Source organism: Stenotrophomonas sp. YJH_SMC_65 (genome assembly GCF_059369475.1).
Genome location: NZ_JCAFSR010000002.1, coordinates 392,959 through 617,283, shown reverse-complemented (window position 1 = coordinate 617,283; position 224,325 = coordinate 392,959). Strand labels below are relative to the sequence as shown.

Sequence of the window (224,325 nt, the reverse complement as noted above, 5' to 3'; positions counted from 1 at the left end):
GCTTCAGCTGGTTGACCACGATCTCGTCCAGGCCCTGCGCGTGCAGGCCCGACGGAATGCGATACAGCACGTCCACGTCCGGCACGCTGATCACTGCGCGCTCGGAGACGTTGGTGAACTGGGCGATCTTGCGGCGCTCCGAATCCGGCACGGCCTGCTCGGAACGGCACAGCAGCACGTCCGGCTGGATGCCGATCGAACGCAGTTCCTTCACCGAATGCTGGGTCGGCTTGGTCTTCAGCTCACCGGCGGCGCCGATGTACGGCACCAGGGTGAGGTGCATGAACAGCGCCTTCTCCGGGCCACGCTCGGTGCGCACCTGGCGGATCGCTTCCAGGAACGGCAGCGACTCGATGTCGCCGACGGTGCCACCGATCTCGACCAGTGCCACGTCGTAGCCTTCGGTGGCTTCGTCGATGCAGCGACGGATCTCGTCGGTGATGTGCGGAATGACCTGCACGGTCGCGCCCAGGTAGTCGCCGCGGCGCTCCTTGCGGATCACGTTCTCGTAGATGCGGCCGGTGGTGACCGAGTTCTTGCGGCTCAGGCGGGTGCGCACGAAGCGCTCGTAGTGGCCCAGGTCGAGGTCGGTCTCGGCGCCGTCATCGGTGACATACACCTCACCGTGCTGGAACGGGCTCATGGTGCCCGGGTCGACGTTGATGTAAGGGTCGAGCTTCATCATCGTGACCTTCAGGCCCCGGGCTTCGAGAATGGCGGCCAGCGACGCGGCGGCAATGCCTTTGCCGAGCGAGGACACCACGCCGCCGGTTACGAAAATCAAGGGAGTCATGGCTGCAAGCATCCTGTCTGGAAATGGAAAACGGCAACACCACGCGCACCCGGAGGGCGGGCATGGTGCTCGGAGGGGGTTTTCCGGTTCGCTGGGACAGCGAGGGAGGTGCGGATCCGTGCGGCGGCAGGCGCCGGACGGGGACCATCGTGCGAGGTCGGGGCGGCCGTGCCGGCCAAATCGACCGTCACCTGCGACCCGCCATGCTGGAAGCCACGCTTGGCCGCTCCAGCCCATTCGCAAAGGGTGGACACGCACTTACTCCCGGAAAGCCATAGTTTACAGATTGATGGCCGCCAACCCAAGGGGCAGACGCCACGTTCCTAAAAAGAAACGCCCCGCGGAGCGGGGCGTTCCGTTGCGCACCCCTTGTCGCAAGGGCGCTTGGCAGGTTGCGGGATCAGCGCTTCTTGCGCGCTTCTTCCTCTTCTTCCTTCTGCGGGGCCGGCTGGCCCTGCGCCTTCATTTCGGCATTGGCCTGGGCACGACGCTTGGCCTTGGCATCGGCCTCGGCCTGCGCCTTGTCGGCCTGGTCACCCTGCTGCGGGGCCGGCTGGCCCGCGTTCTGCGCCACCACCAGCGGCACTGCAACGGCGGCAGCGGCCAGGATTGCAACGGTCAGCAACTTCTTCATGAGATCCTCCTCGCGGTATGGCTTGGATGTTTCGACCCGATGGGGCCGCCGGCGTTCAGATTCCAGCGGCTGCCATTTTACCCCCTCCCCGGCGCCGAGGCTGAACCGCAGGCGTGCAAAATCGCCGTCCAGACCGCACACTTGCGCGTCGCTCCGCGCTTTAGAAGATAGATGAACGCCCGCTATAACGCCGCCGATATTGAAGTCCTGTCCGGCCTTGACCCGGTCAAGCGCCGTCCCGGCATGTATACCGACACCGCGCGCCCGAACCACCTGGCGCAGGAAGTGATCGACAACTCGGTGGACGAGGCCCTCGCCGGCCATGCCCGCTCGATCGAGATCACCCTGTACAAGGACGGCAGCGTGGAGGTCAGCGATGACGGCCGCGGCATGCCGGTGGACATCCATCCGGAAGAGAAGATCCCGGGCGTCGAACTGATCCTCACCCGCCTGCATGCAGGCGGCAAGTTCAGCAACAACAACTACACCTTCTCCGGCGGCCTGCATGGCGTCGGCGTCAGCGTGGTCAACGCGCTGTCGACCCTGGTGGAGGTGCACATCAAGCGCGAAGGTGCCGAACACCGCATCACCTTCCGCAATGGCGACCGCGCCACGCCGCTGGAGGTGGTCGGCACCGTCGGCAAGAAGAACACCGGTACCCGCGTGCGCTTCTGGCCGGACCCGAAGTACTTCGACACGCCCAAGTTCGCAGTGCGCGCGTTGAAGCACCTGCTGCGCGCCAAGGCCGTGCTGTGCCCGGGCCTGACCGTCAAGCTGACCGACGAAGCCACCGGTGAAGTCGATACCTGGTACTACGAAGACGGCCTGCGCGACTACCTGAAGCTGGAACTGGGTGAGCGCGAATCGCTGCCGGCCGACCTGTTCGTCGGCAACCTCAAGAAGGACACCGAGGTGGTGGACTGGGCCGTGGCCTGGCTGCCGGAAGGTGAGCTGGTCCAGGAAAGCTATGTCAACCTGATTCCGACCGCCCAGCATGGCACCCACGTCAACGGCCTGCGTACCGGCCTGACCGAGGCGCTGCGCGAGTTCTGCGACTTCCGCAACCTGCTGCCACGCGGCGTCAAGCTGGCCCCGGAAGACGTGTGGGACCGGGTGTCGTTCGTGCTGTCGCTGAAGATGACCGACCCGCAGTTCAGCGGCCAGACCAAGGAACGCCTGTCCTCGCGCCAGGCCGCCGGCTTTGTAGAGGGCGCCGCGCACGATGCGTTCAGCCTGTTGCTGAACCAGAACGTGGAGCTGGGCGAGAAGATCGCGCAGATCGCCATCGAGCGCGCCAGTGCGCGCCTGAAGACCGAGAAGCTGGTCGTCCGCAAGAAGGTCACGCAGGGCCCGGCCCTGCCCGGCAAGCTGGCCGACTGCATCAGCCAGGACCTGTCGCGCACCGAGCTGTTCCTGGTGGAAGGTGACTCGGCAGGCGGCAGCGCCAAGCAGGCGCGCGACAAGGATTTCCAGGCGATCCTGCCGCTGCGCGGCAAGATCCTCAACACCTGGGAAGTGTCGTCCAACAGCGTGCTGGCCTCCGAAGAAGTGCACAACCTGGCCGTGGCCATCGGCTGCGACCCCGGCAAGGACGACATCACCGGCCTGCGCTACGGCAAGGTGGTGATCCTGGCCGACGCGGACTCCGACGGCCTGCATATCGCCACCCTGCTGACCGCGCTGTTCCTCAGGCATTTCCCGGCGCTGGTCGATGCCGGCCACGTGTTCGTGGCAATGCCGCCGCTGTTCCGCATCGACGTGGGCAAGCAGGTGTTCTACGCCCTGGATGAGGAAGAGAAGCGTTCGATGCTGGACAAGATCGAGCGCGAGAAGATCAAGGGCGCAGTCAACGTCACCCGCTTCAAGGGCCTGGGCGAGATGAACCCGAACCAGCTGCGCGAGTCGACCATCCATCCGGATACGCGCCGCCTGGTGCAACTGACCGTGGACGATGGCGAGCAGACCCGTTCGCTGATGGACATGCTGCTGGCCAAGAAGCGCGCGTCCGACCGCAAGGGCTGGCTGGAGTCGAAGGGCGATCTGGCCTCGCTGGAGGTCTGATCCGGAGCGGGGTCGGATCCCTTTCCGCAGGAAAGGGCTCTGACCCGGTTGGCGGCAGTGGGGTCAGAGCCGTTTCCTGTCAGGAAACGGATCCGACCCCATGCGCTCCGACCCCATCCGCCCCCATCGGCAAACCCGGCAGCGCCATAATGCGCGTCCATCCGCGTGGACCACCCTATTGGCCAGCCACTCGCTGCTGTTCCCCGGCCTGCCGCTGCACAGTGCACGGCTGGTCCTGAGCCCGATCCGTCGTGACGATGCCGCCGCGCTGTTCACGCTGCAGTCCAACCCGGATGTCATGCGATGGTGGAACCATCCAGCCTGGACGCGACTGGCCGAAGCGCGCGAGCAGATCGACGATGACCTCGCCGCCCATGCCATCGGCACCCAGCTGAAGCTGGCCGTGCGCGAATCGCTGGAAGGTCCGCTGCTGGGCATCTGCGTGGTATTCGCGGTGGACCGCGATGCGGCGCGCGCCGAGATCGGCTACCTGCTGGCACCCGATCGCCAGGGCCAGGGCTATATGCACGAGGCCCTGCAACAGGTACTGGCCTACCTGTTCCGCACCCTGCACCTGCATCGGGTGGAAGCCGAGATCGACCCGCGCAATGCGCCGTCCGCGCACGTGCTGGATCGCCTGGGCTTCCACCGCGAGGGGGTGCTGCGCCAGCGCTGGCGCATCCAGGGGCAGCTGGCCGACTCGGCCGTCTACGGCCTGCTGGCCGATGACGACGCCGCAGCCACCCTCCCCGCTTGACCCAATCTGGCCAGTAGCGGGCTCAACGCACGGCCATGCCTTTGGACACATACGGCATGGCCCGCCACCGGCCTAGCATCGGAACCCCCTTCCGCTGCCGAACCGGTGCCATGAAGTCCCTGCTGCACACTGCCGCGCTCTGCGTCGGCCTGCTCATCGCCCCTGCCAGCGTGCTGGCCGCGTCCGACGCCGAGGGCAAGCCCGACCCGAAAGACGACAAGACCGAAGCGCCTGCGCTGCCCGCCGACGCCTCGGCCCGCCAGAGCATGCGCCTGGCCGGCCGCACCCTGGACTACACCGCCACCGTCGGCACCCTGCCGGTACGCGATGCCAAGGGCAAGGTGATCGCCGATGTGGTGTTCACCGCCTACACGATGCCGGGCAAGGACCGGCCGGTGACCTTCGCGCTCAATGGCGGCCCCGGTGCGTCGTCGGTGTACCTCAACATGGGCGCGATCGGGCCCAAGGTGGTGACCTTCGGCTCCGAGGGTGACAGCGCATCGGCGCCGGCCACCCTGCACGACAACCCGGGCACCTGGCTGGACTTCACCGATCTGGTGTTCATCGATCCGGTCGGTACCGGCTTCAGCCGCGCGCGGATCGGCGACGATGAAGCCAAGAAAGCGCTCTACAACCCCAGTGCCGACGTCGAATACCTGTCGCGCTCGATCTACGACTGGCTGCTGCGCAACCAGCGCATGGCCTCGCGCAAGTACCTGACCGGCGAGAGCTACGGTGGCTACCGCGGCCCGCGCATCACCCACTTCCTGCAGACCCGGCTGGGCGTGGCAATGAACGGACTGGTGCTGGTCTCGCCCTACCTGAGCCCGACCCTGGAAGACAACGCCGATGTCTCGCCGATGGCGTGGATGCAGACGCTGCCGTCGATCGCCGCGGCGCACCTGGAGCGCCAGGGCAAGCTGACCGATGCGGCGATGCGCGAGGTGGTGGAGTACACCCGTGGCGATTACGCCACCGCGTTGATGAAGGGCCGCAGCGATCCGCAGGCTACGGAAGCCATGCTGCGCCGGGTCACCGCGCTGACCGGACTGGACCCGCAGTTCGTGCGCCGCGCTGGCGGGCGCCTGGAGACCCAGGCCTACCTGCGTGAAGTGTTCCGCGACAAGGGCACGCTGGGCAGCCGCTACGACTCCAACGTGACCGCGTTCGATCCGTTCCCGAATGATCCGGAGCAGCGCGCCAACGACCCACTGCTGGACAGCATCATCGCGCCGACCACCACGGCGATGGTCGACTTCGTGACGCGCGTGGTCGGCTGGAAAGTAGATGCGCGCTACCAGGCGCTGAACTACGACGTGAACCGGCTGTGGGACCGCAATGGCGAACTGCGCCAGGGTGCGGTGACCCAGCTGCGCCAGGCGGTGGCGATCGACCCGCATCTGCAGGTGCTGATCGTGCATGGCTGGAACGACCTGTCGTGCCCGTTCATGGGCTCGATCCTGACCGTGGACCAGATGCCGACGATGGGCAGCAATCCGGACCGGGTGCAGGTGCGCAGTTATCCGGGCGGGCACATGTTCTACAGCCGGGCGGACAGCCAGGCGGCGTTCCGCAAGGATGTACAGGCGTTGTTCCAGCGTAATTGAAGGGGTTTGGCCGGGCCTGCGGCCCGGCACCCGCTGACAGCCACGGCAACGGCAACTGCAAAAGCTGGCTTCCTGAGGGCTGTTGGTGGGTGCCGACCGTTGGTCGGCACGGGGGCGGATCCCGTTGCTTGGCAACGGGCTCTGACCCTGGTTCTGCTCTGGCAGGTGTCGACCTTGGTCGACACGGTGGGTGCGGAAAATTCTTGCCCATGAAAAAGCCCGCCTGATACGGCGGGCTTTTTCGTTTGCAACCTTGGCGTGGCGATCAGGTCCAGCCGAACAGCTCGAACAGCTTCAGGATCAGGTACGCACAGCCACCGGCCGCCGGGATGGTCAGGATCCAGGCCCAGACGATGCGCTCGATCACGCCGAACTTCAGCGAGCGCGGGTTCTTGGCGAAGCCGACGCCCATGATCGCGGTGGAGATGCTGTGCGTGGTCGAGACCGGCATGCCGAAGTGGGCCGCCAGGGTCAGGATGGTGGCCGAGCTGGTCTCCGCGGCGAAGCCGTGGATCGGGTGCAGCTTGACCATCTTATGCCCCAGGGTCTTGATGATCTTCCAGCCGCCCGAAGCGGTACCGGCCGCCATCACCACCGCGCAGGTCAGCACGATCCACATCGCGATGCCGTCACCGGCATGCGCGTCCGGGTGCATGAAGGCCAGCCAAGACGGCAGGTCGTTCAATGCGCCGGTGGCTTCGGCACCGATCAGAGTCATGGCGATGATGCCCATGGTCTTCTGCGCGTCGTTGTGGCCGTGGGCGAAGCCCATGTAGGCCGCCGAGGCGATCTGCGCCTTGCCGAAGAAGGCGTTGACGATGCGCGGACGGGCCAGGCGGCCGATGGCACCACCGATCTTGGCCAGGCCGGCGATCAGCGCCCACAGCAGCACCATCACCACGATGCCGAGCAGGAAGCCGGCGATCGGCGAGGTGATCATCGGCACGAACACCTTCCACAGCAGGCCCTTGTTCTGCGCCCAGCTGCCCAGGCGCTCGGACCAGATCAGCGCGTCCCAGTTGTTGTGGGCGGCAGCCAGGCCGGCGCCGCAGAGGCCACCGATCAGGGCGTGCGAGGACGAGGACGGCAGGCCCTTCCACCAGGTGATCAGGTTCCAGATGATGCCGCCCAGCAGGGCGCACAGGATCACCTGCGGGGTGACCTCGACCACGTTGGTGTTGAGCAGGCCCGAGGCGATGGTCAGCGCCACCGCGGTACCGGTCAGTGCACCGATGAGGTTCATGAAGGCGGCCAGCATCACCGCCCAGCCGGGCGAGAGCACCTTGGTCGCCACCACGGTGGCAATGGAGTTGGCAGTGTCGTGGAAGCCGTTGATGAACTCGAAGACGAGCGCGGCCAGGATCACCACCAGGACAAGGGTCAACATGCGGCGGCGTCCGTCAGCTGTTCTTCAACACGATCTGGTACGCCACCACGCCAGCCTCGCGGCAGCGGTCGATGGCCTTTTCCAGGATCTCGAAGAATTCCTTCAGCAGGAACATCTGCAGGTTGTCCAGGCGGCCCGAATAGATGTCGCGGTACAGCTCGAGCATCAGGCGGTCGGCCTCGTTCTCCAGCGAGCGCAGCTTCTCGTTGAGCGCGGTCATCCGGTCCAGGTTCATGTGGCGCAGGTCGGCCACCATCTCCACCACCACGCCGGCGGCCTGTTCGAGCATCGCCGCGCGCGGCGCGAAGTCGATGTGCTCCAGGTGCGTCGTGGCCAGCGAATAGCGGTCGGCGAACTTCTCGATCTGCTTGGGAATCTTGTACAGCGCCGAGCCCAGCGCTTCGATGTCTTCGCGCTCGATCGGGGTCATGAAGCTGTCCACCAGCGCCTGGCTGATCTTGTCCGAGGCCGCGCGTTCGCGCAGGCGGGCCAGCTTGAAGGCGTCCAGCGCGGGCTGGCGGTCGGCCTCGCGCAGCATGGAATGCAGCGCCTTGGCGGCGTCGGAAGCCGCGACGGCAGCCTCATCGAGCAGGGTGTAGAACTGTTTGCCGGAACCGAAAATGGTCTGCAGAGAGAACATTGAGAAACCTGTCAGCCGTCGCGGGAAGGACGGCACCAGATGGAATTATGACGGCTAGATGACCATCACGGGTATCCCCGCCCCCTTTCGAGGCCTTGGAACCCCCAACCTGAACAGGCGGTTGCCACCCTGCCATGCCCCTTTGCTAAGATGCCAGCGCGCCTTCGGGCGCACCTTATGGACGACGACCCTTATCCCCCTGCGCCGCGCCGGATCCCGTTCCTGAGCGCCTGCCGCCATCGCCAGCACCCGCCCTCCCTGCCACCAACCGGGGACGACGCCCGTGTTTGAAATGATCCTGATTGTCTTCGCGCTTGTTCTGCTGAACGGCTTCTTCGCCATGTCCGAGATGTCGGTCATGACCTCGCGCAAGAGCCGCCTGAAGCAGATGGCTGCCACCTCCAAGCGCGCGGCCAAGGCGCTGGAGCTGTCCGAGAAGCCGGAGAGCTTCCTGTCCACCGTGCAGATCGGCATCACCGTGATCGGCGTGCTGACCGGCTACCTCGGCGGTGAGGCGCTGGGCGAGGCCTTCGCCGGCTGGATCCAGGGGCTGATGCCGGGGTTTGCGTACGCGGGCAACATCGGTACCGCGCTGGCCGTCAGCCTGATCACCTTCATCACGCTGATCTTCGGCGAACTGGTGCCCAAGCGCCTGGCGCTGACCCGCTCGGAGGCCATTGCCGGCCTGGTCGCGATGCCGATGAGCTGGCTGGCCAAGCTGGCCCTGCCCTTCGTCTGGCTCCTGTCCAAGACCACCCAGCTGGTGCTGCGCCTGTTCGGCCTGGGCAAGGACGAAGTCGCCTCGGTGACTGAAGAAGAGATCCGCATGCTGGTGGCCGAGAGCCACGAAGCCGGTGTGATCGACGCCCACGAGCGTGACATGATGAACCGCGTCATGCGCCTGGGCGACCGCACCGCCGACAGCCTGATGACCCCGCGCAACCGCATTGCCTGGCTGGACACCCAGGCCGGGCTGGAGCGCAACCTGGAAATCATGGCCGAGCACGAGTTCTCGCGGTACCCGGTGTACCGCGACAACGACATGGACGTGGTCGGCGTACTTGAACTGAAATCGCTGGCCACGCGCATGGCACGCGGCGACAACGCGCTGTTCCAGACCTTGCGCGAACCGCTCTACGTGTCCGAATCGACCCACGCGATGAAGCTGCTGGAGATCTTCCGCGAGGAACAGCAGTCGATGGCGCTGGTGGTTGACGAGTACGGCGAGATCCAGGGCCTGGTGACCATCAGCGACCTGATGGGCGCCGTGGTCGGCCGCCTGCAGGCGGTGGAGAATGCCGATGAAGATGCGCTGGTGGTGACCCGCGAGGACGGTTCGCTGCTGGTGGATGGCTCGCTGCCGATCGAAGACCTGCGCGAACTGATCGGCAGCAACGAGCTGCCCGATGCCGAGGACGGCGATTACTACACCCTGGCCGGCATGTGCATCCACTACTTCGGCCGCATCCCGCACGCAGGCGAGTACTTCGACTGGGCCGGCTGGCGCTTCGAAGTGGTCGACCTGGACGGTGCGCGGGTGGACAAGCTGCTGCTGCGCACGCTGTCCGACGAGCAGGCCGATGAGCTCACCGCCTGAGGCCGGCCAGGGTCCAGGCGCCGAGCGCCCGGCCTACCGCAACGAGGGCATCCGCACCCTGCTGGAGATGTTCGCTTCCGGCGACCCGGCCGAGCACATGCCGCTCGGCCAGATCCTGAGCAACCTGCAGCAGAGCGCGTTCGGCGTGTTCCTGTTCGTGGCGATCCTGCCCTCGTTCATCCCGATCCCGGGCATGGGTGGCGCGGTCAGCGGCCCGCTGGTGATCCTGATCGGCCTGCAGATGCTGTTCTGCCTGCGCCGGCCGTGGCTGCCCGGCTTCATTGCCCGCCGCGGACCCAAGCGCGGCACCATGCACCGTTTCCTGGACCGCATCGACCGCCCACTGCGGCGCCTGGACAGGATGCTGAGGCCACGCCTGCCGCAGCTGTTGACACCCCTCCCCGCCCACGCCTTCAGCGGCCTGCTGCTGGTGCTGCTGGGCCTGCTGCTGTCGTTGCCGATTCCCTTCACCAATTTCCTGTTCGGCTTCCAGCTGCTGCTGTTCTCGCTGGCGCTGCTGGAACGCGATGGCGCGCTGATGCTGTTCAACTGGATCGCCGCGTTGGCGGCGATCGCGTTCTTCGGCTTCAGTTCGGGGCAGCTGGTGGGTTACACGGTGGACCTGTTCCAGCGCTGGTTCTGAACCGGAATCCGGTAGAGCCGGCCGCTGGCCGGCTGCCACGTTTCCAGGTCTGCCGGCCAGCGTCCGGCACTACCAATACCGGACATCGATCCTCACCGAAGATCGATGAAGCCATTGTCGGCCAATTGCGCCGGCTCGTCCTGCACCGCCGACAGCACGAAATTCAACGCCTTGCCCAGCAGCGTGCCCGGACCATCCCAATACTCGGCCGAGTCGGCCCGCACGTGGATCAGGCGCAGGTTCGGGTCGTCCTTGCCGCCCGGGAAAAACAGTTTCATCGCCGGCGACCACAGTTCCTCGATCTTCGCGCGGTCATCAACGATGCGCGCGCGCCCTGCCACCGATACGTAGGTGTTCTTCGACGGCGAGGCATAGGCCACGTTGACGTGCGGATCAAGCGCGATCTCGGCAACCTTCGGGCTGTCGGCGGTGATGACGAACCACAGGTCACCGTCGAAGGTGACCTGCTGGGTGGCCAGCGGCCGGCTGTAGAGTCGTCCGTCGACGCCGGTGGTGGTGAACATCGCCACCTCCACGTCCTTGATCAGTTCGGCCAGCTGGGCGATGTGTTCGGCGCGGGTATCCGCCATGGGAGGCTCCAATGGGAAGAGCCCCCATCAGACCCGTCGCGGCTGCAACGGGCCGTGACGCCATTGTTCAGCCCGCGTGGCGGGCATGCCAGGCCTGCATCGCCAGTTCGAACGAACGCAGGCGCGCACGGTGGTCATGCAGGTTGGCGGTGAGCATCAGCTCGTCCGGCGAGTGCCGCTCAACGAACGCGGCGATGCCATCGGCCACCTGCTGCGGATCGCCGAGCACGGTGCAGGCCAGGGCCCGCTCCACGCCGAGCTTTTCGTGCGGCTCCCAGAAGGCTTCGATGTCGTCGATCGGCGCCGGAATCTTGCCCGGCCGGCCGCGGCGCAGGTTGACGAAACTCTGCTGCTGGCTGGTGAACAGGCGGCGCGATTCGGCCTCGCTGTCACTGGCGACGACATTCAGGGCCAGCATCGCGTGCGGCTGCTTCAACGTGGCCGAGGGGCGGAACTCGCGGCGGTACACCGCCAGCGCCTCGTCCATGGCATCGGGCGCGAAGTGCGAGGCAAACGCATAGGGCAGGCCCATCGCGGCGGCCATGCGCGCGCCGAACAGGCTGGACCCCAGGATCCAGGTCGGCACCCGCAGGCCACCGCCCGGAACCGCCTGCACCGCCTGCCCGGGCTGTACCGGCTCGAAGTAGTGCAGCAGTTCGCGCACGTCCTGCGGGAACTGGTCGGCGCTGTCGAAGTAGCGGCGCAGTGCACGCGCGGTGGGCTGATCGGTGCCCGGCGCACGGCCGAGGCCGAGATCGATGCGGTCCGGATACAGCGAAGCCAGCGTGCCGAACTGCTCGGCCACCTGCAGCGGCGCATGGTTGGGCAGCATGATGCCGCCGGCACCGACGCGGATGCGCCGGGTGCCGCCCGCGACGTGGCCGATCAGCACGGCCGTGGCCGCGCTGGCGATGCCGGGCATGTTGTGGTGTTCGGCCAGCCAGTAACGGCGGTAGCCCAGCGCATCGGCGTGCTGGGCCAGTTCCAGCATGTTGGCGAAGGCGGCGGTGGTGTCACTGCCCTCGCAGACCGGGGCCAGGTCAAGGATCGACAACGGGATCATCAGCGGTTTTCCGTCTCAGGATCTCCCCTGCATGGGGTCGGCCAGGCGCAGCGGCCAGTGACGGTGGCGGGATGCTGATTCCCGCGGAGCCGGTTCAGGGCCTGCCGGACCGTGTAGAGCCGAGCCCATGCTCGGCTGCTGTTGATCAACAAAAGGCAGCCGAGCATGGGCTCGGCTCTACCGAAGCGTGTCAGAACGCGCTGGGGCGCGGCTCCGGCAGCGGCTGGTCGACCATCGGCTTCAGTTCGGCATCCAGCGCCACGCGCTCGTCGAACACGAAACAGCGGCCTTCATAACCTTCGCCGCCGACCTCCTCGAAGTAGCCGAGGATGCCGCCATCTAGCTGCAGCACGTTGTCCATGCCATCGTTGGCCATCCACAGTGCGGCCTTCTCGCAGCGGATGCCGCCGGTGCAGAAACTGACCACGGTGCTGTCCTTCAGCGCCTCGCGATGCGGCGCCAGCGCCTCGGGCAGGTCGGTGAACTTGTGGATGGGCAGTACCAGCGCATCCTTGAACGTGCCGTACTCCACTTCCTGCAGGTTGCGGGTATCGAGCATCACCACCGGCTTGCCGGCGTCATCGTGGCCCTGCCGCAGCCAGCGCTGCACGGTGGCCGGATCGACCGCCGGTGCACGCGGATAGTCCAGCGGCTGGCCGTCATCGCGGCGGAAGCTGATGATCTCGTCCTTCACCTTGGCCTTCAGCCGCGCGAACGGCTGGTGCTCGCTCAGGCTGGTCTTGACCCGCATCCCGGCAAAACGCGCATCGGCATGCAGCGCGGCGTAGAAATCCTCGACCGCCTCCGGCTCACCGGCCAGGAACAGGTTCAGTCCCTCGCCCGCCACCAGGATCGTGCCCCGCAACCCGGCCGCCTGGGCACGCGCCAACAGCTGGTCGCACAGGGCCTGGGGGGCGTCGATGACGGCGAAATGGTAGGCAGCGGTGTTGGCGATCATCCTGCCATTTTAGCGCCTCCAGCCCGCACAGACAGATTCAGGGGGTCAGAGCCCTCTGCGCAGCAGAGGGATCCGACCCCAAGCCCGGCAGACACCCGGAATCTGTCAGAGGCGGGGCGGTGTGGGCAGGCGGGACCGTTGGCGCCATGGATGGCGCCATCGAGCCCCCAAGGATGGGTTTACGGCGTGTCCCGCCTGCCGACACCGCCCTGCCCGCCACGGATTGCCTGCCGTTGCTGTTGCTGTTGCTGTTGCCGGCCAGCGGCCGGCACTACCGCGGGTGCCGGGTGCAACCCGGCCGCGCCCCCTACCCCCGCAACAGCATGAACGGCAGCAGCACCAGCGCCGCCGCAGCGGCCATGCCCAGCAGCACCAGCACCACGAACACCGGCCGCCGCCGGAACAGGCTGCCAAAGGTCTCCGCCGTGCCATCCCGCAACGCCTGCTCACGCTCGGCCCGCACGCGCACACCGCGCGCCGCCTGGTACCCGGCCATCAGCGCCTTCGCGCGCGGATGATCGGCGTCCTCGCGCAGCCACAGGCCACCGTTGGAAATGCCCCAAGGGCTGGGTTCGGTGCGGTACCAGGCGATGCCGTGCTGGTCGAGCAGCGTGCAGACATCGGCATATTCGTCGTCGCCGACATTGCGCAGATTGAGCAGGAGTTTTGCCATGCCGCCATGATACCCGGCGCCGATGCGCTACCCTTGCCGCCCTCGCCCTGCGCCCTCCTGGAGACGCCCGATGCGCCGCCTGCTGCTTCCCCTGCTGCTGTCCCTCGCCGCCGCTGGCTGCTCGAGCGAGCCCTCCGGTCCGCCGCCGGGCGGCACCCTGACCACCTTCGAGCGCATCGATACCGTCGCTGGCACCGGCACCGAAGCCGTTCCCGGCAGCAAGGTCACCGTGCACTACACCGGCTGGATCTACGACAACCGCACCGAAACCAAGCACGGCAAGACCTTCGACAGCTCCTTCAAGCACGGCCAGCCGTTCACCTTCGCGCTCGGCGCCGGCCAGGTCATCCGCGGCTGGGATGAGGGCGTGGCCGGCATGAAGGTCGGCGGCAAGCGCACGCTGATGATCCCGCCGGATTACGGCTACGGCGACCGCCGGGTCGGCCCGATTCCGGCCGGTTCGTCGCTGGTGTTCGATGTCGAGCTGCTCGATGTCAAGCCGTAATACCGCATTGCCCCATCGGGTCGCCGTCATCGGCGGTGGCCCGGCCGGCCTGTTCGCCGCCGAGCGCCTGCGCGCCGCGGGGCTGGACGTGGACCTGTACGAGGCCAAGGGCTCACCCGGCCGCAAGTTCCTGATCGCCGGCAAGGGCGGTCTCAACCTCACCCATTCCGATCCGCGGCCGCTGTTCGACAGCCGCTACCGCGAGCAATCCACGGCCGTGGGCCGCTGGCTGGATGGCTTCGACGCGCAGGCGCTGCGCGACTGGGCTGCCGGCTTTGGCGTGGAGACCTATGTGGGCAGCTCCGGCCGCGTGTTTCCGGTCGACCGCAAGGCTGCGCCGCTGCTGCGCGGCTGGGTGCGCCGACTGAAGGAACAGGGCGTGCGCCTGCATGCCAACCACCGCTGGATCGGCTGGGGCAACGACGGCGCGCTGCGCTTCGCCACCGAAGCCGGCGAGATCGATGTCCACGCCGATGCCAGCGTGTTGGCGATGGGTGGCGGCAGCTGGCCGCAGCTGGGCAGTGATGGCGCCTGGGTCGCCCCCTTGCAGGCACGAGGCGTGGACATTGCGCCGCTGCAATCGGCCAACTGCGGCTTCGACATCGACTGGACGCCGTTCTTCGCCCAGCGCAATGCAGGCGCACCGTTGAAGCCGGTGGTCGCGCACTGGCTCGACCTGGCCGGACAACCGCAGTCGCTGCAGGGCGAATGCGTAGCCAGCGAGTACGGCATCGAAGGCAGCCTGATCTACGCGCTGGCCGCAGACCTGCGCGAGACCATCAACCGTGATGGCCATGCCATGCTGTGGCTGGACCTGGTGCCGGGACGCGATGAAGCACGCCTGCTGGCTGATCTTTCGCGGCCGCGCAAGGGTCGCAGTTTTGGTGAGCATCTGCGCCGTCAGGCCGGACTGGATGCGGTGAAGGCCACCCTGGTGTTCGAGATCCTTGGCAAGGATGCGGGCCACGACCTGCCTGCCGTGGCTACCACGCTCAAGCGCCTGCCGTTGCGCCTTCTGCGTCCACGGCCGATGGCCGAGGTGATCAGCACTGCCGGCGGCGTGCGCCTGGCTGCGCTGGATGATGGCCTGATGCTGCGGGCAGTACCCGGCGTGTTCTGTGCCGGCGAGATGCTGGACTGGGAGGCCCCCACGGGGGGCTACCTGCTGACGGCGTGCTATGCCAGTGGCCTGCGCGCCGCCGAGGGCGTGATCGGGTGGCTGGCTGGGCGGTGACACCCGCATTGTGGAGTTTAGCCATGCTCAACTGCCTTTGATTCAGGCGATGAAGCAGTCGAGCATGGCTCGACTCTACAATCCCCGGGCGCTCACCACGGCCTGCGCATGCTCACCGAAGCCAGCGCCACGCCGCTGGGATGCGGGTAGGCTTCCTCCCGCACGGCAATGAATCCCTGCCGTTGGTAGAACGGCACGGCGTTTAGCGAGGCTGACAGCACCACCTCGCGCTCACGATCGGCCATCGCCAGCAGACGCTGCATCAGCGCCTGGCCGATGCCCGTGCCGCCACGATCCGGATCGACGAACAGCGCATCGACTTCATTGGCGTCGGTATCAAACACGCCGAACCCGAGCAGGACACCCTGCCCGTCCTCGGCCACCACGCAGCCTCCCTGCCCCAGCAGCCGTGCGTACTGCGACGGCGGCGGCGAAGCAGACCACGGATCGATCACCTCCGCCGGGTAATGGCTGCTGCACGTCTCGCGAACGCAACGCGTGCGCAGTGCCCACAGCATGGCGACATCGTCGATGGTGCCGGTCCTGAACCGCATGACATCTCCCTGTAGAGCCGAGCCCATGCTCGGCTCGGCTGTTCTTCGTTCCAACATCGCGATGAGAGAAGCAGCCGAGCATGGGCTCGGCTCTACAGCAACACATTATCGCGACTTGCTGGCGCGCAGCGCCTGGATCTTCGGCGGCGGCTGGAACGAATCGCTGCGTGCATCGGCCCAGAATGCATGGAACACCGCATGATCCGGCACCTTGTGCAGCAGCTCGCCCGGTTCCAGGTAGCGGTACAGCGACGCCAGCGAGCGGATCTCGACAGGCGAAACACGACGCAGGATGTGCTCCGGCCCCAGTTCGGCCGGATCGTTCAGGCCGGCCGCACACAACAGCTCCTTCAGGGCGTGCAGCGTGTGCTCGTGGTAGCTGTACACGCGGGTGGCCTTGTCCGGTGCATCCAGGTGCTTCCAGCGCGCCCGGTCCTGGGTGGCGATGCCGGTCGGGCACTTGTCGGTATGGCAGCTCAGCGACTGGATGCAGCCCAGCGCGAACATGAAGCCACGGCCGGCATTGCACCAATCGGCACCCAGCGCGATGGTGCGCGCGATGTCGAAGGCGCTGGTGATCTTGCCCGCCGCGCCGATGCGGATCCGCTCGCGAAGGTCCAGGCCGACCAGCGTGTTGTGCACCAGCAGCAGTGCTTCGTGCATCGGCACGCCGACATGGTCGACGAACTCCGCCGGTGCTGCGCCAGTACCGCCTTCGGCACCGTCGACCACGATGAAGTCCGGCAGCAGGCCGGTTTCCTGCATCGCCTTGGCAATGCCGAACCACTCCCACGGGTGGCCGATGGCCAGCTTGAAACCGACCGGCTTGCCGCCGGACAGTTCGCGCAGACGGGCGACGAACTGCAGCAGTTCGACCGGCGTCGAGAACGCCGAGTGACGCGACGGCGATACGCAGTCCACGCCCATCGGCACGCCACGGGTGACCGAGATCTCAGCGGTCACCTTTGGCGCCGGCAGCACGCCGCCATGACCGGGCTTGGCGCCCTGCGACAGCTTGATCTCGATCATCCTGACCTGATCATGGGTGGCGTTGGCGACGAAGCGCTCTTCACTGAAACCGCCCTTTTCGTCACGGCAACCGAAGTAGCCCGAGCCGATCTCCCACACCAGATCGCCGCCCATCTCGCGGTGGTATGGCGAAATCGAACCTTCGCCGGTGTCGTGGTAGAAGCCACCGCGCCGCGCGCCTTCGTTCAGTGCGCGGATCGCGTTGGCCGACAGCGAGCCGAAGCTCATCGCCGAAATATTGAACACGCTCGCCGAATACGGCTTTGCACAATTGGCGCCGATCAGCACGCGGAAATCGTGCTTGGCGATGGCGGTCGGCGCCAGCGAGTGGTTGATCCACTCGTAATCCACCGCGTAGGTGCTGCGCAGGGTGCCGAACGGCACCGTGTCCATCTCGTTCTTGGCCCGCTGGTAGATCAGTGCACGCTGCTGGCGCGAGAACGGCACGTCCTCCAGGTCGCTCTGCACGAAGTACTGGCGGATTTCCGGACCGATCGATTCCAGGCCGTAGCGGAAGTGCGCCATCACCGGATAGTTGCGGCGCAGCGTGCTGCGCTTCTGCAGCAGGTCCCAGGTCCCCAGTGCCACCATCGCGGCGGTCAGGCCGACGCCCCAGTACCAGGCCGGCCAGATCGTGGCCAACCACAGGCAGATGGGGAACATCAGGATGGCGAGCAGGTAGACGATATACCGGTGCATGGCGTTCCTTGGTTGCAACTGCCTGCGAGTCTACCGTGCTGCCCGCCGCCCGGGTTTACAGGCGATCGTCAACCACGTTGCGTGGCCAGGCCGATTTGACGTCGTAGACCAGGCCGCCCGGCGCCAGCAGCGACCGGATACCGGCCTCGTCCATCGCCTTGAAGCGGGCATGGGCAACCGCCAGCACCACCGCGTCATAGGCCCCTGCCACGGGTTCGGCCAGCCACTGCACGCCCTCATCGGCCAATGCCGCCGGGCCGACCCAGGGATCACTGACCTCGACCTGAGCGCCGGCATCACGCAGGCGCTGCGCCAGCTCGAGCGCGCGGCTGTTGCGCAGGTCCGGGCAATCCTCCTTGAAGGTCACACCGAGCACCAGGATGCGCGACTGCACTGGTTCGCGGCCGCGTTCGGCCAGCATCGCCAGCACCCGCGACGCCACATGCTCACCGACGCGGTTGTTGACCTGCCGCGCGGTGTGGATCAGGTCCGGGTGGTAGCCCACGCTCTCGGACTTGTGCAGCAGGTAATACGGGTCCACGCCGATGCAATGGCCGCCGACCAGGCCCGGCCGGAATGGCAGGAAGTTCCACTTGCTGCCGGCGGCATCGAGCACATCCTGGGTATCGATGCCCAGCCTGTCGAAGATCAGCGCCAACTCATTGACCAGCGCGATGTTCACATCGCGCTGGATGTTCTCGACCACCTTGGCCGCCTCGGCCACGCGCATCGATGGCGCGGGGAACGTGCCGGCGGCAATGATGCGCTGGTACAGGCCATCGATCACCGCAGCCACTTCCGCTGTCGACCCCGAGGTGATCTTGCGGATGTCGGCCAGGCGCCGCTGGCGGTCACCGGGACTGACCCGCTCCGGGCTGTAGCCGCAGTAGAAGTCTTCGTTGAAGCGCAGGCCCGAGCCTTCTTCCAGCAGCGGCACGCAGACTTCTTCAGTGGTGCCGGGGTACACCGTGGATTCGTAGATCACCAGGTCACCCGCGCGCAGATGGCTGGCGATCAGCCGCGTCGCCGAACGCAACGGCTCCAGATCGGGCTGCTCATAGGCATCGATCGGCGTCGGCACGGTGACGATGTAGACGTTGCATGCATCAAGCAAGGCCGGATCGCTGCCGTACTGCAGCTGCCGAGCACTGGCCAGCTCGTCGGCCTCCACCTCCAGCGTATGGTCCTGGCCATCGCGCAGCTCGGCGATGCGATCGGCATCGATGTCGAAGCCCAGCGTCGGCCAGTGCCGACCGAAGGCCACCGCCAACGGCAGGCCGACGTAGCCCAGGCCGATCACCGCAAAACGCGGGGTCTCCGCTGCCGCAAGGGACGCGCTCACTGGCATGTCCCGCGCAACGGCATGCATGCCGCCATGGATTCGGCCGACCTGCTCATTCGCTGCACCACTCCGTGTAATTCCACGCCAGAAAGGCGACAGCGTAACGGCCCGGGCGCCTGCCCGCCAAGATGGGATCAGGAGCCCAGTGCGACCGCGGCCGGTTCCAGTTCGCCATCGGCGCCGGTCCAGGCCTGCCGCAGGCGCTCGAAGCCACCGCTGCCAAGCAGGAAGCCCGGCCACGCCGATTCAACGATCTGTGCCAGCAGCTCCGCATCAATGCGCCGGGTTCCCATCGACCAGCGCGGAAACGCCCGCTGCGCCACCGGCGCGCGGCACAGCACCTTCAGCTGGCCATGGCTGCGCGCATTGACGATGCGCTGGTACACCGAATCGATACCGTCCTCCGGGCCTTCCAGGTACTGCAGGAAACGGCTGCCATCGAACATCAGCACACCGGTGACACCGGCTACACGGTTGAATGCCGTGGCATCGGCCAGCAGGCGGTCAAGATCGGTTGTCTGCAGATCGGCGCGGGCCTCACTGGCATAGGCAATCGCGTGCAGCGACATCGTGCGGCTCCCCCCCTGGGAACGATGGTTGGGACTATGACATGAATGGGAGCGACAGTTAAACACGCTGCCGCTCCACGGCAATCCAGCTGCGATTCTGCAGCTGGGCTACAATCGGCGCCGCGCTGCAGGCCCGGATGGCGAAACTGGTAGACGCATCGGACTTAAAATCCGCCGGGGGCAACCCCATGCCGGTTCGATTCCGGCTCCGGGCACCAACCGCGCTGCGCGAGTACACCTTAGATTGCACGCGAGTAACGCGGCTGTTCATGCGCCGCGCGCAGGTAGGGGTCGAAACACATTGCCAGCAGCCGCAGCAGCGGCCGACCCGGCTCGCTGGCGCGCACTACACCGTCGCGGTATTCGGCCAGGCCGTCTTCCTGCAACCGCTGCACCGAACGCAGGTCCTCGGCGAAGTACTGCTCGAAATCGACGCCATGGCGCTGGCCCAGCACGGCACCGTCCACCTCGCCCTGGCACATCAGCTGCTGGATGAGTTCAGCGCGCAGCTGGTCGTCGGCGCTCAGTGCCACGCCGCGCCAGACCGGCAGCTGGCCCTGGTCCACCGCGTCCTCCCACGACGGCAGGTCACGCGGATTCTGGCTGTAGGTGGCACCGATATGACTGATCGCACTCACGCCCAGGCCGAGCAGGTCGGTATCGGCGTGGGTGGTATAGCCCATGAAGTTGCGATGCAGCTGGCCGGCACGCTGCGCGCGCGACAGGTCCTCTTCCGGCAGCGCGAAGTGATCCATGCCGATGTACTGGTAACCCGCAGCAGAAAGCTTCTCCACCGCCAGGCCCAGCAGCGCCAGCTTGTCTTCCGGTGAAGGCAACCGGCGCTCGTCGATCTGCTTCTGCGCGCGGAACAGGTGTGGCAGGTGTGCGTAGCCATACACCGCCAGGCGATCCGGTCGCAATGCCAGCACTCGTTCCAGGGTGCGGCCGAATCCCTGCAGGCTCTGTCCAGGCAGCCCATAGATCAGGTCGACGTTGACAGAGCGCATGCCGCTGTCGCGGCAGGCATGCAGGATGTCCAGCGTCTGCTGCACGCCCTGTATGCGGTTGATCGATTCCTGCACATGCGGATCGAAATCCTGCACGCCCAGGCTGGCCCGGTTGAAGCCCAGCCGCGCCAGCATGGCGACATCGCGGGTATCGATGAAGCGCGGATCGAGTTCGATCGAGAAATCGCGCTGCGGCGAATCGCTGAAATCGAAGCGCCGGCGCAGCCCCTCCACCAGCGTGGTCATCGCCTCGGCCTCGAGGAAGTTCGGCGTACCACCGCCCAGATGCAGCTGGATGACCTCACGGCCGTCCTCGAACTGCGGCGCCAGCAGGTCGGCCTCGGCCAGCACGCGCGCGACGTAGCTGTGGCCCCGACCGCGGTCGCGGGTGATCACCCGGTTGCAGCCGCAGTAGAAGCAGGGGCTGGAGCAGAACGGCACATGCACGTACAGCGACAGCGCGCGCGCCAGCTGGTTGCTGTCGGCGATCGCCTGGCGCAGCGCCGGCGCGTCGAAGCCATCGTGGAAGTGCGGCGCGGTCGGATACGAGGTGTAGCGCGGCCCCGGCCGGTCATGCCGGCGCAGCAGGTCGGGGTCGAAGGTCCAGGCCAGGCCACCGGCGGCGGGAGAGAACGTGTCCATGCCGCCAGCATCGCGCCGGACGGCCATGACCGCCTTGACCCAGATCAATCGCGGGTGGGGATTCCCAGCACCGGCAGACCCACCTGCGGCCAGCGCAGCATCTGGTAGCGCTTCCAGAAGGTGTCACCGATGCGCGCGGCGACGTCGTTGGCCAGCTCCTGCATCGGCGGGTTGCCGCACTCGGCGGTGGTGATCCGGAACAGCACCAGCCAGCGATCGAACAAGTCCTTGTCCAGCTCGATGGCCATGTGCTTGGACATCGGCGAGCCCTTGAAGCGGCGCGTGCCGCGCAGCATCGCCGACCAGAAATCGACCAGCTGCGCCAGATGTTCCGGCCAGTCGTGGACATGCGCCTGGAACACCGGCCCCAACCGCTCTTCCTCGCGCACGCGCGCATAGAAGTCGTGGACCAGGCGGGTCACTTCCTGCTCGGTGCACAGCCCGGGCGAGGCGACGGGCAGGACAGGTGGCGGTATTGCGTTCATCGGGGTACCCAAAGCGTGCCGGCAGTGTGCCGCAGCCGGCCGGCACCGCCGTTGATCCAGATCAATGTCGGCGCAGTCCGCTGCACCTAGGCTGCCACGATTGCAGGAAGCATGCCCTGCGGATGCTGCGCCGGCCTCGGCGGAGTATACGCGCCGCCCTCATTCCGATCCGGGACAGCATGAACAGACCCTCTCCCAGCCGCCGCCAGCAGCTGATCCAGCACTGGGGCGCCATCCTCTGGCCCAGCTTCATCGCTGCCGGCCTGGCCAGCGTGGTGTTCTTCGCCTTCGTCGACCCGCTGCGGTTGCAGGCGATCAGCTTCCCGGGCAAGGCGATCAGCCGTGAACTGGGCTATACGACAGGATTCTTCATGTTCTGGTCGGTGACCGCACTTTCCAGCGCAGTCACCTGGTACCTGCAGCGGCCCCTGCCGAGCGATGACGACGACGAGCTGCCGCTGGGATGAGTACGCCCTGTACCGGAACCGGAACCCCACGCCCCTGGCGTTGGCGCGGCGCGCTCAGCGCGCTCTTGCTGATTCTGTTCTATGCCCTGCCATGGCTGCGCTGGAATGGACACCAGGCCCTGCTGCTGGACATCAACGCACGGCGCTTCGACCTGTTCGGCTGGACGTTGTGGCCCGGCGATGTCGGCGTGCTGATCGGGTTGCTGGCGGTGCTGGCGGTGGGCCTTGCGCTGCTCACCCACCTCGCCGGCCGCATCTGGTGCGGTCATGCCTGCCCGCAGACGCTGTGGCGTCGTGCCTTCGACTGGATCGCGCACGGCATGGCCAAGGTCTTGCCAGTGCCAGCCGTGCGCCCGGCCACCCAGGTCGCCTGGGGGTTGCTGTCGCTGTGGACTGGCATCACCTTCGTCGGCCTGTTCAGCCCGATCGCCGGACTGCTGGCCGCCGCTCCGCATGCCGGCTGGAGCGGCTGGGAAACATTCTGGGTGCTGTTCTATGCCGCCGCCACCTGGGGCAATGCCGGCTTCCTGCGCGAGCAGGTGTGCCGTTCGCTGTGCCCGTTCGCGCGCATGCAACCACTGCTGATCGATCCACATACACCACGCATGCTGTACGACGCGCGCCGCGGCGAACCGCGCGGCATGCGCCCTCCGGGCATGGGGGGCGTGCTCGGACGCGGACGCGGCCTGCTCGACCCGACCACCGCACAGGACTACGTGTTCCGCGCCGCACATCCGCTGCTGGCCGGACCGATGCCCACCTTCAGCGCCGATCGCCTGGGCGACTGCACCGACTGCGCCGCGTGTGTCAGCGCCTGCCCGATGCAGCTGGACATCCGCCAGGGACCGCAGGCCGATTGCCTGGCCTGCGGCGCCTGCCTGGACGCCTGCTCGCGGCAGCAGCACCAGGCCGGTTTCGGCCCGGGGCTGGTGCGCTACTGCAGTCCGCAGGCCATGGCCGGGCAACCGCGGCAATGGTGGCGACCGCGGACCCTGGCACTGCTGTCAATGCTGCTGGCGCTGTTGGCCTGTGGCGCCTGGCGCCTGCTTTGAATCAACGGGTCAACGCGGCCCGTTGGCGTGCGGCGGCACCAGCTGCGCACGTCGGACGATGCCGAGCTGTTCGATGATCAGCGCCATTTCATTGGTGACTTCGGTACGCTCGGTCCCCTGCGGGACCAGGCGGTCCAGCACCTGCTGGTAGGTATCCCAGAACGCCGGACCGCATCCGTGTTTGTGATAACTGGCTTCCAGTTCGCGGCGTACCCGTTCAGCCAAGCCATGCATGCCGTATTCCATACGACCTCCGTTGGACTTGTTCTGCATCGTTGACGGTCTACCGACTCACTTGCGAGCTACTGAAAGACTCCCGGGCTTCACGCCCGGTTGATGCCAATTAGTCATAGATTTCACGACAGGTCAATTACATGCAGCGACTTTCGTGATCGAAATTATTAATCGTTCACGAAACCACATACGGGATGACAGGCTTCCCGGATGGGCCGGAGCCGACAACCTACCGATTCCTCCAGCCTCTGCCCTGGTAGGCCTCATCGATAGCCCGACCCCGTTCCATCGAAGTTTCCTATATTGCTAAGCATACTTAGCAAATGGCACTTAGAGTGCTATATGCGACAAAAGGCGGCGCAGTTGACGCTTATTCGCCCTGCGTGGCTTCAGTTGCCGGGAACAGGTTGGGATAGCGCTGATGCAGGATGTATTGGCGTAACGCAGGAATCGGGAAATCCTTGGGCCATTGCGACACTGCAGATCGGCTTATGCCAAAAAAGCGCGCCAGTTCGGCATCGGTGCGGAAACCCAGCCGGGTGCGCACCTGCCCCTTGCTCCAGAATTCGGTCACGGTCGGTCCTTCTGTTAACCAGACTTATTCTTGGAACAAGGGATCTTTGCGATCCACGCGTTAAGCTGGCTTGCATAGATGAATACTCTCGGCCAACGACTCGCCATTGCCATGAAGAAAGCCGGGCACCCTCGCCCGGCCGATCTGGCCCGCGCCGCCGATTCGACGACGGCAACCATCAGCAACTGGCTCAACGACCACGTCAGCCCCGCCCATGTGAAGGCCGAACAGCTGTTCCGCATCGCCGATGCGGCCAAGCTGGATGCGCGCGAACTGCTGTATGGCGTGAGCGGGCTTGGCGTCGGTGAGCGGGGCAATACCTATATCCCCAGCCAGGCCCACCTGGATGTCTGGCAGGACGCCTACGAACTGGTCAGCCATCTGGTGGAAGAGAAAGGCCTGGAGATCGACCATCGCCGCCACGCGGCCCTGGACCTGCTGGCCTTCGAACTGCTGATGGACGGCTTCAGCCGTAGCAAGGTCATCCGGGTGCTGACGACCTCGATGACGTGAATGCACTACCGCTGGTAGCATGGTCGCCGATGGGGATGGGGCTCCCCCGATAACCGCCTGAAAGGGCTGATGGCTCCTGCCAGGACGAACCGGCGTTCGTCGATGGCAGGCCGTGCCTGCCCTCGGCGTTCGCCATCGAATCAGCGAACCCGTACCCGAGGCACGTGATGCACGCATTGAACAACTACTTGCTGGTCTTCATCGGCGGCGGGCTCGGCGCCTGCCTTCGCCATGCCTGCAACCTGATCGGTACGCGGGTGGCAGTCGGCAGCCCGTGGCCATGGTCGACCTTCCTGATCAACATCAGCGGCGCGCTGCTGATGGGCGTGCTGGTCGAAGCCTTCGCCCTGCGCAATGGCGCCTCGCCGCAGCTGCGCCTGCTGCTGGCCACCGGCGTTCTCGGCGGCTACACCACGTTCTCCACCTATGCGCTGGAAATCGGCGTGCTGCTGCAGCGCGGCCAGCACGGCTTGGCGGCGTTGTACGCCGGCGGTTCGGTGGCACTGGGCCTGGTCGGCCTGTTCGGTGGCATGAAACTGGCCCGGCTGGTGCTGGTGCTGGGCTGAGGCTCAGGCCGCGCCGGCGCGGGCCTGCCCACGCCACTCGCGCGGCGACTGCCCGGTGAGCGCCTTGAATGCGCGCGACAGCGCGGCTTCGCTGCCGTACCCCACATCGTCGGCAATCCGCTTGAGCGGTCTGCCCTGGCGCAGTGCCTGCTGCGCCAGGCCCACCCGCCAGCCCTGCAGGTATTGACCGGGCGTGGTGCCCATCGCCTCACGGAAACTGGCAGCAAACACGCTGCGTGACATGCCGGCGACCTCGGCCAGATCTTCCAGGGTCCAGGACTGTGCGGGCGCTTCATGCATCGCCACCAGCGCCAGCCGCAGCCGCGGATGACCCAGCCCGGCAAACAGGCCACCACGCATTTCGCCACCTTCCATCAGCTGGCGCAGCACCTGGATCATCACCACCTCGAACAGCCGGTTGACCATCGCCGCACGCCCGCAGCGCTGCTCGAAGGCTTCCTCGAACAGCAGTTCCAGCGCTGCGTTGCCGCCGTACAGATCGGCCAGCGGCAGGCAGATGAAATCGGGCAATGCGGCGCTGATCGGGTTGAGCCGTCCACCCTCGAAATGCAGGTTGGCGCAGGCCATGTCGGCGCCGTGCTGCGGATCGGTACTGAACCGATGCGGCATCGGCCGCGGGTACAGCAGCAGGCTCGGCACCTCGACCTGCACGGTCTGCTGGCCGTGGCTGACCTGCAGCGGGCCACGTCGCACCAGGTGCAACTGCCCGGCTTCATCCTCGCCCTCCAGCGTGTTGATGCCGCACAGCGCGCCGGCATGGAACACCGAGGCGGTGACCGAAAAACGTTCCAGCAGAATGGCGAGACGGTCGACCATGACGGGACTCCGGGTCAAGCGAGACTAACGCAATGTGACAGATCGTATCGGAATCGGCGGTTGAGGGGGCGGCACTGGCTGAGTGATCCGTCTCGAATTCATGCAGCTGCGCCAGCATGACGACGGCCGCCTGGTGCTGCGCTACGCCGGGCCTGCCTCGGTATAGCGCATCACCACGAAGCGCTCTTCCGCGGCCGGTGCAACGAAGTGGCGGGTGATACGTTCGAACTCCTCGTCGCTGGCCTGGAACGGATGTTCGCCGAGAGCATTGCGCGCGCGCAGCCGCGCCTTGCAGACCTCATCGGCAATGTCGAGGAAATGCAGTTGATGTGCAGCGCCAACCGGCGAAAACACTTCACGTGCCCACGCGCGGCTGGCTGGCGTATTGAATGGAAAATCGAGCACCACCGAAACACCGGCCTGCAGCAATGTGCGCAGATGATCGGCCAGCACATTGCGCAACGTGGCTGCACGCTGCAGATAGTCGGCAATGGAATGGATTTCGCCCGGATACAGCGCCGCCAGCCACGTGTCTTCGCTGATCAATACGTGGCGCGGCTTCAACGCCAGCTGCTGCGACAGGGTGGATTTGCCGGCACCGATCTTGCCGCACACCAGGTGCAGCGTCGGCGCAGCGTCGTTCGATGAAAGGTCGTGCATCTGCATTCTCCTTGGTGGATTCATTACCCGGGAGAGCGCTGCATGCAACCCGCCTTCCCGGGCAGGTTGCTTGGCCGTGATGACCGCGCGCTACCCCGCCTTCCCGTGGGGAATGCGGATAATCGACGCGATGCTGTGCAGGGCCATGCCGCCAGCGTAAAGCGCGGCACCGCCAACCGGCAATGCCCTGCGGCAGTGCAGCGCGCGCAAGGTGGTGCAGGGATCTATGCTCGGCGCCATTCCCGCATGGAATGACCCCGATGCGACCCTTGCTTCGATGCGCACTTGCCCTCTGCCTGCTGCCCTGGATGACATCGCTGGCTGCACCGCCGCCAGCAGCGCGTACGCTCAGCGGCGAGCGGCAGGGCGCACCATGGCGGCTGGATGTGCCTGCCGACTGGAACGGCGACCTGGTAATGCTGGCCCATGGCTATGAACCGGTCGGCGTGCCGCGCACCGCCCCCATGGCGGCCAATGACAGCACCGCACCACTGCTGGCAGCAGGTTACGCCGTCGCGCAGAGCGCCTATGCCAGCCAGGGCTGGGCGGTGGCCGATGCGATCACCGACATGGAACGCCTGCGCCAGCAGGCAGTGGGTGAACTCAAGCATGTCCGCCACACCTGGATGCTGGGATTCTCGATGGGCGGTGCCGTGACCATCGGAAGCCTCGAACGCTTCCCGCAGCACTACACCGGCGGTGTATCGCTGTGCGGCGCCAATCTCAGTGGCGAACAGATCGCGACCGATCTGCTGACCACGCTGGTCGCGTTCGATTACTTGTTCCCCCAGGCTGATGGGTTGCCGCCCACCGGCCTGCTATCGCGCGAAGCGGCGGCGCTGCCGCAGGGCGAGTTGTACCAGGGCATCGCCAATGCACTGCAACGTGATCCGTCGCACGCCGCAGTGCTGGCACGGCGGCTGCAGGTGTCCCCTGATGCACTGGCCGGCGCCATCAGCCTGCACGCACTGGTGCTGCACGAACTGGCCACGCGCAGCGGCGGCATGCCGGTCGGCAACCTGGGGGTGGTGTACAGCGGATTCGGTGACGACGCCGCGTTCAATGCCGGCGTTCAGCGCATCGATCCCGTGCCTGCGGCACAGGCGCATGTCCGCGACACGCTGGCAATGACCGGCGCACTGAAGCGACCGCTGGTGATCCAGTTCAACCACAACGACCCGACCATCGTGCCGCACATGCAGACGGTGTATCCGCAATTGGCCGTACGGGCTGGCGCACGCCCGCTGCCACGCGTGTTGCCGCCGGTGGGCGAAGGACACTGTGGTTTTTCTGGGGCACAGGTGGTCGACGCCTTGAAAGCAGTGCAACGCTGAGTCCATCGCGTGCCGCAACGCATCACCACCGTGCCGGAAGGGGCTGCTCGGGTGGCGTGTCTTGTTCAGCCGCCAAGGCCTCGGCCTGACCAGCATGGTGCTGCACGATGCACGCCGCCCGATCGGCATGCAGGGCCAGGCGCTGACCGTGCGAGCGCGACCATGACGGGCCCAGTCAGCCGCCCAGCGTGCCCATCGTGAAGGTGTAGCCCGAGCTCATCAGGAATTCGCGCATGCGCATTTCCGCGCGCCGCGGTGAGGCCAGGCTGGCCGGCGCATACAGCGCATACACCAGGCCCGATCCCTCGATATGCTCGCGGCGGACCTCGCAGCGGGCGGTTTCCGAGGCAATCACCCATCCGTCCTTCAGCCGCTCCGGCCCGATGGATTGCCCGTTCTTCAACCGAAAGGTCAGCCAACGCACATCTGCCATGACTTTGCTCATTTCCGTTTCGCTCCGTGGCTGAAGCGACGCGTGATGTCCTTGCTCGCCATTGCGGCTCCCTGAGACGTGGAACCCGACCATAGCGCCTTTCCATGTCGTGGGTGGCTGAGACTGGCGGCCGCGGCATGCGAGCTGCCGCACGGGTTCCCTCGCGGCGTCGGAAATGGCGACGGCAGGGAGCGTCCTGCCGGCGCAGTTCACGGGCAGGGAACCCGACTCACGCAGCGCGGTCGCTGCCCCGGTTCAAGGCGTGCAGCGCATCGGCCAGCGCCTGGATTTCGGCACGCAGGGCCAGCCGCTGCAACCACCGCCCGGGGATTCCGCGCGCACCATGGAATGCGCCCGCCAGCTGCCCCGCGATGGCGGCCGTGGTGTCGGCGTCCTCGCCAAGATTGGCCGCCTCGAGTACGACGGCTTCAAAGGTGTCGTGGCGATCAAAGCACCAGAGTGCAGCTTCGACACTGTCGACAACATAGCCATTGCCACGGATCTGCTCACGCGCGGCACCGCGGTAGCCGCCCGCCGCGATCTGCTGCAGCCGCGCGCTCTCAACGGGGACATTGCTGAGATCCAGCACCGCGTCACGGGTGCCACCTGCCAACGCCCGCTCCAGCGCGACCGCCAGCAAGCGGCACGCCTCCAGGCACTCCTGCGCAGCGTGCGTCGTTCGCGAACTCAGCTCGGCCATTGCCTGCAGGTCGGGGGTCCCGGCGTAGCGCAATGCCACCGGCGCCAAACGCATGATCGAGCCATTGCCAGCGCTGCGTGGGTCGTCACTACCCGCCAGCGGATGGCCATCCTGCAGGAACCGGTCGATCGCAGCCCGCGTTGCCATACCGATATCGAAGCACTCGCCGGTCGCACTCCAGTACCCATGCCGGTACCAGTTGGCGTAGCGGTTCATCTGATCGTGCACATCGAAGGTGTCACAACGCACCAGGCTCTCGGCCAGGCACATCGCCATGGAGGTATCGTCGGTCCATTGCCCCGGCTGCAGCTGGAACGGCCCACCACCCACCATGTCGGCGATCGGGGTGAAGCTGCCACGAGGCTTGAACTCCAGCGTGGTACCGACGGCATCGCCGCACGCGAGGCCGAGCAAGGCGCCGCGGAAGTGATCAATCTGGTTCATCAGACCAGTGTAGCGCCACCGGATCCGCCATGACTGGCCGCCAGGCCGCGCAACGATCGCGCAAGCGGGAAAGCAATCGTAGCCAACAAAAAAGCCCTGACCGGAGTCAGGGCTTTTCAATTGGAGGCCTCAAGCGGAATCGAACCGCTGTAAACGGATTTGCAATCCGGTGCATAGCCACTCTGCCATGAGGCCAACGTACTGCGCGCCAGGAACGGAACCCTGACAAGACAAAACCCCATGATGGGGCCTGTCGGAACATGGAGCGGGAAACGAGACTCGAACTCGCGACCTCAACCTTGGCAAGGTTGCGCTCTACCAACTGAGCTATTCCCGCGTAAGCCGACATGCTACCGGAAATCCGGAAAACACACCAGCGATTTCACCTTTCTGACTGCGCGCAAAGCCTTGTGGCTCAACGTGCCCCGCCTTGCCGTGGCGGGAGAAAAACAAGGCCCCTACCGGGGCCCTGTAGAATCTGGAGCGGGAAACGAGACTCGAACTCGCGACCTCAACCTTGGCAAGGTTGCGCTCTACCAACTGAGCTATTCCCGCAGATTCCGTTCGACCTGCGTCGAAGGAGCGCTATTGTGTCCAAATTCCTTCACGCCGTCAACAGTCTTCACATCATGCGGTCACTGGCGTCCGCACTGGGGTACGCTGCCCCGCCCAGCCCCATGCGCCCATGTTCCTTCGCGGCAAACCCTTGTTGATCGCCCTGCTGCTGCATCTGCTGGTGGCGCTGCTGTACTGGGCACTGATTCCGCTGGGAATGAACTGGTATCGCGACCATTTCGGCTTCACCGCCCATCGCGACATCGGCCTGGGCATCGCCCAGTTCCATCTGTTCTGGATGTTCATTGGCGCCCAGCTGCTGATCGCAGTGTTGCGGCCATTGTTCGCCAAGCTGCTGGTGCTGGCGGCGCCGCTGGCGTTCGCCAGCTGGACGCTGATGCACGACCATCCGCTGCGCCTGGTGTACTTCACCGTTGGACCTGGCCTGCTGGCACTGGCCGCAATCGCCGCAAGCCTGCGCTATTCGTCGCGGGCAACCTCCCGCTACACCACGGACACCACCGATGCCTAGACGTTACATCCGCCTGTTCTGGCTGCTGGTCGCGCTGACCTGGCTGGCGCTGATCGCCGCACTGGTCAATGCCGGCTTCACTCCGGACTACTGGCTGCTGCACCACCTGGAAGGCGCCGAACTGCCCTACCCGACCAGCACCGTCATCGTCTTCGCGTTGCTGGGCACGGTCGAACTGGTGGTAGCCGCCTTGATCGTGCGGCCGTGGAGACTGAAACGCCTGTGGCTGCGCCTGCTGATCGCCTTCGCCCTTCTGCTGCTGTGGTCGGTGCCGTGGATGCTGTCGGCGATGCATCAGCCGCCGGTACAAGGCATGCATCTGCTGTGGCTGCTGCTGTTGGACGTGGGCCTGCTGCTGGCGCTGTGCATGGTGTCGGCGGTGAGCGCGTGGCGGGCGTTCAGGCGTCGAGGGCGCGCGGATGCGCCCCCGTTGCAGCACTAGGCCTACTTCCGGAACTCCACCCGCACATGCTGGCCGAAGCGCGCCTTGGCCTCGCCATCGAACTCCAGCACGCACTCCACCACCTTGGCCACGCCACGCCCCGCGTCTTCAGGCAGGCGAGCCTGCGCGAACACCGGGCTGATGCGTACCACGCGTGCGGGCGGCAGCGTGCTGGCGTTCTCGGCACCATCGCTGTCTGGCACCACGGTGGCCCTCATGCCCACCTGCACGGCATCGGCGTAGGCCGCGCTGAGTTCGGCACGTACCTGCAGCGGGCGCGCCGGCAGCAGTGATATCGCCGGCTTGCCGGCCTGCACGAAGGCGCCGAGGCCCGGCACCTGGCCGACCACGGTGCCGGCTTCCGGCGCGCTCAGCGACATCTGCTGCAGTTTCAGCCTGGCGTGTTCCAGCTTGTGCTGGGCCATGTCGACCTGCGCACCGGCCACGTCGACATCGGCGCGTACGCCAGCCAGCTGCTGCTTGGCCGCATCGGCCTGCTGGTTGGACGACACGCCTTCGCTCGCACCCGTGGACAGGCGGGTGGCATTGCGCTCCAGTTCGCGCAGCTGCGCCTGGCTGCCCTTCAGGCGGTCATTGGCCAGTGCGAGATCAGCGGTGGCCATCGCCACTTCCTGCTGCAGCAGCGCACCGTCCAGCGACAGCAGAAGCTGCCCCTTCTTCACCGTGGCGCCCTCCTTCACCAGCGCGGCGGTGATCGAACCATCCACCGGCGGCGCCAGCGCGATCAGGCCACCCTCGACATCGATGATGCCGCGCGCCACCGCAACCTTGCCGGCGGTGGCAGTGCTGGCTTTACCTGCAGGTGCCTGGGCGGGCGCGTCCCTGGAACAGGCGCAAAGCAGCAGTGCCGCGGACAGTACCAGGCTGAGGGGAAGCAGGTGCGACGTCTTGGTCATGGGGCGGACTCTACGGTTTCGTTCTGGCGGCGGTCATCACGGACCATGCCGTCTTCCATGGCGATCACCCGATCGGCATGCCGGATCAGGCGCGGATCGTGGCTCACGCACAGCACGGTGGCGCCATGCGCACGTGCGTAGCGGTGCAGGATGTCGATCACGCGCTGGCCGTTCTCGGCGTCCAGCGCGCTGGTGGGTTCGTCGGCGAAGATCAGCGTCGGCGACTTGGCGAAGGCACGGGCGACGGCCACGCGCTGCTTCTCGCCGCCGGACAGCTGCGCCGGACGCATGTGGCTGCGGTGGCTGAGGCCCACTTCTTCCAGCGCCTTGCGCGCCAGCGGCTCGCTTTCGCGATTGCGCATGCCGCGGTAGCCCAGCGGCAGCTGCACCTGCTCCAGCGCAGTCAACGCCGGGAACAGGTTGAAGCCCTGGAACACGAAGCCGACATGGTGCAGGCGGAAGCGCTCCACCTCGCCGCGGGTCATGTGGCCCACGTCCTGGCCCAGCGCGTGCACGCGACCGCCATCCGGCGCGGACAGGCCGGACAGCAGCGACAGCAGCGTGCTCTTGCCGCACCCCGAAGGGCCCGAGACCAGGGTCAACTCGCCCGGATAGATGTCCAGCGACAGGCCGCGCAGCACTGGCACCTGCATATCGCCGGACATGAAGGCTTTTTCCAGCGCGTCGGCCTGCAACGTGGGAGCGACGGCATGTTTGGAGGTCATCGGCCGGTCCTCAACGCAGCAGCAACGATGGATCGGAGCGGACCACACTGCGTACCGCCATGATGCTCGACAGCATGGCCATCACCGCGACCAGCGCCACGCAGCCGATGATGACCATCGGCGTCAGCTGCACCGGCACGCGCTGGGACTGTGCGATCAACAGCACGACGGTACTGAACGCCGCCGCCAGCAACATGCCCACGCCACCGATCAGCAATGCCTGCTCGAATACCACCCGTGCCAGCGCGTAGCGACCTGCGCCGAGCGCGTTGAGCGTGGCGTACTCGCGCACCGAACCAGCCACCACCGAGGCGAACGACTGGTTGGTGATCACCGCGCCGACGAAGCAGACGATGACCGCCATGAACAGCACCGCGATGCCGGCGCCGGTGTCGAACAACCAGTACTGCTGCGAACGGCTGGCGAACGCCGGCGCGGTCCAGAACTCGACCGGCGTGGCCTGGCCCATCGACGCAGCGAGGCGGTCGCGCACGCGGTCGGCCAGGTCCGGCGAGCGCAGGCCCGCCACGAAATAGGTACTGCCCTCGTGCGGATCGGTACCGGCGATGGCACGCGCGGTATCCAGCGAGGCCAGCACGTTGACGCCACCGAGGCCACGCAGGCCGGGTTGCGCGGCGACCACGCGCACCGCCTTGCCATTGATCCATGCACGGTTGCTCTGCAGGTCCACGCCCAGCGTATCCAGGTCGGCGCTGTCGACGATCACCGCCCCCGGCTCGCGCAGCTGCGCGCGCAGGTCGGCAGGCAGGATGCGCGCGAACATCATTGCGTCATCGCCGGTGGAGATGCCGGACAGGTACACCGACACGTTGCCGGTACCCTGCGCACCCGAGCGCCATTCGCCATCGACCCACTCGTAGGGTTCGACGCGGGTGACATCCGGGTCCATGCGCAGGTGGCTTTCGACGTCGGCGCTGATCGCATGGCCGTAGTTGACGCTCTGGGTGCCGGGGAAGCCGGCCCAGATGTCGGCCGAGGACGCTTTCACGTAGATCGCAGCGGTACCGAAGATGCCCAGCACCAGTGCCGCCTGCACGATCAACAGCACACCGGCGAAGCACATCGCCAGCACCACCGGCAGGAACCGGCGCCATTCATAGGCCAGGGTCTTGCGGGCCAGCGCGATCATTGCGATTCGCCCTCACCCTCGACAGGCAACGGAGCACCACCGAGGGCGCGGTAAAGCGACGCAAAGGCCAGCACGCGCGCACCCTGTGCACCGATCAGGTCGGCCTGCGCGGCGAGTGCCGCACGCTGCCCGTCAAGCCCGTCGAATTCGCTGGACAGCCCCAACTGCACCTGCCGCGCCTGCCGCTTGACCTGTTGCCCGGCGGCATCATCGGCCGCGCGCAGCGACTGGATGCTGCTGTCCTGGCGCGCCAGGCTGCCGAGCGCGCCTTCCACTTCGCTCACGCCTTCCAGCACCGCCTTGCGGTAACCCAGCAAGGCGGCATCCAGCTGCTTTTCATCGGCATGGAAGCGTGCGCGGCGCTGGCCCCAGTCCCACAGCGGAATATCGATGTACGGGCCGATCGACGGGCTCGAATCGGAATTGGAGCGGGCGTTCTGGGTGAGGTTGTAGGCGTACAGGATGGAGCCACCGAGGCTGACACGCGGATACATCGCGGCGCGTGCCGAACCCTTGCTGGCAGCAGCCTGCATCACCTCCGATTCGGCCAGCAGGATCTGCGGCCGATGGCGCAGCAGATCGGCCGGGACCTGCTGCAGCGAGAACGCACCCAGCGTCGGCGGCGTGCGATAGGCACGCCAAGCCGGGTCCGGGCCATCGCGTCCCAGCAGCAAAGCCAACGCACGGGCAGCGTTGTCCGCGTTTTCCCGTGCCTGCGCCGTGGCCGCGCGGGTGGCGGCCTGGCGTGCACGCAGGCGATCAAGTTCGCCGGGCTCATCAAGGCGCAGGCGCTGGCGTACCAGGGCCAACTGTTCGCCGCGATCGTCCACCGCCTGCTGGCGGGCCAACAGGTCCTGCTGGGCCTGCGCCACGGTCAGATCCAGATAGCTGCGCACCACGTCGGCGATCACCGCGACCTGCGCGGCACCACGCAGCGCCTCGGCGTTGCCGGCCGACGCCTGCGCGCTCAACTGCGCGCTCTCGGCGGCGCCGAACAGGCCCAGGTCCCAGATCGCTTCGATACCCGCGTGGAAGTAGGTGTCGACCGCAGCGGCATCCTGCACCTGCTTGGCGCTGGCGGTGATTTCCGGCAGGAAGCGCGAATCGGACGTGCCGGCGACAATCCGCACGGCCTGCAGGCGCAGCGTGGCCTGCTGCAGGTCGAGGTTGCCGGCGATGGCCTGATCGACCAGTCCATCCAGCGCTGGATCGGACAACACTTTCCACCACTGTTTGGCGTCCACCGCCACGCCTTGGCCCTGCGGCACCTGGGTCCAGGTGCTGGGCGTGCGATCAGGCAGATCCGGAACCGGCACCGACATGCAGCCCGCCAATGCGAGACTTGCGAGCAGCGCGCCGGGTCGCAGCACTGCCTGCAGGGAGAGTCCGCGCCCCGTCCTGGGCACTGCCACTGAAGTGATACGCCTGACCACCAGCCCGCCAACGTGTAGAAGGAGCATGAAGGCTACCGTGCGATTGTGGAGCGAACATGGAGAAATGGTCCGAAAAAGGTCACAGCACCCGTGCGGTTCAGGCAACGCCGGCGCAGGCCTTTCGCCAGCCTTTCAGTGCCTGCAGCAGGCGGAACACTGGTGCGGATTCCAGGTCATTGCGTCTGTTGCAGCCCCTCATGCCAGGTGCTTCCGATCGTCCCCACGATCGCTGCGCCCCCCCGTCATGCCGATTGCGACACCAATGTCGGAATCGCCCCCAGCTGCAGACTTACCACGCCCACCATGAAAATGTCGTGGCCCGCCTGTAGCGACCCGCCTGGCCAACGTCATGACAAACGAAAAACGCCCCCTTGCGGGAGCGTTTTTCTTGAATCTGGAGCGGGAAACGAGACTCGAACTCGCGACCTCAACCTTGGCAAGGTTGCGCTCTACCAACTGAGCTATTCCCGCAGATTCCGTTCGACCTGCGTCGAAGGAGCGCTATTGTGTCGATATTGCTGCACGGCGTCAACAGGAATTTTCACCGGCATTGCGGGAGGCGTTCAGGCCCTCAGGACCGACACCTCAGGTTCGCAGGCCACGGCGGTGGAAGTAGACCTGCTCGGCGATGCGCCGCGTGGCCCCCGTGTGCAGCAGTGCGTTGAGCGGCCAGTCGGCCTGCAGATGGTCCATCGCCCAGCGCAGCAGGCGCTTGCCGTGGAATGCCGGCGCCACCTGCCGCGCCACCCGTTCCGCTTCCGGCCCTTGCCCACGCAGATGGCGGGAAATCGCCTCACCGACCGCCCAGCCGTGCCGCCACGAGGAGTGGATGCCGCCGGCGGACAGCGGCGAGACGATGCCTGCCGCGTCGCCGGTCAGGATCACGCGTTGGCCGGTGAAGGGCCCATCCGGCCGGCCGCACGGGACCAAGCCGGCGCGGGTGGCCGAGGGACGCGCCGAAGGCGGAATGCCGACCACATTGCGCACGTGGTCGAGGAAGCCATCGATATCCGGCGGCCGTACCTGTTGCGGGTCATGACGCAGCGCCAATCCCACCTGCAGCCCGGTCGGATTCTGCGCGACCCAGCCGATGTAGCCCGGTGCGTAGCGCTTGCTGACGAAGCAATGCAGTGCATCGCCCTGCGACACCTGGAGGCCGGCGAACTCACGCTCGACGCCGTAGAGGTTGTCACGCACCTGGCCAAGCCCGGTGCGTTGTGCCACGCGTGAGCGTGCGCCGTCAGCGCCAACCAGATAGGCGCAGCGCCCTGCCCCTTCCACCTGCCAGCCGTCACCACTGCGATGGGCGTCGGTGAAGGACTGTTGCAGGCGAAGGTCGACGCCATTCGCGCGCAGCTCACGGGCCAGCCAGCGCATCAGGTTCGGCGTATCGGTGGTGAGGAAGTAATAGCCCGGTGCGGCCAGCAACACGCTGCGCAGGTTCGGCGCATACAGGCGCACGTTTGCGACTCGTTGCACCAGATGCTCGGGCATGCGCCCCAGCCAGGTCTGCTCCATCGCTTCCTTCACCACGATGCCGGTGGTGTGCAGGCGCTCACCGGGGTCGGCCTTGCGTTCCAGCACGCAGACGCGCAGCCCGTACTGGACAGCGGCCAATGCGCAGGCGGCGCCGGCGAAACTGGCGCCGACGATGACCACATCGTGGTCGTAAGCAGAGGATTGATGAGGCATCGCGGCATCGCCGGGCTGGAACGGAGATACAGCTTCGCGAGCACGCGTGGTGAGGCGATGGGGTGGCGGTGAAGCAGGGATGAAGTGCCCTGCACACAAACGAAAAAACGCTCCCTTCCGGGAGCGTTCTTCTTGAATCTGGAGCGGGAAACGAGACTCGAACTCGCGACCTCAACCTTGGCAAGGTTGCGCTCTACCAACTGAGCTATTCCCGCTTGGGAGGCGAAATTCTACCTGTTCCAAGGATGGCGTCAAGCGGTTTTTCCGGGGCCTGCGAGGCGCCTTGCACCGCGTATCCATGCATGGCGTGGATCTACCACGGCATCCCCGCAAACCGATGGATCCGCACCATCCGTGGACGCAGCATTTCCAGTAGGTCCACGCCATGCGGGGATAGGCGCATCGATGGGGTCAGAGCCCTTTCCTTCGGAAAGGGATCCGACCCCGGGGCTCAGACCCCGGGCTCAGTTGCCGCCCAGCTTCTTCTGCCGCGCACGCTCGCGAGCCGCACGCTCATCGTCGCGCAGGCTCGGCCAGGCGGCGTGCAGGTACTGCAGGCCCGACCACAGGGTCAGCACGGCGGCAATGGCCAGGGTCCAGTCGCCGATATGGAACACCGGCCAGCCCATCCAGATGTCTTCCACCGGCACGTTCGGGGCCACCGAATACAGCAGGCACAACAGCGCGACCATCTGCGCGGTGGTCTTGACCTTGCCGATCATCGCCACGCGCACCTTCGCGCGCTGGCCCAGCTCGGCCATCCATTCGCGCAGCGCGGACACCGCGATCTCGCGGCCGACGATGACCGCCGCCCAGAACGCCATCCACGGCGTCGGGTGACCCTGCACGATCAGGAACAGCGCCACCGCTACCATCAGCTTGTCCGCGACCGGGTCGAGGAAGGCGCCAAAGGCCGACTCCAGCTGGTAACGGCGTGCGATCCAGCCATCGAGCCAGTCGGTGATCGCGGCCAGGCCGAAGATCGCCGCCGAAGCGAAGTTGGTCCAGGTGTAGGGCAGGTAGAACACCAGCACCAGCACCGGGATCATCACGATCCGCAACAACGTCAGCCAGGTGGGCAGGGTCAACTTCATGCTTGCGTGCTTCTCTCTCTACTCGGCCGCATCAGGCGTGGCCAACCCGTGCAGGTTAGCGTAGATACGTGCCGCGAGGGCGTCATTGATGCCTTCCACCTTGGCGATCTCGGCTTCGCCAGCGGCTTTCAGGCCCACCAGGCCGCCGAAATGCTTGAGCAGGCTGGCGCGGCGGCGCGGCCCGATGCCGGGGATATCCTCCAGTTTGCTGGTCATCCGCGCCTTCTGGCGGCGCCCCCTGTGGCCGGTGATGGCGAAGCGATGCGCCTCGTCGCGCACCTGCTGGATGAACTGCAGCGCCGGGCTGGCCGCGCCCGGGCGCAGCTCGCGGCCATCGGGCATCACCAGCGCCTCGTGGCCGGCACGGCGCTCCACGCCCTTGGCCACGCCCACCAGCAGCACGCCTTCCACGCCCAGATCGGCCAGTGCGGCCTGGGCCTGCGACAGCTGGCCGGCGCCACCGTCGATCAGCAGCACGTCCGGCAGCACGCCCTGCTCTTCCACTGCGCGGCGGAAACGGCGGTCGATGGCCTGGCGCATGGCGGCGTAGTCGTCGCCCGGCTCGATGCCGCTGATGTTGAAACGGCGGTACTGCGCGCGCACCGGGCCGGCGGCGTCGAACACCACGCACGAGGCTACGGTGGCCTCGCCCAGGGTGTGGCTGATATCAAAACACTCGACACGCTTGACCGGCTCGGCCAGGCCCAGCATCTCGCGCAGCGCATCGCTGCGTGCATGCTGCGCGTTGCGGCTGTTGAGTTCGGTGGCCAGGGTCAGCTGCGCGTTGCGGCTGGCCAGCTCCACATAGCCGGCGCGCTCGCCGCGCACGTTCCACTTCAGCTGCACCTTGCGCTCGGCCGAGGCCGACAGCGCGGCGACCAGCAGGTCGGCGTCGGGAATCTCGCGGTCCAGCAGGATCTCGCGCGGCGGCTCGAATTCGATGTAGTACTGCGAGACGAAGGCGGCAAGCACCTCTTCCGGGCTTTCCTCGCCATTGGTGCGCGGGAAGAACGGGCGGGTGCCGAGGTTGCGGCCATCACGGAAGGCCAGCAGCAGCACGCAGGCCTGCGAGCCCTGCATGGCCACGGCCAGCACATCGAGGTCCGCGGCGCGGCCATCCACGTACTGGCGGGTCTGCATGCTGCGCAGCGAGGAGATCAGGTCGCGCAGGCGCGCGGCCTGCTCGAACTCCAGCGCCTCGCTGGCGGCCTGCATCTGCTCGCCCAGTTCGCGGGTCAGCTCGTCACTCTTGCCTTCCAGGAACAGGGCGGCGCGGCGCACCGACTCGGCGTACTCCGGCGCCGGGACCAGCTCCACGCAGGGCGCGCTGCAACGCCCGATCTGGTATTGCAGGCACGGTCGCGAACGGTTGCGGAACACGCTGTCCTCGCAGCTGCGCAGCTTGAACAGCTTGTGCATCAGGTTCAGCGTCTCGCGCACGGCGGTGACGCCGGGATACGGCCCGAAGTAGCGCCCGGGAATGGCACGCGGGCCACGATGCAGTGCGATGCGCGGCCAGTCCTCGCGGGTCAGCAGCACATGCGGGTAGGTCTTGTCGTCACGCAGCGAGACGTTGTAACGCGGCGACAGCGACTTGATCAACTGGTTTTCCAGCAGCAACGCCTCGGCTTCCGAGCGCGTCACGGTCACGTCCATGCGCGTGATCTGCGAGATCATCGACATGATCCGCGCGTTCTTCGGGCTGCCGTTGAAATAGCTGCCGACACGGTTGCGCAGCGCGCGCGCCTTGCCCACGTACAGCAGGGTGTCGTCGGCGGCGTACATGCGGTACACGCCAGGGGCGGTGCTGAGCTGGGCCGCGAAGGCCTTGCCGTCGAAGGCCGGGGCGGGAACGTCGGTCATTCGCTGATCGGGACTTCGCTGAGCACGCCGCTGTCGGGGTCGAATCGCAGCACGGCATGGGCGTCAGTCTCGGCGATCCACACCGCACCGGCGCCCACCGCCAATCCGGCCGGGCCATGCAGGCGGCGCGGCAGCGGCTGGGTGGTCAGTTCACCGCCGCCCAGGCGCAGCGTGCGCAGGCGACCGTTGCCGGTATCGGCAATCCACAGCAGCGGAGCGTCCGCGCTCAATGCGATAGCCTGCGGATACTGCAGGCTGGCCTGCGCACGCGGGCCGTCTTCGCTGCCGAAGCGCCAGGGCCCCTGCCCGACCAGCGTCTGCACCAGGTCGCCGCGCAGTTGCAGTGCACGGATCGAGGATCCCAAGGCGTCGGCGACGTACAACACCTGCTGCACCACGGCCAGCGCAGTCGGTTGGGCAAAGGCAGCCAGGTGGCCGCTGCCGTCACGCTCGTCGATGGAACCACTGCCGGCGCGCCATTGCAGGCTGCGCTGGCCCAGGTGGTAGCTCCAGATGCGGTTGTCGCCGGCCATCGCGATGTGCAGCTGGTTGTCGGCGATGGCCAGGCCGACAGGATGGTCCAGCGAGACCTGCCGCGCCTGCGCCACCGGACCTTCCATCGGCGCACCGGGACGTCCGTTGCCACACAGCGTGTCGACGATGCCGGTCAGCAGGTTGATGCGGCGCACCGCATGGTTGCCGGTGTCGGCGACGTACAGCGAATCGCGCTCCAGCACCAGCGCCTGCGGGCGGTGGAACGCCGCTTCGGCCAGGTTGCCGTCCATGAAATCGGCGGTACCGAGGCCGAACTGGCGCAGGATGCGGCCGCCATGGCTGCATTCGAGAATGCGGTGGTGGCCACTGTCGGCGATGTACAGGCGTTCGGTGCTGACCGCCAGGCCCAGCGGGAACCGCAGCGCCTGGCGTGGTTCCGGATGCAGTTCGCTGCCGCCGCGCGGCGGCGCCGAAGGCGCGCCCTGGCACAGCGTGTTCAGGGCGCGCTCCAGTTCACCGGGTGCTCCCTGCCCGACCAGCCGCTGCTGCTCGCGACCCTGCGCGTCCAGCAGCACCACGGTCGGCCAGGCGGTAACGCCGAAGCGGCGCCAGCCATCCCAATCGGCATCGAGCAGTACGGGCATGGCCAGACCCTGGCGGCGCAGCAGCTTCAGTGCGGCACTGGCGTCGCGCTCGAAATCGAAGCGCGGCACCTGCAGCACCAGCGGCTGCAGCTTGCCGGGGTGGCGCGACAGCCATTGGCCGAACTCGGCCAGGCGTTGCGCACTCCAGGCGGAGGCCGCATTGACGAACAGCAGCGCGACCGGCCTGCCGCGCAGTTCGGTCAGGGTGCAAGGGGTGGCATTGAGCCAGGTGGCGAACTCGGGCAGGTCCGGGACGGGCTGGACGTTCATGACCCGATTATGCCGGAGTCGGCGTCATGCAACAGTCGTGCCACCGCACGTTTTGCAGCATCGTCGACCAGCGACCAGACCTGTTCGAAATGATCGCTGCCGCCGGTGTAGGGGTCGGGGATGGCTACCCGCCCCTGAACGCCCGACCAGGGCAGGTACAACGCCAGCCGTTCACGCTGGGCCGCCGACGCCAGGCGCCCGGCATCACGCAGGTTGGCCTCGTCGGCACACAGGATCCAGTCGAAACGGTCGAAATCCACGTCCTGCAGCTGGCGTGCGCGCAGGCCGCCGATGTCCACGCCGTGCCCGGCCGCGCAGGCGATCGCGCGGCGGTCCGGCGGCTCGCCCACATGCCAGTCGCCGGTGCCAGCCGAATCAACCTGCACCCGCCCGGCCAGCGGCGAGGCATCCAGGCGTGCGCGCAGCGCGCCTTCGGCCATCGGCGAACGGCAGATGTTGCCGAGGCAGACGACCAGCAGCCTCATCGCGGCGCCATCGCCTGCAGCAGCCCCTCGGCGCGCTCCAGGTCCTCGGGCGTGTCGATGCCCGGCGGGAACGGCTCGGGCGAGATCGCCACGCTGATCGGATAGCCTGCTTCCAGCACGCGCAGCTGCTCCAGCGATTCGACCTGCTCCAGCTGGCCCGGCGGCATCGCCGCGAACTGCTGCAGGAAGCCGGCGCGATAGCCGTAGATGCCGATGTGGCGCAACCAGTGGTGGCCGTCCGGCAGCGTGTCGCGGCTGCGTGCGAAGCCGTCGCGGTGCCAGGCGATCGGCGCGCGGCTGAAGTACATCGCCTCGTTGCGCACGTTGCGCACCAGCTTCACCACGTTCGGGTCGAACAGGGTGTGCGCGTCCTCGACGGTCGTGGCGAGAGTCGACATCGTCGCAGTGCCTGCGACCAGCGCATCGGCCACCGCACGGATACCGGCCGCCGGTGCGAACGGTTCGTCGCCCTGCAGGTTGACCACCACCGTGTCATCGGCCCAGCCTGCAACGCGTGCGCATTCGGCCAGGCGATCAGTGCCGGAGGCGTGCGTGGTCGCGGTCATCGCCACCTTCACTTCGGCCAGCCCGGACAGCGCATCGGCAATGCGCTGATCGTCGGTCGCTACCCAGACTTCACGGGCACCGGCCTGCAGCGCGCGGCGCGCCACATGCAGCACCAGCGGCTCGCCGCCCAGCGGGCGCAACGGCTTGCCCGGCAGCCGCGAGGCGGCATAGCGGGCCGGAATGGCGACGACGAATTCAGTCATGCAGGCGGTACTCGGCAGGCTCGTTACAACGGGAATGCGGGCAGCAGCGCGTGAATGCAAGCGCCGCCGCGCCACTCAGTTCGGCCGCAGCTTGTCCAGGCGATCGGTCAGCGCCACCCAGAACGCCGCGGGCAACTCGGCGCGCAACGGAACCGCGTAGTGCCAGTCGTTGCCGAACGCACGGCATTTCACCGCGTCCTTCTCGGTCATCAATACCGGCAGCTGGCTGCCGAAGGACAGGTCCTGCGGCTGGTAGGCCTGGTGGTCGGCGAACGCATGCGGCACCACGCCGATCCCGCGCGCGCGCAACATGTCGAAGAAGCGCTGGGGATGGGCAATGCCGGCCACCGCATGCACGCGCTGGCCCTTGAAGTACGCCAGCGGGCGAGCGCGGCCACCGGCCAGCGGCTGTGCACTGTCGATGTGCAGCGCCATCGGCCACTGGCCGAAGCCACAGGCCTGCGCTGCGGCTTCCTCATCGGCCTGGCCGAGGTTGACCACCCGGAAATCGCATTCGCTGGCGCGGCTGACCGGCTCGCGCAACGGCCCGGCCGGAATCATCCGGCCATTGCCGTAGCGACGCTGCGCATCGACCACTTCGATCTCGATGTCGCGCGCCAGGCGGTAGTGCTGCAGGCCATCGTCGCAGACGATCACATCGCAGCCGGCCTCGATCAGCGCCTTGCCGGCGGCGACACGGTCGCGGTCCACGCGCACCGGCACACCGGTCTTCCAGGCGATCAGCACCGGCTCGTCACCGCCCTTGGCAGTTGGCGTATCGGCCTGCACCCACAGCGGCTTGTCGGCGTCTTCGCGACCATAACCACGGCTGGCCACGCCCGGCTTCCAGCCGGCCGCGCGCAGGCGCTCGACCAGGGCAATGGTCAGCGGCGTCTTGCCGGTACCACCGGCGGTGATGTTGCCGACCACGATGACCGGCACCGGCAGCGAGTGGCGCTTGCGCCAGCCACGCCGATAGGCGCGCCGGCGCAGCGCGGTGACACCTGCGTACAGCGGCGCCAGCAGGCGCATCGTCCACGGAACGGGGCTGCCGTCGTACCAGTACGCCGGGGTCTGGGTACCCTTGCCGGCCATCAGTCCTGCCTTTCGCGGAACTGCATGCTGTGCAGATGCTGGTAAAGGCCGCCCAGTTCGAGCAGCTCCTTGTGGGTGCCACGTTCAACGATGCGGCCATGGTCCATCACCAGCACCTGGTCGGCATGCTCGATGGTCGACAGGCGGTGCGCGATGACCAGCGTGGTGCGTTCCGGCATCAGGCGCTGCAGCGCATCCTGCACCAGGCGCTCGGATTCGTTGTCCAGCGCCGCAGTGGCTTCGTCGAGGATCAGGATCGGCGCGTCGCGCAGGATCGCGCGGGCAATCGCCAGGCGCTGGCGCTGGCCACCGGACAGCAGCGCGCCATTCTCGCCGACCGGGGTCTGCAGCTGCTGCGGCATGCGTGCGATGAACTCCCAGGCATTGGCCGCTTCGGCCGCCGCACGGATCTGCTCATCGGTCGCCTCCATGCCGTAGGCGATGTTGGCCGCGATGGTGTCATCGAACAGCATCACCTTCTGCCCGACGATCGCCACCTGCCGGCGCAGGTCGGCCAGCGGATAGTCATCCAGGGCCACGCCATCGAGGGTGATGACGCCGCCACTGGGCTCGTAGAAGCGCGGAACCAGCCGGATCAGGCTGGTCTTGCCGCTGCCGGAACGGCCGACGATGGCCGTCACCGTGCCCGGCCTGGCAACGAAACTGATGTCGTCCAGGGCAATGCCGCTATCTTCGCGGTAGCGCAGCATGACGTGGTCGAACGCCAGTTCGCCGCGCACGCGCTGCACGCGGTGCTGGCCCTCATCACGCTCCACCGGCATGTCGAGGATGCCGAACAGGCGCTCGGCGGCGGAGACGCCGCGCGAAATCGAGGTCTGTACGCTGGTCAGTCGGCGCAGCGAGGGAATGATGGCCATCATCGAGGTCATCAGGCCCATGAACTGGCCGGCATTGAGGCGGCCGGCCAGGGCTTCGCGGGTCGACACCCAGACGATCACCGCCAGCGCCAGTGCGGCCAGGAACTGCACCACGCTGGACGCGGCGGCGCGGGTGACCTCGACCTTCATGTTCAGCGCCAGCATGCGGTTGGCCAGGCGCGAGTAGCGCGAGATCTCATGCTGCTGGGTGCCGTGCACCTTCACTTCCTGCTGCGCGGCCAGCGACTGCTCGGCAGTCTGCGCCATCGTGCCCATGCCGTCCTGGATGCCGCGGCTGATGCGACGGTAGCGCTTGCCCACGTAGGACACGATGCCGCCGATCAGCGGCACCACCAGCAGCATCGCCAGGGTCACCTTGACGCTCATCTGCAGCATCACTGCCAGCATCGCGATGATGGTGAGGGTATCGGCGACCACGGTCTTCAGCGCGTCGGCACTGGCCTGGGTGACCTGTTCCGTATCGAAGTTGAGGCGGCTGACCATTACCGGCGTCGCTTCGGTATCGAAGTGCGACGACGGCAGGTGCAGGTACTTCTGCAGCACCTGCTCACGCAGGTCGCGGACCACGCTGCGGCCGGTCTTGGCCAGCGTGTAGTCGCTGACCCAGGTGGCCAGGCTGCGCATCAGGAACAGGCCGAGGATGGTCAGCGGCAGCACCACGGCCGCGCGCGGCTGCGGATCGACGAAACCTTCGTTGACCAGCGGCTCCATCAGCTTGGTGAAGTGATAGCCGGCGAGGGCTTCGACCACCATGGCGATGACCGCGCCCACCATGAACACCCAGTAGGTGCGGGTGTAGCCCAGCAGACGTTTGTAGATCGGCCACACCGGCGCGTGATGGGAACTCATGGACGCACCTCTGGCGCAGTTGCAATGGCGATACGACGGAAACCGAGCTGACCGAGCGCGTCCTGCGCAGTCACCACGGCCTGGTAGGGAGTACGCGCGTCGGCGCGCAGCAGCACGGGCTGGCTGCGATCACTGCCGGCGACGGCGGCGATGGTCTGCTTGACGGACTCGACATCGCTGCGCAGCACTTCCTGGTCATTGATGAAATAACGGCCTTCGGCGTTGATCAGCACGCTGAGCGAACGCGGCGGTTCGTTGTTGGGCTGCTGGCTGGCGGTGGGCAGCTGCACCTGCAACGTCGAGCGCGCATCGAAGGTGGTGGTGACCACGAAGAAGATGATCAGCACCAGGATGACGTCGATCAGCGGGACCAGATCGATATGCGGCTCATCCTGGGATCGGTCATTGCCGATACGCATCGATCAGGCCTTCGCCGCAGCGGCGTTGGCCGGGCGCGCCGACGGGGACGGGTTCATCACCCCCGGGCGGCCGTCGAGCGTATCCAGCAGGGCGCTGGCCTCCTGTTCCATCTCCACCACGTAGCCGTGGATGCGGCCCTTGAAGTAGCGATGGAACATCAGTGCCGGGATGGCCACGATCATGCCGGTGGCGGTGCACACCAGGGCCTTGCCGATGCCACCGGCCAGCTGGTTCACATCACCCACGCCATGGTCGAGGATGCCCAGGAACATCTGGATCATGCCGATCACGGTGCCGAGCAGGCCCAGCAGCGGCCCAGCCGAAGCGATGGTGCCCAGCGCGTTGAGGAACCGCTCCATGCGGTGCACCAGGTGACGGCCGGTATCCTCGATGCGCTCGCGGATCTGGTCGCGCGGGCGGTTGCGGGCTTCCAGCGCGGCCGCCAGCAGCGCGCCCAACGGCGAGTTGGCACGCAGGGTCTGCAGGTGCGCCGGGTCAAGCTTGCCGCGCGCGGCCCAGTTGCGCACTTCCTGGCCGAGGCCGGGCGGCAGCACCTCCGTTCGCCGCAGGGACCAGAAACGCTCCAGGATGATCGCCAAAGCCAGTACGCCCAACAGCAGCAGCGGCACCATCGGCCAGCCACCGGCCTTGACCAGTTCCCACACGTTTCAACCCTCCGGCCCAACGGCCGCTTGTTCGATCGGCGATAGGATAGCAGCCGACCGCGCCCGCCCAGCGGCATCCCACCACCGGGATGCATGGATGCGCTGTTCACGCAGCTGCAGCCCTTGTGCGCCAAGCCATACGCGGATCGCCCCGGACTCCGCAGTGGACACCACCTCGGCGCCCTGTCCCTGCCAGCGCCGGACCACGTCCTGGCGCGGGTGGCCGAAACGGTTCTGGTGGCCGGCCGAGACCAATGCCAGCCGGGCTGACACCGCCGCCACCCAGGGCGCGCTGGAGCTGCCGCCACTGCCATGGTGCGGCACCAGCACCACATCCGCCTTCAGCGCCGCCGCAGACGCCCGCAACAGCGCCTGTTCGGCCGGACGGCCGATGTCCCCCGGCAACAGGACCACGCCATGGGCACCGGCCACGCGCAGCACGCAGCTGTCTTCGTTTTCGGCCCGCTGGCTGCCGGCATCCGGGTGCAGCACCTGGAAATCGACGCCATCCCAGTGCCAGCGCAGGCCGCGCTGGCAACGGCCGGCCCCGGCGATCGTACTTCCCGGCGGCGCCAGCAATGACAGCCCCGGCAGCTGAAGACGCAGGCTCGGCAGGTTGCCGGCATGATCGAGATCGTCGTGGCTGAGCAGCACCCGCTCGGGCGGCGCCTGGCCCAGGGCCCGCAGTGACGGAACCAGGATCCGCTCGCTGCCCTCGCCCCCGTTCGGCGGCCCCACGTCATACCAGAGGGCATGCCGCGCAGTACGCAGCAACACCGCCGTGCCCTGGCCGACGTCATGCACCAGCAGCTCCAGCTCTCCCTCGGCCGGGCGCTCACGCGCCGGCCACAGCAGCGGCAGGCACAGCAGCAGGCCAGCCAGCCAGCCCCCGGCACCCCGTGGCAGCAGCCACCAGAACACCCCCAGCAGCGCCGCCGGCACTGCCCAGGCCGGCGCCTCGGCCAACCACCACATCGCCTGCGGGTGCGCCGCCAGTGGCTGCAGGGCCTGCCAGCTGATCTCGAACAGCCACGCCGCCGCGCGCCACGCCCAGCACCCAGCACCGTCGTGCAGCGCCTGCAGGGCGGTGCCCAGCAGCGACAGGGGCACCACCAGCAATGTCCACCACGGGATGACCGGCAGGTTCACCAGCGGCCCCAGCCAGGCGGTGCCACCGAACAAGGCGATGCCCAGCGGCAACAGGCCGACGCTGGCCACCCCTTGTGCGGCCAGGAACCCGCGCAGGTTGGCGGCCACCCCGCGCGGACGTCCCTGCGGCAAGCACCACACCAGCCACAGTACGCCGCCGAAGCTGAGCCAGAAGCCCGCTGACAGCACCGACAGGGGCGCCGGCAGCAGCAGCGCCAGCGCCGCCAGCGCAAGCCCCTGCACGAGACCCAGCGGGCGCCGCCCGCTGCGCGCCAGGGCCACCAGCCCGATCATCAGTGCCGTGCGCACGGTCGGCAATTCACCACCGGCCAGCACCGCATAGCCCGCTGCGGACAGCGCCGCGGCGCAGGCCGCCGCCTGTGGACGTGGCCAATGCCGGGCCAGCAGGGGGCACAGCCACCACAGCCCTCGGCACAGCAACGCCCCCAGCCCCGCCACCACCCCGACATGAAATCCGGAAATGGCCACCAGATGGGTCAGCCCCAGCGCCCGCAGCTGATCCCAATCGGTGTCGGACAGGCCACGCGTGTCGCCCAGGGCGAGCGCCTGCACGAAACGGGCGGCCGGATGGGCCACTTGCAGCGCGATGGCGGCGCTGGTGCGCTCACGCCATGCAGGCAGGCCATGTCCGGCCTGCAGCTCACGCGCGCTGGCCGGCGCCCTCACCGTTCCAGTGCCGGCTACGCCACGCAGCAGCGCATGACGCTCACTGTCAAAACCCCCGGGATTGATCCGCGAGCGAGGGGCCCGCACACGCAGCGCCAGCTGCCACTGCGCACCGGCCAGGACCTGCCTGCGCCGCCCCTCGGCAGCGGCGCTGGACCTGCCTTGCCAGCCGTCGTTCCAGGTGACCTGCAGGCGCTTGCCGCGCAGCGATGGCAGTTCGCGGCTCTCGCTGACCTGCAGCAGGAAGCGGGTGTGCGCGGCCCGATGATCCGGCAGATCGATGACCCGGCCACTGACCACTACATCCCGAGCCGGTTGGCCCGGTGGCAGCTGGTCCTGCATTGCCCAGTGCGCGTGCATCGACGTCCATCCGGCACCGAGCAGCATGACCGCCGGCAGGCGCCCCCGCCATCGCAGGCCCCACCCGGCCATGCCAAGCACGATCATCACCGTGCAGACCCACAGCGGCGGCAGCTGCGACAGCTGCACGCAGCCCAACGCCCCCAGTGTGAGCGCCCCAGCGGTGCCACTGCCCAGCAAGGGAGACGGGGAGCGCTCGATGGCCATGAGGCCAGCCTGCCGCTGCCGGCGGCAGGTTGCCTATCGGGACTTGCCCCGCAAACGCGTCAGCGCCGCGCGCTGCCGCGATGGAAATTGACCCGGAAGCTTGCGCCGCCGCCCGCGGCCTCACCGACACTGACCGAGCCGCCATGGTGCTGCACGATCTCCTTCACCAGGTGCAGGCCAAGGCCACTGCCGCTGCCCGCCGCGCGCAGGCGATGGAACGGCTCGAAGATCGCCTCGCGGTCGCCTACTGGAATGCCCGCGCCCTGGTCGCTGACTTCCAGCAACCCGCGCGTGTCCAACCGCACACAGATGGTGCCACGGCCACCACCATGCACGATCGCGTTGTGTACCAGATTGGCAATCACCCGCCCCAGCGCCAGGCTGTCACCGTGGATCCACACCGGCGCTTCCGGCGCGTCCACTTCGAATCCATAGCCGGCGCCCACCACCAACGGCGCCAGGTCCGCGGCTGCCTCACGCACCAGCAGGGCCAGGTCCAGCCGCTGCAATGCGCCGACATTGCGGTCAAGCCGCTGCAGATCAAGCAGGTGCTCGGCAACATTGCCCAGCCGCGCCACGTCGGTCAGCAACTGCGATTTCAGCTCGCCCTGCGGCAGCTGCGACAGGCGCGCCTGCACCACGGCGATCGGCACGCGCAGCTCGTGCGCTGCGTCGGCAAGGAACTTGTCGCGCGCGGCGTAGCCCTGCTGCACCTTGTCGATGGCATCGTTGAACGCTTCCACCAGCGGCGCCACTTCCGTGGAGACCAGCCGCGCATCCAGCCGCGCACCGGGCTGGCCGATGTCCAGCTCCTTGGCCTGCTGCGCGGAACGGCGCACACCGCGCATGGCACGGTGGATCACGGTCGGCATCACCAGCAGGGTGACCACGATCAGTGGCAGGAAGAACCACAGGCCGATCAGGCGCAGCACCATCAGCGCACCGTCCAGCAGCCCGCCCTTGGGTGCTCCACCGACCATCACGGTGATGCGGCGCCCATCCTCGTTGCGGATCATCACCCGCGCCACGTCCAGGTAGGGCGGTACCAGCGAACCCAGCTCGGTGGCACCCACGGTCGGCAACCGCGCGAGCATCGGCGCGTGGATCGCGGGGATGGTGCCGCGCTCGAGCCACATGCCCTTGTCATCCACCGCGGCGAACCAGAGATTTCCCCCGGCGTTGGCATCAAGCTTGTCCCAGCGCGCCTGGTCCAGCACCAGGCGGCCGTCTTCGCTGTGCACCGCCTTGGCCACCGCCTCGGCAACGAACATGTCCATGCCCCAGGAGTCCTTGTCACCCCAGGTCAGGATCAGCGCGACCACCGCGAACAGTACGGTGAAGGCCTGCGCCAGGAACAGGCGCCAGGCCAGGCCAAGGGTGATCGAACGGATCGGACGGGCCATCTCAGGCCTCCGCCAGCAGGTAGCCGACGCCCCGTATCACGTGGATCTCGACGCCGGCACCGGCCTGCTGCAGTGCCTTGCGCAGCTTGGAGATGTGCGCGTCGAGCGCATTGGACTGGATCTCATCGTCGAAACCGTACACCGCAGCCTCCAACGCACTGCGGGTGACCGTGCGCCCCTGCCGCATCGCCAATGCCTGCAGCACCAGTACCTGCCGACGTGGCAGCGCCAGAGGCTGGCCCTCCACCTGCGCCTGCAGCGATTCGAAATCGAACTCGAGCCGCCCCAGCCGCAGGCTCGGTGTCACCATCGCCGAAGGCCTGCGCGATACCGCGCGGATGCGCGCCATCAGTTCCTCGATCGCCACCGGCTTGACCAGATAGTCATCGGCACCGACGTCCAGGCCTTCGACCTTGTCCGACAGCGTGCCCTTGGCGGTCAGCATGATCACCGCCAGGTTCGGCCGCAGCGCACGCGCCGTCGCGACGAATCCGGCGCCATCGCCATCGGGCAGCTGGCGATCGAGCAGCAGCAGCTGGTGCACCGGTTCGCGCAACGCGAGCGCGGCCTCGGCCAGGCTGCCGACCACGTCGGCGACCACGCCCTGCCGCTCCAGGCCCGATTGCAGGGCGCGGGACAGATCAGGATCGTCTTCGACCAGGAGGATGCGCATCAGGAACTCGTCTGCCGGAAACGCTGCCGATCATAGTGCCTGGCGCCAGGGTTTTGCGCCCATGCGTGCCGATCACGCGGGCGCAATGTTCTGACAATGTTGCCCCCTCACCATGCGCAGCCATCCTCCGCAACGTGGCTGATCGATGCCGTCGCTGTCCCCGACCCTGCTGCGCCCGCTGCTGTTCACCGCTGCCCTCGGCGTGCCGTTGCTCGCCCACGCTGCAGAGCAGAACCCGGGCGTACAGGCCGGCATCAGCGCTGGCGCGACCTCCGGTGCGTACGCGCACTACGACGTCAAACCGCTGGTGGTACCGGCCATTGCCTGGCAGGGCGAGCGCTTCTTCGCCAGCCCCGGCTCGCTGGGCATGTACCTCTACAAGGGCCAGGGCCTGCGCCTGTCGGCAGCGGTCACGCCCTACACGCTGCGCTTCAAGACCAACGACGTGAACGATGCTCAGCTGCGCCGCCTGCACAGCCGGCAGATGTCGGCCATGGCCGGCATCAACGGCGAGTACAGCGCCGACTGGGGCATGGTCGAGGCCAGCGTGATGCGCGAAGTGACCGGCCATGGCGGCGGTTTCGAGTCGCGCCTGCATTACAGCTACCCGATCCAGGCGGGTCGCTTCACCTGGGTGCCGCGGGCGGGCGTGGTGCACTCCAGTGCACGGCTGCTCGACTACTACTACGGCATCAGCGATGAAGAAGCCCTGCGCTCGGGCCTTGCCGCCTACCGCCCCGGCAGCACCACGTCGCCGAGCCTGCAGATCGCGGTCAGCACGCCACTGGGCACCAAATGGCGCGCCACCGGCGTGGTGGCCAACCAGTGGTTCGGTGATGCAGTGAAGGACAGCCCGATGGCACGACGTGGCACGCAGACGTCGGCCTTCGTTTCCCTGATGCGCTCATTCTGAGCGAGCGCCCCCTACGGACAAGGACCCCCATGGCCTCCGTCTCCTCCGCCACCGAAGCCCACGCGATCCTGCGCGCGCCCGACCTGGACAGCGCCGAGCGCGTCTATCTGGGACTGATGCCCGACCTTGAACATGTGAATGCACTGGCACGCCGTGCAGTGGGCCTGTCACGCGTTGCCGACGCGGCACGCGGCTATGCGTTGTCGATGACCCTGGTTGGACTGCGCCTGCAGGAACTGGAGATGGGCGAGCCGACGGCCAGGGAGCACCGCCAGGCAACCCTGCGCAGCCTGCGCCAGGCCTTCAGCGCCTGACGGCACATGCACGGACACTGCCGCCGCACCCTTGCCGCGGCACCCGTATTCACTGCATCAGCAGCCAAGCCCACGCGGTAGCGTCGCTCAGCGCAGCGTGGTCCACGCCAGCAGCGCGCACAGGATCGCCACCCAGATCACTGCCTTGAACGTGCCTTCCAGCATGTTGCCGCCGAACAGGCGTTCCAGGAACGGATTGGGCCTGGACACCGGGACGTGATCGCTCATGCGGCAGCTCGCTGAAGTGACGGCGCGGTTGCGCGGTAGCGCCGAGTCTACGCCTGCGCGTCCCGGATTCATCGCCGCCTGCCCGCCTTTGGCGGCGCAATCCCCGTCTTCGTCGCAGGCCGGCTGCGGTGCCCGGCCGGCCATGCCAGCCTGCACGCACTTTCCCGCTGGAGCACCGTGCCATGCCGATGCTTGCCCTGGTCCTGCTGTTCTCCAGCCTGTTCGGCGACGGCAGCGGGCCCACCGAGGATGCCCTACGCAGCCAGATCCTGCGCACCGAAGGACCGCAGGACACGCATGAAGCGCTGCCCCTGCAGCTCTATCGCCTGCGCCAGGACCGCGTGCTGCGCCTGGGCAGCCAGCAACTGGCAGGCGACCATGGCGGCAGCCCGAATGCTGCGCTGGCCCGGGCAGGTGTAGCGCAGCTGTGGGAACGCGTCGATGGCCACTGGCGGATCCAGCGTTCGATCACCATCACCCACTGATTTCACGCCACTGAACCTGCAGGAATGTGGCTTCGCGGGAACGCCGGGGTCCTGCCCCTGGAAAGAAAAAAAGCCGGCCCCAGGGCCGGCTTTCATCGTTTCCACCGCTTCACCGGCAACGCCGGGAACAGGTGGTGGGCGGTACAGGGTTCGAACCTGTGACCCCTACCATGTCAAGGTAGTGCTCTACCGCTGAGCTAACCGCCCATCTTGTTCTTGCCGCCCGAAGGCTGGCCTTGTTACGTAAAAACCCGGCGCCAGGGCCGGGCTTTGCAGTTCACGAGAGCCCTTTTGCGAGGACTTCGTGGTGGGCGGTACAGGGTTCGAACCTGTGACCCCTACCATGTCAAGGTAGTGCTCTACCGCTGAGCTAACCGCCCGTTTTGCTTCTGCATTTCCGCGATTGCGTCGGTGCAGGCCGCGTATATTACGGATGCCGGCAGGGAAGCGCAACACTTTTGTGAAGATGATGCTGCACTGCCGCGTTCAGCCCAGGCTGGCTTCCTTCAGCTGGCGGATCTGGTCACGCACGCGCGCGGCATCCTCGAATTCCAGATCCTTGGCGTGCTGGTACATCTGCTGTTCCAGCGCCTTGAGACGGACAGCCAGCTGCGCCGGCGACAGCGAACGATAGTCGGTCGCCTCTTCGGCCACGCCCGCCCGGCCCTTGCCCTTGCCCTTCTTGGCTTCCTTCTCCGCGGCATCCGAACGCGCGCCCTCGAGGACGTCGACGATCGGGCGCGCCACCGAACGCGGCACGATGCCATGTTCTTCGTTGTACTCGACCTGCTTGGCGCGGCGGCGGTCGGTTTCATCGATCGCCGCCTGCATCGAACGGGTGATCCGGTCGGCATACAGGATCGCCTTGCCGCGCACGTTGCGGGCGGCGCGGCCGATGGTCTGGATCAGCGAGCCGGTGGAGCGCAGGAAACCCTCCTTGTCGGCATCGAGGATCGCCACCAGCGATACCTCGGGCATGTCCAGGCCTTCGCGCAGCAGGTTGATGCCGACCAGAACGTCGAACTTGCCCAGGCGCAGGTCGCGGATGATCTCCACACGCTCGACCGTGTCCACGTCCGAGTGCAGGTAACGCACGCGGATGCCATGCTCGGTGAGGTATTCAGTGAGGTTTTCAGCCATGCGCTTGGTCAGCGTGGTGACCAGCACGCGGTCGCCCGCCTTGATGCGCGCGTTGGCCTCGCTCATCAGGTCGTCGACCTGGGTACCCACCGGCCGGATCTCCACCACCGGGTCGATCAGGCCGGTCGGGCGCACCACCAGTTCGGTGATCTCGTCTCCGGCCTCGCGGTATTCATACGGACCCGGCGTGGCCGACACGTAGATGCTGCGCGGGCAACGCTCCTCCCATTCCTCGAAACGCAGCGGACGATTGTCCAGCGCGGACGGCAGGCGGAAGCCGAACTCGACCAGGGTTTCCTTGCGCGAGCGATCGCCCTTGAACATGGCGCCGATCTGCGGAATGGTCACATGCGATTCGTCGATGACCAGCAGCGCATCGGCCGGCAGGTAGTCGAACAGGGTCGGCGGCGGCTCGCCGGCGGCCTTGCCGGTCAGGTGCCGGGAGTAGTTCTCGATGCCGTTGCAGTAACCGACCTCGGCCATCATCTCCAGGTCGAACTGGGTGCGCTGCGCCAAACGCTGCGCCTCCACCAGCTTGTTCTGCGCGTACAGCTGCTCCAGCCGCTCCTTCAGCTCCACCTTGATCGTCTCGATCGCCGCCAGCACGCGTTCGCGCGTGGTCGCATAGTGGGTCTTCGGATACACGGTGAAGCGCTGCATGTTGCGCAGCGTCTCGCCGGTCAGCGGATCGAACAGGGTGATCTTCTCGACCTCGCCATCGAACAGCTCGAGGCGCAGCGCTTCACTGTCCGACTCGGCCGGGAACACGTCGATCACTTCGCCGCGCACGCGGAAGGTGCCGCGCTGCAGTTCGTACTCATTGCGCGTGTACTGCAGCTGGGTCAGGTGGTTGATCAGGTCGCGCTGGTCGATGCGCTCGCCCTTGGACAGGATCAGGCGCAGCGACAGGTAGTCTTCCGGCGCGCCCAGGCCATAGATCGCCGACACCGTCGCCACCACGATCGCGTCCGGGCGCGACAGCAGGGTCTTGGTCGCGGCCAGCCGCATCTGCTCGATATGTTCATTGATCGAACTGTCCTTCTCGATGAAGGTGTCCGACGACGGCACGTAGGCTTCCGGCTGGTAGTAGTCGTAATAGCTGACGAAATACTCCACCGCGTTGTGCGGGAAGAACGCCTTGAATTCGCCATACAGCTGCGCCGCCAGCGTCTTGTTCGGCGCCATGATCAGCGTCGGCTTCTGAATGTTCTGGATGACGTTGGCGATGGTGTAGGTCTTGCCCGAGCCGGTCACGCCCAGCAGGGTCTGCTTGGCGATGCCGGCCTCGAAGTTGCTGGTCAGCTTCGCGATGGCATCGGGCTGGTCGCCCGCCGGCGAATACGGCGAGACAAGTTCAAAACTGTCGCTCATGGTGTTGCCAGTTCCCGGGAAGGATGAGTATACGGGGCTAGGGGTGACGGCTGGCTGAGGGGTGGCCGGGCAGCCCGCCACGGGGATTCCCGATGGCGGCCGCGCAGCCGGGCGCGGAGGCTGGATGCATGCACCCGACCAATGCCCCCTGCCCCCTCGGCCCCCGCTCTGCGCGGGGCGTGCACCTGACCGAACTGCTGGTGGTCATCGCCGTGCTGGCGCTGCTGCTGGCGGCGTCCTGGCCGGCGCTGCAGCCTTTGCTGCTGCGGCAACGCGCCGATGCACTACAACTGACCCTGCACGCCAGCCTGGCCGGCGCGCGCAGCGAGGCATTGCGCAGACGCGAGCTGATCGGCCTCTGCGCCAGTATCGACGGCCTGCACTGCAGCGACGACTGGAGCGCCGGCTGGATCATCTACCGCAGTGGCGACCAGCGCGGGGAGCCAACGTCGCCGGAGGCGATCCTGAACCATCACACCGGGTGCTCGGACATATCGATCCTTGCCCAGGCCAGCAGCGGGCGACCCCAGCTGTTCTTCCAGGCAGACGGACGCAGCCCAGGGGCCAACCTGACCCTGCGCATCTGCGCGGGCAACCGGCTGCACGGTGCGTTGATCGTCAACAATGGCGGCCGCGTGCGAAGTGAGCGCGTGAACCGCGATACACCCTGCTGAATGCTTGCGCAGAAAAAGCAAAAGCCGCGATTTCTCGCGGCTTTTGCAGTATCTGGCGCCCGAAGTTGGACTCGAACCAACGACCCCCTGATTAACAGTCAAGTGCTCTAACCGGCTGAGCTATTCGGGCGGGGAGGCGCATTGTACTGGTCGATTACAGGAAGATCAACACCTGTTTCACCAGCAGCTGGCAACGCCACCGTCGGCCGTCTTGCGGTTGGCCTGGTCCACGCTCATCGTGCCGCAGCTGTCCTTGGCCTGCGTGCCCTGCGGGGTGGCGGTGATGGTGAAGCTGGTGCCATCCCCCTTGTAGTCCAGGTTGTAGCGCACGGTACCGCCATCACGGGGCGACACCTTGGTCGGCAGCGCGTAGCCGGTGTAGGAGTTGTTGCTGGTGTGGTAGCGCTCGGCGCGCTGTGCGTACTCAGCTAGGTCCGCCTTCACCACGGCACGATGCGATCGGCGCACGTATTCCTGATAGGACGGAATGGCGATCGCCGCCAGGATGCCGATGACGATCACCACGATCATCAATTCGATCAGCGTAAAGCCAGCCGCGCGGCGAGGCATGTGAGTGTGCAGCATGAGCGTGGATCCTCGCACTGGGGTTACTGGAGCTGGCGCCAGGACTGGCGACCGCAAGGGTAAGGCAGATACAGCGACTGGCTGCCCGCCGCGCCGACGGCCATCCAGCAGGAGCTGCCTCCGGGCGGCGCCTTGTTGTCCGTCGGACGCGGCAGCACCGACAGCGAAACGTCACGGACCGGCGCAGTTCCTCCGGTCTTCAACGCGATGGCGGCGGTCGCTGCCCCGGGCCGGCTGCCGGTCGGCGAGCCATAGCGCACGTTCTCCAACATCGGCAAGCCGCTGATCGACGACAGCCCGAACAGCCAGTTCGAACCGCTGGTCGAACAGCCTACCGACTGCATGTTGGGCACGTAGGTCGGCATGAAGACGATGCCACTGACCAGGATCGGGTTGCCCACCGCACGCTCGCCATTGCCGGCAGGCAGCTGGATCATCCAGCCCCGGGCATTTGCCGGGGCCGTCCCCGCCGTGATCTTGCGTTCATCAACGCCTGCAGTGGCGGCCGCGGCCGTGTACGGGACCAGGTTGGCAGCGGTCACCGTCGAGGTCACCGTCTTCCCCGACAGATCGTTCACGGCGTACAGCGCCTGCTGCGCCTTGTCATCCTTGTCGCTGGTGAAGGAGAAGCTGCCGGTGCCGAAATAGAGCATCACGCCGCCCGAAGGACCGGTGGCAGCAGTCATGCCACCGGTGATCGGCTGGCGGTAGGTCTTGGTGGAGGAGTCCTGGGCAACCTGGCTGGTGAACATCGGCACGGTCAGCGTGGTGTTCGCACTGCTGGTCAGGTCGAACTTCCACACGGCGCCACGCTGATCGGCGGCATAGACGGTGTCGGCCAGTCCATCACGGCCGCGCGCATCCTGGTTGGTACCGGTCCAGCGATCGACAACCACAACATTGCCCAGTCCGTTACTCCCGGAGATGCCGGCGCCTGACGTACCCTCGACGGCTTCGATCATCCGGATGTCGCCACTGGCCATGTCGACCACGAACAGCACCGCCTTGCCATTGGCGCTGCCGTACCCATTGCCGAAGATCGCCTTCCAGGCGACGCCGGTGCCGCTCTTCACCGGCACGATCACCGGCTTGCCCAGCACGAATCCGATGTTGTTGCGCACCTCGTCCCTCAGCGACGCGTTGATGTCGCTGATTTCCCACAGCACGTTGCCGGTGCCGAAGCTGCCCGGCGTGGTGACGTCCAGCGCGAACACCGAACGGCCACCTGCACCCGTGGTGCCCACCAGGCTGGTCTGCCACGCGGTGCCGTTGTAGGTATCGGCCACGGCAATCGGGCCATCGACGTAATAGCGGTGGCGGAAGGTCTGGTCGGCCGTATCGGACTTGTAGGGGAACAGCAGGTTGGCCATGTGCCCCAGCGCGGTGGCCGGGATGTAGGCAAAGCTCTCCGTGCCGCCGGTGCCGTCCTGCTTGGCATCGGCCTTCATGCCGCCATCGAAGGCGTGCAGCATGCCGTCATTGGCACCGACATAGACCATGTACCGCTGGGACTTGGCCTTGGTCGCCAGGTAGTCGGTGTAGCTCTTGGCGTAGGTGCCGCCGAGCTGGCGGTACCCGTAGTCGTCCAGCGGCGAGCTGACCACCGGCGCCGAATTGACGATGTCACCCAGCGGCGTGGTCCGGTCACGATACTTGCCGCCGTTGCGGACCTCGGTGGAGCTGTCGGCACTGAGATAGTTGATGGCACTGGCCAGATCGGCCTTGATCGTCGTCAGCTTGTCGGTGGAGCAGACCAGCATCGACGCGTACTTGCCGTCGGGTTTGCTGCACAGATCCTGCAGGCTGATACGGGCACTGTTGAAGTCCACCGGCGAACCCAGCTTGTTGGCCACGATCCGGCGGCCGGACGACGTCAGGCGGCTGGAGGCTTCCCACACCTCGGTGAGCTCCGCGACCTGGTCGGCGTTGACCTTGACGCTGGCCGCAGTCAGCTTGCTCGACCAGTCGGTGCCGCTGTTGGTGATGTCATAGCGTGGGGTGACCGCCAGTGAGCCGGTGCCGATGCGCGCACCACTGATACCGATCGTGCCTGAAGGCGACGCACCACCACTGATCGAGGACAGCACCCGACGCATGGCCTCGGTGACGTCCGCCGGGGTCTGCGCGTTGATGAATTCGCCACGGCTGTTGACGGCCGCATGCCACAGCTCATCGATGACGGTACCGTCATCGACGTCCAGCGGATTGCCATTGCCGGCCCAGTTCGGCGCCGTCTTGTACGGATCGGCGGTTGCGGCCTGGTTGACGCCGTAGATCTTGCCCTGCGCGCCCAGGGTCACGCCGTAGAAGTTCATGTGCAGGTCGGTCTGGCAGTCCAGGCGCTTCCAGTCCGGGCTGCTCTTGTCCAGGGAGCTGCACTTGTCACTGACCGGCACCTGCCCCGCCGGGAAGCTGGTCCCGGTGCGCAGGGGGGTCCGGGCGCCTGCATAAGCCGCCGCGGCGATGTCGGCGATGGTATTGCTGTAGCCGTCGGAGAACGGAATGGACGGCAGGTGGGTCGAGTTCACCGAGTCGGCGTCACCGAAGGACGCGCTCGGTGCATTGCCGGAGTTGGTGTAGCCATCGGTGAACAGCATGCCGCCATTACGCTGGCAGGCCAGCTGCACGGGGGCATCGGCGTCGGTACGACGGAACTGGTCGACCAGATACTCCACCGCGCGACGGTTGGGCGTGCCGCCGTTGGCCGTCAGCGCATAAATCTGCTTGTAGAGGTCAGCTCGGTTGGTGACCATGTCATACATGGTCGCGTTGCTGAGCTTGTTGATGGTGAAGTAGCCCACCCGCATCGTATCCACGCTCACCAGGGCGGCGGTCGACGAACCGACGATGGCCAGCACGCGGTTGCGGTGATACTGGAACCAGTTGGCGAAATTCTGGATCGCGGCGTTGTAGGCGGCCGGACTCGAGTAATTGCCCGGCTTGATCTGGTAGCGACGCAGGTTGCAGCCCGGACCACAGGCACCGGTAATCACCGGGCGACTGGCGTCGTCGGTCTTGTATCCGTCCGGTGCAGGCGCTGCAGCCGGCAAGTAGAAGGTCGCCGGAAAATAACTGATGGAGTATGTGGTATTGCCGGTGTTGCTGATCGCGGCGGTCTTCCATCCACCATCCCACCAGCTGTCGACATAGTATTCATTGCCGGTACCGGAAAGGTCGGGAATCCGCATACCGTTGACGAACTGGAACTTTTCCGACGTGTCGGCCCGATTGACGGTCATGTTGTACACGGCGTTGTAGCCGCGCTGGCCGGACCGGGGATCGGCGCGGGTCTGGGTGATGGAGGCATCTGCCCACAGCGTGCCATCGGCATTGGTCCACGGCCGATAGGTCACTGCCGGGTTGAAGTAACTGGCGTTGTAGACATGCGAACGCGCGAAGCCGTAGATATCCAGCGGCGGAATGGCGCGGCCTGGCGAGTATTCCTTGTTGAACTCCGCGTGCGGATACAGGTAGAGGTAACAGTCCACCGAGTTGCTGGCGCACGCCGAGCCCACGCTGAAGAAGCTTCCATCGTTGTTGAAGAAGCTGTTGGTGTTGCTGTTCCAGCGCATGCGGCCGTCACCACCGGGGAACATGCGTTCGAAGTTCATCGAACCCGAATCGTCCACCGCCATGATGAACGCCGGTGTCGCGCGCGTCTGCACGTTCATCGGCTCCTGTGCCAGCACGCCCTGCGCCTGTGCGGCAAACAAGGTATGCGCCAGATAGCCGCCAGCGGCCAAGACGGCAAGGCCAACGCCTGCCAGGATCCTGCGGTTGCGAGTGTTCATGGGCTCCCCACCCTCACAGCTTGAATACGGTATCGATCGCCGCACGCGACGTCGCATCACTGGTGGTATCACCGGCATAGGTCGTGATCTGGTAGACCGGCGTCGGCTTCTCCACCGACTTGCCCATGTCCAGCGCACCCTCCCCCTGGATGCAGCCCTGGATCTCACGGACATAGATGGCCGGCTTGCTGCCCAGCTTGGTTTTCGCGACCCAGGCCGAGGGGTCGAAGCCGTCATCGCACTGCTGGTTGATGTCGGAGGAGGCCACGGCCGGATTGGCGCCGGCATCCTTGCGGTTGGCGATGTTCTCCACGGCGTTCTCGGCGCTGCGTGCCGCGCCTTCCGCGTTCTGGAGCGCCATGTTGGTCGCCCGGTAGCCGGCCGCCATGCGTTCCTGCATGCCGGCCACCTGCATGCCGATCACGCCCAGCAGGGCCAGCAGCACCAGCATGATCAGCGCGACATAGAGAACGGCACCCTGCTGTCGTGCCTGGGCAACGAAGGGACGGCGTCGGGAGGAAGGATGAGTGCGCATGGTCGTCAGTTCCCGAACAAGCGGTTGCGCAGCGCAACGGACGCTTCATAGGCGCCACGATGGCGCTGGTCGTAAGGATCGGCCGGGGCAAAGCCCACCCCGAGGATGGCCGGATACGTGGCCGCACTGCCCGGCGCTTCGGCCGACGCACGCTGCGGACTGCGCGCCAGCAGGCCGACCTGCACCATGCCGACGCGGCGCCACTGCCCTGCGGCGGTGGCATCGGTACCGGTACTGACCGCACTGGCCACGCGCTGGTCGACGATGCGACCGGTCGGCGGCGTGGGCAGGGCGATATCCGGGGTGGCATCCAGTCCGTACAGGAACTGCATGTTCTCGATGCCTTCCACCAGCTCCTCGCCATCGGCGTAGCCGCCGGCGCCATTCGCGCGTGCCCGGTAAAGCGCCGGCTCGCCATTGGGATTGGTCGCGATGTAGTACGCCATGCCATCGGCGCGATACAGCATGGTCATCGCGTTGTTGATCGAATAGTTGCTCAGGTCGACCTTGTCCACCTTCAAGGTCGAACCGCTGATGGTGGCGGGGAAGACGTCGGCACGGGTGCAGTCGGCTATGCCGAAGACCGTCGGCGTACCTGCGGCGTTGGCCTTCAGTCGGGCCATGCCATCACTGGAGACGGTCAGCGTGGTCGCACCCGCGGCCACGGAGATGCCGGTCACCACGGCCCCTTCCGGACTCATCAGGCGCAGCACAAGGATGTCGCTGCCAGGCAACGGCGCCGGCTTGAGGTTGGTGATGCTCTTCGGTACCGACTGCGCCGCGCTCCACGCACGGCCCAGCGTCAGCGTGGCGCCCGGCGCCGTACCTGCTGCCTCATACCCCTGCACCGGAACCGAGAAATCCTGCGGGTCGCCACTGCCCGAGCTGATGCCCAGGTGATAGCCGATATCGCCGGTGTTCTTGACCACGTGGGCCTGGTCGTTGACGCAGCCGAAGTGGCCGGCCATGCGCAGGTCACGCTGCAGGAAATCCAGCGCGAAGCGCGCGTTCTCCTGGGTACGGGCCGCGCCTTCGGACAGCCGCGACGCCGCACGCGAGGCGATGAAGATCTGGGTGACGCCCAGCATCAGGACCAGGCCGATGACCATGGCAATCATCAGTTCGATCAGCGACAGGCCTCGGGCTCGCGAAATTGGACTCATGGGCGCGTTCACAGGAAGGTCGTCAGGCCGAACGTGGTAAGGCTGTCGGGATCCTTCGGATCCCAGCGCTGGTCACCCCAGCTGATGGCCACGGTGACCTGGCCGGTGCTCTGCACGAAGGTCACCTGCGCGCTGGCCTTCTCGCCCAGCGTGCGCGCGACCTCGCACTGCCAGCGCGCCACGTTCGTCTTCGGCGTCACGGCAGCGCCGGTCGGCCAGGCGCAGACGCCGCTGGGCTTCACCGAGCCGGCCGAGAACGAGGCCGAGGAGTAGGCGCCACCGGCCAGGGTATCGGTGCGCTGGGCGCGCATCAGTTCGATCAGGTCGTTGGCCAGGTTGGTCGCCTGGGTGCGGTAGTTTGCGCTCTGCACGAAGCGGACGTTGGTGGTCTGCAGCAAGGCAAAGCCCAGCAGCCCGAACGCCAGGATCAGCACCGCCACCATCACTTCGATCAGGCTGAAGCCACCCTGCGACGAGCGCGGGCGGGCCAGGTTGCGGCGGCTCATGAGCAGGCTCCCTTGGTCACCCGGACCTGGCCGGATTGGTTGATCGTCAACGTGCTTTTCGATTCACCGGCCTTGCACGCATCCGGCGACAGCACCAGGGTCTGATCAGCGACCGCCCTGCGCCGGCCGCGCCCGTCGAAGGCGATAACCGCGCCCGGTGGGCCGACTACGCTCAGCTGCGGATTGCCCTGAGAAAAGCGCAGCGCGACGTCATTGCTGCCCATCTGGCCGTCGCCATCCAGGTCCGACCAGGCCAGTACACCCTTGGACCAGTCGCCATCACAGGCCTTGCCATCGGCGCTGCCACAGACACCGCCACCGTTGCTGTTGCGGATGCCTTCGCTGCGGGCCAGGTTGGCCAGCGCGATCAGTTCATTGTTGGCGGTCGCCAGCCGGTTCGAGCGGATCATCCCGCGGAAGCTCGGATAGGCGATCGACGCCAGGATCACGAAGACGGCCAGCGTGACCATCAGTTCAACCAGCGTGAAACCGTTTTGCCGGCGCAAAGACATTGGACGCTCCCCAGCGTGTTGGTGGCCACGATGGGCCATCGCCCCGCCACCGGCAAGCGGCGGCAGGATGAACGGTCAATCCGGGGCGACGGGCGTCAAAGGCTTGACGACCCGCCCTCCCCTGCCAGTGCCGGCGCGATCCCCATCGCGCCGGCCCGGGTTCAGGCCAGCACCTGGTAGCAGGGCTGGTATTCGCCGGAGATCTTCATCCGGCGCTGCTCGACGAAGGCGCGCAGCAGCGCATCCAGCGCCTGCATCATGTCCGGGTCCCCGTGGATCTGGAACGGCCCGAACTGCTCGATGCGGCGCATGCCGTCCTCCTTCACGTTGCCGGCGACGATGCCCGAGAACGCCCGGCGCAGGTCGGCCGCCAGCGCGTGCGGCGCACGCCCGTGGTGCAGGTCCAGCGCGGCCATCGCCTCGTGGGTCGGCACGAACGGCTGCTGGTACTCCCACGGGATCTCGATCGACCAGTTGAAGAAGAACGAGTCCTTCTGCGCCAGGCGGTGCTCGCGCACGCGCTTGATGCCGTTGGCCATCTTCTTGGCCACCGCGACCGGGTCACCGATGATGATCTCGTAGCGCTCGGCAGCCTCATCACCCAGGGTCAGGCGGATGAAGCGGTCGATCTGCTCGAAGTACGGCGCCGCCACGGTCGGGCCTGTAAGGATCAGCGGGAACGGCAGGTCCCTGTTCTCCTCGCGCAGCAGGATGCCGAGCAGGTACAGGATCTCTTCGGCAGTGCCGACGCCACCGGCGAACACGATGATGCCGTGGCCGATGCGGACGAAGGCCTCAAGGCGCTTCTCGATGTCCGGCATGATCACCAGGTGGTTGACGATCGGGTTCGGCGACTCGGCCGCGATGATGCCCGGCTCGGTGAGGCCGATGTAGCGCGTGACGGTGCGGCGCTGCTTGGCATGGGCAATGGTCGCACCCTTCATCGGGCCCTTCATCGCGCCCGGACCGCAGCCGGTGCAGATGTCCAGGCCGCGCAGGCCCAGCTCGTAACCCACCTGCTTGGTGTACAGGTACTCGTCGCGCGAGATCGAATGGCCGCCCCAGCACACCACCAGGTTCGGATCGCCCGGGTTGAGGATGCGCGCATTGCGCAGCAGGCCGAACACCGCGTTGGTGATGCCCTCGGACGACTCCAGCTCGGCCGCGTAGGCCGGGCCCATCTCGATGGCCATGTAGGCCAGGTCGCGCACGACGGCGAACAGCAGTTCGGCGACACCGCGGATGATCTCGCCGTCGACGAAGGCCATCGCCGGTGCGTTGACCAGGTCGATGCGCACGCCGCGATCCTGCTGCGCCACCTGGATGTCGAAATCAGGGTAGAGGTCGCGCGCCGCGCGCGGATCGTCCGAAGCGCTGCCGCTGGTCAGCACAGCCAGCGCGCAGCGGCGCAGCAGCTCATGCATGCCGCCGGCGGAGGCATCGCGCAGGCGTGCGACCTCGGCGCGCGACAGCACATCCAGCCCACCGCGCGGGTAGATCCGCGCATCCTGCACCGGCAGTGCACGGGCTGATTTTTCGTTCGTGGTCATATCCAATTTTTCGCTTCCTTCAAGGTTTCCGACTGTACTGCCGCCCCCTTAAAAAGCAAAACGGCCGGGAAGCCCGACCGTTGGATGTGTGCTGCCCGCGTTCGCCTGTCCGGGACCGCCTGGGCGGCGTTGACGCCGCGCACATTTCCAGATGCTACGCCGTTGCCCAGCGCCCCGCAAGGACTTTCGCCTGAACGGGAAACGGCCGGGTTTCCCCGGCCGTTTCCGTTTACAGCAGCGCTACGTCAGTGCATCAGAACTGGTAGCGGAAGCCCAGCTGCAGCGACCACTGCGAGACACCGACGTCGAAGCCGTCTGCGTCGTTGTTGGCCACCGTCGGCAGGTCAGCACCGCGGAAGTTGTAGACGTACTTGCCGTCCTTCATGCCCTGCAGGGTAGCCACACGCGCATCGGCGAAGAAGCCGTAGTCGTAGATGTTGCCCCACTTCTTGTTGAGCATGTTGCCGACGTTCTGGATGTCCAGCCACACTTCCGACTTGTGACCCTTCATGAAGCCCGGCAGCTGCTGGCTGATGCGGATATCGAAGGTGTTGATCCAGCCGGTACGGAACTGGTTCGCCGGAGCGTAGCCACCTGCGTACTTGGCCAGCTGCGGGTTGGCGGCCAGCCATGCGTAGAACGACTTCTCCATTTCCGCATCCGGGGTGAAGGTGCTGCCCGCCAGATTGCCGAACAGAACCTCGCCCGGGTTCGGCACGTAGAACAGGTCATTCGCGGAGCGGCCGTCGCCGTTGGCATCGTTCGAGTACACGTAGCTGTACGGACGGCCGCTACGGCCCTCATACACCAGACCGACCTTGGTTTCGTAGTCGCCGAAGAACTTGTGCTTCCAGTTCAGCGAGCCCGACAGGCGGTCACGGATCTGGTAGCGCGAGGTGTTCTCGGTTTCGCTGTTGGCGTTGAAGGCGTACTGGTAGTTCCAACCCGAGCTTGCGGTGGAGCTGGTCAGCGAGCCCACTTCGGTCGCGTCGGTGTAGGTGTAACCGATGTTCCAGGACCAGTCACTGGCGTCCGACCACGGCTTGCTCAGCGACACGGTGAACTGCGAGGTGCGGCCCTTGTCGGTGTTGGCGATTTCGTAGACGGCGTCGTAGCCGCGGTTCCGCCCGAAGCGGGCATCGTTGTTGGTCCACAGGTTGCCGTTGCGCGACGCAGCGTAATAGAGCTCACGACCGTCCGGACCCAGCTGCTGCACCGGGCCCAGGTTCAGGTTCCTGTAGTACAGGGCATCCTTGACCTTGGTGACCAGCAGCTCTGCCGAAGCCACGATGCCGTACCACGGCGTTTCATGATCGAAGGCCAGGTTGGCCTTGTACACCGACGGCATCTTGAAGTCGCTGCCGACGAAGTTGACGTTCTGACGGTTCGAGCCCGGGGTGGTCGGGACCGGCTGGCTGTCCTTGTTCGGGTTGAACGGCAGCGTGCGATCGTAGGCAGTGTAGGCGTACACCGAATTGTTGAAGCCGGTGGCCGAGTAGCTGTTGCTCAGCCACACCTGCGGCGCATCACCCTGGAACAGGCCCACGCCGCCGCGCAGCTGCGTCGGACGCTCGCTGTCGAAGGTGTAGTTGAAACCGACGCGCGGCTGGATCAGGAACTTGTTGCTCAGCACTTCGCTGTTATCGCGACCGAAGAAGGTCGACGCCGCAGCGTTGTAGGCCGGGGCCGGGCTGGTGTCGGCACGGTCGGCACGCACACCCAGGGTCAGGGTCAGATTGTTGTTGACATACCAGGTGTCCTGCACGAACAGGGCCAGGTTGCTGTACTTGTAGTCAGCCGGAATCGAGCCCGGGGTGCGCTCCGGATTGTAGTTGTAGCTGCTCCAGCGGCCAGCGGCGAAGTTGTCCAGGCCGTAGAAGGTGTAGGCACCCCACGAGTTGGCGCCGAAGTAGTTGTAGATGTCGTTGGTGTCGTACGACGCACCGAACTTGACGTCATGGTCACCCAGGGTCCAGGTAGCTGCGGCGTAGTAGTTCCACGCCTTGGTTTCCAGGATGTTGTTCTGCGAGTTGACTTCGGTACCCAGGTACAGCGAGTCACCCGACGGTGCAGCCTCGTTGCCGCCGAAGAAGATGCGGATGCTCGGTGCGTCGGTGGACACGTTGCGGATCGCCGAGTACTCGCGGTACGACGCCTTCAATTCGGTCGAGAAGTTCGGGGTCCAGTCGCTGAACAGCTGGGCGACGTAGCTCTCGTTGGTCTTGTCATGCTGGTACCAGTACGAGCTCAGCGAGGCCGAACTGGTGGCCATGCCGTTGATGCGCAGCTTGCTCTGGTCGATCTTGCTGTAGCGGATGTTGGCACGGTGGTTCTCGCTGATGTTCCAGTCCAGCTTCAGCGCGTACTCTTCCATCTCCGTGTCGCCGTTGCTTTCCAGGCCACCGGCGTTGATGCCGTAGCCCTGCGCGATCTGCTGCGCGCGGGTCACGTCGGCCAGGGTGAACTGCGGGTTGGCCTTGCCCAGCGCGGTGCCGCTCAGGTCGGCGCCCGGGGCGGCCTGCTTGAACTTTTCGTAGTTGGCGAAGAAGAACAGCTTGTCCTTGACGATCGGGCCGCCCAGGGTCATGCCGTAGGTTTCTTCCTTGGTGAAGCCCTTGAACGGCTGGCCTTCCGGGTTGTCGCCGAACCAGTCGCCATCACGGTAGGTGCCGTACACCGAGCCGTGGAATTCATTGGTACCCGACTTGGTCACCGCGTTGACGGTGGCACCGGCGGCGGCAGCGATGCTGACGTCGTAGTTGGACAGGTTGATGTCCAGCGCTTCGATGGCTTCCATCGCGACCGGCTGGCGGCGGGTCGGCATGTTGTTGCCTTCCAGGCCGAAGGTGTCGCTGGCCGAGACGCCGTCGATGTTGATCGAGTTGAAGCGCGGGTTCTGGCCGCCGGCCGAGATCGAGCCCGAGGCGCGATCGATGAAGGTGACGCGCGGATCCAGGCGCATCAGATCCTGGATGTTGCCGCCGACGGACGGCGCAACTTCGATCTGCTGCTGGCTGATGTTGGTGCCCGAGCCCATCTTGGTGGCGCTGAACACTTCCGAGCCGCCGCCGACGGCGGTGACCTGCACGGTGTCCAGATTGGTCGCGCCGGCCAGATCGCCGGTCAGCGTCGCGTTGATGGTGCCGGTCTGGTTCACGCCCAGGTAGACGCCATCTTCGGTCTTGGTGCCTTCACCCGGCTTGGTGATGGTGATGCTGTACGGGCCACCCACGCGCAGGCCGCGTGCGTTGTAGCGACCGGCCGCATCGGTGGTAGCACGCGAAACCGTGCCCGACTCGGTGTGGGTGATGGTGACTTCAGCACCAGCGACGGGCTGGCCGCCGCGGGTCACGACCTGGCCACCGACACCAGCGGAGGTGCTCTGGGCGAAGGCGGGAGCGGCAGCAAGTGCAGCCACGAGACCAAGGGTAAGCTTGGACATCCGGAGTGGGTGGGTCATTTTTCGGTAGCCTCGATGCGAGTTGGCGATGGCGGAAAAAAAAGCGCATCCAAACAGCCCTGCGGGTGGCTGGTCGGAGAGTTATCTGGGGTTCCCTACCGCTTGGCTGAAGGCAGCCATAACGGTTAACACTAGATTAACACGCTACGCCATCAATGTGACGGTTGTGCGACAAACGGCACCGGTTCGCAACGCAATCGTGACGGGTTCTTCACTCCGCCTTTCCCCGGGGCTCACTCGCGGGGAACTGCCTCGCTGGCATCGAGAATCGTCCCCCGCCAGGCATGGCCGGCCCGGGACAACAGGGTGACGGCCGCAGCGGCGGCCGCTTCGGGCCCTTGCGCGGCCGGGTCCTGGTCGACGGAATAGGCGCGGGCGCGCAGGGCCGTGCGCAGGGGCCCCGGGTACAGGCCACTGACCCGGACCGGGCTGCGGCCCAGCTCATCGTGCAGGCTCGCGATCAGGCCACGCAGGCCGTGCTGGGCCACGCCATACCCGCCCCAGTAGGCCTGCCCCACCCGTTCGGGGGCATCGACCGCGAACACCAGGGCAGCATCCTCGCGCTGCCGCAGCAGCGGCAGGCAGGCCTGGGCCAGCCAGGCCGGGGCGGTCAGGGTGACATGGACCGCACGGGCGAAACTGGCCGGGTCGGCCAGCTCGAACGGGGTCAGGCCGGGGAAATGCGCGGCGCAGACCAGCAGGCCATCCAGCCGCCCCAGCTCACGCTGCAGGGCCTGGGCCAGTTCGGCATAGTCATCGGGGCCGGCACCCTCCAGGTCCATCGGGTACAGCAGGGGTTCCGGGCCGACCGCCTGGACCTGGGCATAGACCCGGTCCAGCCGGCGCGGCTTGCGCCCCAGCAGGACCACGGTAGCCCCGGCCGCCGCAGCGGCAATCGCCGCCGCACTACCCAGCCCGCCGCCGGCACCGGCAACCAGCACCACGCGGTCCTGCAGCGGGCGGCCATCGAGCGCCCCGTCAGTCGGTGACGTCGACGGCCAGGCACTCATCCCTGGGTCGCCTCTTCGACGATGCGCTTGAGCTCGCCGGATTCAAACAGTTCCATGACGATGTCGCAGCCGCCGATCAACTCGCCGTTGATGAACAGCTGCGGGAAGGTCGGCAGGTTGGAGAAGCGCGGCAGGTTGGCGCGGATCTCCGGTTCTTCGAGCACGTTGACGGTGCGCAGGCTGACGGCGCCGGCAGCCATCAACGCCTGCACGGCGCGGCTGGAAAAGCCGCACATCGGGTACTGCGGGGTACCCTTCATGAACAGCACGAGCGGGTAACGATCGACCTCGGCCTGGATTTGCTGCATTACCGCCACAACCACACTCCTTGCTTCGCCGGACAACCCGACCGTGATGGTCGGCTAGACTGCCCACGGTAGCCGCCATTGTAAGCGGATGGAACAGGCTGCCGTCGTCCCCTGGCCACGAACCTGCACATGCCCGTCGAATTGCCCGCCCTGCCCTACCTCTCCGGCTCCCTGCAGCCCCACCTGTCCGCGCAGACCGTGGAACTGCATCACGGCCGCCACCACCGCGACTATGTCGACGCGGTCAACGCCGGCACCCTCGGCACCGAGTGGGAGGAGGCGTCGCTGGAAGAGATCGTGCGCCATGCCCAGGGCACGCTGTTCGATGCGGCCGCCCAGGCCTGGAACCACGGTTTCTACTGGCAGTGCCTGCGCCCGCGCGGCGGCGGCGAACCGCAGGGCCGGCTGGGCGAACTGGTCAAGCGCCAGTTCGGTGACGCGCAGCGCCTGCGCGAGGAATTCAACCGCACTGCACTGGGCCTGTTCGGCTCGGGCTGGGTGTGGCTGGTGCAGCACCCGGGGGGCCAGCTGGGCATCCAGGCCACCCGCAACGCCGGCACGCCCCTGACCGGCGACAGCACCCCGCTGCTGTGCTGCGACGTGTGGGAGCACGCGTACTACACCGACTACCAGAATGACCGCGCGCGTTACCTGGACGCGTTCTGGCAGATGGTCAACTGGGAATTCGCCGAGAGCCAGCTGCGCTGACCCCCTGTAGAGCCGAGCCCATGCTCGGCTGGCCGGACAGCAGCCGAGCATGGCCTCGGCTCTACAGATGAAGCTTCATGCGCTCTCGTGCGCGGCCACCGCATCCATCACCCGCGCCGAGTACACCAGCGCGGCGCCGGCGTTGAGCGAGACCGCCACGCCCAGCGCCTCGGCGATTTCCTCGCGGCTGGCGCCATGCTTCAGCGCCGCGTCCACGTGCACGGTGATGCAGCCGTCACAGCGGGTGGTCACCGCCACCGCCAGCGCGATCAACTCCCGGGTCTTGGCATCCAGGTGGTTGGTCTGGGCACCGGCATTGGCCAGGGTGGCGTAGCCCTTGACCGTATCCGGCGAGAGCTTGCCGATCTCGCCGATGCGGCCCTTCAGTTCCTTGCGGTAGGCATTCCAGTCGAGCATGGTCGTGACTCCTGTGAAAGGAGCTCCACGCTACCACCGGGAATGTTGCGCCGATGGCTGCACCGGTGCGCCACACCGTTGCAGCCATACAGGCGTCTGCCGGCAGCACGCCGGCACGCCCGCGTTCAGCGGTTGCGCAGCGCGTGCACCGCCGGTGCCACCTGGGCCTGGCGGTCCAGTTCCAGGCCCACCTGGTCCAACGCGTCGGCCAGTGCTGCGGCATCGTCATCGCGCAATGTGGCATGGCCGACCTTGCGGCCTTCGCGCGACTCCTTGCCATAGTCATGCCAGTGGCCACTGGCCTGGGCCAGCACCGGCAACGGGTCGGGCATCCGGCCCAGCCAATTCAGCATGCAGGCATGGCCGAGCATGCGGGTGCTGCCCAGCGGCAGGCCCAGCACGGCGCGCAGGTGGTTCTCGAACTGCGAGGTCTCGCTGCCTTCGATGGTCCAGTGCCCGGAGTTGTGCACGCGTGGCGCCATCTCGTTGGCCAGCAGCTCGCCATCGCGGCAGAACAGTTCCAGCGCGAACACGCCGACGTACTGCAGGTGTTCGGCGACACAGCGTGCATAGCCGATGGCTGCCTGCTGCTCGGCGGCGGACAGCACGGCCGGGGCCACGCTGGCCGACAGCACACCGTCGACATGCCAGTTGCCGGTGATCGGCCAGGCTTCGAAACTGCCATCGCGGCCACGCACGGCCACCACGCTGACCTCGCGCTGGAAGGCCACGAAGCCCTCCAGGATCAGTCCGGTGCGCTCGACCTGTGCACCCAGCGCATCCCAGGCGGCATCAATGTCGGCTTCGCTGCGCAGGCGGAACTGGCCCTTGCCGTCGTAGCCCAGGCGGCGGGTCTTGAGGATGCACGGCAGGCCGAATTCGGCGGCCTTCGCCGCCAGCTCGTCGCGGCTGCGGATATCAGCGAAGGCCGGCAGCGGGATGCCCAGCTGCTGGAACAGGGTCTTCTCGCTCAACCGGTCCTGGGCCACCGCCAGCGCGGTCGGCGGCGGGTAGACCGGCACGCGGTCGGCCAGGAACTGTGCACTGTCGGCGGGCACATTCTCGAAATCGAAGGTGACCACATCGACCTTGGCAGCGAAGTCCGCCAGCGCCTGGCGGTCGTCGAAGGCACCGACGGTGAGCGGCGCCAGCGGGCCGCTGCAGGCGTCGGCCGCCGGGTCATACAGTTCGAAGCGCAGCCCCAGCGGCGCACCGGCCAGGACCATCATGCGGGCGAGCTGGCCGCCGCCCAGGATGCCGACGGTCAGGCTCATTGGCGCGGATCGTCGTGGGCCATCACGTCTTCGGTCTGGCGTGCACGGAAGGCGTCGAGCGCCTGGCCGATCGCCGGCTGGTCGCTGGCCAGCATCGCGGCGGCGAACAGCGCCGCGTTGGACGCGCCGGCATTGCCGATGGCGAAGGTGGCGACCGGGATACCGGCCGGCATCTGCACGATCGACAGCAGCGAATCCATGCCGTTGAGGGCCTTGGACTGCACCGGCACGCCCAGCACCGGCACGGCGGTCTTGGCGGCGATCATGCCTGGCAGGTGGGCGGCCCCGCCGGCACCGGCGATGATCGCGCGCAGGCCACGCGGGCCCGCCTGCTCGGCGTAACTGAACAACACATCCGGCGTCCGATGCGCGGACACCACCTTCACTTCGAACGGAACACCCAGGGCTTCAAGCTTCTGGGCGGCGTGCTGCATGGTTTCCCAGTCGGAACGGGAACCCATGACGATGCCGACAAGCGGCGCGATCGGGTTGGGGGTCATTGGCCGTCACCTGCCTTAAAGACGTATTCTAGCCATCTTCCACGCAAGACGAAGAACCATGGATCGCAAGCTGCTCGACCTGCTGGTGTCGCCTGACACCCGCCAGCCCCTGTCCCTGCTGGATGGCAAGGGCCTGGAAGCCCTCAACAAGGCCATTTCCGCCGGCGCGGTGAACAAGGCCGATGGCAACCCGCTGGCGCAGCCGCTGCGCGAAGCGCTGGTCACCCGCGACCGCAAGCAGGTCTTCCGCGTCGACGACGGCATCCCGGTGCTGCTGGCCGAGGAAGCCATCCCGACCGCCCAGATCGCCGATTTCCCGACCGCATGAGCACGCTGCCGACGCCGGATGCGGCCGTTGTCGCCGCCGATGTCGCGCGTGCACTGGCCGAGGACCTGGGCAGCGGTGATGTCACCGCCGCCCTGCTGCCCGACCAGGCCGACAGCGCCTACCTGCTGTGCAAGCAGGACGGGGTGATCGCCGGCCGCCCCTGGTTCGACGCCACCCACCGCGCGCTCGACCCGGACGTACGCATCGAATGGCAGGTTTCCGACGGCGACGCGGTTACCGCAGGCACCGTGCTGGCCCTGCTGCATGGGCGCAGCCGCAGCCTGGTCAGCGCCGAACGCACCTCGCTCAACTTCCTGCAGACGCTGTCCGGTACGGCAACCACCACCGCCCGCTACGTGGCGGCGGTGGCCGGTACCGGCACGCGCATCCTCGACACCCGCAAGACCCTGCCCGGCCTGCGCCTGGCTCAGAAGTACGCGGTGCGCTGCGGCGGTGGCGAGAACCATCGTTTCGGCCTGTACGACACGGTGATGCTGAAGGAAAACCACATCCGCGCTGCCGGTTCACTGGCCGACGCCGTGGCGGGCGCACGCCGGCAGTGGCCTGCGCTGCCGCTGGTGGTCGAGGTCGAGGATCTGGCGCAGCTGCGCCAGGCGCTCGACGCTGGTTGCGAACGCATCCTGCTGGACGACTTCAGCCCCGACCTGCGCCGCGAGGCGGTACGCATCACGGCCGGCCGCATTCCGCTGGAAGTGTCCGGCAGCGTCGGCCTGGGTGGCCTGCGCTCGATCGCCGAGGATGGCGTCGACTGCATCTCCATCGGCGGCCTGACCAAGCACGTGCAGGCCATCGATCTGTCGTTGAAGCTCGGCCCACCGCCGGGCTGAGGCCTGCAGGACTTGTAGAGCCGAGCCTACGCTCGGCTGCTTGTCGATTTGCGGCACGCCCTGCGCGCGCTTCGCGCTATGAGCCGAGCATGGGCTCGGCTCTACACGACCCGGGACGCCTTCACGGCTCGGCTACGGCCGCCTCTGCGACGCTGCCGGCATCCCCCACAGGAGCCGCGCATGCGCCGGATGCTCTTGCCTGCCTGTCTGCTGCTGGCCGCGGCCCCCCTGTCCGCAGCGGCGGCCGAAGCCTGCGATGTGCCACCGCGTTTCGGCCTGAGCCCATTGGCGGTGGCCATCCGCAATACTGCCTGCAATGAACACCGGCTCTGGTTCCGGCCTTTCATCGATCGCGATGGCCGCGCGGCGAGCCTGAGTGTCACCGAGGCTGAGAACGAACATCTGACCGACAACGGGCTGATTGCCTGGCAACGCGTGGCCGGCTACTGGCGCAACAGCGGCACGCTCAACGCGATGGGCAGCATCGCCGGCGCCAGCAGCTGTCTGGCACCACTGGGCACGCGCTACACCGACAGCGACTGCCGCACCTTCCTGATCGACAACCCGTGGTCGGCCGCGTTCATTTCCTGGGTGATGGTGCAGTCCGGCGTCCCCGGCTTCAACGCGTCGCCACGCCACATCGACTACATCCGTGCCGCGTACCAGGGCGGACCCTCGGGCGTGCCGTACCGGCTGGTCGATCCCGCGACCGCAAAGCCCGCACCGGGCGACCTGCTGTGCTTCCTGCGCGATCGCAGCACCACGCTCAGCTACAGTGGGCTGGTGCAGGCACTGGGCAACGGTTCGGTGGGCCACTGGAAATCACATTGCGAAGTAGTGGTGGCCGCCAACCTGGGGGGCGACCAGACCCTGTACCTGGTGGGCGGCAACGTGATGAACACGGTGGCGATGCGACTGCTGCCGCTGGACCGCACCGGGTTGATCAAGCTGCCGCCGGCGCGCGAACGCAACAGCACCGGCATCGAGCCCAGCTGCACGCCGGGCCGCGAGGACGAATGCAGCTTCAACCGCCAGGACTGGGCAGCGCTGCTGCAGCTGACGGCGACCGCGCCATTGGTGATGCCTTCGCCCTCCGCCGCGCCGATGCAGACGGTGCCGGCGACGGCGCCGTCTAACGTGCCCGCATCACCGATGTCCAGCGAACCGCAGCCACGGCGGTGAGTGCAGCGCTTGATCCAGCGCGCGTTCGCCGCCATCTTTGCCGGATCCACCTCTGACGGCTGACGCCATGCCCACCCTGCTGTTGTTGCTGATTGCCGGCGGAATCATCTATTTCTTCTGGAATGCGGCGCGTTCGGCCGCCGAGCGCGCGGTCGAGCTGGGCCGCAATGCCTGCCGCGCTGCCGACGTGCAGTGGCTGGATCAGGCGGTACATGCCACCGGCCTGCGACTGTCGCGTGGCGAGGACGGACGGCTCGGTTTCGAGCGCACCTTCAAGTTCGAGTATTCCTACGATGGCATCGATCGCCACGTGGGCCGCATGGTGCTGCGCGGCGACCAGCTGATCTCGTTCACCGGCCCCGGTGCCGCGCGGATCAGCCAGATCCGGCCGGATGTGGAGGATGCCGAGGATGTGTAAGAACTGAAGGTGTGCCGACCAACGGTCGGCACCCACACAATTCCGGCACCCACCGGTAAAACCTGCAAAGGAAGACGCCGCCCATCGGGGCGGCGTCGGAATGGTTACTTGACCACGCGCAGGTTCGGGCGGCCCTTGGGCGGCGGACTGGCCGGTGGCGTATCGTCCGGCGGCGTGCCGTCCTCGTGCAGCAGTTCGTCACTGGTCGGCGCGGTCTCGCTGCCCGGAATGTCATCCGGCAGCGCCATGCCCTGCCCGGTCTCGCGGGCATAGACCGCCAGCACGGCGCTGATCGGTACCTGCACCGGGTAGCTGGTGCCGGAGAAGCGGGCCGAGAAGCTCACCATTTCGTTGTCGATCATCAGCCGCACGACGGCGCGTTCGGCGATGTTGAGCACGACCCGGCCATCCTTGACCGCCGAAGGCGGCACCTGCACGCCGGGGACGCCGGCGTCGACCAGGATGTGCGGGGTCAGCTGGTTGTCGTTGATCCATTCCACCAGCGCCCGCAGCAGGTACGGGCGGTGGCTGGTCATGTGGAAGAAGTCTTCGGTCATGCGTGAAGTGTACGCGCCCGGCGCCCCGCCGGGGCGGATCGCCTGCACGCCGGTCGGCGTGCAGACGGGTTACGCAAGGTCGGATCAGACCGGCAGATCGCGCAGCTTCTTTTCCTGGTCGGTCAGGCTGCGGACGAAACCCGGGTGACGGAAGATGCGGTTGCCGTAGTCCTCGATCGCCTTGCCGTCCTTCGGCAGCGGCACGTCCAGCGACTGCAGGCGCCAGATGATCGGTGCCATTGCACAGTCGGCCAGGCTCATTTCCGGATTGAGGAAGAACTTGCTGGCCTTGAACAGCGGCAGCGAGGCGGTCAGCAGTTCCTTCAGGCGCTTGCGGCCGGCCTCGGCCTGGGTCTTGTTGCCCAGCTGGATGGCCTGCACCTGCGGTACCCAGTCGTGCTCGATGCGCAGCATGGCCAAGCGGATACGCGCACGCGAGAGCGGATCGACCGGCATCAGCGGAGGATGCGGGTAGCGTTCGTCCAAGTATTCGCTGACCACCGACGCGGCGTACAGCACCAGCTCGCGCTCGACCAGGGTCGGCACCGAGTGGTACGGATTGAGATCGATCAGGTCTTCAGGCGGGTTCTGCGGATCGACCGGGACAAAGTCGAAGGTGACCCCCTTGGCCGCCAGCACCAGGCGTACCCGGTGGCACAGTACGTCGTCGTTCGAGGAAAACAGCGTCAGTGTATTGCGCATGCGTACGCTCGCCGCCATCAAAGGCTCTCCCACGACAGGAGACCGCCTGCCGCATCGGCGCCGCCGGCACCGTGCCAGCGGTCGACTCCACCCCGAGTGTGCAACCGACCATCACAAAAGCCAATAGGCCCGGGCGATGGCCGGCGGCAGAATCAGTGGACGTCCTTCCAGTATTCCTTCTTCAGCAGGTACAGCAGGAACGTCAGCAGGGCCAGGAACAGGATCACCCATACGCCCAGCTGCTGGCGCTTGAGCGCGGCCGGTTCACCGGCGTATTCGAGGAAGTTGGTGATGTCCCGAACGGCCTGATCGTACTGGCCGGCATCGACCGACCCGGGCGTTTCGATTTTCAGGCCGGTTACCGGCGGGTCCATGCCAGGCGCTTCCGCCTTGCCGTGCACCGCATGCTGCAGGCCCTGCATCTCCCACAGCGGGTTGGGCATGGAGGCATTGGCGAACAGCGCGTTGTTCCAGCCCAGCGGGCGGCTGCTGTCCAGATAGAACGACTTGAGATAGGTGTAGACCCAGTCACTGCCCCGCACGCGCGAGATCAGGCTGAGATCGGGCGGCATCTTGCCGAACCACTTCTCCGCGTTCTCCTTGGGCATCGCCACCGGGATCGGGTCGCCGATCGCCGAGCCGGTGAAGTTGAGGTTGTTCATCACCTCTTCCTCGGTCAGGCCGAGGTCCTGCGCCATCCGCGAATAGCGCAGGTACTTCAATGCGTGGCAGCCGGAGCAGTAGTTCATGTACAGCTGCGCGCCGCGCTGCAGCGAGGCGCGGTCACCGAGGTCGTTGCCGGCCTGCAGCAGCGGGGTGCCGCCTTCGGCGGCGGAGGCCAGGAAACTGCCCAGCATCAGGGTGGCCGCCAGGGCCAGCCGGACCATCCAGCGCTCAGTCATGCGTGGTCACCCTCTCCGGTACCGGCTTGGTCCTGTCCAACCTTGTCCATAGCGGCATGGTGATGAAGAACGCAAAGTACAGGAAGGTCAACACCCGCCCGATGTAGGTCTCGTGCACATCGGTGCCCGGGCCGGAACCAATCACGCCCAGCCACACGAAGCACACCGCCAGCACGCCCAGCATCACCTTCGAGATCCAGCCGCGGTAGCGCACCGATTTCACCTTCGCCTTGTCCAGCCACGGCACCAGGAACAGGATCGCGATGGCCGAGAACATCACCAGCACGCCGCCCAGCTTGTTCGGCACCACGCGCAACATCGCGTAGTACGGCGTGTAGTACCAGACCGGCTTGATGTGTTCCGGGGTCACCAGGCGGTTGGCTTCGGTGAAGTTGTCGTGCTCCAGGAACAGGCCGCCGAAACCGGGGGCGAAGAAGATGATGAAGGCGGCGATGATCAGCAGGAAGCCGGCACCGACGCCATCCTTGAGCGTGTAGTACGGATGGAACGGAATGCCGTCGGCCGGGGCGTTCGGCGACCAGCGGTTGCCCTTGGGCCCCTTCTTGATCTCCACGCCATCGGGGTTGTTCGACCCCACCTCGTGCAGCGCGCCCAGGTGCAGCACCACCAGCAACAGCAGCACCAGCGGCAGTGCGATGACGTGCAGCGCGAAGAAGCGGTTGAGCGTGGCGTCACTGGGCAGGTAGTCGCCCATGATCCACTCGGTCAGGCCGTTGCCGATCACCGGTATCGCGCCGAACAGCGAAATGATCACCTTGGCGCCCCAGAACGACATCTGGCCCCACGGCAGCACGTAGCCCATGAAGGCTTCGGCCATCAGCACCAGGTAGATCAGCATGCCCAGGATCCACACCAGTTCGCGCGGCTTCTGGTAACTGCCGTACAGCAGGCCGCGGAACATGTGCAGGTAGACCACGATGAAGAACAGCGAGGCCCCGGTGGAGTGCATGTAGCGGATCAGCCAGCCCCACTCCACATCACGCATGATGTATTCGATGGAGCCGAACGCCTCGGCGGCGTTGGTCTTGTAGTGCATCGTCAGGAAGATGCCGGTGACGATCTGGTTGACCAGCACCAGCAGCGCCAGCGAACCGAAGTAGTACCAGATGTTGAAGTTCTTCGGCGCGTAGTACTCGGTGACGTGCTTGCGGTAGACCGGCATCAGGCCCGGCGCGCGGGCATTGACCCAGTCGGCCACGCCGCTGGCGGTACGAGCGAGGATATTGGCCATCAGGCTGCCCCCTGCGGATCGACACCGATGATGATGGTGTTGTCGTCCTGGTAATGGTGCGCGGGCACCTTCAGGTTGATCGGCGCCGGCACGTCCTTGAAGACGCGGCCGGACATGTCGAAGCGCGACTTGTGGCAGGGGCAGAAGTAGCCGCCCTTCCACTGCGGGTCATAGGGTTCAGGCCGGATCTCGGCGACCATTTCCGGCGAACAGCCCAGGTGCGTGCACAGGCCGACCAGCACGGAAATGTCCGGCTTGATCGAGCGCAGCTCGGGGTTCTGCTTCAGCACGTAGTCCGGCTGCTGGTCCTTCTCGCCGGACTCGGGGTCCTTGAGGCGGCCATCGAGCCCGTGCAGTGCATCGAGGATCGCCTTGGACCGCTTGACGATCCAGATCGGCTGGCCACGCCATTCCACGATCAGGCGTTGGCCTTCCTGCAGGGCGCTGATGTCGGCCACCACCGGTGCGCCGGCAAGCTTGGCACGGGCACTGGGGTTCCAGGATTTGATGAAAGGAACAGCGGTGAATCCGACGCCGACGGCGCCCACCACGGCTGTGGTGGCAGAAAGAAAACGCCGACGTCCGGTGTTGACTGGATCGTGTACCCCATCGTTGGCCATCCGGCACTCCGATATTGATTAGGTAGCTTTAAGGCTGCCAGCGGATCCGGTGGGGGCCAGAGCCGCATTGAATCATGGGCGAGTGTAGCGGAACCGTCGAGCGCCACACAACGCATTGCAACAACATTGATTACGGGGCTGCCAGCCAGTGGCCGGTCGGTGCCGGCCATTGCCCAAGGTTGCCGGCCAGCGGCCGGCACTACTGGTGCGTCAATGCGGTGCGGTAACGCTCGGCCAGCTGCCCGACCCGGCGCACGTAGTACTGGGTCTCGCTGTAGGGCGGCACGCCACCGTGGCGGTCAACCGCGCCTTCGCCCGCGTTGTAGCCAGCCGCGGCCAGGGTCAGGTCGCCATTGAAACGCTTCAACAACCACGCAAGATACTGCACGCCACCGCGGATGTTCTGCCCGGCATCGTAGGAATCGCTGACTCCGAAACGGGCCGCGGTTGGCGGCATCAGCTGCATCAGGCCCTGCGCGCCGGCGCGGCTGAGCGCGGTCGGGTTGTAGGCCGACTCGGCGTGGATGATGGCGCGCACCACGGCTTCGTCGACGCCGAACTCGCGCGCGGCCGAGCTGATCTCGGTCTGGAACGCGGTGGTGTTCAACCGCACCGAACCGAAGTCCACGCGCGGGTTGACGCCACAGGCGTAGCAGCGCTCCATGAAACTGTACCGGATGGTGCGCACCGGGCCGAGGTTGGCGACCTGGGTCGGGCGCGCACTGGTGTAGTGGCGCACGCCGTCCTTCATGAAGGAATAGACCTGGCCGCTGACCATGCGCCCGCTGCGCGAGGCAACCGGGGGCGCGGGTACGGCGGCTGGCGCAGCCGCCGGCGTCGCAGCGCTGGCCGCCACCGCCACCGGGTTGCGCTCGATGCTGGCCACGGTGGTCGGCGCCGGCTTCGGCGCGGCCACCACCGGGCGCGTTGCCGGGCGGAGGTCGCGGCTGTAGCTGATGGCGCTGCAGCGGGCCCCGGCCAGGCGCTTGCTGACATAGCTGGTGACCCCGTCGGCGCCCTGGCACTTGAACAGGGTGCCCGCGCTGGCCGGCGCAGCGGTCAGCGCAGCGATGATGATCGCCGTTGTCCCCAGTATCCCCTTCATGCCGGCGAGTGTCCCAGCTTCGCCGGGGCTTGCCAAGCGACGCGGCTCAGCCTGTGACGGGCGGCACAGCCAGCACCTGCCCCAATCCGGCCAGGCGCTGTGCCAGTTCATCGCGCAGGCCCGGCGGCGTGGTCCACACCGCCACCGGCACCCGGTCCAGGCTGAGGATCTGCGCCAGCATCATGCCGCGGCTCTCGGCGCCCATGCGCAGCAGGCAATGGTCGGGCCCATCGTCCTCCAGCACACCACACCAGGGCGGGATGCGGCCTTCCAGCTCGGCGCGGCTGCCGGCCAGGCGGACGATGGCCTGCAGGGCGAACGGGGCCTGGCTGACCGCCTGCCGCACCATCACATCCGGCGGTGCGGGCGTACGGCGGTGCATGCCCGGCTCGGCGCATTCGCGCACCGCGCCCATCCGGTCCACGCGCAGGGTGCGCCAGTCCTGCCGGCCCAGGTCCCAGGCCAGCAGGTACCAGCGCCGCCCGTAGTTGACCAGGTGCTGCGCCTCGACCTCGCGCTGGGTCACCGCTTCCTGGGCACTGCGGTATTCGAAGGCCAGCCGTGACGCCTGCCGGCAGTGCTGGGCCAGCTGCCCAAGCAGGCGTGCGTCGGTGGACGGAAGGTCGGACAGGGTGGCGGTGGCGGCATGCACCTCGCCGGCCTGCTGGCGGCGACGGGTCGGCACCAGCGGATCGAGCTTGGACAACAGGCCGCGCGCGGTGTCGTCGATGCCGGCGACGGTCGCAGAGGCCGCGCGCAGGGCGATGGCCAGGGTAGTCGCCTCCTCCTCGTCCAGCAGCATCGGCAGCACCGGCGCCCCTGCCCCCAGCTGGTAGCCGCCGCCAACCCCGGACGAGGCCCGGACCGGATAACCCAGCTCGCGCAGGCGCTCGACGTCACGGCGGATGCTGCGCCGGTCCACGCCCATGCGCTCGGCGAGCTCGGCCCCGGACCACTGGCGACGGGCCTGCAGCAGGGCGATCAGGCGCAGCAGTCGATGGGCGGTATGGCGCATGAAGGATCGAGGACAGAAGTCGTCCGCAATAGTGCCCCAGGATGGCCTCCAGTTCACCACCCACCGCAAGGAGCAATGCCATGAATTCACGCCAGATCACCCTGTACCACGCCGCCCGTTCCCGCTCGAGCGGCGCCGTGGCCCTGCTCGAAGCACTGGGTGCCGACTACCGCATGCAGGTGCTGGACCTGAAGGCGGGCGCCAACCTGGCCCCGGCCTACCTGGCCATCAACCCGATGGGCAAGGTGCCGGCGATCGTCCACAACGGTGCGCTGGTGACCGAGCAGGTGGCGATCTATCTGTACCTGGCCGACCTGTATCCGGAGGCCGGCCTGGCACCGCCGATCGGCGACGCCCTGCGCGGGCCCTACCTGCGCTGGATGGCCTTCTATGGCGCCTGTTTCGAGCCGGCGATGATCGACAAGGCGATGCACCGCGAGCCGCCGCCGCGCCTGATGTCGCCGTACAACGACGCCGAGACCGTGCTGCAGGTGATCGAGGCCCAGCTGGCGCAGGGCCCCTACCTGCTCGGCGAGACGATGAGCGCCGCCGACGTGCTGTGGGGCAATGCGCTGGCCTGGACCACGGCCTTCGGCCTGGTGCAGCCCGCGCCGGCCACGGCCGATTACATCGCACGGATGAGCGCGATGACCGCCTTCGACCGTTCGCGGCAGATCGATGCGGAGCTGGCGGCGTAAGCAGCGGCCCCTTGTAGAGCCGAGCCCACGCTCGGCTGCTCCTCCGCCTTGCAAAGGCAGCCGAGCACGGGCTCGGCTCTACAGTGATGGCCACGCTGGGCATGGGCTCGGTTGCACGGGCGCGGCGGCTGGCGCGGGATGCGGGTAGAATTACCCGCTTTCCCGCCACCCGAATGGATTAAGCGCCATGACCGGGACGCCAGACGTCTTTCCGCCCACCACACCGGGCGGTACCCCCCTCGTTGCCCTGCCCGCTGGTCCGCGCAAGCCCGACCAGGTGAAAGGCAAGCTGTACATCAAGACCCACGGTTGCCAGATGAACGAGTACGACTCGGCCAAGATGGCCGACGTGCTTGCCGCCAGCGATGGCCTGGAACTGACCGACAGCCCGGACGACGCCGACGTCATCCTGGTCAACACCTGCTCCATCCGCGAGAAGGCGCAGGAGAAGGTGTTCAGCCAGCTGGGCGTGTGGAAGGGGCTGAAGAACAAGGGCCGTGAAGTCATCATCGGCGTCGGCGGCTGCGTCGCCTCGCAGGAAGGCGAAGCGATCATCAAGCGTGCGCCGTTCGTCGACCTGGTGTTCGGCCCGCAGACCCTGCACCGGCTGCCGGAGCTGATCCGCGCACGCCGCGAACAGAAGCGCCCGCAGGTCGACATCAGCTTCCCCGAGATCGAGAAATTCGATCGCCTGCCCGAGCCGCGCGCCGAAGGACCCTCGGCATTCGTGTCGATCATGGAAGGCTGTTCCAAGTACTGTTCGTTCTGCGTGGTGCCCTACACCCGCGGCACCGAAGTCAGCCGCCCGTTCGAGGACGTGGTGGTGGAGGTGGCGCAGCTGGCCGCACAGGGCGTGCGCGAGATCAACCTGCTCGGGCAGAACGTCAACGCGTATCGCGGGCCCTATGGTGACGGTGAGTTCGCCGACCTCGGCCTGCTGATCCGCACCATCGCCGAGATCGATGGCGTCGGCCGCATCCGCTTCACCACCTCGCATCCGCTGGAGTTCAGCGATTCGCTGATCGATGCGTTCCGTGACGTGCCACAGCTGGCCAACTTCCTGCACCTGCCGGTACAGGCCGGCAGCGACCGCGTGCTGTCGGCGATGAAACGCGGCTACACCGCGCTGGAGTTCAAGTCGAAGATCCGCAAGCTGCGGGCGGTGCGCCCGGACATCTCGATCAGCTCGGACTTCATCGTCGGCTTCCCCGGCGAGACCGACGCCGATTTCGAGAAGACCATGAAGCTGATCGAGGACATCGGCTTCGACCACAGCTTCTCCTTCATCTATTCACGCCGCCCCGGCACGCCGGCCGCGGACCTGGAGGACACAATCAGCGATGCCGAGAAGCACGCGCGCCTGTCGCGCCTGCAGGAGCGCATCAATGCGCATGCCGCCGGCATTTCCGAGAAGATGGTCGGCACCGTGCAGACCGTGCTGGTGGAAGGGCCCTCGCGCAAGAACCCGAACGAGCTGACCGGCAAGACCGAGAACATGCGTTCGGTGAACTTCCCGGCGCCGGCGCGCCTGATCGGCCAGTTCGTGGATGTGGTGATCACCGAAGCGCTGACCAATTCGCTGCGCGCGCGGGTGGTGACGGAATGAATCTTCGGGTCGGAGCCCCAAAGGGGCTCCGACCCGCCGGCCCGATAAATTGGGGTCGGAGCCCCTGCGGGGATCCGACCCCCTGCCTTCAATCCAGGCGCTTGCGGAAACGCAGGATGGCCAGGGTCATCATCACCACGATGAAGGCCAGCAGCGCCAGCGCGTCGTGCCACAGCTCCCACAACGAGGCGCCGCGCAGCATGATGCCGCGCACCAGGCGCAGGAAGTGGGTCAGCGGCAGCACCTCGGCCAGCCACTGCACCGGCCGCGGCATGCCAGCGAACGGGAACATGAAGCCCGACAGCAGGATCGACGGCAGGAACAGGAACAGCGTCATCTGCATCGCCTGGAACTGCGAGCGCGCACGCGTGGAGATCAGCAGGCCCAGCGCCAGGTTGGCCAGCACCAGCAGCACCGCGGCCAGATAGATGTCCAGCAGGCTGCCGCGAATGGGTACCTGGAACAGCCAGGTGCCCAGCACCAGCACCAGCGTGGTCTGCAGCAGGCCGATGGCCGCATAGGGCAGCACCTTGCCGACCATCAGCTCGCTGCGCGACACCGGCGTGGCGATCAGCAGTTCCATGTTGCCGCGCTCGCGTTCGCGCACCACCGCTACCGCCGTGAACATCACCAGGGTCATGGTCAGGATCACCCCGATCAGGCCCGGTACGATGTTCACCGCCGAGCGCCGCTGCGGGTTGTAGAAGCTGGTCACGCTGACCGGACCACTGGCGATGCTGCCTTCGCGCAGGGGACGGGTGTTGCTGGTCGGGCGCGTGTCCAGCGGCACCTGCGCCAGCTGGATCGCCGCGCTCTGCACCACGGTGTCGCTGCCATCGACCAGCACCTGCACCGCCTCGCGTCCATCGAAGCGGCGACGCTCGAAGTCGGCCGGCACCACGATGCCGACACTGATCTCGCCACGGCGCAGCGCCTGCATCAGCTGGGCAGGCGTGTAGGCTTCGCTGCGCGGCGTGATCACGCCGGTGGCCACCATGTCCTGCACCAGCGCGCGCGAAGCGGCGCTGTTGGCCTGATCGGCGACACCCGCATCGAGATGACGCAGGTTGAGGTTGATCGCATAGCCGAACAGCAACAGCTGCATCACCGGAATGCCAACGATCATCGCCAGCGTGATGCGGTCGCGGCGCAGCTGCCGCAGCTCCTTGAGCATGATCGCCCACAGCCGGCGCAGGTTCATCCCGCCGGCTCCCGGCCGCGGCCACGGGTGGCGGCCACGAACACATCTTCCAGGTTCGGCGCCACCGTCTGGATACGGGCCTGCGGGTCAGCGTTGGCAAGTGCACGGGCCAGCACTGCGACGTCCGCTGCGCCCTCATTGCACAGCACGCGCAGCTGGGTGCCGATCTGCGCCACGCTCAGCACACCGGGCAGCTCAGACAGTGCGCGGCTGGCCTGCCGCGGCTGCGACGACGTGACCTGCAACGTGCGGCCGTCCAGCCGTGCGCACAGCTCAGCCGGCGTGCCATCGGCGACCAGCGCACCACGGTCCAGGATTGCCAGCCGGTGGCAGCGCTCGGCCTCGTCCATGTAGTGGGTCGACACCAGCACGGTGGTACCGGCGTTGGCAAGTTCAAACAGGGCTTCCCAGAAATCACGGCGCGATTCCGGATCGACCGCGCTGGTCGGCTCGTCCAGGAACAGCAGCTCGGGCGCGTGCACGACGGCGCCGGCCAGGGCGAGGCGCTGCTTCTGGCCACCGCTGAGGGTTCCGGCCAGTTGTGGCTGACGGTCCAGGAGATGGTACTGCTCCAGCAGCTCGTCGACCCGCTGCCGGGCCTGCGCGCGTGGCAGATCCTGGATGGCGGCGAGGAATTCCAGGTTCTCGCGCACCGACAGGTCCTCATACAACGAGAAGCGCTGGGTCATGTAGCCGATGCGCCGGCGCAGTGCTTCGGCCTGCTCGGGAACCGCCAGCCCCAGCACCTGGATCTGCCCAGCGCTCGGTTCCAGCAGGCCGCACAGCATGCGGATGGTGGTCGACTTTCCGGATCCATTGGGCCCCAGGAAGCCGTACACCTGCCCGCGCGGCACGGTCAGGTCGACATTGTCCACGGCCAGAAGATCGCCGAAGCGGCGGGTCAAGCCCTGCGCATGCACCGCGATGTCGTCGCCGGTGTTCAGAAGCGCACCTGCACCGGCAGTCCGGCCGGAAGCTTCTGCATGTCGGTGGCCGTGTCCACTTCGATCTCGGCCAGATAGCTCAGGCGCTCGACGTCATCACCGGTCAGTGCGTAGTACGGGGTGAACGAGGGCTCGCTGCGGATTGAGCGCACGTGCCCCTTCAGCACGGTGCTGCCGTCTTCCAGCTGCACCTGCGCAGCCTGCCCGACCTTGACCTGCAGGCGCAGCGGCTGCGGCAGGTAGACGCGTGCATAGGGGCGCTCGCCGACCAGCATCACCGCCAGTGGCGCCCCGATCGGCGCCTGGTCACCCTGCCGGTAAGGCAGGGCATCGACAACACCATCGCGCGGCGCGCGCAGCTGCAGCTTCTGCAGGTTGACGCCCTGCACCACCTGCTGCGCCTGCGCGGCATCGGCGGCCGCCTGGCCCTGGGCGATGTCCTGCGCGCGGCTGCCGTGCACCAGTTCCAGCCAGGCCTGCTCGGCGGCCCGCACGCTGGCCTCGGCACTGCCGGCAGCCGCCCGTGCACGGTCCAGCTCGGAGGCGGCGATCAGGCGCTGGCGTGCCAGCGGTTGCACCCGACGGTAGTAGGCCGTGGCTTCAGCGGACTGCGCGCGCAACGCGGCCAGCTGCGCCTGGGCCTGCGCGATCTGTTCCTGGCGCGGGCCGATCTTCAGTTCTTCCAACTGGGCCTGCGCGCGCACCGTGTCGGCCTGCGCCGCGGCGAACTGCGCGTCGCCGCGGGCGGGGTCGAGCTGCATCAGCACTGCTCCGGCCTTGACCTGCTGCCCCTCGCGTACCTCCACCGTGGCGATCACTTCGGCCGCCGGCGCCGGCACCGTGATCCGGTCCCACTCCAGCGTGCCGAGCGCTGCAGGCGGCGCCTGCCCACACCCGGCCAGCAGGCCGATACCCACCAATCCGATTCCACGCATCCCATTGCCGATGCCCATGCCATCCCCTCCTGCGACGGCGCCACGGTGCCATCCGCCCCGTGCACCCTCTATGATTCCGATCAGCCCTGACGGTTTTTTCACCACGCGTTGGCGAGCCTTTGGCTGCAAGGCTCCGCGCCACCTATCCACAGGTTGATTCGGCATCATTCCACAACCGGTGTGGAAAACCGGCAACACGGCATCCTGTTGCTCGCCTGGCAGCGGAACCTGCGCTGCGATCACGAAGAACGCCGGCGTGCCCGGGAAGTTCTCGGCCACGCGCTGCGACGTGCCCTCCCTCCCGGTCCGCCCGTCCTGCGGGTGCCGGCACGCCCGGGTCCGTGACGATTTTTTCACCACCCCCTCATGACGCTTGTGGCACAAGCACTGTAGAGGTCTATCCACAGGTTTCCGCAGCCCCCGTCCACACCGGGTGTGGAAAAGCATGTATCGACCCCGTGCTGGCCGCGCGCCCGCTGCGCGCGCTACCCTTGTCCTCCCTGAATACACTGCGGTGGAAGGCTTCCGCCCCACCCAAGGCAATGAAAAGCATCGAACATCGAGACTTCACCCTGTCGCCGGAAGACACCGAGCGGCTGGCCAACCTGTGCGGCCCCTTCGATGGGCACCTGCGCCAGATCGAGCTGAAGCTCGGCGTGGAGATCGCCAACCGCGGTTTCGTGTTCCGCATCAGCGGGCCCAACGAAGCCATCGTCGAGGCGCAGAAGCTGGTTGAAGCGCTGTACGCCGAAGCCGGCGAAACCACCTTCGACAACCACGCCATCCACCTGCGCCTGGCGCAGGCCAACGTCGAGCAGATCGCCGAACGCTCCTACGAAGCGCAGGAGGTGGCGATCAAGGTCAAGCGCGGCACGGTGCGCGGCCGCGGTGCCAACCAGGGCCGCTACCTGCACCAGATCGCCACGCATGACATCAACTTCGGCATCGGCCCGGCCGGCACCGGCAAGACCTTCCTGGCCGTGGCCAGCGCGGTCGAAGCGCTGAACGAATCACGGGTGCAGCGCCTGATCCTGGTGCGCCCGGCGGTGGAGGCCGGCGAGAAGCTGGGCTTCCTGCCCGGTGACCTGAGCCAGAAGGTCGACCCCTACCTGCGACCGCTGTACGACGCCCTCTACGAGATGATGGGCGTGGAGAAGGTGGTCAAGCTGCTGGAAAAGAACGTCATCGAAATCGCGCCGCTGGCCTACATGCGTGGCCGCACGCTCAACGATGCCTTCGTGATCCTGGACGAAGCACAGAACACCACCATCGAGCAGATGAAGATGTTCCTGACCCGCCTCGGCTACGGTTCCACCGCCGTGGTCACCGGCGACCTGACCCAGACCGATCTCCCCAAGCACGTGAAGTCCGGCCTGCGCGATGCCATCGACGTGCTGCGCGAGGTCGAGGGCGTCAGCTTCACCTTCTTCGAGTCGCGCGACGTGGTCCGCCACCCGCTGGTGGCGCGCATCGTCAGCGCCTACGATCGCCGTGACCTGCATCAGATCCAACCTGGAGCAACTCCATGACCCGTGGTCCCGTGCGACTGGACGTCGCCGTCAGTTATGCCCTGCCGCGCACCGGCCTGCCGGCGGCGGTCAGCTTCCGCAAGTGGGTGGCTGCTGCGCTGAAAGGCCGCATCCGCGAGGCCGACCTGGCCATCCGCGTGGTCGATGCCAAGGAAGGGCAGTCACTGAACCGCCATTATCGCGGCAAGGATTACGCGACCAACGTGCTCAGCTTCCCGGCCGAAGTGCCCGAAGGGCTGCCCAAGGGCGTGAAGTTTCCGCTGCTGGGCGACCTGGTGATCTGCGCACCGGTGGTGGCCCGCGAGGCCGATGAACAGGGCAAGGCGCTCAACGCCCACTACGCACACCTGACCGTGCACGGCGTGCTGCACCTGCTCGGCTGGGACCACGAGGACGACAAGGAAGCCGACGCCATGGAACAGCTGGAGCGCGAGATCCTGGCCGAGCTCGGCATCGCCGACCCCTACGCCGGCGAGCGCTGAGGCCCACGCACACCGGGATCTTCACGGAGGACGCGCCCATCGCGCTGCTGCCCGCACTCATCGCCGCTCTTCTGCAGGTGACCACTGCCCCGGGCATCGACCCCGGCCGGGAACGACCGTCGCCGTTCCCGGCCAGCGACAGCGCCGCCGACATTGCCGCCAAGGTCGCCGAGGTGCAGGCGTTCTTTGACGTCAGCCAACAGACGGCGCGTCAGGCGGTCGCCGAGGCGCAGCAGCACGCATTGATGGAACGTTTGAAAGCGCGCCACGCGGCACGCCTCGCCGGAATCTGGGTGGACAACGCGGCAGGTTGGAACGTCGTCGTTCGACTGACTGGCCCAGCACCCGCGGCCGATGAGACACATCCAGGGGCGGATGGCCCGCAACGCGTGCGCTACATCACCGGCGCCGCGATGACCGAAGCGGAGATGCAGCGCCGCCTGCACGCACAGCGGGACTGGCTGCTGGCCCAGCTGCCCGACCTGTTCGGCTATAGCCTGGATGTCACGACCGGGGAACTGGAGGTTGAGCTGCGCGATACCCCGGCCAACCGCGCGACGGCGGCGGCCGTGCGCGATCACCTGCAGGTGCAACTGGGCTATCCGGTCAGGCTGCGCTGGTACCCTGCGACCACGCGCCGGTATCCGCCCTGATTGCCTTGGGGCGCTCGCGATGGCTGGCCGGGACCGGTACGATCACCGGCCTGCCTCCCGTTGCGGATCCCGTGCCCGTGCTGCGTATTGCCCTGCCCCTGCTGCTCGCCGTGTCCGCCCCGGCCGCTGCCCTGGACCTGCCGGCCCTGATTGAATGCCGCCAGGGCGTGGCCGAGCAGGCCGCGTTGGCGCCCCTGCTGGCTGATCCACTGAAAGCCGTCGCCCACGGCCTGCAGCCGCTGCCGCAGGGCAACCAGTTCATGAGCGAGTACCGGCTGGCCCAGCCGATCAGCGTGTTCGGCGCCCGCACCGAACGGGTCGCCGTGGCCGGGTCCAGCGTCATGGCGATCCTCGACCAGGCCGATCCGCGGCCGCTGGCCAGGCAGCTGGGGCTGGAGACCGGCTACGACCAGGACGGCAAGTTCATGGCCGGCCGCGAGCTGGTCAGCCGCGACGTGACCGATCCGAAGACCGGCGAGGCCCGGATCGAGTCGATCATCCTCAGCGTCTCCACCGTGGCCTCCCATCCCGGCAAAACCCTGGCCGGCTGCACCTACAGCCTGGACCTGCCCGAGGAAGAAGCCCCCGCCCGGCCTGAACTGGCCCCGCCGCCGATCACCGGACCGGGCAGCGACGGTCACTGACAGGCCGCCACATCCTGCTAGACTTGGGCCAACGCCCGGCTTGCCGGGTGCCCTTTTTCCAGAGATGTCAGAAGACGACAGTAGTAGCTCCGCACAGGAGCCCAGTGAAAAGAAGCGCGGCTGGCTTGAACGCCTGACCTCCGCCTTCTCCGGCGAACCCCATACCCGCGACGAGCTGGTCGCTGTCCTGCACACCGCGCAGGAAGAGGGCCTGATCGCCGCCGATACCCTGAAGATGATGGAAGGCGCCATTTCGGTGGCCGAGCTGACCGTGGGCGACGTGATGATCTCGCGCTCGCAGATGGTTTCGCTGCCGGTCGAAGCGCCCTTCCTGGAACTGATGAAGCAGGTGGTCGAATCCGGCCATTCGCGCTTCCCGGTGCACGGCGAGAACAAGGACGACATCCTTGGCATCCTGCTGGCCAAGGACCTGCTGCGCGGCGTGGTCGCCGACAACGGCCCGGCCAACGTGCGCGAGCTGCTGCGCCCGGCAGTGCTGATCCCGGAGGCGAAGAAGCTCAACGTGCTGCTGAAGGAATTCCGCCTGTCACGCAACCACATGGCCATCGTGGTCGACGAGTACGGCGGTGTCGCCGGCCTGGTCACCATCGAGGACGTGCTGGAACAGATCGTCGGCGAGATCGACGACGAGCATGACGAGGCCGAGGATCCGTCGGCGCAGATCGCCATCCAGTCCGACGGCCAGTACGTGGTCGACGCGCTGACCCCGATCGGCGACTTCAACGAACGCTTCGGCGCTACCTTCTCCGACGAGGACTACGACACCATCGGTGGCCTGGTCACCGAGGCCGTGGGCCACCTGCCGGAAGTCGGTGACGAGCTGGCGCTGGACCGCTTCATGTTCCGCGTGGCCCGCGCCGATGCGCGCCGGGTCCAGGCCTTCCACGTGACCGTGCTGCCGCCGGACGCGCAGGACGACGCTTGAAGCGCGGCGCCCTCCTGGCACTGCGCCTGAGGCTGTGGCTGGCACTGTGCGTGCTGGCCACGGCCCTGCCGCTGGCCGCCTTCGCGCAGCCGGCGGCACCCGAACCTGCTGCACCCGCCACCAGCGCCGAGGCTCCCGCCCCGCGCATCGGGGTGGTGACCATGCAGCCGGGCACGGTGTTCTTCGAGCGCTTCGGCCACGACGCCATCGTCGTGATCGATCCGCTCAGCGGCGAAGCGACCTCGTACAACTTCGGCTACTTCGATCCGTCCGAGGACGATTTCATCAGCCGCTTCGTGCGCGGCGACATGATGTACTACCTGGTGGCGCTGCCGCTGCAGCAGGATCTGTCGTACTACGACGAGACCGGCCGTGGCGCCAGCGTGCAGTGGCTGGACCTGCGCCCGGAGCAGGCACGTGCACTGGCCGCCGACCTGGCCGAGCGGGCCAAGCCGGAAAACGCGCGCTACCACTACGACTACTACACCGCCAACTGCGCCACGATGGTACGCGACACGGTGGACAAGGCGCTGGGTGGCGGCCTGCAGTCGCAGCTGTCGGGGCGCTCGCGCGGCAATACCTACCGCAGTGAATCGGTGCGCCTGGCCTCGCCGGCACCATGGATGTGGCTGGGCTTCGATGTCGGCCTCGGGCCGTTCGCCGACCAGCCGCTGTCGCGCTGGCAGGAAGCCTTCGTGCCGATGCGCCTGGCCGATGCGCTGCGCCAGGCGCGCAACAGCGATGGCCGGCCGCTGGTGCAGTCCGAACAGGAACTGCTGCCGCACCGCATCGACCCGGAGCCGAAGGAATTCGCACGCCGCTGGTGGCCGTGGCTGCTGCTTGGGCTGGTCGTGGCCGGCGGCGTGCTGGCGCTGCGCAACCGCCCGCGCCTGCTGGCCGGGCTGGCCCTGCCGTTCTGGCTGCTGTGTGCCATCGCCGGCAGCCTGCTGGTGTTCCTGTGGGGCTTCAGCACCCACTACGCCGCCTGGGCCAACCGCAACCTGCTGCTGCTTTCGCCACTGGCCGTGCTGCTGCTGCCAGGCGCGATCGCGCTGCTGCGCCGGCGCGCGCCGGGCCGCATGTTCAGGGTCGTGCTGTGGCTGCTGGCGGTGCAGGCCGTGGCGGCGCTGGTGCTGCACTGGCTGAGCCTGCAGGCGCAGTACAACGTGCAGTGGATCGTGCTGCTGCTGCCCGTCCACGTCGCGCTGGCGTGGGTACTGGGGCGCCGTCCTCACTTGTCCGAAACACGGCACTGACGCACGATGGCGGGCATGTCATTGCCCGCCTCCGCTTCCGCCCCTGCCTCGGCCAACCCCGCCTGCGTCATCAACTGCGTCCACTACGATGACGACGGCAAACGCCACGACATCAGCCTGGATGCCATCAGCGATGTCATTGCCAGTGGCAACGGCTTCGTCTGGGTCGGCCTGTACGACCCCAACGACGATGTGCTGCTGAAACTGCAGGAAGAGTTCTGCCTGCACGACCTGGCCATCGAGGACGCGCGCAATGCGCACCAGCGACCCAAGGTCGAGACCTACGGCAATTCGCTGTTCGTGGTGGTGACCACCGCGCAGATGGTGGACGAACGCATCCAGTACGGCGAAACCCACGCCTTCCTCGGCCCGCGTTTCCTGGTGACGGTGCGCCACGGCGCCTCGCTGTCCTACGCCCCGGTGCGTGCACGGGTCGAGCGTGAACCGCAGCTGCTGAAGATGGGCCCGTCGTACTGCCTGTACGCGGTGACCGACTTCGTGGTCGACAACTACCTGCCGATCGTGCACCGCTTCCGCGACACCCTGGACCTGCTGGAAAAGGACATCTTTGCCGACAGCTACAAGCGCAGCACGGTGGTACGGCTTTACGAGCTCAAGCGCGAACTGAACAAGATGCGGATGGCGGTGGCACCGCTGCAGGATGTGCTGGCGCAGCTGCGCCGCTACCAGGGTGACCTGATTCCCGATGAAGTGAAGCTCTACGTGCGCGACGTGCATGACCACGCGGTACGCATCAGCGATGTGATCGACACCCTGCGCGAGATGCTGGGCACCGCACTGAGCGTGAACCTGTCGCTGGTGACGCTGGCGCAGGGCGAGACGGTCAAGCGCCTGGGTGCATGGGCCGCACTGCTGGCAGCGCCGACGCTGATCACCAGCTGGTACGGCATGAACTTCAGCCACATGCCCGAGCTGAGCCAGCCGTGGTCGTATCCGCTGATGATTGTCGGCGTGGGCGGTGTGTGCGTGGGCCTGTACCGGTTGTTCAAGCGCGCGAAGTGGTTGTAGCGCGTATCGACCAACGGTCGATACCCACCATGCACGGGGGTGTCGATACCCAGCAATCCGGTAGGCCGCGACCGTTGGTCGTGGCACATGCCCCGCTTCTGGTAGTGCCGGCCGCTGGCCGGCAACCAGGGCAATGCCGGCCAGTGGCCGGCACTACCGTTCGGCATCAAGCCACGTAGACGGTCTTGATGTTCATGAACTCGTGGATGCCGTGGTCGGCCAGCTCCCGGCCGAAGCCGGACTGCTTGCTGCCACCGAACGGCAGCCGAGCGTCGCTCTTGACGATGGCGTTGACGAACGCGGCGCCGCATTCCATGCGCTGCGCGAAGGCTTCGCCGCGCACCGGGTCGCGCGTCCACACGCTGCCGCCCAGGCCGAAGCGGGTGTCGTTGGCCACGCGCAGCGCCTCGGCCTCATCCTTGACCCGGATCACCGCAGCCACCGGCCCGAACAGCTCCTCGTCGTAGGCAGGCATGCCTGGGCCGACCTGATCGAGCACGGTCGCCGGATAGCCCGCATGGGTGCCGGCAATGGGCTCGCCGCCGACCAGAACGCGCGCGCCCTTGGCGACGCTGGCCTGCACCTGCTTGTGCAGTTCGTCGCGCAGATCGGCACGGGCCATCGGCGCCAGCGTGGTGCCACGCTCACTGGGATCGCCATACTGGCGCTGGCCCGCGGCTTCAACGAAGCGTCGGGTGAAGTCATCGGCCACCGCATCGACCACGATGAAGCGCTTGGCCGCAATGCAGGTCTGCCCGCTGTTGTCGAAACGCGACTTCACCGCCGCCGCCACGGCCTTGTCGAGGTCGGCATCGTCGAGTACCACGAAGGCATCGCTGCCACCCAGCTCCATCACCGACTTCTTCAGCTGGCTGCCGGCATTGGAGGCGATCGAGCGCCCTGCCCGTTCGCTGCCGGTCAGCGTCACCGCCTTCACCCGTGCGTCGCGCAGCACCTCGGCAGCCTGGTCGTTGTCGATGTGCAGCACGTCGAACACGCCCTCAGGCAGGCCTCCGTCACGACACACCGCCAGGATCAGGTCGGCGCACTGCGGCACGTTGCTGGCGTGCTTGAGCAGGGCCACGTTGCCAGCCATGAACGCCGGGGCCAGGAAACGGAACACCTGCCAGACCGGGAAATTCCATGGCATCACCGCGAACACGCAGCCGATCGGCTCGTAACGCACGTAGCTGCGCTGGGCTTCGGTATCGATCAGCTGCGGCTTGAGATAGTCGGCCGCGTGGTCGGCGTAGTACTCGCAGGCGGCAGCGCACTTGTCGACCTCGGCCAGCGCCTCGGCCTTGAGCTTGCCCATCTCATGGGTCATCGCCTGCTGCAGGTCGTCGCGACGCGTGCGCAGCTGCGCGGCGATCTGGCGAAGGACGGCACCGCGATCCTGCAGCGAGCGATCGGCCCAGCCGGGGAAGGCATCGGCGGCAGCCTGCAGGCGCTGCTCGATGTCAGCAGCGCCCATCAGTTCATGGCGGTAGGTCACCTGGCCGGTGGCCGGGTCGATGATCTCGACGGTCATGGGGGGTCTCCATCTGGAAGACCCCCATTGTGCGCCGCTGTCCGTGAGCCGGGTGTTGCCGGCGCTGTCGACAGGCCGTGTACTCAGCCGTTGTCCTGCCGCGCCAGCTGCAGGTCGCGCTGGCGCCGCTTCTCGGCGCGGGCGTTGATGTACCAGCCGATCACCGCAGCGATCGACACCGCAGACACCAGCAGCGTGGCCAACGCGTTGATCTTCGGACTGATGCCCATGCGCACCGAAGCGAACACCTTCATCGGCAGCGTGGTCGAGCCCGGCGTGGCCACGAAGCTGGCCACCACCACGTCATCCAGCGACAGGGTGAAGGCCAGCAGCCAACCCGCCACCAGCGCCGGCGCGATGATGGGCAGGGTGATGCGGGTGAACACGGTCAACCGGCTGGCGCCCAGGTCCATCGCCGCTTCTTCCAGCGACAGGTCCATTTCCTGCAGGCGCGAGGACACCACCACGGTGACGAAGCAGAGGGTGAAGGTCACGTGCGCGATCCAGATGGTGGCCAGGCCACGCGCCGGGAAGCCGGGAATCGCGCCCATCGATGCCAGCAGCGCCATCAGCGAGAAGCCCAGGATCACGTCCGGCATCACCAGCGGCGCGGTCACCAGCGCGCCGAACAGTGGCTTGCCACGGAATCGCTTGAAGCGGGTCATCACCATCGCCGCCAGCGTACCCAGCACGGTGGCGGTACAGGCGGTCCAGAACGCCACCACCAGGCTGGTCCACATCGCGTCCATCAGCGCGCGGTCGGCGAACAGGTCGCTGTAGGCGCGGGTGGAGAACCCGGCCCAGACCATCGCCAGCCGCGAGCTGTTGAACGAGTAGAACATCAACAACAGGATCGGCAGGTACAGGAAGGCGAAGCCGAGCAGCAGCACGCCCAGCCCCAGGCCCTTGGCGGTACGCGGGCTCATGCCTGCTTCCCTTCCAGCAGGCGCTGCTGGGAACGGTTGAACAGCAGGATCGGCACCAGCAGCAACAGGATCATCGCCACCGCCATCGCCGAAGCGCCCGGCCAGTTGCGGTTGTTGAAGAACTCGTTCCACAGCTGGCGGCCGACCATCAGCGTCTCCGAACCACCGAGCATTTCCGGGATCACGAACTCACCCACCGCCGGGATCATCACCAGCATGCAGCCGGCGATGATGCCGGCCTTCGACAGCGGCAACGTGATGCGCAGGAACGCCTGCCACGGCTTGGCGCCGAGGTCGTAGGCCGCTTCCAGCAGGCGGTGGTCATGCTTGACCAGGTTGGCGTACAGCGGCAGCACCATGAACGGCAGGTAGCAGTAGACGATGCCGATATAGGCGGCGGTCGGCGTATCGATCAGCTGCAGTTTCGGCAGCCCCATCGACGTCATCAGCGTCTGCAGGCCAGTGAACTGCAGGAACTGGTCAAGCAGGCCATTGCGGTCCAGGATTGCCTTCCACGCATACACGCGGATCAGGAACGAGGTCCACGACGGCAGCACCACCAGCATCATCGCCACGTTGCGTGCGGCCGGCGACAGGCGCGCGATGGCATAGGCCATCGGATAGCCGATCAGCAGGGTGAAGAAGGTGGAGATCGCCGCGATCTTGATCGAGCTCAGGAACGCCTGCGCATAGATCGAATCGCGGAACAGCGCCAGGTAGTTCTCCAGGTTCAGCTTCAGCGAGAAGCCGCCGTCGGCGTACTGCAGCAGCCAGGTATACGGCGGCGAGCCGACCCGGCTGAGCGAGAAGCTGATCATCAGCACGATCAGGAACGGCACTGCGAAGAACAGCAGCAGCCACAGGTACGGAATGCCGATCACCGTGGCACGCAGCCCCGGCAGCCAGCGCTTCAGGCCGGCGACGCTCATGAGGTCAGCACCACGCCGTCGTTGTCGCGCCAGTGCACCCACACGCTGTCACCCCAGGTCAGGCCGTCGCTGGCCCAGCGCTGCGAGTTGGCGAAGTTGGCCAGCACCTTGGCGCCGCTGGGCAGCCGCACGTGGTAGACCGAATGGCTGCCGAAATAGGCGATGTCCTCGATCACGCCCTGCGCTTTGTTGGTGTGCCCTTCCGGCTCGTCCTTGCCGATCATCACCTTTTCCGGGCGCAGCGCGAATGCGACCGGCTGCCCTTCGTAACAGGTGATGCCATGGGCGATGTAGATCGGTGCCGGGAACAGCGGCGAGCGCACGGTCACGTACTCGGGCAGGTCCTCGTCGATCACCCCGTCGAACAGGTTGACCGAACCGATGAACTCGGCGACGAAGCGGTTGGCCGGCTGCTCGTAGACCTCGTCCGGCTTGCCGACCTGCTGGATCCAGCCGGCATCCATCACCGCGATGCGGGTAGCCATGGTCATCGCTTCTTCCTGGTCGTGGGTGACCATCACGCAGGTCACGCCCGACGACTCGATGATGCTGACCAGTTCCAGCTGCATCTGCGAGCGCAGCTTCTTGTCCAGTGCGCCCATCGGCTCGTCCAGCAGCAGCAGCTTCGGCCCCTTGGCCAGCGACCGCGCCAGCGCCACGCGCTGCTGCTGGCCACCGGACAGCTGGTGCGGCTTGCGCTTGCCCAGGTGGCCCATCTGCACCAGGTCGAGCATCTCGCCGACGCGCTTGCTGATCGCGTCCTTGCCCAGGCCATCCTGCTTCAGGCCGAAGGCAATGTTCTGTTCGACCGTCATGTGCGGGAACAGGGCATAGGACTGGAACATCATGTTGACCGGCCGCTGGTACGGCGGCAGCGCGTCCAGGCGCTGGCCATCGACGGTGATGCTGCCCTTGGTGGGCGTCTCGAAGCCGCCCAGGCAGCGCAGCAGGGTCGATTTGCCGCTGCCGGAGCCTCCGAGCAGGGCAAAGATCTCGCCCTTGCGCACGTCCAGATTGACGTCGTCGACGGCGACGAAACCGTCGAATTCCTTGCGCAAATCACGAATGGAGAGATAGCCGGGCGCACCGGTCGTGTCGACGACGGCGGCTACCGGCTGGGCTTCAACGGGCATGGGGGCTCCGGGAGCGGGCGGTGGACAGCGGCCGCCATTCTAACGGCCGGGGGCTGCAGGGGATATGACGGCAACGGGTGGCACCCACCGGGCCGGGGGGATCTGCAGATCTGGTGGGGGCCGACCGTTGGTCGGCCCCGCCGGAAAAGCATGCCGACCAACGGTCGGCACCCACCTGCCAGCCAGCCCTTAGCGCCCGGTCTTCACCTCGGTCCACAGCCGGGTGTAGAGCTTGTCGGTCTCCGGCGTGTTGATCGAGTAGGTGAACATCTTCTCGGCCACGTCGGCCGGCGGGTAGATGGTCGGGTCGGTACGGATCGCCTCGTCCACCAGCGGGGTCGCGGTCGGCACCGGGTTGGCGTAGTGGATGAAGTTGGTGTTGGCCGCGGCAACCTTCGGCTGCAGCAGGTAGTTGATGAAGGCGTACGCGGCTTCCGGATGCTTGGCGTCCTTCGGGATCGCCAGCATGTCGAACCACTGCGGTGCGCCTTCCTTCGGGATCGAATAGGCCACGTGCACGCCATTGCTGGCTTCCTCGGCGCGGTCGCGGGCCTGGATGATGTCACCCGACCAGCCGACCACCAGGCAGGTACCGCCGTTGGCCAGCGAACCCACGTACTGCGAGGAGTGGAAGTTCTGCACGTACGGGCGGATCGACTTCAGCAGGTCGGCGGCCTTCTGCAGCTCGGCCGGGTCGCCGCTGTGCGGGTCCAGGCCCAGGTAATGCAGTGCGATCGGGATCATGTCCGCCGGCGTGTCCAGGATGGTCACGCCGCAGTCCTTCATCTTGCTGATGTTCTCCGGCTTGAACACCAGGTCCCAGCTGTTGGCGATGTCGGCGCTGCCGCCGAAGCGCTGCTTCAGCATGTCCACGTTGTAGCCGATGCCGGTGGTGCCGATCATGTACGGCACGCCGTACTGGTTGCCCGGGTCCTGGGTGGCGATGCGCTTCATCACCGCCGGATCGAGGTTGGCCAGGTTCGGGATCTTGCTCTTGTCCAGCGGCAGGAACACACCGGCCTGGATCTGGCGACCGAAGAAGTTCAGGGTCGGCACCACCACGTCATAGCCGCTGTTGCCGGCCAGCAGTTTGGTCTCGACCATCTCGTCACTGTCGAACACATCGTAGGTCACCTTGATCCCGCTCTCCTTCTCGAAGGTCGGAATGGTGTCCTCGGCGATGTAATCGCTGTAGTTGTAGACGTTCAGGACCTGGCTGTCCTGCGCGCCGCCATTGCCACCGCCACAGGCGGCGAGCATGGCGGAGGCCAGGCCGAGCGTGAGGATACGCAGCTTCATCGGGTGCTCCAGAATGCGGGAAGGGGGGGCCGGCGGGGCCGGCGACGGGTGCCAGCCTACCCCCCGGCGGCGGATTTTTCTATTCCGGATGCTCAGACGTTCAGCAGCAGGAACTCGCGCTCCCACGAGCTGATGACGCGGAAAAAGGTCTCGTATTCCTTGCGCTTGACCGAGATGTAGGCCCGGCAGAAGCGCTCACCCAGCAGGGCCTGCAGCTCGCTGCACCGCTCCAGCCCGTCCAGCGCCTCGCCCAGCGAGCGCGGCAGGTTGTAGCCCAGTTCCTTGGCGCTGCCGGTCACCGGCGCATCCGGTGCCAGCCGCTCGCGGATGCCCAGCAGGCCGCAGGCCAGGGTCGCGGCCATCGCCAGGTAGGGATTGGCATCGGACCCGGCGAAACGGCTCTCCACGCGCATGTTCTCCGGCGTATCCAGCGGCACGCGCAGGCCGCAGGTGCGGTTGTCGAAGCCCCAGTGGACGTTGCTCGGCGAGACTTCGCCGAACACCAGCCGGCGGTAGGAGTTCACGTTCGGCGCGAAGAACGCCATCGCCTGCGGTGCGTACTTCTGCAGGCCGCCCAGGTAGTGGCCGAACACCGGGCTGAACTCGCCCTCGGCATCGGTCTCGCCAGCGAACACGTTGCTGCCATCGCTCACCCGCACCAGGCTCTGGTGGATGTGCATGGCACTGCCCGGCTCGTTTTCCATCGGCTTGGCCAGGAACGTGGCATACACCCCGTGGCGCATCGCCGCTTCGCGCATGGTGCGCTTGAACAGGAACACCTGGTCGGCCAGGTCCATCGCATCGGCATGGGTGAAGTTGACCTCCAGCTGCGCCGCGCCGGACTCGTGGATCAGCGTGTCCACGTCCAGCTTCATCGCATCGGCGTAGTCGTACATCAGGTCGAGGATCGGGTCGAACTCGTTGACCGCATCGATCGAGTACGACTGCCGCGCGGTCTCCGGGCGCCCGGAGCGGCCGGCCGGTGGCAGCAGCGGGAAGTCCGGGTCGGTGTTCTTCTGCACCAGGAAGAACTCCAGTTCCGGCGCCACCACCGGGCGCAGGCCCAGCTCGGCGTAGGCTGCCAGCACGCGGCGCAGCACGTTGCGCGGCGCCAGTTCGTGCGGCTCACCGCTCTTGGTGTAGCAATCGTGGATGACCTGCGCGGTGGCGTCGGCCGCCCACGGCACCATGCGCACCGTGTCCGGATCGGGGCGCAGCATCATGTCCGAGTCGGACGGCGAGGTCAGCTCGTAATAATCGTCAGGGAACTCGCCGGTGACGGTGGTGGCGAAGATGCCCTCAGGCAGGCGCGTGCCGTAGTCGTGCGAGAACTTGTCGGCGGGAATGATCTTGCCGCGCGCGTTGCCGGTGATGTCCGGCACCAGGCATTCCACCTCGGTGATGCGCCGCTCCTTCAGCCAGCGCAGCAGCGTGCTTTCCTGCGGTGCGGGGGGCGTGGCCGTCTTGCGCGGGCGCGTTCGGGAACTCATCGGGAATCCAGTCGGTTCTGTTGGTGCTGCCGGCAAGCCTGGCCGAACGCACGGAAAATAGCGTGATAGAACGGCGCCTGCATGACACGCCACTCCGGGTGCCACTGTACGCCGAGCACGAAACGATGGTGCAGGCTGCGTGCCGCTTCGACCAGCCCATCGTCGGCCACGGCCTCGACCTGCAGCCCCTGCGCCAGGCGGGCGACACCCTGCCCGTGTACCGAATTGACCTGCGCGCGGCCACTGCCGTGCCACTGCGCCAGCCAGCCATCGGCGGCCAGCGTGACCGCGTGCGCCGGCCCATACTGCACCTCCACCGGCGCCTGCGGTTCTTCGCGATGGTCGGCCAGGCCAGGCACCGCGTGAACCTGCGGATGCAGGCTGCCGCCCAGCGCGACGTTCAACTCCTGGAAGCCGCGGCAGATCGCCAGCACCGGCAGGTCCAGCGCCAGTGCCTCGTGCAGCAACGCAAAGGCATTGGCATCGCGGGCCGGGTCATGTGGATTGCCTGGCCAGCTGCGGCCACCTTCGTAGTGCTGCGGTTCGATATTGCTGACCGCGCCGGTCAGCAGCAGGCCATCCAGCCCCTGCAGCCAGTCGCCGGCCGGCAGCGGTGGCTGCAGGCTCGGCAACACTACCGGAGTCACCTCGGCCGCCTCGGCCAGCGCGCGCACGTACTTCTCGCCGGCCACCGCGAAACGGTGATGGCCGAGCACGGTGCTGTCGGTGGGCAGGCCCACCCAGGGCAGGCGGCGCATGGGAAAACTCCTTGGCGTGCCAACACGTTACCCGTCGCCCGGCGAAGCCGGCAAGTCGGTGCCGTCACACCACAGCCGTCACGCATCGGCGAAACTACCGGGGTGAACGCCGATCGACCTGCCCCGCTCCGCCCTCCCGCCCTGCACCCGCGAGGCCTGCAGTGAGCGCCGCGTTCCCGCCCAGCTGGTACGCCGCCAGCCTGCCCGAACCGCCCGCACTGCCCCCGCTGCAGGGTAATGTGCAGGCCGACGTTGCGGTGCTGGGCGCCGGCTATACCGGCCTGACCGCAGCCCTGGAACTGGCGGCACGTGGCCGGCGCGTGGTAGTGCTGGAAGCGCAGCGGATCGGCTGGGGCGCGTCCGGCCGCAACGGCGGGCAGGCGCTGGTCGGCTATGGCTGCGAGGTGGACGAACTGGAGCGTCAGCTCGGTCGTGATGATGCGCGCCACCTGTTTGACTGGTCGCGCGACGCGGTGCAGGCGATGCGCGCCCGCATCAATCGCCACGGCATTGACTGCCATTGGGTGGAAGGCCACGCCAGCGTCGCCATCCGCGAACGCCATGAACGGGAACTGCGCGTCCACTGCGAGCACCTGCAACGCCACTACGACTACCCCATGCAGTGGTGGGACCGTGACGCCCTGCGCGCGCAGCTGGACAGCCCGCGCTATCGTGCCGCGATGTTCGATCCGCTCAGCGCGCACCTGCACCCGCTGGCCTATGCGCGCGGTCTGGCCGATGCGGCGCGCGCGGCCGGCGTGGTGATCCACGAGCATTCGGCGGTAACCCGCGTGCAGCGCGGACCGCAGCCGACCCTGCACACCGCCCACGGCAGCGTACGCGCCGCGCATCTGGTGGTGGCCGGAAATGCCTGGCTGCAGGGCCTGCTGCCCGAGCTGGAACGGCGGATCATGCCGGTCGGCACCTATATCGGCGCCAGCGCGCCGCTGGGGGCCGAGCGCGCCCGCGCCCTGATCGGCAACGACATGGCCGTGGCCGACACCGCCTGGGCATTGGACTATTTCCGCCTCAGCCACGACCATCGCCTGCTGTTCGGGGGGCGCGCCAGCTACTCGGCGCTGCCCCCACCCGGCCTGCGTGGGGTGATGCAACGGCGCATGCACCAGGTGTTCCCGCAGCTGGCCGACGTGGCACTGGACCAGGTATGGGGCGGCTACGTGGACATCACCCGCAACCGCGCCCCGCATTGGGGCCGGCTGGACGGCGACCTGTACTTCGCGCAGGGCTTCTCCGGCCACGGGGTGGCCGCCGCCGGGCTGGCCGGCGAGGTGATCGCCGCCGCCATTGCCGGCCAGAGCGAGCGCCTGGACGTGTTCCAGCGCCTTCGGCATGCGCCCTTCCCCGGCGGCCGGCTGCTGCGCACGCCGCTGCTGGTGGCGGCGATGTCCTGGTACAAGCTGCGGGATGCATTGTGGTGAAGATTCTGCATCTCCACCTGTATTGAACGTTCTGACAAACGTACCGCAGCGCTGATCGTGCTGCACACGTCACAGATTTTCACGCGACATCTGTGATGGATGGCTGGACAATTTCCTAAATGCGCAGCTATGCAATTGCATAATCGTTCGCAGACCGATACCGTCCTGAGAAACCGGGCCCCGCGGCGAATGGATGCTGACAGGGGACACGTAGGAGAGGGGGACGTGCGATTGGACTGGTGGAAAGAAGGATTGTTGCTGAAGGTGCGCATTCGTCCGGCTGGCCTGATGATTGCCTTGCTTTATGCAGTTGCCTATTGGGCAACCCGACAGCTGTCGCTGGATCAGTTCTATTTGCCAGCCGGCATCCGGGTGGCAGCCGTGCTGTTGTGCCCGCCGCGCCTGTGGCCCTACCTGCTGCTGGGCGAATATGCGTACTTTGCACAGTCCCGCGTGCCGATGATCGAGAAGTACGGCCTGACATGGGTCATTGTTGCCTCCGCATTCCTCATGCCAGCGGTGATGCTGATTGTGAAGCTGCAACGGCGACTGATGGCGGAGTCGCAGACGATCGGCCTCTTGTTGATTGCCGCCGCTTCCAGCGTCGTTATTACTCTGCTCAACCTCAGCTTTTCCCATCTGCTCTGGCCAACACCTCCTTCCACACCCTTCCTGACCAATGCCGCGCGCTTCAGCGTGGGTGATTTCATCGGCATTCTGACGGTGGCCCCCATCGCCATGCTGTGGGCGCGGCAGGACGTGGGGCAGGAGTGGAACGCTCGACGAAAGACCCCGATGCTGGCAGCACTTTCATCGATGCTGCTGATCGGGATAGCAGCGACTCAACTGCCCGCAGACTGGATTGCATTGAAGGCAACGTTCCTGCTGCTGTTGGCACTCCCCGCGGCCGCGCTTACCTGCCTGTATGGCTGGAAGGGGGCTGCCCTTGCAGTGCCGGTGCTCAACATGGTCATCGGCCTGACCACGCCCAACACCCATCCCACCGCATTCGATCCAGCGGCCTTCATCACCCAGCAGATCATGGCGATCAGCGGCATCGTATTGCTGCTGCTCGGATCACGCATCACCCACTTCTACCACCGTTACAGGCTGCGCGAGATGGGGGAAAGGGACGCCATCCATCTGGCGAGGAGCTCGCAATTGGCCAGCGAGATGGAGCTGCGTGAACGTGCCCTGCACCTTCGCAAGCTCGGCGACGGCATTGATACGTCGCTGGTTGAGCTGGCCGAATGGCTCAAGGCCCAGGGACATCACGCAGTGGCCAACAGCCTTCTGCATACCTCGAATGTACATTCGCGGCTCTTTCGCGAACAGACAAGCATGGTCTATCCCTCGGGCCTGGAGCATCTTGGGCTTTACGTGGCCCTGCAGGCGGGTGGCATCCGTGAGTCGTGGAAGCTGACGGAGCGCGTTCTCCGCCCGGATCTGAAAGGCGACCCCTGCAACCTGAGCGTGGAACTCCAATTGGCCGCTTACCGGACACTGATTGATGCGGTCTCCATTCTTCTCAAGCATGAAGGTGGTCAGATTCGCATTCGTGCAAGGTGCGGCGGAATGGGCTCCAGGCGCGGAATCCTCATGGTCGTGTCACTGCTGGAACAGCGCAGACGCCTTTCCAAGCAGACAACGATGGCAGCGTTCGAGCGACTGACCGGGCGAACCCTCCCCTATGACGGGACCGTTGACTGCTATCGCAACCGGGTCAGGATTCTGTTCCTCGACCGCGAAACCAGACTGGAGGCAGTAGCCAGTACTCCATCGCGGTACGGCTGCCCCGCACCCTCTGCGCTGCAGTAGTGCATTTCACAGTCAAGCGACCGGATCGAACCAACACAGCAGAATCGCATAACGTCCCGCTCGTCCCCCTGGCCCAGGGCGTCATGGGCACCCGGCGAACACCGGGTGCCCATGCAGTCTGATACTGAAGCTGGCCGATATCCCGGCAACTGTCAGTATCAGGGTGCCTCTACTGCCCACAACACATCAGCTCCGCTTGCATATCTGACCAGCGTGAATGCGGGGGCCCGATAGACAACCGTTCTGGTGGCCTTGGCGGGAACAGGCAGGCGCTGCTCCGGCAACGACACCTTCGCAGACGGGTCACCTGCCGGCAGCACCCAGAACGTGCCGGCAGCATTGCCGATCACGATGTGCACGTGCCCTGCGAGATCGTTTACCTGGAAATAATCCATGCCATCGCGCTCGAACCCATAGACCAACCAGCCGGGATCCACGCTCAGGTCTTGTGCTTGAGGAGTCGACTGGCCGAGTCCTTGGCCGGCCAACTTGATTCCATGGTCGTCACTCGGGGCAAAAGCAAAAACGGATACCGGCACCAACATCAATGCACCAGCAAATGCATGAATTCGGAAACTTCTCACACTGACCTCCAGGTTGGATGCAATACGGATCAAGAAGGATGCTACCGCCAATCGCATCAGCATATACCGGGCGGACTCCGCAGTGCCTGTCGGAGATAATCCACTGGATCGATGCAAACCCATGCCACGCCGAAGCTGCCTCCGAAATCGCCAATACCCGCGGCGAAACCCGCGCACGGTGCGGGTCAGCGGCATCTGCGACAAGGCCCTGGACAGGCGCGTGCAACAGCAGGATGTCGTCGATTGTGTGACGGCGAACACAGCGGACAGCATCAACCGCCGAATGTGGCGGGTGCAACGGCTGAAACGCGATCGACACATGGGCGCACTGATTGTGGATGATTCACCGTCCTCTGGTGGCTATGCCGCCGCACTGCCGGGCATGTAGGGCCTCGAAGCATGGGAAGCCGCCGATTGCAGCGCAAAGGGAGGCCAGACACCTCGATTGCACCCATCTCCAACTGTCGATAGTGTCTGCGGAAGTGGTCAGTCATCATTGGCCGGGAGACGAGAGGCGCGGGCTTGGACCGATTCAAAGAAGCAATTGAACTGAGCTTCCGGATCCGACCCGTCGGAATCGCACTCGCGGCCGTCTACGCCCTGGGCTGCCTTGCCTCGCGTCAGTTCTCGCTGGATCAGTTCTTCCTGCCCGCGGGCATCCGGGCAGCGGCACTACTGATCGTCCCGACCCGCCTGTGGCCCTACCTGCTGCTTGGCGAGTACGCGTACTTCGCAACCTTGCGCATTCCCATGATCGACAGCTACGGCCTGGCCTGGGTCATCCTGGCCTCGACGCTGCTGATGCCGGTGGCGATGCTGGTGGTCTACCTGCATCGCATTAGAATGCCATCGGAGTCCGCCACCGGCCTCTGGTTGCTGTCGTTGACCTTCTGCACGGCGTTGTTCGTCCCGGCTCTCAATATGGGCATTTCATTTGCTCTGTGGTCGAACCCACCGCCGAGCAACCTGCTTAGCGCAGTTGATCGCACGATCTTTGGCCACTTCGCCGCCATCATCACCCTCGTGCCGTTGGCATTCCTCTGGTCGCGACGACACGCGGCCCCCAATTGGACGCGCCGCTTTGCTGCGCCTACGGTCACGGCCATCCTGGTGATGCTGGTCCTGGGCCTGTGCATGCAGCTTACGGCCATCAGCGCCCACACCACACGCACCCACCTGGTACTGCTGTCCTCCCTCCCAGCGATCGCCCTGACCTTCATGCATGGGTGGCGTGGCGCTGCCATCGCGATTCCGCTGTTGAACCTTCCACTCCATTTCGCCACACCCAGCACCGGCCTACCGTCCTCGTTCGACCTGGGCACCTTCGCCACCCAGCAGAACATGGCCGTGATGAGTGTCGCACTGCTCGCCCTGGGGTCCAGCATCAGCTATCACCATGAGCGTGCACGGTGCCGTGGACTGGCAGAGGAAACCACGTTGCGCCTGGCACGTAGTTCGCACCAGACCCGTGAGCGTGAGCTTCGCGAGCGCGCCTCCCATCTCAAGCAACTCGGCGAAGGCATGGACAGCTCGCTCGGCGAGATGGTCAGCTGGCTGAAGGCGCAGGGGCATCATGCGGTGGCCAACAGCCTGCAGCACGCCTCATCCGTGCACTCGCGGCTGTTCCGTGAACAGGCCAGTCTGGTCTACCCCACGGGGCTGGAGCAGGTTGGGCTGTATATCGCGCTGCGGGTTAGCGGCGCATGCGAAAGCTGGGACAACTCCCATCGCGTGATTCCGCCCCGGCTGGAGGGCAACCCCTGCCTGCTGACTGTCGACCTGCAGCTCGCCATCTATCGCTCGCTGATCGAGGCGGTGTCGCTGCTGCTGGAACTGGAGTCGGGACAGGTCAGCGTGCGCGCCCGGAGCGGCCAGGCGGGCGACCGGCGCGGCATCGTGGTGGTCGTTGGCCTGCTTGACCGCGGTCGCACGCTGTCGAACCGGACCGTTCAGCAGGCCATCGAGCGTCTGGCCGGCCGGATAATGGCCTACGGCGGCACGGTGCATTGCCGTGGCAACCGGCTCCGGCTCGTCCTGCACGAATCGCTTTCGGGTACAGCGGCGGCATTCGCATCGCCTGCCTGATCGGTGAACGACGCGCAGGGCACGCTGCTCCGGCTAAAGTTGCACCCGAAACCGCCGCTATCCGTGCCGAGTCCCTCCCTCGTGAGCCACCGCATCATGCCCGTCCTGCCGCAGGCCGCCGTCGATGGCGACCTGGCCGATCCGCTGCCGCAGCGGATCCTGCTGGTCGAAAACTCCCGTGCGTTCACCGGCATGCTGCGCGAGGCCATCGAGCAGCGCCTGGAACTGCCGGTGGTGATCGCTTCCACCCTGGCCGAGGCCGATCGCCTGCTGAGCGAGGATGGGGGCTGGTTCCTGGTACTGACCGGGCTGGTGCTGGCCGACGGCGACCGCGACGCGGTGGTCGAGTTCTTCCTCAGGCGCGGCCTGCCCACCGTGGTGGTCAGCAGCGTCTACGACGAGGATCTGCGCAAGCGCGTACTGCAGCAGCAGATCATCGACTACGTGCTGAAGAACACGCCGGGCAGCATCGACTACCTGGTGTGGCTGGTGCAGCGCCTGGAGCGCAACCGGCGCATTGCGGCACTGGTGGTGGACGACTCGCCGTCCGCGCGCGGCTATGCCGCCGCCCTGCTGCGCATGTACGGCCACGAGGTGCACGAGGCCGCTGACGGCAACGAGGGCCTGGCCGCGATCGACGCGCATCCTGCGATCCGCCTGGCCGTGGTCGACCAGGAAATGCCCGGCATGCAGGGCGTGGAGTTCACCCGCCGCCTGCGCACCCTGCGCTCGCGCGACAAGGTGGCGGTGATCGGCATTTCCGGCAATACCGACGCTTCGCTGATCCCGCGCTTCCTGAAGAACGGCGCCAACGACTTCCTGCGCAAGCCGTTCTCGCGCGAGGAGTTCTTCTGCCGCGTCTCGCAGAATGTGGACCAGCTGGAGCTGATCGGCACGCTGCAGGACCTGGCCACCCGCGACTTCCTCACCGGCCTGCCCAACCGTCGCTGCTTCCTGGAACAGAGCCAGCGCCAGCTGCCGCAACTGCAGCTGCATGGCCAGTGCGTGGCGGTGGCAATGATCGACATCGACCACTTCAAGCACATCAACGACACCTACGGTCACGAAGCCGGCGATGACGCGCTGCGCGCGGTGGCCGGTGCGGTGGCCGCGCATGCCCGCAGCCACGACCTGACCGCCCGCTTCGGCGGCGAGGAGTTCTGCCTGCTGGTGCCGGACATGGAGCAGGACGAGGCCCTGCTGTACTTCGAGGAACTGCGCCAGCGCATCGCCGCGCTGGAAGTGGACATCGGCACCGCCAGCCTGCGCATGACGGTGAGCATCGGCCTGTGCTGCCTGCGCCCGCAGCGCGATGCACTGCACCGGCTGATCTCTGAAGCCGACCGCCAGCTGTACCTGGCCAAGGCCGGCGGCCGCAACCGGGTCAGCTGCACCACGGTGGCCAGCCCGCTGCGCCCGCGCGAGCCCGCGCTGACCTGACCGGGCAGCCTTGATCCAGATCAACGCCGCGCCAGCGCGGCAGCTCTACAGTCAGCCCCGACATACGCATGAAGGGGAGCCGGGGATGGCACTACTGGTCTGGCAGGACGATCTGAACATCGGCATCGATGTGATCGACCAACAACACCGCCGCATCATCGAGATGCTCAACCATTTGCACGTGGCCCAGGCCAGCATGCAGCGTGCGGCAGTGGGCGAGGTGATCGACGAAGTGGTGGACTACACCATGTCGCACTTCGCGTTCGAGGAAGAACTGATGGAGGAAGCGGGCTATCCGTTCTGTGCCGCGCACAAGCGCGTGCATGAAGTCTTCATCAAGCGGGTATCGGAGTACCGCATGCGCTTCCAGGCCGGCGAGGACATCAGCGATGAACTGCGCACCATGCTCTCGCGCTGGTTGTTCAACCACATCCGCGGCGATGACCAGGCCTACGCCGAACAGGTCAAGGCGCACTTGAACCAGTTCGCCCGCGAACACCAGGGCGGCGGTTGGCTGGGGCGCACGCTCAAGCGCTTCTTTGGCTGAGCCGCAGCGCGCGCCGGTGCAGGGCCACCAGCGCGCACAGGGTCGCTGCCGCAGTCAGGCACAGGTAGTAGCCGACCGCGACCAGGCCGAAGCGTTCCGCCAGCCAGGTGGCCAGGTACGGCGCCGGCGCCGCACCCAGAATGCCGGCCAGGTTGAATGACAGCGAGGCGCCGGTGTAGCGCACTTCCACCGGGTAGATCTCGGCCAGGAAGGTGCCGCAGGGGCCGTAGGTCAGCCCCATCAGGAACAGGCCCAGGCACAGGAACGCCGTGACCAGCCAGGGACTGTGCGGCTGGAACAGCGGAGCGAACAGCACGCCGAAGCCGATGATCAGCACGCTGGCCACGATCATCGTGCGACGCGTGCCCCACCGGTCGCCATAGCGCGCCGACAACGGGATGCCCAGCGCGAAGAACAGCATGCCGGCCATCTGCATCAGCAGGAACTGCTCGCGGCTGTAGCCCAGCACGGCGGTGCCATGGCCGAGGCTGAACACGGTCATCAGGTAGAACAGCACGAAGGTGGCGAACGCCCCCAGCGTGCCCAGCAGCATCGCCACCGGATGGTCACGCAGCACCGTCCACATCGGCAGCCGCACCGGCGCCTTGCGCTCCAGTGCCTGCTTGAAGTCGGGCGTCTCATGGATGTTCAGGCGCACCCACAGGCCCAGGCCGACCAGCAGCGCGCTGGCCACGAACGGAATACGCCAGCCCCACTGCAGGAAGTCGTCCTGGCTCAGGCAGCGGCCGAGCGCCAGGAAAATGCCCGCCGACAACAGGAAACCGATCGGCGCGCCCAGCTGCGGGAACATGCCGTACCAGGCGCGCTTGCCCGGCGGCGCGTTCTCGGTGGCCAGCAGCACCGCCCCACCCCACTCGCCGCCCAGCCCCAGGCCCTGGCCGAAGCGGCACAGCGCCAGCAGCGCGGGCGCCCACAGGCCAATCTGCGCGTGGGTCGGCAGCAGACCGATCAGCACCGTGGACAGGCCCATGGTCAGCAACGCGGCGACCAGGGTGGCCTTGCGGCCGATGCGGTCGCCGAAATGGCCGAACACCGCCGAGCCGACCGGCCGTGCGATGAACGCCACCGCGAAGGTCGCCAGTGACTGCAACAGCGCCGCCTGTTCGCTGCTGTCCGGGAAGAACAGGTGCGGGAACACCAGCACTGCGGCCGTGGCGTAGATGTAGAAATCGAAGAATTCGATGGTGGTGCCGATCAGGCTGGCCAACAGGACGCGGCGGGGAGAGTTCACGGGCGGTGCGGCAGCGGTGATCGTCGACATCGGCAACACGGGTAACGGCGGATCGCCCGATTCTGCCACGGGCCGGTGGCCGCACGGGACGATGGTTTCAGCCGACACCGATGCCAACGAGGGTGGCAGGCGCCATTGTTCTGCAGGTTCTCGCCCCTGCTCGACCACATTCCACGAAATGCAGCCGAGCATCGGCTCGGCTCTACATGTGGGCGCAAGCCCCGACGCCGTTACAGCTGGATCCAGGTGGCCTTGATCTCGCTGTACTTGTCGAACGCATGCAGCGATTTGTCGCGCCCATTGCCGGACTGCTTGTAGCCACCGAACGGGGCGGTCATGTCACCGCCATCCCAGCCGTTCACCCAGACGCTGCCGGCGCGCAGCTGGCGTGCGACGCGGTGGGCGCGGCCCAGATCGCGCGTCCACAGGCCGGCGGCGAGGCCGTAGCGGCTGTCATTGGCCAGGCGCACCGCTTCGGCTTCGTCGTCAAAGCCGAGCACCGCCAGCACCGGCCCGAATACTTCCTCGCGCGCCAATGCCTGGTCGGGGCTCACCTGATCGAACACCGTGGGCTGCACATAACAACCGCCCGCCTCGACATCGGCGCGATGACCGCCCAGCAGCAGGCGGGCGCCCTCGCTTTCGGCACGCACGATATCCCCCATCACCTTGTCCAGATGCGCGGCATCCACCAGCGCGCCCATCGGTGCGTCGGCGTCAAGCGGGTGGCGCGGCTGCATGTGCTGGCCGTAGGCAACCACCTGGTGCACGAAATCCTCGCGGATCGAGCGCTGCACCAGCAGCCGTGACCCGGCAGTACAGACCTCGCCCTGGTTGAAGAAGATGCCCCGTGCCACCGCCTTCGCAGCGGCATCCAGATCGGGGGCATCGGCAAACACCACGTGCGGGCTCTTGCCACCACACTCCAGCCAGACCCGCTTGAGGTTGGACCGCCCTGAATACTGCAGCAGCCGCGCGCCGGTGGCCGCGGAGCCGGTGAACGCCAGCACGTCCACATCCATGTGCAGGGCCAACGGCTCACCGACGCGCGCACCGTGGCCCGGCAGCACGTTCAGCACGCCCTCCGGCAGGCCCGCTTCGGCGGCCAGCGCCGCCAGCCGCAACGCACTCAGGGGCGAGCGCTCGGAAGGCTTGAGCACCACCGAGTTGCCCATGGCCAATGCAGGCGCGGTCTTCCAGCACGCCATCAGCAACGGGAAATTCCACGGCACGATCGCCGCCACCACGCCGGCGGGCTCGCGCGTGACCAGGCCCAGCTCATGCGGGCCGGTGGGCGCGACCTCACCGTACAGCTTGTCCACCGCTTCGGCCGTCCAGCGCAGGCAGCGCACCGCGCCGGGCAGGTCGATACGACGCGCATCACGCACCGGCTTGCCCATGTCCAGGGTTTCCAGCAGGGCCAGCTCGTCCGCGTGTTTTTCCACCAACGCCGCCAACGCCAGCAGCACGCGCTTGCGATGGGCCGGGCTGGCCTGTGACCAGTGGCCCGCATCGAAGGCACGCCGCGCCGCGCCCACTGCGCGCTCCACGTCCTGTGCATCGCAGTCGGCGACCACCCCCAGCACGCGACCATCAATCGGGCTGATGCAGTCGAAGCGCGCGCCGCTGGCAGCGTCGGTGTAACGACCCTCGATAAAGGCCTGTCCGGGTATCGAAAGCTGCTGGGCCAGCGCCTGCCAGTGGCTGCGGTCGGGAAAGTCGGCCATGTCGGGCTCCTCGGAACAGTTTCCCCGGTTATACCGGCGCGGCCGCGACTCCACCGTGACGTGGCTGCGCTACATTTCCCCCATCGGACCCGATGGAGCTGGCATGAAGCGTTCCGCGAGCGACCTGCACGATCTGGCCACCCGACGCCCGGAGTCATTGGAGGCGTACTGGATGCCGTTCACCGCCAACCGCCAGTTCAAGGCCGCGCCGCGTGTGCTGGTGCGTGCCGAGGGCATGCACTACGAGGATGTCGACGGCCGCCAGATCCTCGATGGCACCGCAGGCCTCTGGTGCTGCAACGCGGGCCATGCAAGGCCGCGCATCGTCGAGGCCATCGTCGAGCAGGCGCGCACGCTCGACTATTCGCCGGCCTTCCAGATGGGCTCGCCGCCGGCCTTCGCGCTGGCGCAGCGGCTGGCCGCCTTGGCGCCGGCCCCGCTCAACCATGTGTTCTTCACCAGCTCCGGTTCCGAGGCGGTGGATACCGCGATGAAGATCGTGCTGGCCTACCACCGCCAGCGCGGCGAGGGCCAGCGCACGCGCTTCATCAGCCGCGAGAAGGCCTACCACGGGGTGGGTTTCGGCGGCATGGCGCTGGGCGGGCTGCCCAACAACCGCAAGCCGTTCGGCCTGCAGCTGGGCGGCGTCGACTACCTGCGCCACACCCTGGACCTGCCGCGCAATGCGTTCAGCAGGGGCCTGCCGCGCCAGGGCGCGGAGCTGGCCGATGACCTGGAACGGCTGATCGCGCTGCATGATGCCTCGACGATTGCCGCCGTATTCGTTGAACCCATTGCCGGCTCAGCCGGGGTGATCCTGCCCGCACCGGGTTACCTGCAGCGCCTGCGCGAACTGTGCGACCAGCACGGCATCCTGCTGGTGTTCGACGAGGTCATCACCGGTTTCGGCCGGGTTGGGATGCCCTTCGCCGCGCAGCGCTTCGGGGTCACCCCGGACCTGCTGACCTTCGCCAAGGCGGTCAGCAACGGCGCGGTACCGCTGGGTGGCGTGCTGGCCAGCGACGCCGTGCATGCAACCCTGATGCAGGCACCGCCACAGGCCATCGAGCTTTTCCATGGCTATACCTGTTCGGGGCACCCGCTGGCCTGCGCCGCGGCGCTGGCGACGCTGGAGGTCTATGCCGAGGAGCGTCTGTTCGAGCGCGCCATCGAGCTGGGCGAGTACTGGCAGGAACGACTGCATGCGCTGCAGGGCCTGCCCAACGTGATCGACATCCGCAACTTCGGCCTGGTCGGCGCGGTTGAGCTGGCGCCTCGCCGCGATGCGCCGGGCAGCCGGGGCTACGAGGTCTACCGGCGCTGCTTCCACGACGGCCGACTGCTGGTGCGCTGCACCGGCGACATCATCGCGCTGTCGCCGCCGCTGATCGTGGACAAGGCGCAGATCGACCAGATCACCGGCACCCTGGGCGAGATGATCCGGGCCACCGCCTGAGCCGGGCCGATGGTGGCGAGCGGGTACAATGGGCGGTTCCGCTCCTGCTCGCTGCCGTGCCCATGGATATCGTCGTCAAAGAAGAACTCAAGGCCTACATCGACCCGCTGACCGCGGACGAACATGACGCGCTGGAGCGCAGCATCCTGGCCGAAGGCTGCCGCGATGCGCTGGTGCTGTGGGGGAATGTACTGGTCGATGGCCATAACCGTTTCGGCATCTGCCAGAAGCATGGCCTGCCCTTCAACACCGTGCAGAACACCCGCTTCCAGAGCATGGAAGACGTGCACCTGTGGATGATCGAACAGCATCTGGGCCGCCGCAGCGTGTCCGACTTTCAGCGCGGCGTGCTGGCGCTGCGCAAGCGTGACATCCTGGCCGCCCGCAAGCAGGTCGAGCAGGCGCAGCTGCAGCGCGAGAGCGATGGCACCGCCGACGTCGCCGATGAGACCGGTGAAGACAGTCCGCCGTGGGAACCGGCACCGAAGATCAGCCGCGCCGAGCTGGCGCGCGAAGCCAAGCTGAGCACCAGCCAGGTCGGCATGATCGAGCGCATCCACGCCCAGGCCGCCGCCGAGGTGGTGGAAGCGGTCAAGGCCGGCGTGATCTCGATCAGCGCCGCCGCCGCCGTGGCCGACCTGCCGGAAGAAGAGCAGCGCGCCGCCGCCGCCGGTGGCAAGGACGAGCTGAAGCAGGCCGCCAAGCGCGTGCGCGAGTCCAAGCGCAAGCCGCGCGCACCGAAGCCGGAAGCGGCCGAGATGGACTTCGAGGAACCGGACGAGGAGCAGATCGCCAGCCGCGACGCCGAGGTGCTGTCGGCGCTGGAACAACTGGGCGAGGATGCCCCGGCACTGCGCCGCCGCGTCGTCGCGCTGACCCGCGAGAACGACACCCTGCGCGTGCAGCTGGCTGCGTTGCGCAAGCAACTGGAAGCGCTGTAAGCGCTCTCGACGCGCTTCTGTAGAGCCGAGCCCATGCTCGGCTGCTCTTTGCCACGCGCAAGGCAGCCGAGCATGGGCTCGGCTCTACAGGCAGGCGTCACCGGGCTGCGGTTAGACTTCCGGCATGACGCCTGCCCACGATCCGCGCCGCGCTCAGCTGCGACGCCTGAAAGCCCTCGCACTGGGCCTGCTGCTGTTGATGCTGGCCGGATTCGCGGTCAGCCACTGGCAGGGCGAACGCGGCATCTGGGCCTGGGTCTCGGCGTTCTGCGAGGCCGCAGCCGTGGGCGCACTGGCCGACTGGTTCGCCGTCGTCGCGCTGTTCCGGCGCCCGATGGGCCTGCCGATTCCGCACACTGCGATCATCCCGCGCAGCAAGGAACGCATCGGCGACAGCCTCGCCCTGTTCGTGCGTGACCAGTTCCTGGAACCGCAGGTGCTGCTGGCCAAGCTGCAGGTGTTCGATCCGGCCAGCCGCCTCGGCAGTTGGCTGGCCGACCCGGCGCGCTCGCGGATGCTGGCCGACATGGCACGCGGCTGGGCCCTGCAGGCACTGGACTTCTTCGACGAGACAGCGGTGCGCCGGCAGCTGCATGCGTTCGTGGTGCAGCAGCTGCGGCAGTGGAATGCCGCCGCCACCGCCGGTGAGCTGCTTGCCCTGCTGACCGCCGACGGGCGCCACCAGCGCGTGCTGGACGAGGGCCTGCAGCGGCTCGGCCGCTGGCTGGAACAGCCAGAAGTGAAGGAACGCGCCTCGCAGCTGATCGTGCGCTACATCCAGCGCGAATGGCCGACGCTCTCGAGCACGGTGAACTGGGTGAAGCCGATCGATGAGATCGGCGACAGCCTGGCCGAGCGCCTGGCGCGGGCGGTGCTGGAAGAACTGCAGCAGGTATTGGCCGAGCCGCAGCATCCGCTGCGCCAGGACTACGAGACCTGGCTGCAGAACTACGTGCAGCGCCTGCGCGAGGACCCGGCCCTGGCCGAGCGCATCGAACAGCTCAAGCAGGAAATGATCGACCATCCGGCCCTGCAGGACTACGTGCAAGGGCTGTGGGCGCGCATCCACGCCAGCCTGCGCGACGACCTGCAGCGCGAGGACTCGGCGCTGGTCGGACACCTGCAGCGCAGCCTCGCCTCGCTGGGCGCCAGCCTGCAGGCCGACCCGGCCCTGCGCGAGGCCCTCAACCAGCACCTGCTGGAAGGTGCGCAACGCCTGACCGGCCGCCTGCGCGAGGGTGTGACCACGCATATCGCGCAGACCGTGAAGGGCTGGGACGAGCGGCATCTGGTCGAACAGCTGGAACTGAGCGTGGGCCGCGACCTGCAGTTCATCCGCTTCAACGGCACGCTGGTGGGTGGGCTGATCGGCCTGTTGCTGCATGCGGCGACAGTGGTGTTCAGGTTCTAGGCCTCGGTGCGCCCCCGGATCATCATGCTTGATTCATAAAATGCGAATGCCTATCATTTACTGATCGGTTGTACGCTTAGCCAAGCGGGCGCGGAAGACGCGCCCATCGCCCGTGTACATCCCCGACCTCTGGATTGCCCGCCTGCGCGGGCAGTGCTTCGTCGATGGGACACGCTGGGCGACATGCGCAGGGCGCAAGGGGGCCGCGGACGCGTTCCATCCCCTCCCCTACCTGCAGGAACGCCGTGGACCGCTCGCCCGCAACCGCCAGCCCCCGCACCTTCTTCTCCAATCCACGCTGGGGCGTGCTGTCACGCTCGCTGGCCGCGATCTTCGGCGGCTACGCGCTGGCTTCGGCCACCAGCGTGTTCTGCGCGGTGGCGCTGCCCGGTGCGCGCGGCCAGGCCGTGCTGACCGGCATGCTGCTGGCCATCCTGGTGGCCGCCTGCGCAGCGCTGTGGGCGTTCGCGACCCGCAGCGCGCTGCGCGCCTGGGTCGGCATTCTCGCTCCCACCCTGCTGATGGTGGCCATTGCGCGCCTGATGGGAGCCTGGGCATGAAGAACGGGTTCCGCCAATCGATGGCCTGGCTGCACACCTGGACCGGCCTGCTGGTCGGCTGGTTGCTGCTGCTGATCTTCATGGCGGGCACCGCCAGCTACTATCGCGAGGAAATCAGCCGCTGGATGCGACCGGAACTTCCGTCCAGCCAGGTCAGCATCGATGTCGCCGCGCAGCGCGCCGTGGATTACCTGCAGGCCAATGCGGCGCAGGCCGGGAACTGGTTCGTCACCCTGCCGCAGCCGCGCAACCCGGCCGTGCAGATGTTCTGGCGGTTGCCACCGGAGCTGGCCGATCCCAGTCGCGGCCGTCGCGGTGGCTTCGGCGAAGCCACGCTGGACCCGAATACCGGCCAGGCACTGAAGGCACGCGAAACGCGGGGCGGTGATTTCTTCTACCGCCTGCATTTCGACCTGCACTACATCCCGGTGCTGTGGGCGCGCTACCTGGTCGGCTTCTGCGCGATGTTCATGCTGGTGGCGATCATCACCGGCGTCATCACCCACAAGAAAATCTTCAAGGACTTCTTCACGTTCCGCAAGGACAAGGGCCTGCGTTCCTGGCTCGATTTCCACAACGTCAGCGCGGTGATGGCCCTGCCCTACCACGCGATGATCACCTACACCGGCATCGTCACCCTGATGGTCATGTACCTGCCGTGGGGGGTGAAAGTCGCCTACCCGCAGGACGAAGACAAGTTCTTCAGCGAAGCCTTCGGCGGCATGCCGGAGGTGACCGCGCCGGCCGAAGGACGCGCCACGCCGCTGCCGATCGCGCAGCTGCTGGACAGCGCACGTGCGCACTGGCACGGCGTGGAAGTGGCCGGCTTCACCGTGTCCAACCCGGGGGCGGCCAATGCGGTGATCGACATCCGCCAACGCGACGGCAAGCGCCTGTCCACCGACACTCCCGCCGTTCGCTACGACATGGTCAACGGCACGTTGCTGGAGGAAACGCCGCCGTCCGGCGGCGCCACCGCCACCCGTGGCGTGCTGTACGGCCTGCACCTGGCGCGCTTCGCCGATTGGGGCCTGCGTGCACTGTTCTTCCTGTCCGGCCTGGTCGGCTGCCTGATGGTGGCCAGCGGCGTGGTGCTGTGGGCGGTGAAGGAACGGCCCAGGCATGCCAAGAGCGGCCGCACCGGCTTCGGCCTGCGCCTGGTCGATGCGCTGAACATCGGCACCGTGGCCGGCCTGCCGATCGCTTTCGCGGCCTACTTCTGGGGCAACCGCCTGCTGCCGCTGGACATCGCCGGGCGCGCGAGTGCGGAGGCCAACGTGTTCTTCTACGCCTGGGGCGGCGCGCTGCTGGCCGCCTTCATCTGGCCGAAGCGGATGATGTGGGCGTGGCAGCTGTACCTGGGTGCGGCTGCGTTCGCGCTGGTACCGGTGGTCAACGCGCTGACCACGCACGCGCATCTTGGCATCACACTGCGCAGCGGTGACTGGGTACTGGCTGGCGTCGATCTGTCGATGATCGCGTTCGGTGCGATGCTGGCGCTGTGCGGCTGGCGCCTGCAGCGCTGGACGCCACCGCTGAGCGCGGCCGAGAAGAAGAAGCGCGCCGCCGCCGCAGCAGCACCCAGGGCCCCGGTGGACGCTGCGGAAACCGCCGAAGCGGAGGCCAGCGCATGATGCTGCTGGCACTGGCCCTGTCGTTCTCCGCGTTCACCGCGTTGTCGCTGGCGATGGAAAAGCACCAGCACGACCTGCACGGCAGGGCCGCAGCCACGCCCGCACGGCGCACCCAGTGGCGCGTGCTGGGCTGGGCCCTGCTGACGGTGGCGTTCGCGCTGTGCGTGATCGACCACGGCTGGGCGATGGGCCCGGTGCTGTGGCTGGGCACGATGACACTGGGCGGTCTGGCGCTGTCGTTCGGGCTGTACCCGTACCGGCCGAAGTGGATCGCGGCGTTGGCGATCGTGCTGCCGGTGCTGGGGCTGGTGGTGGCGGTGCTGTAGCCGGGCCACCGGGGTCGGATCCCTTTCGCGAAGCGCAAGGGCTCTGACCCCTGGTGCGTAGATCCGGATGGGGTCAGAGCCCCTGCGCTTCGCGCAGGGGATCCAACCCCGGGCGTCGCGTTACCCCAACCGCTTCAATTCCCACGCGCGGTGGATGCGCGCGTTGCGCTCGAAGTCCGGGCCGATGGTGCGCGCGGTGATCTCGCGGCACTGGGCGAATTCGGCGATGGCGTTCTCTTCCAGCTTGAAGCGGCGGAAATTGTTGGAGAAGTACAGCACGCCGCCCGGCGCCAGCCGCGCCACGGCTGCACGCAGCAGCTTGATCTGCTCGCGCTGCACGTCGAAGTCATCGGCGCGCGCGGAGTTGGAGAAGGTCGGCGGGTCACAGAAGATCACGTCGTACTGGCCACGGTCGCCCTCCAGCCACGCCATCGCGTCGGCCTGCACCAGCAGGTGCTGGTTGCCGCCCTGCCCGTTCAACGCCAGGTTGTCGTAGCACCACTGCAGGTAGGTCGCCGACAGATCGACGCTGGTGGTGCTGGCGGCACCGGCCACCGCCGCCTGCACGCTGGCCACGCCGGTGTAGCAGAACAGGTTGAGGAAGCGCTTGCCACGTACCTGCTCGGCCATCATCCGGCGCAGCGGGCGGTGGTCGAGGAACAGGCCGGTGTCCAGGTAGTCGAACAGATTCACCTGCAGCAGTGCATTGTTCTCGCGCACCACGATGAATTCGTCACGCTGCTCGAAGCGGCCGTACTTGCTGCCGCCCTTGCCGCGCTCGCGCGACTTCATCGAGACCTGCTCGGGCGGCACGCCGAACACTTCGCGCGCAGCGGCCAGCAGCTCGTTGCGGCGGCGGCGCACGTCGTTCTCGGGAATGGCAGCCGGTGCGGCGTATTCCTGCACGTGCAGGAAGGTACGGCGCTTGCCGCCGTCTTCCTCGTAGACGTCGATGGCGGCCGCGTACTCCGGCAGGTCGGCGTCATAGGCGCGGAAGCAGGTGATGTCTTCGCGGGCACGCCAGCTCTTGAACTTCTTCAGGTTCTTGCGCAGGCGGTTGGCCACCATCTGCGCGCCTTCGCTCAGCTCGCGCGGCTGTGCCGGATCACGGCCCGGCACGGCGATCGGGTCGCAGACGATCAGCGCACACTCCAGCGCACCATTGAACATCTGGTACTTCTTGCCGGCGCGCAGGCCGGTGGCGAAGGCCAGTTCGTCGTTGCCGCACAGCAGGCTGGCGCGCCACTGCGGCACCGCCTTCTGCAGGGCGTTGCCCAGCGCGCGGTACAGCGCCGGATCGGCGGCCAGGCGTTCGTCGTACGGCGGGTTGCAGACCACCGCGCCGATCTCCTGTTCGGGCGCGGCCAGGTCGGCCACATCGGCGCGGGTGAAGCGGATCGCGTGGGCGACGCCCGCGACCTCGGCGTTCTCGCGTGCCGCCTGGATCGCGGTCGGATCGATGTCGCTGCCGTGGATGACCGGCTTCAGCGCGGCCAGGCCGGCCGCTTCGCGCTCACGTGCTTCGCTCTGGATGGACTTCCAGGCGGCCTTGTCGAAGCCCAGCCAGCGGCTCGGCGGCAGGCTGCCATGACGCATCAGGCCGGGAGCGACGTCGGCGGCCATCAGCGCACCTTCGATCAGCAGGGTACCGCTGCCGCACATCGGATCCAGCAGGCCACCACCGGCAGCGTGCAGGCGCGGCCATTGCGCGCGCAGCAGCAGCGCGGCGGCCAGGTTTTCCTTCAGCGGTGCCTCGTGGGCGGCACCACGCCAGCCACGGCGATGCAGCGGGCCGCCGCCGAGATCGATCGACAACGAGGCACGGCCCTTGCGCAGCGACAGGTTGACGCGCACGTCGGGCAGATCGGTGTTGACCGAGGGGCGTTCCAGGCCTTCATCGCGCATGCGGTCGACGATGGCGTCCTTGATCCGCTGCGCGGCGAAGCGGGCGTGGGTGATCTTGTCGCCGGACACGTGCGCGTCCACCGCCAGGGTCATCTCCGGCGTGATGTGCTCGTGCCACGGCAGCGCACGCACGCCGTCATACAGGGCCTGCTCATCCGGGCACTCGAACTCGTCGATGGGCCACAGCACGCGGCTGGCCAGGCGCGACCACATCACGATCCGCAGCGCCTGCGCCAGTTCGCCCTCGGCGTTGACGCCGGCAATGGTGGCAGTGGCCTTGCCAAGGCCCAGGGCCGACAGTTCATCGGCAAGCAGGTATTCCAGGCCCTTGGCGCAGGAGACGAAGAATTTCACGGGATCGGTTCGCAGGTGGTCGGGCGCGGCACAGGGGCCGGGCCGGTCGGAAAGGAGGGCCGTAGGCACGGCCGGCAGGCCCGCGCCGGGGGCGGCGGGGCTGCCATTGTAGTCAATGCGGGCGGGCGCGCCGTGCGCCCGGGCTTCACAGTTGCCGCAGCAAGCGTTCGAAGGCCTGCGCGGACGCCTCCACGTGGCGCTCGAGGCGGTGGCCGTCGTCGACCAGCAGCAGCTGCGCCGAGCGCGCCTGCGCCCACGCGATCACTCCCGCTGCTGGCACCACGTCGTCATGCCAGGCCTGGACCACGGTGGTCGGCACGGCGGCGGCGTCCAGCGCCGGCATCGGGCCCATCGTGGTCGGCGGCACCATCAGGAACAGGCCGGCCACCGGTACCTGCAACGAGGCGATGGCGGAAATGTAGGCGCCCAGGCTGGAGCCGGCCAGCACCACCGGCCCTTGCCGGGCCGCGATGGCGGCGCGCTCGACCAGGCGGCGCAGGCGGGTCGGCACGTCGCCTACCCGGCTGACCTCGCTCATCGCGTCCAGGTCGGTGTAGTCCGGGCGCTCATGGGTCCAGCCCAGGCGCTGCGCCACGTCGGCCAGCGCGGTGACCTTGGTCGCTTCCGGGCCGCTCTCGAAGCCATGCGACAGGATGCAGTGGCCGCGGCTCATGCACGTGCTCCGTGCGAGCGGGCCAACGAGGAAAGAGAAGGCAGGTTCATGCCGCAATGCTAGCATCGCCGGATGCCCAACCCGCTCCTGCCCGGCCGGCAGCTGCAGCCCCTGCCCTACCACGACCGACTGCCGCTGCGCGACCCGGCCACGCTGGAGATGGTGGTGATCCACTGCACCGAGCTGCCCGATCTGGCGACGGCCCGCGAGTACGGCGAGCGCGTGCTGTACGACAGCGGCGCCGGCAACAGCGGGCACTTCTACATCGACCGCGATGGCAGCGTGGTGCAGTACGTGGCACCGGAACGCGTGGCCCATCACGTGCGCGGCATGAACGCGCATACGCTGGGCATCGAGCTGGTCAATACCGGGCGCTATCCGGACTGGTTCGACAGCCGCCACCAGGCGATGGACGAGGCGTACACCGAGGCACAGCTGCAGGCGCTGGAACAGCTGCTGCTGGCGCTGGTGGCGCACTACCCGTCGCTGCGACGGATTGCCGGGCATGACCAGCTGGACCTGGAACGGGTGCCGGCCAGCGACGATGCGACGTTGACGGTGGCGCGCAAGCGCGATCCGGGGCCGCTGTTCCCGTGGGCGCGGGTGCTGGCGAAGGTGCCGTTGCAGCCGGTTGGGTAAGCGGCAGGGCTGCGCCCTGCACCCGCAGAGGCAACGGCAACGTCAACGTCAAACGCTGGCATTCCGTGGGATGGCGGGGTGGGTCCGGTTGCGGACACCCCCGCAACCGGCCCCACCCCGCCTTCGACAGTTCTCCGCGATCCTTCGAATCGACACGGGGTCGGATCCCGTTGCTACGCAACGGGCTCTGACCCGATTTTCGGTTGATGGGGTCAGAACCATTCTCCGTTGGAAAACGGATCCGACCCCGCGCGGCTCAGGCGCCGGTCGCCACCGGGCGGCTGCTGTCGCTGACCCACCCGCTCCAGGAGTCGGCGTAGATGCGCGCGCCGGACAGGCCCGCCGTTTCCATCGCCAGCAGCAGATGGCAGGCGGTCACGCCGGAGCCGCACATCAGCACCACCTGCTGCGGATCGCGGTTGCCGATCACGCCCTGCAGTTCGGCGCGCAGCGCCTGTGGGTCGCGCAGGTGGCCATCGAGTACGTTCAAGGCGAACGGGCGGTTGACCGCGCCCGGCACGTGGCCGGCGACCGGGTCCAGCGGCTCGACGTCACCGCGGAAGCGCTCACCCGCGCGCGCGTCGACCAACCAGCCCGGCGCGTGCTTCAGCCGTGCGCTGATTTCATCGGCGTTGGCGATCTGGGTGGTGTCGAAACGGCCCGGGTAGGCAGGTAACGCCGTCACTTCAGTCGGCCCGCTCGCCAGCGCGTGACCGGCGGCCTGCCAGGCGGCAATACCGCCGTCGAGCACGGCCACCCGGGTGTGCCCGATCAGCCGCAGCAGCCACCACAGGCGCGAGGCGGCCATGCTGCCGTCGCTGCCGTCGTAGACCACCACCTGGGTTTCGGGACCGATGCCCCACGTACCGAGCTTCGCGGCGAACGCATCGCTGTCCGGCAGCGGGTGCCGGCCATGGCCGCTTCGGGTCAGATCCGACAGATCACGGTTGAGATCGGCATGCACCGCAGTCGGTATGTGCCCTGCCAGATACTGGCCGCCCGCAGCCTGCGGATCGGCCAGCGAAGCACGCGCATCGACCACGCGCACGGCGGTGCTGGCGGTGGCACGCGCGTCGACGACGCGCACGCCTGCGCCCAGCGCAGCGGCAAGGGTGGTGACATCGACCAGGGTGGTCCACGGCGGATCGATCGGCTTCATTTCACTTGCTCCAGGCGACGACGCAGGTTGTAGAGAATGGCGGCGGTCGCGCCCCAGATGCGCTGCCCCGGCCAGCCATACTCCAGGACGTGGCGGACCCGGCCGCGATGAGTGATTTCGACCTGGCGCAGGCTGTCGGGCGCCATCAGATAATCCAGCGGCACCTCGAACACTTCGGCCACTTCGCTGGGCTGCGGCACCGGCACGAAATCCGGATCCACCACCGCCACCACCGGCGTGACCCGGTAGCCGGTGATGGTGACGAAGGGATCGAGATACCCCAGCGCCTGCACCTGGCCGGGCGCCAATGCGATTTCTTCCTGGCTCTCGCGCAGCGCGGCCGCCAATGCGTCACGGTCATCGGGCTCGGTGCGGCCGCCGGGGAATCCGACCTGGCCCCCGTGCGTGCGCAGGGTTTCGGTGCGGCGGGTCAGGATCACCTGTGCGCCGTTGGCGCGCGGGACGATGCCGGCCAGCACCGCAGCCTCCACCGGAGGCCCGGGCGGCAGCAGGTCGATCAGCTCACTGCGGTTCCAGCCGTCGCCGGCCGGCGGTTGGGCCAAGGGGTGCAGCGCGCGCATCAGTCGCTCGTGGTCGGCCAGCGAGCCACGCAGCGATTGCTGCAGTTGTTCGCGCAGGGGCTGCACGCGGTGCAGGATGCGGCTGCGTTCCTCGTTGCTCATCGACGACCACCGCGCGATCTCATCGATATGCCGCGCGCAGCCGGTGCATTGCCGGTACGGATCCAGCGTGCACACTCCGATGCAGGGACTTGCGACAACACGCGCCGTTTCTTCCATTGTTTGCACCCGGCAACAGTAGCGCGATCGGGCTGAATTTGCGCGGGTGGCCCGGCCCAACGGTAGAGTCGACTGTCAGTCGACGCTCGCGCGCAGCGCGGGCGTTTCACCGCCAGGGGCTGCACAAACAGAAACGCGCCGGTGGGATCACCGGCGCGTTTCGTTTGCTGTTTCGATTTACTTGACGCTGACCAGCTTGATCTCGAACTGCACAGCCACGTTCGGCGGGAACGGGGTGCGCGGGTCGGCACCGTAGGCCTGGTCCGGCGGCAGGGTGACTTCCCACTTCGAGCCGGCCGGCATCTGCAGCAGGGTCTCGCGCATGGCCTTCATTTCAACTTCGCTGACCTTGATCGACGGGATCTGCTGGGCAGGGCGGGCTTCGGTCGGGCGCTGGCCGTACGGGAACGGACCGGCCACCTCCAGCTGCACGGTGCTGGCCTGGGTCGGCTTGGCGCCCTTGCCGGCTTCGATCACGCGGTACTGGACGCCGCTCGGCAGGGACTGCACGCCGGCCTTGGCCTTGTTCGCCGCGATGAACTGATCGCTCTTGGTCTTGTTTTCGGCAGCCGCCTTTTCGTACTCGGCCTTGGCAGCCTGGGCACGGCCCTGCTCGCGCTTCTGGAACGCTTCAACGGCCGGCTTCAGCTGCTCGGCGGTGATCGCCGGCTGCTTCTTGGCGTAGGCATCCTGCAGGCCCTTCACCACCGAGTTGATGTCCAGCTGCTCACCGCGACCGGTCAGCTCCGCCAGGTTGTTGCCGTAGTCGTAACCGAAGTAATAACTCAGCTTGCCCTTCTCGGACGCGATGTCCTGGGCGAAGGCATTGCCCGTCAGGGCCAGGGCCGCGACGGCGACCGCGATAGAACGCAACTTCATCAAACAGTTCTCCAGGGGTGGTAACTCAGGGACGTTCTTCGCCGCCCTGAGGCGACGGGTTAGGATAACGGGCGCAACGTGTAACCGCTACTCACGATGCAGGCTATGACCCGTCTGCGTTTGCAGAGTTCAATATCACTTTTTTTTAACGTTCCAGGAGTTTCCCCGTGGCCGATGCCCTGATCGCTGTTGCCGACGAAGGCGCCATCCGCACCGTGACCGTCCAGCGCCCGGACAAGCTCAATGCCCTGAACGCCGCGACCCTGCAGGCGCTGACCGATGCCTTCAGGGACGCCGCTGCCGATCCGGAGGTGCGCGTGGTGGTGTTGACCGGGGCGGGCCCGAAGGCCTTCGTGGCCGGTGCCGACATCGCGGAAATGAACACCCTCAGCGCCGTTCAGGGACGTGATTTCTCGCTGCTGGGCCAGGCCCTGATGCGCCAGATCGAACGCATGCCCAAGCCGGTCATCGCGCGCGTGAACGGTTTCGCGCTGGGCGGCGGGCTTGAGCTGGCGATGGCGTGCCACCTGCGCATCGCCGCCGATACCGCCAAGGTCGGCCAACCGGAAATCAATCTCGGCCTGATTCCCGGCTTCGGCGGCAGCCAGCGCCTGCTGCGCCTGTGTGGCCGCGCCGCCACCCTGGAGCTGTGCCTGCTGGGGGCGCCGATCAACGCCGCGCGTGCGCTGGAACTGGGCATCGTCAACGAAGTCGTGCCGGCCGACGCGCTGGACAACCGTGTACAGGACGTCGCCCGCCAGCTGGCACGCTCAGCGCCGCTGGCCCTGCGTGGCCTGCTCGACGCGGTGCACGTGGGCGGCGAGTGCAGCCTGGAGGCCGGGCTGGAATACGAAAGTGCGCAGTTCGGCCTGCTGTTCGCCACCGAGGACATGCGTGAAGGCACCAGTGCCTTCCTGCAGCGCCGCCCGCCGGCCTTCCAGAACCGCTGACGCCATGGCATCCCGACCCAACCCCGCGCAGTTGTTCGCCCGGGTCCAGGCAGACGATCTCGATGGCGCCCTGCAGGCGGGGCTGATGGACTACGTCGCCCGAGCCGGCGACGAACAGCTGCTGCCTGGCCACCCGGACCTTCCGCAGCGGCTGCAGCAGGCCCAGCAGCAACTGCGTACGGCCTGGGCCGCACGCGAACGCTATCGCGCCCGCGCGGTGCGCCTGGCCCGCCGCGAAGCCGAGCGCGATGCACGTCGCACCCCGCCCCCGGCGCCGGACGTGAAGCCCCCCCTGCCCGCCGCGGCGGCCGCGATTCTCGCCCGGGCCAAGGCCCGCGTCACCGGCAAGGAGCCGTAATGGCCACCGCGAAGAAGACTGCCCGCGCACCGGCGCGGCGCGGCGGCCGCATGCCGCGCGCCGACGTGGTGGAAATGTTCACCCGCCTGCGCGAGCTCAATCCGCACCCGAAGACCGAGCTTGAGTACAGCTCGCCGTTCGAACTGCTGGTGGCCGTGGCGCTGTCTGCCCAGGCCACCGACGTCGGCGTCAACAAGGCCACCCGCCGCCTGTTCCCGGTCGCCAACACGCCGGCGAAGATCCTCGCGCTCGGTGAGGATGGCCTGAAGCCGTACATCGCCACCATCGGGCTGTTCAACGCCAAGGCGAAGAACGTGATCGCCACCTGCGCGATCCTGCTGCAGAAGTACGGCGGCGAAGTGCCGCGCGACCGCGAAGCGCTGGAAGCGCTGCCCGGTGTGGGCCGCAAGACCGCCAACGTGGTGCTCAACACCGCCTTCGGCGAGCCGGTGATGGCGGTGGATACGCATATCTTCCGCGTCTCCAACCGTACCGGCCTGGCCCCCGGCAAGAACGTGCGCGAAGTGGAGGACACGCTGGTGAAGGTGATTCCGGCCGAGTTCCTGCTCGACGCGCACCATTGGCTGATCCTGCATGGCCGCTACGTGTGCAAGGCGCGCAAGCCGGATTGCCCGGGCTGCGTGATCGCCGACCTGTGCCGGTTCAAGGAAAAGACCACAGCCGAGACGTGACGCGGATCGTGTTGTGACGAAACGAAGACGGCGGGCACCAGGCCCGCCGTCCGCGTGTATGGACAAGGGTGCTTCAGGAGATCAGAACGACAGGTCGCCCCAGACGCCGAATTCCTTGGTCTTGTCGTTCTTCTTGTCGCTGGCGTTGGCCAGGTGCGTGTACTTGTACACGGTCGACAGCTTGAGGTTCTTCATGACCGGGAACTCGACGCCGACGTTCCAGTACTTGTCGCTCAGGGTCGGGTCCAGGGTCTTGCTGACGTCGGTGTCATCGTAACGACCGAACACGTTGATGCCGCCGTCGGTCACGCGCACGCTGCCCCACACCGACCAGCCACTGGTCTTGTCGGTGGCAACGGTCAGCACGTTGTTGAGGTTCTTGGCCTGGAAGTACTCGCCGCCGACGCGGAAGTTGCTGTCGGCGTAGGCCACCATCGCGTTGGCGCGGGTGTAGGTGTTCTCGGCGCTCTGGATGTCGGTTTCCTTGCCCAGCTTGCCGCTGTAGCCGCCGACGGCGACCACGAAGTTCTCGTTCGGGGTGTAGGCCACGCGGCCTTCCACGTCCATGCCCTTGCTGCGGGTCGGGTTCTTGTAGCCGGCGCCGGACACGACCGAGACGGCGTAGTTGAAGTTGTTGCCCAGGTTGCCGAAGCCATGCAGGCCCCAGTCGGACGAGTTGCCGTACTTCAGGCGGTCGGTCAGGGTGTTCTCGACATAGCGCATGCCGTAGAACTTCTCGACGTACGGGATCCACGGCATGTCGGCGGCACCGACGCGCAGGTTGAAGGCCGGGTCGAAGCTGCCCTGCACGTAGGCCTTCTTGACGAACAGTTCGGTGTTGCCGATGGCCGAGCTGTACTGGAAGTCGGTGGTCAGGTTGGCCGACCAGATGTCGTTGAACTTGTGGTCGACGGTCAGGTAGAAGCGCTTGACGTCCAGGCCGGTGCCGCTGGCGGCGGTGTCCTTGCCGTTGCTGGTCTTGTCGATGTTGGTCAGGTCGAAGAACATGCGACCGCCAATCTTGTTGTCATTGACCAGCTTGGCCAGCTTGTCGACGCTGGTCTGGGTCTTCTGCGCACCTTCCAGGGCCTGCGCCTGGGTGATGTTCACTTCGGACTGCGCGTCGGACTGCGCCTGCAGCGCCTGCGAATCGTTCTGCAACTGCTGGACCTGGGCCTGCAGCGCAGCGATCTGTGCCTGCAGCTGCTGCAACTGTGCCTGGGACACGCCCGAGCTGGCGGGGGCTGCGAAGGCGTCGGCGGAAACCAGACCGAGGCTTGCAACGACCGCGGCGGCGAGCAAATGGGAACGCATTTTGGATTTCTCCAGAGGGTTGGAATGGCTTGGGCAGAACGCCACGCCGGCAGGCCGGTCAAGCGTTTTGCGAACGTTCCGTTAAAACCATGACAGCCGAATGACAGATTGAGCACCAACCACAGATTTCTTCGTGCGGTCATGCGTACGACTCATTTGCGCGCACATGCTTATCGATCCCTTGCGCCCCATGGCGTGGTGTATCGGCACCGACACGCGGGCAAGCCGCCGGGTCACCCTGGTCCGCACCGCCCGGCTTCGCGCGGATGACGCGGAATCCCTGCGCAACGCCAGGCGCAGACCGCGCGAAGGGAGGCAGCCGTCACCTCATCGGCCACCTATGCAAGGTGACCGCAGCCGGCGCCGGCGCACCTCCCTTGTGCCCGCACGACCGCCTCAGCCGCTGCGCGAAACCTTCACGGCCCGCGCTGCGCAAGCGTCAGCCAGCGCTGTAACGGATGCGTCATACAACGGTCCCCGCGCTGTCATCGAACCGTTATGGAATGTGCGCCGGGCGGGTAACCCCGCATTCCAATCAACCCAGGAGCCACCCCGTGATCCACGCCTTCAAGTCGCGCGTTGCCGTTGCCGTCTTCGCAGCGTCGTCCGTGTTCGCCGCCAACGCCGCTGAAATCACCGGCGCGGGCGCCTCGTTCATCTACCCGGTGATGTCGAAGTGGTCGGCCGACTACAACGCTGCCACCAGCAACAAGGTCAACTACCAGTCGATCGGTTCCGGCGGCGGCATTGCGCAGATCAAGGCCAAGACCGTTGATTTCGGCTCTTCCGATGCACCGCTGAAGCCGGAAGAACTGGCCGCCTCGGGCCTGGCCCAGTTCCCGTCGGTGATCGGCGGCGTGGTGCCGGTGGTCAACGTGGCCGGCATCGCCCCGGGCGCACTCAAGCTGGACGGCACCGTGCTGGCCAACATCTTCCTGGGCAAGATCAAGACCTGGAACGACCCGGCCATCGCCGCGCTGAACCCGGGCGTGACCCTGCCGAGCGCCAAGATCACCGTCGTGCACCGCTCGGATGGTTCGGGCACCACCTTCAACTTCGTCAACTACCTGTCCAAGGTCAGCCCGGAGTGGAAGAGCTCGGTCGGTGAAGGCACCTCGGTCCAGTGGCCGGCCGGCATCGGCGGCAAGGGCAACGAAGGCGTTGCTGCCTACGTGAAGCAGATCAAGGGCGGCATCGGCTACGTCGAACTGTCCTACGCACTGCAGAACAAGCTGTCGTACACGGCGATGAAGAACGCTGCCGGCAGGTTCGTCCAGCCGAGCGATGCATCGTTCGCCGCCGCTGCCGCCAGCGCCGACTGGGCCAGCGCCAAGGACTTCTACCTGGTGATGACCAACGCCCCGGGCGCCGAGTCCTGGCCGATCACCGCCACCAACTTCATCCTGGTGCACAAGAAGCCGAAGAACGCTGCCAACGGCAAGGCCACCCAGGAGTTCTTCCGCTGGGTCTACAAGAGCGGCGACGCCCAGGCCCGCCAGCTGGACTACGTGCCGCTGCCGGACAGCCTGGTCCGCCAGATCGAGACCTACTGGTCGCAGAACCTGAAGTAAGCCCGTTCCCCCGCAGGAACGGGGCCGGCGGGTCCTCTCTCCCCCGCCGGCCCCAACCGGGCGCGAGATCCTCGAGATCTCGCGCTCTTCTTGTTTTCGGGGATGCATGCATCTGCCTCTGCAGCGCCGAGCCCACGCTCGGCTGGGTGCTGGAGCGTGCGGACCGACGGTCCGCACCTACCGAGGGCAGGGAGCCGTCGAACATGGCTTGACTCCACAAGGGCCAACCGGCCGCCATACCGGTGCGCAGATCCGGGGTCTCCGGGGCTCTGCCGGATGGGGGCCAACCCGGTGAAACCCTTGTCAGAACGTGATCCAGGACACCTCTGTCATGGTCGTAATACGGCTGTAACAAAAACATCATTTCATAGCCGCATCCGCCGACCACGTCGGCTCTTCCCCGCTATGGAGTGACCATGAAACTGCACTCGGCCGGCCTTGCCGCCCTTTCCCTGGCCATCGCCCTGGGCCTGTCGGCCTGCGGTGGCGACAAGCAGGCCGCGCAGCAGCCGGCGGCCGACGGTGCCGCTGCCCCGGCCGCTGCCGGTGCCAAGGTGACCGCCGAAGTGTCCGGCGCGGGCGCGTCCTTCATCTTCCCGCTGGTCTCCAAGTGGTCGGCCGACTACAACGCCACCACCGGGGCCAAGATCAACTACCAGTCGATCGGCTCCGGCGGCGGCATCGCCCAGATCAAGGCCGGCACCGTCGACTTCGGCTCCTCCGACAAGCCGCTGAGCAGCGAAGAGCTGGCACAGGCCGGCCTGGCCCAGTTCCCGTCGGCCATCGGCGGCGTGGTGCCGGTGGTCAACATCGAAGGCCTGGAAGCCGGCAAGCTGCGCCTGAGCGGCGCCCTGCTGGCCGACATCTTCCTGGGCAAGGTCAAGACCTGGAACGATCCGGCCATCGTCGCCGCCAACCCGGGCGTGAAGCTGCCGGACGGCAAGATCACCCTGGTCCACCGTTCGGACGGTTCGGGCACCACCTTCAACTTCTCCAACTACCTGTCCAAGGTCAGCCCGGAGTGGAAGAGCAAGGTCGGCGAAGGCACCTCGGTGCAGTGGCCGGACGGCGTCGGTGGCAAGGGCAATGAAGGCGTCGCTTCGTACGTGAAGCAGATCAAGGGCTCCATCGGCTACGTCGAGCTGGCCTACGCGCTGCAGAACGGCATGCCGTACACCGCCATGCAGAACGCCGCCGGCAACTGGGTCGAGCCCAGCGCGGAAACCTTCGCCGCGGCGGCCGCCAGCGCCGACTGGGCCAGCGCCAAGGACTTCAACCTGGTCATCACCAACGCCCCGGGCGAGCAGGCGTGGCCGATCACCGCCACCAACTTCATGCTGATGCAGAAGCAGCCGAAGGACGCCAAGCGCAACCAGGACACCCTGGCCTTCTTCAAGTGGGCCTTCGAGAACGGCCAGGCCCAAGCCAACGAGCTGCACTACGTGCCGCTGCCGGCCGAACTGGTCAAGCAGATCGAGGCCTACTGGGCGACCGACCTGAAGTGACGGACTCGACGGTGCCCGCCCCGCGCGGGCACCGCTTCCACGCCGTGCCGCCCCGCCCCTTCCTGGCCCTGCCGTCCCCATGAATGCCATCGCCCAGCCTGTAGCCGCCCCGTCCACGCGTGATGCGCGTGATGCCCGCAACGACAAACTGTTCCGATGGGTGCTGGTCGGCACCGTCATCTTCGTCCTGATCGCCCTGGCCTGCGCCGCGCTGTCGATGCTGTGGGGCGGCCGCCATGCCCTGCAGATGCAGGGCCTGAGCTTCTTCTTCTCCGCCGACTGGAATCCGGTCGAAAACAAGTTCGGCGCGCTCGCCCCGATCTACGGCACCCTGGTCACCGCCGTCATCGCGATGGTCATCGCCGTGCCGGTCAGCTTCGGCATCGCCTTCTTCCTCACCGAAGTCGCACCACGCTGGCTGCGTGGCCCGGTCGGCACAGCCATCGAACTGCTGGCCGGCATTCCCTCGATCATCTACGGCATGTGGGGCCTGTTCGTGCTGGTGCCGGTGATGACCGAGTACGTCACGCCGTTCCTCAACGAGACCCTGGGCGAATGGCCGATCATCGGCCCGATGTTCCAGGGCCCGCCGCTGGGCATCGGCATGCTCACCGCCGGTTTCGTGCTGGCGATCATGGTCATTCCGTTCATCTCCTCGGTGATGCGCGAAGTGTTCCTGACCGTGCCGACCCGCCTGAAGGAATCGGCCTATGCGCTGGGCTCCACCAAGTGGGAAGTGAGCTGGGACATCGTGCTGCCCTACACCCGCTCGGCGGTGATCGGCGGCATCTTCCTCGGCCTCGGCCGCGCCCTCGGCGAGACGATGGCGGTGGCCTTCGTGATCGGCAACAGCGTGCGCCTGTCGCCGTCGCTGCTGGAACCGGGCACCACCATTGCTGCGCTGATCGCCAACGATTTCGGTGAAGCCACTGAAACCTACCGTTCGGCCCTGCTGCTGCTCGGCTTCGTCCTCTTCATCGTCACCTTCGTGGTGCTCGCCATCGCCCGCCTGATGCTGATGCGCCTGTCCCGCAAGGAGGGCAACTGATGTCCAGCACCGCTGACTCCCTGTACCTGCGCCGCCGCATCGGCAATGTCGTTGCGATCACCGCCTCCTGCGCCACCGCGCTGTTCGGTTTGTTCTTCCTGGGCTGGATCCTGTTCACCCTGGCCTCCAAGGGCCTGGCCGGCATCAACCTGGATCTGTTCACCAAGATGACGCCGCCGCCGATGCAGGAAGGCGGCCTCGCCAACGCGTTCTTCGGCAGCGCCGTGATGTGTGCGCTGGCCATCGGCATCGGCACCCCGCTGGGCGTATTGGCGGGCACCTGGCTGGCCGAGTACGGCAACGCCCGCAAGGCCGGCACCGTGGTCCGCTTCGTCAACGACATCCTGCTGTCGGCCCCGTCCATCGTGCTCGGCCTGTTCGTCTACACCCTGTACGTGATGCAGACCGGCGGCAACTTCTCGGCGTTCGCCGGTGCGCTGTCGCTGGCCTTCATCGTGCTGCCGGTGGTGGTACGCACCACCGACGAGATGCTGCGCCTGGTGCCCTCGCAGATGCGCGAAGCGGCCCTGTCGCTGGGCATCCCGCAGTGGAAGGTGATCGTGCAGGTGCTGTACCGCAGTGCCTCGGCCGGCATCATCACCGGCATCCTGCTGGCACTGGCCCGCATCTCCGGCGAGACCGCACCGCTGCTGTTCACCGCCTTCGGCAACCAGTACTGGAACAACAACATCTTCCAGCCGATGGCCTCGGTGCCGGTGGTGATGAACCAGTTCGCCGGCAGCCCGTATGAATCCTGGCAGGTGCTGGCCTGGGCCGGTGCCCTGGTGCTGACTGTCTTCGTGTTGCTGGTCAGCCTTGCCGCCCGCGGCATCCTGCTGCGCAACCGTATCTCCCATGACTGACCTTTCCGTGGATAACGCCATGAACGACCTTTCCAACGCCGTGCCGATGCAGCGCATCGCCGTGCCGTCCTCGCACGAGAGCCTGCACACGCCGTCGCCGGTGAAGCTGGCTGCGCGTGGACTGGACTTCTACTACGACAAGTTCCACGCCCTGAAGGGCATCAACCTGGAAATCCCGGAAAAGCGCGTGACCGCGCTGATCGGTCCTTCCGGTTGCGGCAAGTCGACCCTGCTGCGCATCTTCAACCGCATCTACGCGCTGTACCCGAAGCTGGAAGCGCGCGGTGAAGTGCTGCTGGACGGCGAGAACATCCTGTCGCCGAAGTACCCGATGAACCGCCTGCGCAGCAAGGTCGGCATGGTGTTCCAGAAGCCGGTGCCGTTCCCGATGACCATCTTCGAGAACGTGGCCTACGGCATCCGCCACCACGAGAAGCTGAGCAAGGCCGACATGGCCGACCGCGTCGAGCAGGCGCTGCGCCAGGGCGCGCTGTGGGACGAAGTGAAGGACAAGCTGGGGCAGAGCGCACTGGGCCTGTCCGGCGGCCAGCAGCAGCGCCTGTGCATCGCCCGTGCCGTGGCCCTGCGCCCGTCGGTGCTGCTGCTGGACGAGCCGACCTCGGCGCTGGATCCGATCTCGACCAGCCGCATCGAGCAGCTGGTGGAAGAACTCAAACACGAGTACACCATCGTGATCGTCACCCACAACATGCAGCAGGCCGCTCGCGTGTCCGACTACACCGCCTTCATGTACCTGGGCGACCTGATCGAGCACGACCGCACCGAAGTGATCTTCTCGCAGCCGTCGCAGCGGCAGACCGAGGACTACATCACCGGCCGCTTCGGCTGAAACGTCAGTCGAGCACGGCTCGACCCTGCAGACACCATCAGTCGAGCGTGGCTCGACTCTACAGAGTGGAACAACCATGAACCTTCCCAACGACCACATCGTCAAGAGCTACGACGAAGAGCAGCAGCGCCTGGTGGCCGAGATCGTGCGCATGGGCGAGATGGCCGTCGCCCAGCTCGAAGCGTCGATGGACGTGATCGAGAAGCGCGACGAGAACGCTGCCCATCGCATCATCGCCAACGACGAGGCGATCGATGCGCTGGAACAGCAGATCAGCCACGACGTGATGCGCCTGGCGCTGCGTGGCCCGATGGCGCGCGACCTGCGCGAGATCCTTGCCGGCCTGCGCATTCCGGCCGACATCGAGCGCATCGGTGACTACGCTGCCAACGTCGCCAAGCGCTCGATCGCGCTGGGCAAGGTGCCGCCGCTGCCGCAGATCCAGGGCCTGCGTGCACTGGGCCGCCTGGCCGCGCAGCAGGTCCGGCGTGCCATTGCCGCCTACCGCGACAACGATGCTGATGCCGCGCTGGAACTGCGTGAGGACGACGCCCGCCTGGACGCGCAGTACACCGCGCTGTTCCGCGAGCTGCTGACCTACATGATGGAAGACCCGCGCAACATCACCCCGTGCACGCACCTGCTGTTCATGGCCAAGAACCTGGAGCGCGTGGGCGACCACGCCACCAACATCGCCGAGAACGTATGGTTCCTGGTGCATGGCGAGCAGCCGCTGCCACCGCGTGAAAAGCGCGACGAGACCTCCAGCACCGGCCAGCCCTGACGCTGCACTGCAACACCGGAGTCGACTCCAAGGTGGCCGCTGTCCTGGTGACAGCGGCCTTCTTTTTTGGGGTGTTTCATCCGCATTGTGGGCGCCACGCGTGCCCGGTGCGGACCTGCCGGATGCTTCTGTAACAGATCTCACGAAAATTTGAGTTCTTGGCGAGGATTCGTTGAGTAGGATCGCTGCACCATCGATTCACCCCGGGCACCTGCCCACCACCCAGGAGTAAGACCGATGAGCAGTTCCAACAAGACGCTGTCCCTGCTGACCGCTACCGCCCTGGCCGCCGGCCTGGGCATGACCGCCAGCGCCTCGGCGCTGAGCATGAGCGACCTCGCCCAGGGCTACCTGGTGGCCGGCCAGGCAGCCAAGGCCAGCACCGATGCCAAGGCCGCCGATACCAAGATGGCAGCCGACGCGACCAAGCACGCCGAAGGCAAGTGTGGTGCCGACGGCAAGACCGGCGAAGGCAAGTGCGGTGCCGACAAGGGCAAGGCTGCCGGCGCAGCGGGCGCCAAGGCCAAGACCGGCGACACGAAGTCGGCTGAAGGCAAGTGCGGCGAAGGCAAGTGCGGTGGCAAGCACTGACGTCCGCGCCAGCCTCGTCCACCCGCAGTCGCCGCTTCGCGCGGCGGCTGCAGGGTTGGGCCTGCGCCGGGCGCTGCTGCAGGATCTGCGTGACGCTCCGGCAGGCGACTTCGACTTCCTGGAATGCGCGCCGGAGAACTGGATCCATGTCGGCGGCCCGGCCGGTGATGCCCTGGCCGAACTGGCACACCGCCATCCGCTGAGCTGCCACGGCCTGTCGCTGTCGCTGGGCGGCAGTGCCGCCCTGGACACCCCGCTGCTGGAGCAGGTCGGCCGGTTCCTCGAAAAGCACCGCGTGCCGCTGTACAGCGAGCACCTGAGCTACTGCAGCGACGACGGCCACCTGTACGACCTGCTGCCGATCCCCTTCACCGACGAAGCCGTGCGCCATACCGCGCAGCGCATCCGCCGCGTGCAGGACCTGCTCGGCCGCCGCATCGCGGTGGAGAACGTGTCCTACTACCTGGCGCCGGAACCGGCGATGGACGAGCTGGCGTTCACCAATGCGGTGCTCGCCGAAGCCGACTGCGACCTGCTGCTGGACGTCAACAACGTCTACGTCAACGCCTGCAACCACGGCTACGATGCCGATGCCTTCATCGTCGGCCTGCCCGCGCAGCGCATCGTCTGCCTGCACGTGGCCGGGCACCTGGACGAGGCACCCGACCTGAAGATCGATACCCATGGCAGCGCGGTGATTGATCCGGTCTGGGAGCTGCTGGCGCGTACCTATGCTCGCATCGGCCCACGCCCCACCCTGCTCGAACGCGATTTCAATTTCCCGCCCTATGCGGAACTGCAGGGCGAACTGCAGACCATCCGCCGCCTGCAGGCCGCACACGCCGGGGCTGCACATGGCTGACGCTATCGACACCCTGCGCGCGCAGCAGCACGCGTTCACCGCGCACCTGCGCGATCCACAGGCGGTGCCGGCACCGGCCGGCCTGGATGCACGCCGGTTGGCGGTGTACCAGCACCTGCTGTTCAACAACCTGCTCGGGCTCCTGAGCAACGGTTTCCCGGTCTGCGTCCGCCTGCTCGGCGAACCGGCATGGAGCGCGCTGGTGCGCCACTACTTCGCCACCCATCGCTGCCAGACCCCCCTGTTCACCGAGCTGGCCGCCGAGTTCGTGCAGTGGCTGCAGGCACAGCCGCAGCTGCCGCACCCGGCGCTGGCCGAACTGGCCCACTACGAGTGGGTGGAAACCGCGCTGTACCAGTTGCAGGCCGAGCCACTTCCTGCGCCTGGCGATGTCGATCCGCTGCGGGTGCCGCTGCAGCGTTCGCCGCTGGCGTGGCCGCTGCTGTACCAGTGGCCGGTGCACCGTCTCGGTGCAGAGGATGCGCCGACCCAGCCCCTCCCAGAACCCACCGGCCTGCTGGTCCGCCGCGAAGCCGACGGTGAAGTGCGATTCGCCGCGCTCAGCCCCTTGGCGGTGCACCTGCTGTCCAGCGTCGGTGAACAGCCTGGGCTGGAAGGCCGTACGTACCTGCAACGCCTCGCCACCACGCATGGGCTGGCCGAAGACGCGCTGGCCGGCCCCGGTGCCGCGCTGCTGCGGCAGTTCCTGCAGGCCGGCGTGATCGGCCCGCTCACCGCCCCGCCCTGACACCCCATTTGCGGAGATCCCCTGATGAACCTTCCGACCCTGGCCGCCGCGCGTGACCAGCTGGACCGTCTCGCCCCCTGGTTGGCCCCGCTCGGCCTGCGCCTGCTGCTGGCCTGGGAATTCTTCGAATCCGGCCGCGAGAAGCTGCGCGGCCAGAACTGGTTCGCCGACCTGCAGGACGCCTTTCCATTCCCGTTCGACCAGTTGCCGGCCACCCTGAACTGGCAACTGGCGACCTGGTTCGAACTGCTCGGGGCGGCCTGCCTGCTGTTCGGTTTCGGCACCCGTTTCGCCGCCGCGAGCCTGCTGGTGCTGACCGTGGTAGCCACCTATGCGGTGCATTGGCCGATGGAGTGGAACTCGCTGGCCGACCTGGCCATGGGCTATGCGATCAGCGACCAGGGCTTCGGCAACTTCAAGCTGCCGGTGCTGTTCATGGCCATGCTGCTGCCGCTGATCTTCACCGGCGCCGGCAAGCTGAGCGTGGACGCCTGGTTGGCGCGGTGGTCTCCCTCGGCCACACCTGCGCGGCCAGCGGTTCGGTAGATGCCGACCTTGGTCGGCGCGTCATGTGCCAACCAAGGTTGGCACCTACCGGGTTCTGCGTTCGTGCCACCACGGTGGCTGGCATGGGCTGCTTGGCCGGGCGCTCAGGGCCGCTCTGATAGAATTCACGCATGACTGACCCCATCCCCGCACCTGCCGCCGTTCCCGATTCCGCAGTTCCCCAGGCGCAGCGCGCGATGTCACAACGCTTCCGCGGCTTCCTGCCGGTGGTGGTGGATGTCGAAACCGGCGGCTTCGACAGCCAGCGCAACGCGCTGCTGGAAATCGCTGCGGTGCCGATCGAGATGGACGAGAACGGCCTGCTCTACCCCGGCCAGACCGCCAGTGCCCACGTGGTCCCGGCCGAGGGCCTGGAGATCGACCCGAAGTCGCTGGAAGTGACCGGCATCATCCTCGACCATCCGTTCCGGCTGGCCAAGGAAGAAAAAGCGGCGTTGGACCACATCTTCACTCCGGTGCGTGCGGCGATGAAGAAGTACGGCTGCCAGCGCGCGATCCTGGTTGGCCACAATGCCCATTTCGACCTCGGCTTCGTCAACGCGGCCGTGGCGCGGACCGGCCACAAGCGCAACCCGTTCCATCCGTTCAGCGTGTTCGACACGGTCACCCTGGCCGGTATCGCCTACGGCCAGACCGTGCTGGCGCGTGCGGCCACTGCCGCCGGGCTGGGTTGGGATGCGAATGAAGCGCACAGCGCGGTATATGACACCGAGCAGACCGCGCGGCTGTTCTGCACCATCGCCAACGCCTGGCCGCGGTAAGACAGCGCTTTCTGTAGAGCCGGGCCATGCTCGGCTGCACCTTTTTCCGCGCTGCCGCGCGGTGGTCGAGCACGGCTCGACTCTACAGGCCGACGTCGTTCCATCGATGCATGGTGGCGAATCAATCGCCGCACAGTAGATCCACGCCATGCGTGGATGCGATCAACCAATGCTCGTGCGATCGCGGCCGTCGCTCTTGGCGCGGTACAGCGCGCGGTCGGCGCGCTGGTACAGCAGCGCCGGGGTGCGGTCGTCGGCATCCAGCTCCACCAGCCCCGCACTGAAGGTCACGCGCAGGCCTTCCACACCGGCCCAGTCGGGGTGGTCATGGAACAGGCCGCGCAGGCGCGCGCACAGCTGCGCGGCTTCCTCCAGGCGGGTGTCGTTGAGCAGCAGCGCGAACTCTTCGCCGCCGGTTCGCGCCGGCAGGTCGGAGTCGCGGCTGGCGGCTGCGATCAGCGTCGCCACCTGCACCAGCACGGCATCGCCGATGCTGTGGCTGTGGCGGTCGTTGACGTCCTTGAAATGGTCGATGTCCAGCACCACCAGGCACAGTGGATGACCACTGCGCTGCGAACGGGCGAAGTCACGCGCCAGCGTCTCGTCGAAGCCGCGGCGGTTGGCCAGCCCGGTCAGCGCATCCTCGCGGGCCTGGCGCTCGAAGGCTTCGGCCTGGCGCGCCAGGCGTTCGGCCAGCTCGGTCTTTTCCTGGTTCAGCGCCTGCAGGTGCACGGTCTTGGCCTGCAGGTCGAAGGTCGCGTCGTCCACCCGCCGCGCCAGGCGCAGGTTGCTGGCCTTCAGCTGCTGCAGCAGCAGGCGGTACAGTGCCACCAGGCCGGCCAGCAGCAACAGCCCGCCCAGCGCCTGCACGCTGCGCCGCTGCCACCAGAACGGCTCGACGCTGAAGCTCCACACCGCCTCCTGTTGGCCCCAGCTGCCGCCCGGATGCGCCGCAGCCACATGCAGGGTGTAGTCGCCCGGCGGCAGGCCAACGAACTCGACGCTGCGCTGCGGGCCACGCTCGACCCAGCCGGCATCGAGGCCATCCAGCCGCGTGCGGTAGCGGATCCGGTCGGACATCAGGTAGCTCAGGCCGACATAGCTCACCGCCAACCGGCGGCCACCGGGAATGTAATTGCGATCCGGTCCCTCCCAGTGCACCGGCGCACCATCCACCTGCACGCTCTCGATCGCCGCCGGCGGCGATGGCCGCTCGCGGAAACGCTGCAGGCGTTGCGGGTCGACCGTGCTCAGGCCACCGGCGGTGACCACCCAGAACGTGCCATCCTGGCGCAGGATCGCCGATGGACTGGAGCTGCCATTGGCCTGTGCATTGGCCATGCCGTCGATCTCGTTGTAGCGCTCCAGCACCACCCGCGGCGTGCGGCCATCGGCCACCGCATTGAGGGTGGCCATGTCGGTGCGCAGCACACCACGGTTGCTGCTGATCCAGACATTGCCGAGGCGGTCCGGCACCAGCTGGAACACCGCGTCCACCGGCATGCCCTGCTCCAGGCCGACCCGCGCCAGCGCACCGTTGCGCCAGCGGTACAGGCCACGATCACTGCTGATCCACATCGCATCGCCCAGCTGGTGGAAACCGAACACGCTGCGGCCGCCCCCCAGCGGGGCCAGGTCGATCGACTGCACGTGGTCGCCACGCAGCACGCGGATGCCTTCGATGGTGCCGATCCACAGGTTGCCCTGGTGGTCATGCTCGAGCGCGGTGATCAGGCCGCCGGGCATGCCCGGCACGTTCGAGACCTGCACCCGGTCGCCGTCGATGCGCACCACGCCCTTCTGCGTGCCGGCCCAGACCACGCCCTGCGGGTCAACGGTGATCGCACGGATGTTGCCGCCCGGCATGCCGTCAGCCGCCGCATAGTTGTGGCGCAGGCCCCCATCGCGACCCAGCCGGTAAACGCCGTCGCCGAAGGTTCCCACCCACAGGTCACCGTCCGGCCCCTGTGCCAGGCTCAGTACCGAGGGCGCCTTGCCGCCGCGGTTGTGCAGCGGCACCGCGCGGAAACGACCGTCGCGGGTCTGGAGGTCAAGGCCGCTGGCGCTGCCGACCCACAGCTGGCGGTCGCGATCCTCGAACACCGTGCGCACGTAGTCGCCACTGAGCCCATCGCGCTCGGTGAAGCTGCTGAACAGTGTTTCGCGCAGGCGGTACAGGCCCCCATTGGCTCCCACCCAGATGCTGCCTTCGGCATCCTCGCGCAGGCTGACCACGCGTCCGCCCGGCAGGTTCAGGCCGGCCGGCAGCCGCTCCAGGCCATGGGCGGAAATGCGCAGCAGGCCCTGGTTCTCGGTACCCAGCCACAGATCGCCATGCCGGTCCTGCAGCATCGAGGTCATGTGCAGCTGGCCCGGCAGGCGGTGCACCAGCACCAGCTGGTCGTCCTCCACCCGGTACAGGCGCTCGCCGGCGACGATCCACAGCGCGCCATCCGGTGCCCGGTACGGCCACGACAGGCCGCTGCCGGCGCCCAGCCCCCACGCGGCGGGCGCGCGCTTGAGCACGCCGTCGTTGTCGCGCAGCACCAGCCCGTCGAGCGTGCCGACCCATACCCGGTCCTGTGCATCGACCACCAGCTTGGTGAAGCTCATCGCCATCGGCAGGTCCGCCGCCGGTGCCTGGTAGACGATGCCGGCATCCGGCGTCAGGTAGCCGATGCCCTTGCCTTCGTACAGCAGCCACAGCCGGCCCTGGCTGTCCATCTGCATGGACTGGATCAGCACCTGCGGTGTACCGGCCTGGTGCTCCCAGACCCGCCATTGGCCGTCGCTGCCGCGGTGGCTGACGTTGCCGCGCGAATCGCTGATCCACAGCCCGCCCTGGCGGTCGACGAACAGTGCGCCGATGCCGTTGTCGCGCAGGCCCGGGCGCGTACTGCGGTCGAACACGGTGAAGTCCAGTCCGTTGTAGCGCACCAGCCCTTCCCAGGTGGCGAACCACAGATGGCCCTCCGGCGTCTGTGCGATGTCGCGCAGCGAGTTGTGCGGCAGGCCGTTGCGCGAGGTCCATACATCGATGGCGTAGTCGCGCAGCGGGGGCGCGCCCTCCTGTGCCGCCAGCGGCAGCGCGAGGGCCAGCAGCAACCACAGCAGGCCCTGCCGCAGTGCCCGCCTGAATCCTGATGCGCGGCGCTCCACCCAGCGCCCCTCGTCCCCCTGCCCGCCCATCACCGCAGCAGCGGCGGCCAGGTGCGGCTGCAGGGCGCGGCAGCGTGCGGGAACAGCCGGGCAGCGCGCACTGGCATGCCGGCGGGAACGGGCTGGCTCATCGAGGGGAGACTGGGGAGATGGGCAGATGATAGGCCAAACCCCGGCCCCGGCGTCACCGTCCGCGGCCCGCCGGCTCAGCCGGCGCGGCCGGGCGCCACCACCTGGGCACTGGCCGGCCACTGCACCACCGCCTCCAGGCCACCTTCGGCCCGGTTGCGCAGCCACAGCCGCGCGCCGTCCTTCTCGGCCAGGGCGCGGGCGATGGTCAGGCCCAGGCCGGCCCCGCCGGTCTGGCGCGAACGCGAGGTTTCCACCCGCACGAACGGATCGAACACCGCCTCCAGCTGCTCTTCGGCCAGGCCGGGACCGTCATCGGCCACCACTACGGTGATCGCACCGCCGCTGCGCTCGACCCGTACCCGCGCCCGTTGCGCGTACATCACCGCGTTGTCCACCAGGTTGGAGAACAGGCGGTGCATGGCCAGCGGACGCAGCATCAGCACCGAACCACTGCCCCCCTCGAAGACCACGTCGGCGCCGCCTTCGGCGGTGTCCTCGACGATGCTCTCCAGCAGTGAATCCAGGTCGAGTGCGGCGCGCTGCTCGGCACTCTCGGCACTGCGGGCCAGTTCCAGGCCCTCGCGCACCAGCGCCTGCATCGCCGCCAGGTCACCGATCAGGCGCTCGCGCAGGGCTTCGTCGCTGACATTCTCCAGGCGCAGGCGCAACCGGGTCAGCGGCGTCTGCAGGTCATGGGTGATCGCCGCCAGCATCTGCGTGCGTTCGGCCAGGTGCCGCTGCAGGCGGTGCTGCATGGCGTTGAAGGCTTCGGCGGCGCGCTGCACTTCACGCGGCCCGCGCAATGGCAACGGGTCGCGCTGCAGATCGTCGCCGAGATCCTCGGCAGCGGCGGCCAGTTCCTGCAGTGGCGCACTGGCCATGCGCGCAACGATATAGGCCAGCACGGCAATCGCCAGCACCAGCAGGGTCAGGAACCACGGGTCCACGGCGAGGATGCCGTTGTGCGCCACCGCCGGCGAGTCCAGCGCCAGTTTCAGCAGCGTGCCGTCGTTGAGGGTCACGTCCACCGCGCGGCACTTGGGCGGGATGAACGCCGGGTCGCGTTCGCGCGGCGGCCGCCGGTGACCCGGCGGTGGCGGCGGCAGCAGGTCCTGCAGCTTGGGAATGCAGGAGCGGAACGAAGCGAAGTGCACATGCGCGCGCGACACCGGTCCGGGGCGGTCTTCCAGCACTTCCATCAGCGCCGTGTCGGCACGCCCGAGGCGGGCTCCGGGCTGCAGCGCGCGCACGCTCGGCCCGCCGATCGCCAGCAGGCGCTCGCGCAGCTCCGGATTGCCGTCCAGCAGGTTGACGTAGCCCTGCAGGCGGTCGGCGATGCGGTTCAGGTTCTGCCGCTCGAACTCCTGCTGGCGCTTGGAAGTGGCCAGCATGGTCGCGCCGATCGCAGCCACCGCCATGCCCAGCAGCAGGATCACGAACAACCGCCCGACCATCGAGGACAGGAAATGGCGCAGGCGCTTCATCGCGGCTTATTCCAGGTTGACCGCGGAGGCCAGCACGTAGCCCTCGTTGCGCACGGTCTTGATCAGTCCGTCCGGGCCACCGTCGTCGCCCAGCTTGTTGCGCAGGCGGCTGACCTGCAGGTCGATCGCGCGGTCCTGTGCCTCGTAGTTGCGGCCACTGCTGAGCGCGACCAGCTGCTCGCGCGACAGCACCTTGTTGGCGTGCGCGATGAACACCCGCAGCAGGCGGAACTCGGCGCCGGACAGCACCACCACGCGGTCATCCGGATCGACCAGGTGGCGATGTTCCAGGTCGAACACCCAGCGCGAGAAGCGCGCACGGCGCACCGCCAGCGGCTCCAGGTTGGCCGGCAGCGCCTCGGTCCGGCGCAGCACGTTGCGGATGCGTGCCAGCAGCTCGCGCGGTTCGAACGGCTTGGCCAGGTAGTCATCGGCGCCCATTTCCAGGCCCAGCACGCGATCGATCGGCTCGGCGCGTGCGGTCAGCATGATCACCGGCGTGTTCGAACGCGCACGCAGGTCACGGCACAGGGTCAGGCCATCCTCGCGCGGCAGGTTGAGGTCGAGCACGATCAGGTCCACGTGCTCGCGGTCCAGCAGCTGGCGCATGGCGGTGCCATCGGCCGCCGTGCTCACCAGGTAACCGGCGCGGCCGAGCTGCTCGGCCAGCAGCGTGCGGATGTCGTTGTCGTCGTCGACGATCAGCAGTCGATGCATCGGGTTTTCAGTCTCCATGTCGCGATCATCCCGTGTCGGCAGCTGAACCGCATCCGGGGCAATGCGTACCAGTGTATCCACCCACGGGCGGGATACCTGTGGTTACGCGTATTCACCGACAGTGTTACATACAGACATACCCCGAGGATTGAGCCGTCCATCGCCCGGTCTTCACAATGCCCGCCAACGCCGCACGCGCGGCCCCGAGAGTGAAGCCACGACGTGACGTTCCGCCTGCTGCCCGCGACACGCCGGAGTCGCCTGATACTGATCGCCCTGCTTGCCCTGATCGTCGCCGCCACCGCCTGGTGGCTGCTGCGCAAGCCCGCCGCGCCGGCGGTGGCCACCTCGCCGGTCAGCCGCGGTGACATCGAGCAGACGGTGGACGCCACCGGCGTGATCGATGCCTACAAGCTGGTCAGCGTCGGTGCGCAGGCCTCGGGCCAGATCAAGTCGCTGAAGGTGCAGCTGGGCGACACCGTGAAGGAAGGCGACCTGATTGCCGAGATCGACGCCACCACCCAGCAGAACCAGGTGCTCAACGCGCAGGCCTCGCTGGACCAGGTCACCGCCCAGCGCGCCGTCCAGCAGGCCACCCTGCGCCAGGCCGAACTGGAATTCGCGCGCCAGCAGCAGATGCTGGCCGCCGAGGCCACCTCGCGCCAGGAATACGATGCCGCCGAGGCGCAGCTGAAGACCGCCCGTGCCCAGCTGCAGTCCTACGAGGCGCAGATCAAGGGCCGCGAAACCGAGCTGGGCACCGCCCGCGCCAACCTGGCCTACACCCGCATCACCGCGCCGATGGACGGCACCGTGGTGGCGGTGGTGGCCGAGGAAGGCCGCACGGTGAACGCCAACCAGACCGCGCCGACCATCGTCATGCTGGCGCGGCTGGACGTGGTCACCGTCAATGCGGAGATCTCCGAGGCCGACGTGGTCAAGATCAAGGCCGGCATGCCGGTGTACTTCACCACGCTCGGCGACCCGGACCGCAAGTACCACGCCACGCTGCGCCAGATCAATCCGGCGCCAGCCTCGATCGCCAACGAGAATTCATCCAGCTCCAGCAGCTCCTCCAGTTCCAGTTCCAGCAGCGCGGTCTACTACAACGCGCTGTTCGACGTGGAGAACCCGGACGGCACGCTGCGCATCGACATGACCGCGCAGGTCTCGGTGCTGCTCAAGCAGGCCAAGGGCGTGCTGATGGTGCCGGCAGTGGCGCTGGAGCCGAAGCGCCGTGGCGACGAGCGCATGGTGCGGGTGCTGGACGACAAGGGCCAGCCGCAGCCGCGCAAGGTCACGGTGGGCATCAACAATGGCGCCTCGGCCGAGATCCTGTCCGGGCTGAAGGAAGGCGAGCGCGTGGTGGTCGGCGAAGCGGGTGCGGCCGGTGCCAGCGCCGGCGGCGGCAACCGCGGCGGCATGCAGATGCGGGTTGGCGGCCCGGGCATGGGGCGCCGATGAGCACGACGGCGCCGCTGCTGCGCCTGCGCGACCTGCGACGTGAATTCCCGGCCGGCGATGATGTGATCGCCGTGCTGCGCGACGTCAATCTCGACATCCACGCCGGTGAGATGGTGGCCATCGTCGGCCAGTCCGGCTCGGGCAAGTCGACGCTGATGAACATCCTCGGCTGCCTCGATCGTCCCACCCGTGGCAGCTACCAGGTGGCCGGCCGCGAAACCGGGAAGATGCAACCGGACGAACTGGCCGAACTGCGCCGCGAGCATTTCGGTTTCATCTTCCAGCGCTACCACCTGCTCGGCGACCTGGACGCGCGCGGCAACGTGGAAGTGCCGGCGGTGTACGCCGGCAGCCCCGGCCCGGTGCGCAACGCGCGTGCCGAGCAACTGCTGCAGCGGCTGGGCCTGAGCGACCGCATGCATCACAAGCCGGGCCAGCTGTCCGGTGGCCAGCAGCAGCGCGTGTCGATCGCACGCGCCCTGATGAACGGCGGCGAGGTGATCCTGGCCGACGAACCGACCGGCGCGCTGGACACGAAATCCGGCGAGGAAGTGATGGCGATCCTCGGCGAACTGCATGCCGAAGGCCACACCATCATCATCGTCACCCACGACATGAGCGTGGCCGAGCACGCGCAGCGCATCATCGAAATCCGCGATGGCGAGATCATCGCCGACCGCGCCAACCCAAATGCGCCGACCTACCGTGCGCAGCGCGAGGCCAGTACCGGCGTCGCCCGCGGCAACAGCTGGCGGGCCGCGCGCGACCGCTTCACCGAAGCGTTCCGCATGGCGCTGCTGGCGATGAACGCACATCGGCTGCGAACCTTCCTGACCATGCTCGGCATCATCATCGGCATCGCCTCGGTGGTCTCGGTGGTGGCGCTGGGCAATGGCTCCCAGCAGCAGATCCTGCAGAACATCAGCGCGCTCGGCACCAATACCATCGACGTCTATCCCGGCCGCGGTTTCGGCGACATGCGCTCGGCGCGCGTACAGACGCTCAAGGCCAGCGATGCCGATGCACTGGCAAGGCAGAGCTACGTGGACAGCGCCACCCCCAGCGTATCGACTTCGGTCACCGCGCGTTACCGCAACCAGTCGTCCACCGCCCAGGTCAGCGGCGTTGGCGAGCAGTTCTTCCGGGTCAAGGGCGTGACCCTGCTCAGCGGCAGCTTCTTCGATGCCGATGCGGTCAAGGGCCTGGGCCAGGTGGCGGTGATCGACGAGAACACCCAGTCCCAGTTCTTTCCCGATGTCGACCCGGTCGGCCAGGTGATCCTGCTCGGCAACGTGCCGGCGCGCGTGGTCGGCGTGGCCAAGCGGCAGAGTTTCGGCTTCGGCGGCAGCACCAGCCTCAGCGTGTGGGTGCCGTACACCACGGTGATGTCGCGCATGCTCGGCCAGAGCCACGTGTCCAGCATCACCGTGCGCGTGGACGATGACACGCCGATGGACGCCGCGCAGGAAGCGATCACCCGCCTGCTGACCCTGCGTCATGGCACCGAGGATTTCTTCCTCAGCAACAGCGCCGAGATCCGCGAGACCATCGAGCAGACCACGCGCACGATGACCCTGCTGATCGGTGCCATCGCCGCCATCGCGTTGCTGGTCGGTGGCATCGGCGTGATGAACATCATGCTGGTATCGGTGACCGAGCGCACCCGCGAGATCGGGGTGCGCATGGCCGTCGGTGCACGGCAGAGTGATATCCGCCAGCAGTTCCTGATCGAAGCGGTGCTGGTCTGCCTGCTCGGCGGCGTGCTCGGTATCGGCCTGGCCCTGCTGCTGGGCTCGATGATCGGCCGCTTCGCCAGCGACTTCCAGGTGCTGTTCTCCACCGCCTCGATCGTCGCCGCGTTTGCCTGCTCGACCCTGATCGGCGTTGCGTTCGGCTTCCTGCCAGCGCGCAACGCCGCGCAGCTCGACCCGGTGGAGGCCCTGGCCCGCGAATGAAGATGATGACCCGACTGCCCTTCCCCGCTCCCCGGCACCTGCTGCTGGCCGGTGCCGTTCTACTCGCCCTGTCCGGCTGCGCGTCGGTCAGCCGCTACCCGGTGCACGACCCGGCCGTGGCGGCGCAGTATGGACGTGGCGATGCCACCCTCAACGCGCCAGCCGATGACCCGCGCAGCAGCCTGGATACACCGGGCCGCGACATCCGCCAGGACACCTGGTGGACCGGCTTCGGCGATGAACGCCTGGACCGCCTGGTGGCGCAGGCGCTGGCCGCCAACAGCGATCTGGCCGCCGCCGGCCTGGCCGTGCAGCGTTCGCGCCTGCAGGCCGGCCTGGCCAGCAACGCACTGTGGCCGCAGCCCTCGTCATCCGGCGTGAGCGGCAGCGCCAGCCGCGCCACCGACCAGTCTGATGATTGGCGCCGCAGCTATTCCACCGGCGTCTCGCTGGGTTGGGAAGTGGACCTGTGGGGCCGCCTGCGCACCCAGCGCGACATCGCCCGCTGGGAAGCCGAGGCCAGCGAGGAAGATCGGCAGAACACCGCGCTGCTGGTGATCAGCGACACCATCACCCAGTACTGGAACCTGGCCTACCTCAACCAGTCGATCGCCACCGGCCAGGCCAACCTGGAGCGCCTGGAACGCACCCGCGAACTGGTGCAGGCCCGCTTCGACGCCGGTGCGGTATCGCGCCTGGAAGTGCGCCAGGCACTGCAGAACCTGCAGTCGCAGCGGTCCTCGCAGAGCGCGCTGGAACAGCAGCGGGTGGAGGTGCGCAACGCGCTGACCGTGCTGCTGGACGGCACGCCCTGGCCCCAGCAGGACGAACCACAGGACCTGCTGGGCGCACGCAGCCCAGCCATCAGCGAAGGCCTGCCGACCGATCTGCTCGGCCGCCGCCCCGATCTGCGCGCGGCCGAACTTCGCCTGCGCAACAGCCTGAAGACCATCAAGGTCACCGCCACCCAGTACTACCCTGCGCTGAGCCTGACCGGCAGCCTCGGTTCCAGCGCGACCTCGCTGGGCGACGTACTGCGCAACCCGGTGGCCACGCTGGGCGCCGGCCTGTCGCTGCCGTTCCTCAACCTGCAGCGTGCGCAGCTGGATACCGATATCGCCGGCACCGCCTACCAGATCGCCGCCAGCAACTTCCGCAAGACGCTGTATACCGCGCTCTCGGAAGTGGACAACGCACTGTCGGCGCGCGAGCAGCTGGCGCGCCAGGTGGCGGCCTCGCAGGCTTCATACGACGAAGCGGTGGAAGTGGAACGCGCGCAGGAAGTGCGTTACCGCGTGGGTGCCACCGATCTGCGCACCTGGCTGGAAGCGCAGCAGACCCGGCGTGATGCCGAACTGTCGCTGGCACGCGCGCGCCAAGGCCAGCTCAACAACGACGTGACGCTGTTCAAGGCGTTGGGCGGCAGCGCGGGGTGAGGCGGGACATGAAACGGGGTCAGATCCCTTTTCCCATTGGAAAAGGGATCTGACCCCGATCACATCGCGCTGGCCGATCAACCGCGCTGGCGCACGGCCTCGAACAGGCTGACGCCGGCGGCGACGGAGACGTTCAGGCTCTCGATCTCGCCCGGCATCGGGATCTTGACCAGGCCATCGCAGTTCTCGCGGGTCAGGCGGCGCAGGCCATCGGCTTCGCCGCCCAGCACCAGCGCGATGTTGCCCTTCAGGTCCAGCTGGTACAGCGAGGCCGTGGCTTCACCGGCCAGGCCGTAGATCCACACGCCCTGCTTCTGCAGGTCCTTCAGGCAGCGCGAGAGGTTGGTCACCGCCACCACCGGGATCAGGTCGGCGGCACCGGCCGAAGTCTTGCGCACAGTGGCATTGACCGTGGCCGACTTGTCCTTCGGGATGATCACCGCGGTCGCCCCGGCGGCAGCGGCCGAGCGCAGGCAGGCGCCGAGGTTGTGCGGGTCCTGCACCTCGTCGAGCACCAGCAGCAGGGCCTTGCCCTCGGCCGCGGTGACCAGCCCTTCCAGCTCGTTCTCGCTGTAGGTACGGGCGGCGGCGTAGCGCGCGGCCACGCCCTGGTGGCGCACCGAACCGCCAACACCGTCCAGCGCCTGGCTGTTCACCTTGCGCACATCGATGCCCTTGCGGCGGGCGTTCTCTTCGATCTCGGTCAGGCGCGGGTTCTTCGCACCGGCCTCGACCAGCACTTCGCGGACGTTCTCGGCGTCGTTCTCGATGGAGGAGGCGACGGCGTTGACGCCGACAATCCACTGGCTGTTCTTGCTCATGCGGGCGGGGACCGGAAAGGGGGTGGCTATGGTAGAGCATCGGCAGGCCGGGCGCTGCGACCGGCCGCAGAGGGGCGTTACCGACTGCGCGGCGGCCAGTGCGGGGTGTCGTGGTCGGGGTGCTGGTGGGAGACGATGGTGGCCAGGAACTCCAGCGCGGCGACGTCGTCCTCGGTGCGCCGCGCCGGCAGGCCGGACAGGCTGTCGACGAACGGCAGCTTGCGCTCCACCCCGTACTGGATCGTCGGTGGCAGGCGTTCCGGCTCATCGAAGGCGCCGGCAGCCACGGCCACGCCATCCAGGGCTTCATAGGTCAGGGGTGTACCGCAGTCGGCGCAGAAACCACGCCGCACCACGTTGGACGACTGGAAATAGCGCGGCTGGCCGCGGGTCCAGCTGAACTGCACGCCGCGCACGGATACCAGCGGCGCGTAATAGGCACCGAACGCCTTCTGGCACATCCGGCAATGGCAGATCGAGCTGTCGGTGAGCTCGCCACGCGCCTGGAAGCGGACCGCGCCGCACTGGCAGCCGCCACTGTATTCGGGTTGGCCTTGCATGCTGGGGTTCCTCCGGAACGTCGTGCCAACCAAGGTTGGCACCTACCAGTTGCGGTAGGTGCCGACCGTTGGTCGGCACACCTTTCAATACTTCTTCTTGGTGCGCTTGGCCGGCTTGCCCCGCTCGGGCGGCGGCGGCAGGCCATCGCCCTCGTCCTCGCCCTTGTGCTCGACCAGGCGGAAGTCGATCTTGCGCTCTTCCATGCTGGCCTTCAGCACCAGGATCCGCACGCGGTCACCCAGCCGGTAGCTGCTGCCGCGGCGTTCGCCGGTCAGCGTTTTGCGGGTGGCGTCGAACTTGTAATAGTCCTGCGGCAGCTGGGTCACATGCACCAGGCCCTGCACCTTGGACTCGTCCAGTTCCACGAACAGGCCGAAGCTGGTCACGCCGCTGATCACGCCGTCGAACTGGCCGCCCACGTGCTTTTCCATCCACGCCGCGCGGTAACGCTCGTCGACCTCGCGCTCGGCTTCGTCGGCACGGCGCTCGCGCTCGGAACACTGCAGCGCCAAGGCCGCCATTTCGCGCGCGTTGTAGGTGAACTTGTCCAGCGGCTTGCCGGACAACGCATGCTTGATCGCACGGTGCACCAGCAGGTCGGGGTAACGGCGGATCGGCGAGGTGAAGTGCGCGTACGCCTCCAGCGCCAGGCCGAAGTGGCCGTGATTCTCCGGGCTATAGATCGCCAGGCTCTGGCTGCGCAGCAACACCGATTCCAGCAGCGTGGCATCGGGGCGGTCGCGGATCTTCTTCAGCAGCTTGGTGTAATCGCCCGGGCGCACCTTCGACCACGGCGGCAGGCTCAGCTTGAACTCCTTGAGGAATTCCAGCAGGTCGGCGTACTTGGTTTCCGGCGGCTTCTCGTGGATGCGGTACGGCGCCGGCACATGGCGCGACAGCAGGTACCTGGCGGCCTCGACGTTGGCCGCGATCATGCACTCCTCGATCAGCTTGTGCGCGTCGTTGCGCACCAGCATGCCGGCCTGGGTCACTTCACCACGGTTGTCCAGCACGAAGCGCACTTCACTGCTTTCGAATTCGATGGCACCGCGCTTGGCGCGTGCCTTGGACAGCACCTTGTACAGCTGGTGCAGGCGCTGCACCTGCGGCAGCAGGTCGCCCATCCAGGCCTTGGTATCGGCATCGTCCTCGCCCACCGCCTTCCACACCTGGGTGTAGGTCAGGCGCGCATGCGAGTTCATCACCGCCTCGTAGAAGCGCGAATGCGTGACCAGGCCATCGCGGTCGATCTGCATGTCGCAGACAAAGCACATGCGGTCGACCTTCGGCATCAGCGAGCAGATGCCGTTGGACAGTGTCTCCGGCAGCATCGGCACCACGAAGCCCGGGAAGTACACCGACGTCGCACGCTTCTGCGCCTCTTCATCCAGCGGCGTACCAGGGCGAACGTAATTCGAGACGTCGGCAATCGCCACCACCAGGCGGAAACCCTCGGCATTCGGCTCGCAGTACACCGCGTCGTCGAAGTCCTTGGCATCCTCGCCATCGATGGTGACCAGCGGCGTGCTGCGCAGGTCGACACGGTCGCCAATCATCGCCGGCTCGACCACCAGCGGCACCGAGGCCGCTTCGTCCAGCACCTCCTGCGGGAACTCGAACGGCAGCTCGTGGCCATGGATGGCGGTCTCCACCACCAGCGACGCGGTCAGCTTGTCGCCGAGCACCGCGATGATGCGGCCGATCGGCGGGCGGCGGCTGTCCGGCGCCTGGGTCAGTTCACAGACCACCAGCTGGCCGTCGCGCGCACCACCGGTCTGGTCCGGCGGCACCTGCACGTTGCGCTGCACGCGCTTGTCGTCGGGCACCACGTAGTTGATGCCCATCTCGATGCTGAAGCGGCCGATCAGGCGGGTCATGCCGCGCTCCAGCACGCGGGCGATGCTGCCTTCGCGACGGCCACGGTGATCGATGCCGGTCACGCGGGCCAGCACCTTGTCGCCGTGCATGACCTTGCGCATTTCATAAGGCGGCAGGAACAGGTCGTCGCCGCCCTCGACCGGGCGCAGGAAGCCGAACCCTTCCGGGTTGGCGATCACCACACCGGTGACCAGGTTCAGGGTCTGGATCGGGGCGAAACCGCCGCGACGGTTCTGCACCAGCTGGCCGTCGCGGACCATCGCACCGAGCCGGCGCGACAGCGCTTCGGCCCGGTCCGGAGCGGTCAGGCCCAGGCGCGCGCCCAGTTCCTCGGCGGTCTGCGGCCCTTCGCAGCGCTCCAGCAGGGCCAGGATGGCCTCGCGGCTGGCGATGGGCTGTTCGTACTTCTCCGCTTCGCGGGCGGCATAGGGATCGTCGATCACCTTGCCGGCCGGCGGCAGCTTGCGGCCCGGGGCCGGGCCCGGTGCATCGGTACTGCGGACCTTGCGGCCGCGTGGCGGTGCACCGCCTTCATTCAATTCGGGGAACCAGCCCGGCAGCGGCTTGCCCGGCTTGGTGGTGCGGGCTGCACCCGCCTTGGCGCCCTTGTTCGGGGCCTGGCTGCGGGACTTGCTCCCGCCCTTGCTTGGTTTTTTGGTAGTCATCGCCCTACATGGTAGCCGCTGGCGGCGTGCAGAACGGGTCAGCGGTCGCCTTCAAGCGATCGCGTCAAAAATATTCAGGAAGTCGTTGACAGCCTGCGGATTCATCTTCACAATTGCGCCTCTGGAACGCCCAGGTGGCGGAATTGGTAGACGCACTAGTTTCAGGTACTAGCGGGTAAAACCGTGGAGGTTCGAGTCCTCTCCTGGGCACCAACGAAAAAACTCCTCGCTTCGGCGGGGATTTTTTTTGCCTGTGATCCGGCAGCCGGGGTCGGATTCCTTTCCAGAGGAAAGGGCTCTGGCCCCAAGCGAGTGAGATGGGGGGCAGAGCCCGTTTCGCATGCGCAACGGCAACCGACCTGGGATCAGCAAAAAGTGTTGACACCCCCGTCACGGCACCCCATAATCTCGCTCCTCGACGCCCAGGTGGCGGAATTGGTAGACGCACTAGTTTCAGGTACTAGCGGGTAAAACCGTGGAGGTTCGAGTCCTCTCCTGGGCACCACGTCGAGAATGAGAAAAACCCGCGAAAGCGGGTTTTTTCATGCCCCGGATCCGGCATCAGAACAACGGCCGCAGCACCAGTTCCAGCCCGAGCAGCAGCAGGAACCCCAGGAAGCAGGCGCGGAACACGCGCGCGCTGATGCGCTGCCGGATCACCTGGCCCAGCCACATGCCCAGCAGCGCCGGCAGCACCGCCAGCGCACTCAGCCCCAGCTGCTGGATGCCGAACGCACCGTGCAGCACCAGACCGGTGGTCAGCGAAATCGTCGACACGGTGAACGCCAGCCCGAGCGCCTGCACCAGCTCCTCGCGCTGCAATCCCAGCGACTGCAGGTACGGCACCGCCGGCATCACGAACACACCCGTCGCCCCCGTCACCACGCCGGACAGCGCACCCACCAGCGGCCCCAGCCAGCGCTCGCGCCGCTGCGGCACGCGGAACACCGGCGCGAGCAACGCATAGGCGGCATAGACCACCAATGCCACGCCCAGCGCAACGCGCGACCAGGTGCGATCGACCCGCACCAGCAGTGCGGCCGAACCCAGCGTCACCACCACCACGGCAAGCATCATCGGCCACAAACGCCGCACGATGTGGCCCAGCGACGGCCCGGACAGCAGTTGCCACGCATTGGTGACGAAGGTTGGAATGAACAGCATCGACGCCGCCGCCACCGGTGACAGGGTGCTGCCCAGCAGGCCCATCGCCACCGTCGGCAACCCCATCCCTGTCACGCCCTTGACCACGCCGGCCAGCACGAACACCACCACCAGCAGCAAATAGAAGTATGTCGATTCATGCATGGCTTCATTGGACCGGGCCCTCGCCAGGCGCACAATGCGGTCTTCCCGGCCCAGCCTTCGGCTGACCCGAAGGCGCCGGATCAGCAATGAGGCACGACATGCGGATGGACATCGCCGACCTGCGCCTGTTCCTGGCAATCGCCGAAGCCGGCAGCATCACCGCCGGCGCGGCACAGGCAAACCTGGCATTGGGTTCAGCCAGCGAGCGCCTGCGCACGATCGAAGCCGATGCCGGCACCGCGCTGTTGCACCGGCACCCACGCGGCGTCAGCCTGACCGAGGCCGGCGCCGCCCTCGCCCACCACGCACGCCTGATCCTGCAGCAGCAGGCACAGCTGCGTGGCGAACTACAGGCGTTCGCGCAGGGTGCGCGCGGCACCCTGCACCTGTATGCCAACACCGCCGCGCTGACCAACTACCTGCCCTCGCGGCTCGCGCCGTGGCTGGCCGGACGCCCACGCCTGCATGTGGAACTGCTGGAGCGCACCAGCCCCGAAGTCGTACGCGCGATCAGTGCCGGCCAGGCCGAAGCCGGCATCATCAGCGATGCGGTCGACGCTGCCGGCCTGCAGCAGCATGTGGTCGCCGAAGATCCCCTGGTGATGCTGCTGCCGGCCGACCACCGCTTCGCGACCCGGCGCAGCCTGGCTTTTGCCGAGGCTGCCGGAGAGACCTTCGTTGCCCTGGCCGACGGCAATGCACTGCAGACCTACATCGAGGACCAGGCGCGCGACATCGGGCGCCGCCTGGATGTACGCATCCGCATGAAGACCTTCGAAGGCGTGTGCATCATGGTCGGCCACGGCATCGGCGTCGGCATCGCGCCGCGGACCATCGCGCGCCAGCATCGGCGCAGCACGCACACCGTCGCCGTACCGCTCGCCGATGCGTGGGCGCAACGACGCCTGTGCGCCTGCTTTGCCGAGTGGACACGACTGTCACCGGCGATGCGCAGCCTGCTGCATCACCTGGGCGTGCAGCCCCAGAAAAAAGTGTGAAATGTTGTTGACACATCTTCTGTCGCTCCCCATAATTCATCTCCTGAGTCGCCCAGGTGGCGGAATTGGTAGACGCACTAGTTTCAGGTACTAGCGGGTAAAACCGTGGAGGTTCGAGTCCTCTCCTGGGCACCACGACTCAAGATGATCAAACCCGCGAAAGCGGGTTTTTTCGTTTCCGGGGTCTGGGAATTCACGCCCCGAGATCCACCCATGCGTGGCGTGGATCCACCAAAAGAAAAACCCCGCCTTGCGGCGGGGTTTCTGCGTTTCAACATCAATGAGCGGTCAGTGCCCGCCACCGGCGGCAGCACCTGCACCCGCGCCGAACGGCGGCTTGGCCAGCCACAGGAACGTGATGATCGCCAGGAAGATCCAGCCCAGCAGGAAGAAGATGTCGTTGAAGCCCATCTGCGATGCCTGGTGGTTGATCATGTTGTTCAGTACCGCTGCACCGTGTTGCAGGTCGCCCTGCCCCATCGCCGTCACCTGGTCCTGCATGCCGGGCTGATAGGCCGAGATGTGCTCGGTCAGGTCGGCATGGTGCACCTGGGTACGCCGCGCCCACAGCCACGTCGTCAGTGACGCCGCGAAGCTGCCACCCAGCGTACGCAGGAACGTGGCCAGGCCGGAGCCCGCCGCGATCTCGCGCCCATCCAGGTCCGACAGCAGGATCTGCAGCACCGGCATGAAGAACAGCGCGACGCCGATGCCCATGATCAGCTGCACGCCGGCCACGTGCATGTAGTCCACCTGCAGGTTGAAGTTCGAACGCAGGAAGCTGGTCATCGACAGCACGATGAAGGCCACCGTGGCCAGCATGCGCATGTCGAAGCGCGATGCGTACTTGCCGACGAATGGCGTCATGATCACCGGCAGGATGCCGATCGGCGCGGTCGCCAGGCCTGCCCAGATCGCGGTGTAGCCCATGTCACGCTGCAGCCACTGCGGGATCAGCAGCGCCACGCTGAAGAACGCCGCGTAGGCCACCACCATCGCCAGCGTGCCGGCGCGGAAGTTGCGGTGCCGGAACAGCTTCAGGTCGACGATCGGATCCTTGTCGGTCAGCTCCCAGATCAGGAACACCGTCAGCGTCACCACCGCCACGCAGGCCAGCACCACGATCTTCATCGACGAGAACCAGTCCTCGTCGTTGCCCAGGTCGAGCACCAGCTGCAGGGCACCGACACCGATCACCAGGGTGACCAGGCCGACGTAGTCCATCTTCGGCTTCTCGATCTGCTCCGGGCGTCCCTTCAGCTGGTTGCCCACCACCAGCGCGGCGAAGATGCCCAGTGGCACGTTGATCAGGAAGATCCATTCCCAGCTGTAGTTGTCGGTGATCCAACCACCGAGGATCGGACCGCAGATGGGCGCCACCACCGTGATCATCGCCAGCAGCGCCAATGCCTGTCCGCGTTTCTCGCGCGGATAGATCGAGACCAGCAGCGACTGCGTGATCGGGTACATCGGGCCGGCCACGAAACCCTGCAGCGCACGCGACAGCACCAGCATGCCCATGCTCTGCGCCAGGCCGCACAGCAGCGAGGTGATGACGAAGGCCAGCGTGGCCCAGACGAACAGCTTGCGCTCGCCGAAGCGACGGCTGAGCCAGCCGGTCAGCGGCAGCGCGATGGCCGTGCTGACCGCGAACGAAGTGATGACCCAGGTCGCCTGCTGCGAGCTGGCGCCGAGATTACCGGCGATGGTCGGCAGTGAAACGTTGGCGATGGTGGTGTCGAGCACCTGCATGAACGACGCCATCGCCAGGCCCACGGTGCACAGGGCGACGCTGGGTGGCAGGAACCCGGAGGCCGCACCCGGCGCCGCCGGTGCACCCGGAGCGCCGGGTGCGGCTGGAGCTTGTGCGGACATGGCGACCTCAGCCCACCTTTGCCTGTTGCTGCGGCAGGTTGCCCTGGATGATCGTGTGGATCACCTCATCGGCATCATGCAGCTGCTTGGCATATACGTCGGTGTCGAACACGGTGCCCTTGGCCGGGGTGCTCGGCAGTACTTCACCCTTCTGGTCGCGCAGGCTCACTTCGGCCTTCATCGACAGGCCGATGCGCAGCGGGTGTTCGGCCAGCTGCTTGGCATCGATGGCGATGCGCACCGGCACGCGCTGCACGATCTTGATCCAGTTGCCGCTGGCGTTCTGCGCCGGCAACAGCGAGAACGCCGAGCCGGTACCCAGGCCCAGGCTCTGGATGCGGCCCTTGTACTTCACGTCACCGGCATACAGGTCCGACTTCAGCTCCACTTCCTGGCCCAGGCGCATATGGCGCAGCTGGGTTTCCTTGAAGTTGGCCTCGACCCACATCTGCTCGGTCGGCACCACGGCCATCAGTGCATTGCCCGGCTGCACGCGCTGGCCCACCTGCACCGAACGACGGGCAACGTAGCCGGTGACCGGCGCGACGATGCCGGCGCGGGCGTTGTTGAGGAAGGCCTGGCGCAGCTGCGCGGCGGCGGCCTGCACGTCCGGCTGGGTGGCGATCACGGTGTCGTCGACCAGCGCGCGGTTGCGCTCGACGGTCTCGCGCGAACCGGCAACGGCCGCTTCGGCCGCAGCCAGCTCGTCGCGGGCGTGGGCCAGTTCTTCGTTGGAAATGGCGCCAGTGGCGGCCAGATCCTTGCGGCGGGCGAAGTCCTCGCGCACGCGCTTCAGGGTCACCTGGCGGGCGTTCAGGTCCGCCTGCGCGCCTTCCACGCTGCGGTACAGGCCACGGGTCTGGCGCACGGTCTTGGCCAGGTTGGCTTCGGCCTGCTGCAGCGCCACCGAAGTGTCGGACGGGTCCAGCTGCACCAGCAGCTGGCCGCGCTCCACGCGCATGCCGTCATCGGCATTGATGGCGACCACGGTACCGGCCACCAGCGGGGTGATCTGCACCTGGTTGCCCTGCACGTAGGCATCGTCGGTCTCTTCGAACCAACGGCCGAACATGAAGTACCACAGCGCCAGGGCGGCAAGCAGCAGCACGACGATCACGAACAGGCCGCGCAGCAGGTTGCCGCGGCGGTTGGGGGCGGCCGGGGCCGCGGTGTCTTGGGTCTGGCTCATGGCGGGCGTCTTCAGGAATGCGAGGAATCGGAATGGGAGGCGATCGGTGCGCGGTCGGTGTCGGCGGGCTGGAAACCACCGCCCAGCGCCTTGCTCAGGCGCACCGAGGTCTGCACCTGCTGCGACTGCAGGCCGGCCAGCTGCTGCTGCGACTGCAGCAGGGTGGACTGCGCGGTCAGCACGTCCAGGTAGCTGCCGATGCCGGCGCGGTAGCGCTGCTGGGCCAGGTCGAAGGCCGAGCGTGCGGTGTCCACTGCCTGCTGCTGCGCGTGCGCCTGCTGCGCCAGCGAGCGCACCGCGTTGACCTGGTCGGCGACGTCGCGCAGTGCATCGAGCACGGCCTGGTTGTAGTTGGCCACCGCCAGGTCGTACTGCGCGTCGGTGTTGGCCAGGTTGGCGCGCAGCTTGCCGCCTTCGAAGATCGGCAGACTCAACGCCGGGCCGATGTAGGCGAAGGTCGAGCTGCTCTTCAGCAGGTCACCCACGTTCGGGGCGACCACGCCGGCCAGCGCGGTCAGGTTGAAGCTCGGGTAGAACTTGGTCTTGGCGACCTTGATCTGCTTGTCGGCCGCTTCCACGCGCCAGCGCGCAGCCACGATGTCGGGGCGACGGCCGAGCAGTTCGCTGGGCAGTACGCCCGGCAGCTGCAGTGCCATCGGGTTCAACGGCTGCGGGCGCTGGATCGACAGGCCACGGTCCGGCCCCTTGCCGACCAGTGCAGCCAGCGCGGTGCGGGCGGCGTCGATGCGCTGCTGCGCGGCCAGCACCTGCTGCTGCGCGGCCGGCACGCGGGCCTCGGCCTGGCGCACCTGCAGATCGCTGTCGATGCCGGCGCTGCGGCGCTGGCGGGTCAGCTGCAGCGATTTCTGCGAGCGGGTCAGTTCTTCCTCGGCCACGTCGTTGAGCTGCCACGCGTAGGCCAGGTCGGCATAGGCCTGGGCAATGCCGGTGGACAGGTTCAGGCGTGCGGCCTGGGCTTCAACGGTGGCGGCATGCGCGCCATCCACCGCCGCTTCCCAGGCGGCGCGCTTGCCGCCCCACAGGTCCACGCCGTAGCTGAAATCGAAGGCGACCTGGCTGCTGCCGCCATAGCGGCCGCCCATCTCGCTGCCGACCATCGACTCGGGCAGGCGCAGGCCGGTGTAGCCGCCGGACACCGACAGGCTGGGCAGCTCGTCGGCGCGCGCGGTACCGACCTGGGCCTGGGCCTGGCGCAGGCGCGCGTCGGCGGCGTCCAGGCTCGGGTGGCCGGCCAGGCCCTCGGCGACCAGTGCGTCCAGCTGCGCATCGCCCAGTGCCTTCCACCAGTCCTGCGCCGGGAAGCCGGCGGCGCTCAGGTCGGTGTCAGCCAGGGTGCGTTCGCTGTGCAGGCTGTCCACGTCAAGCACGTGGCCCTGCGGGTTGAGGCCACGACTGCTGGCGCAGGCGGCCAGGGCCAGCGCCAGCGCTGACACCAGCAGCGCGCGCCCGGACCGGCGGAGAGTGGAATGCGGGATCGGGTTCATGGGGTCGTCAGTGAATCGCGGATTCGGGTAAGGAGGGACAGCAGCAGCGTGCGCTCGTCGGCGGAAAGATCACGCAGCGCGTAATCCATCACCGCGTCGCCGCGCAGCTTCAGCCGCGCCCACAACGCACGGCCTTCGTCGGTCAGCACGATCTGCAGTGCCCGCCGGTCCTGCGCATGCGCCTCGCGGCGGACGCAGCCCAGCGCCTCCAGCTTGTCCAGCAGGCGGGTGACCGCGCTGGGCACCTGGTCGATGGCCTGGGCCAGTTCGTTGGCGGTGCAGGGCGCCATGTGGGAAAGCACCTTCAACCCGATGTAATGGGTGAAGCCGATTCCCAGATCTTCTTCCGCCATGGACGCGTCGAGTTGGCGCACCAGGCCGTCGCGCACCTGGCGCAGCAGCAGGCCGAAGCTGGGGGGAGTGGTTGCAGGACAGATCATGGGGGAGCATTCTCTTCCAAAAAAAATATTTCTCAATGGAAATATTCGATCTGGCATCGAATGCTGTGTTGCAGCAGCGGGCTCGATCAGTGAAGGCGCCTACCTTAATGATCTGGTCAGGTGGCCCGGTAGTACAATCCAGCCAATGGATGTCACATTTCAGCCAGCGGACATGATGAACAAGGCAGAAATTCAGGTTCCCAAACGCCTACTTAGAGATGAGGCACTGGACTGGTTCGAGCGCAACGACGGCCCGCCGGTCATCGCCTTCCGCTTCGACAGCCAGCAGGGCCTGGCCCGCGAGGTCGACTGGCACCACCACCAGCGTGCCCAGTTGATCTGCGTCGAACGCGGCCTGCTGACCACCCGCACCTCGCATGGCACGTGGTCGCTGGCGCCGGGCTCGGCCGGCTGGATGCCGCCGCTGGAACCGCACACCGTCACCCTCGACGGCCCGTTGCGCGGCTGGGGCATGGCACTGGCTGCACCGGCCTGCGCCACCCTGCCCGCCGACCCCTGCGTGCTGGGCCTGTCCAAGCTGGCGCAGGCGCTGGCCGACCGCATCTGCGAATGGCCGCTCGGCCATGACACCACGCCCGAGCGCCAGCACATCATCGACGTGCTGCTGGACGAGATCCGCACCGCGCCGCGCCAGCGCATGCACCTGCCGATGCCGCACGACCGGCGCCTGCTGAAGATCGCCTCGCAGTTGCTGGCCGACCCCTCCGACGAACGCAGCCTGGCCGAATGGGCGCATTGGGCCGGTCTGTCACCGCGCAGCCTGACCCGTCACTTCCGCGACGAGACCACGCTCAGCTTCGCCCAGTGGCGGCAGCAGGCGCGCCTGTCAGAGGCCCTGCGCCAGCTGACCGACGGCCGCAGCGTGGCCGACATCGCCCACGCGCTGGGCTTCAGCAGCGCCAGCGCGTTCGTTACCGTGTTCCGCCGCCACTTCGGGCTGCCGCCCGGTCGCTACCTGGCACGGGCCGGGCACGGCCTGGAAACCGGGCTGGACCCTGCGCGCGGCTTGGCATCCCCCGCCGCATCCGGATAATCACAGGATTGCGAGCGGCGACCGCCGTCGCCGCCTCCCGACAACAGGTAACAACGCCGCATGACCGAACTTGCCCGCCCCGTGTTCCACGGATTCGAACAACTGCCGCTGCGCGAGTACGCCGAACGCGCCTACCTCGACTACTCGATGTATGTGGTCCTGGACCGCGCCCTGCCGTTCATCGGCGACGGCCTGAAGCCGGTGCAGCGCCGCATCATCTATTCGATGAGCGAGCTGGGCCTGAATGCCGCGTCCAAACCGAAGAAGTCCGCGCGCACTGTCGGTGACGTCATCGGTAAGTACCACCCGCACGGCGACAGCGCGTGCTACGAGGCCCTGGTGCTGATGGCACAGCCGTTCTCGTACCGCTATCCGCTGATCGAGGGCCAGGGCAACTTCGGCTCCAGCGACGACCCGAAGTCGTTCGCGGCGATGCGTTACACCGAATCCAAGCTGACCCCGATCGCCGAAGTGCTGCTGGGCGAACTGGGCCAGGGCACCACCGACTGGGCACCGAACTTCGACGGCACCCTGCAGGAGCCGACCTGGATGCCGGCACGGCTGCCGCACCTGCTGCTCAACGGCACCACCGGCATCGCCGTGGGCATGGCCACCGACGTGCCGCCGCACAATCTCAACGAGATCGTCAGCGCACTGCTGCACCTGCTGGACCACCCCGATGCCAGCGTGCGCGACCTGTGCGAGCACGTGCAGGGCCCGGACTATCCGTCCAGCGCCGAGATCATCACCTCGGCCAACGACCTGCGGAACATCTACGAGACCGGCAACGGCAGCGTGCGTGCACGTGCGACCTTCACCAAGGAGGCCAACAACATCGTGGTGACGGCGCTGCCGTTCCAGGTGTCGCCGTCGAAGGTGATCGAGCAGATCGCCGCGCAGATGCGCGCCAAGAAGCTGCCGTGGCTGGAGGACATCCGCGACGAATCCGACCACGCCAACCCGGTGCGCGTGGTGCTGGTGCCACGTTCCAACCGCGTCGACGCGGACCAGCTGATGGGCCACCTGTTCGCGACCACGGACCTGGAGCGCAGCTACCGCGTCAACCTCAACGTGATCGGGCTGGACGGCCGTCCGCAGGTGAAGAACCTGAAGATGCTGCTCAGCGAATGGCTGACCTTCCGCAGCAACACCGTCACCCGCCGCCTGCAGCACCGCCTGCAGAAGGTCGAGCGCCGCCTGCACCTGCTGGAAGGCCTGCTGGTCGCCTTCCTCAACCTGGACGAGGTGATCCACATCATCCGTACCGAGGACGAACCGAAGGCGGCGCTGATCGCGCGCTTCGGCCTGTCCGAGGAACAGGCCGAGTACATCCTGGAAACCAAGCTGAAGCAGCTGGCCCGCCTGGAAGAGATGAAGATCCGCGGCGAGCAGGACGAGCTGGCCAAGGAGCGCGAGAAGATCCTCGGCATCCTCGACAGCAAGGCCAAGCTGAAGAAGCTGATCCGCGACGAACTGACCGCCGACGCCAGGAAGTTCGGCGACGCACGCCGCTCGCCGCTGGTGCAGCGCCAGGCCGCGCAGGCCATCGACGAGACCGAGCTGGTGCCGAGCGAGCCGATGACCGTGGTGCTGTCGGAGAAGGGCTGGATCCGAGCGGCCAAGGGCCACGACGTCGATGCGTCCGCCCTGTCCTACCGCGATGGCGACGCCCTGCAGGGCGCAGTGCGTGCGCGCAGCACCCAGCAGGTCGCGTTCCTCGACAGCGAGGGCCGCGCCTACTCGACGCCGGTGCACACCCTGCCCTCCGCGCGTGGCAATGGTGAGCCGCTGACCGGCCGCTTCTCGCCGGCAGCGGGTACCAGCTTCGTGACCCTGGCCAGTGCCGAGCCGGATGCCCGCTTCGTGCTGGCCTCCAGCCACGGCTACGGCTTCGTCACCCGCTTCGAGAACCTGATCGGTCGCAACAAGGCCGGCAAGGCGATGCTGAACCTGTCGTCCGGCTCGTCGGTGCTCACCCCGTCGATGGTCGCCAACGTGGCCACCGACCGCATCGTGGCGGTGACCAGTTCCGGCAACCTGCTGGCGATCGCCGCCAACGACCTGCCGGAACTGGACAAGGGCAAGGGCAACAAGATCATCGAGATCCCGAAGGCCAAGCTCGCCACTGAACGCGTGGTCGCCATCGTGGCGATCAGCCCGGGGCAGACCCTGCAGGTGCGCAGCGGCCAGCGCACCATGGGCCTGAAGTTCAACGAGCTCGACGCCTACCTCGGCGCCCGTGCCACCCGCGGCCACCTGCTGCCGCGCGGCTGGCAGAAGGTGGAAGGGCTGTCGGTGGAATGACCGCCGCGGGGGTCGGATCCCGTTCCGACGGAACGGGCTCTGACCCCGGACTATCGCTCCTGGTAGGTGTCAACCTTGGTTGACACGCCCTTGCGGGTAGACGCCAACTTGGATTGGCGTCAGTCGACGAACAAGGCATAAGCGACAATTGCTGACCAGTTGCACGCAAATAGCCGGGGAAATCCCGGCTATTTGCGTTTTTTGGATCACAATCAAATGATTGATGCCAACACAAACCACCAGATGATTCCTTCAACCATTCACGTTCAGGGCCTTGGCGAACTGCACATCGTTGGGGATCGCGATACCGGCTGGTTCGCCCAAGGACACCTGCCTGCCGGGGACGGCACTTTCTTCTCGATCCAGATGTCAGAAGACGGTCAGCTGATGGCTGGAGTCGGCTTCGTGATGGAACAGCTCTCTAAACTCCCAGTGCTGCAACAGTACGCATTGGATCATCTCGCCGCACACTTCCCAGTCGAAGCTTTCATCAGGGGAAGGCCCTCTGGCCTCTGAGCCAGAGATTACGTTCTGGGAGCTGGAAAGGTGGTCGATGCTCTTTGCAGAGGGACGGCTACCCATCTGCTACCCCTACGGAGTTCTGGTCGACTTCATTGGACTGACTCCCGTGGGATACCAGGATCTCTCCGATGCAGAGGAGATATGAAACCCCGTCTCTGACTTGAATCTCCGTCGTCGTGCCATGCATCCCGAGCGAGGGGTCAGAGCCGTTTTCGTCGAAAACGGATCTGACCCCAGGCACGAAAAAGCCGGGGCATTCCCCGGCTTTTTCGTTGTCGGCTGGCGGGCGGTGGAGCGGCTGGCGGGCGAAGGCTGGCTGGCGGTGCTCCGGTGCTGGCGGGCGACAGAACGCTGTGCTGCTGGTGGAGCCGACCGCTGGTCGGCTGCTTTTGGCTCCTGGTAGAGCCGACCGCTGGTCGGCTGCTTTCTGCAGAGCAGCCGACCAGCGGTCGGCTCTACCGGAAGGCAGCCGAGCATTGGCTCGGCTCTACAAAAACGATGCCCGCTCAGTGCGCCGGGGCGCCGTTGCCGTCGATCTTGCTCAGCTGGTACAGCTCCAGGCCGATGCGCTTGATCAGGCCCAGCTGCTGCTCCAGCCACCAGGCGTGGTCTTCCTCGGTGTCCTTCAGCTGCGCCAGCAGGATGTCGCGGCTCACGTAATCGCCCTTCTCCTCGCACAGCTTCATGCCGGCGGCGAGATTGTTCCGAACGGCGTATTCAGTATCGAGATCCTTCTGCAGCATCTCCTCCACGGTCTTGCCCGGCTCGGTGGCATGCGGGCGCATGTCCGGGTCGCCACCCAGGAACAGGATCCGGCGGAGCAGCGCATCGGCATGCTGGGTTTCCTCTTCCATCTCGTGGTTCAGGCGCTCGTACAGCGCGAACAGGCCCTGGTCCTCGTAGCGGCGGGAATGGATGAAGTACTGGTCGCGCGCAGCAAGCTCGCCGCGCAGCAGTTCCTTCAGGCAGGCGATGACGTCCGGGTTGCCTTTCATGGGGGGCTCCTGTGAATCGATGCGGCATAGGGTGCCGCATTTCAAAATACGGTGATCTAATCGGAATCAGTCGCAGTTGCGCCTGCGGCTACAATCGGCCCACGAGTTCGGAAAGGACGTGCGATGCGACGTACATGGCGTTGGGTGCTGGGCGTGTTGATCGCCATCGTGCTGGTCACCGCACTGGTGCTGTGGCTGCTGCTGCGCGGCAGCCTGGCCGACCTGGACGGCGAGCATGCGCTGCCGGGGCTGGCCAAGCCGGTCACCATCGAGCGCGATGGGCTGGGCGTGGTCACCATCACTGCCGGCAGCCAGGCCGACGCGATGCGTGCGCTCGGCCGCGTACACGCGCAGGAACGTTACTTCGAGATGGACCTGATGCGCCGCAGTGCCGCTGGCGAGCTGTCGGCGCTGTTCGGGCCGAAGGCCATCGACGCCGACAAGCGCATGCGCGTGCACCGGCTGCGTGCACGCACCGAGGCGAATCTGCAGGCCGCACTGGGCGACAACGGCACGGCCGTGCGCGCCTACGTGGATGGCGTCAACGAAGGCCTGGCCGATCTCTCCGTGCGCCCATGGGCCTACCTGCTGCTGCGGCAATCACCACAACCGTGGCAGGCCAGCGACAGCGTGCTGACCGGGCTGGCCATGTATGCCGACCTGCAGGACCCCGGCAACCAGACCGAGCTTGCGCTCAGCCGCATCCGCGCAGTGGTGCCGCCGGCGCTGTACGCGCTGATCGCCCACGACGGCACCGAATGGGATGCGCCGCTGTTTGGCGAACCCACCGGCAACGCCGCCCTGCCCGATGCCAGCCAGCTGGACCTGCGCACATTGAAGGGAAAAACGGGCACTGAGCAGGAAGAGGGCGACGTCATCGGCAGCAACAACTTCGCGGTGGCCGGGGCGCTTACCGCCGACGGCCGCGCCATCGTTGCCGACGACATGCACCTGGGCCTGCGTGCACCCGGCCTGTGGTTCCGTGTGCGCCTGCGCTACCCCGACCCACAGGCCGCCGGCGGCCAGGTCGATGTCACCGGCTTCTCCCTGCCGGGCCTGCCGGCGGTGATCGTCGGCAGCAACGGGCACGTCGCCTGGGGCTTCACCAACAGCTACATCGACACGGCGGACTATCGCACGGAACCGGCCAACGCCGCCGTGACCGTGCACGAAGAGCGCATCGCCGTGGCCGGCCAGGCCGACGTGCTGTTCGCGGTGCGCGAAACCGACTGGGGGCCGATCCTGCATACCCATGCCGATGGCAGTGGCGACGCCCTGCGCTGGGTCGCACACCTGCCCGGTGCCGTACGCCTGGATTTCGCTGACCTGGCCCGCGCCGGTGACCTCGACGGTGCACTGCACTTCGCCGACCGTGCCGGCATCCCCGCACAGAACCTGGTGGTCGGTGATCGCAGCGGGCGCATTGCCTGGCGCCTGATCGGCGCTCGCCCGGACCGCGGCCCCGGCTGTGCACCGGCCGGCTTCAATGCCGCCAGCAACCAGGGCTGCGCGCCGTGGCCGATCCGCAGCGATGCCTCGCCGGCATTGATCGATCCCCCCAACCATCGCCTGTGGACCGCCAATGGACGCGTCCTCGACGGCGAGGCACTCGCCAGCGTCGGCAACGGCGGCTATGACCTGGGTGCGCGGGCGCGGCAGATCCGCGACCTGCTGGCAATCCAGGAGCGCTTCGACGAGCACGACCTGCTGGCGATCCAGCTCGACGACCGCGCGGTGTTCCTGCAGCGCTGGTGGGCTCTGCTGCACGACGTCATCGAACGCAGTGACGACCCTGCGCTGAAGCGTTTGAAGGAGGCCAGCCATCAATGGGGCGGGCGCGCCTCGGCCAGTTCGGTCAGCTACCGGGTGGTGCGTGAATTCCGCACGCAGGTCATGGCCACGCTGTCCGATGCACTGCTGGCCCCGGCCAACGCGCAGCTGGGCGATGCCTACCTGGACCCACGCCTGGCACAGCTGGAAGGCGTGGCCTGGCCGATGCTGGAACAGCGCCCGGCCAACCTGCTGCCACCGGCCTTCGACAGCTGGGATGCGCTGCTGATCGACGCCGCCCGCCGTACCGAGGGTGAGCTGGCCAAGCAGGGGCCGCTGGCCAAGCGCAGCTGGGGTGAACGCAATACCGCGGCGATCTGCCACCCCATCGCACGGGCGCTGCCGGACATCGCCAAGCGCTGGCTGTGCATGCCCGCCGACCGCCTGCCCGGCGACCGGGACATGCCGCGCGTGCAGACGCCGAACTTCGGCGCCTCCGAGCGCATGGTGGTCTCGCCCGGCCACGAGGCCGACGGCATCGTGCACATGCCCGGCGGCCAGAGCGGCCATCCGCTGTCACCGTACTGGGGTGCCGGCCACGAGGACTGGGTGCATGGGCGCCCGACACCGTTCCTGCCGGGCAAGACGCAGCACGTGATGACACTGGTGCCAGCGCGGTAGTGCCGGCCGCTGGCCGGCATCCATGCAGGTGTGTCCAGCATCATCAGGTTGCCGGCCAGCGGCCGGCACTACCGTTCAACGTTCAGGCCCTGCGCCGTTCGATCAGGTTCAGCAGCGGCCCGGTCATCGCCGTGGTCACCAGTGCCATGATCACCAGCACCGCGAACAGGCGGTCACCGAGCAGGCCCAGCTCATACCCCAGGTTGAGCACGATCAGCTCCATCAGGCCGCGGGTGTTCATCAGCGCGCCCAGCCGCCACGCTTCGCGCGTGGGCATGCCGGCACTGCGCGCGGCACTGAAGGTGCCCAGCAGCTTGCCCGTCGTGGCCACCGCGATCACCACCACGCACAGCACGATGTCGCTGGCCTGCAGCGCATCGGCGCGCATGCGCAGCCCGGTCATGGCGAAGAACAACGGCAGCAGCAGCGTGACCGCGAACGGCTCGACACGGGCCATCAGCAGGTCACGCAGCTGCGCGTTCGACGATACCGCGACACCCGCAGCGAACGCGCCGAACAGCGCGTGGATGCCCAGCATCTCGGTGACCAGCGCACTGCCCAGCGACAGCAGCAGGATGCCGAGCAGCCAGCGCCCCTCACGGCCCGGCGCAATCTGCCGGCGCGCGAACCACGGCTTCACCAGCCCCAGCATCAGCGCCACGAACGCGACCACGCACACCAGGTTGAGGCTGGCCGGCAACCAGCCGCTGGCCTGGGCGGCAGCCACGATCAGCGCCAGCAGGCACCACGCGGTGGCATCGCCCAAGGCAGCGCAGGCGATCGCGGTCTGCCCCAGCGGCGTCTGTGTTATCCCGCGGTCGGCCAGGATGCGCAGCAGCACGGGGAAGGCCGTGATGCTCATCGAGATGCCTACGAAAAGTGCGAATGCGGTGAAGCCCACACCCTGTGGGCCGTGCTGCGGATACAGCCAGATCGCCAAGGCGACGCCGAGCACGAACGGCACTGCAATGCCGGCATGGCTGACGGTAAAGGCGAAACGCCGGCGGCCACGCAGCGCCGCCAGGTCCAGTTCGGCACCGGCCACCAGCAGGAACATCAGCACGCCCAGCTGGCTGAGCATGCCCAGCGGGCCCAGCGAACTGGCCGGGAACAGCGCACCATGCAGCTGCGGCAGCAGGCTGCCAAGCACCAGCGGCCCCATCATCAGGCCAGCGGCCATTTCGCCGATCACCGCCGGCTGTCCCATGCGCTTGAGCAGCGCCCCCGCGCCCTTGGCCACCAGCAGCAGTACCAGCAGCTGCAGCAGGAACAGGCCCAGCGGAGACGCCAGATGCTGCACCCAGCCGCCTTCGGCGGCGACGGAGGCACGGGCAACCGCCTCGGGCGCCGCCGGCCCGGCATACCGCGCCAGCAGCACGCCAGCCAGCAACGGAACCCCGGCCCACGCCAGGTAGCGCCATCCCCATTTCGTGGGCGGCGCGTTGCCGCCTGCCTGTACGTCCATGAACATTCCCCAATGTGCAGGGGGCGATCATACAAAAAGGGGACGGAGGGGATTAAGGCGTTAATGGCACAAACGACTTAATCCCCTCCGTCCCCTTTTGGGGGTGCTCAGGCCAGTGCCTGCTCGTGCACGCCGGCGATCGCGCGACCGGAGGGATCTGCCGCCGCGGCGAAGCTGGCGTCCCAGGCGATGGCCGCGGGCGACGAACAGGCGATCGACTTGCCTCCCGGCACGGTCTCGGCCGCTGCCCGGCTCGGGAAGAACTGCTCGAACAGGTGGCGGTAGTAGTACGCCTCCTTGGTCTGCGGCGGGTTGTGCGGGAAGCGCTTGTCGGCCGCCGCCAGTACACGGTCGCTCACCTGCGCCTCGGCATGTGCCTTCAGCCCATCGATCCAGCCATAGCCCACGCCATCGCTGAACTGTTCCTTCTGCCGCCACAGGATGCTGTCCGGCAGGTAGCCGTCGAACGCCTCGCGCAACACGGCCTTCTCGATACGGCGGCCGCCAAAACCGGCACCGACCATCTTGTGTGCGGCATCGAAGCGCATCGCCACATCGAGGAACTCACGGTCGAGGAACGGCACGCGTGGCTCCACGCCCCAGGCCATCATCGACTTGTTGGCGCGCAGGCAGTCGTAGTTGTGCAGGGCGTCGAGCTTGCGTACCAGCTCGTCGTGGAATTCACGCGCATCCGGTGCCTTGTGGAAGTACAGGTAGCCACCGAAGATCTCGTCGCTGCCCTCGCCGGAGAGCACCATTTTCACGCCCATCGCCTTGATCCGCCGCGCCAGCAGGAACATCGGCGTCGATGCGCGGATGGTGGTGACGTCGTAGGTCTCGATGTGGCGGATCACCTCCGGCAGCGCATCGAGGCCTTCCTCGAACGTGTACTCGAAACCGTGATGCACGGTGCCCAGCGCTTCGGCGGCGATCGCTGCGGCGGCCAGATCGGGTGAGCCCTTCAAGCCGATCGCGAACGAGTGCAGGCGCGGCCACCAGGCTTCGGTCTGTCCCCCATCCTCGATGCGACGACGTGCATAGCGCGCGGCCACCGCCGCCACCAGCGACGAGTCCAGGCCACCGGACAGCAGCACGCCATAAGGCACATCGCTCATCAGCTGGCGCTCCACCGCATGCTCGAACGCCTGGCGCAGTTCAGCCAGATCGGCCTGGCGGCCCTGCACGTCGGCGTAGTCGCGCCACGGTTGCTGGTAGTAGCGCACCAGCTCACCGCTGGCACTGTCGAAATAGTGGCCCGGCGGGAACTGCGCGACATCGGCACAGGTATCGACCAGCGCCTTCATTTCCGAGGCGACGCGCAAGCGCCCCTGGGCATCGTGGCCCCAGTACAGCGGCACCACGCCCACCGGGTCGCGCGCCACCAGCACGCGTCCACTGTCACGGTCCCACAGCGCGAAGGCGAAGATGCCGTTGAGCTGTTCCAGCCACTGCGCCGGCGCGCCGCCCTGGCGGTAGAGCGCGTTGATCACCTCGCAGTCCGAGCCGGTCTGGAAGTCGTAGGTGGTGGTCAGCGCCGCCTTCAACGCCTGGTGGTTGTAGATCTCGCCGTTCACCGCCAGCGCCAGCTGGCCATCGGCCGACAGCAGCGGCTGCGAACCACCGGCCGGATCGACGATGGCCAGCCGTTCATGGACCAGCAGCGCACCTTCGTCGAGGTACACGCCGCTCCAGTCCGGGCCACGGTGGCGCTGGCGTTGCGACAGTTCCAGCGCGTGGCGGCGCAGGGTGGGAAGATCGTCACCGGCCTGCAGGCCGAAGATTCCGAAGATCGAACACATGGGGGAGCTCCTGTTGGGGAATTTCACGGGTGGGAAGGTGTTCGACCGGCCATCCAGGCCCGGGCAGGCTGCGCCCGGGCACAAAAAAACCCGCATCGACCGATGCGGGTTTTCTGGTGTCCGGGCGTGTGTTGCTGTCTATCTACCCAGGGCGCAGTCCCGCATCGGCCGCGCACGATTATTCGCGCGCAGATTATTGCGGTTGTTGTTATTGACGGCGGTGGCCAGGCGGATCGACATGGCATTGACCCTACCCCGGTTTCCGGCATGGTGCAACCGTTGCGTTGGCAACCACTCCCCGGCGCGCATAATGGCCGGCCGTGAAACGTGTAATGGAAATGCAACACCGCACTGGACGCAACGTGGCGCTGGCCGCCCTGCTCTGCCTGGGCCTGGTCGCCTGCCAGACCCTGCCCCCACCCTCGCCCCTGCCGCCGGCCCAGCTGCAGGGCCTGGAACAACGCGGCACCGACGGCAGCTTCGAGGGTGCCTTTGACACTGCGCAAACCTTCGAGCGCTTCAACGATCCACGCGCCATCGCCTACTACGAGCGTGCCGCCGCGGTCACACCCTGGACCTTCCACAACACCAAGGCGGAAGAAGCACTGGGCAGGATCTGGATCTCCGGCACGCTGCGGCATGCCGACAGCCCCCACATCAATCCGGCGCCGGTGCTGCGTGCGTCCTGGCGACGCGGAGAACGCGCCTACCTGGCGGCGGCCTACCACGGCAATCCCTATGCGTTCTACGAACTCGCCAAGGCCTATCGTCAGCGAGGCGACGCGCAACAGGCGCTGCGCTGGGACCTGCGCGGAATGATCTACGAGCGCTACCCGAGTTCATCGTCACGGCTACCGGATGCGGTGGCCGCACAGGATGGCACCGTGCATCCACTGGTTGCGCAGATCCAGCGCCGCGCCGAGCGTGGCGATGCCGAAGCGCAGGTAGACCTGGGCGCGCTGCTGGAAAAGGGCATGGGACTGCCGCGCGATCCCGCACGTGCGCTGCAGCTGTACCAGCGTGCCGGCGAGAAGGGCAATGTGTTCGGCCAGTACTTCGCCGGACTGCTGCTGGGCCGCGGTGCACCGGGCGTGGAGAAGGACACCGACGCAGCCGCACGCTGGTTCGCCCGGGCCGAGGCGCAGCGCTTCTACATGGCGGCGCCGAGCTACTGGGAAAAAGCGATCAAGCCGCCATTCTTCATTTTTTCTGAGTAGAGCCGAGCCATGCTCGGCTGGGCATTCCCTGCAGAAGCAGCCGAGCATGGCTCGGCCCTACAGGAAAGCAATGCCGGCGAAAGGCGTGCCGACCAACGGTCGGCACCCAGCGTCGCAGGTTCACGCCAGCAGCCGCTCCACCAGCCGCTGGTACAGCCCCGGCAATGCCTCCAGATCGGCCACGCGCACGTTCTCGTCCACCTGGTGGATGCTGGCGTTGACCGGCCCCACTTCGATGCACTGCGCGCCCAAGGGCGCGATGAAGCGGGCATCGGAGGTGCCGCCGCCGGTGCTTTCTTCCGGTGCACGGCCGATGTGCTCGGCCAGCACCGCACGCGCGGTGGCGCGCAGCGTGCCCTCCGGGGTGTAGAACGGCTCGCCGCTGCGGTGCCACTTCAGCGTGTACTGCAGGCCATGCCGTTCCAGCAGCGCGGTGATCTCCGCTTCCAGCTTCGGTGCGTCCCAGTGCGGGTTGTAGCGGATGTTGAAATCCACCTCGAGCTCGCCGGGAATCACGTTGTTGGCACCGGTACCGGCATGGATGTTGGAGACCTGCAGGCTGGTCGGCGGGAAACTTTCGTAGCCGTCATCCCAGCGTCGCGCACTCAGCTCGGCCAGTGCCGGCGCCGCCTGGTGGATCGGGTTGCGTGCCTTCTCCGGATACGCCACGTGGCCCTGCACGCCCTGCACGCGCAGCTTGGCCGACAGGCTGCCGCGACGCCCCACGCGCAGCAGGTCACCCAGCGTCGCAGTCGAGGACGGCTCGCCGGTGATGCACCAGTCGATGCGCTGGCCGCGTTCGGCGAACAGGCGTGCGACGTGGCGCACGCCATCGATGGCGTCGCCTTCCTCGTCGCTGGTCAGCAGCACCGCCAGCGTGCCGGGATGATCAGGATGCGCTGCAACGAACTGCTCGGCGGCCACCACGAACGCCGCCACGCTGCCCTTCATGTCGGCGGTGCCACGGCCATACAGCACGCCATCGCGGATCTGCGGGCTGAACGGATCGCTGGCCCAGGCCTCACGAGGGCCCGTCGGCACCACGTCGGTATGGCCCAGCAGCACCAGTACCGGCGCGCCCTGGCCGTGGGTCGCCCACAGGTTGTCGACCTCACCCAGCCGCAGGTGATCGCACTGGAACCCGGCCTGCTTCAGGCGTGCCGCCAGCAGCGCCTGGCAACCGGCATCATCGGGCGTCACCGAGGGCCGCGCGATCAGCTCGCAGGTCAGGTCGAGCACCGCGCTCATGCGTCACCCACGCCGAAGCGGGCCTTGAAGCCGTTGTCGCTGAAGCCCTGGCTGACCGTGCCATCGGCCGTGACCACCAGCGGGCGCTTGATCAGCTGCGGGTACTCGCGCAGCAGCAGCTTCCATTCGGCCTCGGAATCGGCGGCCTTGCGGTTGTCCGGCAGCTGCCGCCAGGTGGTGGAGGACCTGTTGACCATCGCGGCCAGGCCACCCAGCTGCGCGGCCCACGCCAGCAGCATTTCCGGGCTGGGTTTGTTGTCGCGGTAGTCGACGAAGGTGTACGGCACGCCGAAGCGGTCCAGCCACCTGGTCGCCTTCTTGCAGGTATCGCAGTTCTTCAAACCGTAGACAGTGGTGCTCATGGCCATCTGTGATGCTGGAAAACAGAGGGCCAGAATCTCACAACAGGCGCTCGGACACGACCCGGAAAGGTACCCTTGGCAGCTGGAAGGCCAGCCCCTCGTGCAGCGCCACGCCCATCGCCTGCAGGCGCGGGCACTGCTGTTCGCCTTCCAGCTGCAGCGGTTGCAGCTGCGCGATGTCCACCGGCAGGGCAATGCGGGTGCTGGCCCAGCGCTGGTCGCAGGTGCGGGCGATGGCCTCGTCCTGGCAGGTCAGCAAGCGCAGCAGGGCCTGGTAGCCGCCGAAGGCCGCCGCCCACCCGGCATCGTCCCAGCCCGCAGCGCCCTGCCACTGCAGGTGCAGCGCCGGCGCACTGCCCTGCCCGCCCTCGATCAGGGTGTACCCACCGCCATCGGCGCGCACCACGTGCGCGAAGCGCACCGACAGATGCGGCTGCATGGCATCGCTGAAAGCGCGCGCGCCGCCGACGAAGGCCAGCTGGTCCATCACGTTGCGATCAAACAGCACCACCGGCGTCCCGTCCCGATCGTCGTCACGACGCAGGTACCAGCGCCAGTTGCTCTGCCTGGGAGACGGCATCAGCGAGCGCAGCGGCCCGGCCAGCGCGGGCCCGAAGTGGCCGTGCCGGTAGCTGAGGATGGTGTAGGGCGTGCGTCCGGCATGGACCACGTAGTGATGGCCTGGTGGTGGCATCGGCGCTTGGCGTACGTCGACCCACCAGCTCACGTAGACCACGTCGCGCACATCGCTTACCAGCGCCGGCATCGGCCAGCGCCGCGACAGCGCGCGGCGCAGCCTGGTCCAGCGTGGAGCGTGCAGCAGGCGCGGCAGCATCCGCCCGAACAGGGTGTCGGACGGATGCTGGTAGATCGCGGACTGCGCCAGATCCTCCGGCGCCGTCATCTTCAGTCAGCCAGGCCGCGCAGCAGGTCGTTGACGCTGGTCTTGCTGCGGGTCTTGGCATCAACCTGCTTGACGATCACCGCGCAATACAGCGAATGGGTACCGTCCTTGCTCGGCAGCGAGCCGGACACCACCACGCTGTACGGCGGAATGTAGCCGTAGGTGACCTCGCCGGTGGCACGGTTGTAGATGCGGGTGCTCTGGCTGAGGAACACGCCCATGCCGATCACGCTGTGGTGGCCGACCACCACGCCTTCCACCACTTCCGAACGCGCACCGATGAAGCAGTGGTCCTCGATGATGGTCGGGCTGGCCTGCAGCGGCTCCAGCACGCCACCGATGCCGGCGCCGCCGGACAGATGGCAGTGCTGGCCGATCTGCGCGCAGGAACCGACGGTGGCCCAGGTGTCGACCATGGTGCCTTCGCCGACATGGGCGCCGATGTTGGTGAAGCTCGGCATCAGCACCACGTCCTTGCCGAAGTAGGTACCGCGGCGGGCGATCGCGCCCGGCACCACGCGCACGCCACCACGGCGGAACTTCGCTTCGTCATAGCCGGCGAAGCGCGATTCGACCTTGTCCCAGAACGGCGCCGGGCGTGCATCGACCACCGCCATGTCGTTGACGCGGAAATACAGCAGCACGGCTTTCTTCAGCCACTCATTGACCTTCCAGCCGCCTTGGCCGTCCGGCTCGGCGACGCGGAACTCACCGCTCTCCAGGCCGTCGATCACGCGGTTGACGAGCGGCTTGGTCGACCCTTCCAGCTCGTGCAGGGTCAAGGTGGCGCGGCGCTCGAAGGCGCTCTCGATGCCGAACTTGAGTTCTTCCACGCCTGGTGCCGACGGCTTGCGCAGCGACTTGCGGGCGATGGTTTCGGCGCGGACGGCTTCGGCGCTCTTGGCCGGGGCCGGCTTCTTCACAGCACGCTTCACTGCAGCCGTTTTCTTCGCCGGGGCCTTCACCGCAGCGGCCTTCTTCGGCGCAGGGGTCTTCTTCGCGGCCGGTGCGGCAGCAGCGGGTTTCCGGGCCGCTGCGCTCTTGGGGGTCGCGGCGGTCTTCTTGGCGGGCTTGGTGGCCATCAGGCGGGGTCTCCGGCGTTTCGATCAGGGTCCAGGCAGGCCAGCATCGCGTCATGCAGCTGCTGCCGGGCAGGTTCAGTCAGGGGGAGGTCGTGTTCGTCACTGATCACGAAGGTGTCTTCGGCGCGTTCGCCGAACGTGGCAATGCGCGCATCATGCACGCGCAGGCCCTGGTTGCGCAGCACGAACGCCACATCGGCCAGCAGGCCGGGACGGTCGGGGGCGACCAGGGCAAAACGGGTTGCGCCCGGTTCATCGCGGAACTCGATGCGCGGGGCGAAGCGGAAGTGCCGCAGCTGCCGCGGTACCACCCGGCGCGACGGCCGCAGGCGCGACAGGTCACCGCTGAGTGCCTCGCGCAGCGCCGCTTCCAGGTTGGCACTGCTGCCATCGGCAAAGGTGTCGGCCGGGTTCACTTCGAAGGTATCGAAGATGGTGTCGGCCGGACCGTCCAGCACGCGCGCGCGATGGATGCCGTAGCCCTTGCGGTCCAGGGTCATCACGATCGCGGCAAACAGGCCATCACGGTCGGGCGAGTGCACGAACACTTCCAGCGCCGGGTCGTCGACGCTGATCCGGCGCACCTTCACCAGCGCCTGGCCCTGCTTCACCGGCACCAGTGCGGCGGCCTGCCAGGCCAGCTGCTCGGGGCGCAGGCGGATGAAGCCCTCATCCGGCATCACCGCGAACTGGCGGTCGATGGTGGCATCGTCGTAACCCTGCTCGCGCACCAGTGCGCGCACGCTGTCACGTGCCTCGGCCACGCGCTCGGCGGCCGGTACCGGGTGCTCCAGCCCCTCGCGCAGCGCGCGCCGGGTGGCAAAGTACAGATCGGCCAGCAGGCGGTCCTTCCAGGCATTCCACAGTTTCGGGCTGGTGCCGGCGATGTCGGCACAGGTCAGCAGGTACAGGTAATCCAGGCGGTCGCGGCTGCCGACCAGGGTGGCGAAGCGATGGATCACCACCGGATCGGCGATGTCCTGCTTCTGCGCGGTCACCGACATGCGCAGGTGCTGTTCGACCAGCCATGCCACCAGCTCGGTATCGGTGCCACTGAGCGCATGCGCCTGGCAGAACGCGCGCGCGTCCACCGCACCCAGCTCCGAGTGGTCGCCGCCGCGGCCCTTGGCGATGTCATGGAACAGGCCGGCCAGCAGCAGCAGTTCCGGCTTGCGCAGGCGCGGCCACACTTCGTGCGCGATCGAGAAGCGCTCGTCGGCGCGGCTGCTGGCGAACTGGCCGATGTTGCGCAGGACCATCAGCGTGTGCTGGTCGACCGTATAGACATGGAACAGGTCGAACTGCATGCGCCCGCTGACCTGGGCAAACGCGGGAATCCACTGGCCAAGCACGCCCAGCCGCGCCATGCGCGAAAGCGTATCGACCGGACGCTGGCCGCGCAGCAGGGCCAGGAACTGCTCGCGTGCATCGGCATCGGCCTGGTCATAGGCCGGCAGCAGCGGCAGCGACTCGGCCAGTGCACGCGCAGTGAGCGAATGCAGGCCGCGTACCTGCGGGTTGTTGGCCCAGCTGGAAAACAGGGCGAACACCTGGCCGATGTCGCCGCGCGGCCAGTCGGCCTCGTTGGCGGCCAGGTAACCACGGCGCAGGGAAAAACCCACGGTCAGCGGCTCCGGCTGGGCCTCGCCGTCGAACTGTTCCTCGAAGCGCTGCAGCAGCCGGTCGCTGATCCGGCGCACCACCAGCGCGGCGCGGTAGAAGCCCTGCATCATCTTCTCGACGCCGAGGTTCTCGGCATCGTCTTCGAAGCCCAGCCGCGCGGCCAGGGTCTTCTGGTAATCGAAACGCAGGCGCTCTTCCGGACGGCGCGCGACCAGGTGCAGGCCGAAGCGCAACCGCGCCAGCACTGCACGTTCGCGCTTCAACGCCGCGGCTTCGTCGGCGCCCAGGTGGCCGAGCCCGACCAGGGCCTCCAGGTCGCGCACGCCGAAGGCACGCAACGCCATCCAGCCCAGCGTATTGAGATCACGCAGGCCGCCGGGGCCATCCTTCAGGTCCGGCTCCAGGTTGTCGGCGGTATCGCCGAAGCGCTGGTGGCGGTTGCGCAGCTCTTCCAGCTTGGCCAGGAAGAAGGCGCGTGCCGGCCACAGTTCGCGGTCGTCGATCGCCTCGCGGAGCGCGCGGCGCGCAGCATCATCGGCCAGGATCGGGCGCGCCTCGATCAGCGCGGTCAGCACGGTCTGGTCAGCCGCCGCCTCCCGGCACTGCAATGCAGAACGCACCGCATGGCTGACAGCCAATCCGCAGTCCCACAGCAGCGCGAACAGGCGCGCCAATGCCGCCTCGTGCGCCAGTTGTGCCGGCGGATCGCCGAACACCAGCAGGTCGATGTCCGAACGCGGGAACAGTTCACCGCGGCCATAGCCGCCGACCGCGAACAGCGACAGGCCGCTGTCGGCCGGCAGGCAGCGCTGCCAGGCCAGGCGGATCAGATGGTCGGCAGCGCGCGCGCGCAACGCCAGCAGGCGCTCGATGTTGTCGCCCTGGTCGAAGCGGCGGTACAGGCGCGCGTCGGCCTGCTGCAGCGCCTGGCGCGCGGCAGCAGCCCAATCCGGGTCGTTGAGCGACGCGGCCGGCGTGTCCAGCAGCGAACTCGCCGGCAGCATCTTCAGGAAACCTGCGACTCGCCTGGCGACAGGGTCAGCACGTCCACGCCGGTCTCGGTGACCGCGATCATGTGCTCCCACTGCGCCGACAGCTTGCGGTCCTTGGTCACCACGGTCCAGCCATCCGGCAGCACCTTGTTGTAGCGGGTGCCCTCGTTGATCATCGGCTCGATGGTGAAGGTCATGCCGGGCTGCAGCACCAGGCCCTGGCCCGGGCGGCCGTAATGCACCACCTGCGGCTCGTCGTGGTAGACCTTGCCGATGCCGTGGCCGCAGTACTCGCGCACCACGCTGAAACGCTCGCCTTCGGCGTAGCTCTGGATGGCATGGCCGATGTCGCCCAGGGTGGCGCCCGGACGCACCGCACGGATGCCGCGCCACATCGCTTCGTAAGTGGTTTCCACCAGGCGGCGGGCCATCACCGACGGGGTGCCGACGAAGTACATGCGGCTGGTGTCGCCGTGCCAGCCGTCCTTGATGACGGTGACGTCGATATTGATGATGTCGCCATCCTTGAGCACCTTCCCTTCACTGGGGATGCCGTGGCAGATGACATTGTTGACCGAGGTGCACACGGTCTTCGGGAAGCCGCGGTAGCCGACGTTGGCCGGAATGGCACCCTGCACGTTCACGATGTGGTCGTGGCAGATGCGGTCCAGTTCCTCGGTGGTGACACCGGGCTTGACGTGGGGGGTGACGATGTCGAGCACTTCGCTGGCCAGGCGGCCGGCGATGCGCATCATCTCGATTTCCTGCGGGGTTTTCAGATTCACGCTCATGGCACCCATTATCGCCGATCCGGCCGCAATCTGAACGAACGCCGCCCAACTGGCGATCCGGGCCATGCACGATTCCGGCAAGGAAAGTGAAAGCGTGATGGCCTCCACTCTTGCGCCTGCCTATTTATCACGGATTACAGACACTTACGCCTCCTAAGCTGGACCCACAGTCGTCAAAGCGGCGCCGAACGTGCCGTCTTCGCCTTGTTCAACGGACCTTCGGGTCAGGGAGGTTGTCCATGCGATCCCCAGTTCGATCCCCGCTGACATGGGTCATGGCCGGGCTCCTGCTGTCCAGCCCGGCGCTGGCCGCCGACACCACCACCTTCAACGTCACCCTGGTGGTCACCAAGGCCTGCACCATCACGGCGGCGGCCGCCACCAACGTCGACTTCGGCACGGCGGCCTCGACCACCGCCACGCCCACCCTGGGCCAGGGTACGGTGACCGCGCAGTGCTCGGCACTGACGCCCTACACGATTGCGCTGAACGCGGGCGCCAACGCCGGCACCGCCAACGACGTCACCACCCGGCGCATGAAGAACACCAATGCCGCGGTGACCGCCAACAACTATGTCGGCTACCAGCTCTACCAGGATGCCGCACATACCCTGGTCTGGGGCGCCACAACCGGCACCAATACCCAGGCCGGCATCGGCACTGGCCTGGCCGTGCCCTACATCGTCTATGGCCAGATCCTGAACCTGAGCACCAACAACCCGGCCACCGGTAACTACCTGGATACGGTTACCGCCACGATCACCTATTGATGGAGCACGCCCGCATGGCCGGACCCCGCCCGTGGCGCGCCACCGGCGTGGCGCTGCTCGCCCTGTACCTGCTGGCCCCCGCCGGTGCCGGCGCCACCAGCCTGCAGGTCGCCCCGACCAGCCTGCAGCTGGAAGCCCGCCAGCGTGCCGGCGAGCTGTGGCTGACCAACAGCGGCACCTCACCGGTGACGCTGCAGGTGCGCGTGTTCCGCTGGGTGCAGCAGGACGGCCAGGAACAGCTGCTGCCCACCGATGAAGTGATGGCCACGCCGCCGATGCAGGAACTGGCCGCCGGCCAGCAGCAGCTGGTGCGGGTGATGCGTCCGGACAGCGAGCCACCGCCTGCACAGCGGCACTACCGGCTGATCGTGGACGAGGTACCCGACCTGGCCACCCGTGCCGAGGGCATGCAGTTCGTGCTGCGCTATTCGATCCCGGTGTTCGTGCAGCCTTCGGCCGGCCGCCTGGCCCCACGGCTGCAGGCGCGCCTGGTGAAACTGGCGGACGGCCGCAATGGCGTGGAAGTCGCCAATACGGGCGACAGCTACGCACAGATCGCCGATCTTGCGCTGGGCAGCGCCGCGCGCCCGCGCATTGTCCATCCCGGGCTGCTGGGCTACGTGCTGCCGGGCCAGGTGATGCGCTGGCCGATCGAACGCACGGCGATCGACCGCGACAACGACCAGATCACGGCCAAGCTCAATGGCGAGTCGGAACAGACGCCACTGTCGCCCCCACCGGCTCGCTGAGGCGTTGATGGGCGCGCTGTTGGCGGCCCTGGCTCCCGCGGCGACCGAGGCCGCCGATGTGTCCGGCGTGGCGGCCGTTGATGTATCCGGCGTGTCGGCCGATGCCATCCTGCCTCCCCCGACCCCGCTGACCGCCAGCCAGGCGCTGTACCTGGATGTGTCGCTCAACAGCACCCCGCGCGGCCTGCTGCCATTCACCGAGAACCGCGGCCGGCTGCAGGCCAGCCCCGAAGTGCTGCGCCAGCTTGGCTTCAACGCCAGCGGCGATGCGCCGGTCTACCTGGACCAGATCAGCGGTGCGGTGGTGCGCTATGACGCGCACATGCAGACCCTGGCACTGGACGTGCCGCTGGACCAGCTCATCCTGCCCACCACCGTGCTCAGCCGCCCGCAGACGCGCGCGCCCACCGGCAACGCCTCGCCCGGCGCGCTGCTCAACTACGACGTCTACGGCAGCCGGGTGGACACGCTCAGCAACCTCAGCCTGAGCGCGGAGCTGCGCGTGTTCGGCATCGGCAACGGCACCTTCGAAAACACCGCCATCAGCCGCCGCTACCAGCAACCCGGCGACCGCCATTGGCGCGGCGAGAGCGTGCGCCTGGACACACGCTGGAGCCTGGATTTCCCGGACAGTGCAACCACGCTGGAGGTCGGTGACTTCTACAGCGGCTTCGTCGACTGGACCCGCCCGGTTCGCCTGGGCGGCCTGCAGATCGGCCGCAACTACGGCCTGCAGCCCTACCGCGTGCTCACGCCCACGCCGAGCTTCCTCGGCCAGGCGGTGGTGCCCTCCACGGTCGAGCTGTATGTCGATGGCCTGCGCCAGTACAGCGGCCAGGTGCCGGTCGGGCCCTTCCAGCTGGCGGCGCAGCCCGGCATCAGCGGCACCGGTAACGCGCAGGTGGTGGTGACCGATGCGTTCGGCCGCATGCAGACGCTGGATTTCAGTTTCTATGGCACCCAGCAGCTGCTGGCCAGGGGCCTTTCGGACTGGTCGGCCGGCGTCGGCCACCTGCGCGAGGACTTTGGCCAGCGCTCCTTCGCCTATGACGATCGCACGGTGGCCAGTGCCAGCTGGCGCGGCGGTGTCACCGACACGTTCACCGGCGAGGCGCATGCCGAAGGCGGCGGCGGCCTGGCCCAGGCCGGTGTCGGTGGCTGGTGGCTGCTCGGCGCCGCTGGCGTGTTCAATGCCGCCTATGCGCACAGCGGCTACCACGGCCTGCAGGGTGGGCAATGGGCACTGGGCTACAGCTGGAACAACCGTCGCTTCAACGTCAATCTGCGCAGCGTACGCAGCCATGGCGATTACCGCGACCTCGGCGCACTGCAGGGCAACCTGCCGCCGAGCATCAGCGAGCAGGCCACGCTCGGCCTGGACCTGCTGCGGCTGGGCACGCTCAGCGCCAGCTATCTGCGCCTGCGCTACCCGGATGGAGACGACAACCGCTATGCCAGCCTGTTCTGGTCACGTACCTGGAGCCAGCGCTGGTCGGCCTATCTTTCGGTAAACCAGAACCTGGACCGCAGCGACGACCGCAGCATCTACCTGTCGGTGACTGCCAGCCTGGGCAACAACCGCCAGGCCAGCCTTTCGAGCCAGCGCAACGGCGACAGCCAGAGCTGGGTGGCGGACGTGACCCAGCCAGTGCCGGGCGATGGCAGCGCCGGCGGCGTCGGCTGGCGCGCGCAGCTGCGCCACGGCGAGGACGGCAACGGCGGCCTGGCCGAGGTCGGCATCCTCAACGATGTCGGTCGCTACTCGTTCGGCGCCTCGCGCCAGGGTGGACTCAACTATGCCTACGCCAGCGCCAGCGGCAGCCTGGTGTGGATGGGCGGGCACACCTTCGCCACGCGCGAGGTGTCCGATGCGTTCGCGGTGATCAGCACCAATGGGGTGGGCGGCGTCCCGGTGCGGCTGGAGAACCGCCTGATCGGCGTCACCGATGATCGCGGCCTGCTGCTGGTCAGTCCGTTGCTGTCCTGGCAGCGCAACCGGGTCTCGATCGACACCCTGGACCTGCCCGAAGACATGCGCGCCGACCGCATCGAGGACTGGGTGACCCCGCGCCAGCGCGCCGGCACCCGCGTGACCTTCCAGCTGCGCTCGCGGCCGTCACTGAGCCTGACCCTGCTGGCAATGGACGGCCAGCCTCTGGAGGTCGGCAGCGAGGTGCGGTTGCCCGATGGCCGCCAGGCCACGGTCGGCTACGACGGCCTGCTCTATCTGGAAGACGTTGCCGCCGGCAGCGTGCTGTACGTCACCACCAGCCGCGGCCCCTGCCGCGTGAAAGTGCCGGACCTGCCCAAGGTGGTGGCGTCCGGCGCACGGCCGAAGCCGGCGCCGCAGCAGTGCATCCCGGAGGTGGCGCCATGAGGGTGCTGCTGCTCGTCCTGCTGCTCTGGGCCGGCCTGCTGGCAGCGGCGCCCGCCGGTGCCACCGCGGTCTGCACGGCGGTCGCCAATCCGACCCTGCCGTTCGGCAACATCAACAGCAATGCACCCGGCCCGAGTACGGCCAACCTCAACATCACGGTGACCTGCACCACCGCCGCGCTGAGCCTGCTGGCCACCACCGGCGTGCGCGTCTGCGTGGGCATCGGCGCAGGCAGTGGCGGCGGCAGCAGTTCCACCTTCCGCACGATGGCCACCTCCAGCAGTGACACCCTGAATTTCCAGCTGTACAACAACGCCAGCTTCGGCCAGGTCACCGGACTGGTGCCGCGCGGCACGCCACCTGCGCAGGAACTGACCATGACCTACAACGTGCCGCTGGTGACGGGCGGCAGCGGTGCGCAGTCCATACAGCTGTTCGGGCAGATCCCGGCCAACCAGATCCTGGCCTCCGGCGCGTACAGCAGCACCTTCAGCGGGGCCAACGTGGTCCTGACCTGGGCCTGGAACGAAGTCCTGCTCGGTACCGCCACCGTGCCCGCCACCTGCAATGGCGGCGCCACCGGCACCAACAGCGCCAGTGCAGCCTTCAGCTTCACCGCCACCGCCAACGTGCTGCCGCAATGTGGCAGCTACGTCACCACCACCATGGACTTCGGCAACGTCACCGGCGGCATTCCGGCCAACATCGACCGGACCGCCACCCTCACCCTGACCTGCCTGAAGAACACTGCCTTCCAGGTCGGCCTCGACAACGGCCAGAACAATCCCACTGCCACCACCACCCGGCGCATGGCCACCACCCTCGGCGGAAGCACCTATTACCTCGCCTACGAGCTCTACCGGGACTCGGCGCGGAGCCTGCGCTGGGGCAATACCCTGACCGTCGACACGGCTAGCGGCACCGGTACCGGCAGCGCGCAGCAGCTGACCATCCATGGCCGGGTGCCGCCGGTCAGTGGCCAGCCGCCGGCCGGCACCTACAACGACCTGGTGACGGTGACGATCACCTACTGACCGGCGTGCCGACCAACGGTCGGCACCCACCGGACGAAGGCCGTGCCGAGCGCCGGCTCGGCGCTACAGTTCCGGCACATCCCGCCGATACCGCGCAGCAAGTCTTTCAGCATGGTGGATGGCAGGTGGTTCGCACATTCCTGATCGGGGCGATGCTGGTCGCCAGCCTGCCGGCATGGGCCGAACCCAGCAGCCCCCTGCAGATCCGGCTGACCGTGGTTGAATCCTGCAGCGACGATGGCGGCGGCATCCGCTGCCCGGCACCGCACCAGCGCAGTGACGCACCCCAGGCGCCGCGCCAGGTCCGCGAGCTCGCACCACCGGCGACGGACGAGAACGCAACACCCTCCGTGACCCTCATCTACTGATGCGCGCGTTGCTGATCCTGCTGGCACTGCTGCTGGCACTGCCTGCCGCAGCGCTGGAGCTGTTGCCGACCACCCTGCAGCTGCCGGCACAGGGCGGCAGCGCCGAACTGTGGTTGCACAACCCCGGGCCCGGCCGCTGGCAGGGCCAGGTGCAGGTGCTGGCGTGGGATCAGCAGCTGGACGCCGAACGACTGCACCCCAGCGACCAGATCCGGGTCAGCCCGGCGCGGCTGGACCTGGCCCCCGGCAGCACCCAGCGCGTCTGGCTGTTGCCGGGCGATCCGGCAGCGGCGGCCGCTGAACAGGCCTATCGGGTCGTACTGGCACCGACGTTGCCGGGGTTGCCGCGCTATTCGCTGCCGCTGTTCCGCGGCCCAGCGGGGCCAGCACTGCAGGCCCGGCTGCTGGGCCGCGTCGAGGCCCACGGGTCTCTGGCCGTACTGCGACTCAGCAATGCCGGTACCCTGCACGGCCGCCTGCACGATCTGCGCTTCATCACGGCGGACGGCCAGGCAACGCTGCTGACGGCTGGCCTGGCCGGCTACATTCTGGCGGGCCATGAACGCCGCTGGCCCCTGCCTGCCCGCGCCGATGGCTATGCAGGCGGCCGCTTCCAGGCACGCCTGCAGGACGGCCGCGAGGTCGATCTGGCCGCAACTGACCCTGCAATTGCAGCAAGCGCCCCCAGCGGGCTATAATCGACCGGATTCCTGCCGCAAGCGTGCGCGCGAACCCGTCCACACCGGACGTCACCGGTGAATCCACACCTGCTGCCCCCATCCGTGCCGGGGTGCTCCGCAAGGAGTTCGGCCACGGAGGCAACAGGGAAGCCCAACCCCGGAACCGATCGCGCTTCCACGCGTCCCGCATACCTATCCCCGCGGGCGGAATCGCTGGTTCCATATCAGGAGTATTGCAATGCCCCAGGTCACCATGCGTCAGATGCTGGAAGCCGGCGTCCACTTCGGCCACCAGACCCGCTACTGGAACCCGAAGATGGCGCCGTACATCTTCGGCGCCCGCGGCAAGATCCACATCATCAACCTGGAAAAGACCGTCCCGCTGTTCAACGATGCGATGAACTTCATCTCGTCGGTTGCCCAGAAGCGCGGCACCGTCCTGTTCCTGGGCACCAAGCGCAGCGCCCGCGAAACCATCAAGGAAGAAGCCGAGCGTTGCGGCATGCCGTTCATGAACCAGCGTTGGCTGGGCGGCACCCTGACCAACTTCCGTACCGTCAAGCAGTCGGTTGCCCGCCTGAAGGAACTGGAAGCCGGTGAAACCGACGGCACCTTCGAGAAGCTGGTCAAGCACGAAGTGCTGGGCCTGCGTCGCGAGCGCGACAAGCTGGAAGCCTCGCTGGGCGGCATCAAGGACATGAACCGCCTGCCGGACGCCATCTTCGTGATCGACATCGGCCACGAAGACATCGCGATCAAGGAAGCCAAGAAGCTGGGCATCCCGGTCATCGCCGTGGTCGACACCAACTACAACCCGGAACTGGTTGATTACGCCATCCCGGGCAACGACGACGCCATCCGCGCTGTGCAGCTGTACGCCCGCGCCGCTGCCGACGCCGTGCTGGAAGGCAAGGCGGCTGCCCCGCACGCCGCTTCGGTGCGCGAGGAAGAATTCGCTGAAGCCGCTGCTGAAGGCGAAGAGAAGCCGGCCCGCCGCGCTCCGGCCAAGAAGGCTGCCAAGAAGGGCGACGACGCCCAGGCCTGATCCAGGCCCCGGGTGGACGCCCGGCGTCCACCCTCCCTGCACGCAGCCATCGGCGCGTGACAGGACCGTGTCACACGGGCCGGCCACCATGCCGGCCCAACCCCTTTCTTTCGTGAGGTAATCCCGTGGAAATCACTGCTTCCCTGGTCAAGGAACTGCGCGAGCGCACCGGCGCCGGCATGATGGAATGCAAGAAGGCGCTTACCGAAGCCAACGGCGACATCAACGCCGCTGCTGAAGCCATGCGCAAGTCCGGCGCCGCCAAGGCCGACAAGAAGGCTGACCGCGTGGCCGCCGAAGGCCGCCTGGGCCTGGCCCAGGACGGCGGCAAGGCCGTGCTGGTCGAAGTCAACTCGGAAACCGACTTCGTCGCCAACGATGACAACTTCAAGTCCTTCGTCAACGCCGTCGCCGCTGCTGCCCTGGCATCGGGCGCCAACGACGTCGAAGCCGTGAAGGCCGCCACGCTGGCCGACGGCCGTACCGTCGAGGAAGCCCGCGCCACCGCCGTGCAGACCCTGGGTGAGAACATCCAGATCCGCCGCATGGTCAAGGTCGACACCACCGGCAACATCGGCGCCTACGTCCACACCAACGGCAAGGTCGGCGTGCTGGTCGACCTGATCGGCGGCGACGTCGAGCTGGCCCGTGGCCTGGCCATGCACGTGGCCGCGCTGAAGCCGCCGCACAACAAGGCTGCGGACGTCCCGGCCGAGTTCGTCGAGAAGGAAAAGGAAATCGAGCTGGCCAAGATGACCGATAAGGACAAGGCCAAGCCGGCCGACATCCTGGAAAAGATCATCAGCGGCAAGATCAACAAGATCGTCAGCGACGTGACCCTGTACGGCCAGACCTACGTGCTGGGCGACACCACCGTCGAGCAGGTGGTCAAGGCCGCCGGCGCCGACGTGGCAGGCTTCAAGCTGCTGATCGTCGGCGAAGGCATCGAGAAGGTGGTGGAAGACTACGCCGCCGAAGTTGCCAAGGCGATGCAGGTCTGATTCCAGCCTTCCGGCTGTGAAGCGACCAGAAGGAGCCGCGGGAAACCGCGGCTCTTTTTTTATGCATGGACCCAGGGATCAACCCATGGCCCACCGGTGGGTGCGCACCGTTGGTGCGCACAACCGGCACCTTTGCGTTGCGCGCGAATCAAGCCGATACTCGGGGCAGGGAATCCACAGTCATTTAGCAGGAACGAAAATCGCGGACTGTGATGCATTCCTAGGTATTCTTGTCCTAATGGAATTGAACGACCCGACATGCCTCCCGAGCTGACAGCTGCCCTGGCGCTCTGCCGCAACCTGCCTTCGCCACCCGGTATTGCCCTGCGCATCATCGAACTGGCCCAGGACCCGGAAGCGGACATCGCCACCGCTGCCGACATCATCGCCATCGACATGGCGCTGAGCGCTCGCATGCTGCGCATCGCCAATTCGCCGCTTTACGCCAGCCGCCGCCGGATCGAGAACCTCGGCCAGGCGCTGACCATGCTGGGCCTGAACGCCACGATCAGCCTCGCCCTCGGCTTCACCGTCACCCAGGGCCTGACCGGCGGCACCGGCGCCGACCACGACCTGCGCCAGCGCGCGTGGAAGCGCAGCATCCTCAGCGCCCTGGCTGCCAGCCAGCTGGGCCAGGCGCGCGGCCTGCGCCGGCTGGAAGAACTGATGCTGGCCGGCCTGTTGCAGGACCTGGGCGTACTGTGCCTGGCCCAGGCCGAGTCGGAGCGCTACCTGCCGCTGCTGCGCGAGGCACGCGACAACATCGACCTGGTCGCCCGCGAACGCGAGGAACTGGGCTGCAGCCATGCCGAGGTCGGCGCGTGGGTGGCCGAGCAATGGGGCCTGCCCCGCTACCTGGTGGAGAGCATCAGCCACAGCGAGGACGAGGACGCCGCCGAATCGCCGTTCCAGGCCTGCGTGCAGCTGTCCGGCGCGGTGGCCGACATCTGGCTGGACAGCGACGCCGACGCCGCGCGTGAGCGCGCCCTGCAGCAGGTGCACGACCGCCTGGAGCTGGACAGCGCGCGCTTCGACCAGGTCCTCGCCCGCATCAGTGAAGCCCTGCCCGACATCGCCAGCCTGTTTGATGCCGGCCTCAATTCCCCGGCGCGGGTGCGCGAGCTGATCGATCACGCGCAGGAGCTGGCCACGCTGCGCAACCTGCGCGAACTGCAGGACGCCGACCAGGCACGACGCCGCGCCGACGAGTTCGAGGCGCGCGCCAAGCGCCTCGCCGACCAGGCCCATCGTGACGCGTTGACCGGCGTGCTCAACCGCCGCCAGCTGGAAGCGGTGCTGGAGCAGGAATTCCTGCGCGCCGGCCGCCAGGGCTGGCCATTGTCGGTGGCCTTCATCGACCTGGACGACTTCAAGAAGATCAACGACGCCCACGGCCACCTGACCGGCGACGAGGTACTGCGCGCCTTCGCCAGCAAGCTGCAGGGCCAGCTGCGCAACAGTGACACCGTCGCCCGCTTCGGCGGCGAGGAATTCGTCGCGCTGCTGCCAAACACCAGCGAAAGCGTGGCCCTGGACGTGATCCGCCGGGTGCTGGCCAATATCGTCGCCACGCCGATGGCCGAGCTGGAGGGCGGGCCGCTGTTCGTCACCTTCTCCGCCGGCGTGGCCACCCAGGGTGGCTACGAGCGCTTCGCCGACGTGCAGGACCTGCTGCGCGCAGCCGACGACGTGCTGTACCGCTCCAAGAACCTGGGCCGCAACCGGGTGATCGCCCGCTCGCCAGGTGCCCTCGGCCACGACGAGCTGTCGGCCACCGCTGGCGCCGAGCTGGGCTGAACGGGAAGCCCCGTTTGACCGGGGCGAACGACCGGATTCTGCGCCGCAGTGCACAAAACACTTTGGCACGACGCCGCATGCGCGTAGAATCGCCCGCGATTTCCACGCACCCGAGGTCCTCATGTCCAAGCTCGCCTATCGCCGCATCCTTCTGAAATTGTCCGGGGAGGCGCTGATGGGAGACGAGGACTACGGCATCGACCCGAAGGTCATCAATCGCCTGGCCCGCGAGGTCATCGAAGCCCAGCAGGCCGGTGCCGAAGTGGCGCTGGTGATCGGCGGCGGCAACATCTTCCGCGGCGCCGGCCTGGCCGCCGGCGGCATGGACCGGGTCACCGGCGACCAGATGGGCATGCTGGCCACGGTCATCAACGCCCTGGCCATGCAGGATGCCCTCGAGAAGCTGGGCGCCAAGGCCCGCGTGATGAGCGCGATCAAGATCAACGACGTGTGCGAGGACTACATTCGCCGCCGCGCCATCCGCCACCTGGAAAAGGGCCGCCTGGTGATCTTCGCCGCCGGCGTCGGCAGCCCGTTCTTCACCACCGATTCCGGCGCCGCCCTGCGCGCGATCGAGATCGGCGCCGATCTGCTGCTGAAGGCCACCAAGGTCGATGGCGTGTACGACAAGGACCCGAACAAGCACAACGATGCGGTCCGCTTCGACAGCCTGAGCTACGACGAAGTGATCCGCCGCGGCCTGGAAGTGATGGACACGGCGGCCTTCGCATTGGCCCGCGACAGCGACCTGCCGATGCGCGTGTTCGACATGGGCCAGCCGGGCGAGCTGCTGAAGATCCTCAACGGCGCGAACATCGGCACCCTGGTCCAGGGCCGCGACCCGGCCTGAGCCTGAGCGCGAGGCGGCGATCGGGCCGATTCAGGCCCGGCAGCGTCCCGTATTCGCCTATAATCGCCCGATTCCAGATACATCCAGGACCGGGCGATGCTCAACGACATCAAGAACAACGCGCAGACGCGCATGGCCAAGAGCATCGACGCTCTGAAGCACACCCTCACCTCCATCCGGACCGGGCGTGCCACGCCTGCCCTGCTGGACCGCGTGACGGTCAGTGCCTATGGCAACGCCAGCACCCCGCTGAACCAGGTTGCCTCGATCTCCAACGCCGACGCGCACTCGCTGCTGGTCACGCCGTTCGACAAGGGCATGATCAAGGAGATCGAAAAGGGTCTCTACAACGCCGAGTTCACCCCGAACACCCTCGGCACCGCGATCCGCATCAACATGCCGCCGCCGACCGAAGAGCGCCGCAAGGAGCTGGCCAAGCAGGTGCAGAAGGAAGGTGAAGGCGCCAAGATCGCGATCCGCAACATCCGTCAGGACGCGAACAAGGAAATCGCCAAGCTGGTCAAGGACAAGGCGATCAGCGAAGACGAGAAGAAGCGCGGCGAAGACGACATCCAGAAGCTGACCGACGCCAACATCAAGGACGTCGACAAGGTCGTCGCCGACAAGGAAAAAGAACTGCTGTCGGTCTGAAGTCGATGCCTTCAGCCCCGCCTCCGTTACCGGCCGCCCTGCCCCGCCACATTGCCATCATCATGGATGGCAATGGGCGCTGGGCACAGCAGCGCCGTCGCCCCCGCGTGATCGGCCACCGTGCCGGCGCGCGCGCGGTCAACCGCACCATCGAGCGCTGCCTTGAACTGGGCATTCCGGCGCTGACCCTGTTCGCCTTCTCCAGCGAGAACTGGGGCCGGCCGCAGGAGGAAGTGGATGCATTGATGAAGCTGTTCCTCGGCGCGCTCGACCGCGAGGTGGACGAGCTGCACCGGCGCGGCGTGCGCGTACGCTTCATCGGCGAACGCGAGCGCTTCGGTGCCGGGCTGGTCAGCCGCATGCAGCTGGCCGAACAGCGCACCGCCGACAACACCACCCTGACCCTGTCGATCGCGGCCAGCTATGGCGGCCGCCAGGACATCGCCCGCGCCGCGCGCGCCCTGGCCGTCGAAGTGGCGGCCGGTCGCCTGTTGCCCGAGCAGATCGACGAATCGCTGCTGGGCAGCCAGGTCGCCCTTGCCGACCTGCCGCCGCCGGACCTGTTCATCCGCACCGGCGGCGACACCCGCATCAGCAACTTCCTGCTGTGGCAGCTGGCCTACACCGAGCTGTGGTTCACCGAGGCCCTGTGGCCGGACTTCGATGCCGGGCAGCTGCAGCAGGCGCTGGACGCCTATGCCGGCCGCGAGCGTCGTTTCGGCCTGACCAGCGCCCAGATTGCCGCACTGGCCACCGAGACTTCCAGCCCATGACCAAGACCCGAGTCCTCGCCGCGCTGATCATGGCGCCGGTTGCCATTGCGGCGATCCTGCTGCTGCCCACGCAATGGCTGGCCGCCGCCGCCGCTGCGGTGCTGCTGATCGGCCTGTGGGAATGGCTGAAGCTGGCCGGTATCGAAGACACCCTGGCACGCACCGTACTTCTGGTGCTGAACCTGCTGCTGATGGTGCTGCTGGTCTGGGCCGATGGCAGTACGCTGGTGCTGTTCCAGATAACCACGCTGGCCGGCGTTGCCTGGTGGCTGGCCGCGCTGGTCTGGCTGCGCTTCTTCAATTTCGGTGCACAGCCGTCGGCGCCCTCGCGCATCCTGAAGATGCTGGCCGGCACGCTTGCCATCGTGCCCGCCTGGGCCGCGCTGGTGCTGATCCATGCCGGTGGCGATCCGCCGGGCAAGCAGGGCCACCTGTGGCTGCTGGCTGCACTGGCACTGGTGTGGGCGGCCGACTCGGGCGCCTACTTCGCCGGCCGCCATTTCGGCAAGCACAAGCTGGCCCCGCGGATCAGCCCCAACAAGACCTGGGAAGGCCTGTTCGGCGGCCTGTTGGCCGGTGTCGCCGTGGCCGTCGGCCTGGGCTGGCTGGCCGGGATCGATACCGCACACCTGCCGGGCCTGCTGATCACCGCGGTCGTGGCCGTGTTCGCCTCGGTGCTGGGTGACCTGTTCGAGAGCCTCATCAAGCGCCACGCGGGCGCCAAGGATTCGGGCCACCTGATCCCGGGCCATGGCGGCGTGCTCGACCGGGTCGACGGCGTCCTCGCCGCCGTCCCGGTGTTCGCGCTGGGCAAGGAAATCTTCGGGTTCTGACCATGAATGCTGCTGCAGACCTGCGCCGGGTCGCCGTATTCGGCGCCACCGGCTCGATCGGTGCTTCCACGCTGGACGTGATCGCCCGCCACCCGCAGCGCTACCAGGCGACCGTGCTCGCCGCCGGACGCCAGGTGCAGGGGCTGCTGGCGTTGTGCCGCCAGCACAAACCCGCGCACGCGGTGATCGCCGACGAATCGCTGTTTGCCGAACTGCGTGACGGCCTGCGCGACGCCGGACTGGCCACCGAAGCCCATGCCGGCCATGCCGCGTTGGACCAGCTGGCCGCCAGCGACGCCTGCGATACCGTGGTCGCGGCCATCGTCGGCGCTGCCGGCCTGTCCTCGACCCTGGCCGCGGCCGCCGCCGGCAAGCGCATCCTGCTGGCCAACAAGGAATCGCTGGTGCTGGCCGGCGAACTGCTGACCCGTACCGCCGATCGTGCCGGCGCCGAAATCATCCCGATCGACAGCGAACACAGCGCGATCTTCCAGTGCCTGCGCTCGCGCGACGCCAGCGTCGACGGCGCCGGCGTGCGCCGGATCCTGCTGACCGCCTCCGGCGGCCCGTTCCGTGGCCGCAGCCGCGCCGAACTGGCCCAGGTCACCCCGGCCCAGGCCGTTGCCCACCCGAAGTGGTCGATGGGACCGAAGATCTCGGTCGATTCGGCGACGTTGATGAACAAGGGCCTGGAAGTCATCGAGGCCCACCACCTGTTCGGCGTGCCCGGTGAACGCATCGAAGTGCTGGTGCACCCGCAGAGCCTGGTCCATTCGCTGGTCGAGTTCGTCGACGGCTCGACCCTGGCGCAGATGGGCCTGCCGGACATGCGCACCACCCTCGCCGTTGGCCTGGGCTGGCCACAGCGCATCGAATCGGGCGTGGCCGGGCTGGACCTGCTGGCCCAGGGCCGGCTGGATTTCGAGGCCCCGGACACCGACGCCTTCCCCTGCCTGGCCCTGGCCTGGCAGGCCATGCAGGCCGGCGGCACCGCACCGGCGGTGCTGAATGCTGCCAACGAGGAGGCGGTTTCAGCGTTTCTTCAGGGCCGGATCGGTTTCCTGACGATCCCGGCGCTGGTTGCTAACGCTCTTTCAACACTGCCGACGCAAGCAGCCGATACACTGGAGGTCCTGTTGTCCGCCGACCAGCGGGCACGCCAGCTCACCCTGAACGCCATCGACGCCGCCTGAACGACCGCCTCGCCCAGCATGACGCCGCCGCCCCTGCCCGCCACTGTGAGCCTGCATGACTGACTTCATCGGATCGGTCTGGTGGATGATTGTCAGCCTCGGGCTGCTGGTCACGTTCCACGAGTTCGGGCATTACTGGGTCGGGCGCCTGTGCGGGGTCAAGATCCTGCGTTTCTCGGTCGGCTTCGGCCGGCCGCTGTGGTCGCGCCGCGACCGGCATGGTACCGAGTTCGCCATCGCCGCCATTCCGCTGGGTGGCTACGTGAAGTTCCTCGACGAACGCGAGGTCGAAGTCCACCCGCACGAGCGCGGCCAGGCCTTCAACCACAAGACCGTCTGGCAGCGCATCGCGATCGTTGCCGCCGGCCCGATCGCCAACCTGCTGCTGTGCATCCTCCTGCTGTGGGCGATGTTCGTGATCGGCAAGCAGGATTACTCGCCCACCGTCGGCCGCGTCAGCGGCATCGCCGCCAGTGCCGGCCTGGCCAGCGGCGACCGCGTGCTGCGCGTGGACGACCGCCAGGTGGTCACCCTCGGCGAGGCCAGCATGGCACTGACCGCGGCCGCGATGGACCGCCGCGACGTGAAGCTGGAAGTGCTGGATACGGCCGACCAGGTGCGCACGCGCACCCTGCCGCTGTCGCAGCTGCCGGCGGGTTTCGATGAGCGGCGGGTGCCGATCCTGGCTGGCATGTACTGGCAGTCGTGGCTGCAGCCCGCGCTGGTCGAGTCGCTCACCGCGGACTCCGTGGTGGCCGGGCAACTGCAGCCGGGCGACCTGATCGTGGCCATTGACGGCCAGCGCATCGACGGCGCCGACCAGGTGATCGGCGAGATCCAGGCGCTGGGCCGTGCCGGTGGCCCGGGCATGATCGAGGTCCTGCGTGGCGGCGAGCGCCTGGCGCTGGAAGTCACGCCGCGCAAGGGCCAGGATGCCAAGGGCGGCCCCACGTGGCAGATCGGCGTTCAGTTCCCGACCAAGTTCAGCCCCCCCTACGACACCCTCCTGCGCTACGGCCCCCTGGACTCGGTCACCGTCGCGGTACGCGAAACCGGGCGCCTGGCGGCCGACTCGCTGGGCATGATGGGCCGCATCGTCACCGGCAAGGCCTCGCTGCAGAACGTTTCCGGGCCGGTCACCATCGCCCGCGTGGCCAATGTCTCGGCCAAGCGCGGCCTCGACTGGTTCCTGCAGTTCCTTGCCCTGCTGTCCCTCAGCCTGTGCATCATCAACCTGCTGCCGATCCCGATCTTGGACGGCGGCCACCTGCTGTATTACCTTATCGAGTTGGTCAAGGGCAGCCCGCTGAGCGAGCGTGCCATCGCCGCCGGCCAATACATCGGCCTGGCGTTGCTGGCCGGGCTGATGGGGTTGGCGTTCTACAACGACATCCTCGGCCTGGTCCCGCGATGAACTTTTCCATGTTGTTGCCGTCTACAGCGTCGGCATCCCGCACCAATGAAATCGACCTTCCTACCGGACGTGACATGACGCGACTCCCCAATCGCCGCCTGCTGGCCCTCGCCCTCGCCGCCGTCACCGGCGCTCCCGCCCTGGCCCAGGCAGCCGAGCCCTTCACTGTCAGCGACATCCGCGTCGATGGCCTGCAGCGCATCAGCTCGGGCACGGTATTCACCTACCTGCCGGTGGAACGTGGCGAGACGGTCACCGACAACAAGGTCGGCGAGACGATCCGCGCCCTGTACAAGACCGGCTTCTTCGAAGACGTGCAGCTGGACCGCCAGGGCACGATCCTGGTGGTGACCGTCAAGGAACGTCCGGCGATCAACAAGCTGACCGTGACCGGCAACAAGGACATCAAGTCCGACCAGCTGCTCAAGGGCCTGTCCGACATCGGCCTGACCGAGGGCGGCACCTTCGATCGCCTGAGCCTGGACCGCGTGACCCAGGAACTGCGCCGCCAGTACAACGACCGTGGCAAATACAACGTCGACATCACCCCGACGGTGAGCCCGCTGGACCGCAACCGCGTGGACATCGCCATCGCCATCAAGGAAGGCAAGGCGGCCAAGATCCGCCACGTCAACCTGGTCGGCACCGAAAAGTTCGAGAGCAAGGACATCCTGGAGACCTGGGAGTCCAAGGAGCACAACTGGGCGTCGTGGTACCGCCGTGACGACCAGTACTCCAAGGAAAAGCTGTCCGGTGACCTGGAAAAGCTCAACTCCTGGTACCTGGACCGCGGCTACGTCGATTTCAGCATCGATTCCACCCAGGTCTCGATCAGCCCCGACAAGCGCGACATGTTCCTGACCGCGGGCGTGACCGAGGGTGCGCAGTACAAGATCTCCGAGATCAAGGTCAGCGGCGACACCATCCTCCCGCAGGAGGACGTCGAGCGCATGGTGATCCAGAAGTCCGGCGACACGTTCTCGCGTGCCCTGCTGGAATTCAGCTCGGACACCATCACCAATTCGCTGTCCAACATCGGCTACGCGTTCGCCAAGGTGAACCCGATCCCGACCACCAACCGCGCCGAGCAGACCGTCGCCATCAACATGCAGGTCGTGCCCGGCCCGCGCGTGTCGGTGCGCCGCATCCTGTTCCGTGGCAATACCCGCACCTCCGATGAGGTGATGCGCCGCGAAATGCGCCAGTTCGAGAACAGCTGGTACTCGCAGGCCGCGATCGACCGCTCCAAGATCCGCCTGCAGCGCCTGGGCTACTTCGAATCGGTGGAAGTGGAGACCCCGGCCGTCAGCGGCAGCAACGACCAGGTCGACGTCGTCTACAACGTCAAGGAAACCACCTCGGGCAGCTTCGTGTTCGGCCTGGGCTACTCGCAGTCCTACGGCATGACCACCTCGGTGCAGCTCTCGCAGAACAACTTCCTTGGCGGCGGCAACCGCGTGTCGGTCGAAGCCTCGCGCAGCAGCTACCTGCAGCGCTACGGCTTCAGCTACACCAACCCGTACTTCACCGATGACGGCGTGTCGCTGGGCTATAACCTGTCCTGGCGCGAACTGGACTACTCCGACTTCAATACCGCGCAGTACAACAGCACCAATGGTTCGGCGCAGGTGGTGTTCGGCGTGCCGCTGACCGAGACCGATACCGTCTCGCTGATGTTCGGCATCGACAGCAACCAGATCACCACCTACCAGGGCTCGACCCCGCAGTCGATCATCGACTACATCAACGCGGTCGGTCAGCGCACCTTCCACGCCTGGCGCACCGAGCTGGGCTGGGCGCGCGACTCGCGCAACGACTACTTCATGCCGACCCGCGGCACCTACCAGCGCATCGGCCTGGAAACCACGCTGCCGGGTTCGACCATCGAGTACTACAAGCTGAACTACCAGATCAGCAAGTACTGGCCGATCATGCCGTCGCTGGTGATCAACACCCGCGCGGAAATCGGCTACGGCGATGCCTACGGCAACGACTACACCCGTACGCTGACCAATCCGGATGGCACCACCCGCACCGTCACCGCCAGCGGCCTGCCGTTCTTCGAGAACTTCTACGCCGGTGGCACCAACTCGGTGCGCGGCTTCGAGGACAACACCCTCGGCCCGCGCGAAGTCACCACCGGTTATCCGGAAGGCCAGCCGCTGGGTGGTTCGCTGAAGACCGTCGGTTCGGTCGAAGCCTACTTCCCGCGCCTGTTCGACAGCCCGTCGGCACGCGTGTCGGCCTTCGTCGACTTCGGCAACGTCTACAATGGCACCCAGAACTTCAAGGCCAACGAGCTGCGCGTGTCCACCGGCGTGGCCCTGCTGTGGCGCGCCCCGGTCGGCCCGATCTCGATCAGCTACGCCTTCCCGCTGAAGAAGGAAGACGATGACAAGATCGAGCGTCTGCAGTTCACCTTCGGCGGTCAGTTCTAAGAACTGACCACCGAAGGTGCGCCGCGGCTTGCTGCGCAAGCAGCGGGTCCCGACCTACCTCCTATCCCCCGCGCCATTGGCGCGCCCCCCTTAACAGAAGGGGGGCTCTCCACCAGACGGGGCGCGAAGCGCCGGGCATTGCCCGGCGTTTTCGTTTTGCAGATGACACTGCACGGCACGGGCTTTTGGCCGCGCTCGCGGGAAATTGTCCAGAGGCGGCGGGTGGCCCTGGACAGGACCGTTGGCGCCATGGATGGCGCCATCGAGCACCATGGAGGGGGTTTTGCGTGTCCTGGCCAGGGCCACCCGCCGCCTCCCGCCCGTACCAGGCAGGCGCCAAGCCCTGCCCCCGCATGACCGAAATGGCGTCACACGTTAAACTCCCGCCGTGAATACTCCCACCTACACCGCCCAGCAACTCGCCGAGCAGTTCGGCCTGCAGGTCCATGGCGACCCCGCCACCGCCATCCATGGCGTGGCCACCCTCGCCCATGCCGGCCCTGGCCAGCTGACCTTCCTTGCCAACCCGCGCTACCGCGCCCAGCTGGCCGACAGCCAGGCCTCGCTGGTGGTCCTGCGTGCCGACGACGCCGAGGCCGCCCCGGGCACTGCGCTCGTCGCCAAGGACCCGTACACCGCGTTCGCCAAGATCGCCGCGCTGTTCGACATCGCGCCGACCCGCCCGCCGGGCATCCACCCCAGCGCCGTCATCGACCCCAGCGCCCAGGTGGCCGCCAGCGCCCATATCGGCCCGTTCGTTTCGGTCGGTGCGCGCAGCGTGGTCGGCGAGAACTGCATCATCGGCACCGGCAGCGTGATCGGCGAGGACTGCAGCCTGGATGCCGGCTGTGAACTGATCGCCCGCGTGACCCTGGTCACCCGGGTCACGCTGGGCAAGCGCGTGCGCGTGCATCCCGGTGCCGTGCTCGGCGCCGACGGTTTCGGCCTGGCGATGGACGCTGGCAAGTGGATCAAGGTGCCGCAGCTCGGCGGCGTCCGCATCGGCGACGATTGCGAGATCGGCGCCAATACCTGCGTCGACCGCGGCGCGCTGGAAGACACCGTGCTGGACGAGGATGTGCGCCTGGACAACCTGGTGCAGATCGCCCACAACGTGCAGATCGGCGCGCATTCGGCCATCGCCGGCTGCACCGGCATCGCCGGCAGCGCCAAGATCGGCCGCTACTGCCTGCTTGGCGGCCACGTTGGCGTGGTCGGCCACCTCGAAATCTGTGACAAGGTCGTGATCACCGGCAAGTCGGTGGTCCGCAACTCCATCCATGAGCCAGGCGAGTACTCGTCCGGCACCCCGTTGACCGACAACCGCACGTGGCGCAAGAACGCCGCGCGCTTCAAGCAGCTGGACGCATTGGCTCGCCGCGTCCTGGCTGCTGGCAAGGAGAAAGAATGAACGATTCGCTGCAGCTTCCGATCGATGTCTGCCAGATCCAGGAACTGCTTCCGCACCGCTACCCGTTCCTGCTGGTGGACCGGGTGCTTGAACTCGACGTCGAGGCCAAGCGCATCCTGGCGCAGAAGAACGTCAGCATCAACGAGCCGTTCTTCCAGGGCCACTTCCCGGGCCGCCCGATCATGCCCGGCGTGCTGATCATCGAAGCGCTGGCGCAGGCCGGCGGCGTCATGACCCAGCTCACGCTCGGCCGCGATGCGCAGTCCAAGCTGTTCTACATGGTCAAGGTGGAAAACGCCCGCTTCAACAAGCAGGTCGTGCCCGGCGACGTGCTGATGCTGGACGTGCAGATGAAGCGCCTGATCCGCAACATGGGCTGGTACTACGGCGAAGCCAAGGTCAACGGCGAAGTCGTCGCGTCGGCCGAGGTCATGTGCGCCGGCGCCAAGGGCTGATCCACTGGAGGCAGCAATGACTGACAACGCACCGCGGATCCACCCCACCGCCGTCATCGATCCGGCCGCGCGCCTGGCCGACGATGTGCAGGTGGGCGCCTTCACCCTGATCGGCCCCGATGTTGAAATCGGCGCCGGCACGGTGGTGGGCCCCCATTGCAGCATCCACGGCCCGACCCGGATCGGCCGCGACAACCGCTTCGTCGGCCACGCCGCGATCGGTGGCGAGCCGCAGGACAAGAAGTTCGCCGGTGAGCGCACCGAACTGGTGATCGGCGACCGCAACGTGTTCCGCGAGTTCGTCACGCTCAACCGTGGCACCGGCGGCGGCGGCGGCATCACCACCATCGGCAACGACAACTGGATGCTGGCCTACACGCACGTGGCGCACGACTGCCATGTCGGCAATTTCTGCGTGTTCTCCAACAACACCACCCTGGCCGGCCACGTGACCGTGGGCGACTACGTGATCATCAGCGGCTTCGCCGGTGCCCACCAGTTCTGCCGCATCGGTGCGCATGCCTTCCTCGGCATGGGCGCGCTGACCAATGGCGATGTACCGCCGTTCACCATGGTCGGTACCGATTCGCTGGGCCGCCCGCGCGGCATCAACAGCGAAGGCCTGAAGCGCCGCGGCTTCGACGCCGACCGCATCTCGGCCATCAAGCGGGCCTACCGCACGCTGTACGTGGCCGGCCTGCCGTTGGCCGAAGCCAAGCAGCAGCTGACCGAACAGGCGCGTGACAGCAATGACGTGAAGGCCATGCTGGACTTCATCGAGCACGCCGAGAGGCCCTTGCTGCGATGAGCAGCACGACCGGCCAGGCGGCGGCCGGCGCCGCGGTGATTCCGTTGGCCTCGATGGCCGGCAGCGTTCCCGCACAGCGGGTGCTCAGCGAGCGCCCGTTGCGGATCGCGCTGGTTGCCGGCGAAGCGTCCGGCGACCTGCTCGGTGCGGGCCTGGTGCGTGAACTGAAGGCGCGCTTCCCGAATGCCGAGTTCGCCGGCATTGGCGGCGATGCCATGCGCAGCGCCGGCTGCCAGACCTGGCACGATGCCAGCGAGCTGGCGGTGATGGGCCTGACCGAAGTGCTGCGCCACCTGCCGCGGCTGCTCAAGCTGCGCTCGGCGTTCCGCCAGCGCGCCCTGGAATGGCAGCCGGACGTGTTCATCGGCATCGACGCACCCGACTTCAACCTGGGCATCGAGCGCTGGCTGAAGCAACGCGGCGTGCGCACCGTGCATTACGTCAGTCCCTCGGTCTGGGCCTGGCGCGAGAAGCGCGCCGAGAAGATCGGCAGCAGCGCGGACCTGGTGCTGTGCCTGTTCCCGATGGAACCGCCGATCTATGCCAGGCACGGCATCGACGCACGCTTCGTCGGCCACCCGATGGCCGATGACATTCCGCTGCAGGGCAACCGCGAGGAAGCCCGTGCCGCGCTCGGGCTGCCGACCTCGGCCAAGGTGCTGGCGGTGTTGCCGGGCAGCCGCCTGGGCGAGATCTCGCGCCTGGGCGAACCCTTCTTCGAAGCCGCCTGGCAGGTCTCTGAACGCATTCCGGGCCTGCATGTGGTGGTGCCTGCCGCCAACCCGGCCTGCCGGCAGCTGATCGAAGAACAGCTGTCGCGCTCGGCATTGCCGGTGGCCTACTCGCACGTGCTGGATGGCCAGGCGCGCAACGCGATGATCGCCGCCGACGTGGTGGTGCTGGCCTCCGGCACCGCGACCCTGGAAGCCATGCTGGTGAAGCGGCCGATGGTCGTCGGTTACCGCGTCAACGAACTGACCTATCGCCTGGTCAAGGCGCTGGGCCTGATCAAGGTCGACCGCTTCGCCCTGCCCAACATCCTGGCCGGCCAGGACCTGGCGCCGGAGCTGATGCAGCACGACTGCACGCCGGACAGGCTGGCCGCGGCCATCCAGCAATGGTTCGACCACCCGCAGCGGGTGATCGACCTGCAGGACACGTACGTGCGACTGCACGAGCGCCTGCGCCGCAATGCTTCGGCGCGTGCCGCCGATGCCGTCGGCGAACTGCTGATGCGCGACCAGGCGCAGGCATGAGCCGCCGTCACGCCGCAGCGGCCAGCCTGGCCCTGTTCGACGGCGCGACGGTGGTCGAGCCGGAACGCCTGGTCGCTGGCGTCGACGAGGCCGGACGTGGCCCGCTGGCCGGGCCGGTGGCGGTGGCGGCGGTGGTATTCGATCCGTCACGGCCACGCATCAACGGCCTGGACGATTCCAAGCAGTTGACGGCGGCCCGCCGCGAACAGCTGCATGACCGCATCATCGAGCGTGCCCTGGCCTGGCACGTGGTGCTGGTGGACGTGGACACCATCGACCGCCTGAACATCTACCAGGCCACCCTGCAGGGCATGCGTGACGTCGTTGCAGCGGTTGCCCATGTGGCCGGCTTCGCCCGCATCGATGGCAACGTGGTGCCCAAGGGCCTGGTGCTGCCGGCGCAGGCGCTGGTCGGCGGCGATGGCATCGACCGCGCGATCATGGCCGCCTCGATCCTGGCCAAGGTTTCGCGCGACCGTTACATGCAGGACGTGCATACCCGCCACCCGCAGTACGGCTTCGAACAGCACAAGGGCTATGGCACCCCGGCCCACCTGGCCGCCCTGCGCGAGCACGGCCCCTGCATGGAGCACCGGCGCAGCTTCGCCCCGGTGCGTGAGTGCCTGGGCCTGACGCAGGCGGCGGCCATCGCCTGAGCCTGCTGGAGTTGTAGAGCCGAGCCCATGCTCGGCTGCTGTGGACAGCCGAGCATGGGCTCGGCTCTACAGAAGGCGGCCTCCCGCACGCCTGAATCCGGCGCCACGCCGTGCCCCTGTCAAGCCTTGTGGCAACCCCCTGCCCTCGCTACCCTGACCGGGCATTCCAGCGCTTCCCGACCCCGGCGACGATCGTCCGTCAGCACCCGGGGCCCGCGCGCTCCAACCTGGTCCGGCATGTCCAACTCCCGCTTCGTACATCTCCACGTCCACACCGAGTTCTCGCTGGCGGACTCCACCATCCGTGTGCCGGCCAAACCGGACCAGGCGGACCCGAAGAAGGCCAAGCAGGCCAACCTGCTGTCGCGCTCGGTCGAACTCGGCCTGCCCGCGCTGGCGGTGACCGACCTCAACAACCTGTTCGCCCTGGTCAAGTTCTACAAGGCCGCCGAAGGCGTGGGCATCAAGCCGATCGCCGGTGCCGACGTGCTGATCGCCGAGGAAGGCCAGGACCCGTGGCGGATGACCCTGCTGTGCCGCGACCGCGAGGGTTACCTGAGCCTGTCGCGGCTGCTGACCCGCGCCTGGATGGAAGGCCATCGCCCCGAGGGCGGCGTGGCCGTGCACCCGGACTGGCTGAAGGCCGGCAACGCCAACCTGTTCGCATTGGCCGGGCGGCAGAGCCTGGCCGGGCGCCTGGCGCTGGACGGCAAGCATGAACTGGCCGAGCAGCAGCTGGCCGACTGGCAGCGCGTGTTCGGCGATGGCCTGCACCTGGAGCTGACCCGCACCGGCCGCGAGGGCGAGGAAACCTTCAACCAGTTCGCGCTGATGGCCGCCGGCCAGCGTGGCCTGCCGGTGGTGGCCAGCAACGACGTGCGCTTCCTGTCGCCGTCGGACTTCAGCGCGCACGAAGCGCGCGTGTGCATTTCCACCGGCCGCGTGCTGGACGACCCCAAGCGCCCGCGCGAATACAGCGACCAGCAGTACCTGAAGTCGGCCGAGGAGATGTGCGCGCTGTTCGCCGACATCCCCGATGCGATCGACAACACGCTGGCGCTGGCCGAGCGCTGCAACATCGAGATGCGGCTGGGCACCTACTTCCTGCCCAACTACCCGGTGCCGGACGACGAGACGCTGGACACCTGGATCCAGAAGATGTCGCGCGATGGGCTGGAAGAGCGCCTGGAGAAGAATCCGCTGGCGCCGGGCAAGACCCGCGAAGAGTATTTCGAGCGCCTGGAATTCGAGCTCAACACCATCATCAAGATGGGCTTCCCGGGCTACTTCCTGATCGTGGCCGACTTCATCCAGTGGGGCAAGAACCAGGGTATTCCGATCGGCCCCGGCCGTGGTTCGGGTGCCGGTTCGCTGGTGGCGTGGGCGCTGAAGATCACCGATCTGGACCCGCTGCCGTACAACCTGCTGTTCGAGCGCTTCCTGAACCCGGAACGCGTGTCGATGCCCGACTTCGACATCGACTTCTGCATGGACCGCCGCGACGAGGTGATCGACTACGTCGCCCGCAAGTACGGGCGCGAGCGCGTCAGCCAGATCATCACCTACGGCACCATGGCCGCCAAGGCGGTGGTGCGCGACTCCGGCCGCGTGCTCGGCTTCCCGTACGGCCTGGTCGACGGCGTCTCCAAGCTGATCCCGAACATTCTGGGCATCCACCTGAAAGATGCGCTGGGCAAGGGCAAGGAAGGCCCGAGCTCTGAGATGGCGTCGGCCGAACTGATCCAGCGCTACGAGACCGAGGACGATGTCCGCGACCTGATCGACCTGGCGCTGCAGCTGGAAGACCTGACCCGCAACGCCGGCAAGCACGCCGGTGGCGTGGTGATCGGGCCCGAGCCTCTGAGCGAGTTCTGCCCGCTGTACGCCGAACACGACGAGAACGGCCTCGGCAAGAACCCGGTCACCCAGTTCGACAAGAACGACGTGGAAGAAGTGGGCCTGGTGAAGTTCGACTTCCTGGGCCTGCGCACGCTGACCATCATCGACTGGGCGGTGAAGGCGATCAACAAGCGCCATGAGCGCGCCGGCATCCCGCCGGTGGACATCGCCGCGATTCCGCTGGACGACACGCCCACCTACAGGGACATCTTCGCCAACGGCAATACCGGCGCGGTGTTCCAGTTCGAATCCTCCGGCATGCGCCGCCTGCTGAAGGACGCGCGCCCCGACCGTTTCGAAGACCTGATCGCGCTGGTGTCGCTGTACCGCCCCGGCCCGATGGACCTGATTCCCTCCTTCAATGCGCGCAAGCACGGCCAGGAAGAGATCATCTATCCCGATCCGCGCACCGAAGCCATCCTGAAGGACACCTACGGCATCATGGTGTACCAGGAGCAGGTCATGCAGATGGCGCAGATCGTCGGCGGCTACTCGCTGGGCGGCGCCGACCTGCTGCGCCGCGCGATGGGCAAGAAGGTGCCGGCCGAAATGGCCAAGCACCGCGAGATCTTCCGCGAAGGTGCAGCCAAGGGCGGCGTCGATGGCCCCAAGGCCGACGAAATCTTCGACCTGATGGAGAAGTTCGCCGGCTACGGCTTCAACAAGTCGCACGCCGCTGCCTACGCGCTGGTCAGTTACCAGACCGCCTGGCTGAAACGCCATTACCCGGCTGAGTTCATGGCGGCCACGCTGTCGTCCGATCTGGACAACACCGACAAAGTGGTCGGCTTCCTCGACGAGGTGCGCAACCTCGGCCTGACCGTGCTGCCGCCCAAGGTGAACCAGTCGGCCTTCATGTTCGAAGCGGTGACGCCGGACACCATCCAGTACGGCCTCGGGGCGATCAAGGGCGTCGGCCAGGGTGCCTGCGAGGCGGTGGTCGAGGAGCGGCTGAAGGGCGGCCCGTTCAAGGACCTGCTCGACTTCTGCACGCGCGTTGGTTCGGCCAAGCTCAACAGGCGCACGCTGGAAGCGATGATCAACTGTGGTGCGTTGGACGAGCTCGGCCGCAACCGTGCCTCGCTGATGCTGCAGCTGCCGGAGGTGATCAAGGCTACCGACCAGATGGCCCGCGAGCGGGCTTCGGGACAGAACTCGCTGTTCGGTGGCCCGGACCCGAGCGCGACCACGATCCAGCTGGACCTGCCCGAAGCCGAGGAGTGGCCGCTGCTGCAGCGCCTGAACGGCGAGCGCGACACGCTGGGCTTCTATCTCAGTGGCCACCCGTTCGATCCCTGGCGCGACGATGTGCGCGACCTGGTCGGCAATGACCTGGGTTCGGTGGAGAAGATCTGGAGCGCCAACAGCGGTGGTGGCGGCGGCGGCGAAAAGCGCTGGCGCCCGGAAGTGCAGACGGTGCTGGCCGGCCAGGTGGTCGGCGTGCGCCGCAAGGGCGAAAGCCAGATCTTCATCCAGCTTGAGGACGGACGTGGCCGCGTCGAGTGCAGCGCGTTCTCCGACGCGATGGCCGAGTTCGGCCACCTGATGACCAAGGACCGCATCCTGGTGGTCAAGGGCGGCCTGCGCGAGGACGAGTTCAACGGCGGCTTCGCGCTGCGCATCCGCCAGTGCTGGGACTTCGATGAGGTCTGCGCCAACTACGCCACGCGGCTGTCGCTGCGCCTGGACCTGCGCCAGCAGCGCCCGGTCTGGGAGCGCATCGATGCGCTGCTCGACCGCCATCGCCCGGGACGGACGCCACTGCGCCTGGACCTGCTGCTGAAGGGGCCGCACGGCGGCGTCGCCGGCATGCTCGATGTGTCCGGGCAGAGCGCGGTACGCATCGATTCCAAGCTGATGGAGGCGCTGCGCGCCGACCCGGCCGTGCGCACGCTGAAGGTGCGCTACAGCCCGCCATGGGCCAGCTGAGGCTGGCTCCCTCACGGTCCTGTCTCCCCTGTTTCCCCGTTCCAAGTATCAAGGACGATTGCCGATGAAGACCCTGCTGTTCCCGTTCGCTGCCGCACTGGCCCTGGCCGCCTGCTCCCCGTCGAAGATCGAGTTCCAGATCGACAACCCGACCGACACGCCGCTGGCGTTGAGCATCGACGGCCAGGACCTGCCGGTGGCCGCACAGGGCTCGCGCCCGGTTTCGCTCGCTGTCGGCGAGCATCGCCTGCATACCGACAAGCTCGGTGATGTGCGCTTCATCGTCTACGTCGACGGTCGTGGCGGGCTGATCAATCCGACCCTCAGCGAGTACGTGATCGCCCGCGAGATCTACGTCACCGACGAGAGCAAGGTGAAGAACTTCGGCGTCGGCAACAGCGGTATCCAGCTCGGCGGCGTCGACTTCGAAGGCCCGTTCGAGAAGCGCCACGACCTGTTCATCGACAAGACCTGGACCTACGGCGTGCGCGAACCCTTCCCCAAGGAAAAGGTGGTGGCCCACGTTGATTCCAGCGGCGGCCAGATCGTGGCCAAGGTGTTCACCGCTCCCGACTTCATCGCTTACGTGGAAGAAGGCATGGGCGAGCCCGGCGCGTTCAAGCGCGAACAACCAGGTGGCTACGTGGCCCCGGCCTACAGCCTGGAACCGGCCCCGGCCAGCCTGCCGGCGCTGGTGCCGGCCTTCGAGGCCCACGCCGCGCCCCTGCGCGAGGTCTACGCGCGCTGGCTGAAGGCCACCACCGCCGATGAACAGAAGGCCCTGCGCAAGCAGGATTTCGCCGCGCAGATGGCCTTCACCTCGGCCACTGCCACCCTGGGCAGCGGCCTTGGCCGGGAAGCCAACGAGGCCTACAACGACTTCGTCTCCCAGCGCAGCCAGTTGATGGGCCGCAGCGCCCTGGTGGTGCCCTGAGCTGACTGGCGCCCCCTGCCCGGCTGCGCTACCGTCGCCTTCCAGACGAAGGCGTACGGGTGGTTTGCACGCATTCGGCTAGAATTCCCCCCTTCTTTACACGACGGCTTCCGATGAATCCGAACTACCTCGACTTCGAGCAACCCATCGCCGACCTGGAAGCCAAGATCCAGGAGCTGCGCAACGCCAGTGCCGGGCCGGCGGTCAATGTCGAGGCGGAAGTGCACGCGCTGCAGGACAAGCTGCGCATGCGCACCGCGCAGATCTTCCGCAACCTGACCTCGTGGCAGGTGCTGCAGCTGGCCCGCCACCCGTCGCGCCCGTACACCGCCGACTACCTCCGCGTCATGTTCGATGAGTTCCAGGAGCTGGCCGGTGACCGCGCCTTCGCCGACGACAAGGCGATCATGGGCGGCCTGGCCCGCATCAATGGCCGCGCGGTAATGGTGATCGGCCACCAGAAGGGCCGCGACACCAAGGAAAAGATCAAGCGCAACTTCGGCATGCCCAAGCCGGAGGGTTACCGCAAGGCACTGCGCCTGATGAAGATGGCCGAGCGCTTCGGCCTGCCGGTGCTGACCCTGATCGACACCGCCGGCGCCTGGCCGGGCATCGACGCCGAGTCGCGCGGCCAGTCCGAAGCGATCGCGCGCAACCTGATCGAGATGGCCGAGCTGAAGGTGCCGATCATCTGCACCGTGATCGGTGAAGGCGGCTCCGGCGGTGCGTTGGCACTGGGTGTGGGCGACCGCACCGTGATGCTGGAATACGCGGTGTACTCGACCATCACCCCGGAAGGCTGCGCCTCGATCCTGTGGAAGGACGCGGGCAAGGCCAAGGAAGCGGCCGAACAGCTGGGCCTGACCGCGCCTCGCCTGAAGAGCCTGGGCCTGGTCGACAAGGTCGTGCGCGAGCCGACCGGTGGCGCCCACCGCAACCCGACGCAGATGGCCAAGCGCCTGAAGGCCGTGCTGCTGAACGAACTGGACGCGCTGGACAAGCTGTCCACCGAACAGCTGCTGGAACAGCGCTACACGCGCCTGCGCAGTTACGGCACGTACGAAGCAGCCTAAGCCCGGTAGTGCCGGCCGCTGGCCGGCAACACGAGGTGATTGCAGAAATGAAAGAGCCGGGCATTTGCCCGGCTCCTTCGTTTGCGCCCTGACAGCATCCACGCATGGCGTGGATCTACCGGACGCAGGTGACCCCGCCTCAGAACGGCTTGGCCAGCACCAGCCACACGATCGGAATGAACGCCAGCAGCGGGATCTCGTTGATCCAGCGCAGCGCGCGCGACGACGGCAGCGCCCGGCCCTTGGCCACGCCCTTGAGCAGGCGGCCGGTCCAGCCGAAGTACACCAGCAGCACCACCACCAGCCCCAGCTTGGCGTGCAGCCAGCCGGCAGCTCCCGGCGCCACCATGGTCGGGAAATCGGGGATGACCTTGTAGCCCAGCCACAGCACCAGGCCGAGCAGGAACGCCAGGCCGAACATCGAGTGGCCGAAGCGGTACAGGCGCAGGCCCATCAGCTGCAGGCGCTCGGTCACCGCCGGCTGGCCCGCGGTCTCGGCCAGGTTCACCAGGATGCGCGGCAGGTAGAACACCGTGGCCATCCACGCCACCACGAACACGATGTGGAAGGTCTTGACCCAGTAGTAGCTCTGCATGCGCTCGCTCCGGCGGCTGGCGTAGGTTGGCGGCCATTCTCGCATGCCGTGGCGAAGCCGCCGCAGGCACGCCCGCCGCGACACATCGACGCATGGCGCGCCGCAACACCGTACGATAGGCGCCGTTTTCCCCGATCACGCACCGCCCCATGGACAAGACCTACGACGCCGCCTACTTCCAACGCTGGTACCGCCGTGCCGACATCGGCGGCAGCGCCCGCCTGGCGCGCAAGGTGGCGTTGGCCGTGGCCAGCGCCGAGTACTACCTGGAGCGGCCGATCCGCAGCGTGCTGGATATCGGCTGCGGTGAAGGCGCCTGGCGCGCGCCGCTGCTGAAGCTGCGTCCGAAGGTCGAATATCTCGGCTTCGACAGCAGCGAGTACGCTGTGCGCCGCTACGGCAGGACCCGCAACCTGCACCTGGCCCGCTTCGGCGACTTCGCCTGGCTGCGGCCCTGCGCCCCGGTTGACCTGCTGGTGTGTTCGGACGTGATGCACTACGTGCCCGACCGCGAGCTGCGTGCAGGACTGGCCGGCGTGGCCGAGCTGACCGGCGGCGTGGCCTTCCTGGAGACCTTCGCCGCCGAGGACGCGTTCGAAGGCGACCACGACGGCTTCCAGGCCCGACCGGCGCGCTGGTACCGCCGCACGCTGGCCCGCCAGGGCCTGCAGCCGGTAGGGTCGCACTGCTGGCTCGGTCCCGCCCTGGCGGGCGATGCGGCCGCGCTGGAACGGATGTGAATCCGGATTCATTATTTTCAGCCGACTTAACCTGCGGGACACCCGGATGGGATATGCTGCGCGGCAACATATGACCATACATATTCGGTCGTCATGCTCTATCAACTGCACGAACTGACCCGCAACCTGCTCGCCCCCTGGGTGCACCAGGCCCAGGCCAACGCCAGGTTCTTCGCCAACCAGGGCCACTGGTGGTCGCAGATGCCCGGCGCTGATCGCCTGGCGGCGGTCAATGAACTCTTCCACCGCATCGGCAAGGATTACGAGAAGCCCGAGTGGGGCATCAACGAAATCGACGTCGATGGCGAGCGCGTGCCGATCGTCGTGCACGAGGAAGTGAGCAAGCCGTTCTGCAAGCTGCTGCGCTTCAAGCGCCACAGCAATGAAGCCGACCAGCTGCACACCATGCTCAACCAGCCGTTCGTGCTGGTGGTGGCGCCGCTGTCCGGCCACCACGCCACGCTGCTGCGCGACACCGTGCGCACGCTGCTGCGCGACCACCGCGTGTACGTCACCGACTGGGTCGACGCGCGCATGGTGCCGGCCAGCGAAGGCGAGTTCGGGCTGGATGACTACATCGCCTACATCCAGGAGTTCATCCGCCACCTCGGCGTCGAACGCCTGCACGTGGTGAGCGTGTGCCAGCCGACCGTACCGGTGCTGGCCGCGGTTTCACTGATGGCCAGCCGTGGTGAACCGACGCCGCGCACGCTGGTGATGATGGGTGGCCCGATCGATGCGCGCTGCAGCCCGACCGCAGTGAACAACCTGGCCACGCAGAACCCGCTGTCGTGGTTCGAGAACAACGTCATCCACACCGTGCCGGCCAGCTATCCGGGTGCCGGCCGCCGCGTGTACCCGGGCTTCCTGCAGCACGCCGGCTTCCTGTCGATGAACCCGAGCCGCCACTTCAGCTCGCACTGGGATTTCTACACCGACCTGGTCAAGGGCGACCTGGAAGACGCCGACGCGCACCGTCGTTTCTACGACGAGTACAACGCGGTGCTGGACATGCCGGCCAGGTACTACCTCGATACCATCCGCGTGGTGTTCCAGGACTTCCTGCTGCCGCGTGGCGAGTGGGTGGTCAACGGCGAGAAGGTCGATCCGTCGGCGATCCGCGATACCGCGCTGCTGAGCATCGAAGGCGAGCTGGACGACATCGCCGGCCTTGGTCAGACCGAAGCCGCGCAGGCGCTGTGCACCGGCATCACTGCGGACCGCCGTGAGCATTTCATCGTCGAAGGTGCCGGCCACTACGGCATCTTCAGCGGCCGTCGCTGGCGCGAGGTGGTGTACCCGAAGGTGCGCGACTTCTTCGCCGCGCATGCCGAAGCCCCGGCGGCGAAGGCCGCGAAGAAGAAGAGCAACGTCACCCCGTTGCGGCGCAAGGCGGGGTAACTCGCCTCTGGCGTGTGCCGACCTTGGTCGGTACGCTTTGGTAGATGCCAACCTTGGTTGGCGCTCTACCGTGAATCCCTGCAGCTGATGGATCGTGCCAACCAAGGTTGGCACCTGCCAAAGCAAAGCCCACCAAACGTCCCGACGCTGATGGCTTGTGCCAACCAAGGTTGGCACCTGCCGAAGCATGTGCGCCCGCTTACAGCCGCACCAGCAGGTTCTTGGCAATCAGCCCATGCAGCTTGCCGATGCCGCGTGCCAGGTGCATCGTCAGCACCAGCAGCAGTGCGCCCGCCGCAGCAACCGCGATCGCCACCAGCGGCGAGGCCGCCATCGGCAGCACATTCACGTCGTTGATGTACACGCCGGGGATGTCACCACTGAAGATCGCCGCGACCGGCGCCCAGATCAGGCTCAGCGACAGCGACAGCAGCGTCACCGCGATGGTGAAGTAGATCACGCCCAGCGGCAGCATCAGCACGAAGTACAACAGCGTCAGCCAGGTACGGCCATCGGTGAACATGTCGCCGATGCGCTGCAGCCAGGTGCGGCTGCGGTCGGTGTAACGCGGGCGGCGCGGCATGCGCTCGCCCAGCAGCGCTTCCACCAGCCGTCCTTCCAGCAGCGCCAGCCCGCGCACCGAGCCGAAGAACAGCACGGTCAGCGGAATGCCGATGATCAGGATCAGCAGGCCCAGCGACAATGACAGGCCGGTCACCACCCAGGTGAAGAAGAAGATGCCGGTGGCCAGCGACAGCAGCATGTAGAACAGCGCACCGTAGGTGTGCGGATCGGTCACCACGCCGAAGAAGCGCGCCAGCAGCGAACGCTGCACCGGCGCCTGCGGCGGTGCGGCCGGCTCGACGCCACTGGCTTCCGCCGCTGCACGCAGCATCGGCGCGGTATCCGCACGCGGCGTACGCAGCGCGCGGTTCACCGTCACTTCGGTCTCGCGGTAGATCTCGGCCACTTCGTCCGGCGCGCCATAGCTGCCGGCAACATCGGCGATCACCTCGGCCTCGCTGCGGCCGGGCTGCGCCGCCAGCTCCGAGCGCAGGTATTCCTCGGCGTCGTACAGCGCGTCCTGCACCATCGCCGGATCGGCACCTTCCAGCGCCGCGCGCAGCTGCGCCAGGTACTGCGGGATGGTCGTAGGCAGGGCGCGGCCTGCCAGGCTCGGGTCGTTCATTGCGGTACCCCCTCCAACACGGAATCGACGGAATCGCGGGTGGCCTGCCAGGCCTGGCGCCACTGCGCCAGCACCTCGCGGCCACGTTCGTTGATGCGGTAGTAGCGCCGCGGCGGCCCGCTGCTGGAAGGTTCCACATGGCTTTCCAGCAGGCCGGCGCCCTCCAGGTTGCGCAGTACCGGGTACAGCGCGCTCTGCTTGCCGCTCAGCACGCCCTCGCCCACCCGCTCCAGCTCCTTGGCAATGAGGTAGCCGTACAGCGGCGCCCCGGCCCGGGCCAGCACCGCCAGCAGGGCCAGCGACACCGTTCCGGCGCTGAGCTCCTTCTGGAACTTCTTCAGGTGGACATCGTCCTCGGACATGACCGGCCCTCCACTACGTTGAAGTCCACAGTAGTGCGAAGTTCGGTATAGCGAATGTGTCGTTAGTCACTCTCCCGGTTGGCGCCGCTGCGCGGCTCGCGCAGAATCGAAGCCTCGTTCATGTTCCGGGGTTCCCATGCCGCACCGCCGTTGCCTTGCCCTGACCGCCCTCGCCCTGGCCTGCCTGCTGCCCGCCCTGGCCAGCGCGGCCACGCCCTACCGCAGCCCTCAGCAGATCCTCGACGCCTCGGCGGCCAGCGACTGGCGCACCCCGGACCCGGCCAACCTGCTGTACATGGACCTGCCGGCCGGTCGGGTCATCATCGAGCTGGCACCGCAGTTCGCCCCGCGCCATGTCGCCAACATCCAGACCTTCGCCCACGAGCATTTCTGGGACGGCACCAGCATCTACCGCTCGCAGGACAACTTCGTGGTGCAGTTCGGCGATGCCGACGCCGATGACGCAGCCAAGGCCAAGCCGTTCGGCAGCGCCGCGCGCAAGTTGCCGGCCGAGTTCGAGCGCGCCAGCGCCGACCTGAAGGTCACCGTGCTGCCGGACCGCGATGGCTGGGCCGCGCAGACCGGTTTTGTCGACGGCTTCCCGGTCGGCCAGGACCCACAGGCCGGCAAGGCCTGGCTGGCACATTGCTACGGCATGCTGGGCGCGGGCCGCAGCAACGAGGAAGACAGCAGCATCGGTGCCGAACTGTACGTGGTGACCGGACAGTCGCCGCGCCAACTGGACCGCAACATCACCCTGGTCGGTCGCGTGCTGAAGGGCATGGAGCTGCTCAGCGCGACGCCGCGCGGGCCGGCGCCGATGGGCTTCTACACCGACCCGACACTGCGCACGCCGATCGTGTCGATCCGCCGCGCCAGCGACGTGCCGGCAGCCGAGCGCACGCCGATCCAGGTACTGCGTACCGACTCGAAGACCTTCGCCGATACGGTGGAGGCGCGGCGCAACCGCGTGGATGATTTCTACAAGCGCCCGGCCGGGCATATCGATCTGTGCAATATTCCGGTGCCGGTTCGCTGATGGTTTCCTGCGCGTGACGCGTGCTGAAGGTGCTTCACTGTTCATGGGCGTTACTTTTCTTTGTACGCAAAGAAAAGTAACCAAAAGAAACGCGCCGCCAGGTCGCGAGCCGCCGTGTTTCGCACGTCGGTCCCCTGCGCTTCTCGGTGAATCAGGGGACGGTGTGCACAAGGCAGCCGACTAGCAGTCGGCTCTACAGGACATCGGCACCTCTTCGCCCCTGATTCCCCTGCGATGCTCGGGTCGCTCAAGGCGGACCCAGTTCAAAGGCCACAGCTGCATCCAGAAGATCCACGCAATGCGTGGATGCTTTTGCTGTTGATCTTGACCTTCCAGTCCGCCTTGAGCGAGCCGAGCACCGCAGGTCTGGCGAGGGCGAAGAGGCGCGGGTGTCTGAGCGCAGCGAGTTCCCGCGCCGTCCCTCGACGGGCCGAGGAGCGCAGGGCACCGGTGCGCAGCACCGGCTCGCGGCCTGGCGGCGTGTTTCTTTGGTTACTTTCTTTGCACGAGCAAAGAAAGCGACACCTCTCCGCAGGCGTGGAAAAGAGCTGCCGGGCAGCGCCCGGCACTACCAGTGCGTCGGCGCGCTCAGCCCTTCTGACTCACCGCCACGCTGCCCAGAATCAACACACCGGCAATCAACATCTGCAACGTCACCGGCTCACCCAGGAACAACCACGCAAACGCCGCGCCGAACAGCGGAATCAGGTAGGTCACCGTCGACGCCCGCGACGGGCCGATACGACCGATCAGGCGGTAGAACATCAGGAACGCCAGCCCGGTGCAGGCCACGCCCAAGGCAATCGCCGCGCCCCACGCCTTCAGCGGAATCGCCGCCTGCGGCCAGTGGGTCACCGCCATCGGCAGCATCCACAGCGAGGCACACGACAGCGTTGCAGCAGCGGCCGCCGCCGAGGGCAGGCCGGTCATGTGCCGCTTCACCAGGTTCACGCCCAGGCCGTACAGCAACGAAGCCGCGGCACCAGCCAGCACTGCAGTGCCGATGCTCAGGCCCGAGACCTTGGCCGTGGCGAGTACCACCACGCCGGCGAAGCCGACCAGCAGCGCGCCCGCACGGCGCATGCCGATCTTCTCGCCGAAGAACAGGAAGGCGATCAGCGCGGCGAACAGCACGGTCATCGCATTGCAGATGGCGCCGATCGCCGCAGGGGCTCGCTCGGCCGCGTAGGCGAACAGCACGAACGGCAGCGCCGAGTTGATCAGCCCGATCGGTGCCAGCCACAGCCAGCGCCGCGGTGGGAACTGCGCGCGGGCACGCCACAGGAACGGCAGCAGCACCAGCGCGCCCAGCACCAGCCGCACCTCGACCAGCGCGAACGGACCGAACGACGGCACCGCCACCCGCATGAACAGGAACGAGCAGCCCCAGATGGCGCCCAGCAGGGTCAACTCCAGCGGTGTGCGCCAGTCGCGCTCGGCTGCCTGTGGGACCGCATTCATGCCTCGCCTCCGTCCATCGTCAATTCCTCGTCAAGGCAGACAGGATCGGGCGCAGACGCCTGCCGCACAAGCGCGTAGTATCGCTGCCAGCCACAAATATGGTTTGAGGCTCGACATGCAGCTACGCCCTTCCCTGCTCCCCGCACTGGCCGTGTTCGCGGTCGCCGCGCGCCACCAGAACTTCGCCCAGGCCGCGCAGGAGCTGCACCTGACCGCCAGCGCGGTCAGCCACCATGTGCGCCGGCTGGAAGAAGTGCTGGAAGTACGCCTGTTCCTGCGCCACGCCCGCGGCGTGCGCCTGACCGCCGAGGGCCGGCAACTGGCCGACGCCGCCAGCGCCGCCTTCACCGATGTCGCGGCCGTCGCCCATCACCTGCAGCCGGATGCCGACAGCGTGCCGTTGCGGATCACCACGCTGCGCTCGCTCTCCTACTGCTGGCTGCTGCCACGGCTGCCGCGCTTCACCCAGGCCCATCCGCACATCCGCATCGAGCTGCACACCGGCAGCGGCCTGGATCGCTACGACGACAATGGGCCGGAAGTCGGCATCCGCTACGGTCTGGGCCAGTGGCCGGGCCTGCGTGCGCAGCACCTGATGGACGACTACCTGTTCCCGGTGGCCTCGCCGGCGCTGGCCGGGGTCGAAGCACTGGTCGATCCGGCGCGCATCGCCGACCTGCCGCTGCTGACCGACCTGTCGCCGCAGGGCTGGCGCGACTGGTTCCGTCATGCCGGCGTGCGCCCGCCCTCGCCGCTGCCGCCGATGCACACCTTCGCCGACAGCACCGATGCGATGCGTGCAGCGGTGTACGGCATGGGCGCGGTGCTGGCACGTACCCACATCGCGCAGCCCTACCTGCAGCGCTACGAGGTGGTACGCCTGCCCGGCCCGGCGCTGAAGGCGCGCTATGCGTATCACGTGGTGCATGCCGAAGGACAACCGCCGAGCCCGGCCGCACGCCTGTTCATCGACTGGTTGCTGGAGCAGGCGCAGGACGAACGCACGCCGATTCCCGCATTGCCGGACAGCCTGCTCGGACGCCCGGCCACACGCGCCTGACTGCGCCCTCACCCGTTCTTTGCCCGGCGCTGGCTAGGCTGCAGGCAACTCCACAACGTACCTACGCCATGGCCATGCTGCGACTGCGCATCACCGGAACCGAAGACGACGCCCGCGCCATCAGCGACCTGCTGCTCGGCCTGGAGGGCATCGAACATGTCGAGGAAACCGACGACCTGATGCCGCACATGGACGACGACGATTCCAGTTCGGCCGGGCTGTCCGATGACATCGGCCCGGGCATCCACGAGCTGGAAGTGGAAGTCGGCAATGAAAGCACCGCGCAGAAGGTGCGCGACGCGGTGCAGGAACTGGCGCTGGAGCTGGATGTGTTCGTCGAGTACGAGACCGACGAGGGCTGACGCCGGCTCCCTGCCGGCATCAGCCGTCACCTCAGCGGGTGGGCGGCAGCGTGCGACGGCGGCGACGCCACCACGCCCGCACACCCCAGGCCACGACCAGGGCCAGCACACCTACCGGCAGCAACGCGGCGACGGCGCGGATCAGGAACGCAATGCTGCCGCTGAGGATGCTGCCCGACTCGCTCAGCGCCTCGCCGATCTCGCTGCGGCTGCGCTGGCCCGAGGTGGTGTCGAAGTGGATCGTCACCAGCTGGGTATCGATGCGCCGACGCTGCTGTGCGGCATCCTTGTTGGCCTGCTCGACGCCTGCTTCGATCTCCGACAGCCGCGTGGTGATCGCCATCAGGTCCTCGATCTTCAGGTCCTTGCGGTCCTGGTAGGACAACAGCCGCGCGTGTTCCTTCTCCAGCCGGGACTTGGTCAGCGCGGTGTCCGCTACTTCCTGCGCGAGGTCCTCCGCGCGCGTGTTGCGCGACTGCAGCGTGCCGCCCTCACCGGCCATCGCGATCAGCGGCTCGGTGCCCTTCGGCGCGATGCGCACCTTCACTTCACCGCTGGGCTGCTCGCCGCCGCGCTGGTCGACCTGCAACACTGCACAGTCGCCGAACTTCGCGCTCTGGCAGGCCTGGGCGATCTGCTGGATGCGCGGTGCGATCTGCGCCGCCTCCAGCTGCACCTGCACGTCATGTTCGTAGGCCAGGAATGCGCCTTCCGGCGAAGCAACAGCGGCATCGGCCGCGGTCGCGCCCGCCTCTGCAGCGCGCTCACCGTTCTTGGCGCAGGCTGCCAGTGCCAACAGCAGCACCGGCACTGCCAGCGTGCGCGTCCACGCGCACAGCGGCCTCACAGCGCGGCTCCGTTGTAAGAGGTCACCGAAAGACCGGCCAGATCGACCTGCGGCACGCAGCGAACGTTCACCGCCACCATCGGTGTGCCGGTACGCGGATCGATCGCTTCGCTGTAGGGGGCGATACCGCATTGGCGGCAGTGGTGGTGGTCGATATGCGCCTTGTTGAAGTGGTAGGTGGCCACGTCAGCCGGATCGGTGGCCAGCTGGAACGCCTCGCGCGGGGCGAACCACAGCAGGCTGCCGCGACGGCGGCACATCGAGCAGTTGCAGTCGATGACGTCGCTGATCGGCGCCTCGGCCTGTACGGTGAATGCGATCCTGCCGCAATGGCAGCTTCCCTGGTATTCCATGTCCTGCGCTCCTTTGGAGGGTCCTTGAAACCGCCCATGGTAATCCTATGGCACGGGGACAAAGCAGCGACGGGGCCCTATGCTCAGGGTTTGACCCCGTACAGGAATGCCGATGCGCCCGCATCTTCTTGCCCTCGCCCTGGTCGCTGCGCTGGCCGGTTGCCAGCCTGCCGACGCCCCGACCAACGCTTCCACCCCGGCCACCAGCCAGCAGGCCGGTGACGCGGCGGTCGATGCCGCCTTCGCCGATCTGTCCAAGCGCGCCCTGGACACCTGGATGCAGCTGTCGCCGGTCAGCGCCACCCAGATCGGTGACCACCGCTACGACAGCGAACTGGACGACCTGAGCGCCGCCGGCCAGCAGAAGACCGTGGCCGCCTACAAGGCGCTGCTGGGCGAGCTGGACAAGATCGAGGTGGCCAAGCTGGGCCGCGAGAACCAGGTGGACGCGGCGATCCTGCGCAACCAGCTGCAGTCGGAAATCTGGAACGCCGAAGTGCTCCAGTCCGGCAAGTGGGACCCGCAGCTGTACAACGGCATCGCCGGCAGCGCGATCTATGGCCTGATGGCCCGGGAGTTCGCGCCGCTGCCGGAACGCCTGAAGTCGGCGACCGCGCGCATGGAAAAGCTGCCGGCGATCTTCGCCCAGGCACGCGAGAACCTGGATCCGGCCCGCGTTCCGAAGATCCATGCCGAGACGGTGGCCAAGCAGAACAAGGGCATCCTCAGCATCGTCGATACCTTCATCACCCCGCACATCGGCGAACTGCCGCAGGCCGACCAGCAGCGCCTGCAGGCCGCCATCGACGGCCTGAAGAAGGCCGTGGACGAGCAGCAGACCTGGCTGGACAAGACCCTGGTGCCGAACGCCAAGGGCGACTTCCGCATTGGTGCGGAAAAGTACGACCAGAAGCTGAAGTTCGCGCTGAGCTCCTCGCTGTCGCGCCAGGAGATCGGTGAGCGTGCACGCGCCGAACTCAAGCGCGTGCGCGAGGACATGTACGGCATCGCGCAGACCGTACTGAAGGACAAGCCGGGTGCGCCGGAGATGCCGGCCCAGCCGACCGACGAGCAGCAGCAGAAGGCGATCGAGGCCGCACTGGAACTGGCCTACGCCGACAAGCCGGCGCGCGACAAGGTGGTCGATGATGCCAAGGCCGCGCTGGAGCAGTCCACCGCGTTCGTGCGCGAGCACGACCTGGTGACCCTGCCCGATGCGCCGGTGGACATCATCCTGATGCCGGAATTCCAGCGTGGCGTGGCCGTGGCCTACTGCGATTCTCCGGGCCCGCTGGACAAGAACCTGAAGACCTTCTACGCCGTGTCGCCGATTCCGGACGACTGGAACGAGAAGCAGGTCGACTCGTTCCTGCGTGAATACAACTCGCGCATGATCCACCTGCTGAGCATCCACGAAGGCACCCCGGGCCATTACCTGGAGGGCTGGCACTCGGCCAAGTTCCCCTCCACCCTGCGTGCGGTGCTGCGTTCGGGCCTGTTCGCCGAAGGCTGGGCGGTCTATACCGAGCGCATGATGCAGGAGCAGGGCTACCTCGACAACGACCCGCTGTTCCACCTGGTGCAGCTGAAGTTCTACCTGCGCACGATCTCCAACGCGATCCTCGACCAGGGCGTGCACGTGGACAACTGGGATCGCGAGAAGGCGATGCACCTGATGACCCACGACGCGTTCCAGCAGGAAAGCGAAGCGGCCGGCAAGTGGGTGCGCGCGCAGCTGACCTCGGCGCAGCTGCCGACCTACTTCGTGGGTGCGCAGGAACACTTCGACACCCGCAAGGCGGTGCAGGAAAAGCTGGGCGACAAGTTCAACCTGAAGGCGTACCACGACCAGGTACTGTCCTACGGCGCACCGCCGGTGCGTTTCGCACGCCAGCTGATGCTGGACCAGCCGATCGAGTGATCGGCTGCGGGGCTGAATGCCCCGCGGCTCTGGCAGCACCTCACGGCCCGGGCTTCCCGGGCCGTTCTCGTTTGAAGCGCCCGACGGCCTCACATCCGGTGTATGTACAGCTTCCCGGCATTGCTGCGGATATCAAGAAAGTACTTCACCTTGCAGCCCCGGCATGCCGCCGGATGCACTTCATCAAACCCACGTTGGTTCTCCAGCGCGACGGCCAGTATGGGATGCCCGCAGTCGAAACAGCAGAATGCAATGTTGTTGCCATGGGGATCGGCGTCGATCTGGTCGCCATAGTGATCCATTACCAGAAAGTCCGTGATTTTCATGGTCGATCTCCAGAGTAGGTGAATCACCCGCAGACTACATCGCAACCCCGCAGCCCAGAAGGGCACGCGTCGCCTACAGGGCAACGCATCCTTCCCGCCACGTTGGAGCCGCTCCGGTCCTGAACCGTTGCACATCGGGCGTGCGTGACCTCACACCTGGCGAACAACTCCGGGCGCATCTTTCGCCAGGTTCCCCCTTCCGCCGGCGTCCATGTCTCTCCCCCTCTTGCGTCTTGCGCTGCTGCCCGCGCTGTTGGCCAGCACTCCTGCCTACGCTGCCTGCCCGCCGCCACCGGCGGGACAGCCCGACATCCGTGCCCTGGGCTACTACACCGACAAGGCTGGTTCGGTGATCGACCCGGCACTTCGCCAGCAGAACAAGGACGCCACTGCGCCGCTGGACCGCTATGCCGCCGACGTGGCGCGCATGAGCGACGACTACCTGCGCGACGGTGACCCGGCAGCCGCACAGTGCACGCTGAACTGGCTGGGTGCGTGGGCCGACGACGGCGCCATGCTCGGGCAGATGATCCGGGTCAACAACAACCAGTCGTTCTACATGCGGCAGTGGATGCTCGATGCGGTAGCGATGGCCTACCTGAAGGTGCACGACCAGGCAGATGCCCGGCAGCGCGCGCGCATCGATCCGTGGTTGCAGAGGCTGGCCCGGGCCAACCTGGCGTACTGGAACAATCCGAAACGGCGCCGCAACAACCACTACTACTGGGGCGGTCTGGGCGTGCTGGCCACCGGGCTGGCCACCGACGACGATGCCCTGTGGCAAGCCGGCCACGCCGCCTTCCAGAAGGGCGTCGATGACATCCAGGACGATGGCAGCCTGCCGCTGGAGATGGCGCGCGGGCAACGCGCCCTGCACTACCACGACTACGCATTGGCGCCGCTGGTGATGATGGCCGAGCTGGCACGGCTGCGCGGCCAGGACTGGTACGCCAGCAGGGATCACGCCATTGACCGTCTTGCCCGCCGCGTCATCGAAGGCAGCAAGGACCCTGCATGGTTCAACGAACACACCGGCGTTGCACAGCTGCCCCTGCAGGCCAGCGGCTGGGTCGAGTTCTACCGCTTGCGCTCACCCGATGGCGGCCTGTTCGATGCCGCGCATGCACGCGGACCGTTCCGTTCCCCACGGCTGGGCGGCGACCTTACGTTGATGGCTGCGCAGGGCATCGTGCGCACGCCGCTGCGATAGCCCCTTGTTTCAGCGACGGGCCCGCTGTAGCAGCTGCTGGAACTGCGCACGGCTGCAGCCCTGCCGGTCACAGCCCGGCAAGGGCAGTGCGACGCGTCCCGGCGGCTGCGCCTCGGTCAGCGGCACGGCATCGCGCAGCTGCGCGGTGGTCGGATAGACGTAGGCCAGGCGGAACCGCTCGCCACCGCTCTGGCGGTCACGCCAACGCTCGAACTGCAGCAGGCCGCCGATCGGCGTCTTCTCGTACTGGCCTGGCAGGCTGTAGTCGCTGATTCCCAACGCCGCCAGCACCGAACCGATATTGGAATCATGGCCGACCAGCAGGATCACCTTCGGCGACGCCGGATCACCGAACGACGCATCCACGCGCGCCAGCAGCGGAGCGGCCACGTCACGCGCCACCGCGGGTGTTCCGAACAGGATGTCCTGGTAGCGGTTGCGGATCTGCGCCAACGCCATCCATTGGCCTTCCGTGTTCAAGCGGCCCCAACCTTCGCGCGGAACGCCACTTCCCTGGTAATGCTCCATCAGCAGGGCATCGACCAGACCGCTGGCCAGTGCCAGTGAACCCGAAGCGCGTGGCTCCTTGCCCGGCTCCGCATTGAAGGTCGTGTCGCCCAGCACCAGATGACAGTCGCTGCGCCCCGTACAGGCCGCCGACTGCGGGTAACGGGTGATTTCCTCCACCACGGACAGTGCGGGTGCCAGATCCGATGCTGTCAGCGCCTGCTGCATTGCCGCCAGCGCGCGCTTGCGGAATGCCGCGTCATCGTTGTGGATCACCGGGTCGAACAGCGGATCCATCGTCCCCAGCGCCATGCGCTGTTCGACCGCAACATGGCAGCCCGGAAACGCACCGGCAATGAAGAACTGCGCGGTGGCCTGGGTACGCTGCAGGCTGTTGGCATGGGCGTGGAAGTCAGCCGGCTGCGGGCAACCCGACGCCGGCAACAATTGCGCCTGGCGCAGCCACTGGCCGATGTAGCGCCCCATGTAGACTTCCAGCACGCCGCCCTTGGTGGTCAGCTCGCCGGGGCCTACGTCCCAGCGTGGCCAGCGCTCCGGCGTGGCATGGGCAAGGGCGCCCGACGCCACCACCGGCGCGCGCAGGTTGTGGCGGCTGAGCAGGACGACCTGCTCGAGCTGGTCGCCTTGCACCGGTGTCGTCGCCGCGGCTGCGGCCGTGGTGGCCAGAATGAGTGCCAGCAACAAGGAGCGTACGGGTCGGATCATGCAGGTCTCCGGAAACACGTTGGGGTCAGAGCCCTTTCCTGCGGAAAGGGATCCGACCCCAAGGCATACGTGGCCAGGGTCGGATCCTGCTCGCAGAGAAGGCTCCGACCCCGAAAGCAATCATTGATCGGCGGCCACAAAACCACCGGTCTGTCGCGCCCACAAGCGCGCGTACAGACCACCGGCGGCGATCAGTTCGGCGTGGCTGCCGGTCTCGACGATGCGGCCCTGGTCCATCACCACCAGCCGGTCCATGCGTGCGATGGTCGACAGCCGGTGCGCGATCGCGATCACCGTCTTGCCGCCCATCAGCTCATCCAGGCTGTCCTGGATCGCCGCTTCCACTTCCGAGTCCAGCGCCGAGGTCGCTTCGTCCAGCACCAGGATCGGGGCGTCCTTCAGCAGCACGCGGGCAATGGCGATGCGCTGGCGCTGGCCACCTGACAGCTTCACGCCACGCTCGCCGACATGTGCGTCGTAACCACGACGCCCCTGCCCATCCACCAGCGTGTCGATGAAGGCTTCGGCACGCGCCTTGGCCACCGCAGCGCGCAACTGCTCATCGGTCGCGTCCGGACGGCCGTACAGCAGGTTGTCGCGGATCGAGCGATGCAGCAGCGAGGTGTCCTGGGTGACCACGCCGATCTGCTGGCGCAGACTTTCCTGAGTGACGTAGGCAATGTCCTGGTCGTCGATCAGGATGCGGCCGCTTTCCAGGTCGTACAGGCGCAGCAGCACGTTGACCAGGGTCGACTTGCCGGCACCGGAAGGACCCACCAGGCCGATCTTCTCGCCCGGCTTCACCACCAGGTCCAGGCCTGCGATCACGCCACCCTTCTTGCCATAGTGGAAGTGGATGTCCTGGAAGTGCACGCCACCGCGGGTCACCTGCAACGGCACCGCGTCCTCGCGGTCCTGCACGGTCAGCGGCTGGGCGATGGTGGTGATGCCGTCCTGCACCGTACCGATGTCCTCGAAGATGCCATTGATGGTCCACATGATCCAGCCGGACATGTTGTGGATGCGGATCACCAGGCCGGTCGCCAGCGTGATCGCACCGACGGTGATGTGGCCGCCATTCCACAACCACAGCGCGAGCCCGCAGGTACCGGCAATCAGGAAACCGTTGACGATGGCGATGGTCAGGTCCATGCCGGTGGTCACCCGGGTCTGCGCGCGGTGCTTGACCGCCAGTTCCTGGATCGATTCGGCCACATAGGCCTGCTCGCGCCCGCCATGGGCGAACAGCTTCAACGTGGGAATGTTGGTGTAGCCATCGACGATGCGGCCCATCGCCTTGGAACGCGCTTCGGACGCAATCCAGGCCCGTTCCTTCGCGCGCGGCACGAAGTAGACCATGATCACCGCATAGGCCAGCAGCCACAGGATCAGCGGCACCATCAGCCGCCAGTCCGCCTGCGCGAACAGGTACAGCGCGGTGCCGGTGTAGACCACGATGTACCAGAGCGAGTCGACCATCTGCACCGCCGACTCGCGCAGCGAGGTACCGGTCTGCATCACCCGGTTGGCGACGCTGCCGGCGAAGTCATTCTGGAAGAAGCTCAGGCTCTGCCGCACCACGTAGTTGTGCATCAGCCAGCGCGAGCGGTTGCTCAGGCCGGGCACGATCGCCTGGTTGACCAGCAGGTTGTGCAGGCCGACCAGGATCGGCCGCGCGATGACCGTGATGAACAGCATCCAGCCCAGTTCATTGGCATGGCGCTTGAAGAAATCGGCCCCCGGTTGCTCGGCGACCATGTCGACGATGCGGCCCAGGTAATCGAACATCGCCACTTCCACCAGCGCCAGCAGCAGGCCGGCGATCAGGGTCGCCAGCAGCACCGGCCACACCGGGCGCAGGTAGTGCAGGTAGAACGGCAGCACCTTGCGCGGTGGCATGCGCCCATCCACGGGCGGGAACACCGGGATCAGGGATTCAAACCAACGGAACATCGCACTCCCTCGCCTCTTGCAAGCGGCGAAGTATCCCACGCCGGATGTGTACGCCAGCCGATGATCGCCGCCGCTCCGGTAGTGCCGGCCGCTGGCCGGCACCCTTGCGGCATTTCGGAAGATCATGAGGTTGCCGGCCAGCGGCCGGCACTACCTTCATTCGTTGACCGGGGTGAACAGCAGGTCCTGGAAATCGAAGCTGAAATCGGTCAGGTCGGAGATCGACTGCATGCGAACCTCGCGCACCTTGCCGTCCGGGTCCAGGCTGAAGTTCACGAACGCATCGGCGTTGAGCGAGCGGTCATCCCAGCGCACGATGAAGGTGTCGTGCTGCCAGTGCTCCAGGCGGCCGCTCAGCTGCGCGGTCTTCATGAAGCGCAGGCGCAGGCCCTTGCCTGCGGCACTGACCTGCATGTCGCCATACCAGCGGTCGCGGAACGTGCCGGTGTAGCCGGCCAGCGGCAGCGACGGCCTGCTGCCCTTGTCGCGCGCGCTCTGATGCTTGGCCCAGGCCTCGTCGGCCTTGTCCTGGCCCTTGGCCACGGCCTTGGCATAGGCGTCCACCCAGTCGTGCTTGTCGCCGCCCAGATAGGCATCAAGCACGCTCAGGGTGATCGCGTTGAACGCCGCGCCCACTTCCTGGTTGGTCAGCACCACCACGCCCAGCTTCTCGCCCGGCACCAGGGTCAAGCGCGAGACCATGCCCGGCCAGCCACCGGTGTGCCAGACCAGTTTCCGGCCGCGATAGTCACTCAGGCTCCAGCCTTCGCCATAGCCGGCAAAGTTGGCCCGTGCCGGTGCCAGCTCCGGCACGCTCGGCGCCGGGATCGACTGCGGGGTGATCATCCGCCACATCTGCTGCTGGCTCTTTTCGCTGAACAGCGCAGTGCCGTCGGCCAGCTTGCCTTCGGCCAGCTGCACCTGCATCCAGCGCGCCATGTCGTGCGCACTGGAATAAATGCCACCGGCGCCGGCATTGTTCGACCAGGTCAGCGGTGCGACGGTGCGCAGGTCCTTGAAATCGTACTTGGCGTGGCCGACCGCGGCCTTGTCGCCCGGCTTCAGGTGGTCGGCGTTGTAGCGCGTGCCGGCCATGCCCACCTTGTCGAAGATGCGGGTCTGCAGGAACTGCTGGTAGCTCACGCCCGAGACGTGCTCGATCACCTGCTGGGCGACCGCGTACAGGATGTTGTCGTAGGCATAGCTTTCGCGGAATCCACCCTTCAGCGGCACCTTGCCCAGCCGTTCCACCACTTCGGCATTACTGTAGG

Annotated in this window: 206 protein-coding genes, 12 tRNA genes and 1 riboswitch (2 of these 219 cut by a window edge); of the genes, 102 read left to right on the top strand and 116 right to left on the bottom strand. The window is 67.2% G+C overall.

The window, feature by feature from the left end; translation table 11 throughout:
• Together pyrG and AC5P7A_RS05920 are read right to left on the bottom strand one after the other, a co-directional pair.
• Positions 1-793, bottom strand: partial view of a CTP synthase gene (pyrG, locus tag AC5P7A_RS05925; RefSeq protein ID WP_014646697.1) — the beginning only. The gene continues 872 nt to the left of window position 1, outside the view; the window shows 793 of its 1,665 coding nt (coding positions 1-793); it begins with the start codon at positions 791-793; the stop codon falls past the left edge of the window.
• A gap of 400 nt (positions 794-1,193) precedes the next feature.
• A complete protein-coding gene (locus AC5P7A_RS05920) occupies positions 1,194-1,427 on the bottom strand; it encodes a hypothetical protein (RefSeq protein ID WP_014646695.1) in 234 nt (77 codons plus the stop codon).
• A 171-nt stretch (positions 1,428-1,598) separates the two neighbouring features.
• On the opposite strand from AC5P7A_RS05920, the gene parE reads away from it, so the two are divergent.
• From parE to AC5P7A_RS05905, 3 genes are all read left to right on the top strand, one after another.
• Entirely contained in the window at positions 1,599-3,488 is a 1,890-nt protein-coding gene (parE, locus tag AC5P7A_RS05915; protein ID WP_032959196.1) for a DNA topoisomerase IV subunit B, read from the top strand.
• A 178-nt stretch (positions 3,489-3,666) separates the two neighbouring features.
• The gene (locus AC5P7A_RS05910) at positions 3,667-4,245 is read left to right on the top strand and encodes a GNAT family N-acetyltransferase (protein WP_046429987.1); all 579 of its coding nucleotides are present in this window, start codon (positions 3,667-3,669) and stop codon (positions 4,243-4,245) included.
• Between the two features lie 110 nt (positions 4,246-4,355).
• Positions 4,356-5,852, top strand: coding sequence for a S10 family peptidase (locus AC5P7A_RS05905; protein WP_046429900.1), 1,497 nt, complete (start codon positions 4,356-4,358; stop codon positions 5,850-5,852).
• Positions 5,853-6,117: 265 nt separating this feature from the next.
• Here AC5P7A_RS05905 and AC5P7A_RS05900 read toward each other — a convergent pair whose 3' ends face one another.
• On the bottom strand, positions 6,118-7,239 hold the full coding sequence (locus tag AC5P7A_RS05900; RefSeq protein WP_014646691.1) for an inorganic phosphate transporter: 1,122 nt from the start codon (positions 7,237-7,239) through the stop codon (positions 6,118-6,120).
• A gap of 13 nt (positions 7,240-7,252) precedes the next feature.
• A complete protein-coding gene (locus AC5P7A_RS05895) occupies positions 7,253-7,879 on the bottom strand; it encodes a DUF47 domain-containing protein (RefSeq protein ID WP_004152833.1) in 627 nt (208 codons plus the stop codon).
• 292 nt (positions 7,880-8,171) lie between these two features.
• Here AC5P7A_RS05895 and AC5P7A_RS05890 point away from each other — a divergent pair, with 292 nt between their 5' ends.
• Both AC5P7A_RS05890 and AC5P7A_RS05885 read left to right on the top strand, forming a co-directional pair.
• Positions 8,172-9,476 carry a hemolysin family protein gene (locus AC5P7A_RS05890; protein ID WP_032959200.1) on the top strand — a complete coding sequence of 435 codons (1,305 nt, stop codon included), beginning with the start codon at positions 8,172-8,174 and terminating at the stop codon, positions 9,474-9,476.
• Complete coding sequence (locus AC5P7A_RS05885; protein ID WP_014646689.1) at positions 9,460-10,119, top strand: exopolysaccharide biosynthesis protein; 660 nt, start codon at positions 9,460-9,462, stop codon at positions 10,117-10,119. The genes AC5P7A_RS05890 and AC5P7A_RS05885 overlap by 17 nt, the downstream gene beginning before the upstream one ends.
• Before the next feature lie 92 nt (positions 10,120-10,211).
• On the opposite strand, the gene AC5P7A_RS05880 is transcribed toward AC5P7A_RS05885, so the two are convergent.
• The 4 genes from AC5P7A_RS05880 to AC5P7A_RS05865 form a co-directional block, all read right to left on the bottom strand.
• Complete coding sequence (locus AC5P7A_RS05880; protein WP_014646688.1) at positions 10,212-10,709, bottom strand: pyridoxamine 5'-phosphate oxidase family protein; 498 nt, start codon at positions 10,707-10,709, stop codon at positions 10,212-10,214.
• A 67-nt stretch (positions 10,710-10,776) separates the two neighbouring features.
• Positions 10,777-11,772: an LLM class flavin-dependent oxidoreductase gene (locus AC5P7A_RS05875; RefSeq protein ID WP_014646687.1), complete on the bottom strand. Its 996-nt coding sequence runs from the start codon at positions 11,770-11,772 to the stop codon at positions 10,777-10,779.
• A 190-nt stretch (positions 11,773-11,962) separates the two neighbouring features.
• A complete protein-coding gene (locus tag AC5P7A_RS05870; protein ID WP_046429896.1) occupies positions 11,963-12,730 on the bottom strand; it encodes a sulfurtransferase in 768 nt (255 codons plus the stop codon).
• Positions 12,731-13,037: 307 nt separating this feature from the next.
• Positions 13,038-13,403: a DUF6164 family protein gene (locus AC5P7A_RS05865; RefSeq protein WP_032959288.1), complete on the bottom strand. Its 366-nt coding sequence runs from the start codon at positions 13,401-13,403 to the stop codon at positions 13,038-13,040.
• 70 nt (positions 13,404-13,473) lie between these two features.
• On the opposite strand from AC5P7A_RS05865, the gene AC5P7A_RS05860 reads away from it, so the two are divergent.
• Both AC5P7A_RS05860 and AC5P7A_RS05855 read left to right on the top strand, forming a co-directional pair.
• Entirely contained in the window at positions 13,474-13,908 is a 435-nt protein-coding gene (locus tag AC5P7A_RS05860; protein WP_014646684.1) for an FKBP-type peptidyl-prolyl cis-trans isomerase, read from the top strand.
• Positions 13,895-15,142: a TIGR03862 family flavoprotein gene (locus AC5P7A_RS05855; RefSeq protein ID WP_495219945.1), complete on the top strand. Its 1,248-nt coding sequence runs from the start codon at positions 13,895-13,897 to the stop codon at positions 15,140-15,142. The genes AC5P7A_RS05860 and AC5P7A_RS05855 overlap by 14 nt, the downstream gene beginning before the upstream one ends.
• A 92-nt stretch (positions 15,143-15,234) precedes the next feature.
• Here AC5P7A_RS05855 and AC5P7A_RS05850 read toward each other — a convergent pair whose 3' ends face one another.
• The 4 genes from AC5P7A_RS05850 to AC5P7A_RS05835 all read right to left on the bottom strand — a co-directional run bounded on the left by AC5P7A_RS05850 (position 15,235) and on the right by AC5P7A_RS05835 (position 19,335).
• A complete protein-coding gene (locus AC5P7A_RS05850) occupies positions 15,235-15,696 on the bottom strand; it encodes a GNAT family N-acetyltransferase (RefSeq protein ID WP_032959291.1) in 462 nt (153 codons plus the stop codon).
• 105 nt (positions 15,697-15,801) lie between these two features.
• Positions 15,802-17,424, bottom strand: coding sequence for an FMN-binding glutamate synthase family protein (locus AC5P7A_RS05845; RefSeq protein ID WP_014646681.1), 1,623 nt, complete (start codon positions 17,422-17,424; stop codon positions 15,802-15,804).
• Between the two features lie 55 nt (positions 17,425-17,479).
• The gene (locus AC5P7A_RS05840; RefSeq protein WP_014646680.1) at positions 17,480-18,766 is read right to left on the bottom strand and encodes a nucleotide sugar dehydrogenase; all 1,287 of its coding nucleotides are present in this window, start codon (positions 18,764-18,766) and stop codon (positions 17,480-17,482) included.
• A gap of 134 nt (positions 18,767-18,900) precedes the next feature.
• Positions 18,901-19,335 carry a BLUF domain-containing protein gene (locus AC5P7A_RS05835; RefSeq protein ID WP_014646679.1) on the bottom strand — a complete coding sequence of 145 codons (435 nt, stop codon included), beginning with the start codon at positions 19,333-19,335 and terminating at the stop codon, positions 18,901-18,903.
• 131 nt (positions 19,336-19,466) lie between these two features.
• Between AC5P7A_RS05835 and AC5P7A_RS05830 the strand changes: the two genes are divergently transcribed.
• Positions 19,467-19,553: transfer RNA gene (locus AC5P7A_RS05830), tRNA-Leu, on the top strand.
• 21 nt (positions 19,554-19,574) lie between these two features.
• On the opposite strand, the gene hemN is transcribed toward AC5P7A_RS05830, so the two are convergent.
• Positions 19,575-20,984, bottom strand: a complete 1,410-nt coding sequence (hemN, locus tag AC5P7A_RS05825; RefSeq protein WP_041864131.1) for an oxygen-independent coproporphyrinogen III oxidase — start codon at positions 20,982-20,984, stop codon at positions 19,575-19,577.
• Positions 20,985-21,028: 44 nt separating this feature from the next.
• Positions 21,029-21,469 carry a group III truncated hemoglobin gene (locus tag AC5P7A_RS05820; RefSeq protein ID WP_041863293.1) on the bottom strand — a complete coding sequence of 147 codons (441 nt, stop codon included), beginning with the start codon at positions 21,467-21,469 and terminating at the stop codon, positions 21,029-21,031.
• Between the two features lie 179 nt (positions 21,470-21,648).
• On the opposite strand from AC5P7A_RS05820, the gene AC5P7A_RS05815 reads away from it, so the two are divergent.
• Positions 21,649-21,936, top strand: coding sequence for a hypothetical protein (locus AC5P7A_RS05815; RefSeq protein ID WP_111205968.1), 288 nt, complete (start codon positions 21,649-21,651; stop codon positions 21,934-21,936).
• Positions 21,933-22,988, top strand: coding sequence for a 4Fe-4S dicluster domain-containing protein (locus tag AC5P7A_RS05810; protein ID WP_111205967.1), 1,056 nt, complete (start codon positions 21,933-21,935; stop codon positions 22,986-22,988). The genes AC5P7A_RS05815 and AC5P7A_RS05810 overlap by 4 nt, the downstream gene beginning before the upstream one ends.
• Positions 22,989-22,997: 9 nt before the next feature.
• On the opposite strand, the gene AC5P7A_RS05805 is transcribed toward AC5P7A_RS05810, so the two are convergent.
• Positions 22,998-23,234, bottom strand: coding sequence for a hypothetical protein (locus tag AC5P7A_RS05805; RefSeq protein ID WP_005416001.1), 237 nt, complete (start codon positions 23,232-23,234; stop codon positions 22,998-23,000).
• A gap of 358 nt (positions 23,235-23,592) precedes the next feature.
• Entirely contained in the window at positions 23,593-23,796 is a 204-nt protein-coding gene (locus AC5P7A_RS05800; RefSeq protein WP_014646673.1) for a helix-turn-helix domain-containing protein, read from the bottom strand.
• A gap of 111 nt (positions 23,797-23,907) precedes the next feature.
• Here AC5P7A_RS05800 and AC5P7A_RS05795 point away from each other — a divergent pair, with 111 nt between their 5' ends.
• Together AC5P7A_RS05795 and crcB are read left to right on the top strand one after the other, a co-directional pair.
• Positions 23,908-24,309 carry a helix-turn-helix domain-containing protein gene (locus tag AC5P7A_RS05795; protein ID WP_005415999.1) on the top strand — a complete coding sequence of 134 codons (402 nt, stop codon included), beginning with the start codon at positions 23,908-23,910 and terminating at the stop codon, positions 24,307-24,309.
• 22 nt (positions 24,310-24,331) lie between these two features.
• A riboswitch (Fluoride riboswitch) is annotated at positions 24,332-24,395 on the top strand.
• An 81-nt stretch (positions 24,396-24,476) separates the two neighbouring features.
• The gene (gene crcB / locus AC5P7A_RS05790; RefSeq protein WP_495219944.1) at positions 24,477-24,875 is read left to right on the top strand and encodes a fluoride efflux transporter CrcB; all 399 of its coding nucleotides are present in this window, start codon (positions 24,477-24,479) and stop codon (positions 24,873-24,875) included.
• A 3-nt stretch (positions 24,876-24,878) separates the two neighbouring features.
• Here crcB and AC5P7A_RS05785 read toward each other — a convergent pair whose 3' ends face one another.
• Together AC5P7A_RS05785 and AC5P7A_RS05780 are read right to left on the bottom strand one after the other, a co-directional pair.
• Entirely contained in the window at positions 24,879-25,712 is an 834-nt protein-coding gene (locus AC5P7A_RS05785; RefSeq protein WP_495219943.1) for an AraC family transcriptional regulator, read from the bottom strand.
• 141 nt (positions 25,713-25,853) lie between these two features.
• Positions 25,854-26,372, bottom strand: coding sequence for a P-loop nucleotide/nucleoside kinase family protein (locus AC5P7A_RS05780; RefSeq protein WP_111205971.1), 519 nt, complete (start codon positions 26,370-26,372; stop codon positions 25,854-25,856).
• A 260-nt stretch (positions 26,373-26,632) separates the two neighbouring features.
• Here AC5P7A_RS05780 and AC5P7A_RS05775 point away from each other — a divergent pair, with 260 nt between their 5' ends.
• On the top strand, positions 26,633-27,706 hold the full coding sequence (locus AC5P7A_RS05775; protein WP_142234493.1) for an alpha/beta hydrolase family protein: 1,074 nt from the start codon (positions 26,633-26,635) through the stop codon (positions 27,704-27,706).
• 175 nt (positions 27,707-27,881) lie between these two features.
• On the opposite strand, the gene AC5P7A_RS05770 is transcribed toward AC5P7A_RS05775, so the two are convergent.
• The 5 genes from AC5P7A_RS05770 to AC5P7A_RS05750 all read right to left on the bottom strand — a co-directional run bounded on the left by AC5P7A_RS05770 (position 27,882) and on the right by AC5P7A_RS05750 (position 29,838).
• Complete coding sequence (locus AC5P7A_RS05770) at positions 27,882-28,151, bottom strand: hypothetical protein (RefSeq protein ID WP_032959304.1); 270 nt, start codon at positions 28,149-28,151, stop codon at positions 27,882-27,884.
• 217 nt (positions 28,152-28,368) lie between these two features.
• On the bottom strand, positions 28,369-29,283 hold the full coding sequence (locus AC5P7A_RS05765; RefSeq protein ID WP_495219947.1) for an ADP-ribosylglycohydrolase family protein: 915 nt from the start codon (positions 29,281-29,283) through the stop codon (positions 28,369-28,371).
• 121 nt (positions 29,284-29,404) lie between these two features.
• Positions 29,405-29,478: transfer RNA gene (locus tag AC5P7A_RS05760), tRNA-Cys, on the bottom strand.
• Between the two features lie 66 nt (positions 29,479-29,544).
• Positions 29,545-29,620: transfer RNA gene (locus tag AC5P7A_RS05755), tRNA-Gly, on the bottom strand.
• Between the two features lie 142 nt (positions 29,621-29,762).
• A tRNA-Gly gene (locus tag AC5P7A_RS05750) sits at positions 29,763-29,838 on the bottom strand.
• Positions 29,839-29,968: 130 nt separating this feature from the next.
• Between AC5P7A_RS05750 and AC5P7A_RS05745 the strand changes: the two genes are divergently transcribed.
• A complete protein-coding gene (locus tag AC5P7A_RS05745) occupies positions 29,969-30,370 on the top strand; it encodes a hypothetical protein (protein ID WP_046429875.1) in 402 nt (133 codons plus the stop codon).
• Complete coding sequence (locus AC5P7A_RS05740; protein WP_014646638.1) at positions 30,363-30,812, top strand: hypothetical protein; 450 nt, start codon at positions 30,363-30,365, stop codon at positions 30,810-30,812. Before AC5P7A_RS05745 ends, AC5P7A_RS05740 begins: the two co-directional genes overlap by 8 nt.
• 2 nt (positions 30,813-30,814) lie before the next feature.
• Here the strand turns inward: AC5P7A_RS05740 and AC5P7A_RS05735 are convergent, their stop codons facing one another.
• From AC5P7A_RS05735 to AC5P7A_RS05645, 19 genes are all read right to left on the bottom strand, one after another.
• Positions 30,815-31,729: an HlyD family secretion protein gene (locus AC5P7A_RS05735; protein ID WP_014646637.1), complete on the bottom strand. Its 915-nt coding sequence runs from the start codon at positions 31,727-31,729 to the stop codon at positions 30,815-30,817.
• Entirely contained in the window at positions 31,726-32,454 is a 729-nt protein-coding gene (locus AC5P7A_RS05730; RefSeq protein WP_164167130.1) for an ABC transporter ATP-binding protein, read from the bottom strand. The genes AC5P7A_RS05735 and AC5P7A_RS05730 overlap by 4 nt, the downstream gene beginning before the upstream one ends.
• Positions 32,455-32,464: 10 nt before the next feature.
• A complete protein-coding gene (locus AC5P7A_RS05725) occupies positions 32,465-33,604 on the bottom strand; it encodes an ABC transporter permease (protein WP_032959316.1) in 1,140 nt (379 codons plus the stop codon).
• The gene (locus tag AC5P7A_RS05720) at positions 33,601-35,064 is read right to left on the bottom strand and encodes an efflux transporter outer membrane subunit (protein ID WP_032959318.1); all 1,464 of its coding nucleotides are present in this window, start codon (positions 35,062-35,064) and stop codon (positions 33,601-33,603) included. Before AC5P7A_RS05720 ends, AC5P7A_RS05725 begins: the two co-directional genes overlap by 4 nt.
• Before the next feature lie 368 nt (positions 35,065-35,432).
• Positions 35,433-35,508, bottom strand: a tRNA-Gly gene (locus tag AC5P7A_RS05715).
• A gap of 114 nt (positions 35,509-35,622) precedes the next feature.
• Positions 35,623-36,729 carry an NAD(P)/FAD-dependent oxidoreductase gene (locus tag AC5P7A_RS05710; protein ID WP_478406377.1) on the bottom strand — a complete coding sequence of 369 codons (1,107 nt, stop codon included), beginning with the start codon at positions 36,727-36,729 and terminating at the stop codon, positions 35,623-35,625.
• A 139-nt stretch (positions 36,730-36,868) separates the two neighbouring features.
• Positions 36,869-36,944: transfer RNA gene (locus AC5P7A_RS05705), tRNA-Gly, on the bottom strand.
• 249 nt (positions 36,945-37,193) lie between these two features.
• Positions 37,194-37,823 carry a CDP-diacylglycerol--glycerol-3-phosphate 3-phosphatidyltransferase gene (gene pgsA, locus AC5P7A_RS05700; protein ID WP_495219942.1) on the bottom strand — a complete coding sequence of 210 codons (630 nt, stop codon included), beginning with the start codon at positions 37,821-37,823 and terminating at the stop codon, positions 37,194-37,196.
• Between the two features lie 18 nt (positions 37,824-37,841).
• On the bottom strand, positions 37,842-39,686 hold the full coding sequence (uvrC, locus tag AC5P7A_RS05695; RefSeq protein ID WP_014646611.1) for an excinuclease ABC subunit UvrC: 1,845 nt from the start codon (positions 39,684-39,686) through the stop codon (positions 37,842-37,844).
• Positions 39,683-41,095, bottom strand: coding sequence for a hypothetical protein (locus tag AC5P7A_RS05690; protein WP_014646610.1), 1,413 nt, complete (start codon positions 41,093-41,095; stop codon positions 39,683-39,685). The genes uvrC and AC5P7A_RS05690 overlap by 4 nt, the downstream gene beginning before the upstream one ends.
• Positions 41,092-41,580, bottom strand: a complete 489-nt coding sequence (locus AC5P7A_RS05685; protein WP_049442255.1) for a low molecular weight protein-tyrosine-phosphatase — start codon at positions 41,578-41,580, stop codon at positions 41,092-41,094. The genes AC5P7A_RS05690 and AC5P7A_RS05685 overlap by 4 nt, the downstream gene beginning before the upstream one ends.
• On the bottom strand, positions 41,577-42,350 hold the full coding sequence (kdsB, locus tag AC5P7A_RS05680; RefSeq protein ID WP_049442253.1) for a 3-deoxy-manno-octulosonate cytidylyltransferase: 774 nt from the start codon (positions 42,348-42,350) through the stop codon (positions 41,577-41,579). Before kdsB ends, AC5P7A_RS05685 begins: the two co-directional genes overlap by 4 nt.
• Positions 42,351-42,425: 75 nt before the next feature.
• Positions 42,426-43,445 (bottom strand): tetraacyldisaccharide 4'-kinase, encoded by a 1,020-nt coding sequence (gene lpxK, locus AC5P7A_RS05675; protein ID WP_049442251.1) that lies wholly within the window; start codon positions 43,443-43,445, stop codon positions 42,426-42,428.
• Positions 43,445-45,193, bottom strand: coding sequence for a lipid A export permease/ATP-binding protein MsbA (msbA, locus tag AC5P7A_RS05670; protein ID WP_014646606.1), 1,749 nt, complete (start codon positions 45,191-45,193; stop codon positions 43,445-43,447). The genes lpxK and msbA overlap by 1 nt, the downstream gene beginning before the upstream one ends.
• Positions 45,190-45,612 (bottom strand): ExbD/TolR family protein, encoded by a 423-nt coding sequence (locus AC5P7A_RS05665; protein ID WP_014036620.1) that lies wholly within the window; start codon positions 45,610-45,612, stop codon positions 45,190-45,192. Before AC5P7A_RS05665 ends, msbA begins: the two co-directional genes overlap by 4 nt.
• A gap of 3 nt (positions 45,613-45,615) precedes the next feature.
• Positions 45,616-46,278 carry a MotA/TolQ/ExbB proton channel family protein gene (locus AC5P7A_RS05660; protein WP_014646605.1) on the bottom strand — a complete coding sequence of 221 codons (663 nt, stop codon included), beginning with the start codon at positions 46,276-46,278 and terminating at the stop codon, positions 45,616-45,618.
• A 3-nt stretch (positions 46,279-46,281) separates the two neighbouring features.
• Entirely contained in the window at positions 46,282-48,681 is a 2,400-nt protein-coding gene (locus AC5P7A_RS05655) for a DNA internalization-related competence protein ComEC/Rec2 (RefSeq protein WP_049442250.1), read from the bottom strand.
• A gap of 59 nt (positions 48,682-48,740) precedes the next feature.
• A complete protein-coding gene (locus AC5P7A_RS05650) occupies positions 48,741-50,084 on the bottom strand; it encodes a sensor histidine kinase (RefSeq protein ID WP_014646603.1) in 1,344 nt (447 codons plus the stop codon).
• A 1-nt stretch (position 50,085) separates the two neighbouring features.
• Positions 50,086-50,757 carry a response regulator transcription factor gene (locus AC5P7A_RS05645; protein WP_005415973.1) on the bottom strand — a complete coding sequence of 224 codons (672 nt, stop codon included), beginning with the start codon at positions 50,755-50,757 and terminating at the stop codon, positions 50,086-50,088.
• Between the two features lie 145 nt (positions 50,758-50,902).
• Between AC5P7A_RS05645 and AC5P7A_RS05640 the strand changes: the two genes are divergently transcribed.
• Positions 50,903-51,670 carry a MipA/OmpV family protein gene (locus AC5P7A_RS05640; RefSeq protein ID WP_227863822.1) on the top strand — a complete coding sequence of 256 codons (768 nt, stop codon included), beginning with the start codon at positions 50,903-50,905 and terminating at the stop codon, positions 51,668-51,670.
• 29 nt (positions 51,671-51,699) lie between these two features.
• Positions 51,700-51,984: a hypothetical protein gene (locus AC5P7A_RS05635; RefSeq protein ID WP_014646601.1), complete on the top strand. Its 285-nt coding sequence runs from the start codon at positions 51,700-51,702 to the stop codon at positions 51,982-51,984.
• A gap of 87 nt (positions 51,985-52,071) precedes the next feature.
• Here the strand turns inward: AC5P7A_RS05635 and AC5P7A_RS05630 are convergent, their stop codons facing one another.
• Positions 52,072-52,212, bottom strand: a complete 141-nt coding sequence (locus AC5P7A_RS05630) for a hypothetical protein (RefSeq protein ID WP_162838510.1) — start codon at positions 52,210-52,212, stop codon at positions 52,072-52,074.
• Between the two features lie 182 nt (positions 52,213-52,394).
• On the opposite strand from AC5P7A_RS05630, the gene AC5P7A_RS05625 reads away from it, so the two are divergent.
• Positions 52,395-52,697, top strand: a complete 303-nt coding sequence (locus AC5P7A_RS05625; protein WP_049442248.1) for a hypothetical protein — start codon at positions 52,395-52,397, stop codon at positions 52,695-52,697.
• A gap of 132 nt (positions 52,698-52,829) precedes the next feature.
• Here the strand turns inward: AC5P7A_RS05625 and AC5P7A_RS05620 are convergent.
• From AC5P7A_RS05620 to uvrB, 3 genes are all read right to left on the bottom strand, one after another.
• Positions 52,830-52,904, bottom strand: a tRNA-Val gene (locus tag AC5P7A_RS05620).
• A 98-nt stretch (positions 52,905-53,002) separates the two neighbouring features.
• Positions 53,003-53,077, bottom strand: a tRNA-Val gene (locus AC5P7A_RS05615).
• A 106-nt stretch (positions 53,078-53,183) separates the two neighbouring features.
• The gene (gene uvrB / locus AC5P7A_RS05610; protein WP_014646599.1) at positions 53,184-55,208 is read right to left on the bottom strand and encodes an excinuclease ABC subunit UvrB; all 2,025 of its coding nucleotides are present in this window, start codon (positions 55,206-55,208) and stop codon (positions 53,184-53,186) included.
• A 128-nt stretch (positions 55,209-55,336) separates the two neighbouring features.
• Between uvrB and AC5P7A_RS05605 the strand changes: the two genes are divergently transcribed.
• Positions 55,337-55,882: a GspH/FimT family protein gene (locus AC5P7A_RS05605; RefSeq protein ID WP_495219941.1), complete on the top strand. Its 546-nt coding sequence runs from the start codon at positions 55,337-55,339 to the stop codon at positions 55,880-55,882.
• Between the two features lie 53 nt (positions 55,883-55,935).
• On the opposite strand, the gene AC5P7A_RS05600 is transcribed toward AC5P7A_RS05605, so the two are convergent.
• The 11 genes from AC5P7A_RS05600 to grxD form a co-directional block, all read right to left on the bottom strand.
• Positions 55,936-56,012: transfer RNA gene (locus AC5P7A_RS05600), tRNA-Asn, on the bottom strand.
• Between the two features lie 47 nt (positions 56,013-56,059).
• Positions 56,060-56,467 (bottom strand): type IV pilin protein, encoded by a 408-nt coding sequence (locus tag AC5P7A_RS05595; RefSeq protein WP_014646597.1) that lies wholly within the window; start codon positions 56,465-56,467, stop codon positions 56,060-56,062.
• A 23-nt stretch (positions 56,468-56,490) separates the two neighbouring features.
• Complete coding sequence (locus AC5P7A_RS05590; protein ID WP_049407951.1) at positions 56,491-60,258, bottom strand: pilus assembly protein; 3,768 nt, start codon at positions 60,256-60,258, stop codon at positions 56,491-56,493.
• Positions 60,259-60,271: 13 nt separating this feature from the next.
• On the bottom strand, positions 60,272-60,793 hold the full coding sequence (locus AC5P7A_RS05585) for a pilus assembly PilX family protein (protein ID WP_046429812.1): 522 nt from the start codon (positions 60,791-60,793) through the stop codon (positions 60,272-60,274).
• A 5-nt stretch (positions 60,794-60,798) separates the two neighbouring features.
• Positions 60,799-61,956, bottom strand: coding sequence for a PilW family protein (locus AC5P7A_RS05580; protein WP_046429811.1), 1,158 nt, complete (start codon positions 61,954-61,956; stop codon positions 60,799-60,801).
• 8 nt (positions 61,957-61,964) lie between these two features.
• Entirely contained in the window at positions 61,965-62,462 is a 498-nt protein-coding gene (gene pilV, locus AC5P7A_RS05575) for a type IV pilus modification protein PilV (protein WP_046429810.1), read from the bottom strand.
• Positions 62,459-62,974 (bottom strand): pilus assembly FimT family protein, encoded by a 516-nt coding sequence (locus AC5P7A_RS05570; RefSeq protein ID WP_041863227.1) that lies wholly within the window; start codon positions 62,972-62,974, stop codon positions 62,459-62,461. The genes pilV and AC5P7A_RS05570 overlap by 4 nt, the downstream gene beginning before the upstream one ends.
• Before the next feature lie 161 nt (positions 62,975-63,135).
• A complete protein-coding gene (ppnN, locus tag AC5P7A_RS05565) occupies positions 63,136-64,524 on the bottom strand; it encodes a nucleotide 5'-monophosphate nucleosidase PpnN (protein WP_075075696.1) in 1,389 nt (462 codons plus the stop codon).
• Between the two features lie 253 nt (positions 64,525-64,777).
• Positions 64,778-67,984 (bottom strand): TonB-dependent receptor, encoded by a 3,207-nt coding sequence (locus AC5P7A_RS05560; protein WP_229653743.1) that lies wholly within the window; start codon positions 67,982-67,984, stop codon positions 64,778-64,780.
• 233 nt (positions 67,985-68,217) lie between these two features.
• Positions 68,218-68,994, bottom strand: coding sequence for an SDR family NAD(P)-dependent oxidoreductase (locus AC5P7A_RS05555; protein ID WP_111205954.1), 777 nt, complete (start codon positions 68,992-68,994; stop codon positions 68,218-68,220).
• Complete coding sequence (gene grxD, locus AC5P7A_RS05550; RefSeq protein WP_111205953.1) at positions 68,991-69,311, bottom strand: Grx4 family monothiol glutaredoxin; 321 nt, start codon at positions 69,309-69,311, stop codon at positions 68,991-68,993. Before grxD ends, AC5P7A_RS05555 begins: the two co-directional genes overlap by 4 nt.
• 120 nt (positions 69,312-69,431) lie before the next feature.
• Between grxD and AC5P7A_RS05545 the strand changes: the two genes are divergently transcribed.
• Positions 69,432-70,010: a superoxide dismutase gene (locus tag AC5P7A_RS05545; RefSeq protein WP_111205952.1), complete on the top strand. Its 579-nt coding sequence runs from the start codon at positions 69,432-69,434 to the stop codon at positions 70,008-70,010.
• A 75-nt stretch (positions 70,011-70,085) separates the two neighbouring features.
• Here the strand turns inward: AC5P7A_RS05545 and AC5P7A_RS05540 are convergent, their stop codons facing one another.
• From AC5P7A_RS05540 to purE, 3 genes are all read right to left on the bottom strand, one after another.
• Positions 70,086-70,427: a carboxymuconolactone decarboxylase family protein gene (locus tag AC5P7A_RS05540; protein ID WP_004152082.1), complete on the bottom strand. Its 342-nt coding sequence runs from the start codon at positions 70,425-70,427 to the stop codon at positions 70,086-70,088.
• A 125-nt stretch (positions 70,428-70,552) separates the two neighbouring features.
• Positions 70,553-71,701: a 5-(carboxyamino)imidazole ribonucleotide synthase gene (locus AC5P7A_RS05535; protein ID WP_329768054.1), complete on the bottom strand. Its 1,149-nt coding sequence runs from the start codon at positions 71,699-71,701 to the stop codon at positions 70,553-70,555.
• Positions 71,698-72,201 carry a 5-(carboxyamino)imidazole ribonucleotide mutase gene (gene purE, locus AC5P7A_RS05530; RefSeq protein WP_005412808.1) on the bottom strand — a complete coding sequence of 168 codons (504 nt, stop codon included), beginning with the start codon at positions 72,199-72,201 and terminating at the stop codon, positions 71,698-71,700. Before purE ends, AC5P7A_RS05535 begins: the two co-directional genes overlap by 4 nt.
• A 58-nt stretch (positions 72,202-72,259) precedes the next feature.
• Here purE and AC5P7A_RS05525 point away from each other — a divergent pair, with 58 nt between their 5' ends.
• The 4 genes from AC5P7A_RS05525 to AC5P7A_RS05510 all read left to right on the top strand — a co-directional run bounded on the left by AC5P7A_RS05525 (position 72,260) and on the right by AC5P7A_RS05510 (position 74,977).
• The gene (locus tag AC5P7A_RS05525; protein ID WP_014036599.1) at positions 72,260-72,529 is read left to right on the top strand and encodes a Trm112 family protein; all 270 of its coding nucleotides are present in this window, start codon (positions 72,260-72,262) and stop codon (positions 72,527-72,529) included.
• On the top strand, positions 72,526-73,377 hold the full coding sequence (gene nadC, locus AC5P7A_RS05520; protein WP_014646586.1) for a carboxylating nicotinate-nucleotide diphosphorylase: 852 nt from the start codon (positions 72,526-72,528) through the stop codon (positions 73,375-73,377). The genes AC5P7A_RS05525 and nadC overlap by 4 nt, the downstream gene beginning before the upstream one ends.
• A 180-nt stretch (positions 73,378-73,557) precedes the next feature.
• Positions 73,558-74,559 (top strand): DUF2272 domain-containing protein, encoded by a 1,002-nt coding sequence (locus tag AC5P7A_RS05515; RefSeq protein ID WP_111205951.1) that lies wholly within the window; start codon positions 73,558-73,560, stop codon positions 74,557-74,559.
• Positions 74,560-74,626: 67 nt separating this feature from the next.
• Positions 74,627-74,977, top strand: a complete 351-nt coding sequence (locus AC5P7A_RS05510) for a DUF3301 domain-containing protein (RefSeq protein WP_005415950.1) — start codon at positions 74,627-74,629, stop codon at positions 74,975-74,977.
• A gap of 104 nt (positions 74,978-75,081) precedes the next feature.
• Here AC5P7A_RS05510 and AC5P7A_RS05505 read toward each other — a convergent pair whose 3' ends face one another.
• From AC5P7A_RS05505 to AC5P7A_RS05475, 7 genes are all read right to left on the bottom strand, one after another.
• Positions 75,082-75,534, bottom strand: coding sequence for a ClpXP protease specificity-enhancing factor (locus tag AC5P7A_RS05505; protein WP_014646584.1), 453 nt, complete (start codon positions 75,532-75,534; stop codon positions 75,082-75,084).
• A gap of 84 nt (positions 75,535-75,618) precedes the next feature.
• Positions 75,619-76,254 carry a glutathione S-transferase N-terminal domain-containing protein gene (locus AC5P7A_RS05500; RefSeq protein WP_005408842.1) on the bottom strand — a complete coding sequence of 212 codons (636 nt, stop codon included), beginning with the start codon at positions 76,252-76,254 and terminating at the stop codon, positions 75,619-75,621.
• Positions 76,255-76,388: 134 nt separating this feature from the next.
• Positions 76,389-77,138, bottom strand: a complete 750-nt coding sequence (locus tag AC5P7A_RS05495; RefSeq protein ID WP_032960911.1) for a cytochrome c1 — start codon at positions 77,136-77,138, stop codon at positions 76,389-76,391.
• Positions 77,131-78,390 carry a cytochrome b gene (locus AC5P7A_RS05490; protein WP_014646581.1) on the bottom strand — a complete coding sequence of 420 codons (1,260 nt, stop codon included), beginning with the start codon at positions 78,388-78,390 and terminating at the stop codon, positions 77,131-77,133. The genes AC5P7A_RS05495 and AC5P7A_RS05490 overlap by 8 nt, the downstream gene beginning before the upstream one ends.
• Positions 78,390-79,010 carry a ubiquinol-cytochrome c reductase iron-sulfur subunit gene (gene petA / locus AC5P7A_RS05485; protein WP_004151998.1) on the bottom strand — a complete coding sequence of 207 codons (621 nt, stop codon included), beginning with the start codon at positions 79,008-79,010 and terminating at the stop codon, positions 78,390-78,392. The genes AC5P7A_RS05490 and petA overlap by 1 nt, the downstream gene beginning before the upstream one ends.
• Positions 79,011-79,209: 199 nt before the next feature.
• The gene (locus AC5P7A_RS05480) at positions 79,210-80,115 is read right to left on the bottom strand and encodes a lytic transglycosylase domain-containing protein (protein ID WP_495219940.1); all 906 of its coding nucleotides are present in this window, start codon (positions 80,113-80,115) and stop codon (positions 79,210-79,212) included.
• A gap of 46 nt (positions 80,116-80,161) precedes the next feature.
• On the bottom strand, positions 80,162-81,130 hold the full coding sequence (locus AC5P7A_RS05475) for a helix-turn-helix transcriptional regulator (RefSeq protein ID WP_014646579.1): 969 nt from the start codon (positions 81,128-81,130) through the stop codon (positions 80,162-80,164).
• An 80-nt stretch (positions 81,131-81,210) separates the two neighbouring features.
• Between AC5P7A_RS05475 and AC5P7A_RS05470 the strand changes: the two genes are divergently transcribed.
• A complete protein-coding gene (locus AC5P7A_RS05470; RefSeq protein ID WP_014646578.1) occupies positions 81,211-81,828 on the top strand; it encodes a glutathione S-transferase family protein in 618 nt (205 codons plus the stop codon).
• Between the two features lie 187 nt (positions 81,829-82,015).
• Positions 82,016-83,434 carry a tRNA (N6-isopentenyl adenosine(37)-C2)-methylthiotransferase MiaB gene (gene miaB / locus AC5P7A_RS05465; protein ID WP_111205947.1) on the top strand — a complete coding sequence of 473 codons (1,419 nt, stop codon included), beginning with the start codon at positions 82,016-82,018 and terminating at the stop codon, positions 83,432-83,434.
• Between the two features lie 88 nt (positions 83,435-83,522).
• Here miaB and AC5P7A_RS05460 read toward each other — a convergent pair whose 3' ends face one another.
• Genes AC5P7A_RS05460 through AC5P7A_RS05450 form a run of 3 tightly spaced genes read right to left on the bottom strand, consistent with a single transcriptional unit; the run spans position 83,523 to position 86,532 of the window.
• Positions 83,523-84,635, bottom strand: coding sequence for an ABC transporter permease (locus tag AC5P7A_RS05460; protein ID WP_032960915.1), 1,113 nt, complete (start codon positions 84,633-84,635; stop codon positions 83,523-83,525).
• Entirely contained in the window at positions 84,632-85,555 is a 924-nt protein-coding gene (locus AC5P7A_RS05455) for an ABC transporter ATP-binding protein (protein ID WP_111205946.1), read from the bottom strand. The genes AC5P7A_RS05460 and AC5P7A_RS05455 overlap by 4 nt, the downstream gene beginning before the upstream one ends.
• A gap of 20 nt (positions 85,556-85,575) precedes the next feature.
• Entirely contained in the window at positions 85,576-86,532 is a 957-nt protein-coding gene (locus AC5P7A_RS05450; RefSeq protein ID WP_111205945.1) for an HlyD family secretion protein, read from the bottom strand.
• A 524-nt stretch (positions 86,533-87,056) separates the two neighbouring features.
• On the opposite strand from AC5P7A_RS05450, the gene AC5P7A_RS05445 reads away from it, so the two are divergent.
• The 7 genes from AC5P7A_RS05445 (at position 87,057) to AC5P7A_RS05415 (ending at position 93,053) form a co-directional block, all read left to right on the top strand.
• Positions 87,057-88,043, top strand: a complete 987-nt coding sequence (locus tag AC5P7A_RS05445) for a PhoH family protein (RefSeq protein WP_032960924.1) — start codon at positions 87,057-87,059, stop codon at positions 88,041-88,043.
• Complete coding sequence (gene ybeY / locus AC5P7A_RS05440; RefSeq protein ID WP_014036587.1) at positions 88,040-88,525, top strand: rRNA maturation RNase YbeY; 486 nt, start codon at positions 88,040-88,042, stop codon at positions 88,523-88,525. The genes AC5P7A_RS05445 and ybeY overlap by 4 nt, the downstream gene beginning before the upstream one ends.
• A 77-nt stretch (positions 88,526-88,602) precedes the next feature.
• Positions 88,603-89,178: a hypothetical protein gene (locus AC5P7A_RS05435; RefSeq protein WP_227863814.1), complete on the top strand. Its 576-nt coding sequence runs from the start codon at positions 88,603-88,605 to the stop codon at positions 89,176-89,178.
• A 77-nt stretch (positions 89,179-89,255) separates the two neighbouring features.
• Positions 89,256-89,822 (top strand): hypothetical protein, encoded by a 567-nt coding sequence (locus AC5P7A_RS05430; protein WP_014646571.1) that lies wholly within the window; start codon positions 89,256-89,258, stop codon positions 89,820-89,822.
• A gap of 64 nt (positions 89,823-89,886) precedes the next feature.
• Positions 89,887-90,768 (top strand): CorC family transporter, encoded by an 882-nt coding sequence (locus AC5P7A_RS05425; protein WP_014036584.1) that lies wholly within the window; start codon positions 89,887-89,889, stop codon positions 90,766-90,768.
• Positions 90,765-92,024 carry a lipoprotein N-acyltransferase Lnb domain-containing protein gene (locus AC5P7A_RS05420; RefSeq protein ID WP_142234480.1) on the top strand — a complete coding sequence of 420 codons (1,260 nt, stop codon included), beginning with the start codon at positions 90,765-90,767 and terminating at the stop codon, positions 92,022-92,024. The genes AC5P7A_RS05425 and AC5P7A_RS05420 overlap by 4 nt, the downstream gene beginning before the upstream one ends.
• 6 nt (positions 92,025-92,030) lie before the next feature.
• Positions 92,031-93,053 (top strand): magnesium and cobalt transport protein CorA, encoded by a 1,023-nt coding sequence (locus tag AC5P7A_RS05415; RefSeq protein ID WP_014646569.1) that lies wholly within the window; start codon positions 92,031-92,033, stop codon positions 93,051-93,053.
• A gap of 166 nt (positions 93,054-93,219) precedes the next feature.
• Here AC5P7A_RS05415 and AC5P7A_RS05410 read toward each other — a convergent pair whose 3' ends face one another.
• From AC5P7A_RS05410 to AC5P7A_RS05380, 7 genes are all read right to left on the bottom strand, one after another.
• Positions 93,220-94,584, bottom strand: a complete 1,365-nt coding sequence (locus tag AC5P7A_RS05410; protein ID WP_049408076.1) for an NAD-dependent succinate-semialdehyde dehydrogenase — start codon at positions 94,582-94,584, stop codon at positions 93,220-93,222.
• An 83-nt stretch (positions 94,585-94,667) separates the two neighbouring features.
• On the bottom strand, positions 94,668-95,510 hold the full coding sequence (locus AC5P7A_RS05405; RefSeq protein WP_005415928.1) for an ABC transporter permease subunit: 843 nt from the start codon (positions 95,508-95,510) through the stop codon (positions 94,668-94,670).
• A complete protein-coding gene (locus AC5P7A_RS05400; protein WP_014646567.1) occupies positions 95,507-96,439 on the bottom strand; it encodes an ABC transporter permease subunit in 933 nt (310 codons plus the stop codon). The genes AC5P7A_RS05405 and AC5P7A_RS05400 overlap by 4 nt, the downstream gene beginning before the upstream one ends.
• On the bottom strand, positions 96,436-97,572 hold the full coding sequence (locus tag AC5P7A_RS05395) for an ABC transporter ATP-binding protein (protein ID WP_014646566.1): 1,137 nt from the start codon (positions 97,570-97,572) through the stop codon (positions 96,436-96,438). The genes AC5P7A_RS05400 and AC5P7A_RS05395 overlap by 4 nt, the downstream gene beginning before the upstream one ends.
• Before the next feature lie 189 nt (positions 97,573-97,761).
• Positions 97,762-98,871: a polyamine ABC transporter substrate-binding protein gene (locus AC5P7A_RS05390; protein WP_014646565.1), complete on the bottom strand. Its 1,110-nt coding sequence runs from the start codon at positions 98,869-98,871 to the stop codon at positions 97,762-97,764.
• A gap of 92 nt (positions 98,872-98,963) precedes the next feature.
• On the bottom strand, positions 98,964-100,361 hold the full coding sequence (locus AC5P7A_RS05385; protein ID WP_032960938.1) for a glutamine synthetase family protein: 1,398 nt from the start codon (positions 100,359-100,361) through the stop codon (positions 98,964-98,966).
• Entirely contained in the window at positions 100,358-101,119 is a 762-nt protein-coding gene (locus AC5P7A_RS05380; RefSeq protein WP_014646563.1) for a gamma-glutamyl-gamma-aminobutyrate hydrolase family protein, read from the bottom strand. The genes AC5P7A_RS05385 and AC5P7A_RS05380 overlap by 4 nt, the downstream gene beginning before the upstream one ends.
• Before the next feature lie 161 nt (positions 101,120-101,280).
• On the opposite strand from AC5P7A_RS05380, the gene AC5P7A_RS05375 reads away from it, so the two are divergent.
• Positions 101,281-102,558 (top strand): NAD(P)/FAD-dependent oxidoreductase, encoded by a 1,278-nt coding sequence (locus AC5P7A_RS05375; protein ID WP_046429788.1) that lies wholly within the window; start codon positions 101,281-101,283, stop codon positions 102,556-102,558.
• Positions 102,559-102,783: 225 nt separating this feature from the next.
• Positions 102,784-104,376 carry an MASE1 domain-containing protein gene (locus AC5P7A_RS05370; RefSeq protein ID WP_046429789.1) on the top strand — a complete coding sequence of 531 codons (1,593 nt, stop codon included), beginning with the start codon at positions 102,784-102,786 and terminating at the stop codon, positions 104,374-104,376.
• Between the two features lie 158 nt (positions 104,377-104,534).
• Here the strand turns inward: AC5P7A_RS05370 and AC5P7A_RS05365 are convergent, their stop codons facing one another.
• On the bottom strand, positions 104,535-105,023 hold the full coding sequence (locus AC5P7A_RS05365) for a hypothetical protein (RefSeq protein WP_049420496.1): 489 nt from the start codon (positions 105,021-105,023) through the stop codon (positions 104,535-104,537).
• 459 nt (positions 105,024-105,482) lie between these two features.
• Here AC5P7A_RS05365 and AC5P7A_RS05360 point away from each other — a divergent pair, with 459 nt between their 5' ends.
• From AC5P7A_RS05360 to AC5P7A_RS05350, 3 genes are all read left to right on the top strand, one after another.
• Complete coding sequence (locus tag AC5P7A_RS05360; RefSeq protein WP_329768051.1) at positions 105,483-107,045, top strand: MASE1 domain-containing protein; 1,563 nt, start codon at positions 105,483-105,485, stop codon at positions 107,043-107,045.
• Between the two features lie 96 nt (positions 107,046-107,141).
• A complete protein-coding gene (locus AC5P7A_RS05355; RefSeq protein WP_041863220.1) occupies positions 107,142-108,485 on the top strand; it encodes a diguanylate cyclase in 1,344 nt (447 codons plus the stop codon).
• Positions 108,486-108,570: 85 nt separating this feature from the next.
• Positions 108,571-109,032, top strand: a complete 462-nt coding sequence (locus AC5P7A_RS05350) for a bacteriohemerythrin (protein ID WP_004151683.1) — start codon at positions 108,571-108,573, stop codon at positions 109,030-109,032.
• Here AC5P7A_RS05350 and AC5P7A_RS05345 read toward each other — a convergent pair.
• The gene (locus AC5P7A_RS05345; protein WP_032961593.1) at positions 109,013-110,314 is read right to left on the bottom strand and encodes an MFS transporter; all 1,302 of its coding nucleotides are present in this window, start codon (positions 110,312-110,314) and stop codon (positions 109,013-109,015) included. The genes AC5P7A_RS05350 and AC5P7A_RS05345 overlap by 20 nt on opposite strands.
• A gap of 200 nt (positions 110,315-110,514) precedes the next feature.
• On the bottom strand, positions 110,515-112,011 hold the full coding sequence (locus AC5P7A_RS05340) for an aldehyde dehydrogenase (RefSeq protein WP_495219939.1): 1,497 nt from the start codon (positions 112,009-112,011) through the stop codon (positions 110,515-110,517).
• Positions 112,012-112,114: 103 nt separating this feature from the next.
• Between AC5P7A_RS05340 and aptA the strand changes: the two genes are divergently transcribed.
• The 6 genes from aptA to AC5P7A_RS05310 all read left to right on the top strand — a co-directional run bounded on the left by aptA (position 112,115) and on the right by AC5P7A_RS05310 (position 118,339).
• Positions 112,115-113,467, top strand: coding sequence for an omega-aminotransferase AptA (gene aptA, locus AC5P7A_RS05335; protein ID WP_142234475.1), 1,353 nt, complete (start codon positions 112,115-112,117; stop codon positions 113,465-113,467).
• 62 nt (positions 113,468-113,529) lie between these two features.
• Positions 113,530-114,408, top strand: a complete 879-nt coding sequence (locus tag AC5P7A_RS05330) for a ParB N-terminal domain-containing protein (RefSeq protein WP_049442218.1) — start codon at positions 113,530-113,532, stop codon at positions 114,406-114,408.
• Positions 114,409-114,532: 124 nt separating this feature from the next.
• Positions 114,533-115,819, top strand: coding sequence for a DUF445 domain-containing protein (locus AC5P7A_RS05325; RefSeq protein WP_049405926.1), 1,287 nt, complete (start codon positions 114,533-114,535; stop codon positions 115,817-115,819).
• A 245-nt stretch (positions 115,820-116,064) separates the two neighbouring features.
• Positions 116,065-116,379 (top strand): DUF3649 domain-containing protein, encoded by a 315-nt coding sequence (locus tag AC5P7A_RS05320; protein ID WP_049442217.1) that lies wholly within the window; start codon positions 116,065-116,067, stop codon positions 116,377-116,379.
• Complete coding sequence (locus AC5P7A_RS05315) at positions 116,376-118,013, top strand: PepSY-associated TM helix domain-containing protein (RefSeq protein ID WP_495219938.1); 1,638 nt, start codon at positions 116,376-116,378, stop codon at positions 118,011-118,013. Before AC5P7A_RS05320 ends, AC5P7A_RS05315 begins: the two co-directional genes overlap by 4 nt.
• Positions 118,010-118,339 (top strand): DUF3325 domain-containing protein, encoded by a 330-nt coding sequence (locus AC5P7A_RS05310; RefSeq protein WP_032961601.1) that lies wholly within the window; start codon positions 118,010-118,012, stop codon positions 118,337-118,339. Before AC5P7A_RS05315 ends, AC5P7A_RS05310 begins: the two co-directional genes overlap by 4 nt.
• 120 nt (positions 118,340-118,459) lie before the next feature.
• Here the strand turns inward: AC5P7A_RS05310 and rlmKL are convergent, their stop codons facing one another.
• Positions 118,460-120,598 (bottom strand): bifunctional 23S rRNA (guanine(2069)-N(7))-methyltransferase RlmK/23S rRNA (guanine(2445)-N(2))-methyltransferase RlmL, encoded by a 2,139-nt coding sequence (gene rlmKL / locus AC5P7A_RS05305; RefSeq protein WP_049405921.1) that lies wholly within the window; start codon positions 120,596-120,598, stop codon positions 118,460-118,462.
• Positions 120,599-120,743: 145 nt separating this feature from the next.
• Positions 120,744-121,271 carry an alpha/beta hydrolase gene (locus AC5P7A_RS05300; protein WP_032961606.1) on the bottom strand — a complete coding sequence of 176 codons (528 nt, stop codon included), beginning with the start codon at positions 121,269-121,271 and terminating at the stop codon, positions 120,744-120,746.
• Between the two features lie 72 nt (positions 121,272-121,343).
• On the opposite strand from AC5P7A_RS05300, the gene AC5P7A_RS05295 reads away from it, so the two are divergent.
• Positions 121,344-121,910: an N-acetylmuramoyl-L-alanine amidase gene (locus tag AC5P7A_RS05295; RefSeq protein ID WP_495219937.1), complete on the top strand. Its 567-nt coding sequence runs from the start codon at positions 121,344-121,346 to the stop codon at positions 121,908-121,910.
• Between the two features lie 256 nt (positions 121,911-122,166).
• On the opposite strand, the gene AC5P7A_RS05290 is transcribed toward AC5P7A_RS05295, so the two are convergent.
• From AC5P7A_RS05290 to AC5P7A_RS05280, 3 genes are all read right to left on the bottom strand, one after another.
• The gene (locus tag AC5P7A_RS05290) at positions 122,167-123,069 is read right to left on the bottom strand and encodes a sulfurtransferase (RefSeq protein ID WP_046429767.1); all 903 of its coding nucleotides are present in this window, start codon (positions 123,067-123,069) and stop codon (positions 122,167-122,169) included.
• The gene (locus AC5P7A_RS05285) at positions 123,066-123,869 is read right to left on the bottom strand and encodes a CoA pyrophosphatase (protein WP_032960242.1); all 804 of its coding nucleotides are present in this window, start codon (positions 123,867-123,869) and stop codon (positions 123,066-123,068) included. Before AC5P7A_RS05285 ends, AC5P7A_RS05290 begins: the two co-directional genes overlap by 4 nt.
• Positions 123,870-124,046: 177 nt before the next feature.
• Positions 124,047-124,748 carry an FKBP-type peptidyl-prolyl cis-trans isomerase gene (locus tag AC5P7A_RS05280; protein WP_014646545.1) on the bottom strand — a complete coding sequence of 234 codons (702 nt, stop codon included), beginning with the start codon at positions 124,746-124,748 and terminating at the stop codon, positions 124,047-124,049.
• A 167-nt stretch (positions 124,749-124,915) separates the two neighbouring features.
• Between AC5P7A_RS05280 and AC5P7A_RS05275 the strand changes: the two genes are divergently transcribed.
• The 3 genes from AC5P7A_RS05275 to nth are packed head-to-tail and all read left to right on the top strand — an operon-like array spanning position 124,916 to position 126,748.
• Positions 124,916-125,698, top strand: a complete 783-nt coding sequence (locus tag AC5P7A_RS05275) for an enoyl-CoA hydratase/isomerase family protein (RefSeq protein ID WP_445391483.1) — start codon at positions 124,916-124,918, stop codon at positions 125,696-125,698.
• Between the two features lie 4 nt (positions 125,699-125,702).
• Positions 125,703-126,056, top strand: coding sequence for a hypothetical protein (locus tag AC5P7A_RS05270; protein WP_049442206.1), 354 nt, complete (start codon positions 125,703-125,705; stop codon positions 126,054-126,056).
• A complete protein-coding gene (gene nth / locus AC5P7A_RS05265; protein ID WP_014646542.1) occupies positions 126,056-126,748 on the top strand; it encodes an endonuclease III in 693 nt (230 codons plus the stop codon). Before AC5P7A_RS05270 ends, nth begins: the two co-directional genes overlap by 1 nt.
• 81 nt (positions 126,749-126,829) lie before the next feature.
• Here the strand turns inward: nth and AC5P7A_RS05260 are convergent, their stop codons facing one another.
• On the bottom strand, positions 126,830-128,062 hold the full coding sequence (locus AC5P7A_RS05260; RefSeq protein ID WP_014646541.1) for a porin: 1,233 nt from the start codon (positions 128,060-128,062) through the stop codon (positions 126,830-126,832).
• Positions 128,063-128,616: 554 nt separating this feature from the next.
• Here AC5P7A_RS05260 and pstS (AC5P7A_RS05255) point away from each other — a divergent pair.
• The 11 genes from pstS (AC5P7A_RS05255) to rnt all read left to right on the top strand — a co-directional run bounded on the left by pstS (AC5P7A_RS05255) (position 128,617) and on the right by rnt (position 138,212).
• Positions 128,617-129,633: a phosphate ABC transporter substrate-binding protein PstS gene (gene pstS, locus AC5P7A_RS05255; RefSeq protein WP_014646540.1), complete on the top strand. Its 1,017-nt coding sequence runs from the start codon at positions 128,617-128,619 to the stop codon at positions 129,631-129,633.
• A gap of 416 nt (positions 129,634-130,049) precedes the next feature.
• Entirely contained in the window at positions 130,050-131,138 is a 1,089-nt protein-coding gene (pstS, locus tag AC5P7A_RS05250; protein ID WP_014646539.1) for a phosphate ABC transporter substrate-binding protein PstS, read from the top strand.
• A 79-nt stretch (positions 131,139-131,217) separates the two neighbouring features.
• On the top strand, positions 131,218-132,186 hold the full coding sequence (gene pstC / locus AC5P7A_RS05245; RefSeq protein WP_005412771.1) for a phosphate ABC transporter permease subunit PstC: 969 nt from the start codon (positions 131,218-131,220) through the stop codon (positions 132,184-132,186).
• Positions 132,186-133,049, top strand: coding sequence for a phosphate ABC transporter permease PstA (pstA, locus tag AC5P7A_RS05240; protein ID WP_014646538.1), 864 nt, complete (start codon positions 132,186-132,188; stop codon positions 133,047-133,049). The genes pstC and pstA overlap by 1 nt, the downstream gene beginning before the upstream one ends.
• 19 nt (positions 133,050-133,068) lie before the next feature.
• Entirely contained in the window at positions 133,069-133,899 is an 831-nt protein-coding gene (pstB, locus tag AC5P7A_RS05235) for a phosphate ABC transporter ATP-binding protein PstB (protein WP_005408788.1), read from the top strand.
• Between the two features lie 76 nt (positions 133,900-133,975).
• Positions 133,976-134,683, top strand: coding sequence for a phosphate signaling complex protein PhoU (gene phoU, locus AC5P7A_RS05230; protein WP_005408787.1), 708 nt, complete (start codon positions 133,976-133,978; stop codon positions 134,681-134,683).
• A 237-nt stretch (positions 134,684-134,920) separates the two neighbouring features.
• Positions 134,921-135,274, top strand: coding sequence for an HvfA family oxazolone/thioamide-modified RiPP metallophore (locus AC5P7A_RS05225; protein ID WP_014646537.1), 354 nt, complete (start codon positions 134,921-134,923; stop codon positions 135,272-135,274).
• Positions 135,261-136,136, top strand: coding sequence for an HvfB family MNIO-type RiPP peptide maturase (locus tag AC5P7A_RS05220; protein ID WP_495219936.1), 876 nt, complete (start codon positions 135,261-135,263; stop codon positions 136,134-136,136). The genes AC5P7A_RS05225 and AC5P7A_RS05220 overlap by 14 nt, the downstream gene beginning before the upstream one ends.
• On the top strand, positions 136,129-136,884 hold the full coding sequence (locus tag AC5P7A_RS05215; protein WP_495219935.1) for an HvfC family RiPP maturation protein: 756 nt from the start codon (positions 136,129-136,131) through the stop codon (positions 136,882-136,884). Before AC5P7A_RS05220 ends, AC5P7A_RS05215 begins: the two co-directional genes overlap by 8 nt.
• 24 nt (positions 136,885-136,908) lie before the next feature.
• The gene (locus tag AC5P7A_RS05210; protein WP_032956524.1) at positions 136,909-137,430 is read left to right on the top strand and encodes an HvfX family Cu-binding RiPP maturation protein; all 522 of its coding nucleotides are present in this window, start codon (positions 136,909-136,911) and stop codon (positions 137,428-137,430) included.
• 131 nt (positions 137,431-137,561) lie between these two features.
• Positions 137,562-138,212: a ribonuclease T gene (gene rnt / locus AC5P7A_RS05205; RefSeq protein WP_041863214.1), complete on the top strand. Its 651-nt coding sequence runs from the start codon at positions 137,562-137,564 to the stop codon at positions 138,210-138,212.
• A 162-nt stretch (positions 138,213-138,374) separates the two neighbouring features.
• On the opposite strand, the gene AC5P7A_RS05200 is transcribed toward rnt, so the two are convergent.
• From AC5P7A_RS05200 to AC5P7A_RS05190, 3 genes are all read right to left on the bottom strand, one after another.
• Positions 138,375-141,401 (bottom strand): ligand-binding sensor domain-containing diguanylate cyclase, encoded by a 3,027-nt coding sequence (locus tag AC5P7A_RS05200; RefSeq protein WP_041864114.1) that lies wholly within the window; start codon positions 141,399-141,401, stop codon positions 138,375-138,377.
• Between the two features lie 176 nt (positions 141,402-141,577).
• Complete coding sequence (locus tag AC5P7A_RS05195; protein ID WP_032956880.1) at positions 141,578-142,987, bottom strand: ATP-binding protein; 1,410 nt, start codon at positions 142,985-142,987, stop codon at positions 141,578-141,580.
• Positions 142,988-142,993: 6 nt separating this feature from the next.
• A complete protein-coding gene (locus tag AC5P7A_RS05190; RefSeq protein WP_041863210.1) occupies positions 142,994-143,722 on the bottom strand; it encodes a response regulator in 729 nt (242 codons plus the stop codon).
• A gap of 204 nt (positions 143,723-143,926) precedes the next feature.
• Here AC5P7A_RS05190 and AC5P7A_RS05185 point away from each other — a divergent pair, with 204 nt between their 5' ends.
• From AC5P7A_RS05185 to AC5P7A_RS05175, 3 genes are read left to right on the top strand one after another with little or no spacing between them, the layout of a single operon-like run.
• Entirely contained in the window at positions 143,927-145,168 is a 1,242-nt protein-coding gene (locus AC5P7A_RS05185; protein WP_445391481.1) for an efflux RND transporter periplasmic adaptor subunit, read from the top strand.
• On the top strand, positions 145,165-147,123 hold the full coding sequence (locus tag AC5P7A_RS05180; protein WP_049442200.1) for a MacB family efflux pump subunit: 1,959 nt from the start codon (positions 145,165-145,167) through the stop codon (positions 147,121-147,123). The genes AC5P7A_RS05185 and AC5P7A_RS05180 overlap by 4 nt, the downstream gene beginning before the upstream one ends.
• Positions 147,120-148,559, top strand: a complete 1,440-nt coding sequence (locus tag AC5P7A_RS05175) for a TolC family protein (protein WP_329855753.1) — start codon at positions 147,120-147,122, stop codon at positions 148,557-148,559. Before AC5P7A_RS05180 ends, AC5P7A_RS05175 begins: the two co-directional genes overlap by 4 nt.
• A 77-nt stretch (positions 148,560-148,636) precedes the next feature.
• Here the strand turns inward: AC5P7A_RS05175 and rlmB are convergent, their stop codons facing one another.
• The 3 genes from rlmB to rnr form a co-directional block, all read right to left on the bottom strand.
• Positions 148,637-149,380: a 23S rRNA (guanosine(2251)-2'-O)-methyltransferase RlmB gene (gene rlmB, locus AC5P7A_RS05170; RefSeq protein WP_005408775.1), complete on the bottom strand. Its 744-nt coding sequence runs from the start codon at positions 149,378-149,380 to the stop codon at positions 148,637-148,639.
• A gap of 77 nt (positions 149,381-149,457) precedes the next feature.
• Entirely contained in the window at positions 149,458-149,940 is a 483-nt protein-coding gene (locus tag AC5P7A_RS05165; protein ID WP_049442199.1) for a GFA family protein, read from the bottom strand.
• Positions 149,941-150,024: 84 nt separating this feature from the next.
• The gene (rnr, locus tag AC5P7A_RS05160; protein WP_049442198.1) at positions 150,025-152,484 is read right to left on the bottom strand and encodes a ribonuclease R; all 2,460 of its coding nucleotides are present in this window, start codon (positions 152,482-152,484) and stop codon (positions 150,025-150,027) included.
• A gap of 128 nt (positions 152,485-152,612) precedes the next feature.
• Here rnr and AC5P7A_RS05155 point away from each other — a divergent pair.
• Together AC5P7A_RS05155 and AC5P7A_RS05150 are read left to right on the top strand one after the other, a co-directional pair.
• Positions 152,613-152,697: transfer RNA gene (locus tag AC5P7A_RS05155), tRNA-Leu, on the top strand.
• Between the two features lie 207 nt (positions 152,698-152,904).
• Positions 152,905-152,989, top strand: a tRNA-Leu gene (locus AC5P7A_RS05150).
• A 56-nt stretch (positions 152,990-153,045) separates the two neighbouring features.
• On the opposite strand, the gene AC5P7A_RS05145 is transcribed toward AC5P7A_RS05150, so the two are convergent.
• On the bottom strand, positions 153,046-153,792 hold the full coding sequence (locus AC5P7A_RS05145) for a sulfite exporter TauE/SafE family protein (RefSeq protein ID WP_014646526.1): 747 nt from the start codon (positions 153,790-153,792) through the stop codon (positions 153,046-153,048).
• Positions 153,793-153,890: 98 nt separating this feature from the next.
• On the opposite strand from AC5P7A_RS05145, the gene AC5P7A_RS05140 reads away from it, so the two are divergent.
• Together AC5P7A_RS05140 and AC5P7A_RS05135 are read left to right on the top strand one after the other, a co-directional pair.
• Positions 153,891-154,790 carry a LysR family transcriptional regulator gene (locus AC5P7A_RS05140; RefSeq protein WP_262093300.1) on the top strand — a complete coding sequence of 300 codons (900 nt, stop codon included), beginning with the start codon at positions 153,891-153,893 and terminating at the stop codon, positions 154,788-154,790.
• 50 nt (positions 154,791-154,840) lie between these two features.
• Positions 154,841-154,925 (top strand) — tRNA-Leu (locus tag AC5P7A_RS05135).
• A gap of 153 nt (positions 154,926-155,078) precedes the next feature.
• Here the strand turns inward: AC5P7A_RS05135 and emrB are convergent.
• The 4 genes from emrB to emrR are packed head-to-tail and all read right to left on the bottom strand — an operon-like array spanning position 155,079 to position 159,799.
• Complete coding sequence (gene emrB, locus AC5P7A_RS05130) at positions 155,079-156,665, bottom strand: multidrug efflux MFS transporter permease subunit EmrB (protein ID WP_005408769.1); 1,587 nt, start codon at positions 156,663-156,665, stop codon at positions 155,079-155,081.
• Positions 156,666-156,672: 7 nt separating this feature from the next.
• Positions 156,673-157,854: a multidrug efflux MFS transporter periplasmic adaptor subunit EmrA gene (gene emrA, locus AC5P7A_RS05125; RefSeq protein WP_032956867.1), complete on the bottom strand. Its 1,182-nt coding sequence runs from the start codon at positions 157,852-157,854 to the stop codon at positions 156,673-156,675.
• 11 nt (positions 157,855-157,865) lie between these two features.
• Positions 157,866-159,359, bottom strand: a complete 1,494-nt coding sequence (gene emrC / locus AC5P7A_RS05120) for a multidrug efflux transporter outer membrane subunit EmrC (protein ID WP_046429738.1) — start codon at positions 159,357-159,359, stop codon at positions 157,866-157,868.
• Positions 159,356-159,799, bottom strand: a complete 444-nt coding sequence (emrR, locus tag AC5P7A_RS05115) for a multidrug efflux system transcriptional regulator EmrR (protein ID WP_014646521.1) — start codon at positions 159,797-159,799, stop codon at positions 159,356-159,358. The genes emrC and emrR overlap by 4 nt, the downstream gene beginning before the upstream one ends.
• A gap of 172 nt (positions 159,800-159,971) precedes the next feature.
• Between emrR and AC5P7A_RS05110 the strand changes: the two genes are divergently transcribed.
• The 3 genes from AC5P7A_RS05110 to AC5P7A_RS05100 all read left to right on the top strand — a co-directional run bounded on the left by AC5P7A_RS05110 (position 159,972) and on the right by AC5P7A_RS05100 (position 163,673).
• Positions 159,972-160,853, top strand: coding sequence for a helix-turn-helix domain-containing protein (locus tag AC5P7A_RS05110; protein WP_046429737.1), 882 nt, complete (start codon positions 159,972-159,974; stop codon positions 160,851-160,853).
• A 60-nt stretch (positions 160,854-160,913) separates the two neighbouring features.
• Positions 160,914-163,157 carry a DNA topoisomerase IV subunit A gene (parC, locus tag AC5P7A_RS05105; RefSeq protein ID WP_164076952.1) on the top strand — a complete coding sequence of 748 codons (2,244 nt, stop codon included), beginning with the start codon at positions 160,914-160,916 and terminating at the stop codon, positions 163,155-163,157.
• Between the two features lie 216 nt (positions 163,158-163,373).
• Positions 163,374-163,673 (top strand): hypothetical protein, encoded by a 300-nt coding sequence (locus AC5P7A_RS05100; RefSeq protein WP_032956864.1) that lies wholly within the window; start codon positions 163,374-163,376, stop codon positions 163,671-163,673.
• A gap of 512 nt (positions 163,674-164,185) precedes the next feature.
• Here the strand turns inward: AC5P7A_RS05100 and bfr are convergent.
• On the bottom strand, positions 164,186-164,674 hold the full coding sequence (gene bfr, locus AC5P7A_RS05095; protein ID WP_005408763.1) for a bacterioferritin: 489 nt from the start codon (positions 164,672-164,674) through the stop codon (positions 164,186-164,188).
• Between the two features lie 123 nt (positions 164,675-164,797).
• On the opposite strand from bfr, the gene AC5P7A_RS05090 reads away from it, so the two are divergent.
• Positions 164,798-167,125, top strand: a complete 2,328-nt coding sequence (locus tag AC5P7A_RS05090; RefSeq protein ID WP_046429734.1) for a penicillin acylase family protein — start codon at positions 164,798-164,800, stop codon at positions 167,123-167,125.
• Positions 167,126-167,207: 82 nt separating this feature from the next.
• Here AC5P7A_RS05090 and AC5P7A_RS05085 read toward each other — a convergent pair whose 3' ends face one another.
• Both AC5P7A_RS05085 and asnB read right to left on the bottom strand, forming a co-directional pair.
• On the bottom strand, positions 167,208-168,596 hold the full coding sequence (locus tag AC5P7A_RS05085) for a cation:proton antiporter domain-containing protein (RefSeq protein WP_014646517.1): 1,389 nt from the start codon (positions 168,594-168,596) through the stop codon (positions 167,208-167,210).
• Between the two features lie 101 nt (positions 168,597-168,697).
• Positions 168,698-170,389 (bottom strand): asparagine synthase B, encoded by a 1,692-nt coding sequence (gene asnB, locus AC5P7A_RS05080; RefSeq protein WP_046429732.1) that lies wholly within the window; start codon positions 170,387-170,389, stop codon positions 168,698-168,700.
• 338 nt (positions 170,390-170,727) lie between these two features.
• On the opposite strand from asnB, the gene AC5P7A_RS05075 reads away from it, so the two are divergent.
• Entirely contained in the window at positions 170,728-171,606 is an 879-nt protein-coding gene (locus tag AC5P7A_RS05075) for an SEL1-like repeat protein (RefSeq protein WP_164076955.1), read from the top strand.
• Positions 171,607-171,726: 120 nt separating this feature from the next.
• Here AC5P7A_RS05075 and dapE read toward each other — a convergent pair whose 3' ends face one another.
• Genes dapE through map form a run of 6 tightly spaced genes read right to left on the bottom strand, consistent with a single transcriptional unit; the run spans position 171,727 to position 178,617 of the window.
• Complete coding sequence (gene dapE / locus AC5P7A_RS05070) at positions 171,727-172,854, bottom strand: succinyl-diaminopimelate desuccinylase (protein WP_495219934.1); 1,128 nt, start codon at positions 172,852-172,854, stop codon at positions 171,727-171,729.
• Positions 172,851-173,222 carry an arsenate reductase gene (locus tag AC5P7A_RS05065; protein ID WP_014646513.1) on the bottom strand — a complete coding sequence of 124 codons (372 nt, stop codon included), beginning with the start codon at positions 173,220-173,222 and terminating at the stop codon, positions 172,851-172,853. The genes dapE and AC5P7A_RS05065 overlap by 4 nt, the downstream gene beginning before the upstream one ends.
• Positions 173,223-173,253: 31 nt before the next feature.
• On the bottom strand, positions 173,254-174,120 hold the full coding sequence (locus tag AC5P7A_RS05060; protein WP_495219933.1) for a hypothetical protein: 867 nt from the start codon (positions 174,118-174,120) through the stop codon (positions 173,254-173,256).
• 2 nt (positions 174,121-174,122) lie between these two features.
• Positions 174,123-175,202 carry a 2,3,4,5-tetrahydropyridine-2,6-dicarboxylate N-succinyltransferase gene (gene dapD, locus AC5P7A_RS05055; protein WP_049403826.1) on the bottom strand — a complete coding sequence of 360 codons (1,080 nt, stop codon included), beginning with the start codon at positions 175,200-175,202 and terminating at the stop codon, positions 174,123-174,125.
• The gene (locus AC5P7A_RS05050) at positions 175,202-177,811 is read right to left on the bottom strand and encodes a [protein-PII] uridylyltransferase (protein WP_445978323.1); all 2,610 of its coding nucleotides are present in this window, start codon (positions 177,809-177,811) and stop codon (positions 175,202-175,204) included. The genes dapD and AC5P7A_RS05050 overlap by 1 nt, the downstream gene beginning before the upstream one ends.
• Positions 177,812-177,831: 20 nt before the next feature.
• Entirely contained in the window at positions 177,832-178,617 is a 786-nt protein-coding gene (gene map / locus AC5P7A_RS05045) for a type I methionyl aminopeptidase (RefSeq protein WP_005412748.1), read from the bottom strand.
• Positions 178,618-178,847: 230 nt separating this feature from the next.
• Here map and AC5P7A_RS05040 point away from each other — a divergent pair, with 230 nt between their 5' ends.
• The 24 genes from AC5P7A_RS05040 to AC5P7A_RS04925 all read left to right on the top strand — a co-directional run bounded on the left by AC5P7A_RS05040 (position 178,848) and on the right by AC5P7A_RS04925 (position 207,002).
• Positions 178,848-179,378 carry a Csu type fimbrial protein gene (locus AC5P7A_RS05040; protein ID WP_032956855.1) on the top strand — a complete coding sequence of 177 codons (531 nt, stop codon included), beginning with the start codon at positions 178,848-178,850 and terminating at the stop codon, positions 179,376-179,378.
• Positions 179,378-180,127, top strand: a complete 750-nt coding sequence (locus AC5P7A_RS05035; RefSeq protein WP_049441557.1) for a fimbrial biogenesis chaperone — start codon at positions 179,378-179,380, stop codon at positions 180,125-180,127. The genes AC5P7A_RS05040 and AC5P7A_RS05035 overlap by 1 nt, the downstream gene beginning before the upstream one ends.
• A gap of 7 nt (positions 180,128-180,134) precedes the next feature.
• A complete protein-coding gene (locus AC5P7A_RS05030; RefSeq protein ID WP_111206647.1) occupies positions 180,135-182,504 on the top strand; it encodes a fimbria/pilus outer membrane usher protein in 2,370 nt (789 codons plus the stop codon).
• Positions 182,501-183,538, top strand: a complete 1,038-nt coding sequence (locus tag AC5P7A_RS05025; RefSeq protein WP_164076959.1) for a Csu type fimbrial protein — start codon at positions 182,501-182,503, stop codon at positions 183,536-183,538. Before AC5P7A_RS05030 ends, AC5P7A_RS05025 begins: the two co-directional genes overlap by 4 nt.
• A 152-nt stretch (positions 183,539-183,690) precedes the next feature.
• Positions 183,691-183,906, top strand: coding sequence for a hypothetical protein (locus AC5P7A_RS05020; protein ID WP_041863203.1), 216 nt, complete (start codon positions 183,691-183,693; stop codon positions 183,904-183,906).
• Positions 183,906-184,604 (top strand): fimbrial biogenesis chaperone, encoded by a 699-nt coding sequence (locus tag AC5P7A_RS05015; RefSeq protein ID WP_014646503.1) that lies wholly within the window; start codon positions 183,906-183,908, stop codon positions 184,602-184,604. The genes AC5P7A_RS05020 and AC5P7A_RS05015 overlap by 1 nt, the downstream gene beginning before the upstream one ends.
• Positions 184,605-184,824: 220 nt before the next feature.
• The gene (gene rpsB, locus AC5P7A_RS05010) at positions 184,825-185,631 is read left to right on the top strand and encodes a 30S ribosomal protein S2 (protein WP_005408748.1); all 807 of its coding nucleotides are present in this window, start codon (positions 184,825-184,827) and stop codon (positions 185,629-185,631) included.
• 125 nt (positions 185,632-185,756) lie between these two features.
• The gene (tsf, locus tag AC5P7A_RS05005; RefSeq protein ID WP_032956847.1) at positions 185,757-186,632 is read left to right on the top strand and encodes a translation elongation factor Ts; all 876 of its coding nucleotides are present in this window, start codon (positions 185,757-185,759) and stop codon (positions 186,630-186,632) included.
• 258 nt (positions 186,633-186,890) lie between these two features.
• Entirely contained in the window at positions 186,891-188,429 is a 1,539-nt protein-coding gene (locus tag AC5P7A_RS05000) for an HDOD domain-containing protein (RefSeq protein WP_495219932.1), read from the top strand.
• Between the two features lie 121 nt (positions 188,430-188,550).
• The gene (gene pyrH / locus AC5P7A_RS04995) at positions 188,551-189,279 is read left to right on the top strand and encodes a UMP kinase (RefSeq protein WP_075075661.1); all 729 of its coding nucleotides are present in this window, start codon (positions 188,551-188,553) and stop codon (positions 189,277-189,279) included.
• A 96-nt stretch (positions 189,280-189,375) separates the two neighbouring features.
• The gene (gene frr / locus AC5P7A_RS04990; RefSeq protein WP_014646499.1) at positions 189,376-189,930 is read left to right on the top strand and encodes a ribosome recycling factor; all 555 of its coding nucleotides are present in this window, start codon (positions 189,376-189,378) and stop codon (positions 189,928-189,930) included.
• Between the two features lie 5 nt (positions 189,931-189,935).
• The gene (gene uppS, locus AC5P7A_RS04985; protein ID WP_032956844.1) at positions 189,936-190,703 is read left to right on the top strand and encodes a polyprenyl diphosphate synthase; all 768 of its coding nucleotides are present in this window, start codon (positions 189,936-189,938) and stop codon (positions 190,701-190,703) included.
• The gene (locus tag AC5P7A_RS04980) at positions 190,700-191,536 is read left to right on the top strand and encodes a phosphatidate cytidylyltransferase (protein WP_014646497.1); all 837 of its coding nucleotides are present in this window, start codon (positions 190,700-190,702) and stop codon (positions 191,534-191,536) included. Before uppS ends, AC5P7A_RS04980 begins: the two co-directional genes overlap by 4 nt.
• Positions 191,537-191,538: 2 nt before the next feature.
• Positions 191,539-192,729: a 1-deoxy-D-xylulose-5-phosphate reductoisomerase gene (locus tag AC5P7A_RS04975; RefSeq protein ID WP_495219931.1), complete on the top strand. Its 1,191-nt coding sequence runs from the start codon at positions 191,539-191,541 to the stop codon at positions 192,727-192,729.
• A 55-nt stretch (positions 192,730-192,784) separates the two neighbouring features.
• Positions 192,785-194,143: an RIP metalloprotease RseP gene (rseP, locus tag AC5P7A_RS04970; protein ID WP_014646495.1), complete on the top strand. Its 1,359-nt coding sequence runs from the start codon at positions 192,785-192,787 to the stop codon at positions 194,141-194,143.
• A 74-nt stretch (positions 194,144-194,217) separates the two neighbouring features.
• Entirely contained in the window at positions 194,218-196,581 is a 2,364-nt protein-coding gene (gene bamA / locus AC5P7A_RS04965) for an outer membrane protein assembly factor BamA (protein ID WP_049441550.1), read from the top strand.
• Positions 196,582-196,969: 388 nt separating this feature from the next.
• Positions 196,970-197,992, top strand: a complete 1,023-nt coding sequence (gene lpxD / locus AC5P7A_RS04960) for a UDP-3-O-(3-hydroxymyristoyl)glucosamine N-acyltransferase (RefSeq protein WP_014646493.1) — start codon at positions 196,970-196,972, stop codon at positions 197,990-197,992.
• Positions 197,989-198,447 (top strand): 3-hydroxyacyl-ACP dehydratase FabZ, encoded by a 459-nt coding sequence (fabZ, locus tag AC5P7A_RS04955; protein WP_005415845.1) that lies wholly within the window; start codon positions 197,989-197,991, stop codon positions 198,445-198,447. The genes lpxD and fabZ overlap by 4 nt, the downstream gene beginning before the upstream one ends.
• 16 nt (positions 198,448-198,463) lie before the next feature.
• Positions 198,464-199,255 (top strand): acyl-ACP--UDP-N-acetylglucosamine O-acyltransferase, encoded by a 792-nt coding sequence (gene lpxA, locus AC5P7A_RS04950; protein WP_014646492.1) that lies wholly within the window; start codon positions 198,464-198,466, stop codon positions 199,253-199,255.
• A gap of 53 nt (positions 199,256-199,308) precedes the next feature.
• A complete protein-coding gene (gene lpxB, locus AC5P7A_RS04945) occupies positions 199,309-200,511 on the top strand; it encodes a lipid-A-disaccharide synthase (RefSeq protein ID WP_134967132.1) in 1,203 nt (400 codons plus the stop codon).
• Positions 200,508-201,167, top strand: a complete 660-nt coding sequence (gene rnhB / locus AC5P7A_RS04940; protein WP_014646490.1) for a ribonuclease HII — start codon at positions 200,508-200,510, stop codon at positions 201,165-201,167. The genes lpxB and rnhB overlap by 4 nt, the downstream gene beginning before the upstream one ends.
• Before the next feature lie 237 nt (positions 201,168-201,404).
• Positions 201,405-204,995, top strand: coding sequence for a DNA polymerase III subunit alpha (gene dnaE, locus AC5P7A_RS04935; protein WP_014646489.1), 3,591 nt, complete (start codon positions 201,405-201,407; stop codon positions 204,993-204,995).
• A gap of 64 nt (positions 204,996-205,059) precedes the next feature.
• Positions 205,060-205,929 (top strand): hypothetical protein, encoded by an 870-nt coding sequence (locus tag AC5P7A_RS04930; protein ID WP_014646488.1) that lies wholly within the window; start codon positions 205,060-205,062, stop codon positions 205,927-205,929.
• Between the two features lie 113 nt (positions 205,930-206,042).
• Positions 206,043-207,002 (top strand): acetyl-CoA carboxylase carboxyltransferase subunit alpha, encoded by a 960-nt coding sequence (locus AC5P7A_RS04925; RefSeq protein WP_014646487.1) that lies wholly within the window; start codon positions 206,043-206,045, stop codon positions 207,000-207,002.
• A 139-nt stretch (positions 207,003-207,141) separates the two neighbouring features.
• Here the strand turns inward: AC5P7A_RS04925 and AC5P7A_RS04920 are convergent, their stop codons facing one another.
• Positions 207,142-207,597: a CopD family protein gene (locus AC5P7A_RS04920; RefSeq protein ID WP_014646486.1), complete on the bottom strand. Its 456-nt coding sequence runs from the start codon at positions 207,595-207,597 to the stop codon at positions 207,142-207,144.
• A 149-nt stretch (positions 207,598-207,746) separates the two neighbouring features.
• On the opposite strand from AC5P7A_RS04920, the gene AC5P7A_RS04915 reads away from it, so the two are divergent.
• Positions 207,747-208,337 carry a class I SAM-dependent DNA methyltransferase gene (locus AC5P7A_RS04915; protein WP_014646485.1) on the top strand — a complete coding sequence of 197 codons (591 nt, stop codon included), beginning with the start codon at positions 207,747-207,749 and terminating at the stop codon, positions 208,335-208,337.
• Between the two features lie 93 nt (positions 208,338-208,430).
• Positions 208,431-209,738, top strand: a complete 1,308-nt coding sequence (locus AC5P7A_RS04910) for a polyhydroxyalkanoate depolymerase (RefSeq protein WP_014646484.1) — start codon at positions 208,431-208,433, stop codon at positions 209,736-209,738.
• Between the two features lie 199 nt (positions 209,739-209,937).
• Here the strand turns inward: AC5P7A_RS04910 and AC5P7A_RS04905 are convergent, their stop codons facing one another.
• Positions 209,938-210,927, bottom strand: a complete 990-nt coding sequence (locus tag AC5P7A_RS04905; RefSeq protein ID WP_046429710.1) for a sensor domain-containing protein — start codon at positions 210,925-210,927, stop codon at positions 209,938-209,940.
• Positions 210,924-211,289 carry a PadR family transcriptional regulator gene (locus tag AC5P7A_RS04900; RefSeq protein WP_046429709.1) on the bottom strand — a complete coding sequence of 122 codons (366 nt, stop codon included), beginning with the start codon at positions 211,287-211,289 and terminating at the stop codon, positions 210,924-210,926. The genes AC5P7A_RS04905 and AC5P7A_RS04900 overlap by 4 nt, the downstream gene beginning before the upstream one ends.
• A 136-nt stretch (positions 211,290-211,425) precedes the next feature.
• Here AC5P7A_RS04900 and AC5P7A_RS04895 point away from each other — a divergent pair, with 136 nt between their 5' ends.
• A complete protein-coding gene (locus AC5P7A_RS04895) occupies positions 211,426-212,328 on the top strand; it encodes a peptidylprolyl isomerase (RefSeq protein ID WP_046429707.1) in 903 nt (300 codons plus the stop codon).
• Between the two features lie 588 nt (positions 212,329-212,916).
• On the opposite strand, the gene AC5P7A_RS04890 is transcribed toward AC5P7A_RS04895, so the two are convergent.
• Positions 212,917-213,789 carry a DMT family transporter gene (locus tag AC5P7A_RS04890; RefSeq protein ID WP_014646481.1) on the bottom strand — a complete coding sequence of 291 codons (873 nt, stop codon included), beginning with the start codon at positions 213,787-213,789 and terminating at the stop codon, positions 212,917-212,919.
• 115 nt (positions 213,790-213,904) lie between these two features.
• On the opposite strand from AC5P7A_RS04890, the gene AC5P7A_RS04885 reads away from it, so the two are divergent.
• Both AC5P7A_RS04885 and AC5P7A_RS04880 read left to right on the top strand, forming a co-directional pair.
• A complete protein-coding gene (locus tag AC5P7A_RS04885; protein WP_014646480.1) occupies positions 213,905-214,849 on the top strand; it encodes a LysR substrate-binding domain-containing protein in 945 nt (314 codons plus the stop codon).
• A 68-nt stretch (positions 214,850-214,917) separates the two neighbouring features.
• The gene (locus AC5P7A_RS04880; protein ID WP_005408721.1) at positions 214,918-215,211 is read left to right on the top strand and encodes a hypothetical protein; all 294 of its coding nucleotides are present in this window, start codon (positions 214,918-214,920) and stop codon (positions 215,209-215,211) included.
• Between the two features lie 31 nt (positions 215,212-215,242).
• Here the strand turns inward: AC5P7A_RS04880 and AC5P7A_RS04875 are convergent, their stop codons facing one another.
• Both AC5P7A_RS04875 and AC5P7A_RS04870 read right to left on the bottom strand, forming a co-directional pair.
• The gene (locus tag AC5P7A_RS04875) at positions 215,243-216,058 is read right to left on the bottom strand and encodes a DUF4349 domain-containing protein (RefSeq protein WP_032956827.1); all 816 of its coding nucleotides are present in this window, start codon (positions 216,056-216,058) and stop codon (positions 215,243-215,245) included.
• Entirely contained in the window at positions 216,055-216,411 is a 357-nt protein-coding gene (locus AC5P7A_RS04870; protein ID WP_014646478.1) for a GFA family protein, read from the bottom strand. Before AC5P7A_RS04870 ends, AC5P7A_RS04875 begins: the two co-directional genes overlap by 4 nt.
• 112 nt (positions 216,412-216,523) lie before the next feature.
• Here AC5P7A_RS04870 and AC5P7A_RS04865 point away from each other — a divergent pair, with 112 nt between their 5' ends.
• Positions 216,524-218,332 (top strand): DUF885 domain-containing protein, encoded by a 1,809-nt coding sequence (locus AC5P7A_RS04865; protein ID WP_032956825.1) that lies wholly within the window; start codon positions 216,524-216,526, stop codon positions 218,330-218,332.
• 89 nt (positions 218,333-218,421) lie between these two features.
• On the opposite strand, the gene AC5P7A_RS04860 is transcribed toward AC5P7A_RS04865, so the two are convergent.
• Complete coding sequence (locus AC5P7A_RS04860; RefSeq protein WP_046429698.1) at positions 218,422-218,658, bottom strand: hypothetical protein; 237 nt, start codon at positions 218,656-218,658, stop codon at positions 218,422-218,424.
• Positions 218,659-218,869: 211 nt separating this feature from the next.
• Between AC5P7A_RS04860 and AC5P7A_RS04855 the strand changes: the two genes are divergently transcribed.
• Positions 218,870-219,868 carry a polysaccharide lyase gene (locus AC5P7A_RS04855; RefSeq protein ID WP_046429697.1) on the top strand — a complete coding sequence of 333 codons (999 nt, stop codon included), beginning with the start codon at positions 218,870-218,872 and terminating at the stop codon, positions 219,866-219,868.
• Between the two features lie 9 nt (positions 219,869-219,877).
• On the opposite strand, the gene agp is transcribed toward AC5P7A_RS04855, so the two are convergent.
• From agp to AC5P7A_RS04840, 3 genes are all read right to left on the bottom strand, one after another.
• Positions 219,878-221,101 (bottom strand): bifunctional glucose-1-phosphatase/inositol phosphatase, encoded by a 1,224-nt coding sequence (gene agp / locus AC5P7A_RS04850; RefSeq protein ID WP_126411868.1) that lies wholly within the window; start codon positions 221,099-221,101, stop codon positions 219,878-219,880.
• A 120-nt stretch (positions 221,102-221,221) separates the two neighbouring features.
• Positions 221,222-223,054 (bottom strand): multidrug efflux ABC transporter SmrA, encoded by a 1,833-nt coding sequence (gene smrA, locus AC5P7A_RS04845; RefSeq protein WP_032956816.1) that lies wholly within the window; start codon positions 223,052-223,054, stop codon positions 221,222-221,224.
• Between the two features lie 156 nt (positions 223,055-223,210).
• Positions 223,211-224,325: the 3' portion of a serine hydrolase gene (locus tag AC5P7A_RS04840; RefSeq protein ID WP_495219930.1), read on the bottom strand. The gene runs 448 nt beyond the window's last position; only the last 1,115 of its 1,563 coding nucleotides appear in the window; the start codon falls outside the window, past its right edge; the stop codon is at positions 223,211-223,213.

What these genes read in the sequence shown, in the direction of transcription:
- AC5P7A_RS05920 (WP_014646695.1), bottom strand. Translation starts at nt 1,427, where the DNA reads ATGAAGAAGTTGCTGACCGTTGCAATCCTGGCCGCTGCCGCCGTTGCA.
- parE (WP_032959196.1), top strand. Translation starts at nt 1,599, where the DNA reads ATGAACGCCCGCTATAACGCCGCCGATATTGAAGTCCTGTCCGGCCTT.
- AC5P7A_RS05905 (WP_046429900.1), top strand. Translation starts at nt 4,356, where the DNA reads ATGAAGTCCCTGCTGCACACTGCCGCGCTCTGCGTCGGCCTGCTCATC.
- AC5P7A_RS05900 (WP_014646691.1), bottom strand. Translation starts at nt 7,239, where the DNA reads ATGTTGACCCTTGTCCTGGTGGTGATCCTGGCCGCGCTCGTCTTCGAG.
- AC5P7A_RS05895 (WP_004152833.1), bottom strand. Translation starts at nt 7,879, where the DNA reads ATGTTCTCTCTGCAGACCATTTTCGGTTCCGGCAAACAGTTCTACACC.
- AC5P7A_RS05890 (WP_032959200.1), top strand. Translation starts at nt 8,172, where the DNA reads ATGATCCTGATTGTCTTCGCGCTTGTTCTGCTGAACGGCTTCTTCGCC.
- AC5P7A_RS05885 (WP_014646689.1), top strand. Translation starts at nt 9,460, where the DNA reads ATGAGCTCACCGCCTGAGGCCGGCCAGGGTCCAGGCGCCGAGCGCCCG.
- AC5P7A_RS05880 (WP_014646688.1), bottom strand. Translation starts at nt 10,709, where the DNA reads ATGGCGGATACCCGCGCCGAACACATCGCCCAGCTGGCCGAACTGATC.
- AC5P7A_RS05875 (WP_014646687.1), bottom strand. Translation starts at nt 11,772, where the DNA reads ATGATCCCGTTGTCGATCCTTGACCTGGCCCCGGTCTGCGAGGGCAGT.
- AC5P7A_RS05870 (WP_046429896.1), bottom strand. Translation starts at nt 12,730, where the DNA reads ATGATCGCCAACACCGCTGCCTACCATTTCGCCGTCATCGACGCCCCC.
- AC5P7A_RS05865 (WP_032959288.1), bottom strand. Translation starts at nt 13,403, where the DNA reads ATGGCAAAACTCCTGCTCAATCTGCGCAATGTCGGCGACGACGAATAT.
- AC5P7A_RS05860 (WP_014646684.1), top strand. Translation starts at nt 13,474, where the DNA reads ATGCGCCGCCTGCTGCTTCCCCTGCTGCTGTCCCTCGCCGCCGCTGGC.
- AC5P7A_RS05855 (WP_495219945.1), top strand. Translation starts at nt 13,895, where the DNA reads ATGTCAAGCCGTAATACCGCATTGCCCCATCGGGTCGCCGTCATCGGC.
- AC5P7A_RS05850 (WP_032959291.1), bottom strand. Translation starts at nt 15,696, where the DNA reads ATGCGGTTCAGGACCGGCACCATCGACGATGTCGCCATGCTGTGGGCA.
- AC5P7A_RS05845 (WP_014646681.1), bottom strand. Translation starts at nt 17,424, where the DNA reads ATGCACCGGTATATCGTCTACCTGCTCGCCATCCTGATGTTCCCCATC.
- AC5P7A_RS05835 (WP_014646679.1), bottom strand. Translation starts at nt 19,335, where the DNA reads ATGTCGCTGCACGCGATTGCCTATGCCAGTGAGGCCCGCGCCGATCTG.
- hemN (WP_041864131.1), bottom strand. Translation starts at nt 20,984, where the DNA reads ATGGACACGTTCTCTCCCGCCGCCGGTGGCCTGGCCTGGACCTTCGAC.
- AC5P7A_RS05820 (WP_041863293.1), bottom strand. Translation starts at nt 21,469, where the DNA reads ATGAACGCAATACCGCCACCTGTCCTGCCCGTCGCCTCGCCCGGGCTG.
- AC5P7A_RS05815 (WP_111205968.1), top strand. Translation starts at nt 21,649, where the DNA reads ATGAACAGACCCTCTCCCAGCCGCCGCCAGCAGCTGATCCAGCACTGG.
- AC5P7A_RS05810 (WP_111205967.1), top strand. Translation starts at nt 21,933, where the DNA reads ATGAGTACGCCCTGTACCGGAACCGGAACCCCACGCCCCTGGCGTTGG.
- AC5P7A_RS05805 (WP_005416001.1), bottom strand. Translation starts at nt 23,234, where the DNA reads ATGGAATACGGCATGCATGGCTTGGCTGAACGGGTACGCCGCGAACTG.
- AC5P7A_RS05795 (WP_005415999.1), top strand. Translation starts at nt 23,908, where the DNA reads ATGAAGAAAGCCGGGCACCCTCGCCCGGCCGATCTGGCCCGCGCCGCC.
- crcB (WP_495219944.1), top strand. Translation starts at nt 24,477, where the DNA reads ATGCACGCATTGAACAACTACTTGCTGGTCTTCATCGGCGGCGGGCTC.
- AC5P7A_RS05785 (WP_495219943.1), bottom strand. Translation starts at nt 25,712, where the DNA reads ATGGTCGACCGTCTCGCCATTCTGCTGGAACGTTTTTCGGTCACCGCC.
- AC5P7A_RS05780 (WP_111205971.1), bottom strand. Translation starts at nt 26,372, where the DNA reads ATGCACGACCTTTCATCGAACGACGCTGCGCCGACGCTGCACCTGGTG.
- AC5P7A_RS05775 (WP_142234493.1), top strand. Translation starts at nt 26,633, where the DNA reads ATGCGACCCTTGCTTCGATGCGCACTTGCCCTCTGCCTGCTGCCCTGG.
- AC5P7A_RS05770 (WP_032959304.1), bottom strand. Translation starts at nt 28,151, where the DNA reads ATGAGCAAAGTCATGGCAGATGTGCGTTGGCTGACCTTTCGGTTGAAG.
- AC5P7A_RS05765 (WP_495219947.1), bottom strand. Translation starts at nt 29,283, where the DNA reads ATGAACCAGATTGATCACTTCCGCGGCGCCTTGCTCGGCCTCGCGTGC.
- AC5P7A_RS05745 (WP_046429875.1), top strand. Translation starts at nt 29,969, where the DNA reads ATGTTCCTTCGCGGCAAACCCTTGTTGATCGCCCTGCTGCTGCATCTG.
- AC5P7A_RS05740 (WP_014646638.1), top strand. Translation starts at nt 30,363, where the DNA reads ATGCCTAGACGTTACATCCGCCTGTTCTGGCTGCTGGTCGCGCTGACC.
- AC5P7A_RS05735 (WP_014646637.1), bottom strand. Translation starts at nt 31,729, where the DNA reads ATGACCAAGACGTCGCACCTGCTTCCCCTCAGCCTGGTACTGTCCGCG.
- AC5P7A_RS05730 (WP_164167130.1), bottom strand. Translation starts at nt 32,454, where the DNA reads ATGACCTCCAAACATGCCGTCGCTCCCACGTTGCAGGCCGACGCGCTG.
- AC5P7A_RS05725 (WP_032959316.1), bottom strand. Translation starts at nt 33,604, where the DNA reads ATGATCGCGCTGGCCCGCAAGACCCTGGCCTATGAATGGCGCCGGTTC.
- AC5P7A_RS05720 (WP_032959318.1), bottom strand. Translation starts at nt 35,064, where the DNA reads ATGCTCCTTCTACACGTTGGCGGGCTGGTGGTCAGGCGTATCACTTCA.
- AC5P7A_RS05710 (WP_478406377.1), bottom strand. Translation starts at nt 36,729, where the DNA reads ATGCCTCATCAATCCTCTGCTTACGACCACGATGTGGTCATCGTCGGC.
- pgsA (WP_495219942.1), bottom strand. Translation starts at nt 37,823, where the DNA reads ATGAAGTTGACCCTGCCCACCTGGCTGACGTTGTTGCGGATCGTGATG.
- uvrC (WP_014646611.1), bottom strand. Translation starts at nt 39,686, where the DNA reads ATGACCGACGTTCCCGCCCCGGCCTTCGACGGCAAGGCCTTCGCGGCC.
- AC5P7A_RS05690 (WP_014646610.1), bottom strand. Translation starts at nt 41,095, where the DNA reads ATGAACGTCCAGCCCGTCCCGGACCTGCCCGAGTTCGCCACCTGGCTC.
- AC5P7A_RS05685 (WP_049442255.1), bottom strand. Translation starts at nt 41,580, where the DNA reads ATGAGGCTGCTGGTCGTCTGCCTCGGCAACATCTGCCGTTCGCCGATG.
- kdsB (WP_049442253.1), bottom strand. Translation starts at nt 42,350, where the DNA reads ATGACTGAATTCGTCGTCGCCATTCCGGCCCGCTATGCCGCCTCGCGG.
- lpxK (WP_049442251.1), bottom strand. Translation starts at nt 43,445, where the DNA reads ATGGCCGGCAAGGGTACCCAGACCCCGGCGTACTGGTACGACGGCAGC.
- msbA (WP_014646606.1), bottom strand. Translation starts at nt 45,193, where the DNA reads ATGAGTTCCCATCACGCGCCGGTGTGGCCGATCTACAAACGTCTGCTG.
- AC5P7A_RS05665 (WP_014036620.1), bottom strand. Translation starts at nt 45,612, where the DNA reads ATGCGTATCGGCAATGACCGATCCCAGGATGAGCCGCATATCGATCTG.
- AC5P7A_RS05655 (WP_049442250.1), bottom strand. Translation starts at nt 48,681, where the DNA reads ATGGCCATCGAGCGCTCCCCGTCTCCCTTGCTGGGCAGTGGCACCGCT.
- AC5P7A_RS05650 (WP_014646603.1), bottom strand. Translation starts at nt 50,084, where the DNA reads ATGGCCCGTCCGATCCGTTCGATCACCCTTGGCCTGGCCTGGCGCCTG.
- AC5P7A_RS05645 (WP_005415973.1), bottom strand. Translation starts at nt 50,757, where the DNA reads ATGCGCATCCTCCTGGTCGAAGACGATCCTGATCTGTCCCGCGCCCTG.
- AC5P7A_RS05640 (WP_227863822.1), top strand. Translation starts at nt 50,903, where the DNA reads ATGCCGTCGCTGTCCCCGACCCTGCTGCGCCCGCTGCTGTTCACCGCT.
- AC5P7A_RS05635 (WP_014646601.1), top strand. Translation starts at nt 51,700, where the DNA reads ATGGCCTCCGTCTCCTCCGCCACCGAAGCCCACGCGATCCTGCGCGCG.
- AC5P7A_RS05630 (WP_162838510.1), bottom strand. Translation starts at nt 52,212, where the DNA reads ATGAGCGATCACGTCCCGGTGTCCAGGCCCAATCCGTTCCTGGAACGC.
- AC5P7A_RS05625 (WP_049442248.1), top strand. Translation starts at nt 52,395, where the DNA reads ATGCCGATGCTTGCCCTGGTCCTGCTGTTCTCCAGCCTGTTCGGCGAC.
- uvrB (WP_014646599.1), bottom strand. Translation starts at nt 55,208, where the DNA reads ATGAGCGACAGTTTTGAACTTGTCTCGCCGTATTCGCCGGCGGGCGAC.
- AC5P7A_RS05605 (WP_495219941.1), top strand. Translation starts at nt 55,337, where the DNA reads ATGCACCCGACCAATGCCCCCTGCCCCCTCGGCCCCCGCTCTGCGCGG.
- AC5P7A_RS05595 (WP_014646597.1), bottom strand. Translation starts at nt 56,467, where the DNA reads ATGCTGCACACTCACATGCCTCGCCGCGCGGCTGGCTTTACGCTGATC.
- AC5P7A_RS05590 (WP_049407951.1), bottom strand. Translation starts at nt 60,258, where the DNA reads ATGAACACTCGCAACCGCAGGATCCTGGCAGGCGTTGGCCTTGCCGTC.
- AC5P7A_RS05585 (WP_046429812.1), bottom strand. Translation starts at nt 60,793, where the DNA reads ATGCGCACTCATCCTTCCTCCCGACGCCGTCCCTTCGTTGCCCAGGCA.
- AC5P7A_RS05580 (WP_046429811.1), bottom strand. Translation starts at nt 61,956, where the DNA reads ATGAGTCCAATTTCGCGAGCCCGAGGCCTGTCGCTGATCGAACTGATG.
- pilV (WP_046429810.1), bottom strand. Translation starts at nt 62,462, where the DNA reads ATGAGCCGCCGCAACCTGGCCCGCCCGCGCTCGTCGCAGGGTGGCTTC.
- AC5P7A_RS05570 (WP_041863227.1), bottom strand. Translation starts at nt 62,974, where the DNA reads ATGTCTTTGCGCCGGCAAAACGGTTTCACGCTGGTTGAACTGATGGTC.
- ppnN (WP_075075696.1), bottom strand. Translation starts at nt 64,524, where the DNA reads ATGACCACGAACGAAAAATCAGCCCGTGCACTGCCGGTGCAGGATGCG.
- AC5P7A_RS05560 (WP_229653743.1), bottom strand. Translation starts at nt 67,984, where the DNA reads ATGACCCACCCACTCCGGATGTCCAAGCTTACCCTTGGTCTCGTGGCT.
- AC5P7A_RS05555 (WP_111205954.1), bottom strand. Translation starts at nt 68,994, where the DNA reads ATGAGTGCCTGGCCGTCGACGTCACCGACTGACGGGGCGCTCGATGGC.
- AC5P7A_RS05545 (WP_111205952.1), top strand. Translation starts at nt 69,432, where the DNA reads ATGCCCGTCGAATTGCCCGCCCTGCCCTACCTCTCCGGCTCCCTGCAG.
- AC5P7A_RS05540 (WP_004152082.1), bottom strand. Translation starts at nt 70,427, where the DNA reads ATGCTCGACTGGAATGCCTACCGCAAGGAACTGAAGGGCCGCATCGGC.
- AC5P7A_RS05535 (WP_329768054.1), bottom strand. Translation starts at nt 71,701, where the DNA reads ATGAGCCTGACCGTCGGCATCCTGGGCGGCGGCCAGCTCGCCCGCATG.
- purE (WP_005412808.1), bottom strand. Translation starts at nt 72,201, where the DNA reads ATGACCCCCAACCCGATCGCGCCGCTTGTCGGCATCGTCATGGGTTCC.
- AC5P7A_RS05525 (WP_014036599.1), top strand. Translation starts at nt 72,260, where the DNA reads ATGGATCGCAAGCTGCTCGACCTGCTGGTGTCGCCTGACACCCGCCAG.
- nadC (WP_014646586.1), top strand. Translation starts at nt 72,526, where the DNA reads ATGAGCACGCTGCCGACGCCGGATGCGGCCGTTGTCGCCGCCGATGTC.
- AC5P7A_RS05515 (WP_111205951.1), top strand. Translation starts at nt 73,558, where the DNA reads ATGCGCCGGATGCTCTTGCCTGCCTGTCTGCTGCTGGCCGCGGCCCCC.
- AC5P7A_RS05510 (WP_005415950.1), top strand. Translation starts at nt 74,627, where the DNA reads ATGCCCACCCTGCTGTTGTTGCTGATTGCCGGCGGAATCATCTATTTC.
- AC5P7A_RS05505 (WP_014646584.1), bottom strand. Translation starts at nt 75,534, where the DNA reads ATGACCGAAGACTTCTTCCACATGACCAGCCACCGCCCGTACCTGCTG.
- AC5P7A_RS05500 (WP_005408842.1), bottom strand. Translation starts at nt 76,254, where the DNA reads ATGGCGGCGAGCGTACGCATGCGCAATACACTGACGCTGTTTTCCTCG.
- AC5P7A_RS05495 (WP_032960911.1), bottom strand. Translation starts at nt 77,138, where the DNA reads ATGACTGAGCGCTGGATGGTCCGGCTGGCCCTGGCGGCCACCCTGATG.
- AC5P7A_RS05490 (WP_014646581.1), bottom strand. Translation starts at nt 78,390, where the DNA reads ATGGCCAATATCCTCGCTCGTACCGCCAGCGGCGTGGCCGACTGGGTC.
- petA (WP_004151998.1), bottom strand. Translation starts at nt 79,010, where the DNA reads ATGGCCAACGATGGGGTACACGATCCAGTCAACACCGGACGTCGGCGT.
- AC5P7A_RS05480 (WP_495219940.1), bottom strand. Translation starts at nt 80,115, where the DNA reads ATGAAGGGGATACTGGGGACAACGGCGATCATCATCGCTGCGCTGACC.
- AC5P7A_RS05475 (WP_014646579.1), bottom strand. Translation starts at nt 81,130, where the DNA reads ATGCGCCATACCGCCCATCGACTGCTGCGCCTGATCGCCCTGCTGCAG.
- AC5P7A_RS05470 (WP_014646578.1), top strand. Translation starts at nt 81,211, where the DNA reads ATGAATTCACGCCAGATCACCCTGTACCACGCCGCCCGTTCCCGCTCG.
- miaB (WP_111205947.1), top strand. Translation starts at nt 82,016, where the DNA reads ATGACCGGGACGCCAGACGTCTTTCCGCCCACCACACCGGGCGGTACC.
- AC5P7A_RS05460 (WP_032960915.1), bottom strand. Translation starts at nt 84,635, where the DNA reads ATGAACCTGCGCCGGCTGTGGGCGATCATGCTCAAGGAGCTGCGGCAG.
- AC5P7A_RS05450 (WP_111205945.1), bottom strand. Translation starts at nt 86,532, where the DNA reads ATGGGCATCGGCAATGGGATGCGTGGAATCGGATTGGTGGGTATCGGC.
- AC5P7A_RS05445 (WP_032960924.1), top strand. Translation starts at nt 87,057, where the DNA reads ATGAAAAGCATCGAACATCGAGACTTCACCCTGTCGCCGGAAGACACC.
- ybeY (WP_014036587.1), top strand. Translation starts at nt 88,040, where the DNA reads ATGACCCGTGGTCCCGTGCGACTGGACGTCGCCGTCAGTTATGCCCTG.
- AC5P7A_RS05425 (WP_014036584.1), top strand. Translation starts at nt 89,887, where the DNA reads ATGTCAGAAGACGACAGTAGTAGCTCCGCACAGGAGCCCAGTGAAAAG.
- AC5P7A_RS05415 (WP_014646569.1), top strand. Translation starts at nt 92,031, where the DNA reads ATGGCGGGCATGTCATTGCCCGCCTCCGCTTCCGCCCCTGCCTCGGCC.
- AC5P7A_RS05410 (WP_049408076.1), bottom strand. Translation starts at nt 94,584, where the DNA reads ATGACCGTCGAGATCATCGACCCGGCCACCGGCCAGGTGACCTACCGC.
- AC5P7A_RS05405 (WP_005415928.1), bottom strand. Translation starts at nt 95,510, where the DNA reads ATGAGCCCGCGTACCGCCAAGGGCCTGGGGCTGGGCGTGCTGCTGCTC.
- AC5P7A_RS05400 (WP_014646567.1), bottom strand. Translation starts at nt 96,439, where the DNA reads ATGAGCGTCGCCGGCCTGAAGCGCTGGCTGCCGGGGCTGCGTGCCACG.
- AC5P7A_RS05395 (WP_014646566.1), bottom strand. Translation starts at nt 97,572, where the DNA reads ATGCCCGTTGAAGCCCAGCCGGTAGCCGCCGTCGTCGACACGACCGGT.
- AC5P7A_RS05390 (WP_014646565.1), bottom strand. Translation starts at nt 98,871, where the DNA reads ATGAAGCTGCGTATCCTCACGCTCGGCCTGGCCTCCGCCATGCTCGCC.
- AC5P7A_RS05385 (WP_032960938.1), bottom strand. Translation starts at nt 100,361, where the DNA reads ATGAGTTCCCGAACGCGCCCGCGCAAGACGGCCACGCCCCCCGCACCG.
- AC5P7A_RS05380 (WP_014646563.1), bottom strand. Translation starts at nt 101,119, where the DNA reads ATGCGCCGCCTGCCCTGGGTGGGCCTGCCCACCGACAGCACCGTGCTC.
- AC5P7A_RS05365 (WP_049420496.1), bottom strand. Translation starts at nt 105,023, where the DNA reads ATGCTGATGCGATTGGCGGTAGCATCCTTCTTGATCCGTATTGCATCC.
- AC5P7A_RS05355 (WP_041863220.1), top strand. Translation starts at nt 107,142, where the DNA reads ATGCCCGTCCTGCCGCAGGCCGCCGTCGATGGCGACCTGGCCGATCCG.
- AC5P7A_RS05350 (WP_004151683.1), top strand. Translation starts at nt 108,571, where the DNA reads ATGGCACTACTGGTCTGGCAGGACGATCTGAACATCGGCATCGATGTG.
- AC5P7A_RS05345 (WP_032961593.1), bottom strand. Translation starts at nt 110,314, where the DNA reads ATGTCGACGATCACCGCTGCCGCACCGCCCGTGAACTCTCCCCGCCGC.
- AC5P7A_RS05340 (WP_495219939.1), bottom strand. Translation starts at nt 112,011, where the DNA reads ATGGCCGACTTTCCCGACCGCAGCCACTGGCAGGCGCTGGCCCAGCAG.
- aptA (WP_142234475.1), top strand. Translation starts at nt 112,115, where the DNA reads ATGAAGCGTTCCGCGAGCGACCTGCACGATCTGGCCACCCGACGCCCG.
- AC5P7A_RS05330 (WP_049442218.1), top strand. Translation starts at nt 113,530, where the DNA reads ATGGATATCGTCGTCAAAGAAGAACTCAAGGCCTACATCGACCCGCTG.
- AC5P7A_RS05325 (WP_049405926.1), top strand. Translation starts at nt 114,533, where the DNA reads ATGACGCCTGCCCACGATCCGCGCCGCGCTCAGCTGCGACGCCTGAAA.
- AC5P7A_RS05315 (WP_495219938.1), top strand. Translation starts at nt 116,376, where the DNA reads ATGAAGAACGGGTTCCGCCAATCGATGGCCTGGCTGCACACCTGGACC.
- AC5P7A_RS05310 (WP_032961601.1), top strand. Translation starts at nt 118,010, where the DNA reads ATGATGCTGCTGGCACTGGCCCTGTCGTTCTCCGCGTTCACCGCGTTG.
- AC5P7A_RS05300 (WP_032961606.1), bottom strand. Translation starts at nt 121,271, where the DNA reads ATGAGCCGCGGCCACTGCATCCTGTCGCATGGCTTCGAGAGCGGCCCG.
- AC5P7A_RS05295 (WP_495219937.1), top strand. Translation starts at nt 121,344, where the DNA reads ATGCCCAACCCGCTCCTGCCCGGCCGGCAGCTGCAGCCCCTGCCCTAC.
- AC5P7A_RS05290 (WP_046429767.1), bottom strand. Translation starts at nt 123,069, where the DNA reads ATGAAGCCGATCGATCCGCCGTGGACCACCCTGGTCGATGTCACCACC.
- AC5P7A_RS05285 (WP_032960242.1), bottom strand. Translation starts at nt 123,869, where the DNA reads ATGGAAGAAACGGCGCGTGTTGTCGCAAGTCCCTGCATCGGAGTGTGC.
- AC5P7A_RS05280 (WP_014646545.1), bottom strand. Translation starts at nt 124,748, where the DNA reads ATGAAGTTGCGTTCTATCGCGGTCGCCGTCGCGGCCCTGGCCCTGACG.
- AC5P7A_RS05270 (WP_049442206.1), top strand. Translation starts at nt 125,703, where the DNA reads ATGGCATCCCGACCCAACCCCGCGCAGTTGTTCGCCCGGGTCCAGGCA.
- nth (WP_014646542.1), top strand. Translation starts at nt 126,056, where the DNA reads ATGGCCACCGCGAAGAAGACTGCCCGCGCACCGGCGCGGCGCGGCGGC.
- AC5P7A_RS05260 (WP_014646541.1), bottom strand. Translation starts at nt 128,062, where the DNA reads ATGCGTTCCCATTTGCTCGCCGCCGCGGTCGTTGCAAGCCTCGGTCTG.
- pstS (WP_014646539.1), top strand. Translation starts at nt 130,050, where the DNA reads ATGAAACTGCACTCGGCCGGCCTTGCCGCCCTTTCCCTGGCCATCGCC.
- pstC (WP_005412771.1), top strand. Translation starts at nt 131,218, where the DNA reads ATGAATGCCATCGCCCAGCCTGTAGCCGCCCCGTCCACGCGTGATGCG.
- pstA (WP_014646538.1), top strand. Translation starts at nt 132,186, where the DNA reads ATGTCCAGCACCGCTGACTCCCTGTACCTGCGCCGCCGCATCGGCAAT.
- pstB (WP_005408788.1), top strand. Translation starts at nt 133,069, where the DNA reads ATGAACGACCTTTCCAACGCCGTGCCGATGCAGCGCATCGCCGTGCCG.
- phoU (WP_005408787.1), top strand. Translation starts at nt 133,976, where the DNA reads ATGAACCTTCCCAACGACCACATCGTCAAGAGCTACGACGAAGAGCAG.
- AC5P7A_RS05225 (WP_014646537.1), top strand. Translation starts at nt 134,921, where the DNA reads ATGAGCAGTTCCAACAAGACGCTGTCCCTGCTGACCGCTACCGCCCTG.
- AC5P7A_RS05215 (WP_495219935.1), top strand. Translation starts at nt 136,129, where the DNA reads ATGGCTGACGCTATCGACACCCTGCGCGCGCAGCAGCACGCGTTCACC.
- AC5P7A_RS05210 (WP_032956524.1), top strand. Translation starts at nt 136,909, where the DNA reads ATGAACCTTCCGACCCTGGCCGCCGCGCGTGACCAGCTGGACCGTCTC.
- rnt (WP_041863214.1), top strand. Translation starts at nt 137,562, where the DNA reads ATGACTGACCCCATCCCCGCACCTGCCGCCGTTCCCGATTCCGCAGTT.
- AC5P7A_RS05200 (WP_041864114.1), bottom strand. Translation starts at nt 141,401, where the DNA reads ATGGGCGGGCAGGGGGACGAGGGGCGCTGGGTGGAGCGCCGCGCATCA.
- AC5P7A_RS05195 (WP_032956880.1), bottom strand. Translation starts at nt 142,987, where the DNA reads ATGAAGCGCCTGCGCCATTTCCTGTCCTCGATGGTCGGGCGGTTGTTC.
- AC5P7A_RS05190 (WP_041863210.1), bottom strand. Translation starts at nt 143,722, where the DNA reads ATGGAGACTGAAAACCCGATGCATCGACTGCTGATCGTCGACGACGAC.
- AC5P7A_RS05180 (WP_049442200.1), top strand. Translation starts at nt 145,165, where the DNA reads ATGAGCACGACGGCGCCGCTGCTGCGCCTGCGCGACCTGCGACGTGAA.
- AC5P7A_RS05175 (WP_329855753.1), top strand. Translation starts at nt 147,120, where the DNA reads ATGAAGATGATGACCCGACTGCCCTTCCCCGCTCCCCGGCACCTGCTG.
- rlmB (WP_005408775.1), bottom strand. Translation starts at nt 149,380, where the DNA reads ATGAGCAAGAACAGCCAGTGGATTGTCGGCGTCAACGCCGTCGCCTCC.
- AC5P7A_RS05165 (WP_049442199.1), bottom strand. Translation starts at nt 149,940, where the DNA reads ATGCAAGGCCAACCCGAATACAGTGGCGGCTGCCAGTGCGGCGCGGTC.
- rnr (WP_049442198.1), bottom strand. Translation starts at nt 152,484, where the DNA reads ATGACTACCAAAAAACCAAGCAAGGGCGGGAGCAAGTCCCGCAGCCAG.
- AC5P7A_RS05145 (WP_014646526.1), bottom strand. Translation starts at nt 153,792, where the DNA reads ATGCATGAATCGACATACTTCTATTTGCTGCTGGTGGTGGTGTTCGTG.
- AC5P7A_RS05140 (WP_262093300.1), top strand. Translation starts at nt 153,891, where the DNA reads ATGCGGATGGACATCGCCGACCTGCGCCTGTTCCTGGCAATCGCCGAA.
- emrB (WP_005408769.1), bottom strand. Translation starts at nt 156,665, where the DNA reads ATGTCCGCACAAGCTCCAGCCGCACCCGGCGCTCCGGGTGCACCGGCG.
- emrA (WP_032956867.1), bottom strand. Translation starts at nt 157,854, where the DNA reads ATGAGCCAGACCCAAGACACCGCGGCCCCGGCCGCCCCCAACCGCCGC.
- emrC (WP_046429738.1), bottom strand. Translation starts at nt 159,359, where the DNA reads ATGAACCCGATCCCGCATTCCACTCTCCGCCGGTCCGGGCGCGCGCTG.
- emrR (WP_014646521.1), bottom strand. Translation starts at nt 159,799, where the DNA reads ATGATCTGTCCTGCAACCACTCCCCCCAGCTTCGGCCTGCTGCTGCGC.
- AC5P7A_RS05110 (WP_046429737.1), top strand. Translation starts at nt 159,972, where the DNA reads ATGATGAACAAGGCAGAAATTCAGGTTCCCAAACGCCTACTTAGAGAT.
- parC (WP_164076952.1), top strand. Translation starts at nt 160,914, where the DNA reads ATGACCGAACTTGCCCGCCCCGTGTTCCACGGATTCGAACAACTGCCG.
- AC5P7A_RS05100 (WP_032956864.1), top strand. Translation starts at nt 163,374, where the DNA reads ATGATTGATGCCAACACAAACCACCAGATGATTCCTTCAACCATTCAC.
- bfr (WP_005408763.1), bottom strand. Translation starts at nt 164,674, where the DNA reads ATGAAAGGCAACCCGGACGTCATCGCCTGCCTGAAGGAACTGCTGCGC.
- AC5P7A_RS05090 (WP_046429734.1), top strand. Translation starts at nt 164,798, where the DNA reads ATGCGACGTACATGGCGTTGGGTGCTGGGCGTGTTGATCGCCATCGTG.
- AC5P7A_RS05085 (WP_014646517.1), bottom strand. Translation starts at nt 168,596, where the DNA reads ATGTTCATGGACGTACAGGCAGGCGGCAACGCGCCGCCCACGAAATGG.
- asnB (WP_046429732.1), bottom strand. Translation starts at nt 170,389, where the DNA reads ATGTGTTCGATCTTCGGAATCTTCGGCCTGCAGGCCGGTGACGATCTT.
- AC5P7A_RS05075 (WP_164076955.1), top strand. Translation starts at nt 170,728, where the DNA reads ATGCAACACCGCACTGGACGCAACGTGGCGCTGGCCGCCCTGCTCTGC.
- dapE (WP_495219934.1), bottom strand. Translation starts at nt 172,854, where the DNA reads ATGAGCGCGGTGCTCGACCTGACCTGCGAGCTGATCGCGCGGCCCTCG.
- AC5P7A_RS05065 (WP_014646513.1), bottom strand. Translation starts at nt 173,222, where the DNA reads ATGGCCATGAGCACCACTGTCTACGGTTTGAAGAACTGCGATACCTGC.
- AC5P7A_RS05060 (WP_495219933.1), bottom strand. Translation starts at nt 174,120, where the DNA reads ATGACGGCGCCGGAGGATCTGGCGCAGTCCGCGATCTACCAGCATCCG.
- dapD (WP_049403826.1), bottom strand. Translation starts at nt 175,202, where the DNA reads ATGGCCACCAAGCCCGCCAAGAAGACCGCCGCGACCCCCAAGAGCGCA.
- map (WP_005412748.1), bottom strand. Translation starts at nt 178,617, where the DNA reads ATGGGTGCCATGAGCGTGAATCTGAAAACCCCGCAGGAAATCGAGATG.
- AC5P7A_RS05040 (WP_032956855.1), top strand. Translation starts at nt 178,848, where the DNA reads ATGCGATCCCCAGTTCGATCCCCGCTGACATGGGTCATGGCCGGGCTC.
- AC5P7A_RS05035 (WP_049441557.1), top strand. Translation starts at nt 179,378, where the DNA reads ATGGAGCACGCCCGCATGGCCGGACCCCGCCCGTGGCGCGCCACCGGC.
- AC5P7A_RS05030 (WP_111206647.1), top strand. Translation starts at nt 180,135, where the DNA reads ATGGGCGCGCTGTTGGCGGCCCTGGCTCCCGCGGCGACCGAGGCCGCC.
- AC5P7A_RS05025 (WP_164076959.1), top strand. Translation starts at nt 182,501, where the DNA reads ATGAGGGTGCTGCTGCTCGTCCTGCTGCTCTGGGCCGGCCTGCTGGCA.
- AC5P7A_RS05020 (WP_041863203.1), top strand. Translation starts at nt 183,691, where the DNA reads ATGCTGGTCGCCAGCCTGCCGGCATGGGCCGAACCCAGCAGCCCCCTG.
- AC5P7A_RS05015 (WP_014646503.1), top strand. Translation starts at nt 183,906, where the DNA reads ATGCGCGCGTTGCTGATCCTGCTGGCACTGCTGCTGGCACTGCCTGCC.
- rpsB (WP_005408748.1), top strand. Translation starts at nt 184,825, where the DNA reads ATGCCCCAGGTCACCATGCGTCAGATGCTGGAAGCCGGCGTCCACTTC.
- AC5P7A_RS05000 (WP_495219932.1), top strand. Translation starts at nt 186,891, where the DNA reads ATGCCTCCCGAGCTGACAGCTGCCCTGGCGCTCTGCCGCAACCTGCCT.
- pyrH (WP_075075661.1), top strand. Translation starts at nt 188,551, where the DNA reads ATGTCCAAGCTCGCCTATCGCCGCATCCTTCTGAAATTGTCCGGGGAG.
- frr (WP_014646499.1), top strand. Translation starts at nt 189,376, where the DNA reads ATGCTCAACGACATCAAGAACAACGCGCAGACGCGCATGGCCAAGAGC.
- uppS (WP_032956844.1), top strand. Translation starts at nt 189,936, where the DNA reads ATGCCTTCAGCCCCGCCTCCGTTACCGGCCGCCCTGCCCCGCCACATT.
- AC5P7A_RS04980 (WP_014646497.1), top strand. Translation starts at nt 190,700, where the DNA reads ATGACCAAGACCCGAGTCCTCGCCGCGCTGATCATGGCGCCGGTTGCC.
- AC5P7A_RS04975 (WP_495219931.1), top strand. Translation starts at nt 191,539, where the DNA reads ATGAATGCTGCTGCAGACCTGCGCCGGGTCGCCGTATTCGGCGCCACC.
- rseP (WP_014646495.1), top strand. Translation starts at nt 192,785, where the DNA reads ATGACTGACTTCATCGGATCGGTCTGGTGGATGATTGTCAGCCTCGGG.
- bamA (WP_049441550.1), top strand. Translation starts at nt 194,218, where the DNA reads ATGACGCGACTCCCCAATCGCCGCCTGCTGGCCCTCGCCCTCGCCGCC.
- fabZ (WP_005415845.1), top strand. Translation starts at nt 197,989, where the DNA reads ATGAACGATTCGCTGCAGCTTCCGATCGATGTCTGCCAGATCCAGGAA.
- lpxA (WP_014646492.1), top strand. Translation starts at nt 198,464, where the DNA reads ATGACTGACAACGCACCGCGGATCCACCCCACCGCCGTCATCGATCCG.
- lpxB (WP_134967132.1), top strand. Translation starts at nt 199,309, where the DNA reads ATGGCCGGCAGCGTTCCCGCACAGCGGGTGCTCAGCGAGCGCCCGTTG.
- rnhB (WP_014646490.1), top strand. Translation starts at nt 200,508, where the DNA reads ATGAGCCGCCGTCACGCCGCAGCGGCCAGCCTGGCCCTGTTCGACGGC.
- dnaE (WP_014646489.1), top strand. Translation starts at nt 201,405, where the DNA reads ATGTCCAACTCCCGCTTCGTACATCTCCACGTCCACACCGAGTTCTCG.
- AC5P7A_RS04930 (WP_014646488.1), top strand. Translation starts at nt 205,060, where the DNA reads ATGAAGACCCTGCTGTTCCCGTTCGCTGCCGCACTGGCCCTGGCCGCC.
- AC5P7A_RS04925 (WP_014646487.1), top strand. Translation starts at nt 206,043, where the DNA reads ATGAATCCGAACTACCTCGACTTCGAGCAACCCATCGCCGACCTGGAA.
- AC5P7A_RS04920 (WP_014646486.1), bottom strand. Translation starts at nt 207,597, where the DNA reads ATGCAGAGCTACTACTGGGTCAAGACCTTCCACATCGTGTTCGTGGTG.
- AC5P7A_RS04915 (WP_014646485.1), top strand. Translation starts at nt 207,747, where the DNA reads ATGGACAAGACCTACGACGCCGCCTACTTCCAACGCTGGTACCGCCGT.
- AC5P7A_RS04910 (WP_014646484.1), top strand. Translation starts at nt 208,431, where the DNA reads ATGCTCTATCAACTGCACGAACTGACCCGCAACCTGCTCGCCCCCTGG.
- AC5P7A_RS04905 (WP_046429710.1), bottom strand. Translation starts at nt 210,927, where the DNA reads ATGAACGACCCGAGCCTGGCAGGCCGCGCCCTGCCTACGACCATCCCG.
- AC5P7A_RS04900 (WP_046429709.1), bottom strand. Translation starts at nt 211,289, where the DNA reads ATGTCCGAGGACGATGTCCACCTGAAGAAGTTCCAGAAGGAGCTCAGC.
- AC5P7A_RS04895 (WP_046429707.1), top strand. Translation starts at nt 211,426, where the DNA reads ATGCCGCACCGCCGTTGCCTTGCCCTGACCGCCCTCGCCCTGGCCTGC.
- AC5P7A_RS04890 (WP_014646481.1), bottom strand. Translation starts at nt 213,789, where the DNA reads ATGAATGCGGTCCCACAGGCAGCCGAGCGCGACTGGCGCACACCGCTG.
- AC5P7A_RS04885 (WP_014646480.1), top strand. Translation starts at nt 213,905, where the DNA reads ATGCAGCTACGCCCTTCCCTGCTCCCCGCACTGGCCGTGTTCGCGGTC.
- AC5P7A_RS04880 (WP_005408721.1), top strand. Translation starts at nt 214,918, where the DNA reads ATGGCCATGCTGCGACTGCGCATCACCGGAACCGAAGACGACGCCCGC.
- AC5P7A_RS04870 (WP_014646478.1), bottom strand. Translation starts at nt 216,411, where the DNA reads ATGGAATACCAGGGAAGCTGCCATTGCGGCAGGATCGCATTCACCGTA.
- AC5P7A_RS04865 (WP_032956825.1), top strand. Translation starts at nt 216,524, where the DNA reads ATGCGCCCGCATCTTCTTGCCCTCGCCCTGGTCGCTGCGCTGGCCGGT.
- AC5P7A_RS04860 (WP_046429698.1), bottom strand. Translation starts at nt 218,658, where the DNA reads ATGAAAATCACGGACTTTCTGGTAATGGATCACTATGGCGACCAGATC.
- AC5P7A_RS04855 (WP_046429697.1), top strand. Translation starts at nt 218,870, where the DNA reads ATGTCTCTCCCCCTCTTGCGTCTTGCGCTGCTGCCCGCGCTGTTGGCC.
- agp (WP_126411868.1), bottom strand. Translation starts at nt 221,101, where the DNA reads ATGATCCGACCCGTACGCTCCTTGTTGCTGGCACTCATTCTGGCCACC.
- smrA (WP_032956816.1), bottom strand. Translation starts at nt 223,054, where the DNA reads ATGTTCCGTTGGTTTGAATCCCTGATCCCGGTGTTCCCGCCCGTGGAT.